This window comes from Bartonella sp. P0282 (genome assembly GCF_048452985.1).
In the GTDB taxonomy this organism is placed as follows: domain Bacteria; phylum Pseudomonadota; class Alphaproteobacteria; order Rhizobiales; family Rhizobiaceae; genus Bartonella; species Bartonella choladocola.
This window is the reverse complement of the sequence record NZ_WTFO01000002.1, coordinates 678720-859548: the sequence shown is the minus strand read 5'-3', so window position 1 is coordinate 859548 and position 180829 is coordinate 678720. Positions and strand designations below refer to the sequence as shown.

Below are 180829 nucleotides of genomic sequence, written 5' to 3'. Positions count from 1 at the left end.
AGGATCAAAACTCACCTTCAAGCCAATGGACGTGAATAGCAATCCCATCAAGGGGCTAAGTGGCAGCGATGTCGGTTTTACCATCAAAGACAGTAGTAGTAGCAGCGGGAATATAGTGGTTCCCGATGGCACTGCCCTCAATCTGACAGGAATCACGGAGACATCGCCTGGAACCTATGAAGCCACCTTCACGGGCACGAAAGCGGGGTATTATTATTTTACATCGACGGTTTCGGGTGTTGCAGTTCTTACCCTAGGGGTAACAATAAAATCCGGTGAAATAAATGAAGGTACATCGGAGTTTAAAATAGACCCACAAACAAATATAGCAGGTTCTAGCACAAACCTCACTTTTACGCTCAGGGATATTTACAACAACCCTGTGACAGGGAAGGCGAGCAACATTAGTTTTGTCGTCACGTCGCAAAATGCAGACGCATCAAGCATATGGATGTATCAAATTCGGGAAACGCCATCAAATAGCGGAATATATACAGGCTATGTATATAGCAACTATGTGGGGACTTATACAATTACACCGAAAGTTTCCAATGTCGCTTATAACAGTTTAGCCAAAGTTTTAACTACAATACCGGGAGCATTGGACAAAACAAATTCCAGTTTAACCGCTGATAATAACAAGCCTTATCTTGATGATATCGTAACGCTCACCTTTAAACCGCGTGATATTTATAGAAATATCATTGTTTATGATCCTTCAAAACTGGGCTTGCAAGCATCCACCTTATTTGAATTTCTGGATGCAACAAAGAGTGAAAATGAAGAAGGAACCTATCTACTGAGGTTTAAAGTTCTAAAGAGGGGAAATGTGTCCCTATATCCCACTTATGATGGGAAAGTAGCTAATAATAGTTTTTACCTTAACCTGTTCTTTAATTCAAACCCTGTAAAAGAAAACTCCAAAATTTATATGGAGAAGGATAGTTATACAGCAGGTAATTGTACATATTTATACATAGGCTTGCTAGATAAAAATGGTGATGACGTTATAGAGAACGGTGGAGATACTATGGGGGATTTTCAAAAGAACCAAATGGCAACTGTGCTCACGAGTCCGGGGTCGGATTATGTGAAACAACCTTGCACCAACCGCATTGACTATTACGACACCTTAAAAAGAATAGATGGCCACAATTACATGGCATTTGGGTATCAAGTACAAAAAGCCGGCACGAATTTAACGTTCACGTTAAAAATGCCGGGATGGCAGGACGCATTGTCGACTAATGCATTTTCTATAATTCCATCGACAGCATATGCCGGTTCTGTTAGAATCGAATTGGATAAAAAAGAATATAAAGTGGGAGACGATATTATTGTTACAATTCATCTCTTTGACGAATATGGTAATCCCACAAATGATATAATGAGTGGAGTTTATATTGATGTACCAAATGCCTCAACAACAATGCCGAGAGATAGCCGATATGGTGTAAACAATAAAGATTGGAAAAAAATAGATGACTATACCTATCAGGTAACCTATAAAGCAAGAACACCAGGAACCAATCTACAATTATATGGATATAATGTGTGGAGTTTCGTCGGAACATATACTTACAGAATTGGGGATCCATTCAATATTGTGGCCAATTAGGATGTGAAAATATTCTAATAATTAAATGGCTTTTATAAAACTGTGGTTGCTTTAGTGTGGAAAAATGTGAAAAGTTAAATTTGTTGATAATCAGCGCGAAGGTTTTTAGTTATCTGACTCAAAACCTTTGGCAATTGTGATATGGCAAAAATCATCGCCGGCATTTTGTTGTGTGATACGGTGGCGTTCATTGTGATATTGCGGTGTTCATCATGAATGCGCAAATAGAAAAAGCGTTTTATCTGTGCCGGAGTGCGATTGCGGGTAAGAAAATTTAAGGCATAAACAACGGCTTTATCAAAATGTTGCCTGAATAAACCGCAGCGTGGGGTGATAGGCTTTTATCACCAGACGGGTTTGGCAAAGCAGAGTGGGTAAAGAAAACACAGCAAAATTGGCTTAAGCAAGGCAACACATAGTCAAGAGCAAGGCAAGACATAGCCAAGTTCGTTCAAGCAAAGCAAAACACAGGCAATTTGACTTAAGCCAAACAGAACCAGACAATTTTACTTAAGCCAAACAGAACGCTGCCAAGTTGATTTTAGCAAGGCAAAACACAGCCAAATTAACTTAAGCAAAGCAGAACATTGTAAAATAGTCGGTTCGGGTTTTGTTAAGCGGTGTTAAGCCCGGTCTGTCGGGGATGGTATATTTCATATTCGGTTGGAATAGCTTTATTTCTTTTGTGCCACGATAGGCCCAACCGGCTTCTTTGCCGTGTGCTCGAAAAGAACGGATTGTTTTTCAATTGAAAAGCCCTATCCAAGCTCTGACCGGTGTTGCATTTAACCACCTCAACCGTTTTCGCGTCTGTTTTTTTAAAAGATGGGTTCTTTTAATCCACGCTAGCACTTTCACTTTACGCTATATGTCCATGATTGAAAGTGGGTGGGCAAAGGAAAAACAGACCCTACAGCCCGCAAATAACAAATATTCCCGAATAGCGAAAAACCGGCCTGCAAACGCCATGTTCGCTGCCGGTTTTACGAAAAATGATTGCCATAGATAGATTTCAAACATTCGCAAAAAATATGAAACGAATGTTTATTCTGCCGGTTTGAATTCCGCTTCAATGGTAAGGTTGACATCGTCACTCAATGGTCCTTCGAGTTCATTGACGCCAAATTCGCTACGCTTGATAACCGTTTTTGCAGAAAAACCGAGGGCGGGTTTTTTCGTCATCGGGTGAGAGGCAAGAGTGCCATTCAATGTGACATCAAGCACAACAGGTTTGGTCACACCGTGAAAAGTCAAGTTGCCGGTAACCTTTCCTGTTTTTTCTCCTGTCAATTCGATAGACGTTGAATCAAAAGTGATGTTTTTGTATTTGTCGGCGTCGAAAAACATTTCACCGGCAATTTCGTCATTAAATTCATTGGGCGTTTTGGGATAGTTTGTATCAACCGACTTCGGATCTATCCTGACATGCAAGGCCGATTTTTCAACATCGTTTGCATCAAGATCAAGCTTTGCTTCGATTTTGTCGAAACGTCCGTAATAATTGGAAAGGCCGAAATGTTTGATGCTCCACAACAGGTTTGTATGTGCCGCATCCGACACGTAAGCCCCTGTTGGAACATCAAGTTTTGCCGCTTTACCAGCCGAAGCGCCCCAGAAAATGCATGGAACTACAAAAGCTGCTGCAATTGTTGTTTTATTGATGAACATATTATTTTCTCCCCGTTTCAGGAATTTACAACATGTTATAGAGTTTAGCGTTTTATTATTATCTTTAAAGGGGTAACAATTGGAACAGAATGTCTCCGTAATATTGACAATCAAATCGTTTGATTGTTTTGTGTTCCGGTTTCAAAAGAAGAAACTTGCAATATTTGAAATACAAATCTTTTGAAAATATTGATTTTCTTCCAAAGAATTGAATGATGCCCGATTACAATCGGTAAAATGGAAGTTGTCACATTGCCAATGCTTGGCACAAAATAATAATGGTTTATTTAAAAATATATTTTCAAATGACGGTAAATGACTAACACATTCGATGTTCTTTCCTGCGACGCAAGTGTTTCTAGCCTATAAAGTAATAAGTATGATTTCTAACCGGCTTTAAAAAATTTGAGATATTGTTAACCTTTTCACATCGGAAAGGAAGCAAAACCCTTGCGTTTTGACCATGTTGTTTCCATATAGAACTTGTTTAAGGACGTTGGTCCTGAACCGGTAAACGCCAAGAGCCTTTTTGATGGCTGCTTAAAAGAGGGAATATAATGAGCGTTTTACGCTATTTTACCGGCGCCTTTATTTTTACAGTTGTCGGTCTGAGCCTGGGTATGTGGCTTGGCTATGTTGAAACAGGTTCCACCAGCGGCATATTTGAATATCTGTTCATATGTTGTGTTCTCGGTGTTCTGGAAATTTCACTTTCATTCGATAATTCCATTATAAATGCGCGTATTTTGCGTGATATGAGCCCGGTTTGGGAACATCGTTTTTTAACATGGGGTATTGTTATTGCGGTGTTCGGGATGCGGGTTATTTTCCCATTGATTGTGGTGGCTTTTGCCGCGTGGATCAGCCCCTTGCAGGCATTGAAACTGGCCATCTGGGAGCCGCAACATTACGCAGAAATCATGACAGATGCCCATGTCGGTATAGCGGCATTTGGTGGTACTTTTCTGTTTATGGTGGGGCTTAAATATTTCTTTGACCCTGAAAAAGAAACCCATTGGATTTTGTTTCTGGAAGGGCGGGCAAAAAAATATGCGTCAATCCACGGTATACAGATTGCTATAACGCTTGTCCTTGTGCTCATTTTTTCCAGTCTCGTAAAACCGGAAGACGACCATACATTTCTGGTTTCGGCAATTTACGGTTTGCTAGCGTTTATCGCTGTTGAAGGCTTGGGCGTTTTAATGGATGCCCGCAAACATACGATGGAAAATGTCTATAAAGGAGGGGTGGGTGCTTTTGTTTATCTCGAAGTATTGGACGCGAGTTTTTCCTTCGATGGTGTGATCGGCGCCTTTGCACTTTCTACCAATCTTTTTGTTATTGCAATCGGTCTGGGGATTGGTGCCTTCTATGTCCGCTCGATGACTGTGCTTCTTGTTGATAAAGGAACACTTGCACAATACCGCTACCTCGAACACGGAGCTTTTTATGCCATTCTGGTTCTCGCATTTATCATGTATCTGCAGACCGTCATACATATTCCCGAAGTGGTGACGGGTGTTATCGGAATGGTGTTCATTCTGACTGCTCTTTATTCTTCTATACGCTTCAACCGCAATCATCCCGATTGGCACTTGACTATTCCGAAAGATTAGGCGCGCACAAGAAATTTGACGCAGTTGGCGATGTTGCTGTGCAATCATTGGTGGTTGCACAGTGTCACTCTTCCTCTCAAGTCAACCGGTTCATATAGATTTGTTGCGTTTCGGTCAGAACATCGTCCAGTCTTTTGCCACTTGTCCAGACATTGAGCGATTCTGAAGGAGTTATACCGTTTTCAAGACGGTCGTCAGGTTGATAGCTGCCGATAATTGTTGTGAGCGGAATAACACCTGCCCATATGGGGTTGGCATAATCTTCCTCATCATCTTGAGGTCCTGCCGCGCGCATTTTTGCTGCCGCGACATCAATTTTCATCTTTATCACAGATGTTGCTTTCAGCTCTTTTTGCGTGACCTCGCGCATTTCCTCTGTTCTTTTCGGAAAAAAACGCTCGATCATATTGTTAAGCGCGCGATATTTTTCTTCTTCATTTGAAACAAGCATGGCTTTGCCAAAACACATCACCGAGCGATAGTTGACCGAATGGTGGAAAGCCGAGCGTGCAAGCACAAATCCGTCAAGACGGGAAACAGTGACACATACATCCACCCCTTGCTTCAACCGCTTTATCATGCGCGAGGCGGATGAACCGTGCCAGTAGAGATAGTCGCCTTCGCGCCAATGTGTTGTCGGGGTGCAAAAGGGTGTATTGTCAATCACATAGGCGACATGCGCCAGAGCCGAGCTGTCGAGAATATGATAAACTGTTTCCTTTTTATAAGAGGCACGTTTGTAGCTTCTTTTAACGCGGTTTTTATCGGTTATGGAGAAGTCCTCGGTCGTCATTCCATTTGCCTTGCAAAAGTTGATAGAAGCGGCCAATAGTGTTCTATGAAATTGGAACAAAAAAGAACCACATTAAAACAAAAAAATCAGACCAATTTTCCCGACTGGTCGGCAATGATGCCGCTTGTTCCGGAGAATGGCCGGAAGCCCGCAAATGTCTATCGCCTCATCAGGCAAGCAATTGATAAGAAACAATTCGAGTATGGTGCGAAATTACCCCCCAGTCGGGATTTGGCAAAGCGGTTTTCTATTTCCCGTTCAACGGTGGTTGCAGCTTATGAAATGTTGGCTGCCGACGGTTACATTATAACGAAGCGGGGAAGCGGCAGTTTTGTTGCTTCAAATGTATCGCGCACATTCAAACCTCGAATTTCGGTGCCGGAACGTGAACAAAAATCGGCCTATCACTTATGCGAGTTGAGTATACCTCTTGAAAATGACAAAGCGATGAACGTGTTTCGCCGCCTTTTGAACAATCGCGCAGCCAAAGCGTGTATACGTCACTATAACTATGCCGATCCGCGCGGGACACTGGAACTGCGCGAGGCGCTTTCGGCTTATTTGAGGCAAGCCAGAGGGCTCAACCTTGATGCTTCACAAATTTTTATAACGACCGGTACGCAACAATCACTGGACCTTTGCCTGAGATGTTTTTTGAGCGATAAAGCGACAATTCTCGTTGAAGACCCGTCTTATCACAATGCAATTCAGGCACTTGAAGCACTCGGCAAGAAGTTGGAATTTTTACCTCACGATAAACTTGACGATGACTTGAATTTGCCACCGGCTGACGCAATTTTGCTCAGCCCTTCAAGACGATTTCCTTTAGACGGCACGATCGGGCTGTCGCAGCGCCTCAATTTGTTAAAATGGGCGAAAGATAACAACGCGATGATTATTGAAGATGATTACGATAGCGAGATCCGCTTTGAAGCCTCGCCTATGACTGCTATTCAAGGCCTTGATGACAATGGTTCTGTTATCTATTTCGGCACATTTTCCAAAACGCTTTTTGCCGGTCTTCAATGCGCCTATATGGTTGTACCTTCGCACCTATGTGAGCGCCTTATCAAATTTCGTAGTCTCGTTGACAGACGCGCCGTTACTTTTGTTGAAGAAGCTTTGGCCGATTTTATCAATGGCGGCCATTACGCGCGGCATTTGCGCCGGTCAGCCAGGATTGTCAAAAACAACAGGGATGCTCTCGTCAAGGGATTGCAGAGCGGAAAAGGGGCAAATCTCATGCATCTCGCCCCGCCGCGACAGGGGCTTCATCTCGTTACACTTCTTGATAAAAATATCAACGATGTCGCATTGGAGGCCGAGCTTCAAAAAGCCGGTTTTGCCGTTCGCGCAATCTCGAATTATTGCCGGAATAGTCGTGAAAACGGCCTGCTCATGGGGTATTGCGGCTTTTCGCCCGAACTTTTTGAACAAGCAGGAAAAGCGATTTCCGATATAATCGGCACATATAAAACCTGTAATCGTTTGTTTTAAGATTTGGAAAACGCGTCAAGCATAAGAAGCTCGATACGAATTAGGGAAAGGGTAAAAGCGGTTTCCATGCAATGCTCTTGAAATTGGCCAAGCAAAAATCAGGCAAGTTTTGACCCGATGAAGAGAGATCAGAAAAATGCATTGTTTCATTTCCCCGTATTTCTGAAATCCAATTTATAATGTTTTCGGGACTGTTTTCGGGTTTTTCGGGCAATAAATCGGGTTACAAATTTAAACGAGGGAGAAAGATTGGAAAAGCGCGGGCAGGGGGAAAATGACGAAATAGCAGAGATAGCAGGTTGTTAAACTTTTTTGGAAACGTTTAAGTTGTGAAATCCTTAACGGGGCAATTGTGCGATTGTCCCGTTATTATTTTTTTAAGAGGAAAAACGGAATAGTTACAGTTTTTTTAATCCAGACAATGGTTCGGAAAACTATCCCGTTTAAAAATTTTGCCTTTAAAGTGTGGTTGTCGGAGGTATGTCGTCTTTCATTGTCGTGACAAATTCGGGGCGGGGGACGGGTTCTGCTTCGGGTAGAGGAGCCGGATTTTCTGGTAACGGTGGCTGAGGGTGAGCCGGTTTACGGGGAGAATGGTCGGGGGTAACCTTATGCGGCGCCGGATGATGCGGGGCTGGATGATGTGGTTCCGGATGAGGTGCATGTCTATTTCCGTCGCCTTCCAGACTGGCATTTAGAGGACTAAAACTATAAAATTCACGTCCGATGATGATGAAGACAAAGCCGATCAGTCCCAGAAAACCCAATGAAAGGTAAAGCAAGGTAAAATCGGGGATTGGGGTATCAAAAAATGTGGCTTCGGCGATTGCTTTCAAATTGGCCGAAACAATGATTGCCGTTGCAACCGGCGCGAGAAACACCAACACAACGCCAACCCAACCCAAGCCGGTAAATCTTTGCCGTATCAATGTAAATGACAGGTTTGATAATGCTGGCCGCAAGTGGTTTTGTCGGGAGAGTGGTTGGGCACTTACGAGTGAATAGAAGAAATATATAAGCACAATTGATGCAATAAAACCTAATATCAAAAATATTAGAGCCATTTTAGGTATCCCTCTCTATAATGAACTTTAAAAAGAATATAGAAAGGTTTTGAATTGTGTCTATAAAATTGCACAATATCGAATAATCATTCGCAATCTATTTGAAAAAAACAAATTTCTTTGTCGGAACATTTTTTGCTTTCTTGTGCAGAATGGGCATGAAAATATTGTTTCAAGCGAAAGAAAAAGCTGAAAGCAAATGCGGGTTGGAAAACCGGCCTTCGGACAAGCTGAAAATCGTCTATAAAGAGCAGCGAACGAAGAACAGCAAAATGACAGTGCACACAAATAATGTTGCTTTTTAAAAGTGATGTTTCAGGAAAACGGATGAGAGTGCCCCTCACACGATCATGCCTTTACCACCCCCTTGTTTTTCAATAAATTCTCGCAGAAGCGGGCTTTCGGCAGTAAAAAGGTTTTTTGGCCACGGGAAGCTTGAAACCTGCAATTTTCACGGTACGACAAAAACACGCCATCGGGAAAACAGGAAGAGCAAGGTTTTTAACAGTTTCAGCAACGGGTGATGATGCGTTTCATAGACACTTGCGGTTTTCAATGCTATTCAATCTCGCATAGCATTGGAACGAAGTTATTTAAATGAAACTATCTGTCGTCATTCCCTGTCGTAATGAAGCTGAAAATCTGGCTTTTCTGCTTGATGAAGTCGATAATGCCATGAACGGGCGCGATTACGAGATTCTCGTCGTGGATGACGGTTCGACCGACGATACACCCAAGGTCTTATATAAACGGATGAGCGAGGGCAAACCTTTGCGCCATATCCGTCATGATCGCTCGGCCGGTCAAAGTGCTGCGGTGCGTTCGGGAGTTTTTGCGGCTTCAGGCGATATTGTTTTGACGATTGATGGTGACGGGCAGAATAATCCCGCTTATCTACCGGAACTTGCCGATGCGCTTATTGCCGCCGGGCCGGAATACGGGCTTGCCGCCGGCCAACGTTTGAAACGCACCGATACAAAACTGAAGCAGCTTTCCTCCAAACTTGCCAATAAATTGCGGCAGGCAATTTTGAAAGACAATACGCGCGATTCAGGTTGCGGGTTAAAAGCAATCCGTACAGAGCTTTTCCGCCAATTGCCGTTTTTTGACGGTTGGCATCGTTATTTGCCAGCGCTGGTTCTGCGTGAAGGTTTCAAAACGACGCATATTGATGTGGTTGATCGCCAACGTGTCCATGGCCATTCCAATTACGGTATTCTTGATCGCGGCCTGCGTGGTATTCTCGATCTCTATGGTGTCTGGTGGCTGCGTCGCCGTCGCAAAGTGGTTCCCAAGGTGACAGAAATAAAGGCAAAGGGCGAAAAATGAGCGGCATTTTCTCACAATTTACCCAATGGTTACATGATGTCTTTGTCGCCCAGTGGGACGGGTGGATTGTTCTGGGCTTTGTTGCACAGGCGCTTTTTATGATGCGTTTTGTTGTCCAATGGCTTGCCTCTGAAAAAGCCAGAAAAAGTGTTATGCCGGTTGCCTTCTGGTTTTTTTCGCTAGGGGGCGGAACGCTTCTGCTTATATATGCGATCAGGCAGAAAGACCCTGTTTTTATTGCCGGTCAAGGCTTGGGGCTCATTGTTTATATTCGTAACCTTTCGCTGATTTACCGCGAAAAGAAACACAAACAGATGAATTCCTGATCGCGGGCGAAATTGCACCTGAAAACGAAAGCCGCTAATTTTTCAAAAATCAAGCTTTTATAATGTTTTTCCATGAGAAACGCGCCCCTTGGCGACAACGAACCGGAGCCGTTTTGCTTGGCTTGCCGGTCTCTCTTCGGCCGGTCTCTCTCCCGCCGGTCTCTCTCAAGCGCGATATGGTTCAAGGCAGATAAAGATATGAAACGATACGTTTCACATCGCTTCCTCCATTAAAGCCGATTTCCACTTCGCCGGTTTTTCCTGTTGTCGGCAAGCCGGCCTTCAAAAGAGTTGCGCGCAAGTCATCGGGCAATTTTCCGTTTCCCGTCCATAATACCATGAGCGGCGTCTTCAATCTTTCAATTACAAAAGGCGAACCTATGTGAATGGTCTTGAGCGTTGGGTCAAGCAGGCGCAAATTGCCGGGCAATTGCGGGTGACGCGCGAAAACCATGACAAACGGCCCTTCAGCGCGAAGTGTCCGATCAAGTGTTTTATAGTCAAAAAGCTGTTCCGGCGGGGCGAACCGGTTATAGGCGGTTGCGATGTTGAGATAAAGGACAAAAGGCACGACAAGCCCCGCAATAGCGCCGATCACACCGAATGCGCGCACATATTTCAAAGAGTAGCACAAGCGCGAAAGGACAATTGCAAAATAGGCGGGTGCAAGAAAAAGCAATGGCTGTAACCAGCGGTCTTTGACATTTGTAATACCGAGCACGAGGACAAGCGCAACTACAAGCAAAATGCCGAAAAGCAAAATGTGGTATATGAGATGTTCGGCTTTGTTTTCATCTCTTGTAGTCAATCGGGATACTTTGGAATTGGAAAAACTATGTAATCCGGCCAATATCAAAGCAATAATAAGCGCAATCGAAACAAAACCCAAAGACGCTGTAAAAAAATCGGCAAGACCGGTTAGACGATCGGTAAAGAAGCCCCCTGTCTTACCCATTGCCAGTTTGTTGGCACGTGCAACGACGCTTGCGGGGTGGGCAGACATATAAATGGTAGCCGGTGCAATAGCGATCAAGGCTACAACTATAGCCAGTGGAAAGTAGCGGTTTTTCAGCGCGCTGCGGAAGTCCCGCGTTAAGGCTGTGCCGCCGAAAAGTGCAATAAGAAAGAGTGCTCCGTTATATTTGCCTAAAATTGCGGTTGCACAAGCCAGTCCCAAAAGGATAGCTCGTCCAAAAGAGGGTTTGCGGCAAAAAAAACAGAATGCCAAAAACGTATAGGCAGCACCGGCGGTTCCCATAATAGAATGGGTAAGCGCACGTTGTGACTCCCAGCCGATTTGGGGCAGCAGGAACATTGCAAGCATAGATGCTCCTGCCACAACAGGGCGCACGTCAAGAAGTCGCAGCGCCAGATAAACCGAGAGGAAAGTGGTTGCAAGAAGACCGAATTTGATAATTTGCAACAAATAGAAATGAAGCCCGAAGAGCTGTTCGACGGCAAAGGCAATCCATGTATAAAGCGGCGGCTGCGAACCGCCATAGCCCCAATTCCAGAAACTGATATTGGACGCAAGTTCGGCATCGTCAAGCCCCGCACCTTGCGAGATAACAGACACAAACAAAGCTTCAAATGCGAAATAGAAAATAATGAAGCAAACAGCGATAACGCCGTAATCCGGTTTGTTTTTTGCCATCTGCTTCATCCTTTTTTTGTGCCGCTTATATAATCGCCGGCTCATTCAAACCGGATATCGTCATATAAACGATCACCAAGTGAACAATTTTCTGTTTCAAACAATGACCGTCTACTTAACGGCCGATGGATATATAATCGAGATCTATATCCTGAAATTCTTCCGGTTTATAGATATTACGCAAATCGACAATTTTGCCGGATGGCATAAGTTCGGCAAGCTTTTTAAGGTTCAGTGCCCGATAGGCATTCCATTCCGTAATGATTGTGAGGACACCGGCTCCTTTGGCGGCTTCATAAGGCGAAGAACACCAGATAATATTGTCGAGAACTTTTTTTGCCTGTTCTTCACCTTCAGGGTCGTGAGCACGTATCGTCAGACCGGCTTCCTGCATGACTTTGATAATCGTTAAAGCGGGAGATTCGCGGACATCATCTGTATTGGGTTTGAATGTCACACCAAGCACAGCAACGGTATCGGTATTTTTTTCTTTTGCTGCTTTGATAATACGCTCGCCCATTTTTACCTTGCGTTCTTCATTGATCGAAATAACTGTTTCAATCAACTGTTGGGGAGCCTTATAACGCAGGCCGGTTGCCGCAAAAGCGCGCGTATCTTTAGGAAAACAGGAACCGCCAAATCCCGGACCGGCGTGCAGAAACTTGGAGCCGATGCGTTTATCCATGCCGATTGCCTGTGCGACTTCCTGAATATTGCCGCCGGTTTTTTCGCATAAATCGGCAACCTGATTGATGAATGTGACCTTCATGGCAAGAAAGGCATTGGCCGCATATTTGATGAGTTCGGCATTTTCAAGCGAGGTAATGACAAGCGGCGTTTCGCGCAGATAAAGCGGGCGGTAGAGTTTGCGCATTGTTTCACGCCCACGTTCATCTTCAACGCCCACAACAACCCTGTCGGGACGCATGAAATCTTCAATGGCCGAACCTTCACGCAGAAATTCCGGATTGGATACCATAGAAAAGCGGATTTCCGGCCGCTGCTTTTGTATACGTTCACGAATGCGGGAATTGGTGCCGACAACGACAGTCGATTTGATAACGATGACTGCACCATCTTTCATGGCATGAGCCACCTGATCGGCAGCCTGTTCTATGAAATGCAGGTCTGCTTCACCATCGCCGCGGCGCGATGGTGTGCCTACAGCGAGGAAAATAACATCGGCTTCTTTGACGCTGTTTTCCAGATCGGTTGAAAAGAAGAGGCGTTCTTCCTTGATGTTTCGTATCATCATTTCATCAAGACCGGGTTCAAAAATTGTGGCTTCACCTTTTTTCAACCGCGAAATAATATCAGGATTGGAGTCCACACATGTCACGTCGAATCCGAATTCGGCGAAACATACGCCCGAAACCAGCCCGACATACCCGCTACCGATCATGGTAATTTTCATCAAAGTCTTCCTTGCAAAATATCATGCCTTTTTGATATGACTGTTTTCACGTGACTTCAACCGTCAAGTGAGGGAAATAAGGGGAGAAAAAATGGCAGGCGAGGCTCTTATCGTTGTTGATGTTCAGAACGATTTTTTACCCGGTGGTGCACTCGCCGTGCCGGATGGTGATCTCATTCTCCCGACAGTTCAAGCGCTGATGATGCGCTTCGATCATGTTATTCTCACACAGGATTGGCATCCGCAAAACCATCAAAGTTTCGCTTCCAATCACCAAGGGGCTTCCGCTTACGATACCATAAATGTCGATTATGGCCCGCAAACACTTTGGCCGGATCATTGCATCCAAGGCTCGAACGGGGCAGCAATTCACGGATCTCTTCCCGTTGACAAGGCCGAAATGATAATCAGAAAAGGTATGAATCCGGCTATAGACAGCTATTCCGCATTTTTTGAAAATGACCGTAAAACACCCACCGGATTGCGTGGCTATTTAAAAGAGCGCGGTTTGAACAAGCTTACTTTCTGCGGTTTGGCGACAGATTTTTGTGTGGCCTATTCAGCACTCGACGCAAAGAATTGTGGCTTTGACGTGTCGGTCGCGCTTGGTGCTTGTGCTGGATTGGATCTTAACGGTTCGCTTGATCTCATGTTGAAAACAATGAATGATACCGGAGTGAATCTGTTGATGGGAGCGCTTTAACCCGTCAAGCGCCGGTCTCTCAAAAAAACGGCTTGTTTCCGATAAAACGGCTTGTTTCCGGCCGTTTCGCTTTTCTTGAAAACAGTATAGGTCGAACTGTCGCCCGCCGATTGCTGTCAAAAGGAAAGCACAAACACGTTCCAATCGGCCGCATTAACAACCTGGCCAATCAGGCTTTACCAGCGAAAAGTTAACCCATTCATCTGTCAATGCGCTTTTTTCTATAGCTACACGCTTTGCCGGAGCCGGATGATGATTATTAAATCAAGGCCTGAATATTCTAGCTTTTCGGCAGGCGTCTGGCGCAGCGCTCGAAAATTTGTCTGGCAAATTTGTTTGTAATTTCAATCCGCTCGCTATTGGTCGAAAACTGATTCTCCTTATAAGCGAGTTCGACGATTTTTTTATATACCGGATCAAGTATTTTCTGGTCTTCGGGTGACTTTTCTTTTAGCCCGTTTAAAATAAGGCTGGTTGTTTTTTCAATAGGTACGCCGCTTTGACGAACCATCATGACAGAACGACCAACTCCGGCAAGGTCCTTACATTCGATATTGGTTTCTTGTGAAAAAGCAGATGCAGGTAAAAAAGCTAAAAGAAATAGTGTCTGAGCAAAACGCATAAAAGTCTCCCGATTAAAAATAAACGTTCCTTTGACCGGCTATATCGGCACAAAAAGATGCGAACATTTAAAATCATCAAGAAATTTTTTTGCTATTTTGATACCTCTGTCAAGCATGAAAAAGACAAAACATCTTGATAACTTGTCTTTTTATCGAGCCAGAGTATAGCTTGCGATAATTGACCTGATTGTTGTTGTAATTTTTCTGAAAAATAAATCCAATCACCTATATTGAGTGGGAAATAATCAGCCACCGATAAAGATTCGCGCAGTCTTCGCATCATCATGGGACTATAGACATCAGACCCCATGCGCCGTTTTTCATTTTTCAACCATATACGAGAAAGCCGGTTGTGCCAGTTACGATATTGCTCGCGCTTATCCAGAATCAATTTGGCAAAATGTCCATCGGCCAAAGCATGAACTGCCCAAAGTCCCAATGGAAAAGGCGCATAAAGGACAATGGCATTTCGAGGTGCGGGATTTTCGACAATTGTATGTCCGGTGATGCGGTAACATATTGTTTTCATTCTGGTAAAGGAAACAGGCAGTTCATAGAGGCTGTCGGGCACGAGGAGAGCATTGCTTTCGGCGGGAACAGAAGTGTTTCCATTCCGGTCGAAAATGATAGGTCTTGTGACACCAGTTGATTGTTCGCTCGTCAAAACCTGCCCAACCATTTTATGCAATTCGCGCAAATGTCATATTTATATTTTGTTTCAATAAAAGAACATATAACACGATCGCTTGAAAAAACGAAAGAAACTGAAGCAAGCGGTTAAAGGGGGTTAATACGACATTGTTCTCGCTGGACAAGCCTTAAAAACCGCTTTTATGCACAATAATCAAGTGGTTTGAAGAAAGCAGAGTGTGCACTGTTTCATGTCAGCAACTGGCTATAATTCGGTTTTTGCAGAATTCGGCCTTTTGGAAACAGAATCCGCTCTTTTAACAATTATATCACTGATAAGGCCTTTAATCGGGTCGATAAACATGCTGCACCTTTATCGATTATGCCGGATATATGTGATCGGAGTGGTGTTAAGGGAGCGCTATTTGCCCATCTTCTTTGAAAGGTTATTTCGGCAAGATCATTTTGGAATTGTTTTGCTCTTCTCAAAGATTGCCGATTGTGCCCGTTTCAGTTAAAAGACCAGAAACAATGTGGTTTCAAAACGTGTTTTCATTAAAAATGCGAGCGAAAAGATCGTTTGTATAAAGGCAGCTTTGAACGCGTCAATCAAGGAATGGAAAAACATATATGGCTCGGCAATTTATCTATCATATGGCGGGACTTAGCAAATCCTATGGTAATAAAAAGATTTTGCACAATATCAATTTGTCTTTTTATCCGGACGCAAAAATAGGTATTTTGGGGCCGAATGGCGCGGGCAAATCGACTATTTTGCGCATTATGGCCGGTCTCGACAAAGAGTTTACCGGTGAAGCCTGGCTGGCAGAAGGGGCAACTTGCGGATATTTGCCGCAGGAACCCGCTCTCGACCTGACAAAGGATGTACGCGGCAATGTTATGGAAGGTGTTGCCGAAAAAAAGGCAATTCTCGACCGGTATAACGAATTGATGATGAATTATTCGGACGAGACGGCCGAAGAAGGCGCAAAATTGCAGGATGTCATTGACAGCCAGAATCTCTGGGATCTTGACTCACAAGTGGATATGGCAATGGATGCGTTACGTTGCCCGCCGGCTGATGCGGATGTTTCCAAACTTTCAGGCGGTGAAAAACGCCGCGTCGCTTTATGCAAATTGTTGCTCCAGCAACCCGATTTGTTACTGCTTGACGAGCCGACAAACCACCTTGATGCCGAAACGACTGCCTGGCTTGAAAAGCATTTGCGCGAATATCCGGGTGCTGTTCTGATTATCACCCACGATCGCTATTTCCTTGACCATGTCACCGGCTGGATTCTGGAACTCGATCGCGGGCATGGCATACCTTACGAGGGCAATTATTCTGCCTATCTCGAAGCCAAGGCCAAACGTCTGGCACAGGAGGGACGGGAAGAGGCTGCAAGACAGAAAGCCCTGACACGTGAACAGGAGTGGATTGCCTCAAGTCCGAAAGCCCGTCAGGCAAAATCGAAAGCCCGTATCAAAGCCTATGACGAATTGGTCAAGGCTGCCAATGATCGTCGTCCCGGTGAAGCACAAATCATCATACCGGTGGGTGAAAGACTGGGGCAGGTTGTCATTGAAGTCGAACATTTAACCAAAGGATTTGGCGACCATGTATTGATCGACGATCTTTCCTTCAAATTGCCGGCCGGCGGAATTGTCGGTGTTATCGGCCCCAATGGTGCGGGTAAAACAACTTTGTTCAAAATGTTGACGGGGCAGGAAAAGCCGGATGCAGGAACAATCCGCATCGGGGATACTGTCAAAATGAGCTATGTCGATCAAAGTCGCGATGCACTTGATCCTGATAAAACGGTTTGGGAAGAAATCTCCGGCGGAAATGATATTATAAAGCTCGGCAAATATGAAATGAATAGCCGTGCCTATTGTGGTGCATTCAACTTCAAGGGGGGCGACCAGCAGCAAAAGGTCGGTAACCTTTCAGGCGGGCAGAGAAACCGCGTTCATCTTGCCAAACTTCTGAAAGAAGGCGGCAATGTGTTGCTGCTCGACGAGCCGACCAACGATCTTGATACAGAAACGCTGGCAGCGCTTGAAGAGGCGCTCGAAAACTTTGCCGGTTGCGCTGTTGTTATCAGTCACGATCGTATGTTCCTTGATCGTCTGGCAACCCATATGCTGGCTTTCGAGGGCGACAGTCATGTGGAATGGTTCGAGGGCAATTTTGAAGAATACGAGGCCGATAAAATACGCCGTTTAGGGCCGGAATCCGTCAACCCGAAACGGGTAACCTATAAACGTTTGACACGATAGTCGAACCGTTAGACACAATCATCCGGTTCTGTTTCAAGAATTATTCCTCAACAGGATTGTGAACGGAAATTGTCAGGAAAGGCGGGGCGAAAAACCCGCCTTTTAATTTGGAATATTCATTTTTATTCCAATCCTGAAATATATCATTTTGCGCGAGCATGGAGTCCGGCAGGCAATATTGACATTAAACTCGCCGAAAAAGACGGGGCAGGAAGAAGTGGATGACAAAAGCGGTTTGACAATTGGTTTCCAAGGATTGTTCGGAACAATCGGGTGTTTTGTAAAGCTTGTCCGGAACAATCAGGAATATGATTTATATTCCAGCAATAATGCGCACCTTTAATATATATTCGTTCGGCAGCTACACTATTGATCCGGTTCGCAGCGATCGGAAAATGGAAAGGCCGCTCCGAAGAATTTTTAAAATCGCGAGAAAAATTCGACTTTCTGCCGGAAAAAATTTGACTTTGTGGATGTCTTGAACCCAAAAAGTGGTAAACTTACTTCATTGCCCGATGAGACAATGGAGAAAATTTATGCAAGATTGGTCAGCAAAACAATATTTGAAATTCGAGGACGAACGTTTGAGGCCGGTACATGACCTCGCTAATGCAGTTCCTCTGAAAGAGGTCAAAACCATTGTCGATCTCGGTTGCGGTCCTGGCACATCGACCGAAGTTTTGTGCCAACATTGGCCTAACGCCAAGGTTTCGGGGTTTGACTCTTCTGCCGACATGATCGCCAATGCCAAAAAGCGCTTGCCGAAAATAGAATTTACAGTTCAAAACATTGAAAAATGGTCGCCGGAACCCGATGTCGATTTGTTATTTTCCAATGCCGTATTCCAGTGGTTACCCGACCATATTGACGAGATGAAACGATTGGTGTCTGCCATGAAAACCGGTGCGGCTTTGGCCGTACAAATGCCGGATAACCTGTTTGAACCGCTCCATCGTGCGATGATTCATGTTGCAGAAGATAAACGCTGGAATGACCGTATCGGCTCTGTAGCGCGAGAAAAACTACCGAATGTCTCGGTCTATTATGATGCTCTGAAGCCGCTCGTCCACTATATTGATATTTGGCAGACAATTTATAATCCCGTCATGGAAAATCATGAAGCCATTGTTGACTGGGTGAAAGGGGCAGCCCTGCGGCCATTTCTTGCGCCACTTAACGAGGAAGAAAAGCAACAATATCTTGCGCTTTATCTTGAGCGCATTACAAAACTCTATCCAACCCAGTATGACGGCAAGGTTTTGTTGCGTTTTCCGCGCCTGTTTATGGTGCTGGTAAAATAATGGATTGCTATTGCCACGAATAAAATTTGCAAAATGAAAAGAGCCATGATTGTTCATGGCTCTTTCTATTTTTACTGTAAACGGGCGGATTTATTCTTTCTGAACTATGACAAAGGCGGTTGTTGTTACTTTTTAAGCCCGTGGAAAATATTGGCTGGCATAAGCAGTCGACAGTCATTCAGGGTTTGTTTTTGGCAATTGTTTTATCCGGTTAAAAAGCTTTTTTAAAAAAACATTCCGCAAACAACAGAACAATTCAATAGCCGGATTGTTGTAATGAAATTTCTTTATTTGTAACCGGATCAGATTGATTCTCTTGAAAGCTATGACGATTTTTTAATATTCAATGGCAACGCATATGACGGATGGTGCTTTACTGTTGCATAATTGTCTTTTCGCTCAAAAAAAATCCTGGAACAGAGGCTAAAAGCTTTAAACCCGCTAAGCCGAACCTAAAAATACTTTCCATCTTATTAACCATCCATTAACCACGTTATACGAGAAATGACGAGCGATATAACGTGTCGCGATCAAGAGGCTTTTAGACGGAAAATGAAATATTTTTGGCAGCAAAAATTAGGGCTTGCAACAGCTCTTGGTGTTCTGGGGTTCGGACTTGTGGGATGTGCGACCACGCCTGCTCCTACTGTTGTATCAAACGACAATGTAAAGGTGGCACCGGCAAAACCGGTTGTGACATCAACATTGCTCGGTACGCAATCGGTTTATGACCGTTATGAGCAATCTCCCGACGAACCGTTCAAAATTCCGCCTGTAAAAATAAAAATCCCCGAACAATTTGAACGCACGGTTGTTCCTTATCCGACAAATGAAATTCCCGGAACGATTATTGTCGAACCGGAAAACCACTATCTTTACCTCATAACCGGTGACGGTCAGGCAATTCGTTACGGAGTAGGTGTGGGTGCTGCCGGTCTCGGTTTTCAGGGGGAAGCAAAAGTACAATTCAAACGCAAATGGCCAAGATGGATTCCGACTGCCGATATGGTGCAACGCAAGCCCCAGCAGTATAAGCGCTTCGCAGACGGTGTGCCCGGCGGATTGAGTAACCCGCTCGGCGCTCGTGCACTTTATCTCTTCCAGGGCAATGTCGACACATATTTCCGTATTCATGGAACGACACAACCGTCGAGCATTGGCAAAAATGTATCAGCCGGTTGCATTCGCATGTTGAACAAAGATGTGGTTGATCTTTTTGAACGCGTGCAGGTCGGCTCGAAAGTCATCGTGCGCTGATAGTTGCTGTAGACAAATTAAAAAGAAGGGCGGGTTTTCGCCCTTTTTTTGTGCCTTTTTATGCGCCCTTTTATGCGCCTTTTTTTGAATTGTGTTGGTTTCTATTGCGTCTATCGCCTTTCGAGATTGCGTCTGTCGCCCTTCGGGTTGAATTTTTTCCGCATATTTCTGCAATATTGAAAAAGAACGAAATAAAAAAGATTTCATATTGAACGTTTGACCGGCTTTGGCAGAAAACAGTTCCAGAGTGTCGCCTTCACCATTTAAGCCCTCCGATCAACATTCCCAAAACATTCCCAATCACACTTTTGCCAATCAGCCCAATCCCCAATCGTTCCGATCACAAATTGCCCCCTTGCCAATCGCCCTAATCGCCAATCAACCCCATTGCCAGTCATCACTTTCTTCGGGGCTAACGCGTGGATATAAAGAACTTGTCCGGCAAGATTTTAGTCGTGATCTTCATAGGTCACAAAACGCGTTGCACGCCATTCGGTGAGTTTTTCGTTAATGTCGTCTATTACAAAAAAACGAGCTGAATCCTTATCATAACCTTCATCACGCAATTCATCATAATTCGTATATGTGTGGCGGATATAGGCGACAATCGACAGCCAGACCGCAATTGAAGGGGGAAGATGTTTCATATGCGCGCTTAAAGCAGCAGATCTGATCGGCTCGCTATCAGAATAGGGAGCTTGCGGGATAAGCAGTGTCAGTTCCTTTAAAACAGCGCGTTGTCTTTTCGTAGTCATGGGTAACAGAAAATCATGGGTAACAGAAAATCATGGGAAACAAAAAATTTGTCTTGCTTCATTGTTAAACGGGTTTTCGAGCTTTTTCAGATATAGTTCGATATGTCAAAATGCAAAAATTGTTAAAGTAAAGAGTGCCGCAATTCGTTCACTTGATCTTTGCATGTCGCCTTTTTTAGCAATTACAAAAGTGCGGAACCGGTTATGTGGTATAAGGCGCGGTAACTGCTTTTTCATTTTATCAAATATCGGGGCAAGATCAAATGATAGGGCAAATGTAAAAATAACGGGTGAAGCGAAAATCGCCGCCAATTTTTATCCTTTTATATGACCATATTTTTGACCGCTCTTGCCAATATTTCAGAGGGGTAGCGTTCAAACACAAATTATTCGCAAACAGGCGTAATGGCCGTTTATCCGGAAAAACCGGCAGAAATAGACATTAAAGGCATGATAAATATTTGCTAGACTTGATAAAGCCTGACTGTTCAGGACGAGTAAGCGGCAAAATTCCCGCAATGATGACTTGTTTTCAAGACGAAGAATGATTTTCTGTTTTAGAACAGTCGGACAACGGCAAGCCCGCAAAATGATCGAAATAAGCGGGACGAATGAAACTTGCAGCAATTGCTGTGACACCAAAACTGTTCATACGCGTGTAAAATTTTATCTTCCGGAAAAAATCATGATCGGTGATTGTGGGCATAACCAATCTCTCCGCTTGACATTTGCAAAATATATAAAGATATCTTTATATCCATAAAACCGGAGAAATAGTCATGGTTCGCCAATTGGCATTGAACGAAATGGTAGACGTATTGAAAGCTGTTGCCGAGACGACGCGGTTACGGATACTGTTTTTGTTGGATAAGGGGGATTTGACTGTTTCCGATCTCACAAAAATTTTGGGACAATCCCAGCCACGTGTTTCAAGGCATTTGCGGCTTTTGACCGAAGCCCGTTTGATCGAGCGTTATCAGGAAGGGGCATGGGCATATTTTTCTTTGTCTTCATGCTCGTTACGTCAACAAATGTTGAAAACAATACTCGCACATATCGACACAAAAGACGGTCTTATCGAACGCGACATGACGCGCCTTGATGAAGTGAAGCAGCAACGCAGCCGCGCTGCTGCTGCCTATTTTTCCAAGAATGCGCATGATTGGGATAAACTCCGTTTGCTTCATGTTCCCGATAACACGGTTGAACAGACAATGGTTGAGCTTGTCGGCACAACGCCATTCCAATCCATGCTTGACATCGGCACCGGCACAGGCTCGCTATTAAAGCTCTTTTCCCCCCTTTATACCCGCGCAATCGGCATTGATAACAACCGCGATATGTTGGCGGTTGCGCGTGTCAATCTTGATAAAGCGGGTATTTCAAATGCGCAGGTCAGGTTAGGCGATGTGGCCGCCTTGCCGGTTGAAAAAGAAACATTCAATCTCGTCACCATCTATCAGGTTCTGCATTTTCTGTCAGATCCCGAAATTGCAATTTTTGAAGCTGCGCGCGTTATGCGCCCCGGTGCAAGGCTCATTATTGTCGACTACGCGCCGCATGAACTTGATTTCTTGCGCGAAAAATATGCCCATGTACGTTTGGGCTTTTCCGATTCCCAAATGGAATACTGGCTGGAAAAAGCCGGTTTGACACTGGAAAAAACCTTGAGTTTTCAACCACAACAAAATGGCAACACCAAAGGGCTTACGTTGAAGCTGTGGCTTGCACGTGACCCGCGTTTATTGATTGCCCGACAAAAAACACTTGTAACGGAGACCGCATAATGCCTGCCCCTTCACTTTCCCGCCGCCCCGATTTAGGCGACAAGCTAAAGGTTTCATTCGAGTTTTTCCCGCCAAAAACGGAAAAAATGGAAGAAATGCTATGGCAAACGGTGGAACGGCTTGCTCCGTTAAAGCCGGATTTTGTTTCGGTCACTTACGGGGCAGGTGGTTCCACACGTGAGAGAACCGGCCGCACCGTTGAACGTATTATCAAAGAAACGCATCTCAATGCGGCAGCGCATCTAACCTGTGTTGACGCAACGCGCGAGGAAGTTGACAGCGTAGCGCGCCAATTTGCTGCGATGGGCATTCGCCATTTTGTTGCTTTGCGCGGTGATCCGAGCAATGGCATAGGCGGGCGCTATCACCCGACTCCGGGGGGCTATGCCAATGCCGTTGAACTCGTCGCCGGTTTGAAAGCAATTAATCCGGATTTTGAAATTACAGTTTCCGCTTATCCGGAAAAACATCCCGAAAGTCCGGATTTTGCAACCGATATTGATCTGCTTAAACGCAAAATTGATAATGGTGCGACAAAAGCCATTACCCAATGCTTTTTTGATAACCATTTTTATGAAGATTATATAGAAAAAGTACGTAAAGCCGGTATCTATATTCCTATTTTGCCGGGTATTTTGCCAATCCATAATTTCTGGCAGGTTAAAAATTTCTGCGCACGCAATGGAACGCATATTCCCGATTGGCTGGCACAACGTTTTGAAGGGCTGGAAAACGACCAGAAAACGCATGATCTTGTTGCAGCAGCCGTTGCTGCCGAACAGGTTCTTGAGCTTGTAGAACATGGCGTGGAAGATTTCCACTTCTACACGCTCAATCGTGCAGACCTTGTTTATGCTATTTGCTATCTTATCGGCATCCGGCCAAAACAGCAGACCGCAAATAATAAATAATGGTGGTCAAATCGGATTTTTCAGTCTCTTAAAAGGGCTGTTCAGATAAACAGAACCGATAGTTGCCAGTATGATAAACAGAACCGATAGTTGCCAAGGTCATGTGGCGGCGGTTATTGAAAAGCAAAGGGCTTTTTAAGCTTTTGCCGCCGCAAATTTCCGGTTTTCAATATGTGTGCCCGATTGACAGGCGCGCATATTGGCTCTTGTCACATTTATAGCCGACCGGAACTATAAATATTTATTTTAGTGGCGTTCCTATTGTTCGTTACGCGCTGTCGTTCAGGAACGATGCCCGCCACTATTTTGTTCGTTCGGGTTTGGTTTTACCGATTCCAGTTTGGAGCAATTTTGAATTTTCTATTGATGCAAGCGTTCATTCCCGATTGCGACAATTGCCACAGACGCATTTCGCTTCACAAAAACGAAATCGCTCCGATTTTAAAAAGAGATGACAGCCGACGTCGTTTGAACATGCTGTGGGGGCACGATAATGTTAAGGGTGTAATTTTCTACAAATCAACTGAAAATAGATTAAAATTGCTTCATTTTAAGACAATTTAGACATTGTTTTATCATTTTGTTAAAAAAAATAGCAAAATAATCTATTTTTTGATTGTCGTTTTAAAGCTTTTTATTGCTATCAAATCCATTCTCGTCCATATCAATGATGTGCTTTTCAAAAAGCATAACAAATCGGTTAACAACCAGGGAGACCGAGACCCCCCGCAACGGATTTCCCTTGGTTGAAGCCCGACTGGAGCTTTGCTCCGGTCGGGTTTTTATTTTTGGGGATTTGTTCCGCGTCGATTGCCGGTTGAAGTGTTCGTGAAATTTACACAGATATTGATATGCCGTGAAATTCATAATCCATCCCGTTTTTTGCTTTGTTGAACTGCCATTATAATTTTCCAAAAGTTCTTTGCCCCTTTATTTCCGTACTATGAAACATTGTTTGGAGCAGCTCCTGAAGACAGCTCTAAAATTATTCATAGTGAAACGCTGTTCCGGTTGTGGAGCGGGGGGATAGCGACAATGTCTTGGGTTGTCACCTTCCGTCAGTTCCCCTTTGGTGGAATTTCCACCGATATGTCGGTCGCACTTGCGCCAGCTAGCTTTGAAAACAAGCGACTTTATAAAGGTCGGGCAAAAAGCGAAAAATCAGGGGCGGGTTATTGCCAGTGTATCGGGAGCGGGTTACCGCCAGTCATCAGGGGCGGGTTATTGCCAGTCCAATTCAAAAAAAGCAAAACTTGCTCTGAAAGCGCGGAACAAAATTGCGGGTTTAGGCAAAAATAGTTTGCCGAAATAAAAATAATTACCAATCGGAAAATCTGATGGCTCGAAACCCCTGATGTCTCGAAACCCTTGATGTCCCGGAACCCCTGATGTCTCGAAAGCCCTGAAGAAAAGGCGCAATGTTCGGGCGGGTGAAACAAATTAAAAATAACCGGAGAAAGTCTGTTAACCGGAGAACGTCTGTTAACCGGAGAAAGTCTGTTAACCGGAGAAAGTGTAAAAAACAAGCGGGCTTTCACCCGCTTGTTTGATAAATTTTGCGCAGTTTTGAAACTCTATCGGCAGTTTTATTCAAAGCCGGTCAAGCAATTCTTTTGTCGGCCATGAATCGGCAGGTAGTCCCAAACGGAGCTGTTCCGTTCGCACAGCGTCGCGTGTCAATATACCATAAACCCCGTCGACCTTGCCCATATCATAACCGCGGTCTGCAAGCTTTTGTTGTAATTGCTTCATTTCTTCGGTGTTCAACCCCGGATCGGGATGGCCGATGTCGAAAGCGGGAGCACCGGCGAGGCGTGAAGCGAAATAGGCAACGGTTGTTGCATAGACAATTGACTTGTTCCATTCGACAAAAATATCGAAATTATCATAGGCCAGAAATGCAGGTCCCTTTCGGCCCATTGGCAACATCAGGGATGCATCGCCATTGTCGGGGCCTAAAGGCCCGTCAAGACCGGTAACGCCCCAACTTGTCCATTGCGAATGGGGTTTGCGATTTTGCCTGATGGCTTCCTGCCATGGCAAATCATCGCGGGTGAGGCGCACTTCTTCAAGCCATGGTTCACCGCGCCGCCATCCGAGATCGCTTAGCATATGGGCAGCCGTCATGACAGCATCGGCAACAGAACCTTTAAGGTCGATTTTACCGTCACCATCACCATCGACGCCGCGTTCAAGATAATCCTTCGGCAAAAGTTGCATTTGTCCGATTTCTCCGGCCCATGCGCCGGTTGTTTCGGCATTGACCACACCCTGATCGAAGAGTTTCAAGAGCGCAATCAATTGCGGACGGAAGAGTTCCGGCCGTCGGCAATCATGAGAAAGAGTAAAAAGGGCGTTCAAAGTATCGAAATTTCCTTGCACCGCACCATAATCGGTCTCCAGCCCCCAAAAAGCTGCAATAACCGGTCCCGGAACACCGTATTTTTCTTCCGCCTTTGCAAAAACATCGGCATATTTTTGCAAGTTTTCCTTGCCTTTTTTCAAGCGCGCTTCCGGGATGACGCGTTTTGAAAATTCCGCAAATGTCAGATTGAAAATAGCCTGACCATTATCACGGTCGATTACTTTCTGGTCGATTGTTGCTTTTTTCAGTTCGTCGATAGCGTGCTCGCTCACACCCGCTTTACGCGCTTCGTCGGCCACATTCTGCCTGAACGTTTCAATCGGCGTACCACAGGCTTCCCGTGCAGCCTTGGTTGCGACATCTTCGGTTGGTGCGGCATCTTCGGTTTGTGCGGTATCGTTGGTTTGTGATTGTGCATCAGGTTGCTGAGCTTGTGACAGCGGGCAGAAAACTGTCGCAAACAAAAATGTTGAAGCTGCCAGAATAGCCTGTCTTGTCTTGAACATTTGTCCTCATGTCCTGCATATTGTGATGTTTGAAATGTTTTGAACCATTTATTATCAGAAATAAAGGTCTGCTCCTAGCTGAAGCTTATGTAAAGCTATATTCATTGTTGATTGACACGGTTTTTTATTTTCCCGAAACAAATTTTTGCCATTCATCACGACTGCCGTAAAAAACGTTGATGTCGGCATCGCCTTTGATACCCGGCACACGTCCGGTTCCTGTATATTGCCAGAATGTCCACGGGTGGGGGCCATATTTTTCTTGCGGATGTCCGGCGACCGACCTCAGCCAGAACGAATAACCTTTTATTTGTGACAAACCGTTGCGGTCGAAGAAATCGACTGTGGTGTAGACGATGGGCTTCTTGCCATAATATTTTTCAACAATGGACAGGAAGACCTTCATTTCACTGCGAACAGTGTCTGCCGGTGGTCGGATTTTGCAAGTTGGCGAAGAATCGTTCCATTCCATATCAAGAACCGGCGGTAGAGCAGTCGGGTCCTTCGGCACATTTCTGATATACCATTTCGCCTGTTCGGAAGCGGGGCGGCAATAATAGAAGAAATGGTAGGCTCCCCGCGGCATATCCACTTCCTTTGTACCATCCCAGTTGTGGATGAAATTGTCATCGACGCGGTCACCACCTTCTGTCGCTTTGATAAAAGCAAATGAAATGCCGCTATGTTTGACCGCCGCCCAATCAACCGCCTGTTGATATTTCGAGACATCGGTTCCGTGAATGGGGTAATGCCATGGCGTAAGCGCAGCCCAATCATGGGGCTTGCGATCATCGAAGCGGGGCGCGTTGATCGGCCCTTTCGGCGTTGTGCCGGATGGCGGCACAATATCGCCAAGGTCATAGGACACGGATGTGCAGCTTGTAAGCAAAAGAGCCGATGCAATAGCTGCCGAAATCCTGTGCGCAATTTTCCGAAAATTATTTTTAAACAACAATTCCACCCCTATAAGGCTCTCAAATCACAGTTCACCATTGCTAAAAATAGTAAAAGAATGGCATATAAATAAAAACTTTTGGAAAAAATATGAAGAAACTTCGTTGGCGCCGTATCATCGTTCTTTTTATCGTCCTCCTTCTCGTCATTGCAGGACTTTGGTGGACTTATTCCTATTTTATGAATGGTAAGAGTCAATCGAATGGAGAAAAAGCACTTCCCGAAGGTGCAGCCATAAGTTTGCCAAAAGTACCACTTACACCATCGGATATGACAGAGGCGCAAAAACGCGATGTCATTAATAAATTGATGGAAGATGCAAAGGCGGCTGCCTTGAAAAGCGGGCAAAGTGAAGAACAGGCAGAAAAATTTGCACGTGATGCGGGCGAGGTTGCCCGTCAGGCAATGAACCGTCCTTCGACTGTCGATGGTGATAAATAGCGGCAAAATCAATTGCATTTAAACAGGTTCAATGGTTGACTATCGGGCGGGAGCCAAGAAATCCCGTTGCGGCACAAGAACACGAGACAAAGCGGGCTTTTAATATATCGGAAAAATAGAATGCCTTCATTATGGACACGCATCGGAGAGCTTATCAGCAATGTTGCTGGCGACGTATTGAACGCCATTGTCGAACGTGTGCGCACCATTTTTGAAGGTGATCCGGAAACACGCAGACAAGTTGCCTTTTCTGTTGCCATGATTGCTTTATCGGCAAAAATGGCAAAAGCCGATGGCGTTGTAAGCGATGCGGAGGTCAAAGCATTTTATGAAATCTTTTCGGTGCCCGACCACGAGTTCCACAATGTCGAACGCCTTTATAATCTCGCCAAACAGGATATTGCCGGTTTTGATGTTTACGCTCGCCACCTGTTTCGGCTTTGTCACGAATCCGACTGTCAGGGACAATTGCTGGAAGATGTGCTGGAAGGGCTTTTCTATATCGCGAAGTCCGATGGAGTGATTCATCAGGATGAATTGGACTTTCTGCGCAATGTTTCCGATATTTTCGGCTTTTCGCGTGAACGTTTCAAAGCAATCAGTGCCCGCCATGCCGAAACGGGAGATAACGACCCGTGGCTGGTATTGGGGTTGAACAAGGGCATAAGTTTTGAAGATGCGCGCAAACGTTATCATCAATTGGTGCGCGAGCATCACCCCGATAGGGTCATAGCACGAGGATTGCCAAAGGAATTTATGGCAATTGCCAATGAGCGTCTGGCTGCTATTAATAACGCATGGGCTATCGTGCGTGAGGAGTTTGTTACGGCATGACAATGCAACAGTTCAAAGCTGATTATCCGGAGGCGGTTGTCCGCCCTTCGCCTAATTTTGAAGAACGTAAAGACGGCGCAAAACCGCAATTTCTCGTTCTTCACTATACGGGCATGGAAAATGCCGAAAGCGCCGAACAACTTTTATGTTCGCCAGAGGCGAAGGTTTCAGCCCATTATGTTGTGGAAGAAGATGGAAAAGTCGTTCAACTGGTTCAAGAAGCTTTTCGCGCATGGCATGCCGGTGAAAGTTTCTGGCGCGGTATCACAGATGTTAATTCAAACTCGATCGGCATTGAAATCGTCAATGGCGGGCCTTTGTTGAACTTTCCCGATTATCCGGAAAAGCAGATCATATCGGTCATTAAACTGTGCCAATCCATCATTTCAAGATATTCGATTGAACCGAGGAATGTGCTTGCCCATTCCGATATTGCACCGCATCGCAAAACCGATCCGGGTGAAAAATTTCCGTGGGAGACGCTTTTTAAAGCCGGTGTCGGCCATTTCGTGCGTCCTGCACCAATTGCCGGCGGGCGTTTTATGAATATCGGCGAAAGCGGCCGTCCGGTCGAAGCGTTTCAATCCATGTTGGCTCTTTATGGCTACGGTATCGAAATAACCGGATCTTTCGATGAACGTACGCGATTGGTCACACAAGCTTTCCAGCGCCATTTCAGACCTGAAAAAGTTGACGGTGTTGCAGATGTTTCGACGATCGACACGCTTCATCGTCTGCTTGGTACGTTGAAAAGCCTTGCATAATTTATGTTTTTGAACCGGATAATGATCGCTTGTATCATAACGATCAATGAGAAAATGCTTGGAACATTGAATAACAGGCAATAGCGCAAAAACAGATTTTTGAATTAAAACCCTGTGCATCCGGAAAATTTCAGAAACGATTATGAACAGATTGAAATTGTTTCGGGGAATTTTATCGGGAGAATTGTTTTATTTTCGGGTGGGGGGATTCTAGTATTCAGGGCGAGCCGGATTATTTTATTTCAACTCTGTTATCGGGGATTCTATCCTGAAAAATATCGGCTTTTTTTAAAAGGGAAGCGCTATAAGTTTCCGGATATGCTCTCGCTGCCAGTTCGGCTTCATCGCCTATATGGCCATGTGGGCGAGCAGATGATGAAGGGGGACATTTCCACCCGATTATTCGCGAATCGATTTTAAGTCTCCGATAAAGAAGCTTTTGATATTCGGCCTTGAATGACGGGCGGTTGTTCAACCAAAGGCAGGATATGATTGCGACTATTGTTCCGGTTTTATCGGTTTGCAGTAGCCCGATTTTGTTTTATAAAGAGCCGGTCAGTTGGTCGGGCAGCCGCGCCTTCTCAATACCGAAAGGTGAAAGGTGAGGAAAGTCCGGGCTCCATGGAATAACGGTGCCGGATAACGTCCGGCGAGGGTAACCTCAGGGAAAGTGCCACAGAAATATACCGCCTGTTCAATCAGGTAAGGGTGAAAAGGCGGGGTAAGAGCCCACCGCGCATCCAGTAATGGATGTGGCAAGGTAAACCCCACCGGGAGCAAGACCGAATAGGAATGACACGCAAGCTTTGCTCGCAGCCGATTTCCGGGCCTGTCATTCGGGTAGGTTGCACGAGACGGGTGGTAACATCCGTACCAGATGAATGGCTGCCACGCGGAATTTTTAATCAAATTTCGCCATACAGAACCCGGCTTATAGACCAACTGACATTTTCCTTTTGTGCTATTTACCTTTTTAGAATTCACAAATATTTTTATATAACCCCGATTGACGGGATAGATCGATTAGAGCTAATGCAAAGCATTCGCAATTAGAAAGTTTTGTTGCATGTCTCTTCAAGATGATAAATTCTCCCGTAAGTCCTCGCTCACCGAACGGACGTCGGAAGGCATTTCTGCAATGCTTGCCGGCAAGCGAAAGGGCGGACGTACATTTCTTCTCATGGTTGGGCCTGCCGTTATTGCCTCAATCGCCTATATGGATCCCGGTAATTTCGCGACCAATATTCAGGCCGGATCGGGATACGGTTATACGTTGTTGTGGGTTGTGTTGCTCGCCAATCTTATTGCCATGCTGTTTCAGGCACTGTCGGCAAAAGTCGGCATTGTAACCGGCCGCAACCTTGCAGAACTCTGCCGTGACAATCTGTCAAAGCCTGTCGTTGTGGCTATGTGGATTATCAGTGAAATTGCTGCAATGGCAACCGACCTAGCCGAATTCCTCGGCGGTGCTATCGGTCTTGCCTTGCTGTTCAATATGCCGCTTATTATCGGTATGATTATCACCGCAATCATTACCTATGCGCTTCTGATGATTGACAGCCGCGGTTTCCGCCCGACTGAAATTCTGATCGGTATTCTGGTTTCGATTATCGGTATTTGTTATCTGATTGAAATGGTGATCGCACCGGTTGATTGGGAAGCTGCGGGTTTGCATCTTTTCACACCGGAAATGCCGGATGCCAACGCTTTGTTGATTTCTGTCGGCATTATTGGTGCTACCGTTATGCCGCATGCGCTTTATCTCCACTCCGGCCTGACACAGGCACGTGCCAAAGTCCAGAGTGACAAGGATCGTCGCCAGCTTGTGCGCTATTCCAACCGCGAGGTTATTGTTGCTCTTGCTATTGCGGGCATGGTCAATATGGCCATGGTTATTATGGCGGCAAGTACCTTTCATGGTGCGCATAACGACATCGCCGAAATCGATCAGGCCTATCACACATTGACACCGCTTCTCGGCATCGGTGCGGCGGGTGTTTTCCTTGTTTCGCTGATTGTTTCAGGTATTTCAAGTTCGGTTGTCGGCACGATGGCAGGACAAATGGTGATGCAAGGGTTCGTCGGCTTCTATATACCGATCTGGGTTCGCCGTCTCGTTACGATGATACCGGCCTTTATCGTTGTGGCCCTTGGTGTCAACTCGACAGAAGCGCTGGTTGTCAGTCAGGTTATTCTTTCAATCTCGCTGCCTGTCCCCATGATTGCGCTTCTCTATTTTAGTGGCCGCAAGGTCATTATGGGGCAATTTGCCAATGGAATTGTTACCCAGATTGTTGCCATTCTTTCGGCAATAGTGGTTCTTATACTGAATTTTGTTCTACTCTTCATGACATTCGGTTTGATACCGGAAATTTCGTGAATGACGGGTTCAATCCTAACACTTCGTTAAGCATAACTGTGCGATAAAGAAGATTGACGCATTCTGACCGGTTGAAAGGTCAGGATGCGCCAATCCATTCTGCTGCATTCAAAGTGCAACATTTTTTAAACGTGCTGTTAAAAGATAACGATGCCAACTGTTAAGGATACCGGTTTTAAACGTCATATCCCTGTTTTACTCGCACCTGTTGTTGCGGGAATGGATGCTTGCGCGGGTAAAACAATTATCGACGGTACGTTCGGCGCAGGCGGCTATTCACGCGCGCTGCTTGATAAAGGTGCCGATGTCATTGCCCTTGATCGCGACCCCGAAGCAATTCGTGACGGTGAGACTCTGGTTGAAGAATATCGTCCACGATTGAAACTCGTTCATACAGAATTTTCCAATCTCGGCCACGTGACAGAAGATAAAGTTGACGGGGTTATTCTCGACATCGGTGTTTCATCCATGCAAATTGACGAGGCAGAGCGTGGTTTTTCTTTCCAGAAAGACGGGCCGCTTGATATGCGTATGTCGGAAAAAGGTTTCAGTGCGGCCGATGTCGTCAACGGGATGAAGGTGAATGATCTCACCCGCATTTTCGGGCTTCTTGGTGAAGAACGTCATGCAGCACGTATTGCCAGAATGATTGTTGAAAGGCGCGAGAAAAAACCGTTTTTGCGAACCTCCGACCTTGCGGACGCTGTCGAAACATTGGTCGGGCGCAAACCCGGCGACCACATTCATCCGGCAACAAGAATTTTTCAGGCATTACGCATCTATGTCAATGACGAGCTTCAGGAACTGGTCAAAGCACTTGAAGCTGCCGAAACCATATTGAAGCCGGGGGGAAGGCTTGGGGTTGTAACGTTCCATTCACTTGAAGACCGTATAGTCAAAAAGTTTTTTGCTTTCCGTTCAAAAGCACCGGCGCAATCGCGTTATTTACCGGTCGCGGAAACAGAAAAACCGATATTCAGGCTCGTAGCCAAAGGCGGAGTGACGGCAGATGAAAAAGAATTGCAATTCAACCCGCGTTCACGCTCGGCACGTTTGCGATTGGGTATCCGCACCGAAGCTGACGTAACACCTCTTGATAAAACGATATTCGGTCTTCCTGAACTTGCTCGATTTAACGGAACTAGAAAATGACAGTTTTTCGTACATTTGATATGATTCTGGTGGCGATTATGATTTGTGCAGCCGGCATTACCTATAAGGTAAAATATGATGCACAAAAGCGCATCGGCGAGGTTCAGCGTATCGAAAGACAGATCGTTGCAGAGAAAAACACCATCAATCTTCTCCATGCCGAATGGGCGATGATGATCGAGCCGGAACGTATGCAGGTGTTGGTCACCCGTTATCAGGATCAACTCGGATTGCAGGTAACAGATGCCCGCCAGATTATCAAATTGCAAGATATACCGGAACGGCTGCCGGACCAGATTGAAAATCTGATTAAAGACGACGAACTTGAAGAAAAGAATTCCCTGCTCGCCAGAAACGGCAATGCCAATGTCGATAATATCGCAACAGGGAGTGTCCGGCCATGAAGTTGATACCGTTTTTAAAGCGTAAACCGAAGGCCGCTCCCAACCGTTATGAAGAGTTACAAAAGGCCGAATACCGTTCGCGCAGAACCCGTCGCCGTCTGATGGTGGTGATAAGCTGTTTTCTGAGCGTCTATGCGGTCATTTTTGCCCGCCTTATCTATTTCGGTATAGAAGGCGGGCAGATTGAAGAAGCATCCGGCCCCGCTGTCGAGCAATCGGCCGCGCGTCCCGATATTCTTGATCGTAACGGGCGGCTTCTTGCAACCGATTTGAAAACCTATTCACTTTTTGCCGAACCGCGCCGCATCATTGATGTGGATGAAACAATAGAATTGATTTCAACGGTTCTGCCCAATCTTGATTGGCAGGAAACCTATAAAAAACTCAAAAAGAAAACCGGTTTTGCCTGGATACAGCGCGGGCTAACACCAAGCCAGAAAGAGCAGATTATGGCTCTTGGCATTCCCGGTGTCGGCTTCCGCACCGAAGTGCGCCGCTTTTATCCGGGTGGGCCGACAGCTTCCCATATTCTCGGCATGGTCAATGTCGACAATCAGGGCACGGCGGGAATGGAAAAATATATCGACAGTGCGGGTTTAAGCGATTTGCGTGCTGCCGGTCTTGCCGACGAAACGTCGCTTGAGCCGGTAAAATTATCAATTGACGTACGTGTTCAGGCCATCATGCGTGATGTGTTGGCAGACGCTATGCAAAGATATCAGGCCATTGCTGCCGGTGCGGTGGTTATCAATATCCACACCGGTGAAGTGCTTGCCATGGCTTCCATGCCCGATTTTGATCCGAATAATCCGGTTGATGCACTTAAAAAAGATCGCCTTAACCGGATGACAGCCGGCACATTTGAAATGGGTTCGACGATTAAAAGTTTCACTACGGCAATGGCACTTGATTCAGGAAAATTCCAGTTGAACAGTGTCATTGACGCGTCAAAGCCGCTGGCTGCCGGACGCGGCCATTTCATTCGTGATTTTCATGGTAAATATCGCCCGCTAACCGCTTGGGAAATTTTTATTTTTTCTTCCAATATCGGTTCGGCAAAAGAAGCACTGACAATCGGCATTGACGGGCACCGCGAATTTTTGAAAAGAATGGGACTTCTCGACCGTATGACGACGGAACTTCCCGAAGTCGCCCGTCCGGTGGAGCCAAGACGCTGGAAAACCGTCAATTCCATGACCATTGCTTTCGGCCATGGCATGATGACAACGCCTTTACAAACCGCAGTTGGCGCCAGCGCTTTGATGAACGGCGGCAGGCTTATCGAACCGACATTTTTGAAACGCACGGCCGAAGAGGCGCAAGAACATTCCAAACAGGTGGTTGCACCCGAAACAAGCCGGGATATGCGTTATCTTTATAAATTGAATGGCGATATAGGTTCGGGGCGCAGAGCCAAGGTTGAAGGTTATCGCGTTGGTGGCAAAACCGGAACTGCCGAAAAAGTCGAAAACGGCAAATATTCAAAAAATAAACGGTTTAACGCCTTTCTTGCGTCGTTCCCGATTGATAATCCGCAATATGTGGTTTTGACAATTATTGACGAACCCAAGGCGGAAGAAGGAAAGTTCGGCGCAACAGCCGGTTTCAACGCGGCTCCGATGGTGGCTGAAATTATTCGCAGATCGGCTACATTTTTGGGCGTAAGACCTGATTTCAGGGAAGAATATGCACCTGTTCTTGCCTCCTCCGGTAACCAGAAATTGCCTGAAACGTCGTTTAATGATTAGAACAAAAGGGGTTAGAACATGAAACTCGATCAACTCGTAAGCGGCGTTCAACAAAAGTCGATTGTGCCCTCTATCGAAATCAAGGGCGTTACTGCCGATTCCAGAAAAGTTCAACCCGGTTTTCTTTTTGTCGCTCTCAAAGGCAATAAAGGCGATGGCGGCGTTTATGCCAAGGATGCGGAAAAACGCGGTGCAGTCGCAATCCTGACAGACCATGATTTTGAACTTGCAGAAAAAAATGTGCCGATCATACGCGTGGTTGATGCACGCCATGAATTGGCAATGGCAGCAGCACGTTTTTTTGGTAAACAACCCGACACTGTGGTGGCTGTTACAGGTACAAGCGGTAAAACATCTGTGGCTTCGTTTACACGCCAGATCTGGAAAGATGCCGGTTTTGCAGCAGCAACCATCGGCACAATCGGTGTTATTACGCCAACAAGAAATGAATATGGCTCGCTCACCACTCCCGATCCGGTAAGACTACAACAGACAATGGCCGAACTTGTTGATGAAGGTGTGACCCATGTTGCTATGGAAGCTTCTTCCCATGGCATAGACCAATGCCGGCTTGACGGGGTAAAATTGAAAGCCGCAGCCTTTACCAATCTCGGGCGTGACCATATGGATTATCACCCGACAGTAGAGGATTATTTCAGGGCTAAAATGCGTCTATTCGACACACTTCTGCCGAAAGAAGCGCCAGCCGTCATTTTTGCCGATGACAAATTTTCCGAAGCGGCAATCGAACATGTCAAACGGGCTAAACGCAAAGTTCTAACCGTTGGTCGCAAGGGCGATTTTATCAGGTTACGTCATGTCGAACACCAACGCTCGCGCCAATTTGTCGATTGCATCGTCGATGGCGAGGTTTTTGAATTCACCTTGCCGCTTGCCGGTGACTTTCAGGTTTCCAATGCACTTGTCGCGGCCGGACTTGCCCTTGCAACCGGTGTTTCTGCGGCGGCAGTTTTCCGTGCACTTGAACGGCTGCAAGGCGCACCGGGGCGTCTCGAACTTGTCGGAACGACAAAAGATAAAGCGGCAATCTATGTCGATTATGCCCATAAACCGGAAGCTCTGGAACAGGTTCTACTCGCTGTAAAAGCATTTACCACGGGAAAAGTCGTGGTGGTTTTTGGCTGTGGTGGCGACCGCGACAAGGGTAAACGCCCGATTATGGGTAAAATTGCTACCAAATATGCCGACATTGTTATCGTCACCGATGACAATCCGCGCACTGAAAATGCCGCCGAAATCCGCAAAGAAATTATGGCGGCTGCAAGTGGCGCCAAAGAGATCGGGGATAGACGCGAAGCTATCCGTTATGCCATTTCCCTTCTTCAAAGTGGCGATACATTGGTTGTTGCCGGAAAAGGGCATGAAAAGGGGCAGATTATCGGAACCGAAGTTCATCCCTTTTCCGACCATCAGGAAATAACGGAGGCCTTGGAAGGACAACACAAATGATGCCATTATGGACTAAAGGCGAGGTGAGAGAGGCACTCCATGGCGACGAGATCGGCAATCTGCCGGATGAATTATCGGGTGTGTCAATTGATAGCCGCACAGTAAAACCAAATGAAATCTTTTTCTGTATCAAGGGCGAAAAACTTGATGGTCATGATTTTGCAGCAAAAGCTGCCGAGGCTGGCGCGGGCCTGTTAATTATCGAAAAAGGCCGGAAACCGGATCTCCAAAAACTTGGCGTACCGATGATAGCAGTGGACGACGTGCTCGAAGCGCTCGATCAACTTGGCCAAGCAGCACGGGCAAGATCAAACGCAAAAATCATTGCTGTGACGGGATCTGTCGGAAAAACCACCACCAAGGAAGCGCTTCGCCATTGTCTTGGAGCTGTAGGAAAAGTTCACGCCAATCCTGCATCTTTCAATAATCAGTGGGGCGTGCCGTTAACCCTTGCCCGTATGCCGGCCGATACCGATTATGGTGTATTTGAAATCGGCATGAACCATCCAGGTGAAATCCGCCCATTGGTAAAAATGGTACAGCCTCACCTTGCCATTATCACCAAGGTTGCAGCAGTGCATTTGGGATTTTTTTCCAGTATCGAACAAATTGCTACCGCCAAAGCCGAAATTTTTGAAGGCGTTGTCAAGGGTGGTGCGGCATTGCTCAATGCGGATGACGATTTTTTCCGTTTTCTTTGCGACAAGGCGAAAGCATGCGGGATTGAAAATATATTGAGTTTCGGCGAAGCAAAAGATGCCGATTACCGTTTGGAAAAACTCCATATGTTGGCCGACTGTTCCTGCATGAGCGTGAAGATCGGCAACAATGAAGCGATGGTAAAAGTTGGTGCGCCCGGCCGCCATATTGTACAGGATTGTCTTGCGGTACTCGGAGCTTGCGATTTTGTCGGTGTCGATATGGCTCATATTGTCATGGCAATGGCAACATTTAGCGCCGAAAACGGGCGCGGCGCACGCTATCGTCTGGAACTGCCTTCAGGTGGTATATTTACGCTGATTGATGAAAGCTACAATGCCAATCCGGCTTCGATGCGCGCTAGTCTCGAACTGTTGAAACAAGCCCAAACCGGAACACGCGGGCGGCGCATTGCGGTGCTCGGAGATATGCTTGAACTTGGCAAATATAGCGAAAAACTTCACCGCGAACTTGCCGAACCGGTTTTAGCGTCGGGTGCAAATCCGGTTTATCTCGTCGGTCGGGAAATCGAGCCTTTGAAACAGGAGCTTTCAAAAAAGCTCAAAGTCTATTTGAAAGAAAATGTCGAAGAGATTATTCCACTGGTTTTGAAAGATATTCATGATGGCGATGTCATTATGGTCAAATCATCAAATTCCATCCGCTCTTCCCGTGTTGTGTCGGCTCTGCTTGAACGTTATAAGGCAGTCGATTGAAAGATAAAAAGGCTTTGCTTCCATGTTGATGTATTTTTCATCACTCACCGATATTTTGCCTGGTGTCGGGGTGTTCCGCTATATTACGTTCCGCACCGGTGCGGCATTGCTCACATCCGGACTTATCGTTTTTCTGTTCGGACCGAGCATTATTGCTTCGTTGAAAGTGCGTCAGGGCAAAGGCCAGCCAATCCGTGCCGATGGCCCGCAAACCCACTTCAAAAAAGCCGGTACGCCGACAATGGGCGGGTTGATGATTTTAAGCGGAACGGTCGTTTCTGCACTTTTATGGTGCAATCTTTCCAATATCTATTTCTGGGTTGTCCTTCTTGTGATGTTGGCCTTCGGTGCAATCGGCTTTTATGATGATTATCTCAAGGTCACCAAACAAAGCGAAAAAGGCTTTTCCGGCAAGGCACGTCTGACACTGGAATTTCTCATTGCCATTGTTGCCTCCGGCGTCATTATGCATACGGAATCAACAGGTCTCGCACTTCCCTTTGTGAAAGATTATTTGCTCAATCTTGGCTGGTTTTTTATCCCCTTTGCGGCATTTGTTATGGTGGGAGCCGGTAACGCGGTCAACTTCACCGATGGTCTTGACGGCCTCGCTATTGTTCCCGTCATGGTGGCTGCATCATCATTTGCCCTCATTGCCTATTTATCGGGTAATATCAATTTTGCCGATTACCTCCAGATTCACTATGTCGCAGGTTCAGGTGAACTGACAGTGCTTCTTGGCGCGGTTGTCGGAGCGGGACTAGGCTTTTTGTGGTTTAATGCGCCGCCGGCTGCAATTTTTATGGGTGACACCGGCTCGCTCGCACTTGGCGGCATGTTGGGTGCAGTTGCGGTTGCAACAAAACATGAAATTGTTCTTGCTGTTATCGGCGGACTATTCGTCATGGAGGCGCTTTCCGTCATTATTCAGGTTTTCTGGTTCAAATTGACAGGCAAACGCGTTTTCCTCATGGCACCAATTCATCATCATTTCGAGAAAAAAGGCTGGACAGAAAGTCAGGTTGTTATACGCTTCTGGATTATTTCTATTGTGCTTGCCCTGATCGGTCTTTCAACTCTCAAACTGAGATAAAAAAATGATTATAGTCAATTCTTTCAAGAATAAAAAAGTTGCACTCTTCGGCCTTGGCGGTTCGGGTGTTGCAACAGCAAAATCGCTTCTTGCCGGTGGTGCCGAGGTTCTCGCTTGGGATGACAACGCGGAAACTGTTGAAAAAACACGTGCCCACAATATTCCGGTGAGCGATCTTCATAACGTCGATTGGTCAAAAATCTCGGCTCTCGTTCTTGCCCCCGGTGTGCCGCTCACCAATCCGGAACCCCACTGGACAGTCAAACTGGCAAAAGCCGCCGGTGTCGAAATTATCGGTGACATCGAACTGTTCATTCGAGAGCGTAACAATTATCTCGAACAGCATAATCTTTCCGATGCGGATATGCCTTTCATCGCAATTACCGGCACCAATGGCAAATCCACCACCACCGCACTCATCAACCACCTATTGAACGAAAGCGGAAAATTGTCGGAAATGGGTGGCAATATCGGCACTGCTATTTTGTCACTCGAAGCGTTTGAAAAAAATCGCTTTTACGTCGTCGAGTGCTCGTCTTTCCAGATTGATCTTACTCCGTCAATCAACCCGACTGTCGGCATTCTTCTTAATATCTCGCCCGATCATATCGACCGGCACGGGACATTTGCCCATTATTGCGAAATCAAGAAACGGTTGGTAAGTGGCGCAAAAACTGCACTCGTTGCTGTTGATGATGAAAATTCGACAAAAATCTATGAAGAGCTTTCACATGACCATCATAATGTTTTGCCGGTATCAAAAGACAAGGTTTTAAAGAGCGGATATTATGCTGTCAAAGACGAGCTTTTCAGTGTGAAAAATGGCAAGCCGGAAGCACGTTTGTCGCTTTCGGGAATAGACTCGCTTCGTGGCAGTCATAATGCCCAGAATGCTTTGATGGCACTCGCCACCCTTGATATTCTGAAAATAAAACCGGTTGAATTGCAGCGGATTTTTGCTTCCTATGTCGGGCTGCCGCACCGTATGCAGCAGGTCAGAAAAATCGGCAATGCTCTTTATATAGACGATAGCAAGGCAACCAATGCCGAGGCTAGCGCACCGGCACTCGCCACTTTTGATCACATTTACTGGATTATCGGCGGGCTTGCAAAAGCCGGTGGTATTACCGCTTTGAAAGATTATTTCCCGAAAATCCGCAAAGCCTATCTCATCGGTGATGCTGCGGAAGATTTTGCCCGTACCATTAACGGCGCATTTCCGATTTCAATGTCGGGAACACTGGAAAAAGCGGTTCAGGAAGCCCATCAGGATGCGGGGTCGGACAAGGCTGAAGAAGTGGCTATTCTGCTTTCGCCTGCTTGTGCAAGCTATGACCAGTTCAAAAATTACGGCGCTCGCGGTGATGCCTTCAAGGCTTTTGTCAAAGCGTTGTAACCTCTTTATTTATTTCTCCGATATTTTATGGCTTCGGCTTGAGAAGGCCGAAGCCATTTTTTTGTCAATAATTGAAAAGTTGAGTTCGCGTTAACCAACCGGAATCTTTTTCGGCGTAATTTCCATGGGCGAATGAGCAAAAATTGTTCTTGAACAGATGATCGTAACGAAGGGGTTGAAATGGTTTCTCGTGCCGACCGTGGACCGATTGCCAATTGGTGGTGGACAATAGACCGGCCAATTCTGGCAGCCTGTCTCATGTTAATGGGGCTTGGCATTATGCTTTCCTTTGCTGCCAGCCCCACTGTCGCCAGCAAAATCGGTATTGCGGATAGTTTCTATTTTGTGCGTTGGCACATTATTTTCAGCTTTCCGGCACTTTTTACAATGATTTTTGTTTCCTTCTTTACCCCGCGCAATATTCGCCGGTTTTGTGCACTGCTATTGCTGGTAACGCTTGTTCTATTGGTCGCAACCTTATTGTTCGGAGCCGAAGTCAAAGGGTCAAGACGGTGGATTTCCGTGCTTGGCGTGTCCGTGCAGGCTTCCGAATTCATGAAACCGGCTTTCGTTGTTATGTCGGCATGGCTTTTTTCCGATCAGACCAGAAAAAACGGCATTCCGGGCTTTTTGCTTGCTATTATTCTATATGGAACATGTGCTTGCCTTCTGGTGCTTGAACCCGATATCGGGCAGACAATGCTTATCAGCGCCACCTGGGGCGGCTTGTTCTTCCTTGCCGGTGTACCGATTATTATTATCATTCTGTTCATCGGCCTTGCCATTGTTGGCGGTTTTGGTGCCTATCTTTTTGTTCACCACGTTCAGGAACGCGTCAACGGATTCCTGACCGGCGAAGGGGATACATTTCAGGTGGATGTCGGGCGTGAAGCCATTTTGCATGGCGGCTGGTTCGGGCAGGGGCCGGGCGAGGGAACAGTCAAACGGATTGTTCCCGACAGTCACACCGATTTCGTATTTTCGGTTGCAGCGGAAGAATATGGCATCGCTCTTTGCCTGCTGATTGTTGCACTTTTTGCCTTCATCGTTATCAGATCCATGAAAATAGCCATGAACGAACGGGATTCTTTTACCCGTTTTGCTATTGCCGGAATGGCTATTCTGTTCGGTTGCCAATCCATGATTAATATGGCAGTGAACCTGCACTTGATGCCGCCAAAAGGCATGACTTTGCCATTTATCTCTTATGGCGGTTCGTCTATGGTGGCGATTGCCATATCTATGGGAATCCTGTTGAGCTTGACGCGTCGTCGCCCTGAGGCAAGGCTTTCCGCGTCGTTACCGACTATTATGCCGGCGGTGTAAAATGACTGATAAAAAAACAATTGTTCTGGTTGCGGGTGGCACCGGTGGCCATCTTTTTCCTGCCGAAGCTTTAAGAGGCGAACTTGTCCGGCGGGGCTATGATGTCCATCTGATTACCGATGACAGGGCAAGACGCTTTGTGCGCACATTTGACGACGATCATGTGCATGTCATTCCCTCGGCAACTATAACCAGTAAAAATCCTTTTGCAGTGGCGAAAACGCTCTGGCAGCTCTTGAAAGGCGTTCGCGCGTCACGGCGATTATTCAAGAAATTGCGACCGGTTCTTGTCGCCGGATTTGGCGGCTATCCCACATTGCCGCCACTATACGCTGCAAAATCGATCGGTTTGCGTGCTTTTATCCACGAGCAAAATGCAGTGATGGGGCGGGCCAATAAAGCTTTGGCTGCACGGGTTGATGCCATTGCCGGCGGCTTTCTTGAAGATCAAGGACCGTATAAAGACAAAATTGTTGTAACCGGCAATCCTGTTCGCGATGCAGTGATTGAAGCCTCGGAACAGCCATATCACCCGTCTGATGGAGCTGATGCTTTCAATCTGCTGATCTTTGGTGGCAGTCAGGGCGCTTCTTTTTTCAATGAAATTGTACCGGCGGCGATAAAACTACTTGGCGATGATGTTAAAAAACGCCTCTCTATTGTCCAGCAGGTCAGGGGTGACGATGAAGAACTCATCGAAACCTATCGGAATCTCCAGGTCAAAGCCGAAGTCAAAGAATTTTTCGAAGATATGCCCAAGCGTATTGCCGATGCCCAATTTATTATTGCACGCTCCGGCGCTTCTACAGTGTCGGAAATTGCTGCAATAGGCAGACCTGCTTTGCTTGTTCCATACCCTTACGCGCTCGATCACGATCAGGCAGCCAATGCTGCGCAGTTAGCTGCAACCGGCGCCGTCAAAGTGATGCAGCAGAAAGAACTCGATAGTCACGAACTTGCAAAAATGATTGATGCGGTGGCCAAAAACAGTGCGCTGTTGGTTACACAGTCAAAAGCTGCCTACAATGCCGGTCATAGAGATGCGACGAAACGTCTTGCCGATCTGGCGGAAGCATTGGTCGCCGGCAAAACAGTAAAAGAATATAAAGAAGGAGAAACTTCATGAAAATGCCCTTGAGTATTGGCCTTATCCACTTTGTGGGAATTGGGGGTATAGGCATGAGCGGTATTGCCGAAGTGCTCCATAATCTGGGCTATAAAGTTCAAGGTTCCGATCAGGCGGACAATGCCAATGTCGAGCGTTTGCGCGCTCACGGAATAAAAATTCATGTCGGCCACAGTGCCGATAATCTGGGGCAGGCGGAAGTTGTCGTTGTTTCAACGGCTATTCATAAAAATAATCCGGAATATATTGCAGCCAAAGAACGTCATTTACCAATTGTAAGACGGGCTGAAATGCTTGCCGAATTGATGCGTTTCAAGCAAGCTGTCGCGATTGGCGGTACACACGGAAAAACCACAACCACTTCACTGATCGGCACGCTTTTGGAAGCCGGTAATCTTGACCCGACGGTTATTAATGGTGGTATTGTCAACGCTTATGGTACCAATGCCCGTATGGGTGAAGGCGACTGGATGGTGGTCGAAGCCGACGAAAGCGATGGTACATTTTTAAAACTGCCTGCCGATGTCGCGGTCGTTACCAATATTGATCCCGAACATCTCGATCATTACGGGACTTTCGAGGCCGAACGTGAGGCTTATTTGCAATTTGTCGAGAATGTTCCCTTTTACGGTTTCGGTGTCATGTGTCTCGATCATCCGGAAGTGCAAGCATTGGTGAGCCGCATTGATGACCGTCGCGTTATTACTTACGGCTCCAACCCGCAGGCAGATGTGCGTTTTCTGAACCACCATATGGAAGGCCCGAAATCGCATTTCGATGTTGTGATACGCTCGCGTAAAACCGGCGCGGTTATCGAGATGAAAAATCTGGTTTTGCCGATGCCCGGTCGTCATAATGTGCTGAATGCCACGGCAGCTATTGCTGTTGCACACGAACTTGGCGTTTCCGATGATGCGATTATCAAAGGCTTGGCGGGTTTTGGCGGTGTCAAACGCCGCTTTACCCATACCGGTAGCTGGAACGGCGTGGAAATTTTCGATGATTATGGACACCATCCGGTTGAAATCAAAGCTGTTCTGAAAGCTGCCCGTGAGAGTGTAAAAGGGCGTGTCATTGCTATTGCCCAGCCGCATCGCTATACGCGCCTTCATAACCTTTTTGACGAATTTGCCACCTGCTTCAATGATGCCGACACAATTCTCGTCGCTCCGGTTTATCCGGCCGGAGAAGACCCGATTGAAGGTGTCAACTCGAAAGCTCTGGTTGACCGGATCAAAACCGCTGGTCACCGTGATGCGCGCTATATTGCTGACCCGAAGGAAATCGCCCCGATTGTCAGAAAAATAGCAAAGCCCGGTGATTATGTTGTATTTTTAGGGGCTGGCAATATTACCCAATGGGCTTATGCTCTACCGAATGAATTGGCAGATCTCGATAAAAAATAAGTTTTGGTCAGATGATAGATGGCGAAGCACTTTTAAAGCGGTTGCAACCTTCTCTTGAAGGCATAAGAGGACGAATTCACCCGAATGTGGATATGAGTAAGGTCACGTGGTTTCGTGCCGGTGGCCTTGCCGAAGTCTTCTATCAACCGGCAGATGAAGCCGATCTTGCGGCTTTTTTAAAAAAATTGCCGCGTGATATACCGATAACAATTGTCGGTATCGGCTCCAATTTGCTGATACGTGATGGCGGGATTGGCGGTGTGACAATCCGCCTTTCGGCCAAAGGGTTCGGTGAAACCCAGCAAGTCTCGCAGACGCGTATTTTTGCCGGTGCTGCAACCACTGACAAAAGGCTTGCTTCTGTCGCGCTCGAAGCGGGTATTTCAGGTTTTCATTTTTATTGCGGAATACCGGGGGGGCTTGGTGGTGCACTGAAAATGAATGGCGGCGCCAATGGCGGCGAGACAGCGCAACATGTTGTTGAAGTCTATGCGCTTGATCGCGAGGGAAAACGCCATATCCTCAATCTTCCGGATATGCATTATTCCTATCGTCAGTCAAAGGTTGATGATGATTTGATTTTTGTCGGTGCTTTGCTTGAAGGGCAAAAAGGTAACAAGGAAGACATTAAAAAAGCCATGGACGAGGCCATTCGCCACCGCGAAGAAGTTCAGCCCATCCGCGAAAAAACCGGTGGCTCGACCTTCCGCAATCCGGAAGGCACATCGGCTTGGAAAGTCATTGATGAAGCCGGCTGCCGAGGTTTGACAATAGGTGGTGCCGAGATGAGCACCATGCATTGTAATTTCATGATTAATAAAGGCGATGCAACCGCCTATGATCTCGAACTTTTAGGCGAAACGGTGAGAAAACGTGTGTTTGAAAAAACCGGAATTGACCTTCATTGGGAAATCAAACGTATCGGCCAATTTATACCCGGTCGGGAAGTAGAACCCTTTGTTGCAAGCCGCTGATCCAATAAAAAAGCTCGATATAAAATGCGCGAGATAATTTAATCAGTAAAAAATGACCTGTCTTGGAAGGTTTGTAACAACAATACGAATTAAAAATATAGAAATACATTTTTCGTAAATTTATTAGAATGATAGAAGCACAAAAATAAAGACATAACCTAAAAATTTATAGTTAACCGGATAAGAAAAAATAAAAAAATAAAGAATTAAAAGGTTTAACAAAATTTGGCTATATATTCTTTTATAAAAAATTTTTTATAAAAACAATGAAGAAAATGTTATTCAAGTTTTAAATAATAAATATAATTTGAATTGATTGAAGTGGTAATGGTATTATAAAAAACCCGCGATTGATAAATTTTGAAATTTATCTTTATTATCGAAAACGGTGTTTTTGCCACTCTGTATTTTCCGGATAGAATTATCCATAGTAGAAAATTTTTCTAAAAATTAATGTGTTTTAATTTGAAATTTTCTTATTTTATGAATTGCCAAGCTTTGTTCCAATCGACAAACACAGACAACGAAAAAAAACTGAAAAAAATCTATGAGTCATTTCAAGGGGATGAACGGAATTTCGCCTTACGAATCAGCATCTTGGATATTGCGGGGCTTGTCAGGGAAGGGCGATTCTGATTCATTATGGTTAACGCTAGTCCATTGATTCGCAAGGATGATTCAGAATTCAAACGATCAATAGTATGGCTTTGATGTGGGTGAACTATATATAGTGGTTGCTGAGGGAGCTTTAGAACATGGCAAAAAAACATGTTGCCGTATTGATGGGTGGTTTTTCCTCCGAGCGCCCTATAAGCCTGTCGTCAGGTACGGCTTGCGCAGAAGCTTTGGAAAAAGTGGGCTTCAAAGTTACCAAGGTTGATGTCGGCCGTGATGTGGCTTCAAAGCTTGTCGAAATAAAACCGGATGTGGCATTTAACGCTTTGCATGGTATCTTCGGTGAAGATGGCCGTATTCAGGGGATATTGGAATTTTTAGAAATTCCCTACACGCATTCGGGTGTTTTGGCGTCTGCTCTTGCTATGGATAAGGGGCGGGCAAAAATTGTTGCATCTTCTAACGGTGTTGTTGTAGCTCCCTCGCGCGTGATGAACCGCTTCGAGATTGGTAAAAAACACCCGATCGAGCCGCCTTATGTGATAAAACCGGTTTATGAGGGGTCGAGTTTCGGTGTTGTTATTGTCAAGGCCGGGCAGAATACGCCACCGGCTGAAATAACCGGTCCGGCATGGCATTACGGGGATAATGTTATTGTTGAAAAATACGTTGCGGGGCGTGAACTGACATGTACCGTTCTGGGCGATAAGGCACTGGATGTTTGCGAGATTGTTCCGGATAAAGAATTTCAATTCTACGATTTTCAATCAAAATACAAACCGGGTGGGTCGAAACATGTTTGTCCTGCTCCGCTTTCACCAATTATTTACCAAAATGTGCAAAGGATGTCTGTAGCAGCACATCAGGCACTTGGGTGCAGGGGTGTTAGCCGTTCGGATTTTCGTTTTGACGAGGAGAAAGGTGAGTTGGTCTGGTTGGAGATTAATACGCAGCCTGGAATGACACCGACTTCTCTGGTTCCGGATATGGCAAAAGTATCGGGTCTATCATTTGAAGACCTTGTGAAGTGGATGGTGGAGGACGCGTCGTGTATGCGTTGAACAGTCAACACGGAGATAGTTTTTCGGCATCTGTTATGTCGAATCTGCCTCGCCTTTACAGGCGATTGCGGCGGACTGTCTCGCAACTTGTTTTGGCTGAAATAGAATTGCCACGCCATTTCGGTTCATTCGCAGTGGTGTTGTTTTTTGCAGCTTCGACTTTTTACGGTATTTCGGCAGGGGGCCATACCGACGAGGTTGTGAAAGCTACGACATCGACTTTCGGTTTTGCGGTCGAAGATGTAGAAATTGCCGGAAATGACCGTATGTCGGAGCTTGATGTTCTTTCGGCTCTGGGGCTTGACGGCGAAACTTCAATGATCGGTTTTGACGCGACAAAAGCACGTCAGGTTTTAAGCGAACTGCCATGGGTGCAATCGGTTGATGTACAAAAAATATATCCCGATCGCGTGCGTGTTTCACTTGTGGAACGGCAACCCTATGCTGTTTGGCAGCATGGCGACAATCTTGATATTATTGATAATGAAGGTCGGGTTATTGTACCGTTCAGACCGGGGCTGGTTGGTGATTTACCACTGGTTGTCGGTATCGGTGCTGATAAAAAAGCTTCCGACTTTGTGCATGAACTGGCAGCATTTCCCGAAATTCAGGAACATGTGCGTGCCTATGTGCGCGTTGGTGATCGACGTTGGGATGTGCTTCTCGATAATGGCGTGCGTATCAAACTGCCGGAAGCAAATGCCATGGCAAGGCTTGCCGATGCTGTCAAGGCAGACAAAGAGCAGGGGCTTTTTTCGCGCGATGTGTTGAGCGTCGATTTGCGGCTTCCTGACCGGATTACCGTGGCTGTGTCCGACGAAGCTTTGGAACGGCGCAATAACGTTGTCAAAGAAGAAGAGCGTCGCTTGAAGGCGCAGAAGGCGGGGCGCGCATGAATTTGCTCGGTTCAAGCCATAACGGATTGCGCAAGACGCGGCTGTTGACTGTTCTTGATATGGGGTCAAGCAAGGTTGTTTGTGTCATTGCACGGTTGCGCCCGCTCGATCATACGCAATATTTGCCCGGCCGTACGCATCATATCGAAATATTGGGATTTGGCGTACAACGTTCGCGCGGGATAAAATCCGGCGTGGTCATGGATATGGCAGCGGCAGAGCAATCGGTACGGTTGGCGGTTGATGCTGCTGAAAAAATGGCAGGGTTGATTGTCGATTCATTGATTGTCAATTTCTCGTCTGCCCGCTTGAGAAGCGTGGTTGTTCATGGCGAATATGATGTGAGCGGTCGTGAAGTTTCCATGCGCGATGTCCGCTCGGTGTTGGCAAGTGCTTCAAGAAAAGCTTTTGCCCTTGATCGTCATATTGTTCATTCGATCCCGCTCAATTATTCGCTCGATAGCGAAAAAGGCATTTCCGATCCGATCGGAATGACAGGTAATTTGCTTGGTGTCGATGTTCATGTTCTCACTGCTGAAACCGTACCTTTGCGGAATCTTGAAGCCTGCATCAATCGCGCTCACATCAGTGTAGAAGCCATGGTTGCTACACCGCTGGCAAGCGGTCTTGCAGTTCTCGTCGATGACGAAGCCCGTTTGGGAGCAGCTTGTATTGATATAGGCGGCGGCACAACAACATTTTCTGTTTTTTCGGATAACCGTTTTGTCCATGCCGACGCTATTCCGGTTGGTGGCAATCATGTAACGCTCGATATTGCCCGCGGTTTTTCAATGCCGCTCGAAGATGCCGAAAGACTTAAAGTCATGCACGGGTCAACACTGCCGGGCGGCGTTGACGACCGTCACATGATTAGCGTTGCTCCGATTGCCGACGAGCGCAGCGAAATGCAATATCCCCGCGCTGTATTGACCAGAATTATTCAGGCACGGGTTGAAGAAATTCTTGAAATGGTACGTGACCGTCTCAATCGTTCGGGCTTTGGTCATGTTATCGGAAAACGTATCGTGTTGACTGGCGGTGGAAGCCAGTTGACAGGTTTGCCGGAAACGGCGCGTAAAATATTGGGACGCAATGTGCGGGTCGGCCGCCCACTGGGAGTATCGGGGCTGCCGACTTTGGCTAAGGGATCTGCTTTCTCGGCGGTTGTCGGTTTGATGATCTATCCGCAGACAGCAAGTTTCGAGGAAAAAATCGTCCATACGATCGGTCAACTCAAGACTGGTACGGGGGGGCGCTTTCAACGCGTAGGCCAATGGCTGCGCGAGAGTTTTTGAGTTGTTGAGTTATGTTTTTAAAATTCTACCGCTAAGGGCTTTGCGGTGTACTTATTGAGAAGGAAAAGACAATGACAATCAATCTGCACGGGCCAGATATTACAGAATTGAAGCCACGCATCACTGTTTTCGGCGTGGGGGGCGGCGGCGGTAATGCCGTCAATAATATGATTAATGCCGGTTTACAGGGCGTTGATTTTGTCGTGGCAAATACCGACGCACAGGCACTTACAATGTCGAAAGCCGACCGTGTCATCCAGCTTGGTGCAGCCGTAACCGAAGGCCTCGGTGCCGGAGCACTTCCCGAAGTTGGTCAGGCTGCTGCCGAAGAATGTCTTGATGAAATCGTGGATCATCTCGGCAATTCCCACATGGTTTTCATTACCTGTGGTATGGGCGGTGGTACCGGTACGGGTGCCGCACCGGTGGTTGCCCGTGCTGCCAGAGAAAAAGGCATTTTGACAGTCGGTGTGGTGACCAAGCCCTTCCATTTTGAAGGTGCCCGTCGCATGAAAACCGCCGAGGCAGGCATCGAGGAATTGCAAAAATGTGTCGATACGCTGATTGTTATTCCCAACCAGAACCTGTTTCGCATTGCCAATGAACAGACAACTTTTGCCGACGCCTTCATGATGGCGGATCAGGTGCTTTATTCGGGTGTCGCTTCGATTACCGATTTGATGATTAAAGAAGGTCTCATTAATCTCGATTTTGCCGATGTGCGTTCGGTGATGCACGAGATGGGACGCGCAATGATGGGAACCGGTGAAGCTTCCGGTGAAAACCGCGCTCTTGCTGCGGCAGAGGCGGCAATTGCCAATCCGCTTCTCGACGAGACTTCGATGCGCGGTGCCCGCGGCTTGTTGATTTCGATTACAGGCGGTCGCGATCTCACATTGTTCGAGGTTGACGAAGCAGCAAACCGTATTCGCGAAGAAGTCGATGCCGATGCAAATGTTATTTTCGGTGCTATTGACGATGAATCGCTTGAAGGCGTAATCCGTGTTTCGGTTGTCGCAACCGGTATTGATCGTGCGAATGTAGAGGGCGCTGAAACAGATGGTCAGGGCAGCCAGATGCCTAATCCGGTTCGCAAACTCGAAAATTCGGCTGCACCGCAAAACGGGCCGAAAGCCCAACTTTCCGAGCCGAAAGCCCAGCCGATGGTCGAGGTTATGGAAGCTCTCGAATTGGAAATGAACAGACCGGTTGAAGAACCGTTCCGTCCACAAAGCGAGATCTTTAAAACGCCGATGTCGAATGGCGGCGTCATTCCGCAACGTGCCAACCCGCAAATCCAGGCTTCGTCAACGGTTCATGCACAGCCCCAGCAAATGCCGCAAACGCCGCGTATGCAGGCTCCCCGCATGGCTCAACAACAAACCAATGCTCCGGTGAATATGGAAGCAACGGCTCGTGTTCTCGACGAAATGACAGAACTACCGTCGATGCGTGAAAAACAGGCCGCACCGCAGCCTCGTCAGGCTCCGGTCAGAATGCCGGAATTGCGTGACTTCCCGACAGTTGCTCGTGAAAAGGCCAATGCTGCAGCACACCGTCAACCCGCACAGCAAGGCCCGCGCAGCCTTTGGCAAAAATTGACACAGAGCCTTATCCATCGCGATGAAGAACCGACGGCGCGCCTCGAACCGGCACGCAAGCAAACGCGCGAACCGGTTATGCCCGCACCGGAAAACCGCCGTCAACTTTCTTCGGATGCTGCAGTTTATGCTCCACGTCACCAGCAGCCTGCCGAACCGCAAATGCGGCCGCAGCAACAGCAACGGCAGCCTGTCAACGAAGAAGAACAGTTGGAAATTCCGGCTTTTCTGCGTCGTCAGGCAAACTGAATATAAACGGTAATAACAAATCGGCTCATGAAATATTGAGCCGGTATAATAAAAAGCCCCAATTACCTTCTCAAAACTACCGCTGTTCTCATAAAACAGCGTTTTTTTTTGTTTTGACGGTTCACCGTTAATGTAAGAGAGCCGGAAAACGCGCCCTTTTCACATCTCTGATAGAAATCTATTTGAAGCTGTTTCTCTATAAACCCGTTTCGCTTTTTATGAGCAATTCTTCGTGGGGTGTCGCCAAGTCGGATTTGTTTGAAAACGGGAATTGGTTGAAACTGGCTTTTAATAGCCTGCTATATTTCCGATTGTTCAATTTTTTGGGCAACGCGACTTGATTCCGCGGGCGTAAAAGGCACCGCTGTGGTTCAAGCTTTATCATTCGCCCGTTAAGCTCCGTGGAGGGGCTGTGGTTCTGTTTTTTAGGTTAGAACACCGTTTATTGCATTCAAATAGTCTGGAACGGGGGGTGGTTATCAACAAGAGTCGGACGAAACGGGTTTTCTGAGGAAAACAATAGAACAACCGTTTTTTGAAAAAGCGCAGAAACACGAATTATCTAACATAAACCGATAACGTAGAAAACCGGTTGAATAAGCCGCAGAAAGCCGGTTGAGAAACGGGCTGAGAAACGGATTGAGAAACGGGCTGAGAAACCGGTGACGTATAAAGGGGGCGAAACCGGATAAGAAATGCGGATTGCTCCACGAAAATGCTGCATTACAGATAAAAGCTTGAGGCAATGTGATTGAATAGTGTTTTGAAATAATCAGGGAATGATAAAACTGCCCGGCGGTTCCGATAATCGGTTTCTTTTTCCGACAACGATAGCCGCAATTTTCCGGACAATCATTTTCAAGAGAATAAAACAAAATGCCGCTTCTTTTTAAAAACACCCTTTGCAACCTGTCGTGTTTTATTGAAATTCTCTGTCGAAGATTGTCATGAATGGTGTTATGTGAAGAAAAGTTGGAAAAGCCTCATGAAGGGAAATCTTGCGACTATGGTTGGCAAACATATAAATTCTCGTTTTGATCCTCATTACCAGTCAACATTGGCTGAAGCTGTGACACTGAGCGGGCATGGTGTGCATACCGGTCTTCCTTCCGTTTTGACGATCAATCCGGCTGAACCGGATACGGGAATTATATTTATCCGCACTGCATCGAACGGCGAAAAAAAGAGCTTCCGCGCAATCTCTTCTGAAACCGGCGCGACCGAACTTTCGACAACGCTGGGAACCGGCGAGCTGCGTGTAGAAACAATCGAACATTTGATGGCAGCTATCAACGCCTATAATCTCGATAATCTGAGAATCGAGGTTTCGTCGAACGAACTTCCCATTCTGGATGGCGGTTCATGGAGCTATTGCACCGCATTTGAAAAAGCCGGTTTTGTCAACCAGAAGGTGAAACGCAAATTCATCCTTATCAAGAAAACGGTCAGGGTCGAATCGGCAACCGGTTTTGCCGAATTCGAGCCGTTTGACGGCCGCAGGTTTGATGTTTCTATCGAATTTGCCACGCCGGTCATCGGAAAAAGCACTTTTGTTTTTGATTGCGAGCCGGAAAAATTCAAAGATCAAATTTCCAAAGCGAGAACATTCGGCTTTTTGAAGGATGTTGAAACGTTATGGGCTGCCGGTATGGCGCTTGGCTCTTCTTTGGAAAATTCGATTGTGATCGGCACAGATGATAAAGTTGTCAATCCTGACGGTACTTATTACGAAAATGAATTTGTCCGCCATAAATTATTGGATGCCATGGGCGATACAGCCTTGGCAGGCGCACCTATTATCGGGATTTTTCGTTCGTTTCGCGGTGGCCATTCATTGAATGCAAAACTTGTAAAAGCGTTGCTTCAGGATGCTTCGGCTTATGAAACAAAAGAATTTTAACAAAATTAGGTTTTAATAACTTCAGTTTTTGGGGAATTGCCATAATTGAGCCTATAAGGAATGATTGACCGATTGAGTAAAAATCGGCTAATCCAATATTAATGTTGTAGGTTGATAATAGCTCATTATAACCTCCCATGACTTCGATTCGGTCTGAAACACGAGCTGGGTGATGTCTTTTGGGTTTTGATAAACGAGGGAATGCCGGAAGGCCGGAGAGACCATGACGAAGTTGAATTCGTATATTATGGATGCTGGAACAAAGAAATCCACTATCGTGCGTAAAGTCATTATCGGGTTGATGCTTGGCAGCGTATGCCTGACAGCCGGTTGTTCAAAAAAAGATAAAGATGTGGATTTGACATCTTATGTCGAAAAGATTGATCCGCCGGATGTTTTGTATAATCAGGCACTTGCCAATCTTGATGCCGGCCGTTTGAGCGAGGCTGCAAAAAAATTCGAGGCTATTGATCGTCAGCATCCCTATACGGAATGGGCACGTAAAGCACTTGTCATGGGCGCTTTCACCAATTATCGCAAAGGCAATTACGATGAAGCGGTCAATATGGCCAAGCGTTATATTGGTCTTTATCCGACATCCGAAGAAGCAGCTTATGCCTATTATATCATTGGCCTTTCATATTTCCGGCAGATTCCGGATATTACGCGCGATCAGAAAGACACAAAACGCGCTATTGCTGCAATGCAGGAAGTTGTCGACCGCTATCCTAATTCCGAATATGTCGATGATGCCAAAACAAAAATACGTTTCGGTCGTGAACAGCTTGCCGGTAAAGAAATGCAAATCGGCCGCTATTATCAGGAACGCAAGCAATATCTTTCGGCGATCAAGCGTTATCGCACGGTTGTTGAAGAATATTCCAACACCAACCAGATCGAGGAAGCTCTCTACCGTCTGACAGAAACCAATTACGCTTTGGGTCTGACATCGGAAGCACAAACGGCAGCCGCCGTGCTGGGGCAAAACTATCCGGAAAGCAAATGGTATAAAGATGCCTATAATCTCCTTCAAAAGGGTGGGGTAGCACCTCAGGAAAACAAGGGATCGTGGATTTCACGCGCTTTGAACAAAACCGGATTGAAAAAAGGTTCTTGAGCTTAGATGCTTATACAGCTTTCGATCCGCGACATTGTTCTGATCGAAAGGCTCGATATCAACTTTGAAACGGGCCTGTCGGTGCTCACCGGTGAAACCGGTGCCGGCAAGTCTATTCTGCTTGATTCGCTTTCGCTTGCGCTTGGGGGGCGGGGGGATGCTTCCCTCGTGCGCCATGGCGCCGAAAGCGGGCAGGTAACAGCGGTGTTCGATGTGCCGCTTGACCACCCTGCCAGAAAACTTATCAAAGAAAATGGCCTTGATGACGAGGGTGATATCATCCTTCGCCGCATCCAGTCTTCGGACGGGCGTTCGCGTGTCTTCATCAACGATCAGGCGGCAAGCGTCGCATTGATGCGAGATGTCGGCCATGAACTTGTTGAAATCCACGGGCAACATGCCGATCGGGCGCTTGTCGATATTGCCTCCCATCGTGATCTTCTTGATGCTTATGGCCGTTTGGATGACAATCTCAAAAAGGTCAAAGAGAGTTATCGCCATTGGCACGAGCTGGAAACGGCTTTGAAAAAACACCGCGAAAAAGTCGCGGAAGCTATGAGAGAGGCGGACTATCTGCGCTCGTCTGTTGAAGAACTTGACGCACTCGCCCCGCAAGAGGGCGAAGAGGAAACTTTGGCAATCCGGCGAACAGATATGATGAAAGCCGAAAAAATTGCGGGCGACATCAATGAAGCCGGAGATATGTTGAATGGTGCACAATCACCGGTTCCCGTCTTGGCAAATCTTGTCCGGCGGCTCGAACGCAAAATTCCCGAAGCCGAGGAATTGGTAAAGCCGATTGTCGATTCGATTGATAACGCACTTGAAGCACTGGGACTTGCGCAGGACAGTATTGATGCAGCCATGCGTGCTCTCGATTTTGACCCGCAAGAATTAGGCAATGTCGAAGAACGCCTGTTTGCTTTGCGTGCGGCCGCACGGAAATATAATGTTCCGGTCGATAATCTGTCGCAATTGCGCGACAAGATGGATCAGGACTTGAAAGACCTTGACCAGAGCGAGGAAACTGTCAAAAAACTGGAAAAAGAGGCAGCCGCAGCCCTTGCCGATTATGACAAGGCAGCCGGCGAACTTTCGCAAAAACGGCATGAACGGGCAAAGGAATTGACGAATGCGGTCATGGCCGAATTGCCGGCTCTCAAGCTTGAACGGGCGGAATTTATCGTCAATATCGAAAGCAATAAAGAAGAGCGCACGCCCGAAGGTATCGACAGGGTGGAATATTGGGTTCGCACGAATCCCGGAACACGCGCAGGACCGATGATGAAGGTTGCCTCCGGCGGCGAATTATCACGCTTTCTTCTGGCTTTGAAAGTGGCGTTGGCCGATCGTGGTTCTGCTCCCACACTGGTTTTTGATGAAATTGATACAGGTGTTGGCGGCGCGGTTGCCGATGCGATCGGGCAAAGATTGTCAAGGCTTGCCAAAGGTGTTCAGGTGCTTTCTGTGACACATGCACCTCAAGTTGCAGCCCGTGCCGACAGTCATTTTCTGATTTCCAAATCGGAACACAAGGATGGCGACCGGCTGATTACCAGTGTGCGTAAGCTTGAAGATGCTGAACGCGCCGAGGAAATTGCACGCATGCTTGCAGGCGAGCATATTACCGATGAAGCCCGTGCGGCGGCGTTAAAACTGCTTAACGCAAAATAGAAAACGTCAGGTCGCACGCATCCGGCTTTGCAGGAGAATTGAAGACTGTATAAAGTCAGCTATTTCTTGAAAGAGATTGATCTATAAAAGCCTGATGGCTGAATTTTTGTCGAAATATATGTTTTTTGTAAATGAAAATCGGTTGCCGGAAAGCAGCATTCATTAAAAAAGCGGATTGAAGTCAATATTCGAATGGTGAAAGCCACCCGTCTTTTCTTGCAGTGTTCGCGGGGTTTGCAAGTATGATGACCGGTCGAATACATCATTCGGTCTAGGCGCAGACTATTGCATGACAGATTGACCGCGTTTTTGGATACTTTAAATCCTGTCAGAAGATAATCGGAATGTCCAGAACCTGCCGATTAGCCGGATGATGAATGCGAAAGATGAGAAAACGGCGCTATATTTTTGAAGAAACCGGATTTAACGGAAATTTGTGCGTGAATGAAAAAGCGGGATAGCACTATTTCAGTGATAGGAGAAAAGGAGGGCTATTCAATTTGCGGGCAATTTTTGCGGGTTATTCCTTTTATTCGACAGGCGATAATGTCGGGTTATCATCTGCTTACAGGCGATGGAAATAAAACAGGCAATTGGTGCGTCATGCTCGTTACCACTGCAATGGCCCATCTGTGAATTTAAAATATATGCGGCATATGTGTTCTTGTTTGTGGTTCTTTCACGTTTTATCAGCTAGATATATGGTCACATTTTAAAGATGAGCCATATCCTTCTTTGTGCTGATGAAATGAATAATCATAAATCGTCAGGCTCACTTTCAAAAATTCTGGAAAACCATGATGCAAGATATTTCAGTTGATGATCTCACAGCCGAGCAGGCAAAACAGGAATTGGAACGGTTGGCAAAAGAAATTGCCCACCATGACTATTTGTATAATACCAAAGATCAGCCGGAAATATCGGATGGCGAATATGATGCGTTGAGGCGGCGCAACAATGCTATCGAACAACGTTTTCCTGAATTGATAAGGCCGGATTCTCCGTCGCGGAAAGTTGGCGCCACGGTTTCCGAAAAATTTGAAAAAGTGCGTCATCGCATACCGATGCTTTCGCTTGATAATGCTTTTTCCGATCAGGATGTCTATGATTTCGTTGACCGCATACGGCGTTTTTTGCGCCTCAAAGATAATGACGAGCTTGATATTACCGCCGAGCCGAAGATTGACGGCTTGTCACTGTCGCTCAGATATGAAAACGGAAAACTCGTTACGGCAGCAACCCGTGGCGACGGTACGGTGGGTGAAAATGTTACCGCCAATGCGTTGACAATCTCCGATATTCCGCATGTTTTGAAAGGCAATTATCCCGATCTGATCGAGGTGCGGGGCGAGTGTTATATGGCTCACGCCGATTTTCAGGCGCTGAACACGCGCCATGAAGCCGAAAACAAGCAAGTCTTTGCCAATCCCAGAAATGCGGCAGCCGGCTCTCTGCGCCAGCTTGATGCCAGCATTACCGCGCGGCGCAAACTCAAATATTTTGCCTATGCATGGGGCGAGATCAGCCACATGCCGGCCGATACGCAATTGGGTATGATGGATGTTTTCCGTTCTTATGGCTTTACGGTCAATCCTTTAACGAAACTGTTTCATTCGGCAGATGGATTGCTTGAACATTTTCATGCAATCGAAGAACAACGTGCCGATCTTGATTATGATATTGATGGCGTGGTCTATAAGGTTAATGATCTCGCACTCCAGCAGCGTCTCGGCTTTATCTCGCGTTCGCCAAGATGGGCTATTGCCCATAAATTTCCGGCCGAACGTGCCATGACTATTTTGCGAGCAATCGATATTCAGGTGGGGCGCACAGGCGCATTGACACCGGTAGCCCGCCTTGAACCGATTACAGTTGGCGGTGTGGTGATTACCAATGCCACACTTCATAATGAAGATTACATCAAGGGCATTGGCAATAAGGGGGAAACCATCCGTGGTGGCAGGGATATTCGCGTTGGTGATACGGTTGTCATCCAGCGTGCCGGTGATGTCATTCCCCAGATTGTCGACATTGTCGAGGAGCGGCGTCCGAAGACGGCCGAGCCTTATGTTTTTCCCCATATTTGTCCGGCTTGCGGAAGCCATGCGGTGCGCGAAGAGGGGGAAGCCGTTCGGCGTTGCACCGGTGGCCTCATTTGTCCGGCGCAAGCGATGGAACGCATCCGCCATTTTGTTTCCCGCAATGCCTTTGACATTGAAGGGCTTGGTGAAAAGCAGGTCGAATTTTTCTTCAATGCCAAAGACGAGAATTTGGCAATCCGCAGTCCGGTTGATATATTCACACTTGAGACACGCCAGAAGGGGGCATTGAGCAAGCTTGAAAACCTTGAAGGTTTCGGGAAAACATCTGTCCATAAACTTTATGATGCGATTAACGCACGTAGACAAATACCGTTAAGCCGGTTTTTATTTGCGCTTGGTATTCGTCATGTTGGTGAAGTCAATGCAAGAAGACTTGCGCGGGCGTACAAAAACTATAATGCTTTTGAAGAGGTTGCTTTAGCGGCGCGTTATCCGGAAGAAAATAGCGGCGAAAGCGGAAACGAGGCATGGAATGAACTCACCAATATTGAAGGTGTCGGTTTTATTGTTGCCGAAGCCGTTGTCGATTTCTATGGTGAGGAACATAACCGCAATATTTTGCGAGCCTTGCTTGCCGAAGTCACTCCTCTGGACGAGGTTTTGCCGGTTACAGATGGCTCACCCGTACAGGGCAAAACAATTGTATTTACCGGTTCGCTGGAGCGCATGTCACGTGACGAAGCAAAAGCAATGGCGGAAAGATTGGGTGCAAAAACCGCTGCTTCCGTCTCGAAAAAGACAGATCTCGTTGTAGCGGGGCCGGGAGCAGGTTCAAAATTGACAAAAGCACAGGAGTTGGGTGTGAAAATTATTGATGAAGACCAGTGGTTCGACCTTGTTGGTGAGGAAAATGCGTAAAGCGTCTCCACCGGAATTACATGTGAGCGAATCTGCCGGTAACGAGCCACGCATTGTCTTAGGAATAAGTCTGGCACTGACCGCGACAGTAATTTTTGCTTGTCAGGATGCCATGACCAAGACGTTGGTTCATAACTATCCGGCAACTTTTATCGTTATGGTGCGCTATTGGGTGTTTTTCCTTGCCGGTGTCTATATGGCTAAAACGGCAGGTGGTGGTCTTATTGCCAATATCAAAAGCAAGCGCCCGATTGTCCAGTGTTTGCGTGGTCTGTTGCTTCTTCTGGAACTCATTGCCATTGCTTTGGCATTCCGTGTGATGGGACTTGCCGAAGCCACATCCATTTTCCAATCCTATCCGCTTTTCGGAACGGTGATTGCAGTCTTTTTATTAAAAGAAAAAGTCGGCTGGAGAAGAATTTGTGCACTGATAATCGGCTTTATCGGTATTCTGATTATGTTGAGGCCGGGTAGTGGCGTGTTGTCGGTGGGGGCAGTCTGGGCACTTGTTGCGGCGATATTCTTTGCCCTTTATATGGCTTTGACACGCCTTGTCGGCGGCATTGACAAGCCGCAAACCTCGTTTTTCTATGTCGGTCTCGTTGGCCTTGTGGTTATGAATTTGGGATTGCCCTTCTTCTGGGTTCATATGGATAGCCACTATGTCTGGATTCTCGTGGCGCTATGCTTTACCTCTGTTGTCGGCCATTTTTTAATGATTAAAGCGTTAAGTCTGGCGCCGCTCACAGTTGTTCAACCATTCAACTATTTGCAGCTCGTCTGGTCGGTCATTATCGGTTATATCGTCTTTGGTGATATGCCTGACCTGCTTACGCTTGTTGGTGCAGCTCTGGTTGTGGGAAGCGGTTTGTTTGTGTTCTTCCGCGAACAGGTAAAAGCGGCAAAAATCGTTGTGAAATGATAGGGTCAATACAAAGCTTCTGTCTGAAGAAACGCGAAAGATTTTTCTTTCGCGTTTTTCTTTTGCCTTTAAAGTGGCTTTGTTGCTGTCTCAAGCCATTTGCGATCAACATCATCAAGATGCGGAGCATTTTCTTTCAAAACGCGGGCATGATAGGCGTTTAACCACTCGCGTTCTTCATTTGTCAACATGTCAACAACAATCAGATTGCGATCAATCGGGCAAAGTGTCAGGGTTTCAAAACCGAGCATATCAATATCGCCGCCCTTGACCGGTTCAGCCGGTTTGACAACAAGCAGGTTTTCAATGCGGATTCCGAATGCACCTTCGCGATAATAGCCGGGTTCATTGGAAACAATCATTCCGGGCAAAAGTTCCTGTCCACCACGTTTTGAAATGGTTTGTGGGCCTTCATGAACAGCAAGATAGGAGCCGACACCGTGTCCTGTGCCATGGGCAAAATCCAGCCCCGCCTTCCATAATGCAATGCGCGCCAGAACATCAAGGTCCTGCCCGCGTGTGCCTTTCGGAAAACGGCTTGTGGAAAGGTCAATCATGCCTTTGAGAACAAGTGTGAAACACCGTTTTTCTTCGTGACTTACCTGTCCGATTGCAACAGTGCGGGTGACATCGGTAGTGCCATCACGATATTGCGCACCGGAATCAACGAGATAAAGCTCGCCTTCATTAAGCGGCCGGTTGGTTGCTGTATTGACGCGATAATGGATAATCGCACCATCGCTGCCACTTCCCGAAATCGTATCGAATGACAGGTCTTCCAGTTTTGAACCCATTTTCAACGCGGTGTCGGCGCGCATAGTTTCAAGCTTTGTGGCCGCCGAGATTTCATCCACAGTGCCGGTTTTTTGCCTTGAAAGCCACGAGAAAAACCGGCAGAGAGCCACACCGTCACGCGCATGGGCCTGTCGGCTTCCTTTAAGTTCAGCCTCGTTTTTGATTGCACGCGGAAGGCGTGCCGGATCGCGCAGATCTTTAATTGTGCCGCCATGATCGACAATGATCTGCCTGAATTTTTCAGCCGCCAGTTGCCCGTCAAGTGAAAAGCAGGCTTTCGACTGCGCTTCTCTGGTGACTTCACCGACCAATGCGGAAGGCTCGAAAATATCGACATAACGGGCAAGATAGTTCTTTTCATTTTCTCCAAGCTTGCGCCGGTCGACAAACAATGATGGCCTGCCTTTTGCACGAAGAATAGCAAAGGAAAGGCAAAATGGTGTATTGGAAACGTCATTGCCGCGAATATTGAATACCCATGCGATCGACGACGGGTCTGTCAATAATACCAGATCACAGCCGTCTTTTTTCAAGCTTTCTGCCATCAATTCAAGCTTTTTATCGGCAGCAACACCAGCATAGTCGAGAGGCTGGATTGTGACCGGCGTCAGCGGTGGTTCCGGCTGGTCGTGCCAGATGAGATCAACGAGATTTTTGTCAGTTGCGACAAGTTTTCCATGAGCCTTTTCTTCAACGGCTTTTTTTAGTGCCTTGACGCCATTGACTGTATGGAGAAAGGGGTCAAAGCCGATTTTCAAGCCTTTTGTGTTTTGTTCGAGCCAAAGCGAAGGAGGGCAGGAAACGAGATCGGCATAAGTGAATATTTTTCCGTCGGTCTGGTTGCGCACCTGCAAAGTGTAGCGGCCGTCAACGAAAATAACCGCTTTATCTTTCAAAATCAGTGCGACACCGGCCGAACCGGTAAAACCGGTGAGCCATTGCAGTCGCTGGGCATGGGGAGGCACGTATTCGCCCTGATGTTCATCTGCCCGCGGTATCAAATAACCGTCAAGTCCGAGTTTTTCCATTTCCTTGCGAAGTGCAGAAACACGTGACTTTGCATTGTCGGGATTTGTTGCAATATCAAATGATTGAAACATAAAATCGCCTCTGATTGTCTGGTCGGTGAAAGAATTATGATTGCTATGATCGGGCAATTCGATCACCTGTTATTCTTGTGAAATGGCCAAATGTCCGATTGTTTATCGGCCACTTATTTTGTTTATGGGCCACCTGTTTATTTAATCGTCACCTATTTCAAATGAATGGCAACCCAGCCTTCATGATGCAAGGTCTTTATATATTTTGCACCTGCCGCCTCGAAGGCCTTGACCACGCGGTCATGTTGTTCTTCCAGTATGCCGGAAAGCACAATAGAACCACCTTTTTTCAGTGCGGGAACCATTTGTGGCGCAAGTTCGATCAAAGGATTTGCGAGAATATTTGCCACGATCAGATCAAAGGGGACGCGCTTTTTTATCTCTTCATCGTCAAGGCCGGTGGCGGCGATGGCAGTAATCGTTTTGGCGACACCGTTTAGAGCAAAATTTTCCTTTGCAACTTTGATTGCTATCGGATCAATGTCGGTTGCCAGAATTCTGATCGGCTTAATCAGAGCAATACCGATTGCCAGAATTCCGCTCCCCGTACCGAGATCAAGTGCATTTTGCGGTTTTTCATGTTCCATAACATCGGCGATAAGTTCAAGGCAGCCGACTGTCGTTCCATGGTGGCCGGTTCCAAAAGCCTGACCGGCATCAATCTCGATTGCAAGATCACCCGGTTGGACTTTGTCGCGGTCATGGCTGCCATGAACAAAAAAACGACCTGCGCGAACAGGATTAAGCCCTTCAAGACTATGGCTTACCCAGTCAATATCCGGAAGTACCTCTATTTCTATATTGTTTTCATTGACACCCAAAACACGCGCAAAGCGGGGAAGTACGAAATTTTTTTCCAATTCATCCACGTAGAGAGAGACTTCATAAATTGCATTTGCTTCGTCAATTTCGGTTATAGCAAGCGGAAATGCTTCATCCTCGAAGGCATGGTCGAGAAGTTCATATTGCTTTTCAGCATCCCGTTTCGGTGATTTGTAATGTAGACGGATTTGTCCCAAAATTTTAGTCCTTATGTTCTATTGTTTTGCCAGGCTCTTGAGACGCTCAATGGCAATCTGGTCTTTCAACTCGTTTCTGTTTTCTTCCACGCTATAAGGAATGACACCGGCAAATTGGCCACCTTTTTTGGTAAGCAGAATGGCTGCCGTATGATCGTAAGTATAATCGCCATTTTCACCGGGTACTTTTTCAGCGGCAATGTTGAAAGACGATACCAGTTTATGAACTTTTGCAGGATCACCGCTAATTCCTATAACTTTATCGGTAAAATTGGATAAATAGTCATGGAGGACTTCCGGAGTATCCCGTTCCGGATCAACAGTGATAAACCAGATATTGATTTTATCTGCATCCGGTCCCAACTCCTTGATCCAATTGGTCATACTCATTAATGTTGTCGGGCAAATATCCGGACACATCGTATAGCCGAAAAATATCGCCGACGGTTTTTCGCGAAGTTCTACCTGCGTAACGGTTTTTCCGTTGGAATCGGTAAGGCTGAAATCCTCACCCAGTGGCGGACTGACAAAGGTTTGCCAACCGAATATGAATGCCATAAAAACCGCAACCAATATAACAATGTAAAAAACACTTAATGCGGTACTTTTACTTTCACTCGTCATTGCCAAAATCCCTTGAGCTTGATGCATCGCCATAAAAGCCACTCGCGTGACTCCTGAAGGATATTCAAAATATATCGGTATGAACACGATACTGCAATGAAAAGCGGTAATTAATTCGTCATTGTCGCGACAGTGCGGACAAATACACGGGATTGCACTTCTTGTGTCGGCGTTTTATGGTTATTTACCCATTCAATATACCGGATTATCATGAGCACATCACCCACTGACCAACGCTTTCATGACAGTGAACCGCGCATTCATTCGACGGCCAAGTTACATGGTTGCAAACTCGGCCGTTTTTCCGAAATCGGCGAACGGGTTATCTTACGTGATGTCACTGTCGGCGATTTCAGCTATTTCGAGCGCAATGGTGAAGCCATATATACAGATGTCGGCCGTTTCAGTTGCATCGCCTCCAATGTCCGTCTTAATGCCCTTGAACATCCGATGGAAAGGGTAAGCATGCATAAAATGACTTACCGTCCCAATGAATATTTCCGCTTCATGACACTTGATAGTGCTTTTCGCGAAAGGCGGCATAATAAACGCGTGACAATCGGTCATGATGTCTGGATCGGTCATGGGGCGGTGGTGATGCCGGGGATAACTATCGGCCACGGTGCGGTGATCGGCGCCAATGCGGTTGTAACCAAAGATGTTATTCCTTACGAGATCGTCGGCGGTGTTCCGGCAAAGCGAATAAGAATGAGATTTCCCGATCATACCATTCAGGCACTTCTTGACCTTAGCTGGTGGAATTGGCCGTTGAACATAATTTATCAAGCAATAGGCGATATGCAACAACTGTCAGCCGAAGAATTTACAGCAAAGTGGAAAAAGCTGGTCTGAGAGTAGAAAATCAACAAAGGCACGTGATTGACAGGACTTTAATTTCCGTTTCGCATTGTTTCTTTTGAAAAATGACCCTGTCTTTCAATTTTGAACGAAATTTGAAAATGTCTTCCGAATGTATTGGCGAAAATCTTTGTCGAAACACTGTAAAACGCCGGTGTGAAATAGTTTCACGGTATGGTTGGTGGCAAAACCGGTCATTGTACGAAAAAATATACCATCGCCGAAGGAATGACCGAGAAGTTGATATTGTTTTTGAGCCACCTATTTTGGCGATTAAAAAAGAAACGCGCCTGTCCTCGATGTTGTTCTTATATCTTCAATATGTTTTCTATTGTTTTGTGAGATTGGCGAGACGGTCTATAGCGACCGGTTATTTGCCAGACTCTTAAGACGCCCTACAACGGACATATACAACGAACATATCGAAATCTTTGGCACTTTTTCTTCCGATATTATAACGGATGTTCGTCCGGAAAGTTGGCTACCTTTTTTGGCTCCTATATTGAAAGATGATACCAATTCATGGATTTTTGGCGGTTCACCGCTAATACCGGTAATTTTGTCGGTAAATTTCGACAAATAATCACGGAGAACTTTAGGGATATCCTGTTCGGGATTCACCGTGATAAACCGGAAATCGGGTTTATCCGCGTCCGGTCCCAATTCTTTGCCCCGATTTTCTATACTTGTGAACATTGCCGCGCAAATATCCGGAAACATTGTATAACCGAAAAATATCGCGGACGGTTTTTTCAAGGTCTGTCGCAGTGACTGTTTTTCGGTTGGAATCGGTAAGGCTGAAATCCTTAACCCACGGCGGAATGGAACAAGATTGCCAATAAAATAGAAACGCCATAAAAGTGCGACCGATAAAACAATGTAAAAAGCACTTAATGCGGCCTTTTTACTTTCCCTTCTCATTGCCGAAATCCGCTGAATTCGATCGGGTTGCAATAAAGCCACGATGGTCACGTCGAAGATGATATTCAAAATAAATCGGTATCAAAAGAAACAGCAATGAAAAAGCCGAACGCATTTTATGAACGAGTAGCCGATATTAAAAAACGATCGGCCGGAGAATTGACACTAAGTGGAAAAATCTTATCCGGAGATAGAAAATCATCAAAGACACGTGATTGACGAGGAATTTATTTTCAATTTCTTGTTGTTTATTTCAATAATTACTTTGTACCTCAATTTTGAAAGGAAATTGTGAATGTCTTCTAAACGTGTTGGCGAGATTATCGTGGAAACACTGCAAAACGCAGGTGTGAAACATTGTTACGGCATTGTCGGTGATACACTTAACTATATCACTGATGCGATATATCGCTCGAAAATCGAGTGGGTCCATACACGCCACGAAGAAGCTGCTGCCTTGGCAGCAGGAGGAGAAGCTTATTTGACTGGCGAATTGAGTGCATGCGCAGGCTCGTGCGGGCCGGGGAGCTTGCATCTTATCAATGGTATTTACGAATCAAATCGCAATCGCGCACCGGTTGTGGCCATAGCAAGCCAGCTTTCGACCAACGTTATCGGCAGCGAATGGCCGCAGGAAGTCGACTTTCCTGCGCTTTATTCACATTGTTCGGTGTTTTGTGAACAGATTTTACATCCGGAGGAAGCCCAACGCATCACCGTTGAGGCATGTCAGGCCGCACTGACAAAAAGGGGTGTTGCTGTCATCATACTTCCGGTAGATGTATCTATGCAGGCAGTGAACCATGTGACGCAATATCGTGTTCATCGGCCAAATCCGGTTATTCGCCCTTCCGATAGCGAACTTGAACAAGTTGCATCGCATTTGAACAAGGGCAAAAAAGTTGCAATCTATGTCGGTTCTGGTGTCAAGGGCGCTCATGACGAGGTGGTCGCTTTGGCTGCCAAGTTGAAAGCACCGATCGGGCATTCATCAAAATCGAAAGATTTCATCGAATATGACAACCCGTATAATATGGGAATGAACGGCATGTTGGGTGGCAAGCCGGGTTTTGACATGGTTGAACATTGCGATACTTTGCTTCTGCTCGGCACCGATTTCGCTTATACGCAATTTTACCCTGATAAAGCCACGATTATTCAGGTGGATGAGGATGGAACGCATCTGGGGCGCCGCCATCCCGTCAATATGGGGTTGATCGGCGATGTCAAATCGACCGCAGCAGCACTTCTTAAATATGTTGACGAAAAGAAAGATACCGGTTTTCTCGACCAATGCTTAAAAACCAAAGCCGAAGCCGAAAAAGCCGAGGCGAAGGAAACTGCTGTTTCAAAATCCATCATTCATCCGCAATATCTTGTCTCGCTTATCAATCAATATGCCGATGATGATGCGCTGGTTACAGGTGATTGCGGTTCGCCAATGGTCTGGTTGCTCCGCCATTTCAAAACAAATGGCAAAAGAAGAACCCTTGCCAGCCTTTCCCATGGAACTATGGCAAATGCTTTGTCGCAGGCTATCGGTTTCAAAAAAGCCTATAAAGACAGACAAGTTATCTCGCTTTCCGGCGATGGTGGCCTTGCCATGTTGCTCGGTGAACTTTTGACTGTTGTTCAGGAGAAGGTTGACATCAAGATTGTTGTTTTCAACAATTCTTCACTCAACTTTGTTGAACTTGAACAAAAGGTTGAAGGACTGGTCGACCATTATACCGATTTGCAAAATCCGGATTTTGCAAAACTTGCCGAATCTATTGGCATTAAAGGCTGGAAAGTTAACGAGCCGGAAGAGCTTGAAAGCGCGGTCAAAGCCTTTTTGAGTGCCAAAGGACCGGCACTTCTCGATGTCAAAACCAGCGGATATGAACTGGTTATGCCGCCAAAAGTAACGGCCGGTGAAGTTTCCGGCATGGCACTTTACGGCACAAAGGCGATTATGCAGGGACGCGTGAAAGATGTAGCCGATCTACTCATTCACAATTTCATCAAATAGTCGCTTGAACGATTTGATAAAACAAAAGGCAGAAAATCGATTTGTTTTCTGCCTTTTTTAATTTTATGGAAGCTTCACAAAAACCGGATGATCGTGGGTGGGGGAAGATGCTCAGACTTTTTTGACAAAACTGTCGAGCACACGTTTTTCGCCAGCTTTATCGAAAGCGATGGTGAGCTTGTTTCCGTCAATCGCTGCAACATTGCCATTTCCGAATTTGATATGAAAAACCCTGTCTCCGACGCTGAATTCGGAAGGCTTGTCGGAAACCGATTTGGCGATGAGTTCGCCTTCAATAATTTTCGATTGTTGTATCCGCCCCGCACCATATCCGGAATCGACATCCCCATAACCGATGCGCTCGACATTGGCGCCCGAACGGTTGCCCCAATTGGTACGTGTCGCTTCGGTTGCATTCTTTTTTGCTCTCTGCCAGCCGGGTGTTGAATAATTATTCTGGAACGGCTCGTGACGATCAAAGCGCGATTGCCCATAACCGCCATAGGATGTTTCGACTTCGGCAACTTCGACATGTTCGTTGGGCAGCTCATCAAGAAAACGCGACGGAATTGTCGATTGCCATAAGCCGTGAATACGCCGGTTCGAGACAAACCAGATATGCAGATTTTCTTTTGCGCGGGTAAGGCCGACATAAGCAAGGCGCCGCTCTTCTTCGAGACCGGAGCGCCCACCTTCATCAAGCGAACGTTGATGGGGAAACAGTCCTTCTTCCCAACCGGGCAAAAATACGGTGTTAAATTCCAGCCCTTTGGCCGAATGCAAGGTCATGATATTGACCGCATCCATATCCTCATTTTTTTCGGTATCCATAACCAGCGAGATATGTTCAAGAAAACTTCTCAAACTCTCGAAATCTTCCATGGAATGGATAAGTTCTTTCAGGTTTTCAAGCCGCCCCGGTGCCTCGGCAGAACGGTCTGCCTGCCACATGGCCGTATAGCCCGATTCATCCAGAATAATTTCTGCAAGTTCGGTATGGGGAGTATTATCAAGCATGTTCTGCCAACGGCGGAAATCTTCGACGAGTTTTCTTAAAGAACTTCTGGCCTTGGGCTTCAATTCGTCGGTTTCGACCATTTCCTGAGCGGCTTTGAGCATAGGCTCGTTGCGGGCGCGGGCTGTATCGTGGATTTGACGAACGGTCGCTTCACCAAGGCCGCGCTTCGGTGTATTGATAATACGCTCGAAAGCGAGATCGTCGGAAGGTTGTGCAACAACACGGAAATAGGCGAGCGCATCGCGAATTTCTTGCCGCTCATAAAAACGCGGGCCACCGATAACGCGATAATTAAGCCCCAGTGTAACAAACCGGTCTTCAAATTCACGCATCTGGAAAGATGCGCGAACCAGAATGGCAATGTCATTCAAAGCAAGGCCCTGATGTTGCAATTGCTCGATTTCTTCACCAATAGCGCGCGCTTCCTCTTCTGAATCCCAGGCAGCATGGACTTTGACCTTCTGGTCATTTTCCGTTTTATTATCGGTAAAAAGCGTTTTACCCAAACGGCCTTCATTATGGGCAATCAGATAGGATGCGGCTCCCAGAATATGGGAAGTCGAACGGTAATTGCGTTCAAGACGAATAACAGTTGCACCGGGAAAGTCTTTTTCAAAACGCAAAATATTATCAATTTCTGCGCCGCGCCAGCCGTAAATGGATTGGTCGTCATCACCCACGCAACAAAGATTGACAGTTTCACCGGCAGGGCGTTGCGCCAATAGCCTTAACCACAAATATTGTGCAGTATTGGTATCCTGATATTCGTCGACCAGAATGTAACGGAATTTTTTATGATATTCGCGCAAAACATCGGCGTTTTTTTGAAAAATATGAATAGGGTGCAACAATAAATCGCCGAAATCACAGGCATTCAGTGTTTGCAGGCGTTCCTGATAGGCGCGGTAAAGCTCGCGCCCTTTACCATTGCCGAAAGAACGGGCATCACCTTCGGGTATCTGATCGGGTGCAAGACCACGGTTTTTCCACCCGTCAATCATATTGGCAAAACTACGTGCCGGCCATCTTTTGTCGTCAAGCCCTTCAGCCTGAATGAGCTGTTTGATAAGCCTTATCACATCATCGGTATCAAGAATGGTGAAATTGCTGTTGAGACCGACAAGTTCTGCGTGGCGACGAAGAATTTTTACCCCGATCGAATGGAAAGTGCCAAGCCACGGCATACCTTCAACCGCGCCGCCAACCAGTTCACCAATACGGTTTTTCATTTCACGTGCGGCTTTATTGGTGAATGTGACCGCCAGAATCTGGCTTGGATAAGCAAGACCAAGCCGTAAAATATGGGCAATGCGTGTGGTGAGAACCCGCGTCTTTCCCGTGCCCGCACCGGCGAGCACCAGAACGGGACCTTCCGTAGTTGTTACAGCAAGGCGTTGTTCAGGGTTGAGCTTTTCAAGATAATCGGCCTTTGCATTGCGACGCGCCGCCATGGCGCGCGATGCCAAGCCGCTGCCGCCCTCGTGCTGCGACGTGTCAGGCTGCTCTTCCGGCTTTCTCGGTTCGTCATCAAAAAATGGTATATCGTCAGGAAAATCGCTCATTATCACCAATCTAATGGTTCAAGATATTTTCTGCTAGGCCAGACTTGACGCTTTAACACGAAAATGATCGGAAAATCACTTTTTTTTACGTTGCACTTCATATTGATAGACGCGACGGTCGGTCAAATTCTTCCGGTTGTCTATAATCGGCGCAACAACCGGTTTCAACTCCGGCTCTCTTTTAATCAACGCGACAAGATCATTAAGCTCGTTCATGGCGACAAGTTTTATAATGTCTTCGCGGATCGAACCATCTTCACGCTTCGGCAATTGATGCACAACCTGAAGCGATTCAATTTTCTGATCTTTAAGAAGATTGCGAACGGCTTGTTCGTCAAGTTTGTCAGATTCGACAAAAACATAAAGCCCGACACCTTTTGCAGGAAGCGAATATGTCGCAAGCGTAATATCACCAATATCGGGGTTATTTTTCAAAAGATTCCGTATGGCCGGCCCCTGATGCTGGATACGGTCGCCGGTACCATCTCCATCCGACCAGTTGAACATATCTTTGGTTATAAAATTATAGACACGTTTGCCTGTTGCCAACCAAAGTCGCGACGGCCATGAGCGGTTTTTCAGTATCCGCTTTTCCGTGGGCGTCATCAGTTCCGGCGCAAAACTTCTTTTTTGTTTGATAAGATGGCGGAAATCCTCATAGGCAAAATAGCGGTAGAGAGCGCCGCGATGCTTGTGTACGCTTGCCAATTGAAAGTCGATGATCGAGGCTTTCCCGTCACTCGTCATCAACCAGTTTTGCGGTTTCGCCAAATCATTGTGGGTAATACCCATGCGCCGCAGATTGCGCAGGAGTTTGAATGCGCTCAGGTAAAATTCGGGTTTGTTCGGCCGCGCGAGATGCAACGGCGTTCCCTCGCTCCAGGAACGATAAAGCCCGTCTTTATCAACGGCAATGAGTTGCGGCACACCTTCAAGCCCGCGGACTTTTTTTAATGCCCTTATTTCTCTTCGTGCCAATATCCAGGCAAGCGGGCGTGACCATTTTGGAGCTGCGGTAACAATGCGACGGATAACGCGTTTATGCGGTTCGTCAGCAAAATAGCCGACCCGCGTTTCAGAGAAAACATCGCGTTTCAATACCATCAAGGCCACAAATTCAGTTAAAAATTGCGGGTCTTTCAAAGGCGGTAAAGCACTGTCTGAATCGGCAAAATGTTCCATAGCGTTGAGTTAGACGGTTGGCACTCTTCTATCAAGTCGGTTTGTTCAAATCGGTTAAAATATAAACGATAAAAAGCGGTAAGTAATGGTTATTGTCAAATTTTGTTAAAAAATAATACATTTTTACTTTGAAACTGAAAAACTGCACCATTTTAACGCAAACCGGCTTGAATGGTTTGAAACGCAGGCTTCAGCAAAATTCATCCGGCAACCGGTGTTCCAATGCAGATAATAGCAAAGCTGATTGGAAACTTTTTTATAAAAAAATTGCGGTCGTAAAACGGTTTTTCAAATGTCGGAATTTTGCACCAGTTTCAAAGCAAAGAGACGCAAAGCGGCTGAAAGATTGATTTCCGCCGGCCTTGCTTCATCTATCAGCGTGACAATTCCGGCAAAGGAAAGTTCCCTTTTTTCCGCTTCTTGCAATAAAATATCAATATAGGCTTGTTCAAGCGAGATACTTGTTGCATGTCCATCTATGCGCACGGACAATTTTCTAGGCCGCGCCTTAAGCCAGTCAATGCTGGTGATAGAGGCGGGAGTTTCATTCTTCATCTTTGTCGCGGGTAATTCTTCTTAAATCAAGAAATCCGTCTGTTTTCTGTTTTTTCCGGTCATCGAATTGGCGTTCGATTTTTGTGCGCCCGAATAGAATACGATTTTCGGTTGCCTGCTTTTCTTCCGACTGACGTTTTTTCTGTTTACGAAATTGCCTTAAATTGACCAATTCAGCCATTTAAAGAGCCTTATTTTTTCCGGAACGCGTCAAGCGAAACAACATTGGCAGATGACGGTTCCTTTTCTTTCTTAGGCGATTTATCCGTTTCGTCTGCGGCCTTTGTATGCTGCTTCAATTTGACCGGCGATTTTTTCTTATCTTTTTTGTCACCGATATGTGCAAGCTCGCCGCCTTTGGTTTCGTTTGTGACAGTTTTGACTTCGGGGCTGTCATTGTCGCTTTTCGGCTGGTCGGATGCGAGATCAAAGGCCGCTTCAAAGGCTGCTGTCGGGTCATAGAATACTTGAACGGCCGAGAAGGGGATGACCAGTCTTTCCGGCACATCGCCAAATGAGAGGCTCACTTCAAAACCACTTTCGGAAACGTTCAAATCCCAAAATTGGTGTTGCAAAACAATCGTCATTTGTTCGGGATAACGTTCTTTCAGGCGTGACGATATTTTCACACCAGGAGCGTTTGTAAGAAAGGTTATAAAAAAATGATGGTCACCTGGAAGGCCGGCCTTCGCCACTTCGGATAATACTTTGCGAATAACACTGCGCAACGCATCCTGCACGAGAATGTCATAACGGATCTGATCGTGAACCATTGAAAACCTGTTCCTTCTGCGACGTAGTTTATGCAAATTTGGCACTCAACCTTAATGCAGTGTAGCCGTTCTTAATGCAATGAGGCAATCACAATCTTCTCAATTTTTTTTCGTAAATATCAACAAAGATGCGCTTGAGACCCGATTACCAACACAATAGAGAATGGCATTTTTGAGTGAATGCGCCTTGAAGATAAATTCTTGTAAGAAAATCGCGGCAAACTTTCAAAAATGTCGAGTAAAAAAGTGAAGGCTTCTGTTGCCAGGTGCCTCCGAACCCCGCTTGGACCGGCGAAGGCCCAAGACTTGATTTGAAGCGTTCGCGCCGCAATTAAGCAGCGAGACGAGCTTCCGCATAGTTGTCATTTGCAACTACTTAATTAGCCCGATAACGGTGGTACAATGCCGGGTAAAAGAGCAATCTTTACGCCCTTGTCGATCCTGTTTCGCCCCCTTCATAATGAAAACGCTAGGAAAATTACTTCGCCTTTTCATTGTGGTGGAGGCGCCGGGTACCGCCCCCGGGTCCAATGGGTTTATTACACTGTCCATTTATTACCATAGCTGGCAAGCCAGCAAAGCCAATATAGGTAAATCAATTGACGGTGGGAAGGGGGGTTGTCTAACTTTTTCGCGCTCTATCTCATAAACAGTGATGTTTGGCTCTATCTCATAAACAGTGATGTTTGAATGAATGGAAAAACGGTCAAACATCCAAATTCAATTCATCGCCCATAAAACAAGTGGGAAATTCCCCGCTGTTTTACTGTTAAGCGGACATTTAATCGACAGGAGCCTGAAACCGATGACAAAACACCTCGACCAGATCAAAAAATATGACAAAAATCCGGATGAAGCAGCAATTAAACGATTGGAAAACCGTTTATCGCTTGCGTTACAAAACCGCGACGCTTCAGAAGTTGCAGCAACCGACGAGGCAGAGCTTCAACGCGTGGCAAAATGGGCAGCGGAAAAACTTGGTGCAGATGTCGAAAAGAGCAAACAGGCAGTCACAAAGGTTGCCGATTTGCTGAAAGGTGAACATATGAAAAATCGTGTCACTTTTTACTACTTTGTTGCAAAAGAACTGGGTCTTTTGAGCAAGGTCTGACGAGCCACGGCAAAGCCTGTGCGAGATAGTCCAAAAAAGCGGAATCTATATTCTGCCGGCTCAAGCGGTTAACCATAACATTTATTAAAATAGCCAAATCCACCCGACATAGGTTTTACGGTCAATTGGGCATGAATTGATCGGGGCAGGGGGTGATTGCGGCGTGGATTGATCGTGGCAGGGATTGATCGGTGATTGCCAAAAATACAAGCGCCGAAAAAATACAACTGCCGAAAAAATAAAAGCGCTGAAAAAATACAAGCGCCGAAAAAATAAAAGCGCCAAAAAATAAAAGCCGCGAAAAAATAAACGTACCAAAAAATAAAAGCCCCGAAAAAGGGGCTTTTAATCGACATATCGTCTCATGCGATGAAACGAACATTGTCAGTTCGCTTCTTCGCTTTTCGGTGCCTCGACATGGTGGTGACCATGTTGATGTTCGTGGCCACCCAGAACTTTATGGAGCTGAACGGTATCAAGCTCGTTTTCCCAACGTGCAACAACGATACAGGCAACCGCATTGCCGACGAGATTGGTTAATGCGCGGCACTCCGACATGAAACGGTCAATACCGAGAATGATAGCCATACCGGCAACCGGAATAGCCGGAACGGCTCCGAGAGTTGCCGCAAGAGTAATGAAGCCCGCACCCGTAACACCGGCTGCACCCTTCGATGAAATCATAGCCACGACCAGAATAAGGATCTGATGTTCGAGTGTCAGATTAATATCCAAAGCCTGGGCGATAAACAATGTGGCCAAAGTCATATAGATATTGGTGCCGTCAAGGTTGAATGAATAACCGGTCGGAATAACCAGCCCGACAACCGACTTCTTCGCACCGGCCTTTTCCATCTTTTCCATCAAGGTTGGCAACGCAGCTTCGGACGAGGATGTACCGAGAACCAGCAACAATTCATCTTTGATGTAGCGGATCACTCTGAAGATGGAAATACCGTTGTAACGGCACACCGCGCCCAGAATAACTACAACAAACAGAATCGACGTGATGTAGAAGGTTGCCACCAGAAAGAACAGATTAATGACCGAGCCGATACCGTATTTTCCGATAGTGAAAGCCATCGCACCGAAAGCGCCAATGGGAGCAGCCTTCATTAGAATGGCAACCAGTTTGAAAATCGGCGTCGACAATGCATGGATGAAATCCAGAATGGGTTTACCGCGTTCGCCGACTGATCCAAGCGCAATGCCGAACAGAATCGAGAAGAACAATACCTGAAGAATGTCACCTTCCGCAAAAGCCGACACGACGGTTGACGGAATGATATTCATCAAAAATTTGACGATCGACGAATCGTGAGCTTTTTCAGCGTAAACTTTAACTGCCGCGGTATCGAGCGACGCCGGATCAATATGCATGCCCGCGCCCGGTTGCAGAACATTTCCGATAACAAGGCCGACGATCAATGCCAATGTCGAGAAAGTCAAGAAGTAAAGCATACATTTTCCCGCAACACGCCCGACCTTTTTCAGGTCGCTCATGCCGGCAATGCCGCTCACAATGGTCAAGAAGATAACCGGAGCAATAATCATCTTGACCAATTTGATAAAGGCGTCACCCAACGGCTTCAAAGATGCGCCAACATCCGGATAAAAATATCCAAGCAAAATACCGCAAACAATTGCGAATAATACTTGAATATAAAGGACTTTGTAAAACGCGCGATGAGGACGTGGTTGTTTCAATTGTTCGATTTTGTAAGCCATGAAGCCTCCCTCTGATCGACCGCGCAAAATTTTGCAGTGGATTTAGCCGCCCCTCGGCCACCTCCCGGTCGACTTCTACAATAACGTCTAGCAATTCATATGCCAAGAGACTATTGTTTCGCAAGTTCATTTGCTGAAATTAGTGCCTTAACAGTTGATAATTTTAACAAAAATCAAAAAATTTTTTTCGTAAGAAGATGAAAGCTATAACGATATCTTCAACTGATAATTTAAAAAATATCAGGAACATTTTGAATTATAAGGGCTATTATTCTATTATAGATTGAATTGGCAAATTTGATAGCCAATCCGGCTTTTTGAAGGGGGGATAAAAAAGCAGGTTAGTTGAAGGGCTCGTCAATGAGGCCAGCCGAATCCGCACAGGATTATTCTGGATTTGTGGATGCCTCTCATTATTTCTTCGTTGTCTGAACCGGATAGTGCAATTATTGCATCTTTATTCCGGTAAAAGTTGCAATGGAAACGGATAAGTCGGGAGATGGTTCGAGAGAATGATTTGATTGGACTTAGTCATTTTAGAGGAAATATCGGCGATATGCTTATGCTGAAAGCCTGTTGGCAATTCATCTCTTTCGTGTGAAATCTTTTATCGGGAAAATTCCGATGGAGGCAAGAAAGTGCGGCCGATTGCGATTGTTGACCCCTTGGCAGTGAAACCGTTTGTCTCACCCTTATTCTTTTAAAAAATTAAAATGTCGCCAATACGGGAAACGAATTTTTGTGTGCTCTCCGGAAGCGGGAATATGATTTTTGAAAATAGAGTTTAAAACGCTCGAATGGCAGAATTGCTTTTGAAAACCGATTTTAAAAAATATGAACCACGGTAGCTTTGCCAAAGGGTTATGAAAACGCTTCCAAAGGAACGTGATAAATTCCAAAGGAACGTGATAAATTTGTCGATTGCACACAATCGATCACGGATAAAACGGCAATTATCGCTCGATATACACGAACAATGAATGGAATATTGTGTCGATTTATACCGAGGAACCGGTGGCAAGTTAAACTGAAAAACTTCCAGCAAGCCGGTTTTAATTGTCGTTTTAAAGCTCTATGGAATCAGTCAATCGAAAGTGCTTATCTCATTCGATCGGCTTTGCATCTATATAATTCCAGCCATCGTTAATGTGTTCAGAAGCAAACCATTTTGTTTCGACGCGTCCGAAAGGCCGGAAAAACTCGACCGCCAGTTTGAGCCAAGAAGGGCCGCCGACAATGGCATAACGCCTTAGTTTTGTGAAAGCTTCTGCTCTGAGCTTGGCTGTATCCTCGTTAAACAGGCTTTCCCAATCAATTCCGTCATATTCTTTAAAAATGACAATCATATCGATAGAGTCAAAGCCTTCCGCCTCCGCTTCAAAAAGTCCATAGAGGTTTTCCACATCTGAAGAAAAAAGCACGCCGTTAATGGAAAAACCGATTGCACCGGGGCGGTTGGTCTTGATCTTGGAGATCACCGGTATTGTATCTTCAGGTAACATGCTTTTGCCCTTTCTTGTGGCTCAATTAAGTTATATGTAGAATTTTATGTAACGTCTGAAGTTTTCAATACTACAGATTTTAAGTGGACTTGATAGGTGCTGTCGATGACAATAAAACTTTCGGTTAATCTTAACGCCATCGCGGTGTTGCGCAATCGCCGGAATTTGCCTTGGCCGAATGTGGTCGGTATGGGGCGCATAGCGCTGGATGCGAGTGCTGACGGACTTACTGTCCATCCCCGTCCTGACCAGCGTCATATCAGGTTTACCGATCTTCCCGATATACGTCGTTTGATTGACGATGAATTTCCAAATCGGGAATTCAATATAGAAGGCTATCCGGATCAGGCGTTTCTGGATATGGCAGAACTTTATGCCGATCAGATAACCTTGGTTCCCGATTCCCCACAACAATCAACTTCCGACCATGGGTGGGATTTTGGTCGTGATAGCGCATTTTTGAAACCCGTTATCAGCCGGCTGAAAGAAAGGTCGATTCGTGTCATTGTGTTCGTCAATCCTGTTGCCGACGGGCTTGAAGCCGCCAAAGACATCGGTGCCGACGGTATTGAAATTTATACCGGTCCTTATGGCGACGCTTATGACAGCGACGAAAAACAGGCAAAAGCCCTTGAAGCGGTAAGAATCGTTGCGCAGCGCGCCAAGGAATTGAAGCTTCTCGTCAATGCCGGACATGATTTGACGGTGTCCAATTTGCCCCCTCTTGTCAAAAGAGTGCCATGGCTTTATGAAACCTCCATCGGACACGGACTTATTGCGGATGCTCTGGAACATGGAATGAGAGAAACTGTTCTGAGATTTAAAAGAGCATTGGCAATTTAACCGGCCAAACGGGCATCAGGTGAATATGTAAGATCAAGGTCGTTTTTACCCGTCTTCTACCTCAACAACTGGATAACAATTTCGGCTGAAAGGATTGCGCTATGGCGGACTCTCAAGATATTGACGCTGTGACCGATGATCCAACAACAGCCGATGAAAATAATGACCATTCCAAAGAGAGTTTTTTACTGCTTTTGATTGGCGCAATCGGTGTTGTCTATGGTGATATTGGAACCAGCCCGATTTATGCATTTCGCGAGGCGTTGCGCGCTGGTGCAGGTAATCATGATATTTTAAAAAATGATGTTTACGGGGTTATTTCACTTATATTCTGGGCATTATTGCTGATTGTTACAATCAAATATGTCGTGTTTGTTTTGCGTGCCGACAATAATGGCGAGGGCGGCATTCTCTCGCTGATGGCACTTGCCCGTTCCACCTTCCGGAAAAGAGGGGGGTGGGTTTTGGGAATAGGCATTCTCGGTGCCTCGCTATTTTTTGGTGACGCCGTCATTACCCCTGCCGTTTCGGTGCTTTCGGCGGTGGAAGGTATGGAAGTTGTGGCCCCCGACCTTGAACCTTTTGTTGTGCCACTGACACTTGTTATTCTGGTTGCACTTTTTGCTGTCCAAAAGTTTGGAACAGGAAAGGTGGCTATCGTTTTCGGGCCTATTACTTTGGTCTGGTTTCTTGCACTTGGCGGCTTCGGGCTTTTTCACATATTTGATGATCTCACGATTTTGAAATCATTGTTGCCATGGTATGCGATTTCATACATTGTCAGCAATCCCGCGACATCTTTTGCAGCCGTCGGGGCTGTTTTTCTGGCTGTCACCGGTGCCGAAGCCCTTTATGCCGATCTTGGACATTTCGGACGGCGTCCGATTGTTGCCGCCTGGCTATGGATTGTGTTTCCGTGTCTTGTGCTCAATTATCTGGGGCAGGGCGCATTCATTCTTTCCCACGGGCGCAACACTGTAAATCCGTTTTATCAAATGTTGCCGGAATGGTCGCTTATACCGATGATCGTTCTTGCAACAATGGCAACCGTTATCGCTTCACAGGCCGTTATCACAGGTGCGTTTTCTCTGGCGCGACAGGCTGTTCAGCTCAATATTTTGCCGCGACTTGAAATTTTGCACACTTCGGAAAAAAATTTGGGGCAAATCTATATGCCGCGGGTCAATCTGCTCCTTGCGGTTATCGTTATTTGTCTTGTGATCGGCTTTGAAAAATCATCCAATCTGGCAGCCGCCTATGGTATTTCGGTCACCGGCAATATGATCGTGACCACATCGCTTCTGTTCATTGTGATGAAGCGGATCTGGAAATGGCGCCTTGCTTTATGCCTTGTGCCGACGATTGCATTTCTGTGTCTCGATTTTCTTTTCTTCAGTGCCAATGTGGTCAAAATCCACGAAGGTGGCTGGTTCTCTGTAGGGCTTGCTTGCAGCGTTATCCTCGTTATGTGGACATGGGTTCGTGGCAGTCGCCATTTGTTCAAGAAAACCCGTAAGGCCGAAGTACCGCTTGATCTTATTGTCAACAAGATGGCGGAAAAACCGCCGATTATTGTGCCGGGAACAGCAGTCTTTTTGACCAGTGATCCGAAAAGCGCTCCAAGTGCTTTGATGCACAGCCTCAAGCACTATAAAGTTTTGCACGAAAACAATGTTATATTGACTGTTAATACCGCCTCCACACCCCGTGTACCGGCCGTGGATCGGGCCAGAGTATCGCAGTTTAACGAACGCTTTATGCAGGTGACTTTGACATTCGGTTATATGGAGCAGCCAAATATTCCGAAGGCTTTGGCAATTTGTCGCAAGCTTGGTTGGAAATTCGATATTATGACCACGTCATTTTTCCTCTCCCGCCGGTCAATTAAACCCGCGGCCAAGTCGGATATGCCGATGTGGCAGGATAAATTCTATATTTTCCTCGCCCGAACAGCGGCAGATGCAACAGAATATTTCCAGATTCCAACCGGTCGTGTTGTTGAAATCGGTACACAGATTACTGTTTGATGAGGTAAACAGGATCACGAACGCCGGCCATACTATCCAAATGTCGATGAAGTTTGACCGGCAAAATGCAATAATGGGGGTAATCATGGCTCAACCCGTTATTGCGGGTCTGGGGCAGGCCTATCCTGTTATACTATAACTTGTTATTCACATCTGCCTTACCGGCGTGGTCGCGCACGCATTATCAACCGTGTTCCTGTGCTGGCAAAAACAGGAAATCGCCCAAGGACTGATGGCAAGTTAAAAAATTCATCAATGAAAAAACCTTCTACCAATTAAAAAACAATATCTGTTAAAATAACGCTTGCTATTAAGGGGTGATCGTAGCATGGTAAAGAACCGTACGGTACGGTACTGAGAAAAGATGAAAACAGCGGAAATGCAACAATCGTCAAACGCCACGGTCAACAACTTGGTCAATAATTTGACAGATCGTCAGAAAGACGTTCTCGATGCGGCATTGCATTTGCTCGTCAAAAATCATTTGGCACTGACGATGTCGAAAGTTGCAGAAGCTGCGAGTTGCTCGAAAGAAACGCTTTATAAGTGGTTTGGCGATCGCAATACGTTTTTGGAAGCGATGGTCGAGTGGCAGGCTTCGCGCGTTCGCGCCGTACCGATCAGCCGCGAAGCGGTTGATGAACAAACCCTGTTCAACAGTTTGGAACATTTTGCGCGTGACTGGTTGATGGTTTTGACCTCTCCGACCTCGATAGCGCTCAACCGGCTTGCGGTCAGTCAAGCCGGTGCGGGTAAGTCCAACCTTGGAGATATTGTGCTTTATCGCGGGCCTTTTGCAATGGCGCGGCGTTTGAAGCCGATTCTGGAAATCGGGCGGGACTGCGGTTTTTTACAATTGGATGATCTCGACAATGCATTCCGGACATTTTTCGGTCTCGTCGTTCGTGATGTCCAAATACGCAAATTGCTGGGCGATGATTTTCATATGGATGATGAAGACATTATCCGTGAAGCTCGCACAGCGACAAGGCAATTTTTTGCTCTTTTCGGGCAAAAAAAGACGAACAAAACTGATGAAACGCAAATTTAAGGGAGTTTTCTATGCGTGTTTATTATGATCGTGATGCAGATGTAAACCTGATAAAATCCAAAAAAGTCGGTATTATAGGCTATGGCTCTCAAGGCCGCGCCCATGCATTGAACTTGAAAGATTCCGGCGTGAAGGAAATTAAAGTTGCTCTTCGTCCGGGTTCTGCAACAGCTAAAAAAGCCGAAGCCGACGGGCTTGAGGTCGTTTCGGTTGCCGAAGCAGCCAAATGGGCCGATCTCATTATGATGGTTACACCTGACGAATTGCAGGCAGACATCTTCAAAGACCACATTGCCAACAATTTGCGCGACGGCGCGGCAATTGCATTTGCCCACGGTCTGAACATCCACTTCGGTTTGATTGAACCGAAAAAGACAGTGGATGTCATTATGATTGCTCCCAAAGGCCCTGGACATACAGTGCGCAGCGAATATCAGCGCGGCGGCGGTGTTCCAAGTCTTATTGCTGTTGGCCACGACGCAACAGGCAATGCACATGATCTCGCTCTCTCCTATGCTTGCGGAATTGGTGCAGGCCGTTCAGGCGTTATCGAAACAACATTCAAGGAAGAAACTGAAACCGATCTCTTCGGTGAACAGGCCGTTCTGTGCGGTGGTTTGGTCAACCTTATCCGTGCCGGTTTTGAAACATTGGTCGAGGCCGGTTATGCTCCGGAGATGGCTTACTTTGAATGCTGCCACGAGATGAAGCTTATTGTTGACCTCATTTACGAGGGTGGTGTTGCCAATATGAACTACTCGATTTCCAACACTGCCGAGTGGGGTGAATATGTCAGTGGTCCGCGCATCATTACCGATGAAGTCAAGGCCAATATGAAGCGTGTTTTGAACGATATTCAAGACGGTACATTCTGCTCCAACTGGATGCAGGAATATAAATCCGGCGCTGTTCGTTTCAAAGCTATCCGCCGCATTAACGACGGTCATCAGCTTGAACAAATCGGTGAAAAATTGCGCGGAATGATGCCGTGGATCAAGTCGAACGCATTGGTTGACAAAACACGTAACTAATCGCACGTTTTTGTAATCCGAATTTTTGAAAAAGGGCTGGCAATGTCAGCCCTTTTTCTTTTTGTATCATATAGGAAATCAACAATTGCGATAATCGTCTTTTAACTTGCGATCAATACACGGGCTGAAACGCTGTGACGTTATGTTTGTTTTTGAACCGTTCTGTCAGTTGTTTCATTATCGGCTTCTGGAAACTCTGGTACCAATTTGTAATGTCGGCCAAAGATTATCCGGTTTGACTGTGCATCTTACCGGACATAATCGACAAGCCAACAGTTAAAGTAAAACCGGAGAAGTCCGGCTTATTGCGACGAAAGATTTTCCCTGATTCCTATTTAAAAGAAGGGTAGTGCGGTCGACGTGGCGCGCTTCTTTTGCAATTGCCGTTTGATCGAGTTTGGCAGACGAACAAAATATTAGTGATTATCATAACGATCATCTTGCGCGGCGGATAGGTTAACGACCAACCGCCGGATAGATCGACTATGAAAGCGCGTCCCGTTTATAAAAATGTTTTATTTAGGGAAAGGCGATTTGCAAGTTTGTCGCACGCCACCACGATCGACATAAGTATCGTCTGACGAACGATAACTTCTATAACGGTCGCTACACCATTGTTGATGGTTAATATCAGGGCCGGTATCCAATTTATATGTTGGCCCGCCGGGATTTGTCTGTTCCGGTTTATAATTGCGGTTCGGTCTTGGCACACCGTAATGGGCGTGAGGCAGAGGGGCATTCTGAGGGCGGGCAATTGGTGCGAGAGGGTTGTTGAGTTCTACAGCCTGAACCGGCACTGGAAAGATTATTGTTGCAAGGATTGGTAGAACAAACGATTTTTGCAAGCGGCAAAACATGGGCTTTCTCATTTAAATTTATAAACTCTTCAGCAAGACTGGTAATTCCGATCACTTTTCATATCGAAAGTAATAAGAATTCAATTCTACTTTGCAAAACTTTGCAGAGGCTGACTTGTATTTTCTATAATATACGCCAAATTGAGAAAAGTTAGTAGAGAAGGAACAATCATAATGTCACATTTTTTAAGAAATATTGTTATTGCCGGGGTTGCTGCCGGAAGTGCTATTTTGAGCATCAATAGCGCATCTGCCGATGATAAGGTTACAGTCGGTATGCTTGTATGTACCGGACAAGGCGCTGAGGGACATATTTTCAAAGCGACTGAAAAATTGACTTGCGTTTTCCAACCGAATGACAAAGGCGCCCAAACCGACAAATATGTCGGCAAAATCGAACAACTCGGCATTGATATTGGTAAAGCCGGCGCCGGCCAATTGTCGTGGATGGTTTTGGCAGCAAGTAAAGATGCATATAAGGCTGGAATTCTTGTCGGCAAATATGAAGGCGTAGGTGTTGATGTGGCAGCCGGAGTTGGCGGCGGAGCCAATTTACTCGTTGGCGATAACAAGGCTTTCTCGTTGCAGCCGGTGAGTGTTGAAGCTCATGAGGGAGCCAATATTGCCGTCGGCGTTTCCAAGCTGGTTTTGAACGCTGACAGCAAGTAATTTTTTTAAATTTCAAAGCGGACGAACGAAATTCTGTCGGCTGACGGATTTTGTCGCAAAATGCTGATAACAGAAGATCGGGATGCAGTCGGGTGGCTGCATCCTTTCTTTTTTGATATAAAGAAACTTTACAGGTCGATCTGTTTCGTCCTAATCATAAACAGGATAAGGTTTCAATATCGTAGATCTGCATTGAAAAAGGATTTGTCAGGGTGGAGGATAAAGGCCGTTTTTTTGAAATTTACGACGTGTTCAGTGACTCGGTTCTATCGGGAAATCCGGTGGCAATCGTTCACGAAGCGGCCGGTTTGACAGATGAGCAGATGCAGTCTATCGCGCGTGAATTCAATTTGTCGGAAACTGTTTTCGTCAATCCGCCGAAAGATGAAAAACATGTCGCCAATTTGCGAATTTTCAAACCTGATGGAGAAATGTCATTTGCCGGTCATCCGACTGTCGGAGCCGCCGTGTCTCTTGCACGGAAAAAAATAAAAAACAATGGCCGCAATGATTCACTTATTATTCTTGAGGAAAAAGTCGGAATTATCCGTGCGGTGGTTGATTTGAGTGAAAAAGCAGCTTTCGCCGAATTCGACCTGCCCAAACTCCCCGAACAGCTCCCGCTTGACATTCCCAAAGAAATTTTTGCAGCAGCCTTCGGTCTCGAAAGCAAGGAAATAGGTTTTGAAAACCACATTCCCTCTCTTTGGACAGCCGGCGTACCATTTTTCTTTGTTCCTCTTCGCAATCTTAAAACGGTTGCCAGTGCACTGCCTGATCCTGTTTATATTGCGCAAAATTTTGACAGGCTGAATGTGAAAACTCCGTCATTCTACCTCTATAGTCGGGAAACAAGGCTTTTCCAGAGCGCTTTTCATGTGCGCATGTTCCGCCCTGACGGCACGGAAGATGCTGCTACCGGCTCGGCTGCGTCGGCTTTTTGCGGTGTCGTCCAGCAATTTGATAACCCGTTGGATGGCAAGAAAAATATTTGGCTCGAACAGGGTATGGAAATGATGCGGGTATCGAAAATCCGGCTCGAATGGTATGTGGAAAATGGAAAACTCGTTTCTGCTCGCATTGGCGGCAAGGCTGTCAAATATGCTGAAGGCCATATATTTCCGTGAACATATGCCTCCTTTCCTGCCATTATAATAGTGGTTTGGAAACCTGTCTCTCGCTTGAAAACTGCTTTCAGCTTTTATGACTTTAGCTCGATTGTTTTAAAATAAACATTTTTCCTATAAACTGTAACCTCGGACCATTCTTGCCGAAGCTATGGCCATCTGTCGAAAACTCTTGTTGCGCAATTGAAAAACTTTTTATTAGCAACATCAATTTGCGCGTGATTGTAGCCGATGATGAACGTGACGAACTTGGCAAAGACATTTTGCGCCGAAGTGCTTGACGCAGATGTCCGGCATTTCGGACACTGTCCTATTGTTGCAGGTCTAACAGATCAAACAATCAAGGTCGAAGCCATTGGATGGGCAGTCCAAAGGATGGGGTGCTCCAAAGACACAATGCGGAAATGTGTGTTTGTCTCTGTAACGTTCCAAATAAAAAGCCGGAACACCGATGCGATTGGATCGGTGCTCCTATATTTTTAAATACATAGACTGACATGGTTTGAGGCTTGGCATTACTCGAAGTGCCAAACCTTTTTGTGCTTCCGATTAAACGCTAACAGTCTTTCTCAACGTTTTGGCAGCGGCAACCATATTTGCGATGGCGGGCTTCACTTCCTCCCATTGGCGCGTCTTTAAGCCGCAATCGGGATTGACCCAAAGCTGTTTGGCCTCCAAACGTTGCAGCGCATATCCGAGAAGCTCAAGAATTTCTTCTGTCGAAGGGACTCGCGGCGAATGGATGTCATAGACACCGGGACCGATTTCATTGGGATATTTGAATTGCTTGAAGACATCGAGAAGCTCCATTTTGGAGCGTGAAGTTTCAATAGAGATAACATCCGCATCCATATCGGCAATTGCGGTAATGATGTCATTGAACTCGGAATAGCACATATGGGTATGGATTTCGGTCGTGTCTTTCACCGTACTTTGAGTTAAGCGAAAGCATTCAACAGCCCATTCAAGATAATAAGCTTTGTCCTTTTCTTTGAACGGCAATCCTTCCCGTAACGCTGCCTCATCAATCTGGATTATTTTTGCACCAGCCTTTTCAAGATCTTCGACTTCATTGCGAATTGCCAAGGCAATTTGCCGACACGTATCTTCTCGCGGTTGATCGTCGCGGACGAATGACCAATTCAGAATGGTGACAGGCCCCGTCAACATGCCTTTGACAATCTTCGAGGTAAACGATTGTGCGACTTGCCACCATTTGACTGTCATCGGCCTCGGTCGGGAAACATCCCCGAAAATGATAGGGGGACGGACGCAACGGGAGCCATAACTTTGTACCCATCCGTGTCTGGTAAAAGCAAAGCCTTCCAATTGTTCGCCAAAATATTGAACCATGTCGTTGCGTTCAAATTCACCATGCACGAGAACATCAAGCCCTACCTCTTCCTGCCACTTGATCGCTTCGCCTATCCGCCTGGTAATAAAGCTCTCGTAAGTTGTTTTATCAATTATTCCCTTTGTATAATCGGAACGGGCTTTGCGAACATCAGCCGATTGGGGAAAGGATCCGATTGTTGTCGTTGGAAAAAGAGGCAAATTCAGAATGGCTTTTTGTTTTTCATGCCTTGTCGAGTAGGGAGATGCGCGCCGCGCTCTATCTTTTTTGACATTTTCAAGCTGTTTTTGAACAAGGTTATTGCGGATGCGTTTTGATGATTTTCTTCCCTTTAATGCAGCTTTATTGGCGGCGAGCCTTCCGGTGACAGCGGCCGCATTGCCCGATAATGCCTGACAAAGAATATGGAGTTCATCAAGTTTCTGGCTGGCAAAGGAAAGCCATGATTTCAACTCGTCATCGAGATTGACTTCAAGATCAAGATCAATGGGAACATGAAGTAGCGAACAGGATGTGGCAATCTGAATGCGCTCTGTTCCCAGTTTACCAACAACCGGTTTGAGTCGGTCAATCAAAGCATTAAGATCGCTGCGCCAGATGTTACGCCCGTCAATGACACCGAGCGAAAGTGTTTGGTTAGGCCGGATATGCGAGACAAAGGCATCAAGCTGTTTTTTTCCGCGAACGAGATCAATGTGATAGCCCTTAACCGGCAAAGACAAAACAGTTTCAAGGTTATCTCCGACATCTCCAAAATAACTGGTCAGCATTATGCGAGGGAATTTTTCTGCGTCGCCAAGAATTTTATAAGCATAGTCAAAGGCAGATTTCTGATTGGCATTGAGTTCAGTCACGAGGATAGGTTCATCCATTTGCACCCAAGGACAACCGACAGATTTCAACTGCGCCAGAACATCCTGATAGACCGGCAGGAGTCGGGAGAGCAATGATAATGGTTCAATGTCATCTTCACGGCATTTCGCGAGCAGTAGAAAAGTTACGGGTCCCAGAAGAACCGGCCTTGTCACAATGCCTTCAGCCTTTGCTTCGAGAAACTCTGTTATAAGTTTCTCCGATTGGAGCTTGAAGCTTTGTTTGGCGTTTATTTCAGGTACGATATAATGATAATTCGTATCAAACCACTTTGTCATTTCCAGTGCCTTTATATCACTGTCAATGTGACGATTTCCGCACCCGCAATCATTGTTGCCTTCGCGGCCGCGTGCCATTGCAAAATAGGTTTCCAAAATATCTTTATTTTCGCCATTGGCCTTATATTCGGCAGGAATGGCGCCAACCATAATAGCTGTATCAAGGACATGGTCATACAAAGAAAAATCATTCGACGGTATAACGTCAATTCCTTTGTCTTTTTGCAGTTTCCAATGCCTTTTTCTTAAATCAGCGGCGGTTTTTAACAAGTCATCCTTGGAAATATTGCCTTTCCAGAACTGTTCGAGAGCTGTTTTCAGTTCCCGTTTGGCACCCATGCGGGGAAACCCCAATGATGCCGATTTGATTATTTGTGAAGTCATTTTACTACCCTTGATAAGGGAGCGAAGGGCACGAAGATACCCAAGAGATCGACCGATCTCCATAAGCACCTAACCGGGACACCCCGCCCGTGGACAATATTTGTCGCGGCAGGTCTCCTGGCTTACAGGTCAACACCTTTATCTACCTTCCCGGAAATAATTCCAGTGGTTTTATCAATATCGGCTCGCCGTTCACAGTTGCGGGGGCAGCTTCGGCATTTGAAATTTCTTCACCGAATTCCCTCTTAGCTCCATTTTTAAAAAAATAGAGAACCACGACACTTACCATTTGACACAAGATAAAGAAGCCGTCAACAGGATATAAAGAAATGTTTATATTTGAATATCAATTGAATTGGAGTCATATTCGCCCGATTTTGAACGGGATTGACACGATTTGGATACGATGTGCGCGGCGAAAAAAATAGGGCACTACTGCGTTTTCAGGCTATCAATATAAGAACCGTATGTTTTGTTTTGTCGGCAGGAAAAACGATAATATCGGGATATGAAGATATTCCCATCGGCTTGATGAATAAAACGCCCCGATCTTCCAAGAAATATCTTCCCCATCACTTCATTGAAAGGCAAGAGGGATGAAATATTATTGGCGCATCAATGAATAATTTTGTCGAGTAACTGATCGAAAATTCTTTTTTCTTCATCCGTCAGATTTCGCAATATTATTGCGTCGGTTTTCTTCATTTCCAGCAGAATCTGTGTGCAAAGAGAATTTCCGGCATCGGTTACTTCCAAGCCATAGGAACGCCCATTGAGGGGCGTTTTTTTGATCCAGCCCTTTTCTTCAAGATGGGTGGTGAGAGGAGCCATATTTGCGCGCTTTATGCCAAGACAATGACCGACTTCGGATTGTGTTGCACCGTTATTTGCATGAATCATCATTAAGACCGAGGCCGCTACAGTGGATATATCCAATGCTGTCAAACTTCTTCCCAGATATGCCATGTCGTCAGCCGATATGCGCCTCAGCCGGTAGCCGAAAAGACCTCCGATGGGATTTTGTAGCTCATCCGGTTTTTCGTCTTCCTGTTTCATCACGAATTCGTTCCTTGTCAGTTCGGTTTTTAACTGCTATGAAACATAGCAATTATTTATAGCCCGTCAAATGACCGGTTATACATATAAAGAGGAGGAAGCAATATGTCAGATATCGTTAAATTTGAAGTTGTCAATAAGATCGCCTGGGTATCTTTTGACAGACCGGAAAAACGAAACGCTATGAGTCCGGCTTTGAACCGCAAAATGATGAGCGTTCTCGACGAATTGGAGTTTCGCGAGGATGTGGGCGTTCTGGTCCTGACAGGCGAAGGTTCGGCGTGGACAGCGGGCATGGATTTGCAAGAATATTTTCGTGATACGGAAGCGCAGGGATTAAAAGGTATCAGACAGTCGCAACGCGAAAGTTACGGATGGTGGAGAAGGCTGCGGTGGTATCAGAAGCCGACAATTGCAATGGTCAATGGCTGGTGTTTTGGTGGCGGTTATGGCCCGCTTTTTGCCTGTGACCTTGCATTTGCGGCAGATGAAGCAAAGTTCGGCCTGTCGGAAATCAATTGGGGTATTTTGCCGGGTGGCGGTGCGACAAAAGTGGCTGTTGAATTGCTTAGTTTCCGTCATGCTATGTATCACGCCATGACCGGAGAGCTGGTCGATGGCAAAAAGGCCGCGGATTGGGGATTGGTCAATGAATCTGTTCCTTTAAACAAATTGAAAGAACGGGTGGAAGAAGTTTGCAAAGTACTTTTGGCAAAAAATCCCACTGCGTTGAAAGCGACGAAAGATGCAATCCGTCGTGTGGGAAATATGGATTATGACGAGGCGGAAGACTATCTCGTTCATATGCAGGAGGCTGCTAATTCGTTTGATAATGAAGGACGCAAGGAAGGGATGAAGCAGTTTCTCGACGAAAAAACCTATAAGCCGGGGCTTGGTGCATATAACCGGAATAAATAGACCTCGACAAGCATATTGTAGGGAAGAGCGATATGCTTTCATAGGCAGCATTTGAATTGCGATAGGGCTGGTTAAGCCTTAATGAGCGGGATTTGGAGGAGAAAATGGCCGCTATCAATGATCGCAACGAGCATTTCACGCTCGATTGCCTTTTGCACCCGAAATCCATTGTTATTATCGGTGCGTCACCTAATTCCGGCGCACTCGGATTTTCTGTGCTGGAAAATTTGAAAAAACATCATTTCAAGGGCGAAATCTATCTTGTAAACCCGAAATATGATGAAATTAACGGGCATCATTGCTATCGCAACATTAATGATCTGCCGGAAGCGATTGATGCGGCCGTTTTGGCTATTCCGCGTCAATCGGTTCTTTCAACAATGGAGGCGTTGGCAGCAAGGAAAACCAAAGGCGTGGTTATCTTTTCGGCAGGTTTTGCCGAAGACGGAGAAGAGGGGCTAGCCCAACAACGCCAAATCGCCCAGATAGCACGCGAAAACGGTATGGTCGTCAATGGGCCGAACTGTCTTGGCATCATCAATTTCGATCATCATTCGCCACTCACTTTTATCAAAGCACCGCTGATGAAAGAGAAGTTCGGCAGAAAGGTTGCCATTGTTTCGCAAAGCGGGGCAATGTCGGCAGTTTTAAGCGTATCCTTGACGGCACGTGACATTCCGCTCTCTTACGCAATTTCTTCAGGAAATGAAGCAGTCAATACAGTCGAAGATTTTCTTCATTCGCTTATGAACGAAGAAGATGTCGGCATTGTCGCGATGATTGTCGAACAATTTCGCAAGCCTGAATTGTTCTTGTCCATTGCCCGACAGATGCAGGCTTCCGGCAAAACCATTGTTCTTCTTCATCCCGGCAAAAGTGCGGAAGCACGGCAATCTGCCGCGACACATACCGGTGCAATGGCCGGTGATTATGATTTGATGAAAGTTATGGTCAAGCGCGCAGGTGTATTGCAGGTTGATGATCTGGAAGAATTGATCGATGTGTGTGATCTCTTGAGCCGCTATGGTACGTTCAAACAGGGAGGCGCTGTTATTGTCACTGAATCGGGGGCATATAAAGCTTTGGCGCTCGATCTTTGTAAAGAGGTCGGTTTACGGCTCCTGAAGCTTGATGAAAAACAGCATGCGGAACTGCGTTCGGTTTTACCTTCTTTTGTGGCTCTTTCAAATCCGGTCGATCTTACCGCTCAAGGTCTGGTCGAACCGGCGATCTATGGGCGTGTGATTAATGCATTGAACAAAGACGATCATATTAATGCGATTTTTTTACCGCTCATCCAGACAGACCATGAAACTTGTGAAATCAAATATCCGGAAATCATTTCGGCACTCGAAAACATAAAACCGCATTGCCCTATCGTTTTTGCCGGTCTTGATGACGGCGCTCCGGTGCCTCAGCATTTTATCCATGCACTCCGGAAAAATGGCGCTTCCTATTTCAGTTCACCCGACAGAGCAATTCGGGCTTTGGCATTGGTTACCAATCACGCCGACTTTGAACGGTCAGTGGCTGATGAAACGCTAAAACCGATCCGGTTTGACAGGGCGAAGGGCTCAGGGATTATCGCCGAATATCGTTCAAAAGAACATCTCTCGTTGGTGGGCATAAACTTTCCGGACGGTGCGCTGGTTAGTTCATTGGAAGACGCTCTTGTCGTTGCCGAAAAATTGGGTTTTCCGGTTGTCATAAAAGCGCAGTCGGAAGCTCTTCCGCATAAAAGCGATGCAGGCGGTGTTGTTATCAATATTCATAATGCTGACGATTTACGGCAAGCCTGGCAAAAGTTGCACGCCAATGTCGCCCGTCATCGCCCTGATGTGAACATTGAAGGTGTGTTGATTGAAAAAATGGGGGAGAAGGGAATTGAACTCATTGTCGGTGCCAAACGTGATCCGCAATGGGGGCCGGTTATCCTTGTCGGAGCGGGCGGGGTAACAGCAGAGCTTTATCACGACAGTTGCCTTATTCCGGTTGATGTCGGTCGAAAGGAAATTATAGAGGCATTGAATAGCTTGAAATGCATTCAACTGCTGAACGGGTTTCGCGGTTCGCCAGAAAAGGACAAAGATAGCGTTATCAACCTGATATTACAACTGGCCGGGATCATGCGTGCCACACCGGAAATCACAGAAATAGATCTGAACCCCGTGGTGGTTTACGACAAAGGTCAGGGAGCCATCGCACTTGATGCTCTGATCGAGATAAGAGAGGGCATGTAAAATGGTATCACAGCGTGCCCGCATTCCACGATTGCAACCGGAACTTCTGGATTGTCTTTTACACTGTTCCGATGATTGGCAAAAAGTTCTTGAGCTTTCGCCCCATTTTAGCGAAATGGCGTCGATGCAAAATACGCTTTTAAGCGAGGCCGCACGGTTTGCAGACGGTGTTTTGTCGCCATTAAATCACACTATGGATATTGTGGGCGCAAAACTCGTAAACGGCCGCGTTGTTACAGTCGATGGGCATAAAGAGGCGTGGAAACAGTTTGTCGAGGCCGGATGGACACTTCTCGGCAAGCCTGAACTCTATGGCGGGCAAGAGGCTCCTTTAGCACTTTGGGCAGCTATTCAAGGTATTTTCGACAGGTCTTCACCGGCTTTTGGTATGTTGCCGGTTCCTCAAATATCGGCAGTAAAACTCATTTCTCATTGGGGAGATGAAAAGACCAGAAAAGATTGGCTACCAAATCTTGTTAGCGGCAGATGGGGGGCAACAATTTGTATATCGGAACCGGATGCCGGCTCCGATGTAAGGCGTATGCGCACAAAGGCCGAAAAACAGCCCGATGGAAGCTGGCGTATCACCGGCGAGAAATGCTGGATCAGTTATGGCGACCACGATCTCGCAGAAAAGATAGGACATTGCCTCCTTGCCTATTCCTATGATGAAAAAGGTGTTCCGGGTATCAGTCTGTTTCTGGTTCCCGATCGCCTTGAGGTGAACCAGAATGGACAGGCCGCGGGAAATGGCGTCACCATTCAACGTGTCGAAGAAAAAATGGGGCTCCATGGTTCGCCGACATGTGTCATCAGTTTTGAAAAATCGGAAGCAATATTGCTTGGCAAAACGGGGCAAGGCCTATCGCAAATCTTTGTAATGATAGCAAATATGCGTTTGTCGGTGGGTGTGATGGGAACGGCTATAGCCTCGGCAGCTTATGATACCGCACTGAATTATAGTTTTGAACGCAAGCAGGGCGGACCGGCTGACAAGCCACCGGTCGCGATTTATCAGCATGTAGATGTAAAACGTATGCTGATGGAGATGGCAGCAAACACCAATCTCATGCGGGGTTTGATTTTTTCAATCGCCAATCACACAGATCTCTCCCTTTCGAGTTCAGATGAGGCACAACGGGAACAAAGTCACTTGTTTACGCAATTTTTGTTGCCTGTCGTAAAAACCCTGGGTGCCGACATCGGTTTTCAGGTGGCAAGCACCGCAATACAGGTTCTGGGCGGTGCCGGATATACCGGTGAATGGCCGGTTGAACAGGCATTGCGGGATTCACGCGTGCTGTCAATCTTCGAGGGAACAAGCGGAATTCAGGCGCTGGATTTGTTGAAACGTCGTCTCAAAGGCCGCGATCAGGGCAAAGGGCTTAAAGTGTTTCTCGATAAAGCCTACGAGTTGACCGGTGCATTGCCTTCAAACCTTGCAAACAATTATCAAAGCGGTCTCGATCTTCTCAAGATTACGGCGCAAAAACTGGCGTCGCTGGACGATGAGGATGGCGAGGCAGGGGCAGATGCATTCCTCCGTCTGACCGGTAGAGCCGCGCTCGGATGGATAGCTGCAAGGCTGATTGCCAGAGGCGATATACCGGCACAGTTACGTTCGCAATCCGAATTTTATTTGCATGAAATGGCCATAAAATGCCGTGCTTTATCCGACCTTGCCTTATTGGGAAGAGCAAGATTGGGACAAACAGAAGCACAATGATTGCTCTGATACGGCATTCCGGCTGCCTTTAATGAAGACAAGCATATCAACATCAACAACAAGGATACCGATCGTTTTAACTCAAGTTACATTGCAGCGCGTTCTTAAAACTTATTGCCTTGGTGATCTCACGTCGTTGCCGCGATTTTCCAAGTTATCAGCGGCCCAAGTTAACAATGACCCAAGTTTTCAATGCCCCAAGTTAACAATGACCCAAGTTTTTAATGACGTAGAGTCTTTTTATTCGGGAGGGAAAAAGTGATAAAGCGATGCCACAGTTCCGGAAGGGACAAGAGTTATACCGTCAGAGATGCCGTGTTCGACTTTTTCGCGACCATTGGTGTTGATACAATTTTCGGCAATCCCGGTTCGACGGAATTGCCCATGTTCAGAAATTTTCCCGATCATTTCCGTTATATTCTGGGGCTTCAGGAAGCCACAGTGGTGGGTATGGCAGACGGTTTTGCGCAAGCCACCGGCAAAGCGTCATTGGTTAATCTGCATTCGGCTGCGGGTGTAGGCAATGCAATGGGAAATATTTTTACCGCCTATAAAAACCAGACACCGATGATTATTACTGCCGGACAACAAGCCCGTTCTATATTGCCGTTTGAACCCTTTCTTGCTTCTGTCCGGCCGACCCAATTGGCCGAACCTTATGTCAAATGGGCGATAGAACCGGCTCGTGCGGAAGATGTGCCTTTAGCAATCCAGCGCGCTTTCAACATCGCTATGACGGAGCCGCGAGGGCCCGTTCTCGTATCGGTTCCGGTTGACGATTGGGATAGACAGACAAAGCCGCTCGCCGAACACAGGATGTTCTACTCGCAAAGACCCTCAGTAGACGCCATTGTAGCACTGTCTCGTGCACTCGAAGAAAGCAAATGCCCGGCATTTGTTGTCGGCGGTGGCGTTGATCGTGCAAAGGCTTCGGATTTGCTTGTCAAATTGGCTGAACATCATCAGGCGCAGATTTACGTGGCTCCGATGAGCGGCCGCTGCAGTTTTCCGGAAGATCACTATCTGTTCAACGGTTTTCTTCCTGCACGACGTGAAAAAATTGTCGAAATATTGGGGCATCACGATCTTATCATTGTATTGGGAGCGGGCGCTTTTATTTATCATGTTGAAGGTTTTGGCCCTTTCATTCCCGAACAATCCGAACTTTTCCAGATTGTCGACAATCCTTTGACAGCATCGTGGACACCGACAGGGACAAGTATTGTGAGCAATGTCCGTTTGGCGTTGGAGGATCTTTTAGCTGTTTCAAAACCGGTTGAAAAAGAAAAACACCAGACAAAACAGTTGCCCCGAACAGGGGGGGCGGCAAAGCCCCGATTATCGTCCAATCCCCGATTATCATCAAACAGCCTATCGTCATCTACCCCTTTGACGACCGCTTACGTGCTCCAGACATTGCACGGTTTGGAAAACGAGGATTGGCTCATTGTTGAAGAAGCACCAAGTGCGCGCAGTCTCATACAGAAATTTTTGCCAATATCAAAGCCGGGACAATTTTTGACGATGGAGAGCGGCGGACTGGGTTACGGAATGCCGGCGGCTGTCGGGACAGCCTTGGCATTACCGGATAAAAAGATCATCGCCATTATCGGTGACGGCTCGGCACTTTATTCCGTTCAGAGTTTGTGGACCGCGGCCATTCAGAAATTATCCATTACATGGATTGTTTTGCGGAACGGAAGCTATGCGGCATTGGAAGAATTTGCACCCGAATTCGGGTTTAAAAAGCACGAAAAAGTGGTCGGCACGACCCTTTCGGGGATTGACTTTGTGGCATTGGCCAAAGGCTTCGGTATCAATGCAAAACGCATCGTCGATTGCGCGGAATTGGAACGGGAATTGCAAGATGCAACGGCCTCATCTTCATCGACATTATTCGAGGTTGTCGTATCCGATATAAAAAATGAGCCGGTATGAACAATAGATCATAACGGTTCGCATATGAAGTTTAACGAAGCTTAACAAAGACAGGCGGTTATTCATGGAAAATGTTCATCTTTTTATTGATGGAAAACATCGCAAAGCCAAAGGTGATAAAACCTTTACACGAAAGAATCCGGTTGATGGAGAAGTCGTATCCGTTGCGGCTGCTGCCCGGATCGAGGACATTGTAGAGGTGGTCGATGCGGCATCGAGAGCATTTGAAGACTGGTCGCAATCAACACCACAGGAACGGCAAAGACTTTTACAACGCGCTGCCGAAATTATGCTTGCCAAAAAAGATGATTTCATTTCTGCAATGGCAGCAGAAACCGGTGCATCGGAAGTTTGGGCCGGTTTTAACGTTGCATTGGGAGCCGCTGTTTTTCAGGAAGCGGCGTCCATTGTTACAGCCGCAACGGGAGAGGTACTGTCTTCCAATACAGCCGGTCAACTTTCTCTGGCAGTGCGTCAGCCGGCGGGAGTCGTTGTTGGCATTGCACCGTGGAATGCGCCGATCATTCTTGGATCAAGAGCAATCGCCGTACCACTTGCCTGCGGCAATAGTGTGATTTTGAAAGGCTCGGAAGCCTGTCCACGCACTCATGCATTGATTGTTGACTGTCTTGCCGAAGCGGGTTTTGCCAAAGGTGTCGTCAATTATGTGACCAATGCTCCCGATGAAGCGGCGGTATTCGTAGAAAAGCTCGTTTGTGCACCTGATGTGCGCAGGGTAAATTTCACCGGTTCGACAAAAGTCGGACGCATTATCGCTTCCCATTGTGCACGAAGCCTTAAACCGTGTGTTCTCGAACTGGGTGGAAAAGCTCCGATCCTGATACTGGAAGATGCCGATATTGACGCTGCTGTCGATGCTACCGTTTTTGGTGCATTCATGAATTCCGGACAAATCTGTATGTCGACAGAGCGCATCATAGTTGTCGAGAGCGTAGCCGCCACATTTCTTGGCAAATTGGTCGAGAGAGTGAAAAAACTGACCATTGGCGATCCGCGTAAAGACAATGTCAATCTTGGTCCGGTTTATGATATGGTGACAGTCGTTCATTGTAATCGTTTGATTGATGATGCACTTTCCAAAGGTGCCAAACTGTTATGCGGGGGGAAATCGGAAACAACATTAATGCCGGCGACCTTGCTGGATAATGTGGTTTCCTCGATGGGTATTTATCACGAAGAAACATTCGGACCGGTTAAGGCGATTATCAGAGCAAGAGATGACGAGCACGCCGTTTCTCTCGCCAATGACAGCGAATACGGGCTATCATCAGCAATTTTCACTCGCGACACGGCAAAAGGCTATCGACTGGCAAAACGCATCAAGTCGGGAATATGCCATATCAATGGTGCCACCGTCGATGACGAACCACAGGCACCTTTTGGCGGCGTGAAAGCAAGCGGCTTCGGCCGGTTTGGCGGACAAGCAGGGGTTCATGAATTTACCGATTTGCGCTGGTTGACCATGGAGACAGAACGTCGCCGTTACCCGCTTTGATTTACGCGTTGAACGGCGGTTTTATGCCTAATTTCAAGTAGTGCTGCGACCGGTTTGTGGGAGCCTATCCGGTCGCGAATGCGCAAATAGAAGAAAAACGGGAGAAGACGGCAGATCAATATATAAAAACAAAAATCCGGTTTGCCGTTACATGTCATTCGGGAGGAAAAAATGGCAGAAGGTAACAATCCGAAACCGGCATTGGATATCAGTACAACATTGGACCATATGCCTTTTACATTATATCAAAGGCTGATTGTAGTTTTCGCAGCTCTGGCGGTCATTCTGGACGGGTTTGATTCCCAGTTGATAGGTTATGCAGCACCGGCTTTGATGCGTGAGTGGGGATTGACCAAAAACGAATTCATGCCGAGCGTGGTTGCCGGTGTTTTCGGATCGAGTGTCGGCGCAATAACGGGTATATTTGCCGACTATTTCGGCCGTAAACGTGCACTTATCGGCTATATGTTGACATTCGGTCTGTTTACGTCTCTGGTTGCGACGCAAAATAGCATTCTTGGAATTGCTATCTTTCGTTTCATAGCGGGGATAGGCATCGGTGGCGCTCTACCGATTGCGACGACAATTGCAGCCGAATTTACACCCCAACGTTATCGGACAATGGTGGTCACTGCCACGATTGTTTGCGTTCCTTTAGGCGGTGTTGTTGCAGGTTTTTTTGCCGAAGTCATCATGCCCGATTTCGGTTGGAGAATGATGTTTCTGATCGGTGGTGCAATGCCGATTGCACTGTTGATTTTTTGTATCTTTGCTACTCCCGAAACGCCCAAATATCTTGTCGGACATCCCGAAAGGTGGCCGGAATTGCGGCGCATATTGAAAAAAATGGGGCAGATGGTGGATGACAATACGACGTTCACCGATAAGGGTGAACAGGAGCCTACAAAACGTGCCGGTTATGGAGCGATTTTTCGTGATAATATGGCACGCGATACATCCGCGCTCTGGTGTGCATTTTTCTTTTGTCTGGCATCCGTTTATGCTGCTTTCAGCTGGTTGCCGACAATGCTGGCCTCGGTTGATATATCGCAGGATGTAGCGCGGTCGGGTTTGACAGTCTATAATTTCGGCGGCGTTATCGGGGCACTTGTTTGTTCCTGGTTCATTACCAAATTCGGATCTTATAGCCCGTTAATTCTGTGTAGTGCAGGCGGCGCGTTAAGTGCTTTGGCAGTCGAATTTTTTGATATGTCAAGCCACCTGCTATTGTTGATTATACTGTTGGGATTGCACGGATTTTTCGTCAATGCTGTTCAATCGACCATGTATGCTCTTTGTGCCTATATCTATCCAACAAAAATACGTGCGACAGGAACGTCAGGGGCTTTGATGTTCGGCCGCGTAGGGGCAATAGCAGCAGCCTTCGGCGGTGCTCCCATTATCACCTATAGCGGCTCGCTCGGTTATTTCGGTTTGTTAGCTTTCTCGATGTTTATTGTTACAATTGCCTTATTGGTGTTGCAACGGCATATTCCGCCAGCAAAAACGGCAAGCTAAGGGAAATGGCTTCGGGAAACAACGAATGAACAAGTCACGAGTTTTCAGGATAAAGCCGGATTGAAACTTGATGGGGAAAAATCACATCTCTGGCGGGCAGAGACCGCCAAAGTTTGCGAAAAGATAAAATCAATAATTGTTATAACGTAATATAAAATCTGCTGAAAATGATAGCCTATCTATCTTGAACGGCTAACAGTAAAGGAATTATCCAAACTGCCCGTTTACAAGTGTTGATATGTATAAGTGTTAAAGTGTTAGACTATTAAATATCATTGATGGGTTATCATTGGCCAATTCTGACAGGTTGTTCATCGGAAATTCTAATATTGTTTTCGCTTTTACGATGAGCCTTGAGGGGCGCGGCCTGAAAAATTTTGTTTTTTCACATTGAAAAACTTGTGACCGGAAAACGCATGCCTTTCCTTTTTGCCTGAGGGGAAGTCTTCGGGCCCGAAAAATATCACAATAATGATAATAGAGAATATCGGGATGATAATGATGGCGTTATGGTTGAGGATAGCGCTAAACTTGTCGAGTTTTCGAGAGATTTAACCGGATAAATAAAAATCGGGCAGAGCCGAAACTATAAAACTGGCAAAAAGGCAGCCGGATAAAACCGGTGAAAAAGAAAAGTTGCAGAAAAAACGGCAATTCCGGCTCCGGTTTGTTGCGGTGGCTGCTGTTTTGACGCTAAAAATACTACAAGCTTTTGCCGCCATTCAAAACCAGTTTGGTGACCATATCGGCATATTCGTCACGTGTTAAGCCCTTGCCTTCGCGGAACCATAAATAATGCCAGTTCAGCATACCGAAGACCGACATTGTAAGCGGTTTCAACAATTGCTTTGACTTCAAATCCGGCAGACATTCCGATAAAGCATCGGATAATTTTGTCACGAGTTGGCGCTCCATCTCAACGATAACCGACTGTTGGTCTGCTGTCAGCAGTTTCAAACTGGATATTTGAACCTGATGTTCGCAATCTGCGTCCTTATAGGTATCAAGCAAAGCATGAGCGATTGCCCGAACGCGCGCTTGCGGTGTTTTGGCTGTTTTTGTTGCTGTTTCAACCGCCGCCACAAGCTCGGAAAGGTGCTGCTTCAACATTGCAAAAAGGATAGAATCCTTATCCGGATAATAATGATAGAGAAGCGCTTTTGACATGCCGCAAGCGTCGGCGATCATATTGATAGATGAACCGGTAAAACCGTAGCGCGCAAAAAGCTTGGCCGCTTCAGATAGAATAAGGGATTGTTTTTCTTCGTAATCTTGGGCACGCGGCCGAGCCATGAACTCTGTCCTTTGCATGAGCTAAACCAGTTCACTCATGTATTGGTATAACTTGCTTGAAAGTGCAAGTCTATAACCGGATTTTCAGCTTAAAACATCTGCGCCTTGGGGCGAATATTTGTTTTTCATGTATTAATTATTGGCAATAGCAAGTCGCGCTAGAAAATCACCGGTATTTTTTTTGAACTGATCTAACATATCGCGGTTGGTTCTATGCCTCAATCCATAAGATTGCAGACGCTCGAAACGGTCTGATTCGATTTGTCCGAAGGTCGCTTCAATGCGCGGCAACCAATATTTTATTGATTTTTGCAAGCTATCGCTTCCGCTTTTATCCTTCATGATATGATGAAGTTCGACAATTCCGAGTTCTGTGTGGGCATTCTCTTCCGGAATGATTTCCCGAAAGGTTTCGGCCAAAGGCGCATAAGATATTTTTGAAAGCTCTTCCAATTGTATAGACGAGGCAATGCCCATGAGCACATTCATTATAACGGCATCATTCCACCCCTCGAACGGATAATAAAAAACCGATAGACGCATATCCCGTCCGTCTGCACGTGATCTTCCAATGTCATCCTCGCGATGTATTCGCGCGTTCCACGGGTGGCTTCCGGCATAACGTTCAGTATCGGCACCGAATTCTCCCATCAGTTCAAGAACAGCTCCCGCATGGCGGGCTTTTTCAAGAACAATTTTTGCTGCATTGATGCGCTGGCGGATGCCGGGTGAATGATTGATAGCTTCGGCAAATCCGGCCGACGCCGCAAGCTCGCTGTCGATAAACGAAGCCATCAGCCGCAACAGTTCCGCCCGATAACGTGGTGGCAAATTGGCCGGCGAAGAAACAACCCCGCCTTGTTTCAGATAATCGTCGATTGTCATATCGTTAGTCATGCTTCTTTCCCCCTATTGATCGTAACTAAGCACAATTTTGTCACTTACGGGGAAGCATTGACATGTAAGAACATAGCCTTCTTCAACTTCGTAATCTTCAAGTGCGTGATTGGTGACCATTTCAACCTCGCCATCAAGCACTTTTGCGCGGCATGTCGAACAAACTCCCGCTTTACATGCAAAAGGCGCATCCATCTGGTTTTTCAAACTGGCATCAAGGATCGTTTCACCTTGTTTTGCCATATCGAAATGATGCGTCGACCCATCCAGCGTAACGGTGATAGAGGCTGTACTGTTCGATATATTGCCGGCAGCCTTATTCTCGACATTATGGCGCTTCTTTGTGCGGGGAGCAGAGGCAAAAAGCTCGAATTTTATCTGGCTGTCATTCATGCCATGGTTTCGCAAAAAATCTGCAACGACCAACATCATTTGTTCAGGACCGCAAATATAGGCAATGTCGGTTGCCGCCAGATCGACCCAGTTTTGGCATAATTGCTCAAGCTTTTCATGATTAATCCGGCCTGCAAAAAGATCAATATCCTGTGCTTCGCTTTTAAGAATATGAATGATCGAAAAACGGTCGAGATAAATATTTTTCAAATCCTCAAGTTCCTCGCGAAACATGATGGAATTTGCCTGTTTGTTTGCATAAATCAGGGTAAATTGCGCCAGCGGTTCGTGACGGAGAACCGTTTTTATAATAGAGAGTACTGGCGTAATTCCCGAACCTGCGACAAATGCGATATATTGCTTTTGCACATCCGGCTCAATCGGGGTGTTGAACTTGCCCATCGGCGGCATAGAATAAAGCTGGTCACCAATTTTCAGATTGTCATTGATCCAGTTGGAAAAAAGGCCGCCTTCAACCCTTTTGATACCGACGCGCAAAAAGCCTTCATCCTTGCCTGCGCATATAGAATATGACCGCCGGATTTCTTCACCGTCGAAATCCTTGCGGAACGTCAGATATTGCCCCTGAAGAAAATCGAAAGATTGTTTATCTTCGTTTCTGGGCTCAAGAGTGACAGCCACAGCATCGCGTGTTTCGCGAACAATATCGGTTACAGTCAGTGGAAAAAAACGTGCCATGATATGCTTGGCCTCCCCATATCATCAAATGCATTTGAAATAGTCGAACGGTTCAAGACAATCTTTACAGCGATAGGATGCTTTACATGCTGTCGAACCCGACTGGCTGATTTTTTCGGTATTTGTGGAATTGCAGTGCGGGCAGGCCACAGAAAAGTTCGAGCCACCCGAATGTGCATTGCATTTCAGTAAATTACCGTCGGCGGCTGTCCCGCTGACAGGAGGAGCAATCCCGAACTGTCTCAATTTATCGCGCGCTTCCGGTTTGATCCAGTCGCTCGTCCATGCAGGCGACAATTGCCGCTCAATACGCAAATTATCGATTCCGTGATTTCGCAAGGCGACTTCAATGTCGAAATTGATAATCGACGTTGCCGGACACCCCGAATAGGTCGGCGTCACTTTGATGACAAGCGTGTCATCCGACCATGAAACATCGCGCACAATTCCAAGATCTGTAACAGATATGACCGGAATTTCCGGATCCGGTACTTTATCAAGCCAGGTCCATATTTGTTGGTTTGTGGGTCTCTCTTTCAGGATCATGGCGTTTCACCGTTACCATGTAGAGCCGGGATAAGCGCGTTGCAAAAATTGCATTTCGGCAAGCATATGTCCGAGAAATTCGGTATGCCGACCTTTCTTGCCCCCTTTATGGACATAGCTTGTTTGCGGCAAAGCGAGTGTCGCATCGCGCAATACGGAATTGATTGTTTGATCCCATTTATGTTTCAAACTTGAAGGCAGTGGTGCAATGTCGGCACTATTGACGATTTCATCATAATCGTCATCGACAAATAATTCGCCGGTATAGCTCCAGAGGTTATCGAGTGCATGTTGCATGCGTTGATGACTAAGTTCGGTTCCGTCGCCCAGACGAATAACAATATCTGCCGATTTTTCCAGATGATAGGCGACCTCTTTGACCGCTTTGGCAGCAATTTCGGCAATCTGGCTGTTTGAAGATTTCAACAATGCCTTCAACATTTCGATATGCCACGCATCGAACAGGAATTGTCGCATCATCGTATTTCCGAAGTCGCCATTGTCTTTTTCGACCAATAGCACATTCCGGAAATCCCATGCGTCACGCAAAAATGCCAGTTGATCGGCGCTGCGCCCTTTGTTTTCCAAAGCACCGGCCAATCCCAACCAAAGTTGTGTTTGACCGATAAGATCAAGAGCCTGATTTGCGAGCGCGATGTCTTCTTCGAGAACCGGAGAGTGTCCGCACCATTCCGAAATGCGATGGCCAAGCACCAAGGTGTTGTCGCCCATGCGCAACAGAAATTCGACGACCGCTTTGTCAACTTCGGGTGATTTTTCCATTACATTTTCCCCACTTCATCCGGAATTTGAAAAAATGTCGGGTGCCGGTAGATTTTTGAATTTGACGGGTCGAAAAGAGGCCCTTTGTCAGATGGCGTTGATGCGGCTATGTCGCTTGATTTGACCGCCCAAATACTCACCCCTTCATTGCGGCGGGTATATACATCGCGGGCATTTTTTATCGCCAGTTCGGCATCCGGTGCATGAAGACTGCCCACATGACGGTGATTAAGCCCGTGTTGCCCGCGAATAAAAATTTCCCATAACGGCCATTGATGTGACATTGTTCTTCTCCCGTTGATTACAAAATTGCGAGGTCTATTCGGCGGCTACAGAAGCTGCTGCATATTTATTGGCTTGTTTGTCGGCATGGGCCTGCAAACCGTCGCGGTACCATGCGCCATCTTCCCACGCTTTGATCCGTGCATCGAGGCGTTCTCTATTGCAGGGACCATTCCCCGAAATGACATCAAAAAATTCGCTCCAATCGGGATCGGTAAAATCATAGCCCTGTTTTTCTTCGTTCCATACGAGATTTTCATCCGGAATTTTCAAGCCGAGAAATTCGGCTTGCGGGACTGTCTGATCGACAAAGCGCTGGCGCAAATCGTCATTGGTATTGATCTTGATTTTCCATGCCATTGATTGTGCAGAATGGACGGAATCCTTGTCCGAAGGGCCGAACATCATCAAAGCAGGATACCAGAAACGATTGATCGCATCCTGAGCCATGGATTTTTGTGCGGCTGTTCCGGCACACATTTTCATCATAATGTCATAGCCCTGACGTTGATGAAAACTCTCTTCCTTACAAATGCGTATCATGGCGCGCGAATAGGGGCCATAGGATGTTTTTTGCAACTGCACCTGATTCATAATGGCCGCGCCGTCAACCAACCAGCCGACTGCCCCAATATCTGCCCATGTCAAAGTCGGATAATTGAAAATTGATGAATATTTCATTTTGCCGGAATGGAGAAGTTCGATAAGCTCGTCTCGCGAGACCCCCAGTGTTTCGGCGGCACTATAGAGGTAAAGTCCGTGTCCGGCCTCATCTTGGACTTTGGCAAGCAGAATTGCCTTGCGTTCCAAAGTCGGCGCGCGGGTAATCCAGTTCCCTTCAGGCAATTGTCCAACCACTTCGGAATGCGCATGTTGCCCGATCTGCCTAATCAATGTTTTGCGGTAATTATCAGGCATCCATTCTTTCGGCTCGATCTTTTCACCGCGGTCAATACGTTCCTGGAACGCGCGTTCCTGAGCATCCATCTCGTCAAGCGACTTGACTTTGTTACTGTCTGTTTTCACCATTTGTGCATACATAAGAAATCCTCCGCCATTCTTGTGACAAACACGAGAACGCATTCTTAAAACAGGCAATTTATGGCAGTAAAAATCGCGCTCGAAAGCTTCGCTTGAAGTCAGGCAACGATCTCCTCCAATTCATTGACCGATCGGTTATATTATACAATAAGAAACATCACAAAAAAAGCGATTTTTTATCGAATATGTGATGTTTTAAGAGCGTTTTCTTTAACTATTTGTTTTAACTTGCTAATATTTGTTGAAGAGATGCAGAGCGAAGATCGGTCAATTCGGTATTTCGTGCCAATTGGCCATCATTTGTCTTGAAATTTTCATGAATGAAGTTTTCCGCTTCGGCCGATAATCGAAGATATAAACGGGCAAAAAGCTTTTTTGCCTCATCGGCCGGCCAATCCTCCGGCAAAGAATTTCGCGGTAAATCGGGATCGTTCGCCAAACTCAAGCGGTAATCATGCACCACTGCAAGACGCGCGAGCAATGATTCGAGAGGTGAGAGATTGCCGGGAGCCATATGTTCAAAGGCGCGATATTTTTGAATAAAGCAATGATAACAGAATGCGATTTTTTCAATATCCCAGAATGTACTGACGAACTTTTTTAGCCGCTGTTCTCCGTGAATTGCTTTTGCTTCAAAGACAAGTGCATCGGGATAATCATCAGACGTGTTCGGACCGAATAACAGATTACGGTTCATCACCGCGAAATTTCGAGTCTTGAGACAATCATCCATCTCGACATCGGACCGTGCTATAATCATCCAGTCCTTCGGCGGATTTCTGAAATGATAAACGCGCATTGCCATTTGCCGGTATTCGGCCTGTGCTTTAGGTGTCAGGCGGTAAAAACTTTGGCGACCGCTGCGTTCGCCAACAAGTTGGCCTGCATTGACCAAACGCGAAACCGATGTTCTGACAAGCGATTCATTCAAACCGACTGCTGAACATAGATCAATGAGATTACCTATCCAAAGCACACCACCACGCGGTTCGACGATGTCTCCGTAAATCGTAACGATAAAGGCGGCCGAACGTGGACCGGGAACAAAAAAAGATGAAACGTTTTTATTCAAAGATGACCCGAATTGATTGTTTTGATTACCCGAATTGATTGTTTAGAGTGGACAACACGTCCGAAACCTCTAACGCAGTTTGGTAATAAAAAACAGTTAGATAAAATTGACAATCAATAATTTGTGTTCTTCCAGAAAATTTTATATTCAAAATATATTTTGGTATTTTATACGATTTTGTATTTATATCAGTTCTAAATTTTTTATAAATATTTTATAACGATATAAGAAATAATATTAAAATAATTATTATAAGAATATATATATTTTATATAATTTTATTGAATTTAAAAGGTGGTTTTATATCACTGCAATCGAATAGAGATCGGATATAATTTTAATTGCATTTTTAAACTAAAACCACCTTTTAACGATTATTTATAATGCCGGTTGGCGTGATGACATGGTGAGCAGGTTATAACGCGCCACGGTCTCTTCATTCTGGTTGAAAATTTCCGCATCCCAACGGACTTCACCATATTCCGGATTTCTCGCGGCACGTTTTTCTTTTACGGTCAGTCTCACATGGATAGCATCCCCCGGAGATACCGGTTTCAGAAAGCGCAGATTATCAATTCCGTAGTTTGCCAGAAGCGGGCCGGGTAGCGGGTCTACAAATAGACCGGCAGCGAAAGACAGAAGGAGATAACCATGGGCAACCCGTCCGGGAAAGAAGGGATTTGCAGCCGCGGCTTCTTCATCCATATGGGCATAGAATGTGTCGCCGGTGAAATTGGCAAAATGTTCTATGTCGTCAAGTGTAATTGTGCGTTCTTTCGTGCGTATTGTATCGCCTATTTCAAGCCCGTCGAAATCGCGGCGGAATGGATGTTCTTCGGTAACGGTCTGGTCTCCGCCATAAGACCACTCGCAAAGCAATTTTGTAAGCCGTTTGGGAGAAGCTTGAAGCGCGGTACGTTGCATATAGTGAAAAATTCCGCGAATACCCGCCATTTCTTCACCGCCACCGGCACGACCGGGGCCGCCATGAACCAAGGCAGGTAGAGGCGAACCATGGCCGGTTGCTTCGTCTTTGCTGTCACGGTCAATGAAGTAAAGTCGACCATGGTAGGGGGCAATACCGAAAGTGAGAGCATTCGCAAAACGATCATCATAGGTATAGATTGATGCAACCAGACTACCTTCGCCCTTTTTCACAAGTTCGATTGCTTCTTCTGTTGTCTTGTATGGCATCAATGTTGCTACCGGCCCGAAAGCTTCGACATGGTGAATGACAGTGGCTTTCAACGGTTCTCTACAGCTCAAAAGTACGGGAGATAATGCAGCGCTTTTATCATCTATGTTTTCCAGCGAGCCATATACAATTTCGGCCTCGCTTTGCAATTGTCGAATCGCTTGGATAACGTCGTTACGTTGTTTTTTGGATACCAGCAATCCCATCGAACTCTCTTTCGAGGCGGGATTTCCCGGAATATATTTCGACAGACTTTGCTTTAACGCTGAAGTCACGTCATCAAGATAGGCTTGCGGCACAATTATTCTGCGGATAGCTGTACATTTTTGTCCCGCTTTCGCCGTCATTTCGCGGGTCACTTCTTTTATGAAGTTCGCAAATTCCGGACTGTCTTTATTGGCATCAGAACCGAGGATTGCTGCATTAAGCGAGTCACGCTCGGCAATGAAGCGTATTGCATTGCGCGCAATGGAAGGGTTTTGCTGTAACAATTCGGCCGTATGGGCAGAACCCGTAAATGACACAATATCCTGTCCGTCGAGCCGGTCCAGCAAATCACCTGTGTCACCGCAGATAAATTGCAAAGCACCATCAGGCAAAGCACCGGATTCGACAATGAGTTTCATCAAAGCTTCTGCAACATAGGCTGTGGCCGTTGCAGGTTTTGTAATGACCGGTATGCCGGCAAGAAAAGCAGGCGCCAGTTTTTCCAATAGCCCCCAACAAGGAAAGTTGAATGCATTGATATGGACAGCCACCCCCTCGCGCGATGTCAATATATGTTGACCGCTGAACGTCTGATTTTTTGAAAGACGTTCCGACGGTCCTTCAACAACGAATGTCTTGTCCGGCAATTCTTTACGTGCACGGGAAGAGTAGGCAAAAAGTGTAATAATCCCGCCATCAATATCCGGCCAACTGTCGCGTTTGGTGGCGCCGGTCTGGAAAGCCAATGAATAAAGTTTTTCTTTATTGGCGTCGAGGTGAAGCGCGATTTTTTTCAAGACATCCGCTCTTTGGTGAAATGTCATTTTACGTAAATTGGCACCACCGACTTTTTTTGCGTAGTCAATTACCTCGCCGAAATGAATTCCTGCGCTCGATATTTTTGCAACCACAGTGCTGTCAATTGCACTTAATATATCTTTGAAACCCGTTTCTGCTTGGAACCAGCGACCTTTGATGTAACTATTTAATATATTTGCCATTAACTCCTCCTCATTAGTGCGATATTAGAATTTTATAATAAAATATTTTTACAATTAATATAATAATTAATTTATTATTTTATTTTTTTGCAACATTATATTTATATGAAAAAATATAACTATGAAAATTTATATAAAATTGAAGATGTATTATTTAAAATTGATAAATTGTATTTATAATATTTTTGTTTTTGAAGTGATAATTGGGGAAACAGCATTTGCCCGAATTGAAAGCCCCTGAACTGAAAGCCCCCGAACTAAAGATAGAATTATATATTTTTTCCTGTCTTGGACATTTGATAGATATGCTTTATTCTGGGTAACTGTCTGAACAACTGTCTGAACAACTGCTTGAACAACTGTCTGAACAACTGTCTGAACAACTGAATGTGACATGATTTCCTCGTTAACATCAACTTCGCGGTTGACAGATCGTCAATTTGGATAAATTATTAACCGAACATTCGGTTAATTCAAGCAAAAATTTGGGAGGCTTGAAAAAGGAGGAACGAATGGTTGGTCATGAACAGCCGATCCTTGTGAATAATCATCAAAGCTGGCACGAAATCATTTTGAACCGGCCGGAAAAATTGAATGCGTTTACCGACGACATGCACAGAGCGTTGGTTAAAGCGCTGGATGCGGCCGCTGGCGAAGATTGTCGTGCCGTTCTGCTTAGTGCTTCAGGACGGGGGTTTTGTGCCGGACAAGATCTCAATATGCGCGTGAGCGAAGGTGGCCCGCATGATCTCGGCGCAACGATCGAACAATTTTATAATCCTTTAATCCGCCGTTTGCGGAGACTTCAAAAACCGGTCATCTGCGCAGTCAATGGTGTGGCGGCGGGAGCCGGTGCCAATATAGCTTTGAGTTGCGACATTGTTTTGGCTGCAAAAAGTGCGCGCTTCATTCAGGCATTTGCCAGAATTGGCCTTATTCCCGATTCAGGTGGAACGTTCTTTTTGCCACGTCTCATCGGAGACGCTCGCGCTCGTGCCTTGATAATGACTGGTGAAGCTGTTTCGGCACAACAGGCTCATGACTGGGGCATGATATGGAAAGTCTATGACGATAAAGACCTGCATGATGAAGCGGTAAAACTGGCAAAATGGTTCGCCGAACAGCCAACACAAGGATTGGCTTTGGCTAAAGAGGCGCTGAACTATTCCTCGTCTCATAGTCTTGATGAACAATTGGATTTTGAAAGAGACCAGCAAAGGAAAGCCGGTTTTACACCGGATTATCGTGAAGGTGTAACGGCTTTTATGGAAAAACGGCTGCCCTCATTCACGGGGAGGAAAGCATGAATGGACAGCAAATAGCAGATCTTTCTTCAAAAAAAATGTGGGAAGGCGATAAGGCGGCACAAAGTTTGGGCATGAAGCTGGTATCCAGTTCACCCGGACAGGCAGTGATGACGATGGAGATCACTGAAAATATGTCGAATGGCCACGATATTGCGCATGGCGGTTTTATATTTGCTTTGGCTGATACAGCATTTGCTTATGCAAGTAACAGCTATGGAGACGCTCATGTCGGGCAGATATGTGACATTGTCTATATCCGGCCATCGCATAAGGGCGACATTCTGACAGCACAAGCAAAGGAAGTCAGCAAAACCGGACGCACCGGAATCTACGATGTCAATGTTTCTACACAAGGCAGAACAATCGCCGAATTTCGCGGTGTTTCTCGCGAAGTGTCGAAGAATTTTATTGGCATAACTGTTGATAATCAATCCTAGTATTACACAATTCAGGCTTCATAGCTTTTTGGGAGGAAACTATGACAACACAATTCAATCAAGAAAAATTCGTAGCACTGGAAAATGCCTCGCGTGACGAGATTATGGCATTGCAAACGAAGCGGCTTGCCTGGACATTGAAGCACGCTTATGAAAATGTGCCTTTTTATAAAAGAAAGTTTGACGAAGCGGGAGTTCATCCCTCGGATTTCAAACAGCTATCCGACATAGAAAAATTTCCGTTCACAGAAAAGAAGGATTTGCGCGACAACTATCCTTTTGGCCTATTTGCAGTTCCGCGTGAAAAAGTTAGTCGTATTCATGGTTCCTCCGGTACAACCGGCAAGCCGATTGTCGTCGGATACACGCAAAATGACCTCGATATATGGGCGAATCTTGTTGCCCGTTCTATGCGTGCGGCGGGCGCCAAATCGGGCATGATTGTCCATGTAGCCTATGGATATGGGCTGTTCACAGGCGGCCTTGGTGCACATTACGGGGCTGAACGGTTGGGGTGCACGGTGGTTCCGATGTCGGGCGGAATGACCGAAAGGCAAGTTCAGCTCATCCATGATTTCAAGCCGGAAGTTATCATGGTAACGCCGAGTTATATGCTTGCGCTTCTTGACGGCTTTGTCAAAGCCGGTCTTGATCCGAGAAAATCCTCGCTCAAATATGGCATTTTCGGAGCCGAGCCATGGAGCAATGCCATGCGTGAGGAAATAGAAGATGTATTCGATATGGATGCAACCGATATTTACGGGCTTTCGGAAGTTTTAGGGCCGGGTGTCGCACAGGAATGTGTTGAAACGAAAGACGGTCTCCACATCTGGGAAGATTGTTTTTATCCCGAAATCATCAATTCCGATACATTAAGCCCTGTAGAAGATGGCGTTAAAGGTGAAGTTGTCTTCACGACTTTGACCAAAGAAGCAATGCCCATCATACGCTATCGTACCCGTGATCTGTCGCGGCTTCAACCCGGCACAGTCCATCAGGGAATGCGCAGAATGGAAAAAATATCGGGACGTTCCGATGATATGATTATCTTACGTGGTGTGAATGTTTTTCCAAGCCAGATAGAAGAAGCATTGCTTGCAACAGACTGGTGTGCAGGTCACTTCCAGATTGTGTTGTCGAGAACAGGCCGAATGGATAACATGACTGTCGTTGCCGAAGCTCGTCCCGAACATAGTTCAGAAGAAAAATGGAGCCAATATTCACGCAATTTTGTTCGTCATATCAAAGGCACGGTCGGGGTTTCGGTCAATTTGCAAATACAAAAGCCGATGACAATTGAACGCTCGATGGGAAAACGTAAAGTTATCATTGATAACCGGCCTAAAGATTAGAAATGATGGCAGCCCGTTTAACGGATTGACCGGAGAAAGCGGTCAATCAAATAGATAAAAGCTTATGAAAATATAATATTCTTTGGCTTATAACATTTGTGTGGTGAATGAAAACATGGAACTTCTTTCACCACACTTTATCAAACGGCAGTCACGAAACAGTGGCGCAAGCGCATAAGGCGGTGTGAACCTGTCGCTTAATCGCCCGTCATTCAATCGTCATTAACCGAATTGTTGTTTGATTGGAGTTCCGGTATTCTTCTTTATTGGAAGTAAAAAACTGTCGACTATAGGGCAGGGGTGATCTTTTGCCGGACATTGTTTTCTCCAATCGGCTTTTCTATGGGGATGGTTCTTCAAAAAACGCGTCTCTTTGGTCGGCGACAATAGTTCCAATGACTATTGGAGCGGCAACGGCAATTGGAACTTCAACGACAATCAGCCATTTTTATTGTCGAAACCCCCGATATTCCTATCGCAGGCTTCAACAGTACAACATGGTTTTTCGGCGGCTCCGCCTGACCGAATGATAAGCAGGTGACTTTTGAAACCGGCTTTGTTGAAATACCGTTCCCGGTTGAAACAAGCCTTGTCACAACATCGTTTCCGGTAAAGAGGGCAACAGGATTTTCCGGCTTTATACAGGGGCTATTTACCGGTTTTTCCAGTTGTTGCAATGAGGCTGATAAGATAGGTAAAAAGTTCATCATCGTCCAAAGGATGGTTACTATCCAGTGAAACCGCGTGGTCCAATTCCAAACGATTAAGAAGACTAAACAACATCAAACCGCCGAAAGTCAGCATGGCCAATCCGGCCGGAATATCATCACGCACCACCCCCGCTTTCTGCGCCTGCCTGATTTTCGGGACGAAATATTCATTCAAAAATGAAGAGAGCGACTGGCGTTCCTCAATCGCGGCTTCGAGCATACGCCAAAGCTGCAAGTGAATATGAACCGGAGCACGACCCGCCATTGCAATTAATGCCATTAGCAATGCTAACGCTTTCGCCAGTTCCATTATAATGATAAATAGTTAGCTGCGCAGCATGAGAAGCACCGGAAAAAGCACAAACAGCAGTTGATGCACCAAAAGCGATAGGTAGTTTTTCGTATTTCGCTCTGATAATATGTTAGGTCAGAATGGATTATTTAAAAAATAATCCCGAAGCGCATTGGTCCAATTCCAGATTCAATGACGCGTTTACCAGAAGCATGAAAAGCATTGATTGCCTCATTATCAGCCTCTGATCTCCAAGCTTTATCACTGATAAAGCCATATCCATCCCCGACAACTTTAAAACGACCTTGTTTAAATATCGGGTTACCAGTCATATCGCCTTCAAGGACAATTTCAAATTTACCGGATTGGATAGCTTCGACTAACCCGGAATCACTAATTTTACCTTGAGCAATATGGCTTTTCATAACTTGAGTGAATAATTCCTTCAATTCATCATCGCTCATGTTGGGATTTGCTGTAATTGTTCCATCCGCAGAAACAGACGATCCATTCCTTAAAGATTCAGCAATGCTTGTCATGGTATCATGATAAACAGAACCAGTCTGAACCGCATTAACGTCGATTTTGCCTGCCATAAGTTCTTGAATTCTGGATATTGCATCAGATGAAGACGCAGAAAGAGGAGTGTTGCCAGAAGCGGCAACAGTCGGTGATATACCTCTAGAACCCTTAGTGTCGCTATTGAATTGATTGGTCTCGTTGGACTTCAGCAAATGTAAAGCCGTTTCTGAACCTGACATACGGCCATTATTAAATACAGAATTAATCATTACTGTACTCCATAAATTGAAGGCAACTTAAGCCGTCATGTCTTAATACACTTAAAATACAATATTCTTCATGAATAGAAGATTATTATATAATATAATTGATTATAGATCAACTGATGTACTGCTCCCTCGTTTGAGCGGACACATGATCTATTGATTTGGTGTCCTTTTGAACATCCTTGGAGAGTTCATATCGAGCGCGGAATGTGGATGGATTTCATTATAATCCGCGATCCCGCCATTAATCTGCCGAAGAGCTGGTTTGACATCTGGCAAATTGGCTATTTTGATATAATCGCGTTTAAGCGTTTTGACAAAAGCTTCCGAAATACCGTTGTCAGTTGAAACAAGCCTTGTCATAACATCGTTGCTATAGTTGGCAGAAAGATTTCCGGCTTTATACAGGGGCTATTTACCGGTTTTGCCAGTTGTTGCAATGAGGCTGATAAGATAGGTAAAAAGTTCATCATTGTCCAAAGGATGGTTACTATCCAGTGAAACTGCGTGGTCCAATTCCAAACGATTAAGAAGACTAAACAACATCAAACCGCCGAAAGTCAGCATGGCCAATCCGGCCGGAATATCATCACGCACCACCCCCGCTTTCTGTGCCTGCCTGATTTTCGGGACAAAATATTCATTCAAAAATGAAGAGCGCGACTGGCGTTCCTCAATCGAGGCTTCGAGCATACGCCAAAGCTGCAAGCGCAGGGACAATGGATGATTGATCCAATATTGCTGGAAATTGCGCATCAGCCGCTCGAAAGAGCTTGTCGGATCCTCCATTTCAGTGCCCTTTGAAACATATTCATGAAATTCAAGCGATATACGCTTGTTCACAATTTTCCAAAGCGTTTCCTTATCTTTAAAGTGATGGTGGATGAGGGCCGCCGAAACACCGGCTTTTTCCGCTATAGTGCGCATGCTGGCACCGGCATAGCCGACATCGGCAAACACTTGAAGTGCTGCGTCGATAATCCGGTCGCGGGCGTCGACTGCCGAATATTGGTGTTTCAATTCTTTGGTCATAGGCGTCAAGTCCCCGGAATTAACAAGTTCGAGAAAAGCACAGCTTGTTCATTTTTAGGTTTCCTGCGGTCTCATTAAACGACTTCATTTTAAAAAATATGAAGGCCAAAGCAACAAAAAACCATGATTTCGGGCGGGAAAACACAATCAAGAAATAACTTGACAAGTTTTATCTACATTAGTAACTAAACGATTGTTTAACACATTGAACATTCGTTTAGTCTCGGTCAGTGGGAGGCTACGGAAAAATCGGGATAATCAGCGAGGGGCACGAAATGTTAAAGCATATGAAGACACCGTCGGCTTTGGGAGTCGGCATTGCATCAATTGTTCTGCACGTTGGAACCATTCCTGTTCATGCCGAACAGCAAACATCACCCGCCAATGTCGGTGTTGTATTGTCGCCGGTGATTATCAATGCACGTCGCATCTCGGAAGATATGCAAAAAGTACCGATTTCGGTTGCTGTTATAGAAGGTGACAAGGTGCGCAACATCCCCTCATCTGCATCCAATGCCGACATTGCGCGGCAAAGTCCCAATATCAGTTATGTGGATATGGGCGGTTTCTACACCAACAGTATGATGATCCGTGGCGTCGGCTCGATCTCGCCGCTATCGGCAGATGATTCTTCTGTGTCACTCAATATTGACGAAGTGCCGATGTCCGCATACGGGCTGCCACCGTCAACACTCGATCTTGAACGGGTCGAGGTTTTACGTGGGCCGCAGGGTACGCTTTACGGCCGTAATTCCCAAGGAGGCGCTATAAATTTTATTACCAAAAAACCGGTATTCAATAATGAATATTCGGTGCGCGGTGAGGTTGGCACCAAAGACTGGGGACTTGGAGAACTTATTGCAAACACAGTCCTTATCGACAATGTGTTAACTTCGCGCATGGCGTTGCAATATTCCAATCGTGGCGGCGATATTGCCAATAAGTCAATCGGTGGTGAAGACGGACAGACGCAGGTCGGTGCAGCGCGCGGCACCCTTCTTTATCAACCGGATCAGGACACCACTGCCCAGTTCACCTACGACTATGAAAGCAATAATGACAAGCAGCCGACAACGGTGCTCAAGCAGGCTTATTGCTATCCATGCAGCGGCCTTAATCCGCGTGATGATTTCAAACGGGAAAATAATGGCGGGACATTCCGGCTTGAACATAATTTCGATGCATTCCGTCTCACCACAATATCGGCTATTCACAAGCTCAATATCGACACGACCCAGGATAATCAGGATATGTTGATCTATGGGGCATATATGGGGTTTCCGCCGTCTATGACCAATCGGCGAGATCAAAATGTTGGTGGGGGGTTTCAGAAAGAAACGTCCTATTTGCAGGAGATCAGGCTGTCTTCGCTTGACGAGGAGGAGGTCAAATGGACCACTGGTGTCAACTACTACCGGTCGGAATATTATGCTTTGCAAGATGGGTCGAAAACCCAAAATCCGCCGGCCTTCAGCGGTTTGCAAACGGGTGACCTGACTACCGACAGCTATGCGGCTTTTGGTGAAATGACAGTGCCGATAGTGGGTGATCTGAAGGGCTTGGCGGGTTTGCGTGTAACGCATGAGGAAAAAAGCGTCGATTACGGCTTTATTGGCAATGGCGCACGTGGAACGGTCGCTGTTTTCAGTCAGGATTCGTCATTCAAAGATACATTTGTGACCGGCCGAACCGGTTTGACTTATGACTGGAGCCAAGATCTGATGACCTATGTGACCGTTGGTCGTGGTGCCGTGGCGGGGGGATACCCTTGGCATAGCGTCAATAATCCGTTCGGCAAACAGGAAGCACAATTTCCCACATCGACAAGCTGGACTTATGAAGGCGGTGTCAAGTCAAGCCTGCTTGACGGGCGGGCGACGCTCAACGCTTCTGTTTTCTATAATGATGTCTCGAAAGGACACCAGATATCCTATAATGCGGCTTTGTTTGAATATGAAATTGTCGCGCTTGATTATAAGTCCTATGGCTTCGAGGTCGAGGGGCGAACGCTTATTACTGATGAAATCACATTAATTGGTGGTATCGGCTACACAGAAGCGAAATTGAAAGATCTCGATGAGAACAATCTGCTGAACGCAAAGTCGGGAAACTACGTGCCCAATGTCCCACAATGGACGGGAAACATCGGTTTGGAATATTTTGCATCTGCCGAACGTATCGGCATTGATAACGGCGACATCTACGCCTCGGCCGTTTATCAATATACCGATAAGCGTCCAAGTGATGTGCGCAACTCGTTTGATCTTGAATCGTACGGTATCGTCAATGCGCGTTTGGGTTGGAAAAACGACAAGGTCGAAATCTACGCGTTTGCTAATAATCTTTTAGACAAAAGATATGAAGCTTTCGGGAGCTTCTATACGCGCGACATACAGGTTGTGAAGGCCGGACTTGGAAGAACAATCGGCTTTGGAACAAGCTTCCGCTTTTAACGAAAAACGCGTGGTGACGGGTTGAAAGACCCGCGCCGCTTTTTTCATCGTCACTCTCAAGCAATGAAAATCAGTGTCCTTTATCGGTTAAGTGGTTCGACGACAAATCTCGCCGCGATGATGAATAAAACTCCAAATAACCACGAAATAACATTGTCTTCTTAAAGCAAAGCCAAGGAGAAAGGTAAATCCGATGCATCATGAAACGGCTGAACTTGCAAATGAACGCTTGGTTGCACCTATAAGCCTCATAGAAGGTGAACGCTTTCCGGCACTCTTTCTCTTCGCGCTTGCGGCTTTATATTGTTCTTTTGGTATTTTGTTCGGTTTGATTAGCGGCACATTGCCACCGCTTTTGCGCTCCAAAGGGCTTGAGATGGGGCAATTGGGCTGGTTATTTGTCTTATTTATTCCCTTTGGACTGACCTTTTTATGGTCTCCGATGATTGATGCGTTTGCGCCCAACCGCCATATGCCGAAAATAAGCTGGATTCTTTGCGCCCAGATTGTCACTGTGATTGTATTGTTCGTCACCTCTTATCTGCACGATTCCGAGCCGCTTTTGCTTTTGACACTCGGTATCATTGTTGCTTTGGCTACCGCAACCATGGATCTCGCACTAGATGCTTTGGCAAGTGAATCGGTACCCGAAAAACACCGGCCGGTTGCCGGAGCAATTAAAGCGGGGACTTATCTTATCGGGCTTGTTGTCGGCGGCGGCATCCTCATGGCGCTTTCCGACCGGTTAGGCTGGACGGTTATGTTTCAACTGGTTGCGGTATTTACCATTATCGCTTCTGTGCCGATCTGTTTTTGTACAAAATCTGACAACGCAAAACTGACCGGAAAATTCACCATGCCATCTTTTACCAAAACGTTTGCGCGACCACGCAATTTGCGCCGTCTCTTTGCGCTAAGCTTACTGAGTTGTGTGTTTTCAAGCATGATGGGCATGGGAAGGATTGTGCTCGTCGATGTTGGCATATCGCTTGATACAATAGGCACGACGGTAGGCATTTTCGGTCCATTAGTCGGGCTTGGTGCTTCTACCATTGCTGTGCCGCTTTTAAATCGTCTTGGCAATGGCCAGGCGTTGGTCATCTGCCTTTTCTACGGGCTTTTTACATTAAGCGGATTGATTATCGGCCTCAATGGTTTTCCCCATCTCGCACTCGTCAGCATCACCGCAATGTCGGCGGCATCAAGCGGGCTATTTGTTATCATGTGCACATCACTGCTCGGATGGGCTCAAGGCAATCAGCCGGCAACAGATTATGCCACCCTTCTAGGATTAAGCCGTTTGGTAGGAACTGTTTTTATGATCGGTTCATCCATGCTTATCCCCGTTATCGGTTGGGATTATTTCTATGGCTTCATCATGGTTCTTTTTATTATTGCAACGGTTATTGTCATAAGAATTTTGCCGGAAGTTTTCGGCCTGAAGCGCAAAAACCAATTATCGAAAGGCTGAAACCAATGTCATTATCAAGGCGCAATAGCCGACAAATGTGCATGTTTCAAATATAAAGGCAAGGTTGCCGGTTTATACAGTCTGTTGCGCTTTTGCGCGCTTGCGACAAGAAGCACACTTTTATCGTACTTTCTGCTAAGCTAAACATCGCGCCCTATTGTTTATCTTTTTTATTGTCAAACGATCTTTTAAACCGCAACGCGACATTCATACCATCCGGTTTTGGTTTTATGTTTGACATTCTTGCTGATGTCGCACTGGCTGTTTAAGGCAATCAGCTGCATTTTGCGCGTATTGCTGCTTTGCTATTTTTTAGCTCTTGCGCCTACGCCTTGCCCATAAACCTGATGAAATGTTATTGTCTTTTTTCACAAAGCGCGGGGCGGGGAGTTTGCGTCAAACCTTGAGCGATAGCGAGGATGTCACCTGTTTCCGGAATAAAGCCTTTTTTTTAAGCGTTGCCAGCGGCGCCAGCTTGAACCCCACGCCGGTCTGACGCTTTTCTTGACGGTGATTGGTGAGGTCACGGTCGCTTCGGCCTGCGTACAATGCGAGAAGTCGAGGAGGTTTGAGGAAGGTAAGGTACGTGTTCTTCATCTGTTAAATGTCCGGCTCATGAGGGCATTGAAACGATTGTCCTGTTCCTTGTTCTTTTGATTGCCCCCGTTTTCACGACCTTTGATTTCGGTGTTGATTTATCTGCCACCGACATCGGACTTGGCAAACTTTTCAGTAAAATTCAAGGTTCTGTATATACCTTCTTTGACAGAGATGTTCTTCCGTCCTGATTTTCACCAGTGGTAGACGTTCCCGATAAAAGCTAACGTCGAAAACTGCCGTTTTTTATCAAAGATGGCTTGTACTTTGATAACGCAGATACCGTAGACCGGATCAGTTCCGCTCTGCCTACCTTTCACTGCCGTTCCGTTTCGATTTTTCGACAAAAGTCGGAGCGGAAGAGATGCCTTAGAGGATTGGAAGTCGGGAATTAGAGAATGTTGTTAAAGTTTTTGACAAGGAAGTGAACAGAAGGAAAACAAAAAATGTCTACCCTTCTTAAAAAAGTGTCTACCCCTTGTTATCGGAAAATTTTTCTGTCCGAAAAAACATTTATAAATCAAAGATTTAAATGGTGGGTGATACAGGGATCGAACCTGTGACCCGCTGATTAAGAGTCAGCTGCTCTACCAACTGAGCTAATCACCCACACGGTATCGTTATTGAACGATAGCGGTTCTATAGCGTTCCTCAGGAATGATGTCCATAGAAAATTTTTATTTTTTCTGTCTTTTCATTCTTTGTTGATCGGCTCATTCCGACGATTGAGAAAACATCTTGATCTTCATATAAAAAGGCCTCATTATATAACAATCAGTCAATGCGTGTGACATAGTCTGTTACCGGTAGAGAGAGGACGATCGAGCGTAATGCCCGACCAAAATTCAGAAGACCCTTCCTGTAGTATCGAGCGGTGTAGGCCGTTTCGGGGTATTTTTTTACAGTTTAAGCAGAGTGTTTTGGCTTTGAAGCTGAAAATTTCAGTCTTCAACGACGAGATGCTTTTTGTTTTATCCAGCAGGATGTTTCGTGTTTGTCGTTTTTCAAAAAACGTTTTCGAGGATTGATATGAACTATATCGTTTTTCCTCGATTGTTTTTCGGCTTTTGGCGCTTTTCTCGGATTTAATGAATCATGGAATGGATAGCAAATCCCCATGCGTGGATGGGTCTTGTAACACTTATTTTTCTGGAAATTGTTCTGGGCATCGACAATCTTGTGTTCATCGCAATTTTGGCGACGAAACTTCCCCCTAAAGTAAGAAATCGCGCCCGTTTGACAGGGTTGAGCTGTGCGTTGGTCATGCGGCTTATTCTTCTGACTGCAATGGGCTGGGTTATGACACTCGATCAACCCCTGTTTTCGGTCGGAAATTTTTCATTCAGTTGGCACAGCCTGATTTTGATTGTTGGCGGCGCTTTTCTTCTTGCCAAGGGAACGCTTGAACTGCACGAAAGGCTCGAAGGCGAGGTGCATGAAGACTCTTCTACTGTTGTTCATGCTGTATTCTGGCAGGTCATTGTGCAGATTGTCGTGCTTGATGCTGTGTTCTCGCTCGATAGTATCATTACCGCGACAGGTATGATCCCGAAAGACCAGATGATGGTTATGTATCTTGCCGTCATTATCGCTATGGGCGTCATGATGTGGGGTTCGGGACCTTTGATGGTGTTTGTCAACCGCCATCCGACGGTTGTCATTCTTTGTCTCGGTTTTTTGATGATGATCGGTTTCAGCCTTATTGTTGAAGGATTCGGCTTTCATATCCCGAAAGGTTACCTCTATGCGGCGATCGGTTTTTCCGTGCTTATCGAAGCATTCAACCAGATTGGCCGTCACAATCGCGAGAAACTGATTTCCACAAACGACCTGCGTGAGCGCACAGCCGGTGCTGTGCTCAGACTGTTGGGCGGTGGAAAGAAAGAAGGTAATTTAGGCGAAACAGCAGATTTGATTGCCGAGCAGGCGGCGGCCTCCGAAATCTTCCGTCCGGAAGAAAAACAGATGATTCGGGGTGTTCTTGATCTCGCCGACCGGCCTGTCCGTTCGATTATGTCTCCCCGCAACGAGATAGAATGGCTGGATCTTGATGCCAACGAAGATGAAATGCGCACCGAGCTTGAACAATTCAAGCATAGCCGCCTTGTGCTTGCGCGTGAAAAGGTGGACGAATTTGTAGGGGTTGCGCTGACAAAAGACCTGCTTCTCGATCTTGCCGAGGGAAAAAATATCGATTGGCAAAAGGCAATGCGCCAGCCACTGGTTGTTCATGAAAACACCAGTGTGTTGCGTTTAATGGAAAAATTGCGGCGTTCGCCGATACAACTTGCTATTGTTGTCGATGAGCATGGCTCGTTTGAAGGGGTTGCCACGCCAACCGATATATTGGAAGCTATTGCCGGTGATTTTCCTGATGAAGATGACGAACCGGTTATTGCAGAACATCTGAAAGATGGTAGCTTTATGGTTGAGGGATATGCGGATATTCGCCGTTTAAGCGGATTTCTTGATAAAGATCTGGTGGACGAGAATGATCGTTATACCACTCTTGCCGGTTTTATGTTATGGCATTTCGGGCACTTGCCAACAACTGGAGAGAGTTTTAATGCCGAGGGGTTTAATTTCAAGGTTGTTGAAATGGAGAGGCGTAATATAGCGAAAGTACTTATCTCGCCAGTTAAAACGCAAGAACAGTAATTTTACTGCATGAAGATAATAGAGTGTTTGTTTTAAACGCTCGCGTAAGTGAGAAAAAATTTTGGATACAAAATATTTCTCGGTTGAAGGGAAAGAAAGATGAAACCACGTTTACAGATCATTGTCACACCTACGCGCGCTGGTAGGGTAGGTAGGAAATTGGGGGACTGGCTCTGTTCATACGCTGATAGTCATTCAAATTTCGATGTTGAATTGATTGATCTGGCAACAATCAACTTGCCACTGTTTGATGAACCGAAACATCCGCGGCTCCATCAATACGAACATGCGCATACGAAAGAATGGAGCAAACTCATTTCAAAAGGCGATTGCTATATTTTCGTTATGCCCGAATATGACCATTTGCCTCCGTCATCTTTTGTCAATGCGGTAACCTATCTCTCCAATGAATGGAGCTATAAGGCCGTGTCATTCATGAGCTATGGCGGTATTTCGGGCGGATTAAGAGCTGTTGAAACAGCCCGTTTGATGGTCAACGCGGTAAGAATGGTACCGATTCTGGAAACTTTGCCAATTCCTCAATATACCCAATATATCGACGAAAACGGCAATTTCAGACCGAATTCCACTATTGAAGGTGGAGCACAAGCCGTTTTTGACGAATTGTTCAAGGTGAATAACGGTTTGAAAAATATTCGCCCCAAGTTTTAATTCGGGTTTGATGATCGGAAAATGTGATGACTAAATTATTAGTCGCACTTGAAGATCAGGATGATGCGCGGATTGCTTATAGTGTCCGCGCAGATGTCGTTTTGTTATCCGGCTCATTGCAAAAAATGCAAAAGCTATGTTCGGCAATCACAAATATGAACGGATATTCGCCGCAAATCTGGTTGCGTGCTTCTGATCCCAACATATTGACTTCCAAATTGATGGAAAAATGCGGTGCCAAGCGGATTGTGGTTGCGACCCCCCCGGAAGAACTTCCGGCTTTTGTAAAAGCGCTTGCCAACCGGTGCGATGGATACCCGCTTGTTGCATTGATCGAGGCTGAAAATTCACCAGATAATTCGCTTGTTTCCATTATTGCGGCATTGGGGTTTTCTGGAATTTTGCTGCAACCGAAAAAGGTTGAACAAACGATTTTAAGTCAGATAAAAGTGGAGAATATCGGGAATTTCATGGCGAAAGCCCGTGCCTCCAATCTGCAAGCGGGCGTTCTCGGTATGATCGAAGCACCCGATATTCCGCGTTTATTGCCTTATTCGCCTGATTGGTTGGGATTTATTGTCAAACATCCGGTCAAATCCGGACAGTTCGGCGATAGTGCCACCAATTCATTGGTGCGTGCGCTTTTGCCGGTCGATAGCGAGCAAGACCATATTGTTGAAAATAGCGGGCTTGGAACGGATCGTATTATCGTTGAGGATTTTATTCTACCGATAGAAATCGGAGCCTATAAACGCGAATACGGGCATAAGCAAAAAGTCCGTTTCAATGTCAAGGCAGATGTAGAGCGCTTGTCTTCCAATCCGGAAGATATGCGACATATCTTTTCTTATGACCTTATCCTTGATGGTATCAAGAATCTCGTTTCACTTGGTCACGTCGAACTGGTTGAAACATTGGCAGAACGTATTGCAGCACTTATCCTTGCTTATCCCAGAGTTCAAAGGGTCATTGTGCGTGTCGACAAACTCGAACTCGGCCCGACTGCGGTTGGTGTGGAAATCGAACGACACAAGACAAAAATCTGAATTTGGTTTTTTGTCTTTTTGCTTTATCGCGGCGCGTTTGGCGTTCAGCTTTTTGGAGAAATGTTGTTTCCGTTCGTATTGCGTTGGCGATATTGGCTGATTTCAAATGCGGCAACAAAAAACAGCGAAATAACAAGCGGTATGATGAGATAGAGCAGGCGGAACACAATCAAAGCGGAAATAACGTCGGCGGGATTCATATTCGGCATTCCGGCCATAAATAAAGCTTCAAGCACACCGACGCCGCCAGCAGGAGCATTTGACAAAAGTGTGACTGTAAAAGACGCCAGAAACACGCCCAAGACAGCTATAAAACCGGGGTTTCCAACGTCGGGCAGGGTTGCATAGATGACACCTGCCGCGCCAATCAATTCCAACGGGCCAATAATTAACTGTTGTATGACAATGCTGAAATGTGGATAGGAAATCTGGAATGATTTGCCGATTTTTAACGGCCGCAATTGCAAAAGGCTTCCCAATATATAAAGGGCGACAAATGTCAGCATTCCTACGCCGATAGTCACTGCAAGCCATGACGGGATACCTTCATGTACGAGGGTGATAAGATCGGGACGGATAACCAGCACCATTCCGGAAAGAAGAATGGTTCCCAGAGCAAATGTGAACGAACAAAACGCAACCAGCACGGCAATTTCCACCCCGCTTAGCCCCTTCTTGCTGTAAGCACGATAACGGACCACAGCACCGGAAAAGACCGATGCTCCGATATTGTGGGAAAGCGCATAGGTGGTAAACGAACAAATGGCTATATAATGGAGGGGTATTTTTTTGCCCAAATGTTGCAATGCAATGCGGTCGTAACCGGCAAGAGCAGCATAGGCAAGCAATGCAAAAAATGCCGCGAGTACCCAGTGATGCGGACTTAACGCCCCCAGTCTGCTGGTAATATCATTAAAGGAAATCGCAGATAACTTGTGGTAAAGAATATAGATGGAAACCACCATTGCTATGATGCCGATAACGGGCCAAATATATTTCTTCAGTTTCATGCGTTTCCACTCGTATTTTCCGGCTTCTCCACGGTCGTTTTCGGTGAAGTCCGGTCACCCTCAGGTACATTTGTGTTATCTTCTCGATAACTCAAATGTTTTAACATACCTTTAGCGATTTCTTCGTCATCCGTCACTATGGTATTCGCACCCATCTCTTTTAGATAGGCTGTTTCCATCTCCGTTACAGCATGGGCAATAATGGTTATTCCGGCGTTCAGTTTACGCGTTTCTGCGACAATTTGTGCCGCATCAATTGCACTTTTTGTCGATATAACCAATTGCAACGCTCCGGCTATATTGGCTGCTTCAAGGATGTCGGCATTGGTGGCATTGCCCAAAATCGCCTCGTTATTTTGATCTTTGGCGCTTTTTAAGGTCTGCACATTATTATCTATAACGACAAAAGGCACTTCGTGGCGGTCAAGTGCGGCAGCGATTTTTTCGCCAATGTCACCGAAGCCCACAAGAATTGTGTGGCCGGATTTTGACGTTTTTACCAGACCGTTTTCGTCCGTCCCGCCAATATTGATAACCGTGGTTTCGCCATTTTTTGTCTCAAGACGGGAACGAATTTTATCGGCTGCAAAACAGACAAGCGGGTTGAAAAGAATGGAAAGGATTGCCCCGCCCACAATAAGATCGCGCGCCTCGTCATTGATGATTCCCAATGCTGTTCCAAGGCCTGCAAGAATAAATGAAAATTCGCCTATCTGGGCAAGGCCGGCACCGATTGTCAGCGCAGTTGCATAAGGACGATGAAAAAGACGAACAATTCCGTATGCCGCAAGGGATTTGCCACCGATAATGATGATGAGGGTAACAAGAAGGGGAAAAAACGCTGTCAGTAATTTTGACGGGTCGAAAAGCATACCGACGGACACGAAAAACAGAACAGCAAAAGCATCACGTAGAGGCAATGTATCTTCGGTTGCTCTCTGGCTAAGCTCGGAGCCGCTCATAATCATGCCAGCAAAGAACGCTCCAAGAGCGATGGAAACACCGAAAAGATGTGCCGAAAAAAATGCGACACCCAAAGCAATTGCAAGAACACTCAAACGAAACAGTTCTCTGGAACCGGATTGGGCAGAAATTTTCAACAACCAGGGAATAACACGCTTGCCGATGATGATCGTGAAAATGACGAATAGGACAACCTTTGCAATTGTCAAAAGAATTGTTCCGAAAAGTCCCAATTGGAACCATTGGGCAAGCGGGTCGACTTCGGCCACCGCTGTTCCGCCCAGAGATGGCGAAAGTGCGGGAATAAGCACCAGCGCAAGAACCATGGCCAGATCTTCAACAATAAGCCAGCCTACAGCAATTCGCCCGCGCTCTGTTTCAACGAGATTGCGTTCCTGTAAAGAGCGCAGCAGAACGACCGTGCTTGCAGTCGAAAGTGCAAGACCGAAGACAATGCCGCCACCTAAGCCCCAACCCATGACAAGCCCGAAACAAAGTCCCAATAATGTGGCAACAGCCATTTGGAAAATGGCACCGGGAATTGCTATTGCTTTAACAGAAAGAAGATCCTTGACGGAAAAGTGCAGCCCGACGCCGAACATCAGCAGAATGATGCCGATTTCGGCGAGCTGGTTAATGAGATGCGAATCAACGCGAAATCCGGCCGTATGCGGGCCGACAATGACACCTGCCAGAAGGTAGCCGACAAGCGGCGAGACTCGTAAACGATTGGCGAGAAGACCAAACAGGAATGCAAGACAGAGTCCCACGACGATTGTTGTCACCAATGGTGTATCCTGTATCATCTCCGGCTGGAATTCCCTCCCTGATCTTCAAGACGTGTTTCTTTAACAAGATTCCCGCTTAAAGACCATTTATGGTAAGCTTGTGACATATAATTGCGATTATTCGAGCTTACCCGCATTTATTGAAATGCCGGTGTGGACAGACTGTAGCACACCGGCTTCATGTTTTTTTCGTGTCTTTTTATTTTACTCTGCCTTTTTTTTTAATTTGCCTTGACTTGTGACCTTTGCGGCTTGTCTTCAATAAGATCACGCCCCTCATGGTGATGATGCCACCAATTGCCAAGGAATAGCAGAATTGGCGCAGCGATGAAAATTGAAGACGATGTGGCAATAACAACACCGACAACCATTGGAATAGCAAAATTATGCACAGCACTGCCACCCCAGATAGCCATTGGCAACATGGCAAGAACGGTTGTAGTCGAGGTAAAGATACAACGGATGAGCACCTGATTGATAGACATGTCCACCAATTGTCTTAGCGCCATCTTTTTGTAAAGCCGCATGTTTTCGCGCATACGGTCATAAACCACCACTTTATCGTTGACAGAATAGCCGACAATCGTGAGAAGTGCGGCAATTGCAGTCAAATTGAAATCAAGCTGGAATAGCGCAAAGAAGCCGACCATTTTTGTGGTGTCGAGAACAATAGTGACAATGGCACCGATAGCGAAGAACCATTCAAAACGCCACCAGATATAAAACATCATGGCAATTGCAGCAAGGACAACTGCGGTAAAACCGGCCGTTGCAAGTTCGCCCGACACTTTCGGCCCGACAACTTCGATCTGGTCAAAAGTGACATCCGGATAAATTGTTTTGACGGCTGTTTTCAATTTTTCAATGGCGGCTGTTTGCTGAGCTTCACCGCCATCCTGCTGCTGCACTCTGATGAGCACTGTGTTCTGGTTGGAAACATTCTGCAAGGCAATTTCACCAAGCCCCAATTGCCCCAAAGTTGAACGTAAAGTAGCAAGATCAGCCGGTGCTTGTGTGGTAATTGCCATCTGGCTGCCACCCATAAAATCAATACCGAAATTCAAGCCCGGCTTGAAGAACAGCACAACCGACGCAATCGACAGGAAAATGGAAACACCAATGCCGATGAAACGGGCATTCATGAAATGGAAATTGGTGTGCTGGGGAATGAACTTGAAAAATGAATGGATGTGCAAATTGGTAATTTTCCATTCACGCACAACCCACGACATGATGATGCGAACGATGGTGACGTCGGTAAACAAAGAAATAACAATGCCGAGAAGCATTGTAACCGCAAAACCGCGTATCTGACCGGTGCCGAACCACAACAGCAAAATTGTGGCGATAGCAGCCGTCACATTCGCGTCGATAATGGTTGAAAACGCATGTTTGAAGCCACGGTCAAGAGCGGCCATAGCCCCCATGCCTTTTTCGCTTTCTTCACGAATACGTTCATTGATAAGAATATTCGCGTCGACGGCAATGCCTATGCCCAGAATAATACCGGCAATTCCCGGAAGCGTAAGCGTTGCACCAATCAGGCTTAATGCCGCAAATGTCAGCACGGTATGGAGGGCGAGTGCAATATCGGCGATAATGCCCCAAAGTCCATAAAGCAGGAAGATGAAGAGTGCCACGAGGAAGAAACCGGCAATACCTGTATAAAGCCCCATTTTGATCGCATCGGCACCGAGATCAGGACCGACAGTGCGTTCTTCGATCACTGTCAAAGGAGCAGGCAATGCACCCGCACGCAATAACGCGGCGAGGGTGGATGCTTCTTTAGGCGTAAAATTGCCGGTAATTTGCCCGCTACCACCGGGAATGACACCTTGAATGGTCGGTGCAGTCAGAACTTTATTGTCGAGTACAATGGCAAAGGGCTTCCCGATATTCTGGCGGGTTATTTCGGCGAAAGCCTTTGCACCGATTGTGTTGAGCTTGAAAGAAATAAGCGATTTGCCGGGGATTTGAGGATCAAAACCGGCCGAAGCATCGGTTAACACACTACCATCAAGCGAGACTTGATCGTAAATCGGAAAACGCTGATTTTCGTCGGTATAACCGTGCAATATCGAAACGCCGACAGGCGGATTGTTCATATCGACATTGGTGGGAACAAGGTGGAATGTCATTTTTGCCGTGGTTCCAAGAAGATCACGCAATTGCTTCGGATCTTGTAAACCGGGCAGTTGAACCTCTATACGGTCGAGTCCGACTTTTTGGATACTCGGTTCGGCGACACCGACCTGATCGACACGTCGACGAATGATTTCAAGACTTTGGTCGACAGCATTGTTGACGCGGTATTTGATACCGGCTTCTGTTAGCGTGACGCGGATTGCGTCATTCTGCTCGCTTACATCAATGTCTGACGAAGATGCGCGGAAGGCTCCTGACGAAATCGGCGTTGCCAACTCTTTCAAGGTAGTCAGTGCGGTTTGGCGCTGTCCGGCATCCGGAATAACCGCTACGATCGAATCACCGATCATGCGCACACTTGTTGACTGGATCTGCTTTTCGCGAAGTTTGCCGCGGACATTATCAAGAGCGGTTCTTAACTGGTCACGTTTGAGCGACTTTGCATCGACTTCCAGAACAAGCGAAGAGCCACCTCTTAAATCAAGTCCCAGAACAACTTTTGTCTGGCGCATAAAAGATGGTAAATATTCCAATTGCTTTTCAGTAAGCAGATTGGGTAACGCAACCAGAACCCCCAGTAGAAGAATGACAAAATACAAAGTTGTTAGCCAGCGTGATGTTCGCATAAAATCCATCCAATAATTGGCACCTGAAAAATATGTTCTATATTACGAATTGGTGCAGATAAGAACCATCTTTTTGAGTCTTTTAACAATTAGGCTGATAACACGTATTATTTCTCATGAAAATTTTTATCTTTCACTTATTTGCCATCGTTGGTGAGTGCAATGTGCCATTTAGACTACAAGTCTATCAAATAGACTACAGAGATAACGAATTTTGACAAGAATGCGAGTTATCAAAACGGTCGATTTTTTATCCGAAAAACGATTTCATCAACAAGAGACCGGTTATTGCCAAAAATAATTGGCAAAGTTTCTTCTGGCGAGAACAAGTAATTTCAAACAGAGGCCGGAAATGTTGCGGATAATTGCCGAACCGGACGCGGACAACAACGCTAAAACCCCTCCCGTCGCGCGAAAGCGGTGCTGATAAAACATACCGCTTGTCTTTCATAAAACGTCCGGACAACGAATATTGCTTGTCGCGAAAATTGAAAATTTTGCATAGTGTTTGCATAGTGATTGAAATTCCCGCACGGTTTTAATGTTGCAAACGAAACGGCTTTCATTTGTCATAGTTTTGTATAAATCGTATAGGAAATAATAAACAATGGTTGAGTAGCTCGACACATATCTGCAAATTGCCTTTTTTGTGTCGAAACCTATATGCGCGATTCGTCAGTTTTCTAAAGAATGGGCAGTTCATTGAATTTTAAAGTTCTCATACGCAAGTTCTATTTTGTTTGTGCCGTGGCATTCTGGTTGCCTGTGCTGACGCTACCGGGCTTATCGGTTATTGGCGATGCTGCTGATGCGCAAACACCGGCAACGACAGATAATGTCGTTTTAAGTCCTGCAGACCTTGTCAAGCAACAACAAGCCGTGGTGAACGGTTATAAGGACCAGTTAAAGGAACTGTTGAAGAACTATGATGCAGGGCAGGATGACGATTCCGCATTGGCCGACATACGCAATAAGGCGCAGGATCTTACTGGAAAAATTGTCAACACTGCACTGCTCTTTCGTTCACCTTTAAACGATATCAATTTGCGTCTGGATCAGTTGGGCGAACCTCAGGACGGGGTGACAGAAGCAAAAACCGTTACGGATGAAAGAAACAACCTCCGCCAACTGAAAGTCAAAATCAATACATTGGTCGGACAGCTTGAGGATTGTTCGATTGATTCCAATCGTCTGACCGAACGGGCTATCGCCCAGTCGCGAGAGCTTTTTGCCAGAACATTGACCCATAGAGTGGAGTTTTCTTCACCGCTTGGAACGCAAATTGCGCAATCCGCCAAAGATGCGGGTGTCGACTTTTTCTCGCTCATCTTTTCATGGTGGCAATTTATTTATCAATTCAAACTGTTAGCACTATGTGTTAGCATTTTGATTCCGCTTTTTATTGCTTTTGTTCTCGCAATTTCCACACATAAATTGATCGGTCGAGTGAAACATCAAGCGACGAAAGAGGAAGAGGACACATCCTATTTAAAACGTTTGTCTTTTGCATTTGTCGCGATACTCGTCCCGACAATGATTTGCGCAATTTTTGTCATCCTCATTCTGATCTTTTTCCATTATCTTGGCATAAGTTGGCCCGATCTTGATCCGGTTTTCTATTCTGCAGCCGAAGTCGTCATGTTGGTGTTTTTCATCGCACGCATGTCGTTTGTCATTCTTTCCCCAAAGTTGCCCGAATTACGCCTGATGAATATCGCCCCCAAACCGGCGCGTTTGTTAATTATATTGTTGACATTATTGGCACTGGTTATGGCGCTCGATTATTTCATGAATGCTGTTTATCGGGCTGTTTCCGCGCCGCTTTCACTTGCTATTGCCAAGAGCTTTATTTCAGTTATCCTCGTTGGCATTATTATTCTGGCCATATCGTTTGTGCGGGCACGAACCAATCCCGATGATGACCTGAAAGTAACACACTGGCCGCTTTACATTCGCATTCCGCTTATCATTGTAGGGCTGATACCTATTTTGACTGCACTTGCCGGTTATGTGGGTATGGCGCGGTTTATTTCCCAACAAATTGTCGTTAGCGGTGCTTTCCTCGTTCTCATGTATCTGGGCATCCAGACCGCGCGTGCAACGGCGGAAGAAGGTGCGTTTGCAAAAACATTTATTGGACGCCGTCTCGTTCAACGTTTTAACATTGATGACAGCACAATGGATCAACTCGGTCTGGTTGCCGGTATCCTTCTCAACATCATTGTCATTGTCGTCTGCGTGCCGCCCATTATTATGCAATTGGGCTTTTCCGCTTCGGATATTTTTTCAGCCTTCGTCCATATCATGACCGGCTTCGAGATCGGAAACGTTTCCATTTCGCTCGTTGGCATTTCTATCGGCATCATTTTCTTCCTGATAAGCTGGTTTTTAATCCGCTGGTTTATCGGCTGGCTTGATGGAACGGTTCTCGCCCGCGGAAAAGTAGATTCGGGTGTAAGAAATTCCATTCGCACTGTTGTCGGTTATGGAGGTGTTGCACTTTCGGCTTTAATCGGCCTGTCGGCGGCGGGTTTCAACCTGAGCAGTCTGGCATTGATTGCCGGTGGTCTTTCACTTGGTATCGGCTTCGGACTTCAAAACATTGTCCAGAATTTTGTTTCAGGCCTTATCCTTCTGGCCGAACGCCCGTTCAAAGTCGGCGATTATGTCGAAACCGGTACAATTGTGGGAATTGTCAAACGTATCAGCGTTCGGGCGACAGAAGTTGAAACATTGAAGCGGCAAACCATAATCGTGCCGAATTCAAGTCTCATAAACAATAATGTCGGCAACTGGACACATCGCAATAAAATCGGTCGTGTTGATGTTACCTTTACTGTTCCTGCCATGTCGGATCCTGAACACATTGTTGAAGTATTGATGGATGTTGCCAATGCAACCGACGGAGTTTTGAAAAACCCCGGTCCATGGGTGAGCTTTTCAAGTTTCGATAGCAATAATTTCAACTTTACTTTGGCAATTTATGTGCCTGATATAACGTCGACAATCGGCGTTACAAACAAGGTTCGCTTTCAGGCCTATAAACGGTTTTCCGACGAGGGGATTACGTGATTATGAAAAAATATTTGCTTGCAATCATTGCTTTTGCCTCTTTCGCGTCGCATGAAGGTTTGGCGGCAACGATAAAAAATACAGATCAGAAAACACAATCTCTTGTGGTTGCCGAAGGAAGTTCGCGACGCGATGTTTCATTGAAAGCCGATCAGACAGTCGATATTTGTCCGAAAGGATGTTTTGTGACCTTTCCGAATGGTGACAGGTTTGCGATCAAGGCAACGGATACGATTGAAATCAACGGAAGCCGGGCAAGTTTCAAATAACCTGTTCGGAGTTTCAGGCTGATAGTTTTGTAAATAGCTGTCATACTGTTTCCACCGGCATAAGCGGCACTTTTCGCGAAATAAAATCGTGCAATAAAACCCGCAAAGCGATGTTGCGAACGATAGTGCCATAAAATTCAGGATAATGGTGCGGACGGCGGGACTTGAACCCGCATGATCTAAAGATCGAGGGATTTTAAGTCCCTAGCGTATACCAATTTCGCCACGTCCGCAGCACTTGCCCTTATAGGGAACGAATATTAAAAAGTGAAGCCAAAATTTTTATTAAAATCCGCTCATTCATGATAGCCACAACATTTTTCGTGCTAGCGCGATCATGCAATATTTTTTGTCTTCCGATCAAAAAAAGCATAAGACATGTTTATAATGTTTTATTCCTTTTACTAAAGGTGATCGCTCGCAATAAAACCTGATAAACAATAAATCCCGATAATATGTTTTATTAATAAAGGCGACAAATGACGGGGATGTTGAATTGCTCTTCTTTCCGTTGTCCGGCGTGATTAAAGCGCTTTTATGAATGCGAGCTTCTTTATCAAGGAACAGGAAAAATAAAGTCATACAAGACCACTATTCCGCAGTTATTCAGGCAAAGCCGCAAGCTGTCGGGAATAGCTATGCGGAATAATTGGGAAAAATAAAATGACGGGACAAATTCTCGTTCAATATTTTTATTGGAAACATATTTTTGGGGGAATGAAAGGGGAAGTTCATTCCAAAATGATTCCGCCTGACGGGAAAAGCACGAAAGATAGTTCAAAATAATAAACCGGTTATTTGATATAAGTTTTAACAATACAAGTTAAGATTAACGCAATTTCCATGACATTTCGGGAAACTTTGCTGATCTTGACCGGATTTTCCGAGTTTATCAGGAGCAAAGTTTACGCGTGTCGAGTTTTGAAAAAACACGTTATTTGGTACAAAATATCAAAACGGTTTTTCTTTAAAGGGGGGGCGGCTTGTTGAAAGTGTTAGAGCAAAGTTAAAATAGCTTGGGCTTTGCTCAGGCATAGAGAGCCATTAATCTGATAAATGCGATCATATGAATTGTGACTTGGAGCAAGCCGGTTTTATGAGCTTTTGACGGTAGGGAATAAAGCCATTCATGATCGCAGCCGCTCGTCACCGTTTATTTTCGACTTTGTTAACATGTCGCGGACATTTTTATCACGCCAATTTCAAACAGCGGGTTTCCGTTTTACGATAAACAATTTGTGTCTCCGGCCTATTGGACCGCGAATTTTTGTTGAATATAATTGTGTTTGTTCTAATCTGGCGCAATCGGCTTTTGGAGACAAATAAAGCCGGCTCGAATTATATGGAATAGAAAGCATTTTATATCATGAGTGAATTTGTTCAGGACGTGGCAAAAGCTGCGAAAGCTTTGCGCAGTCTTTTTGATGAGACCCCGCTTCAGCGGAACGAGTATCTAAGCCAAAAATATGATGCAGAAATTTACCTCAAGCGTGAGGATCTGACACCGGTTCGTTCCTATAAAATTCGTGGTGCTTTCAATTTCATTTCGCAAATGCTCGATAAGGTCGCACCGGAAGCAGCTTTTGTTTGCGCTTCTGCCGGCAATCACGCTCAAGGTTTGGCTTTTGCCTGCCACCATTTCAAACGCAAGGGTGTCATCTTTATGCCGGTGACAACCCCCCAACAGAAGATTGATAAAACGCGCACATTCGGTGGCGAATTTATTGAAATTCGCATGATTGGTGACACATTCGATCAATGTTATGCAGCCGCACGAGCATTTGTCGCAGAAGGGGGCGGGGTTATGGCACCGCCTTTTGATGATATGCGGATTGTAACCGGACAAGCGACAGTCATGTATGAAGCTGCTAAACAATGGCAAGAGCTTGTCGGTGATGAAAAGCCGGATCTGGTCATTATTCCGGTCGGTGGCGGCGGGCTTGCCAGTGGTATCAGCCATTTCATCCATGAAAGCGGTTGGACAAAAACCCATATCCGTTTTGCAGAACCGGAAGGAGCAGCGAGCCTCTATACCAGCCTCAAAGAAGGTAAACGTATCAAACTGGAAGATGTTGATACATTTGTCGATGGCGCGGCCGTTGCGCAGATCGGTGAACTGAACTTCAAGATGCTGAAGAAGTTTTCGCCTTATGATGTGTTGATCGTTCCGGAAAACCGTTTAAGTGCTACGATGATTGAAATGCTCAATGTAGAAGGCATTGTGCTTGAACCGGCTGGCGGTCTTTCAATTGATGCATTGAAGAGTATTTCTCCGCAGGATTTGAAGGGTAAAAAAATTCTGCTTATCGTTTCGGGTGGCAATTTCGATTTTGAACGTTTGCCGGAAGTGAAAGAACGCGCCTTACGCTATCAAGGATTGAAAAAATATTTTATTTTCCGTTTTCCGCAACGCCCTGGGGCATTGCGCGGTTTTCTTGACCAGTTGGGGCCGGATGATGATGTTGCGCGCTTTGAATATTTGAAAAAATCGGCGCGTAACTTCGGTTCTGTTCTCATTGCTATCGAAACCAAGCGGTTCGAGAACTTTGCTGTTCTTGAAACAAAGTTCAAAGAGCTTGGCTGGGCCTATCGTGATATTACCAATGACCGGGTGTTGTTTGATTATATCATCTAGTTGAAAGCGACAATTATATCGAATCTTGAAGGTTGTTTCTAATGAAGTTTGTTTCTTTACTGTTTCTTGGTTTTGCATTGTTTTTGTCAGGCACGGGAATGTCCGGTGCGGCAGAACCGAATTCTATCCAGAAAGCCGAACTTGATGGCCTTGTTGCGGAAATCAATAATGCAGCACAACGGAAAGATTTGAACTTCATTGCCAATAATATGCCTGAACGCCTTTTCAAGGAGATGGCGCTCAGGCTGAAGACCGATGAACAAACGCTCAAGCAGAATTTTGTCAAACAACTGGATAGCCAGTTTTCTAATCTTTCGGCTGGCGGCTATCGTCTTGACGGGGAAAAAATAGAATACCGGCAGACGGCAACCGGCATTCCTTATGCGCTCATACCAACGCATATCGAAACAAAAGATACTATTGCCGAATATCCTACATTGGCAATTCTTGATAACACCAAATGGCATCTCATCTATGGTGGTCAGAAGACGGTACAAAATCCGGTATTTCTGGAAATTTATCCGGACTATCAGGACGTAAACATTCCACAGGAAAAAATTACCCGTAAATAGGAATTTTTCGCGCCTATTTCAAAACGTTCAAGGCGGGCGTTCTTTTCGTGTCGTTCATAAGCCAACTTTTTAAAATCGCTAATCAATATTGCCAGAATCCGGTTCGCATTGCCGACAAATACACTCAAAGTGGCGGCAAAGGCGACCGCGTTTGAAGAGCAAAAAGCCTTTATACGCCTGCGGGCGAGCTGTATTTCCAGTTCTTCTGGCATTGGATGCGCTTCAAGGTCAGCTCGACCTTTATCGGATTGACTGACTGAAACGCGGTAAACGCTTTATAAATCGGGCCGATACCTGTTTGCGATAGGCAGCAAGCATAAATTGAACCCACTCCGTTTTCTGATAGGCAGTGAGCTGCTTATATGTATTTTTGTTCCCGTTGCTCAAGCCCTCGTAAGTCATGCAGGTCTATGCAGCTCTATGCAGCTCTATGCAGGTCTATGCAAGGCATACGGGCTTCACAGGTCGTACATGTCTTCACAAATTATACAGGGCATCATAAGGCGCGAAGAAAAATGGTTTAACATCACGGAAACCGGTTGCATTTCAGACGGTATTGAACGATAAGGTCGCTCGTGATGCTTGGGTTGGATTGCCAACTTTCTATTTAAGGGACTTTGTAGCATCATTCATCCCTGTTCGGGGTGTTCATTGGTCGCGCAAGTCGCTGCGAGGTTTATCCCCAAGCGTTTTGTCCTTGGTTTTGATTGTTCTGATTTTCCTGTTGCGCGGAAGTTTCGGATTTTACATAGCCTGCCTGTGAAAAGCTGGCAGGGAAAGATTTTATTTTGAAAACACAAAATTCAAATGCCTTCGAGGCATTGGGTGTATCGCCTGTTCTTGCCAAAAATTTGCTGAAAGCCGGTATGACCGAGCCGAAACCTATTCAGGAACAGGCCATTCCTTCCATGCTTGCCGATTGTGACCTGTTGGGCATTGCCCAGACCGGTTCTGGCAAGACACTGGCTTTCGGCTTGCCGATTTTGACGAAGATTCTTGCGTTGGGCGACAAACGCCGCCCGAAAACCGCTCGTGCGTTGATCTTGGCTCCCACGCGTGAACTTGCTGTACAGATTGAAGAAGCCATTCACATGGTCGCCAAAGGTACACATCTTTCCACCGCTCTCATTCTTGGCGGTGTATCGAGAAATTCCCAGATCAGGCGCATGGCACAAGGCGTTGATGTTCTTATTGCAACGCCCGGTCGGCTTATGGATCTGGTGCGTGAAAAATGTGTCGATCTGTCGAAGACGGATTATCTCGTTCTGGATGAAGCTGACCGTATGTTGGATATGGGCTTTATCAAGGATGTGCGTGAAATCGCCAAGCTTGTCGCGAAAGGTCGCCAAACGGCACTATTTTCTGCGACAATGCCGAAAGAGATTGAAAAACTGGCAGAGACGCTTCTTCATGACCCCGTCCATGTAGAAGTCGCCCGACAGGGGACAACCGCTGCGGAAATCAATCAGGTTCTTCATAACGTCAACCGGCGTGACAAGAAAGATGTTCTCAACAAACTTCTGACCAATCCGGCTTTAAGTTCGGTGATTGTGTTTACACGCACAAAGCACGGGGCAGATGCTGTGACAAGAAACCTTGCAAAAACCGGTTATTCTGTTGCTGCAATTCACGGAAACAAATCGCAAAATGCACGTCAAAAAGCATTAAAAGGTTTTCGTGATGGTACAGTGCGGGTACTTGTCGCGACCGATATTGCCGCGCGGGGCATTGATGTGCCCGGTATCAGCCATGTTATCAATTACGAACTGCCGGATGAAGCGGAAAGCTATGTACACAGAATTGGCCGAACCGGTCGTAACGGTGCTCATGGCGAAGCAATTACGCTTTACGATGAAGCGATCGAGAGTGCACGGCTGAAAGCGGTGGAACGTGTCATTCGTATGAAATTGCCGCGTGAAGATGTGCCGCCTCAATTCGGGCCTTTACCGGAAAAACCGCACAACGACCATGGGCATAATGAACAGAACAGGGCTGATAATGCTGCCGACGGGCGTCGCGAAAACAACCGGACCCATCGGCGCAAGCGTGTTTTGCGGAAAACTGCCGACGAGACGCGTATGTTCGCAAATGATTTCGATAACGGGGCTGGCGATAAGGAAGCAACAAGCAGAGAAGAGAACCACAAATCCTTTAAAAAAAGCCGTAAAAATTTCGGCAGCAGGAATAGTGCCAAGCGCAATCGCGACTTTGATGGCGCAAAAACCGGATCGGAAAAGTCGGATACGCGAAATAACAAACCGGCAAGCCCGAAAAGGAAAAAAACAGCCAGCCGTAAAAAGCCGGTGAGACTGAGAAAATCGGTAAGACGTGCAGCATGAGTTTGTCACGCAACTGTTGCCAAAACAGCCGCGCAAAAAGCTGATATTCTTAGCGTTTTAATCTGTTCAAAATGAAGCCCGAAGGCAAATTATAGCCTTTCGGGCTTTTTCATTTTCCTGAAAAAGTGGAAAAATAAAAGAATAAATGGATTCGATTGGCCGAACGGAACAGAGTTTCCTTGTCAGCAATATAGGGGAACACGTTTTAATGAATGGAAAAAACGGCCTGTCGGTTTTCGCGACATATAAAAATTAAAAAAAGCTATTTTTAAAACATTGAATTTCGGGAGATAGAACTTGCATAGGAGAAGGAGTCCGCTACTATATTCAGGAGTTTTTGAAAATATCGCTTCATGCGATGATCGTTTTTTAATATCAGGGAAGATCGAATTTTATTATGACTGACCATAGTGAATTTATTGTTTCGGACGATTGGTTGAAAGCGCGCCTCGGCGAACCGAACCTCTCGGTTCTGGATGCATCATGGTACTTGCCTGCCGCCAAGCGTAACGCACGCGAAGAATACGAGAAGTCGCATATACCGGGAGCCGTATTTTTCGATCATGATAAAGTCTGTGACGAAACATCGGGTCTTCCCCACACGCTACCAAGTCCGCAGAATTTTGCAGGCTTCGCTAGTGCGATGGGCGTCAATGCCGATGACATCATTGTCGTCTATGATAGTATCGGCTTTTTCTCGGCACCGCGGGCATGGTGGATGTTTCGGGTTATGGGGGCAAAAAATGTCTATGTCCTTGACGGTGGCTTCAGCAAATGGAAAGAAAAGCACTATCCTGTCACAAGTGAACCCACACAGGTCAAGAAAACCGTTTTCAAAGTTGATTTTGACGCGAATAAAGTTGTGCTCATTGACGAGATGCGCCAGCTTGTTGACGGTAAAACTTCCCAGATCGCCGACGCACGCAATCATAAAAGATTTTTGGGCGAAGAAGCCGAACCACGGCCGGGAATGCGTTCCGGTCATATGCCGGGTGCTCACAACATTCCTTTTTCGACATTATCCGAAGATGGCAATTTCAAAGACTTGAGCAAGGTTAAAACAATTTTCAAGGATGCAGGCATTAACGTTGCCGCACCGGTTGTGACAACATGTGGTTCCGGTGTAACAGCAGCGGTATTGGCGTTGGCTCTTGAGTCATTAGGCAATCATAATGTAAGGCTTTACGATGGGTCATGGAGTGAATGGGGGTCTAAAAAAGATACGCCGGTTGTTACAGGCAATGATGGGGATAAATAATATGCCACATTTTCTCAATGCGCGCGTCACACATCTGGAAATGCACGAGCGACCGAACATAACCGTGCCGTCGCCGCTCAATATGCAAATTGCAATCATGCGTGCCTATCATATGCCGGTTCATTTCTATCGTTATCTTTATGAACAAATTGGCAAGGCGCATCACTGGAATGTACGCCGCAAGATGACCGATGATGCGTTACGCGACCTTATACAGTCTGAAAATACAGTTATACATATTCTTTATGTTGATGGTTGTCCGGCAGGATTTGCAGAAACAAATCTGAAAGAATTGCCGAAATCCGCCGAAATTGTCTATTTCGGCCTTGTTCCGGATTATCAGGGTAGGGGGTTATCCTATTTCTTTTTCAATGAAATTTTGCATTCTGTGTGGGAAAAAAATCCTGACAAGGTGATTATACAAACCAATACATTGGATAGCCCGCGAGCCTTGCAGCTTTATCAAAAATGCGGCTTTTCGCCGGTGAGCTATAATGATGTTATGATCGAACGTTGGGACTGAGTATCCGGTTAGATACGCCCGACTGTTATCACTCGGCTACAGCCCTCTATGGTGATGCCGACAACAAAACGGATTCATCCTGTTACTGTAATTCTACACCAGACGGTTTATTTCGCGATTTGCGGCCTGGAAACGAGCTTATAAAGGTTAACTGGTCGAATGATTACAGTAAGAGCGTGGATTCTTGTCCAAAATATTGATTTTTGAATTATGTTTCATCAATTCCACGCTTTTTCTGCAATGGCTTCTTCTTACAGAGGCGAGAATCCTACTTCCCTTACGTAACACTGCATTCCAGAACTTATAACCACGGTTTTCTGAAACTCATAATCTCTGTTTTCCAAAACCGGCAGCGGTGGCAGAACTAGTGCAAACTTCCGACACCAAGCAATTGTTCGATAACATCATGTTGACCGGATAATTCAACAGGTGTGCCGGACCAGGCAATTCTTCCCCGTTCAAGAATGATTGCATGTTCGGCAAACTCTAATGCCGGTTCGATGCGTTGTTCGACGAGTAGCACTGTCATGTCATGGGTTTTTCCCATTTGTGCAAAAGCGTGCATCAATTCTTCGCAGATGACGGGAGCCAAACCTTCCAACGGTTCGTCAAGGAGAAGAACTTTCGGCTGCCCCAGCATAGTGCGGGCGGTTGAAAGCATTTGTTGCTCTCCTCCGGAGAGTTGCCCGCCGAGGTTTTTTCGCCTTTCTTTCAACCGCGGAAACATGGCGTAAGCTTCCTCGATTGCCGATACAGGACGTTTTTTCAAACCGGTCATGAGATTTTCTTCAACGGTCAGAGTTGGAAAAATATCACGCGTTTGTGGAACATATCCAAGACCCGCCATGGCTCTTTCCGAGGTCGAAAAGCGCGTCACATCGGTGTCGCCCAACATGATGCGCCCGCCCAGATAGCGTGTGAGGCCCGCGATTGAGGCAAATAACGTTGTTTTCCCCACGCCATTTCTTCCCAAAATGGCAAGACGGGAGCCTTTGTCTACCGTAAAGCTGACGTTTTCTATGACTTTCGTTGGCCCGTAACCGGCTTCAAGCTGCTCTATTTTCAAAGACAATGCCGTCATTGCGCATAACTCCCCAAATAGGCAACGCGCACACGCGCATTGTTGACAACATCTTCCGGTGAACCGTCAAATATCACTGCACCTGCGGCAAGGACTATGACGCGGCTTGCAAATCTGAACACAAGATCCATGTCATGCTCGATCATGAGAACAGAAAGATCTTCCGGTAAACTGGCAAGAGCATCTTCAATGCGTCCGGTTTCACTTTGCGGTACACCGGCGGCCGGTTCATCCAATAGTAAAACTTTGGGGCGCAAAGCCAAAGCCAAAGCGATTTCAAGCAAGCGTTGTTGCCCATAGGCCAGATTGGCAACCTTTATCCTTGCGAGCGTTTGCAAGCCGAGCGTGGAAAGGATTTCATAGATTTCGTCCATAATATGGGACATGCGACGATAATTGCCAAATATATAGCGGGCTTTTCCTTCCACTTGTAATAATGCAAGCGCAATATGTTCTTCCGGAGTCATATCGCGGAACAAGCGGGTAATCTGGAAACTTCGCACCAGTCCTTTCCGTACGCGTGAAATTGCGTTTACAGACGTGATATTTTCGTTATCGAGAAAAACGCCGCCACTGTCAGGTCTGAGGTGACCGGTTACCAGATTGACGAAAGTTGTTTTGCCTGCACCATTGGGGCCAATCAATGCAACGCGATCGCCTTTATCCAACCCCATTGAAACATTGTCCGTTACTGTCAAACCGCCAAAACTCTTTTTCAGGTTCGAGACCTCGAAAATCTTGCTCATTTTTCACTTCCCCTTATGCGGTTGAGCCATCGGGTGAAAAGTCCGAAAAGGCCTTTTGGTGCAAAAAGGACAACAACAATCAACAATATTCCGACAATCGACATCCAGTAAAACGGATTGATAGCGGAGATAATATTTTCAAACCAGAGGTAAGCAGCCGAACCTATGAGCGCACCATAGAGTGTTCCGGTTCCTCCGATAACAAGCATAACCAATGCTTCTGCCGACATTGTAAAGCTCAGACTGTCCAAACCGACCACCTCGGTGGAAATTGCGTTTAACGCTCCGCCAATACCGGCAACGGCACCGGAGATGATAAACATAACCATTTCATTCGACCGGACAGACGCTCCCATTGCTTCGATGCGGACAGGGTCCTCTTTGATTCCGCGACACAACATGCCGAAAGGCGACCGCACAATGAGGTTAAGCAAAACGAGAACCACGACCAGCAAAGTGGCGGCATAGAAGAATGCTGTCACGCCCCACAAATCGAACTCGAACATGCCAAAGAGCGGGCTTACCGTAATCCCCGAAAGGCCATCACTGCCACCGGTCCATGACGATACTTTGTTGGCAAATTCGTGAAATAGGTGAACCACGGCAATAGAGAGAACCAATTGCGCCAGACCTTTCGCCCGAAGGATAATCATTGCAGAAAAAAATCCTGCTAGGGCACCTGCAAAGAGTCCTATAATTGTCATTAAAATCGGATCTGTTATGGAAAAGCGCACCGAAGCGATGCCGGCAGCATATGCACCGGCACCAAAAAGTGCGGCGTGGCCAAGTGTGGCTATTCCACAATAACCGGTTACCAGATCCAATGACAGGACGAGTAAAGCAATAGAGATAATCCGCGTGAAAAGTGCAAGATTATCGGGAAAGAAGAAATAAACCGCAGCGGTAACTAGCGCAATAACACCAATAGCCGATAGTATAGAACGGTCGCGGTTCGGGGCTGCTTGTAATATGGTTATATTCGACATTTATTTCATCCTGCCGGCTAGTCCGCGAGGAAACAGTGTAACAATGAAAATAACAGCAAAATAAAAGAAAAATTCACCGAATTCCGGCGCGATATATCGTCCGGTTGTGTCAATGACACCGAGTAACAGGCTGGAAAAAAGTGCGCCGGGAATGGAACCGGCACCGCCGATGGAAACAACCACCAGAAATACAACCATATAACGCATCGCATAATAGGGGTCGAGCGGAAGGAGCTCGGAGCCGATGATTCCACCCATTGCAGCAAGGCCGATAGCAATGGCGAAGCTTACCGCATAAATGATTTGCGTTCTTATTCCCAGAACTTGAGCCATATTGGCGTTATCGACAGCAGCGCGTAATTTTATTCCGAAATTGGTTTTTTCGATGAGAAACCATAAGCCTGCCGCAACAACCATGCCGGTGACGATGAGAAACAGACGTTGTTTCGGCAATGCACGAAAACCGATGTCGACAGCTCCGGTTAGAAAATCGGGTAAGGGGATGGTCTTCAACGTCGGACCTGCGACATAATTTGTCACCCCGATGACAAGAAAGGTGATGCCGATTGTCATTAACACCTGTGTGAGTTCCGGCGCGCCATAAATTTTGCGATAGAGAAACCGTTCGGCGGGAATGGCAATAAGAATTGTCAGAACAATTGCAAGGATCATTGCAACAAAGTAATGCAGCCTCAGTTCGGTAACGCCGTAAGAGGCTAGGTATCCCCCGATCATGGCAAAAGCACCATGCGCGAGATTAACCACGCGCATGAGTCCGAGCGTGACAGAAAGCCCGATGGAAATAATAAAAAGAACTGTTCCATAGGCAAAAGCGTCAATCGCTATGCTCGCTAAAGTTTCCATAAGTTCCTCCCGCAAAAACGCGTTTAATCGGCGTTTTTCAAGCCCGGATCACCTTGATGTTCAAAGGTGCGGATTTCTTTATTATAATAGGTTCCGTCTTCTGCTTTCGTCACTTCACGTAAATAGATGTTTTGTGTGATGTGGCGGGTTTTCGGGTCGATAGTCACCGGACCGCGGGGGCTCATCCAACTCATTCCTTTGACTGCTTCAACAGCTTTTTCCGCGTCTTTCTTGCCATTGGTCGCTTCAATCATTTTGTAAATGACATGTATCGCGTCATAAGCACCGACAGCTGTGAAATTCAGCTCTTCCGGTTTGCCGATCGCTTTTCTGGCGTGTTCGACAAAGGTCCGGTTTTCAGCAGAGTCATGTGATGTCGTGTAATGGAACGTTGTGAGTGTACCAACCGCGTTTTCTCCTAAAGCCGGTAAATCGGCATCCTGCACGAGATCGCCCGGAGCAAAAAACCGGATATTGGCCGCCTTTACGCCATTATCGACATATGACTTCATAAAACTCAAAGTTGTCGGGCCTGCCGGTAAAAACGTAAAAACGCCTTCTGCTCCTGAATCTTTTATGCGTTGCATAACCGGACTGAAGTCATTGGTTGTCAGAGGGACACGAAGCGACTGAACGATTTTTCCACCGGCTTTTTCGTAGGCTTCTTTAAATGCGGTTTCAGCGTCGATACCGGGACCATAATCGGCAACCACTGTTGTTATTTTCTTCACCCCTTTGTCAAAGGCAACCTGTCCCAAGGGATATGAGACCTGCCATTGGGTAAAAGAAGTGCGCACAATATAGGGACTTTGTGTCATAATCGTCGAGGTGGCGGCGTTCATGATGACCAAAGGCACATTGCCCTGTTTCAATAAGGGTGTCACTGCCATAGCATTGGGTGTGAAGAAAAAGCCGCCAATATATTGGACTTTTTCTTTAACAATCAATTCCTGCGCCAGAGACTTCGATTGAGCGGGGTCGGTGAGCGGTAAATCGCGATAGACAAACTGGATTTCGTGGTCACCAATTTTGGAACCATGGTCGGCAACATAAGTATCAATTCCGGCTTTAAAATTTTTCCCCTGCAAAGCATAAGGGCCGGAAAAGGGGCCGATAATCCCGACTTTGATCGTATCGGCCGCCGCGCCGGATAATAAAAATCCGAAAAGAATGAGAAATGTGGCAATAAGTTTATTCATAATACCTCCCGAAATTATGATTCACCCGTTGATTTGCAGATTTTTAAAATGCCAGACCGGTATAGTTTTCGGCAAATACTTTTTGAGCCGATTGCGAAGAAACAAGATAATCGTATTCCGTACGCTGCATACGCTGGTCGAATGCACTATAATCGGGAAAGCGATGTAACATCATTGTTGTCGCCCAGGAAAAACGTTCGGCTTTCCAGATACGAGCCAAGGCTTTTTGTGAATAGTGATCGATTCCGGCAGTCGATTTTTCGGTATAAAATTCAATCAATGCATGGGAAAGATAACGCACATCGCTTGCTGCAAGGTTAAGCCCTTTGGCGCCTGTTGGCGGCACAATGTGGCCGGCATCACCAGCAAGAAACAGACGATCGAAGCGTAGAGGTTCGGCTACAAACGAGCGCAGCGGTGCGATGCTTTTTTCAAGACTGGGCCCTGTTTTCAATTTATCGGAGAGCGATTGGGGAATGCGGCGACGCAATTCGTCATAAAAGGCTTCATCTGTCCAATCTTCGACATGATCTGTCAGGGGAACCTGAATATAATAACGGCTTCTTGTCAACGAACGTTGCGAGCATAATGCGAAACCGCGCGGTGAATTCGAGTAGATAAGCTCGTCGTAAACCGGCGGTTGGTCGACCATAAGTCCCAACCAGCCGAAGGGGTAAACGCGCTCGTATTCTTTAACATATTGAGATACAGTACGCCGGCTTACGCCATGGAAACCGTCGCAACCGGCAATAAAATCACATTCGATAACGTGCTTCTTTCCACCTTTATGATAGCTGACGACAGCCTTATTGCCCTGATATTGGTCGATCGTGACATCTTCCGCTTCATAGACGCTGGGTGCGCCCGATTCTTTGCGTTTGTCCATAAGATCGCGGGTTACTTCGGTTTGCCCGTAAACCATGACCGAGCTTGAGACCAGCGATTTGAAATCTATTCTGTGGCTATGCCCGTCAAAGGCCAGCATAACCCCGTGATGGACAAGCCCTTCGCTTTCCATGCGCTTTCCTGCACCGGCTTCGTTGATGAGCTCGCGGGCACCATTTTCGAGTATACCGGCACGAATGCGGCCAAGAACATATTCGGGAGTTTTGCGTTCCAGAATAATCGTTTCAATCCCCTGATTGTGCAGAAGTTGTCCTAACAACAAACCTGCGGGGCCTGAACCGATGATTACGACTTGTGTTTTTTCCACCATTTTTCTCCTCCATTTTATGACTGGATCGTCATCTTCATAAAAAATATCAATGCACAATAAGAACAGCAGGGGGCGGCCAGAGGGTTAGCCGACAATCTCCGCTGCTATTTCTTTATTCCTCTGCGCGATTCTTCGGCGCGCCGTATAAATACCCGTTCGTTTACTCGACTGATCGTAAGCAGTCGTTTTCCCGCAATCTCCGCGCGATAGCGGCTATTAGGTTCTGACCTCCTGAAATGACATTGTTTCCAATAGCTTCCCCGTCTCTAACAAGGCTCCCCCCGATGTCACCGCCATTTGCGGTAAAACCAGCCATTCCAAGCTCCAGGCAGCGCCGGATCTTTCATTTTCATGGATGAGCGATTGTGCAATTGTGCCGAGAAGTCCGGCTTGCAGCCGCGCGATAGACACGAGAATTTCTGCCTTAACAGGATTGTTTTTATGAGGCATTGCAGAAGATGTTCCGCTTTTTGCGAGCGCGATTGCGTGAACTTCGTTTTGCGCCATTAAAACAATATCCTGCCCGATTTTTCCGAGTGTTCCGGCAATCAGACAGAATGTTTCGGCAATGTCGATAATCCGGCTACGGTCCGTCTGCCAGCTATTTCCATAATCGAGATCAAGCCTTTCAGCCATCAGGCGAACAATATCCCGACTTTTCGTGCCGAAATCGGAATTGTTGCCGATTGCTCCGCCGGTTTGAACAGTAAAAAAAGTCGATTGCGTGTGGGAGAGCCTCGATTGATTGGCTAAAAGTGCATTCATCCAGGTGGAAAGCTTGTCGGAAACGGTCATCGGACGGGCAATTTGCATGCGTGTATGTGCAATATAAGGTTGCTTTCCATAGCGCTTTGCCAAATCTTCAACTTGCTCAAGAACTACGCTTAAAGATTGTTCCAATCTTTTAAACACACGTTTTAACCTCAGCATAAGTGCCGTATCGACAATATCCTGACTTGTTGAACCTTTGTGGATTGACGTATCAAATGGCGCTCCCGCTTTTTGGCGAAGTTGTTTGACGAGTTCGGGAACGGGAACACCATCACGTTGCATCGCCTGTTTTATGGCCGCCACATCGGGCTTGAAACCGGCATAGAGTTTTTCAAGATAGGTTCCATGTGCTTCGGGAATAAATCCGGTTTCTTTCTGGGCAAATGCCAAAGCCGCTTCGACATCGATCATAGACTGCAATTCGGCGTCGATCGAAAACAGCTTTGAAATTTCGGGGTCTTCAACCAGACAATCAATCAGTTTTTCCAAAATTGCACACTCCGGATGGCTTCAAAAATTTGTAACTTTTTAGCAAAGCCCTTATGTATTCATTTTACGTCCATTTTTGCCAATGAACCGATGTGCCAGATATTATTCGGCTTAAACATTTCCGAACATCGAATTTGTTGCCTATAAGGCAGGTTCATTTTGATCTGTTCCGGTTTTTGACCGGTTGGTTTGCGGCATATTGGTATGAGATCGTAATTTCAGAAATAGTTGACGCCAATGGAACGTTTTTCATTCCATTGGCGGCCATGCTTTTCCAGCTTAAATATCCAGAAAGACAGTTTCATTTTCACCTTGAACGATAACATTGAAGGTGAAGACTGTGACATTATCGCGTTCGGACTTTTTCGCGATCAACGTATTGCGACGCTTTTCAGAATCAATCCGGTTGAGGAGCGGATCCTGTTTGTTCAACTCCTCCATATCGGAAAAATACGCCCGCGTATGAAGGCCGATATTGATACCCCGTGCACCAACCCAGACCGTTATATGGGGAGCCTGTTTGCGTCCATCGGGGTAGGGGGTAACACCCGGCCGAATTGTTTCAAACCGGAAAAAGGCTTTATCGGCCGATGCCGGCTGTCGTCCCCATCCGGTGAAAGTCGGGTCGGCTTTGCCTCGCGTCTCGTTGACAGAATTGTAAAGCCCGTTGGCATCGGCCTGCCAGATTTCGACCAAAGCATCTTTAATCGGCTCGCCACCGCCGTCGAAAACCTGTCCTTCGAGAATGATACGCTCGCCTTTTGTTTCATCTGTCAACATTGTCGAACCGAGATCATGGGGATAGACACCATGAATGCCGACATAATTGGGTGTTGCACCGATATGGATGTAGGGGCCAACGGTTTGCGAAGGAGATTCTTTAAGATAATGAAGTTCCTGAACCATATTAATTGCCCTCCATACGATTTTCAAACATTGTCGAACGACGCCCGCGAAGCACAATGTCGAACTTATAAGCCAAAGCATCCATCGGTATTGTTGCATTGCGATCGAGTTTGGCGATCAGCCGGCCGATTGCTTCCGGATCGGGAATCGTTTTGACAATCGGGCACTGCCAGATCATCGGATCACCTTCAAAATACATTTGGGTAATCAAACGCTGGGCAAATGCATGACCGAATAACGAAAAATGGATATGAGCAGGACGCCAATCATTCACACCGTTTGGCCACGGATAGGCACCCGGCTTGATCGTGCGGAACATGTAAAAGCCGTTTTCATCGGTAATTGTGCGTCCGCATCCACCAAAATTCGGGTCAATTTCGGCAAGATAGGTTTCTTTTTTGTGCCTGTAACGGCCGCCGGCATTGGCTTGCCAGAATTCAAGTAAAGTACCGGGAACCCCGTTGCCATTTTCATCAAGAACACGCCCGTAAACCACAATGCGCTGGCCAATCGGCGAGCCTGTCTTGGCATAATTGCGGATAAGATCATTATCCAGTTCACCAAGTATATCGTGGCCAAAAACCGGACCGGTCATTTCCGAGATTGTTGGCCCCAAAGAAAGCAACGCATTGCGCGGTGACCGTAAAACACTGGTTTTGTATTGAGGTGTATATGCCGGTGGATGCCAATTTCTATCGCGTTGGATAAAACGTCCATTCATTTTTTCCTCCTCCTGTCATTTCAACTATTTCTGAACACCAAGTTTCTGTAATTCCCTCTTGGCAATCTTGATTGCGCTATTGGCACTGGGAACGCCGGCATAAACCGCTACATGCATTAACGCTTCGAGGATGTCCTGAGCGGTTGCACCGGTGTTTTGCGTGGCATTGACATGCATGGCAAATTCTTCCTCGTGGCCCAATGCTGCCAATAAAGCCAATGTCACAATCGAACGTTCCCGTTTGCTGAAGTGTGGGCGGGACCATAAACTGCCCCATGCGCCCTCGGTTATGAATGTCTGAAAATCGGTATCAAACGGCGTTGTATTGGCTACAGCCCTGTCAACATAGGAATCCCCAAGCACCTGTCGGCGCGTAAGCATACCTTTTTCATAACGCTCGTTTTTTCCATTTTCAGCCATGCAATTTCTCCGAAATAAAACTTCTCAATGCCTTTATTGTAAGCTCCGGCTGCTCTATACATGGCAGATGTCCGCAAGCAGCAATGGTTTGATAATCGGCATTGGCAATGAGATCAGCCGTCTGTTTGACCAATTGCGGTGGTGTCGACAGGTCGTTTTCTCCGACGATGGCCAATGTTGGCACCTTCAGTTGAGCGGTCTGTGATGTGAGATCACTATCACGCAATGCAAAACAGGTGGCGCAGTAGGCTTTGGAACTGGTCCGTTCCAGCATATTGCGGTAACATGCATAAGCATCAGGTCTCTTCTGCTTGAAATCATGTGTTAGCCAGCGCGTCATGATATTTTTGCCGACAGCAGGAATTCCCCGTTCACGAATAATGGCTATCCGCTCGTTCCATGATTTGTCATCGCCAATTTTTGCAGCCGTGTCCATCAATACAAGTCCGGCAACTTTTTCCGGATGATGATAAGCAAAATTTTGTGCGATAAGCCCTCCGACAGATAGTCCCACAAGTATAATGTCGTCTTTCCATGAAACGGCATCGAGCAGTCGAGACAAATCCTCGGTCAAAAGATCAATCGAATAGGCTTCCTCTTCACCACCGGAAAGCCCATGTCCGCGCTTGTCATAACAAAGACACCGGTAATCCCTTGAAAGATCGCTAACAACATCATCCCAAATGCGCAGATCTGTGCCCAGAGAATTGATAAAGACGATGTGTCGATTTTTGTCAGCCCCCCTTATGGAATAATTTACCGCTATATTATTTGCCAAACAAAATTTCATATCATCCTCTCCTATGGTTACTCTAAAAGAATTGACAGTTTATGTAAAATGATAAATTATGCTTCTACTATAACTAATAGGTTATATAAATGATAGCTTTCCAACAAATCAGACTTCGTCACTTAAAGACATTCCAGGAAGTTGCGAGGCAGAAAAGCATAAATGCTGCTGCTGACGTATTGGCGATTACGCAACCCGGCGTTTCTAAAACCATTCGGGAATTGGAAACCATTCTTAACACCCAATTGTTCGACCGTAGTCATAGAACACTCCGTCTGACACCGGTTGGCAAGCGCTTTTTGACGCATATAGAAAATTCTATGTTGGCATTGCGTTTGGGCGTGGAAGAGATTGAAGAGACACACTCGCCGGAAGCAAAGCCGCTTCATATCGGCGCATTGCCGACTGTATCTGCGCGTCTGTTACCAAAAGCGATCCAACGTTATATTGCCCGTAAAATAGGCGGTAGACCCGTTATCGTAACAGGGCCGAATAATTATTTGATTAATCAGTTACGCGAAGGACGGGTTGATATTGTCATAGGCCGCATGGGCGAACCGTCAGAAATGATCGGATTGCATTTCGAGCATCTTTATTCGGAAAAAATCTGTTTTGCAGTACGTCCCGAACATCCGCTTCTGAAGAGAGCCAATTTCGATATTGCAGCGATGGGGCAATTCGATTTCATTCTGCCAACCCAACAATCGATTATTCGTCCGGCAGTAGAAAAACTATTGCTGATTTCCGATATGCCTCGTCTCAATATTGTTGCAGAAACTGTCTCGACTGCTTTTGGTCGCTCTTACACGCGTTCGAGCGATACAATATGGGTAATTTCGGAAGGGGTAGTTCTCGAAGATATTCGTGCAGGCTCTTTGGTGGCTTTGCCGGTTGATACATCGGAAACTTTGGGGCCGGTGGGAATGACAATGCGAACGGAAAGCAAGGTTTCACCGGCTCTTGAATTTGTGATGAATGATATTCGTAGGGAAGCGAACAATTTTCATCCTTGATGGACGTTCAAGAAAAAGCTTTAACTATCTGTTTGTAAACTGTTTTTCGTTTACAAAGAAAAGAATGGAAAGCTATGCCGAATGCCTTTCACGACGGGATTTGGTAAATCCGGATAATATTGATTATGATTATTGAAAGAGACCTATGCGGCGGTATTGAAGCGGCGCATTGGCATGGCTTGCTTGCTCTCCCAACTGTTTGATTTTCTGGTGAAATGGTGACTTGATGCAAGCCGGATCCGTGGCCGATGCATCTCCAACCAGTGCCAAAGCCTGACAACGACAGCCACCAAAATCTATATCGCGCCTTTTGCAGGAACGGCATGGCTCAGGCATCCAGTCAAAGCCACGAAATGCATTGAATGCACTCGAATTGTGCCAGATTTCGGAAAGCGTTTTTTCACCGAACTTGTCAAAATGTAATGTTTTAATGGTTCTTGCAGCGTGACAGGGTAGAACTGTGCCGTCGGGAATGACGACAAAAGCATCGCGTGCCCATCCGCCCATACATGGTTTCGGGTAATCGGCAAAATAATCGGGAATGACATAGTCGATATTGATGATACCCCGTAGCTTTTCGCGATATTTTTCGACCTTTTCCATCTGTTTTTCAAAGTCTTCACGCTTGGGCATCAAAGCGTTGCGATTGAGTAATGCCCAGCCGGAATATTGAACATTGGCGATTTCAATGCGTTCGGCATCAAGCTCAAGGGCAAGCTCGAAATAGGCGTCAAGCTCGTCAATATTATACCGATGGATCGGTGCATTCAAAGTGAGTGGAAGCCCCAGTTTACGGACAAGTTTTGCCGTTGCAATTTTCTTCTCGAACGCGCCTTTATAGTGTCCTATCAATTCCGTTGTTTGCGGAGTTGTCCCCTGCAATGACAATTGAACGTGATCGAGGCCTGCCTCTTTCAAAGCTTCCAATGTTCTTTCGGGCAAGGCAACACCGGCGGTAATCAGGTTGGAATAGATTGCACTGTCGTGAACGGCTGCAACAATTTCTACAAGATCTTTACGCAATGTCGGTTCGCCACCGGAAAGATGTGCTTGTAACACGCCAAGTTTTGCCGCTTCTTTAAAAAGCTTTTCCCAAAAGTTTTTATCCTGTTCCTGATCGGCTTTCATGAGTTCCAGAGGATTGGAACAATAGGGGCATTGAAGCGGACATCTATAAGTGAGTTCCGCCAGCATACTGATGGGAGGAAAAATTTCTGCAGTCATATTTTCACGACAAGTTGGTCGGCCCAATCTTGTAAAAAGGAGTAAACATCGTCAATGATTTCGTGAACCGGAGCGTCATAGGTTTCGGATAAAGAAAGAGCAATTTCGCGTGCAGTTCTCTTTCCGTCACAAAGCCGCAATATATCAAGTCCTATATCATTCGGCCAAAATACTTTTTCCGGTGAAAGCAGCGCATAAGCCTTTCTCACCGGCTCATATTGGATTCTCACGTGATGGAACAATTCGGGGCGACTTTCGTCACCCAGAATTTTTCTTTGTTTTGTCAATCTGTCCGTCATCATTCGTTCGAGGTTCCGCGGAATGCACCGGGCGGAATGCGACCGGCTTCCCCGTAAGCGTAATCCAACGCATCCAGCATTGACCAGAGAACGCCGGTTTTGAATATCAATGCATCTATGACAGCTTGTTGTTTTTCCGGCGTATTTGCATGTTCACGGACATAGGCCAATGAAAAACTTGAATCTTTCGGCGCCTGCGTCAATCGCGGCTTGAAATAGGCCAATGTTTCTTCGCTCACATAAGGATATTTTGCCAAAATACCCGGAACGCGTTCGGCAATGATTGTCGGTGAAAACAATTCCGTCAATGAAGAGGCAACACCTTCAAGAAGCGGTCTCTGGCGACAGAAATTGACATAGGCTTCAACGGCGAAACGCGTTGACCAAAGGGCCTGTCTTTCGCTTTTGACAACTTCTTCATCAAGCCCCAGACCGGTTGCGAGTTTTAACCAGCGCGCAACACCGCCATCCAACCCGTTTGTGCCATCATGATCGGTAATCCGGCGACGCCATTCGGCGCGAAAAACCGGATCTGTGGAATTCATCAGAATTGCCGCATCTTTTCGCGGAATGGCCGCCTGATAACAATAGCGGTTCAATGCCCAGGCCTGAAGCTGCAATTTTGTCATTTTGCCAGCCATCATCATTTTATGATGGGGGTGATTGATGTGATAGCGTTCTTTGCCTATCTGGCGCAGTATTTTTTCAAGCTCGTCAGGTGTAAGGCCGTTACGCGCTATATTATGATAATCAGTCAAAGTTTAACTCCATTCCGTCAAATGCAACTTTCCAGCCCGATTGTTCGACTTTTTGACGTTCAGCCGAATGATCGTCAAGAACCGGATTACTATTATTGATATGGATAAATATTTTTTCAGGAATTGCCGTGTTGCGCCAGGCTTCAATGGCGCCATCTTCACCTGATATTGACATATGCCCCATGCGCTGTCCGGTTTTAGGGCCAAGACCGGCTTTTATCATTTCATCATCACAAAACAGCGTACCGTCAAAAAACAGACAATCACTATTTTCGACCTGACTTTTGACAAAAGCTGTCACCTTGGCGCAGCCTGGAATATAGGAAACCGAACGGTTCTTCTTTTTGTCAAAAATTCTGATGCCGATTGTGTCTTCATCTTCGGATCCGAAATTTTTTTTCTTCTTGTCTTCAAGAAAAAGAGCAATTTTTCCGGGAACGGGAAAGGCCTTGATTTGTATGCCGGTAGGTTCATTTTCTACATTACAAATCTTTGTCAACCTGTTGACAGACAAGGGTATTTTTTTAACAATTGCCGGATCAAGAATGTTAAATACCGGATTGTTTTCAAGCACATTAATCACACGTTCGGTAGCGTAGATGACAAAGGGCTGTCTCTCGCGCATGGTCAGGAGGCCTGCAATATGGTCAATATCGGCATTGGTGAGAACAACTGCCGAAATCGGGGTTGAACGCAACAGTCCATTCGGGTCGGGAAAAAGTTCCGGCGTTGAATTGATTTGCTGACGCAGATCCGGCGAGGCATTGAAGAGCACCCATTGTTTTTTATCGGTCGAGGCAATGATGCTTGATTGGGTGCGGGCTAAGAAACCGGATTGATGGTTGCGTGCATTGCGGCTCAGATAATAATTGCAATTCCATTGCGGAAAGCCACCGCCGGCTGCTGATCCTAAAACTTTAATATACATAACGAATTGTCTGATGTGGCGATCTGATTAAATTTCCATAATTGCCGGAATATTGAAATAGCTGCCATTTAAACGATCAAGGCAAATATCCGGCTATCGTTCATTTTCAAGATTTCAGGCTGTTCTTGTTACACAGATATGTGCACGGCAAGTTCAAGCCGTTTTTTAAATGTAACGCCTGCAAAAAGCATGCAGGCGTCACGTTCAAATCAGCGTTTGTTTTTTACTTCTGCAGGTAAATAGCGGGAAATCTCCATTCCTGCAGCAACCTGACACATAGCGGGTTTTTTCCATGTCTTTTTCACAATTTTTCTCCTTCAATATTCGGGTTAGTTGCTCTTGCCGGATAGACCGGAAAGAGCTTTTTTCAAAAAGGAATGTTATCCTTTTTATTTATTATCCGGCAAGCTATAGGCGATAACCAGATCGGATTGGTTCTTATTGGTTCCTGTACGTGTGGCACCACCCACAACAGCAACGATATACTGTTTGCCATCCTTACCGATATAAGACATTGGTGCACCTTGTCCGCCAACGGGTAGACGACCGCGCCAGAGTTCTTTTCCTGTATCGCTATCAAATGCACGGATGTAATAATCAAGCGAACCATGGAAGAAGGTCAACCCGCCACCGGTAACCAGTGGCCCGCCCATTGTCGGCATTCCGACCGGAATGTAAACGCCGGGAACAAATCCGTGAACCGGTGCATCCTGAATGGAACCAAGCGGTACCTGCCATTTGGTTTTTCCGGTAACAAGGTCGATAGCTGTCAAAGAGCCGAATGGCGGTTTAAAGCATGGTATGCCGAGTGGCGAAACAAACATTGACCTTTCAACACCCCAAGGAGTGCCGGTTTGCGTTGAATATTCGCCTTCTGTGGTCGGCTTCAAACCGATTTTTACAGCGACATCCTGTTTAATGAAACGACCCCATTGTGCCATCCGTATATCGTTGACAATGAGCGTTCCGGTTGCTGCGTCAATGGCGCCGCCACCCCAGTTCATGCCACCGTAATAGCCGGGGAAGATAAGGGTACGTTTCTTATCCGACAATGGTGTCCATTCGCCCTCCCAACGCATCGACTTGAATGCGATACGGCAGACGAGCTGATCGAAAATGGTCGCACCCCACATATCGGATTCTTTAAGTCTTTCAGTACCAACCGAAAGAGCCGAGAAAGGTTGTGTTGGTGCAACATTCATGCCCGGCATTGCATCTGTGGCAACAGCGCGTTGTTCGACAGGATAGACCGGTTGGCCGTTGCGGCGATCAAGAACGAAAATCTCGCCACGTTTTGTCAACTGGATGACAACCGGTACAACCGAACCATCCGGACGCGGAAGGTCATAAAGAATAGGTTGTGAGGAAACATCATAGTCGAACTGGTCTCTATTGGCAGTCCGGAAATGCCAGGCTTCCTTACCTGTTTTAATATCTACCGCGACGATAGAGTCGTTATATTCGTCCGAATATGGATGGCGATTGCCTGTCCAGAAATCCGGTGTCTGGTTACCTGTCGGGAAATAGACAAGGTGGAGTTTCGGATCATAAGCTGCAGTGCCCCAGAAATTCGGTGTTTCAGGTGCATAGGTTTGACCTGCAGGCAGTGGAGTGCTGTCTTTTGCACCACGTGCTGCATCCCATGCCCAGAGAATTTTACCGGTAATGGCATCAAAACCGCGAACAACGCCGGAAGGTTCACCAACCGTCAGGTTATCGTTCAAACGCCCGCCAACGACAATCACACCATCAGCAACAAGCGGAGCAGACGTGATATTGTATGAACCCTGATCGCTTGTAGGAGGCTCTTTTGTGAGGCCTACAGTCAGGTCAACAAAACCGTTGTCGCCGAAACCTTCACAAAGCTTGCCGGTTTCTGCGTCAAGTGTGAAGAGACGTGCGTCGATAGTGGTCACAACAATGCGTTTGAGACAAGCGGAAGGAAGGGTAGCGCTGTTATTGCTGCTGTTTCCGTTGTCATCAGTTTGAACGGAATGGTTGGCAGAAGCTTGCTGATATTGTTCTGTCAGATCGGTATAGCCGACGCCGCGGCATCTCTTCCAGCCTTTTGTACTCTGAAAGATTTGCGGCTTCGGATCATACCGCCATTTTTCGCTTCCGGTCGTCGCATCGAGCGCAATAACTTTATTGAGCGGTGTGCAAAGATAGACCGTGTCATCCACTTTCAGCGGGGTGACCTGATATTCTGCGCCATCAACGGCAAGATCACCTGTGTGATAAGTCCAGGCGACCTTCAAATCCTTGACATTGGATTTGTTGATCTGGTCGAATTGCGCATAACGATTGCCTTTTGTATTGCGTCCCCATGCAGGCCAGTCATTTCCGCTGTCCTTTCCGGCATCACTATAAACAACCGGCGATTTTTCACCGCTTGCAGTTACCAATGCGTGCGGACGCGGCATATTGGCGAGAACTGCAATAACAGCAATGGCAAGCACAACAGAGCTGACCGTTGCGAACATTGCCGAAAATGATTTTTCACCATTTTTCTTGCGCAAGGCAGGTGAAACAATCGAAACCACCAAGGCAAAAACAAGAAATACCATAATTCTTGGCACAAGTTGCCAAAAATCGAAGCCGACTTCCCAGAATGACCACAAAAGATCAACGATGAGTAGCCCGTAGGCAACCCATAACGCCAATGACCGGCGCCTGAATACATCAAAGCCGATGACCATCATGGCTATGCCTGCAATGGCATAAAACCAGGAACCGCCCAGTGCAATGAGCCAGACACCGCCAATAGTGAGTGCCAGCCCTAATAATAGAGCAATGATCCCCAGGACGCGTAACGTCCAAATTTTCCAATTCGTCATTTATACTCCCAATCTTATTGGATGACCCAAGCCGTTCAACAAATTACGAACAAAATTCCGGCATATTGCTTTGCTGGATTGTTGTTCGTCTGCTTTATCGACCAGCAATTTTTACGAGAAACAAAGGTTAGAAGCCTTTACAAATTGCGCATGGCTGAAAGTGTTTGTGGCTCGTTTCAGCCTGCGACATTTTGTCTCTAATTTTGTGTAGTCTGACAAGGGCATCGCGGCAAGGCGCGGGGCGTCACTAAAATGACGCAATTGCCGCAACAAAAAACTTGATCTTTCAAATATTTGTTTTGCAAAAAATTTTAAATTCCGGCTGCCTCAGATGTGTTCCATGATTTCCCGCCAGAATCGGGGCTGCGGCATTGGCTATAGCCCATGCAACCTGTGTGTCGGCATCCTGATCCAAAACGAAGTCAATCACGTCTTGTTGAAGAAGGCGTTTATGCTTTTCACTCAATTCGTGACTGATCCATTTTGGCCTTTCGGGCATTGTTTTCAAAATGTTGCCAATGACATCGGGTGCATGGACGGTTGTATAAACGCCGACAATATGGTGGTTTTTGAATGCCTGAAGTGCGATTGCACGGGTCATTTCATCATTTTCGGTGGTTTCATTTATGATAACCGGATAGCGGTGGTCGATAATTTGTCGAAATCCGACGACGCGGTCGCGATGTTCCCGTCTTTTGGCAGACCCGTGTATGACAAGAATCTCCCCGTCATCCCTCAGTAACCCGTTCATCAGATGACCGGCAGTTTGTCCTTGTACGAAATTATCGACACCACCATAAAGGTGATCGACCTCTACCGGTACGTCATTGACGATGGTTATGATATGTTGCCCGCGCGCCGAAATCTCGCGAAGTGCAGGGATGGCTGCATCGTCCGACTCTGCGGCGATAATAAGCGCATTGCGTTGAAAAGGCGGTTCAAGAATTGCTTTATAAAGATTGTCGTGATCGCCTTCGGCAATAAGTGTGCGGTGTAACGAAATATACGAGGGCAGATTGCGGGCGTGGATTTGGGCAAATGTGTCGATTTCTTTCCACAAAGGTGAATGATTGTGAGGCCCATTTTTAGGAATGATGAGTTCGATACGATAGGTACCATGCCATATATCCGGCAGAACGCGCCTCAAACCAAGTTCTCTTGCAGCCGCAATTACTTTTTTGCGTGTCGCTTCCGATACACTTCCACGTTCATTCAAAACCCGATCGACAGTGCTTCGGCTCATCCCCGTCAGTCGCGCTATATCGGATGTATTGACGCGTTTAATTGCTGCTTTTCCCAAGCTTGAATAGGCTATAGCGGACAAAAACTCTTCTCCTGAAACTATCTCTCGAAAACTGGCGTTAAAACACCTTTGAAAAACAGTTCACTTCAATTTCAAAGGCATACGGCTGCACCGAAGCTCGTTAAACGTGCCTTGAATTGAAAATGGCAAGAACACGAACATTTTTCGATTGACGCTTGACACCTCATACTTGGCACTTGATGAAAACGGGAGCGTGATAATAACATAAAGCGTGATTTAAAAATCTATTTTCCGGCACTGTAACAGTTTTTTGAAGAGGTAAAAGTGCGGTGAGAAATAAAAACATGTTGTAAAATGACTATCCATTTAAATAAATAAAAATGAATAATATATATTAAGAAAAGATATAAATAAAAAAAGAATAAGTTTTAATTATTATAATATATTATTTATATATTTGAATTAATTTTTTGAAGAATTTTATTTGTGATAATATTTGTTTCAGAAATTGAAAAAACTTGACGGTGCGCAGGGGTATTATTTAACTCTATGCATGCCAATAAGTGATAGTGCCGGACATGATGCTTGTTGGGCGAGTATCTGAAATTTTCGGAGACATATATTTTGTCGGGTCCTTTATAGATGCCGTATTTATATAAGGCTGCTTATCTGAACTCCTGTCATCACTTCCACCTGTCATTTTTAAAAATTCTACAAACGCTATAATTTTTGTTCCCGTTTCGCCGAACGCATTGGGCTTGATTGGAAAGCGCTTTGTGAAGCACTTGAGATATGGTTTTTATGTGACTGTTAATCGGTTTCTGATGCGGGCAATTCGTGACCGGCAAACTATAAGGCGATAGAGGCTTTAATAACTTCAGTTCATTTATGGAGGTGCAATTCGATTTTTGATCGGGATACAATAGTTTTACACAATGCAGCCTGCAGGATTGTACATTTCTATAAACGCATTCAATCACGCTCATCAAATCAATTAGGAATGACATTTTGAATCGCAGGATCAGCTTCGATGCGCCTCCGAACATTGCTAATTTAGTCGATTAAGTATTGTTTGAAAGTATTACAGATTTGCTATGTGGTAATGACCACTCGATCTGAATAAGGACTATCAAAAGAATAACCTACTGTAAGTTGATTTAGCTGGTTGAACGCAAAAAATCTATAAAATAACAATTTTCCGTTATTTTACAGATAGTTAGTATATAAAGATAGAATTTTTTTCAACTATAAATGAAAACAACTGTGATAAAATAACAAAAGAACAGTATAAAATTAACTAAAAATTTTTCCCTGCTTACTCTGCACTTGATTTTATAAGCGCGTTATGCTTCTAAATTTTAAAAGAAGCTGGTCTGTCGTTATCGGCAAATATTCTCAACGGGGCATTTTCATAATGAATAAAAAATATTTCAGTACAACGGTGTCTGCTTTAACATTGGCATTGACGGTTGCAGGGGCAAATATGTCCACTGCATGGGCTGGAGAAATCACATATAATGGTACTCAGGCTGATTACGACAAATACCATAGTGAAAAAAGCGGAACTTACGTGACAACTCACGAGAGTACCCAAGGCAATACAGTCACGATAGATAATCCGGATAACTTGACAGATGACTATAAAGCTCCTGACACCGTTGCAGGAGCAACGGTAGCGAGTGGTAATACTTCAGAAAATACCGTTAATATCAAGGGAAAAGCGAAAGTCACCGGGGATGTTTATGGCGCAATCATCGGGAACGGTGATGCCGAGAAAAATAAGGTTGTCATAACCGACGGCCAAATTGGGGGTCGGATCATGGGCGGCATTTCCAACAAGGGTAGTGCCAACAATAACAGCGTCGACTTTTCTGGAGGTAACGTTACCGGAATGATCTACGGTGGATTTGGGACGACCGTTCATCTGGCAACACTGTGACACTAAATGGAGGAACAGCAGACGCATTTATTTTGGGTGGTGCTTCGTCAAGTGGAGATGTCAAAAATAATTCGGTTGTGGTCAAAAGTGGCAGCTACGGAAAGAATATTTACGCCGGTTACACGGATGCTACAGGTGTAGTTGACAACAACACATTAACCTTGAATGGCGGTACAACTACTGCTTTGGTTGCAGGCGGTGCATCTCGCAGTGGTGCATCTGTTTCCAATAATCACGTCATTATGGATGATTCGGCAACAGCATCAGACATTGCAGGAGGATTTATTTTCGATGGAGCCGAAAAAGGCGATGCTATTGGGAATAGCGTAACCATTTCCGGTAGCAGTAAAGTAACAGGAGCTGCATATGGTGGAAGCGTTAAAGGAGGCAATGGTACAGCTAAAGATAATGTGACAACGATTTCGGGAGGCGCCAAAGTCGCTGAAGCCGGGGGTGGTAATGCGCTAAATGGCACAGCGCAAGGAAACAAACTCGTCATCAATGGGGGAACTGTTACACTTGGCCACGGCGGGGTATCTATAAAAGGCTCGGCATCAGACAATTCGGTTGAAATGTCGGGGGGCACAGTAAAGAATCAGATTTTTGGCGGGCGCTCGCAAAGTGGCACCGATCCGAATACAGTCAGCGTGTCAGGTAATCAGGTTACCATTACCGATGGAACTGTCGAGAAAGATGTTCTTGGTGGCGCAGCCGACACAGCAGGTAATGTGACAGGTAATGCCGTTACCATGAGTGGTGAGGGAACAAACGTAAAGAGAAATCTCATTGCCGGTATTAGTGGATTGGGCGATGTATCCGATAACACTGTCAATTTAAACGGCGGATCGGTCGAGAGATTTGTTATCGGGGGACAAGCAGCGAATGGCCGTGCCGATCGTAACATAATAAATGTTACCGGAGGGTCTGTCGGCAGCGATATTATCGCCGGTCAAGCTAACAAGGGTACTGATAAGAATGAGGTTCATGTTTCTGGCGGGGCAATCAATGGGCAGATTACAGGGGGCTATTCAACAGACAGTGCAAGCACAAATAATGTTGTCACGGTCAAGAATGTCACTGTTACAGGTAATATAACTTCCGGCTACGTTGAAAAGTCGCAGAATGCCGAAGTATCGGGTAACGCCGAAGGCAATTCGCTTACGATTTCTGATAGTGCGACTGTTAATCAGGTTACCAGTGGTTATACACAATATGGCTCGGCGTCAAAAAATACTTTGTTGGTGACCTCGAATGCTACAGTCAAAACGTTCGCCGTGGCAGGTATTTCCGAAAATGGTAATGTAAGCGGAAATTCGCTCACTATTAATGGGGGAGCACATTTAGTTAATTATGGTGTCGGCGGTAAAACACTTATTGGGGATGCGACAAATAACAGCGTGTCGATTGAAAATGCAACTATTGATGGCAATGTTTACGGTGGTGTTACGTCAAATGGCAATGCCACGAATAATTTGATCACTTTAACTGGTGGAAATGTAAAAATCGGCGGCACTGTTTATGGTGGTTTTTTTGATGGCAAGACCAGATCGGCCGGAGATGTCTTTACCGGCAATACACTGACTCTCGTTCACTTCCACGGTGATCTGGTGGGCATTGAAAATGTTCAAAATTACAACTGGGTTTTGCCAAAGGATGTTGTCAATAATGAAATACTGGTTCACATCACCGGCGACAACGCCGTTAATCTAGCTAATACGACGCATACTGTTGCAATTGAAAGCGACGGTAGTCGCCTGTCCGTTGGCGACAAAATTACGCTTATTGATAAAGTTGCCAACGCGTCGGCGTCTAATATGCAAGTCAAACAAGGCAATTTCCTGATCTATGACATGAAGGCAGAGCAATCCGGTAATGGTTATGTTCTAACAGCTCTAAATAGTCAGGATGTTAAAGAGGAACACTCTGGCGGTGGCAACAATGGAGGAACCAACGGCGGAAACAATACAGGAGATGACAGCAGCAATACCGGTGGTAACAATGGGGCCGATGCCAATCAAAACAATGGCAATTCCGGCGACACTTCCAATACCGGCAATTCGCATAATGGCAATATCGGTGGCAACGGAAGTGGTAGTGGCGAGCTTGCGGGTCGTCTTAACCCACAAACGAAAGCATTTTCGGAAGGGCGTGCAGCATCTCTGGGCTTCTTGAATCAGGGAGCGGATTTGATAGCCAATGCCGGTATTCGTTCAGCAAGAAGTTCTGTTGCTGAGGCTGGCAATAATCCATGGCAGATGAATTTGATGCCGTTCTTTGTTATTGACGGTAGCTCGAACCGTTACAAGAGTGGAAGTCATGCAGATGTTGATGGTTTCAATATGGCTGTCGGCTTGGCAACCGGCTTTGAACTTGCAGACAAACATCCGGTAACACTCGGCGCATTCTTTGAATATGGCCGTGGTACGTATGACACCTATAACAGTTTTGCCAATTATGCATCTGTTCATGGTGACGGTGACACACACTATACAGGTGGTGGTGTTCTTGGCCGGATAGATTTTGCCGGTACAGGTTTGGGGCGGGTTAACAAGCTTGAAGCAGGTCAGGCAGACGGGCTTTATGCAGAAGCATCATTCCGTGCCGGTCATATAGATACCGATTTTGATACAGATGACATTTTGGGCGAATTCGGCGAGGGGAGTGATTACGACAGTGGTGCGGACTATTATGGTCTGCATGGTGGTGTCGGTTATGTCATGAATTTCGACGAACGTAATTCGCTGGATGTTTATGGTCGTTATTTCTGGACAAAGATCGATAGCGAAACAGTTGATGTCGGTCGGGATCGGTTGCGCTTTGACGATGCAGACAGTTCGCGGTTGCGCATCGGGACCAGATATACAATGATTTACAATCAACAGCTCAAACCATATGTCGGCATTGCTTACGACCATGAATTTGATGGTGAAGTTGCAGCCCGTGCATATGGATTGAAACTGGACAAGCCGTCGCTTGAAGGTGACACAGGCATTGTGGAAGCAGGTATTTCGATGAAGCCGGTAAGCACGATTGATGCATTGAGTGTTGATGTGACCGGTCAGGGCTTCATTGGTAGACGCGAAGGCGGCGGTGGCGGCCTCAAGATCAAGTATCAATTCTGATGAATCGGTATCCCGGTCGTTCATAAAAGGATTGGTTTCTCGAAATTCGGGAATATCTTTCCGATATGACCTGCAAGCTTTTATACCTGCACTCTTTTTATAAGGGTGCAGGTTTTTATTTAACCGGATATATTTAAATTAACCCGGCATAACTATAAGAGTGCAGGTTTTTCATTTTACCCGGCGTATCTTATCGCGAGAACAAAATGATATAAATTGGCCTTAACGTTTATAACGGGGAAGCTTTACCGAACCCGAGTGGTTGGTAATGGGGATGGCGATCAATAAAGTATCCGTTAATCGGGGGATTATACGCAGTCCCGATCCTTTATATTCAAACGAATGTTGGTCTGCATAAATTTAAACAGGATAGAGGATGACCAGCTTATAAAAGATCAGGAGACTGCCCGACGACGCTGCTTGTTGTGGATATGGTCAATGGATGATATTCGCTTTGATAATGTCCGAACAATTGTCGGCTGTTGGCTGATGGCGATTAACGCTATCAGAATGGGTATCGGAGTGTTTTTCAATGTATAAACTTCATATTGCCAATAAGAATTATTCCTCATGGTCGCTCCGTCCATGGGTGCTTATGAAAACGCTGGATATACCTTTCGAGGAAATAAAACATATTTTCAAAGAGGATAATTACGGGCAATTCAAAGCATTTTCACCATCTGCAAGAGTTCCGGTTCTCATTGATGGAAACACTGTCGTTTGGGATAGTTTGGCAATTACCGAATATTTATTTGAAAGTTACGACGTGGTTTGGCCGAAGAGGCGGGAAGCACGTGCCTGGGCGCGATCAGCCGCTGCCGAAATGCATTCATCCTTCCAGTCATTACGGGCTCAATGCCCGATGTCGGTTGGAATAGTCGCAAAATTGAAAAAACCGACGCCGGAACTTGAAAAAGATCTACGCCGGCTGGACGAACTGTTTCTGTCGGGATTTGAACAATTTGGCGGCATGTTCCTTGCTGGCGAAGCGTTTACAGGTGTGGATGCGTTCTTCTGTCCTGTGGCTTTCCGTATCAAAAACTACAATATCGAATTAAGCAGCAAGTCACTGGACTATGTTGAAAGATTGCTTGCTCTCCCTTCTATGCGGGAATGGTATCGTCAAGCTTTGGAGGAATGGGAGAGAGACCCGATGGAAGAAGCGCAACTCGACCGTTACGCTTACCGCATAAATGATTTTAGAAAAAATAACAAAATCGGCTGATGCCGGTTTTTATTTCGCCTGAAGAGGTTTTTATTGCGCCTGAAGAGTTCGATATGAAACCATATCACGAAAACCCTTGTGGCTCTTGTCGCTTGACCATAGGCTTCAAGTCGTTTCGTTGAAAATGTCCGAAACCGGTGTACCACTGGTGACCGCGATTCGATTGTCGCCTTCGCACTTGAGACGAATAGATTCTGCCTTTCGGGTTAATAACAGAAATCGAATGGCTATTTGCATTTAAAATGCCGCACCATTCAAGACTGTGTTTGTTGAAAAAGTGAACCGGAAAAACTGGCAGTAAATTTTTAACTCGATTTATTTATCGTCCATCAGCGTGGAACGGCAAATTTATCGTTCTTAGCGCGGAATGGGCAATTTTTAACAGTCCGGGTAGCGAAAAGCGATCACGATAATGATGGAGAGCCTTGTGAGACACCGAATCTCGAAGGTTCCGCAACTCACCTTATAACAATATGCTGAACAGAGCCTTGATTGGCTTTTAAAGCAAGTTGAAAAACAGGACTTCAAGTGAGGCTTTTAGCAAGCTCAAAACGAATTTTTTAACAAATAATATGTGGGAAAAAGTGGCTCCCCGGGCCGGATTCGAACCAGCGACCAACCGGTTAACAGCCGGTTGCTCTACCACTGAGCTACCGGGGAATGGCGCTCACATGTGTGATGCAGCAGGGCTATAGCAAATGAATTTAGGTTTTGCAAATAGGGAAATGATAATTTTTTAAAAAAAATATCAACACCCCGCCGGTGATGCACTACAGGTTGAAGAAAACTGCCGGAAAACGGCCGCGCAAAGGTCAATAATAGCAATTGATGTGTCAACGAAAAATGTCGCGTCTTGTAAGACTCAAGCATTTGCCGTGTTCTTTTTCTCAAGATGAGTCTTGCATGTCGGGAAAAATCTGTGACCGACGGTTTTTAGCGAAAAGTTTCAATCCGGTTCCGAGAAAATATTTCGTGCGCATTGAATGTAAACGTGTGAAGTTCGGTCTCTCCGGCAAGTTTTCACATTCTTTCGGTTATTGATTTGATTTGTTTGAGCAGGATAGGCGCCGATGCGTGAAAATCGGCGTGCCTCGAAGATGAAACCCGATTTTAATCCATGGATAAGCCTGAACAGTATCAAGGCATGGGAACGCTATTCAAAATACGATGCAAGATTCAACAAAAAATACATATATTCGCTTGTTGTGTGTCTTGACGGAAGCCTTTGCTTAACTTAATGAGCTACTAACATTTTATGAGGCCTCGTGGCGGAACGGTTACGCAGAGGACTGCAAATCCTTGTAACCCGGTTCGACTCCGGGCGAGGCCTCCAATTTTCCGGTTGCACCCTTTGTGAGCCGTTATCCAATACTCCCTTCATTAAGGCCCCGATTTGCAGTGAATTGATTGTTCGGCAATTCCAACGAAGTGCACAGACCTCCGGTGAAAAGTTCTGTGCTTTGATTTAAGGGTGAAGTTGGCTTCCTTAAATTGGTGTCCATTAGTTTGCGTCCGAGAGTTCAAGCCCATGCGTTGGCGTCTAAGTGTTGGCATCTATGAGTTGGCGCGTATAAGTTGGCGGCCATGAGTGCGGTGTCATGGTGCCGGTGTCATAGTGCCGGTGTCATGAGTTCGGTGTCATGTGTCCGGTTTAACGAGGTTGTTTCATTTCATCGAAGGTATTTGTTTGTCATTGACGTCAATATGCTTGCCGATTGCAGCGATTTTCCCGTTATGACATTTCAGATAGGGATTATTCTTGAACAATTTTTATTCCGCTATGTCGAATGTAGATTTTGAAATGGGTAAAGAACCGAATGACGGGTAGAATTATAACAAAATTCAAAAATTAAGTGATTTTTGATCTATATCTAAAGAGTTTGATCTTCGATTTTTGCGCGGAGTCAGGTTTTGTGATAATTCTTGACGTGGTAAGCCGCATAAAAACGGTTCACAAAGGTCGGAAGACGTATTCCACTCATTTTCGAGGGTGAATGAGGCCTTTGCAAATCTTATGATTGACTGTAACTTTGTTTTTTGCGACACCTCACTAGATTATATATTTTCCCTACAGCGTGTTTCGTAGTGGATGAGAAGGAAGTTCGGTTATGGCAGCGGATTTTGCAATGCTTCGGCAGAGAATGGTAGATAGTCAGATTCGGACAGTGGATGTTACGAAGCTTGCGGTTCTGGCCGCATTTTTGACAGTTCCCCGCGAAAAGTTTGTACCTGAAAAAATTAAAGAATTGGCCTATACAGATGAAGCTATTCCCCTGACTGCTTCACGTGCTGGCGGGCGCGGACGTTATCTGATGAAACCGGCGGCATTGGCAAAATTGTTGCAAGTAGCCGATATAAAATTGGAAGATGTCGTGCTCGATATCGGGGCAGGAACAGGTTATAGCGCCGCACTTTTGTCAAAATTGGCAAGTTCCGTCATTGCGTTGGAACAGGATGAGAAGCTTGCCGCTGTCGCCAATGAAAATATGCAGAAGGGCGGTTATGATAATGTAGCCGTCGTCAGCGGACCTCTCGCAAAAGGTTATGCGGAAGAAGGGCCTTATGACGTTATTCTTCTCGAGGGTTCCGTTGATTTTATACCGGAAGGTCTTTTTGCACAGATGCGTGAAGGTGGTCGCCTTGTGGTGGCCGAGGGGCACGGCAATTCCGCTGTTGCTCGCGTCTATATGAAAGAAGACGGTGTCGTATCCGCCCGGCGCGTCTTTAACCTTGCAATCAACCCGTTAGAGGGCTTCCAGAAAACACCCGAATTTGTTTTCTAAGGAACCTCAAAGGGTTGCGGTTGTGCAACGGTTGGATTTTTAATGATCGGATGCATTGCATTTTTTTGACGGTCAGGTAAATAGTATCAACTTGTCCATTCAAGATGGGTTGTGTGATTTTTTTGAATAGAGGTGTAGCTGTGGTGAAAACAAAGAAAGCTCTTTTGTCGGCTTTATTGCTATCAGGCGTTGTTTTTGCATCGCAACCTGTGCATGCCGAAACGCTGATGGGGGCTCTCGCCAAGGCTTACACAAACAACGGCAATCTGAATAGTGAACGAGCAAGTGCCCGCATTCTCGATGAAGATATTGCCATTGCGAAATCCAACTTCCGTCCTCAAATCGAGGGCTTCGGTTCGTATGCCCGTGGCCGCAGCGCTGCGACAACCTATTATACGACAACCGGTTCGTTGGGAGTGCAATTAAGCCAGAAAGTTTTTGACGGTTTCGTTACCAAGAATACCGTTGCTTCGGCCGAAGTTAAAGCACAGGCACAACGCGAATATTTGCGCAATACCGAGCAGAATATGCTGGTTAATGCCGCAACAGCCTATGCCAATGTGTTCCAGTATCGGCAGATTGCCGAATTGCGCCGCCAAAACCTTGCAGCTTTGGAAGAGCAAGTACGAGCTGATAAAGCAAAACTTGATGTTGGCGAGGGAACCCGTACGGATTTGGCACAGTCAGAGGCTGCACGTTCCGTTGCAGTATCCGAACTCAGTCTGGCACGTGCAGATGTCAAGTCGGCTGAAGCCGTTTATCGTCAGGTGATTGGTGCGGACCCCGACAAATTGGAGCGCCCGCCGGTTTCAAAAGCCCTGCCGGGTTCACCGGATGCGGGTTACAAGATTGGTGCGGCGACTCACCCCGCTATTCTTTATTCAAAATACCTGATTGATGCCAGCTCCTATAATGTCAAAGCCAAAGAGGGCGCTTTGCTTCCTCAGGTTGATTTATCGGCAAGTACATCTTACAACCAGATCTATAATGGTCCGGGGGATGGCGGCCGGTCGAATTCGGTTGGCGTATCAATCAATGTGCCAATTTACCAAGGCGGTCGTACTTCGGCTCAAATCCGGCAATCCAAGGAACAGCTCGGTCAGGCAAGGATACAGCTGGATCTTGCTCAGGATAGCGTTCGCGAGAACATGTCGTCTTCATGGTCTCAATTGGAAGGAGCACGCGCGTCGGTTATAGCTTATCGTGATAGTGTTCGTGCTGCAGAAATTGCTCTTGACGGTCGTGTTCAGGAAAACCGTGTTGGCCAAGCGACAACTCTGGACGTTTTGAATTCACGCACACAACTTATTGATGCGCAGATTTCATTGGTTACAGCAGAGCGTAATGTTGTGGTTGCAAGCTATAATGTCCAGTCGGCAATCGGTAAAATGACAGCCGATCAATTGGGGCTGCGCGTTGTCAAATATGATCCGGAAGAACATAACAAAGCTGTCAAAGATAAATGGATTGGCGTTCGCACACCGGACGGGCGGTGATTTGAAGGAGGCCTTAAATATAGATATATGATATATTTATATTGTTCTTCATCCATTTTACGTCTTTGATTGTTTAGAGTTAAGTATCACACCGATATAAATGAAATTGAAAAAGCACATTGTAAAATCAATGTGCTTTTTTGTTTTATCCGGACTTTCTATTTCGATTATTTTGGAATTTTACCGGGCTAATGGGTTAGCGAAAATTTCATTGATCGGGAAATCACAGTTCAAGACTTGTACTTCCTATGATCGACGGATAGTTTCGATGGTTATTGACCTTCAGCATTGATAGGCAACATCAACGTTTCAACGCGTTGCAGATATGTCTTGGAATGAACGGACATATGTCAAACGGGCGGGATTGTGCTTGTTAAAGAAGTCGGGAGCGTGTCTTTGAAAAAAAGATACGGCTCTGTCCAAATGATAAGGGCTGTAAAATCTGTTGTTATTCAATTTTGCTAAACGTTAAAGATCTATCGTTGAGAGATATTATTCCCGTCATGAGTAATTACTGCTTGGCCATCCGTTAAATTGAACGGATTAAAGCCTTTGATACAAAAATGAATAGCGGCCTACTATATTGAATAGCGGCTTATGAATAAGTGTAGAAGTTTGGCCTTGACCGGATCCTTGCGGATAATTTTGCAGTGTCCAGCATTTTTCAATGTATTGCCAATCAAGATTTAGCCGGTTTTTCCCTTCCGATTTTCTGCGACTTCCACCAAAATTTGCTTGGAAGTTCTGCCGCAACACATTTTTCAATTGCGGGTTCTTTGCTTGGTGGTAGGCATGAACCCGTAAATCCGGTTCTTCTTGCAAAACATCAATTGTATCAGAGACTTCGTTCCGGAATTTAACCTGCTGGAATTTTTGCGAGATGGTCTTCGGGCTGCGTTAAACAATGTTCTTTGTCTGCGGTGATTTTGCCTTGGTTTTCTTCTGTTCAATGTTATGGACGGCAACATAGAGCGGATAATCATGCGCATTGCGTTTACCGCAATATTCTGTTTCCCCTGTCAGTGGATATTCGCAGTATAGTTAGGTCATATTCCCGAAAGATCGACATTACAGGGTGATGGCAAAGGTCGGCAGCCGTGATCGGGTTTTGGGGCAAGAGCTTGGCACAGCTTGCTTTTGAATAGAGATCGACAAAACTATGCTGATAAACATGTCCGACACCCTTTAATGTTCCGACATAGGACGTATCTTGATAAGCCGATTAAGCGGGAAGGGCAATTTCACCCACTCACCAAGCTTCATTATCCGATTTCTTCTTTTTTAGAGAAACAATCTGCGCTTCCGGCGGGAAAATGCCATTATCGGCAACCGGTTTTCAAGGAAAGTCAACCGGAAGTGGAAGTTCACCAGATCATTGCTGCCATTTGGAAAGCAAGCCGGATGCAAAGACAAATACAACAAATATACGAAACTCGTGATTGTTTCAAACCTTTCGATCAACGGGTTAGCGGGCGGCAAAGGGAAATATCGGTATTGCCAATCTTCTCATCAACGCGTTTTTTTAAATCGGGCTGCGGCGCATACGCTCGAACAGAGCCTTGCACCATCGTCAGCAGCACAGATTGACCTCGACAGAAAGTGTCGGGGGGAAATTCAATAATCTCGCACAGTTTAGAGGCGTTTCCCAATTCATCAATAAAATTAAACAATCCGATCTTGTGTTAGATCATTCGTTCTTTGCAATCATGAGAGCTGCCGTTCTTTGAATGTTTGTTTTGTCACAACACGCAAAGAGGGCAACTCCCGCTTTGAAAAGTCCAAATTGTCAGATCGTGTCTAAACTTTTACAAATAATGATGACAGTCGTGTTTACCGATATTATCTGTTTTTTTAGAACACGATATTATAACGCCACCGACGAGCGTTTTTACCACTCAAGAAAAGATCGCCACTTGCAAGTGTTTTGCCACTTTCCCAAAGCTGTCTTGCCCGTTCGTTCGTGCCTGGAGCGAGTTGAGATTTGTCAACTTCAAGTTCGCTGACTTCGCCTCCCCCCTCTTTTCGCTTAAAAGCGTAGTTGACCCGGTCAAACATCGGATCGTCGACTTCGTCCCCCATATAGATTTGATAATCGCCTGAAACCAACTTATCCATAAGGCCGTGACGATCTTCTATTCTACCTTCACGAACACCGATTTTATAATATTCAACCACAATCTCTTTCATTTGATCTTGAGAGAGAGCATGAGGGTTGTCTTCTAAATAATCATATAAATTTTGATATATAACACTTGATAGGCTGCGAGACGATGAACCATCTTTTATTTCTGTAATATCAATAGCATCGCCTATGATTTTTTGTATTTTATCAACAGAAGCCTGATTTTCCCGATCAACAGCAATCTTAACCTTGTTATCATCTTTGACTTTATCTTGAGATTGCGCATTATTTGCTTTCAAGGCATTTTCAATCAATTTGGATCGAAAATCTGCTTGAGATTTATCCCGAATTTCACCGGCTTGTTTTACAAGTTCTTGAATATTGTTTTTAACGTCAGAGGGATTTGACTTGTTTGAATTGTTGGTCTTTGACGTTATCGATTGAATCAACTGAAGTGCTATTTCTCCACTTCGTCCAGTTAATGCGGTAGATGAGATGGTCATGTCGTATCCCCTCAAGAATACTGCAGCTTTTCAAGCTCTCATAGCTATTCCAGCGCTACCTCACATTCTTCATGAATGTATCATAACAGTACATTAAAAAGATCAATTGTCAATATCAACAATGCTATCAACAGGAAGAACTTCCAGATTCTATAATAACAACGTTTATAGTGAATGCGCCAATCACTACTGAAAGAGTTATCTTTTTACTATGAAAAATAAACTTAAGTGCCGGATTCTTAACCGGTATATTTAATTTCCGGAAGAACGCTTTGCTTGATGTGCAATTGGATAAATTTTCCTTTTCCTGAATGAATGCTACAACCTGAGGTAGATCACACGTTTTTTTTAACAACGAAAGGTTTTTTGTAAATTAAACGTTAAAAGAGTATATTATGGTCGATTATATAATAATGGTTGAAAAAACAGAGAAATCTGTGTGTTGTCTATCTTAAACTTGGCCGTATGATTTTAGCGTGACAGTTGTTTTGCTAAACTCCAACCACGATTCTGGTTGTATTTCGGGTTGAGAGGTAAAAGAGTATGGCACAAAGTTCAAACGCGTTGAAGGAACCAAACACGGACGAGATACTTGCATCTATCCGCGAGATTATTGAAGAAAATACCGGACGCGTTAATCCCCGGTCTAATGAGATAAATGAAGCTGTTAACAGTGTCGGTGCTCGTGATACATCCCGCGTGAAAGCTGCAAGAACAGCCGCAACGGCCGAAACTGCCTCGCCGGACGAAACAGCCGCGCCGGCCGATAAGGACATTTCAGAGAATAATCCCGAAGCTCTGACAGTCGACGATGCAATGAAGGCACTTGCTGCGCGTATTGGCTTGGGCGGGCAGGAAGACCATGGTTCCGCCAACCAGAATCCGGAAAATGAAGGCTATGACGCAGGAACAGCCGACCAGCGCGTTCAAGCTGCTACAAGTGACGAAACATCCCAACAACAGGATTCCGAGCCATTAAACGGGGAACAACAGCCGAAAATGGCAGATAGCGCGGAAGCCGTTGAAAGTCGGAACCATTATCAGAATACTGAAAAGGCTGATCTTTCAGCCCGACAGGACGTAGACAATTCCGATGGGAGAAATTCAGAAAACGAGATCGATAACGAGATGCGTTATCCGGAACTCGAGTTTAACCCGAAACTCTGGGATGCCGTTGAAAGTTTGGCAGAACAGGTATTGCGTCCGGTTCTTCTGAAATGGTTGCAAAATCATTGGTCTTCACTGGTGGAAAGAATCCTTCAAGAGGAAATTATCAAAGCGTTCGAGAAAAAATTTCCGTCTGATCGGGACTGATGCACTTATCCTCTATTGTCCAGACGTTTTGAACCTTGTCTATTGCGTCGGCAATCTTGTCTATTGCGTCGGCAATCTTGTCTATTTCATCGTATGTTTCGAATCTATCATATGTGTCGTGCTAAAGGATATTCGGTTTTGGATATTCTTAATTTGATGACGTTCGATCTTTAAAAAACAGGATCGAAAGAGGTTGAAATTGTCTTGAAATAAAGGGGTTTCGCATTTTATCGGGAAATTATATCAAATTATTTCATTATTTTTTGAAACCTGATACGAAGTCGGTTAAAACCGATTGGAAATATGTCTTCAAACGGAACTGGGATAGCTTTTTGCAATAGAGCAACAAGATTGCCGTCTACCGGTGAAAATTGGAAAAGAGAATGTTAGAAAAAACATATGATGCCGGCTCGACCGAGCCCCGTATAGAAAAACAATGGGAAGAAAACGGTGTCTTCAAGGCCGGAGCAGGATCAAAACCGGGAGCCGAGGCTTTCAGCATTGTCATTCCACCGCCTAATGTCACCGGTTCTTTGCATATGGGGCACGCGCTCAATAACACCATTCAGGATATTATGGTGCGATTTGAACGGATGCGGGGAAAGAATGTTTTATGGCAGCCGGGAATGGACCACGCCGGAATAGCCACACAAATGGTTGTCGAGCGCCAATTGGCTCAACGGAAAGAACCGACACGCCAAGAAATGGGACGCGAAAAATTTGTCGAACGCGTCTGGCAATGGCGCGAAGAATCGGGTGGCAAAATAGCCCATCAACTGCGGCGTCTCGGTGCTTCCTGCGACTGGTCGCGTGAGCGTTTTACGATGGATGAAGGGCTATCGCGCGCTGTACTGGAAGTTTTTGTTACTCTTTATAAGGAAGGTTTGATCTATAAAGACAAGCGCCTTGTCAATTGGGATCCGAAGCTTTTGACCGCGATTTCCGATCTTGAAGTCGAGCAGAAAGAAGTAAAAGGACATCTTTGGCATTTTCGGTATCCGCTGGAAGGAAAAGTTTTCAATCCCGACGATCCGGATACTTTCATTGTTGTTGCCACCACGAGGCCTGAAACTATGCTTGGCGATACCGGCATAGCTGTCAATCCGAAGGATGAAAGATATAAGGCTCTCATAGGGCATCATGCAATATTGCCATTCGTCGGACGCAAGCTCGAAATTGTCGGCGATGATTATGCCGACCCCGAAGCAGGGACGGGTGCTGTTAAAATCACTCCGGCTCATGATTTCAATGACTTCGAGGTGGGGCGTCGGCACAATCTTGGAATTATCAATATCATGACGGAAAATGCGAAAATTTTCCTGCGTGATAATGAAGATTTCCTGAAAGATCTCGAAGAAACAGAGACACTCCAAAAGCTCGTTGAAGCATTCGACCGGTTGGATCGTTTTGATGCCCGACAAAAAATTGTCGAAATGATGGAAGAGGGCGGCTATCTCGCCGGTATTGAAGACCATACACATATGGTTCCCCATGGCGACCGTGGCGGCGTGCCGATCGAACCGTTGTTGACCGACCAATGGTATGTTAATGCAAAAAAGCTTGCAAAACCGGCCATTGATGCTGTTAAAACCGGAAAAACGGTGATTATCCCGAAGAATTGGGAAAAAACCTATTTCAACTGGATGGAAAATATCGAACCCTGGTGTATTTCCCGCCAGTTATGGTGGGGACACCAGATTCCGGCCTGGTACGGGCCTGACGGAAAGGTCTTCGTTGAAAAGTCGGCTGAAGAAGCGCAAAAATCGGCTGATGAATATTATGGTAAAACAGTCGAATTACGGCGTGACGAGGATGTACTTGACACCTGGTTTTCGTCAGCTTTATGGCCATTTTCGACGCTCGGTTGGCCGGATAAGACAAAAGAACTTGAAACCTACTACCCGACCAGCGTTGTGGTGACAGGCTTCGATATTCTGTTTTTCTGGGTCGCGCGTATGATGATGATGGGGCTGCATTTCATGCATGATGTGCCGTTCCACAACATCTATATGCATGCGCTGGTTCGTGACAAGAACGGCGCCAAAATGTCGAAATCGAAGGGTAATGTCATTGATCCGCTCGATCTGATGGACGAATATGGTGCGGACGCATTGCGCTTTACACTTGCTATTATGGCAGCGCAGGGCAGGGATGTGAAACTCGACCCTGCACGTATTGCCGGCTATCGCAATTTTGGCACAAAACTTTGGAACGCAACGCGTTTTGCCGAAATGAACGGGGTTGCTTATGATCCCTCTTTCAAACCCGAAACCGTCAAACTGTCACTCAATCGCTGGATTTTGACAGAGCTTTCAAAAACAATTGAAGTTGTAACATCGGGAATTGAAACCTATCGTTTCAATGATGCAGCCGCAGCAGTTTATCGCTTTATCTGGAATACTTTGTGTGATTGGTATCTCGAATTGTTGAAGCCGATTTTTCAGGGCGAAGACGAAAGCGAGAAAAAAGAAGCGCAGGCTTGTGTCGCGTGGGTTCTCGAACAGGTTTATAAAATTCTGCACCCGTTCATGCCTTATATGACGGAAGAATTATGGGCGCTAACGGCAACCGACCAGCATAAAAGAACGACGATGCTGGCACTCGCAAGCTGGCCGGATATCAATTTCCGTGATGAAAAGGCGGCGGAAGATATAAACTGGCTCATTGATGTTGTCGGCGGAATCCGCTCTGCGCGCGCTGAAATGAATGTTCCGGCGGGTGCAATGGCGCCTTTGGTCATTGTCGAAGCAGGAAATACAACAAAAGAACGTGTCGAACGTCATGAAGCAGCGATCAAGCGTCTGGCACGTATCGAAACGATCGACTTTGCAAATAAAGTTCCGGATGCAGCTGCCCAGATTATCCTTGGCGAAGCAACATTTTGTATGCCGTTAGGCAAATTGATTGATTTTGAAGCCGAACGGGCACGGCTGCACAAAGAAATGGGCAAGATTGATCTTGACATCGAAAAGGTCGAAAAAAAGCTTGATAACCCCAAGTTTGTTGCAAATGCCAAGCCGGAAATTGTCGAGGCTGAACGCGAACGCCTGACCGAGCTTGAAGCGGCTAAAGAAAAACTGGCTATTGCTCTGAAGCGGCTTGGATAAGTTTTTGATGATGTTGAAATTTAAAAACCGCCTGTACCAATTATCAGGCGGTTTTTACTTTTAGCCGCGTCCGCTGCCATTTCCCATGGCTGAAGCGTAATTTTTACGCACTGCCGGGGCGGGTGCAGGAATGTCGGCCGGGTTCAATGTTCGCCACTGGCGTTCGCCATTATCGCCAAGATACCAATAGCCTGTCGTTGTTGCGGAGGTTGCATTTGTCACGGCACTTTCAGGCTTTGTGGTTGTAGAACAGCCTGATATTACCACTGTGAAAAGCGCGAACGCTACAAGACCCGTTTTACTCATCATTGTTCCGACTCATACAAATAAGGCCAAACCGGCTAAAAATGCGAAATGTTTTCGCACAGATTTATTGGTGTTTGTTTAGCAATACAGGAGGCTATCTTACATAATTATAGCTATGATGCAATTTTAAAAAATTCATGGCTTTCGACCGGTTAACTATAATAGAGTGATCTTCCGGTGTTGCTTTCAGGCAACACACTTTTGAAAGTTGATATGCTAACATCAGGAACAAATTTGATGCCTCATTCCCACCACAAAGCAAGAGCATTTTATTCAACATAAAAGCCATTGCTCGTTGAAATCGGGCTAGATAGGAAAATTTCATATGAACAGATGCAAAGAAGGATGGTTGGCCAGTGTGACTGCGCTCACATTGGGAATCTGCCTTTCTACCGCATCTGCGCTTGATGTTAACCAGACAAAAAGCCAATCGGATAGCCCGTTCGAGTTTTTCAAGAGCGGTATTTCAGCTTATAAAAATGGTGATAAGGGGCAGGCTGTCAAGGCACTGAAATATGCTGCCGATATGGGGCACCCCGGTGCCAATTGGAAGCTGGCACGCATGTATGCGGATGGTGATGGCGTCGCCGAGAATGATTATGCGGCCTATCAATTTTACGTTCGTATTGTTCAGGAAGGTGCCGATCCCGGTTCGGAAGACGAAAGCTACCTTTCCGATGCTCTGGTAGAGATAGCGACTTATCTCGTAACGGGGATTCCTAATTCGCCTGTCAAACAGGATATGCCGCAAGCACGCAGTCTTTATTTGCAGGCGGCAACCAATTTCGGTAATCCTGAAGCGCAATATCGTTTGGGAAAAATGCTGTTGAATGGCGATGGGGGAGAAAAAAATCCCGTTCAGGCTGCTCGCTGGTTCCAGCTTGCGGCAAGAAAAGGCAATCCGGCAGCGCAAGCAATGTTGGGCAATATGTTGTTTCAAGCAGGCAAAACAGTGCGGGGGCTTGCAATGATGACGGCAGCTTATGAAAAAGCCGGTCCACACGACCAGACATGGATTCGGCAATTGCAAGAACGTGCTTTCGCGGTTTCGGGCGAAGCCGATCGGCGCACGGCTATTTCTCTTGCAAGCGACATCGTCAGGAACGATAACGGTTTTTAACTTTCAATTTTATAAATTTTCAATAGGCGTTGGTATTCATCAGTCGATCTATTCCGGTAAGAGTTCCATTCAATCGCGTGTTTTTATAGGGCCGCCGTTTTATAGGGTCGCCGTTTTATAGGGCCGCTGTTTTATAAGGCCCCCGTTTCATAGATCCCCGTTTTATAGCGCCACTCAATCACCATTTTGTTGTGAAGAGTGATAATGTGTCGAAAGTCGGGTGCGGCACTGTTGCCGCGCCACGGGCTACTATTGGGGCACACCAAGGTTTTTGGGTAGGCGGGCAGGTTGCTTTTAAACCGGATGCTTTTTGATGACTGTGTTATGCTGTTGGCTTTCAGCCATTTCGTGAACGGTATAACGAAGAGGTTTTTGTAGCGATTGATTGTTAGCCTGACATTCCGGCGACCAATGCGGCAAGTCTATCCCGCAAACGTCTGTCGCAATTAGCTGACGTGTCCACATTGATGATATGAATGTTTGCTAAGACAGGATTGCGCCAATTAGCGAAAGAAAAATTTCGCAAAGCCGGATAGAAGCCAACGATGATTGGGTCAATCATTGTCGGCTATTTACCAAATCCGGAAATAACCACAAGGATAATATCTGGCTTGTTTTCAATCTTCGGGCAACAAGACATAGCACCGGATGTTGAACCAGCCAATCGCCTCTTCATTACGTGAACTGCTTGTTGCCGCTTGTCGGATTAATGGCTCAAAATCTTCGACAGAAAATCGCGGGCTCTCGGCGTTCTCAAATCAGGTGATGCAAAGAATTCTTCCGATGTACAATCTTCCAATATTGCTCCGGCATCCATGAAAATGACACGGTCTGATACTTTATGTGCAAAGCCCATTTCGTGGGTTACGCATATCATCGTCATTCCATCCTGTGCGAGTCCTACCATGACATCAAGCACTTCACCCACCATTTCAGGGTCGAGTGCAGACGTTGGTTCATCGAACAACATAACAACAGGATCCATTGTCAAAGCGCGCGCAATGGCAACGCGCTGTTGTTGACCACCCGAAAGTTGCCCCGGATATTTATCCTTATGGTCGATCAGACCGACGCGTTTGAGATATTTCAGCCCGCTTTCGATTGCATCTTTCTTTGAACGATGCAGAACTTTGGTCTGCGCAATCGTCAAATTTTCCATCACCGATAAATGCGGAAAAAGCTCGAAATGTTGGAAAACCATACCAACGCGGCTACGTAATTTGGGTAAATCGGTTTTCGGAGAATGAACGGGAACACCGTCGACCCAAATCTGCCCTTCCTGAAACGGTTCAAGTGCATTAATGGTCTTGATAAAGGTCGATTTACCAGAACCGGAAGGACCACATACAACGACAACTTCGCCTTTGCTTATATTGGTCGAACAATTCTTCAAAACGTTGAATTTTCCATACCATTTGGAAACGTTTTTTACTTCAATCATATGTTCGGGCATAAAACTTTCCTATCAGCGAATAATAGCGACTTTTTTCTGCAGATACATGACAGCCTGCGAGAGCGTGAAACAGATCACAAAATAGAACACGGCGGCAAGAATATAAGCTTCCTGTTTGACACCGAAATTGTTTGCCACAATGTCGAAACCTTTGAGAAGATCATTGCCGCTAATTGCATAGACAAGCGATGTATCCTGAAACAGGATAATGACCTGCGTAAGAAGAACGGGAAGCATATTTCGTAATGCTTGAGGTAAAATGACGATCAGCATGGATTGCCAATAAGTCATGCCGAGAGCTTCGCTGGCAAATTTTTGCCCCTGCGGAACCGACCTTATGCCGGCGCGCATAATTTCTGCGAAATAGGCTGCTTCAAAGGCTGTGAACGTAATGAATGCGGAATTGTTTGCGCCGATCGAATGTCCGGTGACAAAAGGCAGCAAGACGAAAAACCAGAGAATTACCATCACCAAAGGGATGGAGCGCATGGCAGTAACGTAAATGGTGGCTATCCATGATAAAGGCTTTATTGATGAAAGCCGCATCATTGCCAAAAGTGTTCCGAAGATCACTCCAAGGACGGTGGCAACAATTGTTAATACGACACTGAAAATAAGGCCGGATAAAATGTAGGTTTTGAATACATCGAAAGTGAAGAAGGAAAAATCCATCCACGAAAAGTCGAACGTCAGATAATAGGATAGGGTAGAGCCGGGATTCGACATGATTATCTCCCCTCCGTCTGGAATCCGGGAATTTTGACCGTTCGTTCAATGATTGACATAACGACAAAAATAACCAGAGAAATAATGACGTAAAGAACTGTCACAACCATGTAGTTTTCATAAATATGGCTGACTTCTTCAATGGCCTGAAACTGGAATTGCATCAATTCATGGATTGAAACCGCAAAAGCGACGGCCGAGTTTTTCACAATTCCCATGGATTCGGAAATAAGCGGTGGCAAAATGGTTCGCATCGCCCGCGGTAAAATGACGTAGCGATAGGTTTGATAAGTGGTAAAACCCATTGCCATGGAAGCATAACGTTGACCGGTTGGAATAGCTTCAATTCCCGAACGAACCTGTTCGGCAATTCGGGCCGAGGTAAAAAATCCCAAAGCACAAATGACAAGGATCATTGGCGGAAAGCCCATTGCGGGCGGGTAAATCTTCGGAACAACGAAATACCAAAGAAATATCTGGACGAGTAGTGGAATATTGCGTGTTATTTCCACCCATATCCGGGCAATTGCGCGTAATATACGATTGAAGAGCGATGTGCGAGGCAGCGTTCGCATTGTGCCGATAATCACACCGACAATAATCGCTAAAATTAAACTTGAAATTGAAAGGAGAGCTGTATTCAAAAATGCATTGAGCAGTGTATCGAGATAGGTATGACTCACGCCCGCTTTACCGAAACAACCGGCAACATGGGTATGATCGATATCATCCATACAGAGGAATGAGAAATCCATTGTAGAGTATTCCCGAAAATCTGGCACGAGTACGCACGCACTCTGTTTTTACCAAGCCGCATTGGCTTGTAACGCCATAAATAGGCTGCATGCAACTTCAAAAACATGCAGCCTTGTTTCTCACAAGTTATTATTTGTTTTCCTGATAATCTTCCATAGGCTTGTTGTTGGGGTGTTCCCAAGCATATTTCGTTGTATCGGAAAGCGGTAATCCGACGACCGTATTTGAAGGAGGCACCGGCTGCATAAACCATTTATTATATAGAGTTTCGAGAGATCCGTCTTTTACTTGCCGTACAATACTGTCATCAATTGCCTGTTCCAAATTCTTGTCGTCAAGACGCAACATGCAGGCAATAGGTTCAACAGAAAGAACGTCATTGAGAATGACATAATCCGACGGATTCTTCGATTTTGAGATATTTCCTGCAAGAATTGATCTGTCCATAACAAAAGCATCAGCTCTTCCCGATTCCAGAAGCAGGAAACTATCGGCGTGATCTTTCCCGTTTACCTCTTTAAAATCAATATTTTGTGCACGTTTGTTCTTGCGGATAAGCTGCACCGAAGTTGTGCCGGTGGTCGTCGCAACAGTTTTCCCGTTGAGATCGGCAATAGATTTTATGCCGGAATCCTTTTTGGTGGCAATGCGTACTTCTTCGACATAAGTCGTATAGGCAAAAGCTGCTTCTTTACCTCTTGCAGCATTATTGGTTGTCGAACCACATTCAAAATCATAAGTTCCATTTTGTAAAAGCGGAATGCGGTTCTGAGAAGTAATCGGCAGATAATTGATCTTGATCGGTTTGCCAATTTTTTTGGAAATATCGTCGATAATGCGCTCTGCCATTTCGGTATGGAAACCAACATATTTTCCGTTACCGAGCGCATAGGCCAAACCCGATGATTCGCGCACACCCAATGTGATCGACCCGCTATCCTTTATTTTTTCAAGCGTGTCTTTCTGCTGGCCCATTGCGGTGCCAGTCAGTCCCAAGATTGCCAAAGCGGCAAAAGCCATGAGAGCTCTTTTCATGAATGTTCTCCTATTTGATTATTTCCGCAACAAAATTGCCTACGATCGCGAGTTTAACACATTTTTTTTTATGAATATAAATTTTCTGTGTTTTTTAAAGGATTCTTTATATTTTATAAAACTTTGATGCAAATAAAAGGGAAATTACTTCAGCTTAATGACAACGGGAACGTGATCGGATGGTTTTTCCCATCCACGCACAACGCTTTGTACCGAACTGCTTTCGAGCTTGTCGGCGGCTTCAGGGGAAATAAGAAAATGATCTATTCTTATTCCATCGTTTTTTGTCCATGCGCCTGATTTGAAATCCCAAAAACTATAGTCCGGATTGTCGGAAGTCGAACGGATTGCGTCATAAAAACCGAGATTCCTGATTCCCCACAGGGCTTGACGACTTTGTGGAAGGTAAAGTGCATCGCCAATCCATTCTTGCGGGTTTTTGGCGTCGTAATCTGAACCGATTACATTATAATCACCCGCAAATACCAGCGGTTCTTCCAAAGCAAGAAGAGAAGCGGCGTGTTTTTGAAAGCGTTCGTACCAACGCAATTTGTAAGGGTATTTTTCGCTATCGACAGGATTACCATTGGGCACATAAAGTGATGCAACCCGTATGACGCCTTTTTGGGTCGAATATACAGCTTCGATGTAGCGGGCCTGTTCGTCACTATCATCACCAGGCAAGCCCCGAACGACTTCATCGGGACTGGTTTTTGAAAGCAGTGCGACGCCGTTGAAACCTTTCTGCCCGTGTGCCTCGATGTGGTAGCCAAGAGCTTCAATCTCGGCACGAGGAAAATTTGCATCTATCGTTTTGGTTTCTTGCAGGCAGACAATATCAGGCTCACACCATTTTAGCCACTTTATCAGCGTATCATGTCTGGCTCTGATACCTGCCACATTCCAGGTTGCTATTTTCATACCCGTCACTTTAACCAATCTTATCCTGAAGCTTCAAGCGTTAGTTGATGTTTTAATGTTATTTATCGGAATAAAAATATAATGGGTAGCTTTTCTAATGGATAGCTCTTTCAAAAATCCCGTTTTTGTCAAAACAATCCGGCTTTTATTGATAGAGCTTACCGGGAAGAAGATTATGCAACTATCCTGAGGCCAAGCCATTATCCGGAAGGTTGTTCGGGAAAAGCGGAATGATTCAACCACCATTCAATGCTTCAATCACTATTCAATGAAAAATTGGTCGCGCTTTTATTCAAGGACTAAAGAGGTGCGAATATATCATTCGACACGGTTTCATATATTAATAAAGTAAAGGATGTGACATTTTATAAGATAAGATCTGATGGTGTTTGGCCGATTGTTTTATAAAAGCGAACGGAAAGCCGACATCAGGAAAAGCTCTTATAAAGCTCTTATTTTGTATTGAAAGCTTTTTGATTGGTTCTTACGGTTCGGAATTTTTAAACTATATAAAAGAGCCGAACGGGGGC

140 protein-coding genes, 4 tRNA genes, 2 other RNA genes, 1 pseudogene and 1 riboswitch are annotated in these 180829 nt (G+C 45.9%); of the genes and pseudogenes, 77 read left to right on the top strand and 70 right to left on the bottom strand.

Annotated features, from left to right (window positions below; translation table 11 throughout):
• Positions 1–1618: Ig-like domain-containing protein (locus tag GQS64_RS09080; protein WP_198231327.1), on the top strand; the 1618-nt coding region annotated here is incomplete at its 5' end.
• Between the two features lie 1044 nt (positions 1619–2662).
• Here the strand turns inward: GQS64_RS09080 and GQS64_RS09075 are convergent.
• Positions 2663–3286, bottom strand: coding sequence for a YceI family protein (locus tag GQS64_RS09075; protein ID WP_198231326.1), 624 nt, complete (start codon positions 3284–3286; stop codon positions 2663–2665).
• A gap of 557 nt (positions 3287–3843) precedes the next feature.
• Here GQS64_RS09075 and GQS64_RS09070 point away from each other — a divergent pair.
• A complete protein-coding gene (locus GQS64_RS09070) occupies positions 3844–4902 on the top strand; it encodes a DUF475 domain-containing protein (protein WP_077992840.1) in 1059 nt (352 codons plus the stop codon).
• 76 nt (positions 4903–4978) lie between these two features.
• On the opposite strand, the gene GQS64_RS09065 is transcribed toward GQS64_RS09070, so the two are convergent.
• On the bottom strand, positions 4979–5695 hold the full coding sequence (locus tag GQS64_RS09065; RefSeq protein WP_198231325.1) for a pyridoxamine 5'-phosphate oxidase family protein: 717 nt from the start codon (positions 5693–5695) through the stop codon (positions 4979–4981).
• Between the two features lie 45 nt (positions 5696–5740).
• On the opposite strand from GQS64_RS09065, the gene GQS64_RS09060 reads away from it, so the two are divergent.
• Positions 5741–7192: a PLP-dependent aminotransferase family protein gene (locus GQS64_RS09060; protein ID WP_198231324.1), complete on the top strand. Its 1452-nt coding sequence runs from the start codon at positions 5741–5743 to the stop codon at positions 7190–7192.
• Positions 7193–7650: 458 nt separating this feature from the next.
• Here GQS64_RS09060 and GQS64_RS09055 read toward each other — a convergent pair whose 3' ends face one another.
• Positions 7651–8256 carry a hypothetical protein gene (locus GQS64_RS09055; RefSeq protein WP_198231323.1) on the bottom strand — a complete coding sequence of 202 codons (606 nt, stop codon included), beginning with the start codon at positions 8254–8256 and terminating at the stop codon, positions 7651–7653.
• A 597-nt stretch (positions 8257–8853) separates the two neighbouring features.
• Between GQS64_RS09055 and GQS64_RS09050 the strand changes: the two genes are divergently transcribed.
• The gene (locus GQS64_RS09050; protein WP_077992831.1) at positions 8854–9585 is read left to right on the top strand and encodes a glycosyltransferase family 2 protein; all 732 of its coding nucleotides are present in this window, start codon (positions 8854–8856) and stop codon (positions 9583–9585) included.
• Entirely contained in the window at positions 9582–9911 is a 330-nt protein-coding gene (locus GQS64_RS09045; RefSeq protein WP_077992830.1) for a lipid-A-disaccharide synthase N-terminal domain-containing protein, read from the top strand. Before GQS64_RS09050 ends, GQS64_RS09045 begins: the two co-directional genes overlap by 4 nt.
• Positions 9912–10092: 181 nt before the next feature.
• Here the strand turns inward: GQS64_RS09045 and GQS64_RS09040 are convergent, their stop codons facing one another.
• Complete coding sequence (locus GQS64_RS09040) at positions 10093–11565, bottom strand: ArnT family glycosyltransferase (RefSeq protein ID WP_198231322.1); 1473 nt, start codon at positions 11563–11565, stop codon at positions 10093–10095.
• A gap of 115 nt (positions 11566–11680) precedes the next feature.
• Complete coding sequence (locus GQS64_RS09035) at positions 11681–12979, bottom strand: UDP-glucose dehydrogenase family protein (protein WP_198231321.1); 1299 nt, start codon at positions 12977–12979, stop codon at positions 11681–11683.
• A gap of 91 nt (positions 12980–13070) precedes the next feature.
• Between GQS64_RS09035 and pncA the strand changes: the two genes are divergently transcribed.
• Complete coding sequence (gene pncA, locus GQS64_RS09030; RefSeq protein ID WP_198231320.1) at positions 13071–13682, top strand: bifunctional nicotinamidase/pyrazinamidase; 612 nt, start codon at positions 13071–13073, stop codon at positions 13680–13682.
• Positions 13683–13962: 280 nt separating this feature from the next.
• Here the strand turns inward: pncA and GQS64_RS09025 are convergent, their stop codons facing one another.
• Positions 13963–14304 (bottom strand): hypothetical protein, encoded by a 342-nt coding sequence (locus tag GQS64_RS09025; protein ID WP_077992824.1) that lies wholly within the window; start codon positions 14302–14304, stop codon positions 13963–13965.
• A 92-nt stretch (positions 14305–14396) separates the two neighbouring features.
• Complete coding sequence (locus GQS64_RS09020; RefSeq protein ID WP_198231319.1) at positions 14397–14984, bottom strand: hypothetical protein; 588 nt, start codon at positions 14982–14984, stop codon at positions 14397–14399.
• 581 nt (positions 14985–15565) lie between these two features.
• On the opposite strand from GQS64_RS09020, the gene ettA reads away from it, so the two are divergent.
• The 3 genes from ettA to GQS64_RS09005 all read left to right on the top strand — a co-directional run bounded on the left by ettA (position 15566) and on the right by GQS64_RS09005 (position 19773).
• On the top strand, positions 15566–17215 hold the full coding sequence (ettA, locus tag GQS64_RS09015) for an energy-dependent translational throttle protein EttA (protein WP_198231318.1): 1650 nt from the start codon (positions 15566–15568) through the stop codon (positions 17213–17215).
• 536 nt (positions 17216–17751) lie between these two features.
• Positions 17752–18516, top strand: coding sequence for a trans-aconitate 2-methyltransferase (tam, locus tag GQS64_RS09010; RefSeq protein WP_077992819.1), 765 nt, complete (start codon positions 17752–17754; stop codon positions 18514–18516).
• A 552-nt stretch (positions 18517–19068) separates the two neighbouring features.
• Positions 19069–19773 (top strand): L,D-transpeptidase, encoded by a 705-nt coding sequence (locus GQS64_RS09005; protein ID WP_198231317.1) that lies wholly within the window; start codon positions 19069–19071, stop codon positions 19771–19773.
• A 449-nt stretch (positions 19774–20222) separates the two neighbouring features.
• Here the strand turns inward: GQS64_RS09005 and GQS64_RS09000 are convergent, their stop codons facing one another.
• The gene (locus tag GQS64_RS09000) at positions 20223–20528 is read right to left on the bottom strand and encodes a DUF2293 domain-containing protein (RefSeq protein WP_198231316.1); all 306 of its coding nucleotides are present in this window, start codon (positions 20526–20528) and stop codon (positions 20223–20225) included.
• Positions 20529–21307: 779 nt separating this feature from the next.
• Here GQS64_RS09000 and GQS64_RS08995 point away from each other — a divergent pair.
• Entirely contained in the window at positions 21308–22315 is a 1008-nt protein-coding gene (locus tag GQS64_RS08995; protein WP_225868093.1) for an ArsR/SmtB family transcription factor, read from the top strand.
• A complete protein-coding gene (metF, locus tag GQS64_RS08990; RefSeq protein ID WP_077992804.1) occupies positions 22315–23226 on the top strand; it encodes a methylenetetrahydrofolate reductase [NAD(P)H] in 912 nt (303 codons plus the stop codon). The genes GQS64_RS08995 and metF overlap by 1 nt, the downstream gene beginning before the upstream one ends.
• A gap of 1590 nt (positions 23227–24816) precedes the next feature.
• Here metF and GQS64_RS08985 read toward each other — a convergent pair.
• Complete coding sequence (locus tag GQS64_RS08985; protein WP_198231315.1) at positions 24817–26097, bottom strand: lytic murein transglycosylase; 1281 nt, start codon at positions 26095–26097, stop codon at positions 24817–24819.
• A gap of 124 nt (positions 26098–26221) precedes the next feature.
• Positions 26222–27025 carry a GH25 family lysozyme gene (locus tag GQS64_RS08980; protein WP_198231360.1) on the bottom strand — a complete coding sequence of 268 codons (804 nt, stop codon included), beginning with the start codon at positions 27023–27025 and terminating at the stop codon, positions 26222–26224.
• Between the two features lie 116 nt (positions 27026–27141).
• Between GQS64_RS08980 and GQS64_RS08975 the strand changes: the two genes are divergently transcribed.
• The 26 genes from GQS64_RS08975 to GQS64_RS08850 all read left to right on the top strand — a co-directional run bounded on the left by GQS64_RS08975 (position 27142) and on the right by GQS64_RS08850 (position 59270).
• Positions 27142–27492: a hypothetical protein gene (locus GQS64_RS08975; RefSeq protein ID WP_077992794.1), complete on the top strand. Its 351-nt coding sequence runs from the start codon at positions 27142–27144 to the stop codon at positions 27490–27492.
• Between the two features lie 120 nt (positions 27493–27612).
• Positions 27613–28326 carry a J domain-containing protein gene (locus GQS64_RS08970; protein WP_198231314.1) on the top strand — a complete coding sequence of 238 codons (714 nt, stop codon included), beginning with the start codon at positions 27613–27615 and terminating at the stop codon, positions 28324–28326.
• Positions 28327–28328: 2 nt separating this feature from the next.
• Positions 28329–29090, top strand: a complete 762-nt coding sequence (locus GQS64_RS08965; protein WP_198231359.1) for an N-acetylmuramoyl-L-alanine amidase — start codon at positions 28329–28331, stop codon at positions 29088–29090.
• 555 nt (positions 29091–29645) lie between these two features.
• An RNA gene (rnpB, locus tag GQS64_RS08960) (RNase P RNA component class A) lies at positions 29646–30040 on the top strand.
• Between the two features lie 116 nt (positions 30041–30156).
• A complete protein-coding gene (locus GQS64_RS08955) occupies positions 30157–31470 on the top strand; it encodes an Nramp family divalent metal transporter (RefSeq protein ID WP_077992787.1) in 1314 nt (437 codons plus the stop codon).
• 150 nt (positions 31471–31620) lie between these two features.
• The gene (gene rsmH / locus GQS64_RS08950) at positions 31621–32622 is read left to right on the top strand and encodes a 16S rRNA (cytosine(1402)-N(4))-methyltransferase RsmH (protein WP_198231313.1); all 1002 of its coding nucleotides are present in this window, start codon (positions 31621–31623) and stop codon (positions 32620–32622) included.
• Positions 32619–33026 (top strand): cell division protein FtsL, encoded by a 408-nt coding sequence (gene ftsL / locus GQS64_RS08945; protein ID WP_077992782.1) that lies wholly within the window; start codon positions 32619–32621, stop codon positions 33024–33026. Before rsmH ends, ftsL begins: the two co-directional genes overlap by 4 nt.
• A complete protein-coding gene (locus GQS64_RS08940; protein ID WP_077992778.1) occupies positions 33023–34774 on the top strand; it encodes a peptidoglycan D,D-transpeptidase FtsI family protein in 1752 nt (583 codons plus the stop codon). Before ftsL ends, GQS64_RS08940 begins: the two co-directional genes overlap by 4 nt.
• A gap of 18 nt (positions 34775–34792) precedes the next feature.
• Positions 34793–36244 carry a UDP-N-acetylmuramoyl-L-alanyl-D-glutamate--2,6-diaminopimelate ligase gene (locus tag GQS64_RS08935; RefSeq protein WP_198231312.1) on the top strand — a complete coding sequence of 484 codons (1452 nt, stop codon included), beginning with the start codon at positions 34793–34795 and terminating at the stop codon, positions 36242–36244.
• Positions 36241–37659, top strand: coding sequence for a UDP-N-acetylmuramoylalanyl-D-glutamyl-2,6-diaminopimelate--D-alanyl-D-alanine ligase (locus GQS64_RS08930; RefSeq protein ID WP_198231311.1), 1419 nt, complete (start codon positions 36241–36243; stop codon positions 37657–37659). The genes GQS64_RS08935 and GQS64_RS08930 overlap by 4 nt, the downstream gene beginning before the upstream one ends.
• A gap of 22 nt (positions 37660–37681) precedes the next feature.
• Positions 37682–38752, top strand: coding sequence for a phospho-N-acetylmuramoyl-pentapeptide-transferase (mraY, locus tag GQS64_RS08925; RefSeq protein ID WP_077992771.1), 1071 nt, complete (start codon positions 37682–37684; stop codon positions 38750–38752).
• A gap of 4 nt (positions 38753–38756) precedes the next feature.
• The gene (gene murD, locus GQS64_RS08920) at positions 38757–40148 is read left to right on the top strand and encodes a UDP-N-acetylmuramoyl-L-alanine--D-glutamate ligase (RefSeq protein WP_198231310.1); all 1392 of its coding nucleotides are present in this window, start codon (positions 38757–38759) and stop codon (positions 40146–40148) included.
• A gap of 180 nt (positions 40149–40328) precedes the next feature.
• On the top strand, positions 40329–41474 hold the full coding sequence (locus GQS64_RS08915; protein ID WP_077992767.1) for an FtsW/RodA/SpoVE family cell cycle protein: 1146 nt from the start codon (positions 40329–40331) through the stop codon (positions 41472–41474).
• A 1-nt stretch (position 41475) separates the two neighbouring features.
• The gene (gene murG, locus GQS64_RS08910; RefSeq protein ID WP_198231309.1) at positions 41476–42600 is read left to right on the top strand and encodes an undecaprenyldiphospho-muramoylpentapeptide beta-N-acetylglucosaminyltransferase; all 1125 of its coding nucleotides are present in this window, start codon (positions 41476–41478) and stop codon (positions 42598–42600) included.
• Positions 42597–44006 carry a UDP-N-acetylmuramate--L-alanine ligase gene (gene murC, locus GQS64_RS08905; protein WP_077992764.1) on the top strand — a complete coding sequence of 470 codons (1410 nt, stop codon included), beginning with the start codon at positions 42597–42599 and terminating at the stop codon, positions 44004–44006. The genes murG and murC overlap by 4 nt, the downstream gene beginning before the upstream one ends.
• A gap of 11 nt (positions 44007–44017) precedes the next feature.
• Complete coding sequence (gene murB / locus GQS64_RS08900; RefSeq protein WP_198231308.1) at positions 44018–44980, top strand: UDP-N-acetylmuramate dehydrogenase; 963 nt, start codon at positions 44018–44020, stop codon at positions 44978–44980.
• A 755-nt stretch (positions 44981–45735) separates the two neighbouring features.
• On the top strand, positions 45736–46656 hold the full coding sequence (locus tag GQS64_RS08895) for a D-alanine--D-alanine ligase (RefSeq protein WP_198231307.1): 921 nt from the start codon (positions 45736–45738) through the stop codon (positions 46654–46656).
• Complete coding sequence (locus GQS64_RS08890; protein WP_369805243.1) at positions 46644–47552, top strand: cell division protein FtsQ/DivIB; 909 nt, start codon at positions 46644–46646, stop codon at positions 47550–47552. The genes GQS64_RS08895 and GQS64_RS08890 overlap by 13 nt, the downstream gene beginning before the upstream one ends.
• Entirely contained in the window at positions 47549–48847 is a 1299-nt protein-coding gene (ftsA, locus tag GQS64_RS08885; protein WP_077992755.1) for a cell division protein FtsA, read from the top strand. Before GQS64_RS08890 ends, ftsA begins: the two co-directional genes overlap by 4 nt.
• A 71-nt stretch (positions 48848–48918) precedes the next feature.
• The gene (ftsZ, locus tag GQS64_RS08880) at positions 48919–50697 is read left to right on the top strand and encodes a cell division protein FtsZ (RefSeq protein ID WP_077992753.1); all 1779 of its coding nucleotides are present in this window, start codon (positions 48919–48921) and stop codon (positions 50695–50697) included.
• A 985-nt stretch (positions 50698–51682) separates the two neighbouring features.
• Positions 51683–52597: a UDP-3-O-acyl-N-acetylglucosamine deacetylase gene (lpxC, locus tag GQS64_RS08875; RefSeq protein WP_246798528.1), complete on the top strand. Its 915-nt coding sequence runs from the start codon at positions 51683–51685 to the stop codon at positions 52595–52597.
• 223 nt (positions 52598–52820) lie between these two features.
• A complete protein-coding gene (locus GQS64_RS08870) occupies positions 52821–53714 on the top strand; it encodes an outer membrane protein assembly factor BamD (RefSeq protein ID WP_077992747.1) in 894 nt (297 codons plus the stop codon).
• A 6-nt stretch (positions 53715–53720) separates the two neighbouring features.
• Entirely contained in the window at positions 53721–55388 is a 1668-nt protein-coding gene (gene recN, locus GQS64_RS08865; protein ID WP_198231306.1) for a DNA repair protein RecN, read from the top strand.
• Between the two features lie 444 nt (positions 55389–55832).
• Entirely contained in the window at positions 55833–56024 is a 192-nt protein-coding gene (locus tag GQS64_RS08860; RefSeq protein WP_198231305.1) for a hypothetical protein, read from the top strand.
• 164 nt (positions 56025–56188) lie between these two features.
• Complete coding sequence (gene ligA / locus GQS64_RS08855) at positions 56189–58348, top strand: NAD-dependent DNA ligase LigA (RefSeq protein WP_198231357.1); 2160 nt, start codon at positions 56189–56191, stop codon at positions 58346–58348.
• Complete coding sequence (locus GQS64_RS08850) at positions 58341–59270, top strand: DMT family transporter (protein ID WP_198231304.1); 930 nt, start codon at positions 58341–58343, stop codon at positions 59268–59270. Before ligA ends, GQS64_RS08850 begins: the two co-directional genes overlap by 8 nt.
• 68 nt (positions 59271–59338) lie before the next feature.
• Here the strand turns inward: GQS64_RS08850 and GQS64_RS08845 are convergent, their stop codons facing one another.
• The 3 genes from GQS64_RS08845 to GQS64_RS08835 all read right to left on the bottom strand — a co-directional run bounded on the left by GQS64_RS08845 (position 59339) and on the right by GQS64_RS08835 (position 62808).
• On the bottom strand, positions 59339–61165 hold the full coding sequence (locus GQS64_RS08845) for an aminopeptidase P family protein (protein WP_198231356.1): 1827 nt from the start codon (positions 61163–61165) through the stop codon (positions 59339–59341).
• A 152-nt stretch (positions 61166–61317) separates the two neighbouring features.
• Complete coding sequence (locus GQS64_RS08840) at positions 61318–62187, bottom strand: 50S ribosomal protein L11 methyltransferase (RefSeq protein WP_198231355.1); 870 nt, start codon at positions 62185–62187, stop codon at positions 61318–61320.
• 15 nt (positions 62188–62202) lie between these two features.
• The gene (locus GQS64_RS08835) at positions 62203–62808 is read right to left on the bottom strand and encodes an SCO family protein (RefSeq protein WP_077994587.1); all 606 of its coding nucleotides are present in this window, start codon (positions 62806–62808) and stop codon (positions 62203–62205) included.
• 210 nt (positions 62809–63018) lie between these two features.
• Here GQS64_RS08835 and GQS64_RS08830 point away from each other — a divergent pair, with 210 nt between their 5' ends.
• Entirely contained in the window at positions 63019–63660 is a 642-nt protein-coding gene (locus GQS64_RS08830; RefSeq protein WP_198231303.1) for a DapH/DapD/GlmU-related protein, read from the top strand.
• Between the two features lie 363 nt (positions 63661–64023).
• On the opposite strand, the gene GQS64_RS08825 is transcribed toward GQS64_RS08830, so the two are convergent.
• Entirely contained in the window at positions 64024–64587 is a 564-nt protein-coding gene (locus GQS64_RS08825) for an SCO family protein (protein WP_198231302.1), read from the bottom strand.
• Positions 64588–64882: 295 nt separating this feature from the next.
• Here GQS64_RS08825 and GQS64_RS08820 point away from each other — a divergent pair, with 295 nt between their 5' ends.
• Entirely contained in the window at positions 64883–66598 is a 1716-nt protein-coding gene (locus GQS64_RS08820) for a thiamine pyrophosphate-dependent enzyme (RefSeq protein WP_198231301.1), read from the top strand.
• Positions 66599–66709: 111 nt separating this feature from the next.
• Here GQS64_RS08820 and GQS64_RS08815 read toward each other — a convergent pair whose 3' ends face one another.
• From GQS64_RS08815 to ssrA, 6 genes are all read right to left on the bottom strand, one after another.
• Positions 66710–69178 (bottom strand): ATP-dependent helicase, encoded by a 2469-nt coding sequence (locus GQS64_RS08815; RefSeq protein ID WP_198231300.1) that lies wholly within the window; start codon positions 69176–69178, stop codon positions 66710–66712.
• Between the two features lie 75 nt (positions 69179–69253).
• Positions 69254–70360: a serine/threonine protein kinase gene (locus tag GQS64_RS08810; RefSeq protein WP_198231299.1), complete on the bottom strand. Its 1107-nt coding sequence runs from the start codon at positions 70358–70360 to the stop codon at positions 69254–69256.
• A 288-nt stretch (positions 70361–70648) separates the two neighbouring features.
• On the bottom strand, positions 70649–70915 hold the full coding sequence (locus tag GQS64_RS08805) for a ribbon-helix-helix domain-containing protein (RefSeq protein ID WP_198231298.1): 267 nt from the start codon (positions 70913–70915) through the stop codon (positions 70649–70651).
• Positions 70905–71096: a DUF4169 family protein gene (locus GQS64_RS08800; RefSeq protein WP_077992721.1), complete on the bottom strand. Its 192-nt coding sequence runs from the start codon at positions 71094–71096 to the stop codon at positions 70905–70907. Before GQS64_RS08800 ends, GQS64_RS08805 begins: the two co-directional genes overlap by 11 nt.
• Before the next feature lie 10 nt (positions 71097–71106).
• Positions 71107–71688, bottom strand: coding sequence for an SspB family protein (locus GQS64_RS08795; RefSeq protein ID WP_198231297.1), 582 nt, complete (start codon positions 71686–71688; stop codon positions 71107–71109).
• Positions 71689–71933: 245 nt separating this feature from the next.
• Positions 71934–72304, bottom strand: a transfer-messenger RNA (tmRNA) gene (gene ssrA / locus GQS64_RS08790).
• 189 nt (positions 72305–72493) lie between these two features.
• Here ssrA and GQS64_RS08785 point away from each other — a divergent pair.
• Positions 72494–72799 (top strand): DUF2853 family protein, encoded by a 306-nt coding sequence (locus tag GQS64_RS08785; RefSeq protein WP_198231296.1) that lies wholly within the window; start codon positions 72494–72496, stop codon positions 72797–72799.
• A gap of 384 nt (positions 72800–73183) precedes the next feature.
• Here GQS64_RS08785 and GQS64_RS08780 read toward each other — a convergent pair whose 3' ends face one another.
• Both GQS64_RS08780 and GQS64_RS08775 read right to left on the bottom strand, forming a co-directional pair.
• Complete coding sequence (locus GQS64_RS08780; RefSeq protein ID WP_077992715.1) at positions 73184–74527, bottom strand: dicarboxylate/amino acid:cation symporter; 1344 nt, start codon at positions 74525–74527, stop codon at positions 73184–73186.
• Between the two features lie 1103 nt (positions 74528–75630).
• Positions 75631–76029: an STAS/SEC14 domain-containing protein gene (locus GQS64_RS08775; protein ID WP_198231295.1), complete on the bottom strand. Its 399-nt coding sequence runs from the start codon at positions 76027–76029 to the stop codon at positions 75631–75633.
• Positions 76030–76134: 105 nt separating this feature from the next.
• Between GQS64_RS08775 and GQS64_RS08770 the strand changes: the two genes are divergently transcribed.
• From GQS64_RS08770 to ilvC, 4 genes are all read left to right on the top strand, one after another.
• Positions 76135–76872 carry a pyridoxine 5'-phosphate synthase gene (locus GQS64_RS08770; RefSeq protein WP_198231294.1) on the top strand — a complete coding sequence of 246 codons (738 nt, stop codon included), beginning with the start codon at positions 76135–76137 and terminating at the stop codon, positions 76870–76872.
• 101 nt (positions 76873–76973) lie between these two features.
• Complete coding sequence (locus GQS64_RS08765) at positions 76974–78899, top strand: potassium transporter Kup (RefSeq protein ID WP_077992710.1); 1926 nt, start codon at positions 76974–76976, stop codon at positions 78897–78899.
• A gap of 379 nt (positions 78900–79278) precedes the next feature.
• Positions 79279–79950 (top strand): TetR/AcrR family transcriptional regulator, encoded by a 672-nt coding sequence (locus tag GQS64_RS08760; protein WP_077994586.1) that lies wholly within the window; start codon positions 79279–79281, stop codon positions 79948–79950.
• Between the two features lie 11 nt (positions 79951–79961).
• Complete coding sequence (gene ilvC, locus GQS64_RS08755) at positions 79962–80981, top strand: ketol-acid reductoisomerase (protein WP_077992708.1); 1020 nt, start codon at positions 79962–79964, stop codon at positions 80979–80981.
• A 515-nt stretch (positions 80982–81496) separates the two neighbouring features.
• Here the strand turns inward: ilvC and GQS64_RS08750 are convergent.
• The gene (locus GQS64_RS08750; RefSeq protein ID WP_198231293.1) at positions 81497–81850 is read right to left on the bottom strand and encodes a BA14K family protein; all 354 of its coding nucleotides are present in this window, start codon (positions 81848–81850) and stop codon (positions 81497–81499) included.
• Between the two features lie 162 nt (positions 81851–82012).
• Here GQS64_RS08750 and GQS64_RS08745 point away from each other — a divergent pair, with 162 nt between their 5' ends.
• Together GQS64_RS08745 and GQS64_RS08740 are read left to right on the top strand one after the other, a co-directional pair.
• Complete coding sequence (locus tag GQS64_RS08745; protein ID WP_077992705.1) at positions 82013–82507, top strand: DUF992 domain-containing protein; 495 nt, start codon at positions 82013–82015, stop codon at positions 82505–82507.
• A 212-nt stretch (positions 82508–82719) separates the two neighbouring features.
• Positions 82720–83634 (top strand): PhzF family phenazine biosynthesis protein, encoded by a 915-nt coding sequence (locus GQS64_RS08740; protein WP_198231292.1) that lies wholly within the window; start codon positions 82720–82722, stop codon positions 83632–83634.
• Positions 83635–84183: 549 nt separating this feature from the next.
• Here the strand turns inward: GQS64_RS08740 and metE are convergent.
• Entirely contained in the window at positions 84184–86523 is a 2340-nt protein-coding gene (metE, locus tag GQS64_RS08735) for a 5-methyltetrahydropteroyltriglutamate--homocysteine S-methyltransferase (protein WP_198231291.1), read from the bottom strand.
• Between the two features lie 89 nt (positions 86524–86612).
• A riboswitch (cobalamin riboswitch) is annotated at positions 86613–86816 on the bottom strand.
• A 322-nt stretch (positions 86817–87138) separates the two neighbouring features.
• Positions 87139–87579 carry a MarR family winged helix-turn-helix transcriptional regulator gene (locus tag GQS64_RS08730; protein WP_246798538.1) on the bottom strand — a complete coding sequence of 147 codons (441 nt, stop codon included), beginning with the start codon at positions 87577–87579 and terminating at the stop codon, positions 87139–87141.
• 105 nt (positions 87580–87684) lie between these two features.
• On the opposite strand from GQS64_RS08730, the gene GQS64_RS08725 reads away from it, so the two are divergent.
• The 6 genes from GQS64_RS08725 (at position 87685) to GQS64_RS08700 (ending at position 97435) form a co-directional block, all read left to right on the top strand.
• Positions 87685–88497, top strand: coding sequence for a p-hydroxycinnamoyl CoA hydratase/lyase (locus tag GQS64_RS08725; RefSeq protein WP_077992684.1), 813 nt, complete (start codon positions 87685–87687; stop codon positions 88495–88497).
• A gap of 104 nt (positions 88498–88601) precedes the next feature.
• On the top strand, positions 88602–90737 hold the full coding sequence (locus GQS64_RS08720) for an acetate--CoA ligase family protein (RefSeq protein WP_198231289.1): 2136 nt from the start codon (positions 88602–88604) through the stop codon (positions 90735–90737).
• 1 nt (position 90738) lies between these two features.
• The gene (locus GQS64_RS08715) at positions 90739–92463 is read left to right on the top strand and encodes an acyl-CoA dehydrogenase family protein (RefSeq protein WP_198231288.1); all 1725 of its coding nucleotides are present in this window, start codon (positions 90739–90741) and stop codon (positions 92461–92463) included.
• A gap of 258 nt (positions 92464–92721) precedes the next feature.
• Positions 92722–94401, top strand: coding sequence for a benzoylformate decarboxylase (gene mdlC / locus GQS64_RS08710; RefSeq protein WP_198231287.1), 1680 nt, complete (start codon positions 92722–92724; stop codon positions 94399–94401).
• Positions 94402–94465: 64 nt separating this feature from the next.
• Complete coding sequence (locus GQS64_RS08705) at positions 94466–95917, top strand: aldehyde dehydrogenase (protein ID WP_198231286.1); 1452 nt, start codon at positions 94466–94468, stop codon at positions 95915–95917.
• A gap of 171 nt (positions 95918–96088) precedes the next feature.
• Complete coding sequence (locus tag GQS64_RS08700) at positions 96089–97435, top strand: MFS transporter (protein ID WP_198231285.1); 1347 nt, start codon at positions 96089–96091, stop codon at positions 97433–97435.
• Positions 97436–98137: 702 nt separating this feature from the next.
• Here GQS64_RS08700 and GQS64_RS08695 read toward each other — a convergent pair.
• The 9 genes from GQS64_RS08695 to paaZ all read right to left on the bottom strand — a co-directional run bounded on the left by GQS64_RS08695 (position 98138) and on the right by paaZ (position 106844).
• Positions 98138–98728, bottom strand: a complete 591-nt coding sequence (locus tag GQS64_RS08695) for a TetR/AcrR family transcriptional regulator (RefSeq protein WP_225868092.1) — start codon at positions 98726–98728, stop codon at positions 98138–98140.
• Between the two features lie 132 nt (positions 98729–98860).
• Positions 98861–99625 carry a Phenylacetic acid catabolic protein gene (locus GQS64_RS08690; protein ID WP_198222749.1) on the bottom strand — a complete coding sequence of 255 codons (765 nt, stop codon included), beginning with the start codon at positions 99623–99625 and terminating at the stop codon, positions 98861–98863.
• 12 nt (positions 99626–99637) lie between these two features.
• Positions 99638–100717, bottom strand: coding sequence for a 2Fe-2S iron-sulfur cluster-binding protein (locus GQS64_RS08685; RefSeq protein ID WP_198231284.1), 1080 nt, complete (start codon positions 100715–100717; stop codon positions 99638–99640).
• Between the two features lie 24 nt (positions 100718–100741).
• Positions 100742–101263, bottom strand: a complete 522-nt coding sequence (paaD, locus tag GQS64_RS08680; RefSeq protein WP_077992669.1) for a 1,2-phenylacetyl-CoA epoxidase subunit PaaD — start codon at positions 101261–101263, stop codon at positions 100742–100744.
• Positions 101264–101275: 12 nt separating this feature from the next.
• The gene (gene paaC / locus GQS64_RS08675; RefSeq protein WP_198231283.1) at positions 101276–102046 is read right to left on the bottom strand and encodes a 1,2-phenylacetyl-CoA epoxidase subunit PaaC; all 771 of its coding nucleotides are present in this window, start codon (positions 102044–102046) and stop codon (positions 101276–101278) included.
• Entirely contained in the window at positions 102046–102330 is a 285-nt protein-coding gene (gene paaB / locus GQS64_RS08670; protein ID WP_198222753.1) for a 1,2-phenylacetyl-CoA epoxidase subunit PaaB, read from the bottom strand. Before paaB ends, paaC begins: the two co-directional genes overlap by 1 nt.
• A 34-nt stretch (positions 102331–102364) precedes the next feature.
• Complete coding sequence (paaA, locus tag GQS64_RS08665; protein WP_198231282.1) at positions 102365–103369, bottom strand: 1,2-phenylacetyl-CoA epoxidase subunit PaaA; 1005 nt, start codon at positions 103367–103369, stop codon at positions 102365–102367.
• Between the two features lie 223 nt (positions 103370–103592).
• Positions 103593–104441 carry a PaaX family transcriptional regulator C-terminal domain-containing protein gene (locus GQS64_RS08660; protein WP_198231281.1) on the bottom strand — a complete coding sequence of 283 codons (849 nt, stop codon included), beginning with the start codon at positions 104439–104441 and terminating at the stop codon, positions 103593–103595.
• A gap of 378 nt (positions 104442–104819) precedes the next feature.
• Positions 104820–106844, bottom strand: a complete 2025-nt coding sequence (paaZ, locus tag GQS64_RS08655; RefSeq protein WP_198231280.1) for a phenylacetic acid degradation bifunctional protein PaaZ — start codon at positions 106842–106844, stop codon at positions 104820–104822.
• 512 nt (positions 106845–107356) lie between these two features.
• Between paaZ and paaG the strand changes: the two genes are divergently transcribed.
• From paaG to paaK, 3 genes are read left to right on the top strand one after another with little or no spacing between them, the layout of a single operon-like run.
• Positions 107357–108151, top strand: a complete 795-nt coding sequence (paaG, locus tag GQS64_RS08650; protein WP_198231279.1) for a 2-(1,2-epoxy-1,2-dihydrophenyl)acetyl-CoA isomerase PaaG — start codon at positions 107357–107359, stop codon at positions 108149–108151.
• Entirely contained in the window at positions 108148–108588 is a 441-nt protein-coding gene (gene paaI, locus GQS64_RS08645; protein ID WP_198231278.1) for a hydroxyphenylacetyl-CoA thioesterase PaaI, read from the top strand. Before paaG ends, paaI begins: the two co-directional genes overlap by 4 nt.
• 41 nt (positions 108589–108629) lie before the next feature.
• A complete protein-coding gene (gene paaK, locus GQS64_RS08640; protein ID WP_198231277.1) occupies positions 108630–109940 on the top strand; it encodes a phenylacetate--CoA ligase PaaK in 1311 nt (436 codons plus the stop codon).
• A 648-nt stretch (positions 109941–110588) separates the two neighbouring features.
• Here paaK and GQS64_RS08635 read toward each other — a convergent pair.
• From GQS64_RS08635 to GQS64_RS08620, 4 genes and pseudogenes are all read right to left on the bottom strand, one after another.
• The gene (locus GQS64_RS08635) at positions 110589–110915 is read right to left on the bottom strand and encodes a hypothetical protein (protein ID WP_198231276.1); all 327 of its coding nucleotides are present in this window, start codon (positions 110913–110915) and stop codon (positions 110589–110591) included.
• A 176-nt stretch (positions 110916–111091) separates the two neighbouring features.
• The gene (locus GQS64_RS08630) at positions 111092–111733 is read right to left on the bottom strand and encodes a hypothetical protein (RefSeq protein WP_198231275.1); all 642 of its coding nucleotides are present in this window, start codon (positions 111731–111733) and stop codon (positions 111092–111094) included.
• Between the two features lie 150 nt (positions 111734–111883).
• Positions 111884–112069, bottom strand: a pseudogene (locus GQS64_RS08625) (integrase core domain-containing protein); the annotation flags it as partial.
• 72 nt (positions 112070–112141) lie between these two features.
• Positions 112142–112762 carry a TetR/AcrR family transcriptional regulator gene (locus GQS64_RS08620; protein ID WP_198231274.1) on the bottom strand — a complete coding sequence of 207 codons (621 nt, stop codon included), beginning with the start codon at positions 112760–112762 and terminating at the stop codon, positions 112142–112144.
• Between the two features lie 275 nt (positions 112763–113037).
• Between GQS64_RS08620 and GQS64_RS08615 the strand changes: the two genes are divergently transcribed.
• Together GQS64_RS08615 and GQS64_RS08610 are read left to right on the top strand one after the other, a co-directional pair.
• Positions 113038–115215: a TonB-dependent receptor gene (locus GQS64_RS08615; protein WP_246798527.1), complete on the top strand. Its 2178-nt coding sequence runs from the start codon at positions 113038–113040 to the stop codon at positions 115213–115215.
• A 193-nt stretch (positions 115216–115408) separates the two neighbouring features.
• A complete protein-coding gene (locus GQS64_RS08610; protein WP_198231273.1) occupies positions 115409–116686 on the top strand; it encodes an MFS transporter in 1278 nt (425 codons plus the stop codon).
• Between the two features lie 1130 nt (positions 116687–117816).
• Here GQS64_RS08610 and GQS64_RS08605 read toward each other — a convergent pair.
• A tRNA-Lys gene (locus tag GQS64_RS08605) sits at positions 117817–117892 on the bottom strand.
• A 486-nt stretch (positions 117893–118378) separates the two neighbouring features.
• On the opposite strand from GQS64_RS08605, the gene GQS64_RS08600 reads away from it, so the two are divergent.
• The 3 genes from GQS64_RS08600 (at position 118379) to GQS64_RS08590 (ending at position 121659) form a co-directional block, all read left to right on the top strand.
• Complete coding sequence (locus GQS64_RS08600) at positions 118379–119941, top strand: TerC family protein (RefSeq protein ID WP_077992632.1); 1563 nt, start codon at positions 118379–118381, stop codon at positions 119939–119941.
• Positions 119942–120040: 99 nt separating this feature from the next.
• On the top strand, positions 120041–120613 hold the full coding sequence (locus GQS64_RS08595) for an NADPH-dependent FMN reductase (RefSeq protein ID WP_077992630.1): 573 nt from the start codon (positions 120041–120043) through the stop codon (positions 120611–120613).
• Between the two features lie 26 nt (positions 120614–120639).
• On the top strand, positions 120640–121659 hold the full coding sequence (locus tag GQS64_RS08590; RefSeq protein ID WP_198231272.1) for a dihydroneopterin aldolase: 1020 nt from the start codon (positions 120640–120642) through the stop codon (positions 121657–121659).
• Between the two features lie 44 nt (positions 121660–121703).
• On the opposite strand, the gene GQS64_RS08585 is transcribed toward GQS64_RS08590, so the two are convergent.
• The 3 genes from GQS64_RS08585 to secD form a co-directional block, all read right to left on the bottom strand.
• On the bottom strand, positions 121704–122669 hold the full coding sequence (locus GQS64_RS08585; protein WP_198231271.1) for a lysylphosphatidylglycerol synthase transmembrane domain-containing protein: 966 nt from the start codon (positions 122667–122669) through the stop codon (positions 121704–121706).
• A complete protein-coding gene (gene ybaL, locus GQS64_RS08580; RefSeq protein WP_198231270.1) occupies positions 122666–124438 on the bottom strand; it encodes a YbaL family putative K(+) efflux transporter in 1773 nt (590 codons plus the stop codon). The genes GQS64_RS08585 and ybaL overlap by 4 nt, the downstream gene beginning before the upstream one ends.
• A 203-nt stretch (positions 124439–124641) precedes the next feature.
• Complete coding sequence (secD, locus tag GQS64_RS08575; protein ID WP_198231269.1) at positions 124642–127191, bottom strand: protein translocase subunit SecD; 2550 nt, start codon at positions 127189–127191, stop codon at positions 124642–124644.
• Positions 127192–127893: 702 nt separating this feature from the next.
• Here secD and GQS64_RS08570 point away from each other — a divergent pair.
• On the top strand, positions 127894–130263 hold the full coding sequence (locus GQS64_RS08570; RefSeq protein WP_246798526.1) for a mechanosensitive ion channel family protein: 2370 nt from the start codon (positions 127894–127896) through the stop codon (positions 130261–130263).
• Positions 130264–130265: 2 nt separating this feature from the next.
• Positions 130266–130532 (top strand): hypothetical protein, encoded by a 267-nt coding sequence (locus GQS64_RS08565; RefSeq protein ID WP_198231267.1) that lies wholly within the window; start codon positions 130266–130268, stop codon positions 130530–130532.
• A gap of 146 nt (positions 130533–130678) precedes the next feature.
• On the opposite strand, the gene GQS64_RS08560 is transcribed toward GQS64_RS08565, so the two are convergent.
• A tRNA-Leu gene (locus GQS64_RS08560) sits at positions 130679–130765 on the bottom strand.
• Between the two features lie 1133 nt (positions 130766–131898).
• On the opposite strand from GQS64_RS08560, the gene ilvA reads away from it, so the two are divergent.
• Positions 131899–133167, top strand: coding sequence for a threonine ammonia-lyase IlvA (gene ilvA, locus GQS64_RS08555; RefSeq protein WP_198231266.1), 1269 nt, complete (start codon positions 131899–131901; stop codon positions 133165–133167).
• Positions 133168–133208: 41 nt separating this feature from the next.
• The gene (locus GQS64_RS08550; RefSeq protein WP_198231265.1) at positions 133209–133739 is read left to right on the top strand and encodes a hypothetical protein; all 531 of its coding nucleotides are present in this window, start codon (positions 133209–133211) and stop codon (positions 133737–133739) included.
• On the opposite strand, the gene GQS64_RS08545 is transcribed toward GQS64_RS08550, so the two are convergent.
• Positions 133697–133951 carry a hypothetical protein gene (locus tag GQS64_RS08545; protein WP_198231264.1) on the bottom strand — a complete coding sequence of 85 codons (255 nt, stop codon included), beginning with the start codon at positions 133949–133951 and terminating at the stop codon, positions 133697–133699. The genes GQS64_RS08550 and GQS64_RS08545 overlap by 43 nt on opposite strands.
• Positions 133952–134527: 576 nt before the next feature.
• Between GQS64_RS08545 and GQS64_RS08540 the strand changes: the two genes are divergently transcribed.
• The 3 genes from GQS64_RS08540 to GQS64_RS08530 all read left to right on the top strand — a co-directional run bounded on the left by GQS64_RS08540 (position 134528) and on the right by GQS64_RS08530 (position 137859).
• Entirely contained in the window at positions 134528–136078 is a 1551-nt protein-coding gene (locus tag GQS64_RS08540; RefSeq protein ID WP_246798525.1) for a DEAD/DEAH box helicase, read from the top strand.
• Between the two features lie 397 nt (positions 136079–136475).
• Positions 136476–137336 (top strand): 3-mercaptopyruvate sulfurtransferase, encoded by an 861-nt coding sequence (gene sseA, locus GQS64_RS08535; protein ID WP_198231263.1) that lies wholly within the window; start codon positions 136476–136478, stop codon positions 137334–137336.
• A gap of 1 nt (position 137337) precedes the next feature.
• Positions 137338–137859 carry a GNAT family N-acetyltransferase gene (locus GQS64_RS08530; RefSeq protein ID WP_198231262.1) on the top strand — a complete coding sequence of 174 codons (522 nt, stop codon included), beginning with the start codon at positions 137338–137340 and terminating at the stop codon, positions 137857–137859.
• 364 nt (positions 137860–138223) lie between these two features.
• Here the strand turns inward: GQS64_RS08530 and GQS64_RS08525 are convergent, their stop codons facing one another.
• From GQS64_RS08525 to pcaD, 11 genes are all read right to left on the bottom strand, one after another.
• On the bottom strand, positions 138224–138940 hold the full coding sequence (locus GQS64_RS08525) for an ABC transporter ATP-binding protein (RefSeq protein WP_198231261.1): 717 nt from the start codon (positions 138938–138940) through the stop codon (positions 138224–138226).
• Positions 138937–139686 (bottom strand): ABC transporter ATP-binding protein, encoded by a 750-nt coding sequence (locus GQS64_RS08520; protein WP_198231260.1) that lies wholly within the window; start codon positions 139684–139686, stop codon positions 138937–138939. Before GQS64_RS08520 ends, GQS64_RS08525 begins: the two co-directional genes overlap by 4 nt.
• Entirely contained in the window at positions 139683–140672 is a 990-nt protein-coding gene (locus tag GQS64_RS08515) for a branched-chain amino acid ABC transporter permease (RefSeq protein ID WP_198231259.1), read from the bottom strand. The genes GQS64_RS08520 and GQS64_RS08515 overlap by 4 nt, the downstream gene beginning before the upstream one ends.
• Positions 140673–141536: a branched-chain amino acid ABC transporter permease gene (locus GQS64_RS08510; RefSeq protein ID WP_198231258.1), complete on the bottom strand. Its 864-nt coding sequence runs from the start codon at positions 141534–141536 to the stop codon at positions 140673–140675.
• A gap of 23 nt (positions 141537–141559) precedes the next feature.
• Entirely contained in the window at positions 141560–142735 is a 1176-nt protein-coding gene (locus GQS64_RS08505) for an ABC transporter substrate-binding protein (protein ID WP_198231257.1), read from the bottom strand.
• Between the two features lie 43 nt (positions 142736–142778).
• On the bottom strand, positions 142779–143951 hold the full coding sequence (pobA, locus tag GQS64_RS08500) for a 4-hydroxybenzoate 3-monooxygenase (protein WP_198231256.1): 1173 nt from the start codon (positions 143949–143951) through the stop codon (positions 142779–142781).
• A gap of 216 nt (positions 143952–144167) precedes the next feature.
• Complete coding sequence (locus GQS64_RS08495; protein ID WP_198231255.1) at positions 144168–145211, bottom strand: 3-carboxy-cis,cis-muconate cycloisomerase; 1044 nt, start codon at positions 145209–145211, stop codon at positions 144168–144170.
• Between the two features lie 279 nt (positions 145212–145490).
• Positions 145491–146117, bottom strand: a complete 627-nt coding sequence (gene pcaG / locus GQS64_RS08490; RefSeq protein WP_198231254.1) for a protocatechuate 3,4-dioxygenase subunit alpha — start codon at positions 146115–146117, stop codon at positions 145491–145493.
• 1 nt (position 146118) lies between these two features.
• Positions 146119–146838, bottom strand: coding sequence for a protocatechuate 3,4-dioxygenase subunit beta (pcaH, locus tag GQS64_RS08485; protein WP_077992577.1), 720 nt, complete (start codon positions 146836–146838; stop codon positions 146119–146121).
• Between the two features lie 24 nt (positions 146839–146862).
• Positions 146863–147258 carry a 4-carboxymuconolactone decarboxylase gene (gene pcaC, locus GQS64_RS08480; RefSeq protein WP_077992575.1) on the bottom strand — a complete coding sequence of 132 codons (396 nt, stop codon included), beginning with the start codon at positions 147256–147258 and terminating at the stop codon, positions 146863–146865.
• Positions 147251–148048 (bottom strand): 3-oxoadipate enol-lactonase, encoded by a 798-nt coding sequence (gene pcaD, locus GQS64_RS08475; protein WP_077992574.1) that lies wholly within the window; start codon positions 148046–148048, stop codon positions 147251–147253. Before pcaD ends, pcaC begins: the two co-directional genes overlap by 8 nt.
• 89 nt (positions 148049–148137) lie before the next feature.
• On the opposite strand from pcaD, the gene pcaQ reads away from it, so the two are divergent.
• Positions 148138–149061, top strand: a complete 924-nt coding sequence (pcaQ, locus tag GQS64_RS08470) for a pca operon transcription factor PcaQ (protein WP_077992572.1) — start codon at positions 148138–148140, stop codon at positions 149059–149061.
• Between the two features lie 129 nt (positions 149062–149190).
• Here the strand turns inward: pcaQ and pqqE are convergent, their stop codons facing one another.
• The 7 genes from pqqE to GQS64_RS08435 form a co-directional block, all read right to left on the bottom strand.
• Positions 149191–150285, bottom strand: coding sequence for a pyrroloquinoline quinone biosynthesis protein PqqE (pqqE, locus tag GQS64_RS08465; protein WP_198231253.1), 1095 nt, complete (start codon positions 150283–150285; stop codon positions 149191–149193).
• Complete coding sequence (pqqD, locus tag GQS64_RS08460; RefSeq protein ID WP_246798524.1) at positions 150282–150587, bottom strand: pyrroloquinoline quinone biosynthesis peptide chaperone PqqD; 306 nt, start codon at positions 150585–150587, stop codon at positions 150282–150284. The genes pqqE and pqqD overlap by 4 nt, the downstream gene beginning before the upstream one ends.
• Positions 150584–151342, bottom strand: a complete 759-nt coding sequence (pqqC, locus tag GQS64_RS08455; protein WP_149866650.1) for a pyrroloquinoline-quinone synthase PqqC — start codon at positions 151340–151342, stop codon at positions 150584–150586. Before pqqC ends, pqqD begins: the two co-directional genes overlap by 4 nt.
• Positions 151335–152270, bottom strand: coding sequence for a pyrroloquinoline quinone biosynthesis protein PqqB (gene pqqB, locus GQS64_RS08450; RefSeq protein WP_198231252.1), 936 nt, complete (start codon positions 152268–152270; stop codon positions 151335–151337). Before pqqB ends, pqqC begins: the two co-directional genes overlap by 8 nt.
• A 209-nt stretch (positions 152271–152479) precedes the next feature.
• Entirely contained in the window at positions 152480–152575 is a 96-nt protein-coding gene (locus GQS64_RS08445) for a pyrroloquinoline quinone precursor peptide PqqA (RefSeq protein WP_149866649.1), read from the bottom strand.
• A gap of 84 nt (positions 152576–152659) precedes the next feature.
• Entirely contained in the window at positions 152660–155107 is a 2448-nt protein-coding gene (locus GQS64_RS08440) for a membrane-bound PQQ-dependent dehydrogenase, glucose/quinate/shikimate family (RefSeq protein ID WP_198231251.1), read from the bottom strand.
• A 286-nt stretch (positions 155108–155393) separates the two neighbouring features.
• Positions 155394–156431 (bottom strand): LacI family DNA-binding transcriptional regulator, encoded by a 1038-nt coding sequence (locus tag GQS64_RS08435; RefSeq protein ID WP_198231250.1) that lies wholly within the window; start codon positions 156429–156431, stop codon positions 155394–155396.
• Positions 156432–157785: 1354 nt separating this feature from the next.
• Here GQS64_RS08435 and GQS64_RS08430 point away from each other — a divergent pair.
• The 3 genes from GQS64_RS08430 (at position 157786) to GQS64_RS08420 (ending at position 162657) form a co-directional block, all read left to right on the top strand.
• Positions 157786–158310 carry a hypothetical protein gene (locus tag GQS64_RS08430; protein ID WP_198231249.1) on the top strand — a complete coding sequence of 175 codons (525 nt, stop codon included), beginning with the start codon at positions 157786–157788 and terminating at the stop codon, positions 158308–158310.
• Positions 158307–161432 carry a hypothetical protein gene (locus tag GQS64_RS08425; protein WP_198231248.1) on the top strand — a complete coding sequence of 1042 codons (3126 nt, stop codon included), beginning with the start codon at positions 158307–158309 and terminating at the stop codon, positions 161430–161432. The genes GQS64_RS08430 and GQS64_RS08425 overlap by 4 nt, the downstream gene beginning before the upstream one ends.
• Positions 161433–161964: 532 nt before the next feature.
• Positions 161965–162657 carry a glutathione S-transferase gene (locus GQS64_RS08420; RefSeq protein WP_198231247.1) on the top strand — a complete coding sequence of 231 codons (693 nt, stop codon included), beginning with the start codon at positions 161965–161967 and terminating at the stop codon, positions 162655–162657.
• A 585-nt stretch (positions 162658–163242) separates the two neighbouring features.
• Here GQS64_RS08420 and GQS64_RS08415 read toward each other — a convergent pair.
• Positions 163243–163317: transfer RNA gene (locus GQS64_RS08415), tRNA-Asn, on the bottom strand.
• A 599-nt stretch (positions 163318–163916) separates the two neighbouring features.
• Between GQS64_RS08415 and GQS64_RS08410 the strand changes: the two genes are divergently transcribed.
• The 3 genes from GQS64_RS08410 to GQS64_RS08400 all read left to right on the top strand — a co-directional run bounded on the left by GQS64_RS08410 (position 163917) and on the right by GQS64_RS08400 (position 166936).
• A tRNA-Cys gene (locus GQS64_RS08410) sits at positions 163917–163990 on the top strand.
• 775 nt (positions 163991–164765) lie between these two features.
• Positions 164766–165440, top strand: a complete 675-nt coding sequence (locus GQS64_RS08405) for a protein-L-isoaspartate O-methyltransferase family protein (protein WP_198231246.1) — start codon at positions 164766–164768, stop codon at positions 165438–165440.
• Positions 165441–165544: 104 nt separating this feature from the next.
• Positions 165545–166936 carry a TolC family outer membrane protein gene (locus tag GQS64_RS08400; RefSeq protein WP_198231245.1) on the top strand — a complete coding sequence of 464 codons (1392 nt, stop codon included), beginning with the start codon at positions 165545–165547 and terminating at the stop codon, positions 166934–166936.
• Between the two features lie 1851 nt (positions 166937–168787).
• Here GQS64_RS08400 and GQS64_RS08395 read toward each other — a convergent pair.
• Complete coding sequence (locus GQS64_RS08395) at positions 168788–169561, bottom strand: hypothetical protein (protein ID WP_198231244.1); 774 nt, start codon at positions 169559–169561, stop codon at positions 168788–168790.
• A 543-nt stretch (positions 169562–170104) separates the two neighbouring features.
• Here GQS64_RS08395 and GQS64_RS08390 point away from each other — a divergent pair.
• Both GQS64_RS08390 and GQS64_RS08385 read left to right on the top strand, forming a co-directional pair.
• On the top strand, positions 170105–170875 hold the full coding sequence (locus tag GQS64_RS08390; RefSeq protein ID WP_198231243.1) for a DUF2497 domain-containing protein: 771 nt from the start codon (positions 170105–170107) through the stop codon (positions 170873–170875).
• A gap of 383 nt (positions 170876–171258) precedes the next feature.
• Positions 171259–173982 (top strand): valine--tRNA ligase, encoded by a 2724-nt coding sequence (locus GQS64_RS08385; protein WP_198231242.1) that lies wholly within the window; start codon positions 171259–171261, stop codon positions 173980–173982.
• 60 nt (positions 173983–174042) lie between these two features.
• Here the strand turns inward: GQS64_RS08385 and GQS64_RS08380 are convergent, their stop codons facing one another.
• Positions 174043–174291, bottom strand: coding sequence for a hypothetical protein (locus GQS64_RS08380; RefSeq protein ID WP_149866648.1), 249 nt, complete (start codon positions 174289–174291; stop codon positions 174043–174045).
• Between the two features lie 322 nt (positions 174292–174613).
• Here GQS64_RS08380 and GQS64_RS08375 point away from each other — a divergent pair, with 322 nt between their 5' ends.
• Positions 174614–175408 (top strand): tetratricopeptide repeat protein, encoded by a 795-nt coding sequence (locus tag GQS64_RS08375; RefSeq protein ID WP_077992548.1) that lies wholly within the window; start codon positions 174614–174616, stop codon positions 175406–175408.
• Between the two features lie 706 nt (positions 175409–176114).
• Here GQS64_RS08375 and GQS64_RS08370 read toward each other — a convergent pair.
• From GQS64_RS08370 to xth, 5 genes are all read right to left on the bottom strand, one after another.
• Positions 176115–176861 (bottom strand): amino acid ABC transporter ATP-binding protein, encoded by a 747-nt coding sequence (locus tag GQS64_RS08370; RefSeq protein WP_077992546.1) that lies wholly within the window; start codon positions 176859–176861, stop codon positions 176115–176117.
• 12 nt (positions 176862–176873) lie between these two features.
• Complete coding sequence (locus GQS64_RS08365) at positions 176874–177587, bottom strand: amino acid ABC transporter permease (protein WP_077992544.1); 714 nt, start codon at positions 177585–177587, stop codon at positions 176874–176876.
• A gap of 2 nt (positions 177588–177589) precedes the next feature.
• Positions 177590–178342, bottom strand: coding sequence for an amino acid ABC transporter permease (locus GQS64_RS08360; protein ID WP_198231241.1), 753 nt, complete (start codon positions 178340–178342; stop codon positions 177590–177592).
• A gap of 130 nt (positions 178343–178472) precedes the next feature.
• Positions 178473–179378, bottom strand: a complete 906-nt coding sequence (locus tag GQS64_RS08355; RefSeq protein WP_077992541.1) for a transporter substrate-binding domain-containing protein — start codon at positions 179376–179378, stop codon at positions 178473–178475.
• Positions 179379–179522: 144 nt separating this feature from the next.
• Positions 179523–180299 (bottom strand): exodeoxyribonuclease III, encoded by a 777-nt coding sequence (gene xth / locus GQS64_RS08350; protein WP_198231240.1) that lies wholly within the window; start codon positions 180297–180299, stop codon positions 179523–179525.
• Between the last annotated feature and the right edge of the window lie 530 nt (positions 180300–180829).

Excerpts from the sequence above, each read along its gene's own strand:
- GQS64_RS09075 (WP_198231326.1), bottom strand. The coding sequence starts at position 3,286 with ATGTTCATCAATAAAACAACAATTGCAGCAGCTTTTGTAGTTCCATGC.
- GQS64_RS09070 (WP_077992840.1), top strand. The coding sequence starts at position 3,844 with ATGAGCGTTTTACGCTATTTTACCGGCGCCTTTATTTTTACAGTTGTC.
- GQS64_RS09065 (WP_198231325.1), bottom strand. The coding sequence starts at position 5,695 with ATGACGACCGAGGACTTCTCCATAACCGATAAAAACCGCGTTAAAAGA.
- GQS64_RS09060 (WP_198231324.1), top strand. The coding sequence starts at position 5,741 with ATGAAATTGGAACAAAAAAGAACCACATTAAAACAAAAAAATCAGACC.
- GQS64_RS09055 (WP_198231323.1), bottom strand. The coding sequence starts at position 8,256 with ATGGCTCTAATATTTTTGATATTAGGTTTTATTGCATCAATTGTGCTT.
- GQS64_RS09050 (WP_077992831.1), top strand. The coding sequence starts at position 8,854 with ATGAAACTATCTGTCGTCATTCCCTGTCGTAATGAAGCTGAAAATCTG.
- GQS64_RS09045 (WP_077992830.1), top strand. The coding sequence starts at position 9,582 with ATGAGCGGCATTTTCTCACAATTTACCCAATGGTTACATGATGTCTTT.
- GQS64_RS09040 (WP_198231322.1), bottom strand. The coding sequence starts at position 11,565 with ATGGCAAAAAACAAACCGGATTACGGCGTTATCGCTGTTTGCTTCATT.
- GQS64_RS09035 (WP_198231321.1), bottom strand. The coding sequence starts at position 12,979 with ATGAAAATTACCATGATCGGTAGCGGGTATGTCGGGCTGGTTTCGGGC.
- pncA (WP_198231320.1), top strand. The coding sequence starts at position 13,071 with ATGGCAGGCGAGGCTCTTATCGTTGTTGATGTTCAGAACGATTTTTTA.
- GQS64_RS09025 (WP_077992824.1), bottom strand. The coding sequence starts at position 14,304 with ATGCGTTTTGCTCAGACACTATTTCTTTTAGCTTTTTTACCTGCATCT.
- GQS64_RS09020 (WP_198231319.1), bottom strand. The coding sequence starts at position 14,984 with ATGGTTGGGCAGGTTTTGACGAGCGAACAATCAACTGGTGTCACAAGA.
- ettA (WP_198231318.1), top strand. The coding sequence starts at position 15,566 with ATGGCTCGGCAATTTATCTATCATATGGCGGGACTTAGCAAATCCTAT.
- tam (WP_077992819.1), top strand. The coding sequence starts at position 17,752 with ATGCAAGATTGGTCAGCAAAACAATATTTGAAATTCGAGGACGAACGT.
- GQS64_RS09005 (WP_198231317.1), top strand. The coding sequence starts at position 19,069 with ATGAAATATTTTTGGCAGCAAAAATTAGGGCTTGCAACAGCTCTTGGT.
- GQS64_RS09000 (WP_198231316.1), bottom strand. The coding sequence starts at position 20,528 with ATGACTACGAAAAGACAACGCGCTGTTTTAAAGGAACTGACACTGCTT.
- GQS64_RS08995 (WP_225868093.1), top strand. The coding sequence starts at position 21,308 with ATGGTTCGCCAATTGGCATTGAACGAAATGGTAGACGTATTGAAAGCT.
- metF (WP_077992804.1), top strand. The coding sequence starts at position 22,315 with ATGCCTGCCCCTTCACTTTCCCGCCGCCCCGATTTAGGCGACAAGCTA.
- GQS64_RS08985 (WP_198231315.1), bottom strand. The coding sequence starts at position 26,097 with ATGTTCAAGACAAGACAGGCTATTCTGGCAGCTTCAACATTTTTGTTT.
- GQS64_RS08975 (WP_077992794.1), top strand. The coding sequence starts at position 27,142 with ATGAAGAAACTTCGTTGGCGCCGTATCATCGTTCTTTTTATCGTCCTC.
- GQS64_RS08970 (WP_198231314.1), top strand. The coding sequence starts at position 27,613 with ATGCCTTCATTATGGACACGCATCGGAGAGCTTATCAGCAATGTTGCT.
- GQS64_RS08965 (WP_198231359.1), top strand. The coding sequence starts at position 28,329 with ATGCAACAGTTCAAAGCTGATTATCCGGAGGCGGTTGTCCGCCCTTCG.
- GQS64_RS08955 (WP_077992787.1), top strand. The coding sequence starts at position 30,157 with ATGTCTCTTCAAGATGATAAATTCTCCCGTAAGTCCTCGCTCACCGAA.
- rsmH (WP_198231313.1), top strand. The coding sequence starts at position 31,621 with ATGCCAACTGTTAAGGATACCGGTTTTAAACGTCATATCCCTGTTTTA.
- ftsL (WP_077992782.1), top strand. The coding sequence starts at position 32,619 with ATGACAGTTTTTCGTACATTTGATATGATTCTGGTGGCGATTATGATT.
- GQS64_RS08940 (WP_077992778.1), top strand. The coding sequence starts at position 33,023 with ATGAAGTTGATACCGTTTTTAAAGCGTAAACCGAAGGCCGCTCCCAAC.
- GQS64_RS08935 (WP_198231312.1), top strand. The coding sequence starts at position 34,793 with ATGAAACTCGATCAACTCGTAAGCGGCGTTCAACAAAAGTCGATTGTG.
- GQS64_RS08930 (WP_198231311.1), top strand. The coding sequence starts at position 36,241 with ATGATGCCATTATGGACTAAAGGCGAGGTGAGAGAGGCACTCCATGGC.
- mraY (WP_077992771.1), top strand. The coding sequence starts at position 37,682 with ATGTTGATGTATTTTTCATCACTCACCGATATTTTGCCTGGTGTCGGG.
- murD (WP_198231310.1), top strand. The coding sequence starts at position 38,757 with ATGATTATAGTCAATTCTTTCAAGAATAAAAAAGTTGCACTCTTCGGC.
- GQS64_RS08915 (WP_077992767.1), top strand. The coding sequence starts at position 40,329 with ATGGTTTCTCGTGCCGACCGTGGACCGATTGCCAATTGGTGGTGGACA.
- murG (WP_198231309.1), top strand. The coding sequence starts at position 41,476 with ATGACTGATAAAAAAACAATTGTTCTGGTTGCGGGTGGCACCGGTGGC.
- murC (WP_077992764.1), top strand. The coding sequence starts at position 42,597 with ATGAAAATGCCCTTGAGTATTGGCCTTATCCACTTTGTGGGAATTGGG.
- murB (WP_198231308.1), top strand. The coding sequence starts at position 44,018 with ATGATAGATGGCGAAGCACTTTTAAAGCGGTTGCAACCTTCTCTTGAA.
- GQS64_RS08895 (WP_198231307.1), top strand. The coding sequence starts at position 45,736 with ATGGCAAAAAAACATGTTGCCGTATTGATGGGTGGTTTTTCCTCCGAG.
- ftsA (WP_077992755.1), top strand. The coding sequence starts at position 47,549 with ATGAATTTGCTCGGTTCAAGCCATAACGGATTGCGCAAGACGCGGCTG.
- ftsZ (WP_077992753.1), top strand. The coding sequence starts at position 48,919 with ATGACAATCAATCTGCACGGGCCAGATATTACAGAATTGAAGCCACGC.
- lpxC (WP_246798528.1), top strand. The coding sequence starts at position 51,683 with ATGAAGGGAAATCTTGCGACTATGGTTGGCAAACATATAAATTCTCGT.
- GQS64_RS08870 (WP_077992747.1), top strand. The coding sequence starts at position 52,821 with ATGACGAAGTTGAATTCGTATATTATGGATGCTGGAACAAAGAAATCC.
- recN (WP_198231306.1), top strand. The coding sequence starts at position 53,721 with ATGCTTATACAGCTTTCGATCCGCGACATTGTTCTGATCGAAAGGCTC.
- GQS64_RS08860 (WP_198231305.1), top strand. The coding sequence starts at position 55,833 with ATGAAAAAGCGGGATAGCACTATTTCAGTGATAGGAGAAAAGGAGGGC.
- ligA (WP_198231357.1), top strand. The coding sequence starts at position 56,189 with ATGCAAGATATTTCAGTTGATGATCTCACAGCCGAGCAGGCAAAACAG.
- GQS64_RS08850 (WP_198231304.1), top strand. The coding sequence starts at position 58,341 with ATGCGTAAAGCGTCTCCACCGGAATTACATGTGAGCGAATCTGCCGGT.
- GQS64_RS08845 (WP_198231356.1), bottom strand. The coding sequence starts at position 61,165 with ATGTTTCAATCATTTGATATTGCAACAAATCCCGACAATGCAAAGTCA.
- GQS64_RS08835 (WP_077994587.1), bottom strand. The coding sequence starts at position 62,808 with ATGACGAGTGAAAGTAAAAGTACCGCATTAAGTGTTTTTTACATTGTT.
- GQS64_RS08830 (WP_198231303.1), top strand. The coding sequence starts at position 63,019 with ATGAGCACATCACCCACTGACCAACGCTTTCATGACAGTGAACCGCGC.
- GQS64_RS08825 (WP_198231302.1), bottom strand. The coding sequence starts at position 64,587 with ATGAGAAGGGAAAGTAAAAAGGCCGCATTAAGTGCTTTTTACATTGTT.
- GQS64_RS08820 (WP_198231301.1), top strand. The coding sequence starts at position 64,883 with ATGTCTTCTAAACGTGTTGGCGAGATTATCGTGGAAACACTGCAAAAC.
- GQS64_RS08815 (WP_198231300.1), bottom strand. The coding sequence starts at position 69,178 with ATGAGCGATTTTCCTGACGATATACCATTTTTTGATGACGAACCGAGA.
- GQS64_RS08810 (WP_198231299.1), bottom strand. The coding sequence starts at position 70,360 with ATGGAACATTTTGCCGATTCAGACAGTGCTTTACCGCCTTTGAAAGAC.
- GQS64_RS08805 (WP_198231298.1), bottom strand. The coding sequence starts at position 70,915 with ATGAAGAATGAAACTCCCGCCTCTATCACCAGCATTGACTGGCTTAAG.
- GQS64_RS08800 (WP_077992721.1), bottom strand. The coding sequence starts at position 71,096 with ATGGCTGAATTGGTCAATTTAAGGCAATTTCGTAAACAGAAAAAACGT.
- GQS64_RS08795 (WP_198231297.1), bottom strand. The coding sequence starts at position 71,688 with ATGGTTCACGATCAGATCCGTTATGACATTCTCGTGCAGGATGCGTTG.
- GQS64_RS08785 (WP_198231296.1), top strand. The coding sequence starts at position 72,494 with ATGACAAAACACCTCGACCAGATCAAAAAATATGACAAAAATCCGGAT.
- GQS64_RS08780 (WP_077992715.1), bottom strand. The coding sequence starts at position 74,527 with ATGGCTTACAAAATCGAACAATTGAAACAACCACGTCCTCATCGCGCG.
- GQS64_RS08775 (WP_198231295.1), bottom strand. The coding sequence starts at position 76,029 with ATGTTACCTGAAGATACAATACCGGTGATCTCCAAGATCAAGACCAAC.
- GQS64_RS08770 (WP_198231294.1), top strand. The coding sequence starts at position 76,135 with ATGACAATAAAACTTTCGGTTAATCTTAACGCCATCGCGGTGTTGCGC.
- GQS64_RS08765 (WP_077992710.1), top strand. The coding sequence starts at position 76,974 with ATGGCGGACTCTCAAGATATTGACGCTGTGACCGATGATCCAACAACA.
- GQS64_RS08760 (WP_077994586.1), top strand. The coding sequence starts at position 79,279 with ATGCAACAATCGTCAAACGCCACGGTCAACAACTTGGTCAATAATTTG.
- ilvC (WP_077992708.1), top strand. The coding sequence starts at position 79,962 with ATGCGTGTTTATTATGATCGTGATGCAGATGTAAACCTGATAAAATCC.
- GQS64_RS08750 (WP_198231293.1), bottom strand. The coding sequence starts at position 81,850 with ATGAGAAAGCCCATGTTTTGCCGCTTGCAAAAATCGTTTGTTCTACCA.
- GQS64_RS08745 (WP_077992705.1), top strand. The coding sequence starts at position 82,013 with ATGTCACATTTTTTAAGAAATATTGTTATTGCCGGGGTTGCTGCCGGA.
- metE (WP_198231291.1), bottom strand. The coding sequence starts at position 86,523 with ATGACTTCACAAATAATCAAATCGGCATCATTGGGGTTTCCCCGCATG.
- GQS64_RS08730 (WP_246798538.1), bottom strand. The coding sequence starts at position 87,579 with ATGAAACAGGAAGACGAAAAACCGGATGAGCTACAAAATCCCATCGGA.
- GQS64_RS08725 (WP_077992684.1), top strand. The coding sequence starts at position 87,685 with ATGTCAGATATCGTTAAATTTGAAGTTGTCAATAAGATCGCCTGGGTA.
- GQS64_RS08720 (WP_198231289.1), top strand. The coding sequence starts at position 88,602 with ATGGCCGCTATCAATGATCGCAACGAGCATTTCACGCTCGATTGCCTT.
- GQS64_RS08715 (WP_198231288.1), top strand. The coding sequence starts at position 90,739 with ATGGTATCACAGCGTGCCCGCATTCCACGATTGCAACCGGAACTTCTG.
- GQS64_RS08705 (WP_198231286.1), top strand. The coding sequence starts at position 94,466 with ATGGAAAATGTTCATCTTTTTATTGATGGAAAACATCGCAAAGCCAAA.
- GQS64_RS08700 (WP_198231285.1), top strand. The coding sequence starts at position 96,089 with ATGGCAGAAGGTAACAATCCGAAACCGGCATTGGATATCAGTACAACA.
- GQS64_RS08695 (WP_225868092.1), bottom strand. The coding sequence starts at position 98,728 with ATGGCTCGGCCGCGTGCCCAAGATTACGAAGAAAAACAATCCCTTATT.
- GQS64_RS08690 (WP_198222749.1), bottom strand. The coding sequence starts at position 99,625 with ATGACTAACGATATGACAATCGACGATTATCTGAAACAAGGCGGGGTT.
- GQS64_RS08685 (WP_198231284.1), bottom strand. The coding sequence starts at position 100,717 with ATGGCACGTTTTTTTCCACTGACTGTAACCGATATTGTTCGCGAAACA.
- paaD (WP_077992669.1), bottom strand. The coding sequence starts at position 101,263 with ATGATCCTGAAAGAGAGACCCACAAACCAACAAATATGGACCTGGCTT.
- paaC (WP_198231283.1), bottom strand. The coding sequence starts at position 102,046 with ATGGAAAAATCACCCGAAGTTGACAAAGCGGTCGTCGAATTTCTGTTG.
- paaB (WP_198222753.1), bottom strand. The coding sequence starts at position 102,330 with ATGTCACATCAATGGCCGTTATGGGAAATTTTTATTCGCGGGCAACAC.
- paaA (WP_198231282.1), bottom strand. The coding sequence starts at position 103,369 with ATGTATGCACAAATGGTGAAAACAGACAGTAACAAAGTCAAGTCGCTT.
- paaZ (WP_198231280.1), bottom strand. The coding sequence starts at position 106,844 with ATGGCAAATATATTAAATAGTTACATCAAAGGTCGCTGGTTCCAAGCA.
- paaG (WP_198231279.1), top strand. The coding sequence starts at position 107,357 with ATGGTTGGTCATGAACAGCCGATCCTTGTGAATAATCATCAAAGCTGG.
- paaI (WP_198231278.1), top strand. The coding sequence starts at position 108,148 with ATGAATGGACAGCAAATAGCAGATCTTTCTTCAAAAAAAATGTGGGAA.
- paaK (WP_198231277.1), top strand. The coding sequence starts at position 108,630 with ATGACAACACAATTCAATCAAGAAAAATTCGTAGCACTGGAAAATGCC.
- GQS64_RS08635 (WP_198231276.1), bottom strand. The coding sequence starts at position 110,915 with ATGGCGGGTCGTGCTCCGGTTCATATTCACTTGCAGCTTTGGCGTATG.
- GQS64_RS08630 (WP_198231275.1), bottom strand. The coding sequence starts at position 111,733 with ATGATTAATTCTGTATTTAATAATGGCCGTATGTCAGGTTCAGAAACG.
- GQS64_RS08620 (WP_198231274.1), bottom strand. The coding sequence starts at position 112,762 with ATGACCAAAGAATTGAAACACCAATATTCGGCAGTCGACGCCCGCGAC.
- GQS64_RS08615 (WP_246798527.1), top strand. The coding sequence starts at position 113,038 with ATGTTAAAGCATATGAAGACACCGTCGGCTTTGGGAGTCGGCATTGCA.
- GQS64_RS08610 (WP_198231273.1), top strand. The coding sequence starts at position 115,409 with ATGCATCATGAAACGGCTGAACTTGCAAATGAACGCTTGGTTGCACCT.
- GQS64_RS08600 (WP_077992632.1), top strand. The coding sequence starts at position 118,379 with ATGGAATGGATAGCAAATCCCCATGCGTGGATGGGTCTTGTAACACTT.
- GQS64_RS08595 (WP_077992630.1), top strand. The coding sequence starts at position 120,041 with ATGAAACCACGTTTACAGATCATTGTCACACCTACGCGCGCTGGTAGG.
- GQS64_RS08590 (WP_198231272.1), top strand. The coding sequence starts at position 120,640 with ATGACTAAATTATTAGTCGCACTTGAAGATCAGGATGATGCGCGGATT.
- GQS64_RS08585 (WP_198231271.1), bottom strand. The coding sequence starts at position 122,669 with ATGAAACTGAAGAAATATATTTGGCCCGTTATCGGCATCATAGCAATG.
- ybaL (WP_198231270.1), bottom strand. The coding sequence starts at position 124,438 with ATGATACAGGATACACCATTGGTGACAACAATCGTCGTGGGACTCTGT.
- secD (WP_198231269.1), bottom strand. The coding sequence starts at position 127,191 with ATGCGAACATCACGCTGGCTAACAACTTTGTATTTTGTCATTCTTCTA.
- GQS64_RS08565 (WP_198231267.1), top strand. The coding sequence starts at position 130,266 with ATGAAAAAATATTTGCTTGCAATCATTGCTTTTGCCTCTTTCGCGTCG.
- ilvA (WP_198231266.1), top strand. The coding sequence starts at position 131,899 with ATGAGTGAATTTGTTCAGGACGTGGCAAAAGCTGCGAAAGCTTTGCGC.
- GQS64_RS08550 (WP_198231265.1), top strand. The coding sequence starts at position 133,209 with ATGAAGTTTGTTTCTTTACTGTTTCTTGGTTTTGCATTGTTTTTGTCA.
- GQS64_RS08545 (WP_198231264.1), bottom strand. The coding sequence starts at position 133,951 with ATGCCAGAAGAACTGGAAATACAGCTCGCCCGCAGGCGTATAAAGGCT.
- sseA (WP_198231263.1), top strand. The coding sequence starts at position 136,476 with ATGACTGACCATAGTGAATTTATTGTTTCGGACGATTGGTTGAAAGCG.
- GQS64_RS08530 (WP_198231262.1), top strand. The coding sequence starts at position 137,338 with ATGCCACATTTTCTCAATGCGCGCGTCACACATCTGGAAATGCACGAG.
- GQS64_RS08525 (WP_198231261.1), bottom strand. The coding sequence starts at position 138,940 with ATGACGGCATTGTCTTTGAAAATAGAGCAGCTTGAAGCCGGTTACGGG.
- GQS64_RS08520 (WP_198231260.1), bottom strand. The coding sequence starts at position 139,686 with ATGAGCAAGATTTTCGAGGTCTCGAACCTGAAAAAGAGTTTTGGCGGT.
- GQS64_RS08515 (WP_198231259.1), bottom strand. The coding sequence starts at position 140,672 with ATGTCGAATATAACCATATTACAAGCAGCCCCGAACCGCGACCGTTCT.
- GQS64_RS08510 (WP_198231258.1), bottom strand. The coding sequence starts at position 141,536 with ATGGAAACTTTAGCGAGCATAGCGATTGACGCTTTTGCCTATGGAACA.
- GQS64_RS08505 (WP_198231257.1), bottom strand. The coding sequence starts at position 142,735 with ATGAATAAACTTATTGCCACATTTCTCATTCTTTTCGGATTTTTATTA.
- pobA (WP_198231256.1), bottom strand. The coding sequence starts at position 143,951 with ATGGTGGAAAAAACACAAGTCGTAATCATCGGTTCAGGCCCCGCAGGT.
- pcaG (WP_198231254.1), bottom strand. The coding sequence starts at position 146,117 with ATGGTTCAGGAACTTCATTATCTTAAAGAATCTCCTTCGCAAACCGTT.
- pcaH (WP_077992577.1), bottom strand. The coding sequence starts at position 146,838 with ATGAATGGACGTTTTATCCAACGCGATAGAAATTGGCATCCACCGGCA.
- pcaC (WP_077992575.1), bottom strand. The coding sequence starts at position 147,258 with ATGGCTGAAAATGGAAAAAACGAGCGTTATGAAAAAGGTATGCTTACG.
- pcaD (WP_077992574.1), bottom strand. The coding sequence starts at position 148,048 with ATGAAATTTTGTTTGGCAAATAATATAGCGGTAAATTATTCCATAAGG.
- pcaQ (WP_077992572.1), top strand. The coding sequence starts at position 148,138 with ATGATAGCTTTCCAACAAATCAGACTTCGTCACTTAAAGACATTCCAG.
- pqqE (WP_198231253.1), bottom strand. The coding sequence starts at position 150,285 with ATGACTGCAGAAATTTTTCCTCCCATCAGTATGCTGGCGGAACTCACT.
- pqqD (WP_246798524.1), bottom strand. The coding sequence starts at position 150,587 with ATGATGACGGACAGATTGACAAAACAAAGAAAAATTCTGGGTGACGAA.
- pqqB (WP_198231252.1), bottom strand. The coding sequence starts at position 152,270 with ATGTATATTAAAGTTTTAGGATCAGCAGCCGGCGGTGGCTTTCCGCAA.
- GQS64_RS08440 (WP_198231251.1), bottom strand. The coding sequence starts at position 155,107 with ATGACGAATTGGAAAATTTGGACGTTACGCGTCCTGGGGATCATTGCT.
- GQS64_RS08430 (WP_198231249.1), top strand. The coding sequence starts at position 157,786 with ATGAATAAAAAATATTTCAGTACAACGGTGTCTGCTTTAACATTGGCA.
- GQS64_RS08420 (WP_198231247.1), top strand. The coding sequence starts at position 161,965 with ATGTATAAACTTCATATTGCCAATAAGAATTATTCCTCATGGTCGCTC.
- GQS64_RS08405 (WP_198231246.1), top strand. The coding sequence starts at position 164,766 with ATGGCAGCGGATTTTGCAATGCTTCGGCAGAGAATGGTAGATAGTCAG.
- GQS64_RS08400 (WP_198231245.1), top strand. The coding sequence starts at position 165,545 with ATGGGTTGTGTGATTTTTTTGAATAGAGGTGTAGCTGTGGTGAAAACA.
- GQS64_RS08395 (WP_198231244.1), bottom strand. The coding sequence starts at position 169,561 with ATGACCATCTCATCTACCGCATTAACTGGACGAAGTGGAGAAATAGCA.
- GQS64_RS08390 (WP_198231243.1), top strand. The coding sequence starts at position 170,105 with ATGGCACAAAGTTCAAACGCGTTGAAGGAACCAAACACGGACGAGATA.
- GQS64_RS08385 (WP_198231242.1), top strand. The coding sequence starts at position 171,259 with ATGTTAGAAAAAACATATGATGCCGGCTCGACCGAGCCCCGTATAGAA.
- GQS64_RS08380 (WP_149866648.1), bottom strand. The coding sequence starts at position 174,291 with ATGATGAGTAAAACGGGTCTTGTAGCGTTCGCGCTTTTCACAGTGGTA.
- GQS64_RS08375 (WP_077992548.1), top strand. The coding sequence starts at position 174,614 with ATGAACAGATGCAAAGAAGGATGGTTGGCCAGTGTGACTGCGCTCACA.
- GQS64_RS08370 (WP_077992546.1), bottom strand. The coding sequence starts at position 176,861 with ATGCCCGAACATATGATTGAAGTAAAAAACGTTTCCAAATGGTATGGA.
- GQS64_RS08365 (WP_077992544.1), bottom strand. The coding sequence starts at position 177,587 with ATGTCGAATCCCGGCTCTACCCTATCCTATTATCTGACGTTCGACTTT.
- GQS64_RS08360 (WP_198231241.1), bottom strand. The coding sequence starts at position 178,342 with ATGGATTTCTCATTCCTCTGTATGGATGATATCGATCATACCCATGTT.
- GQS64_RS08355 (WP_077992541.1), bottom strand. The coding sequence starts at position 179,378 with ATGAAAAGAGCTCTCATGGCTTTTGCCGCTTTGGCAATCTTGGGACTG.
- xth (WP_198231240.1), bottom strand. The coding sequence starts at position 180,299 with ATGAAAATAGCAACCTGGAATGTGGCAGGTATCAGAGCCAGACATGAT.